This is a genomic window from Psychromonas aquimarina ATCC BAA-1526 (genome assembly GCF_000428725.1).
GTDB classification, from domain to species: domain Bacteria; phylum Pseudomonadota; class Gammaproteobacteria; order Enterobacterales; family Psychromonadaceae; genus Psychromonas; species Psychromonas aquimarina.
In genome coordinates this window covers 1-192,013 of sequence record NZ_KE386793.1, presented here as the reverse complement: position 1 = coordinate 192,013, position 192,013 = coordinate 1, and the positions used below count along the sequence as shown (strand labels likewise).

164 protein-coding genes, 1 pseudogene and 1 other annotated feature are annotated in these 192,013 nt (G+C 43.0%); of the genes and pseudogenes, 62 read left to right on the top strand and 103 right to left on the bottom strand.

Annotated features, from left to right (window positions below):
- Nucleotides 1-18: 18 nt before the first annotated feature.
- Nucleotides 19-894: a sterol desaturase family protein gene (locus G337_RS0124315; protein ID WP_157619459.1), complete on the bottom strand. Its 876-nt coding sequence runs from the start codon at nt 892-894 to the stop codon at nt 19-21.
- A gap of 123 nt (nt 895-1,017) precedes the next feature.
- Between G337_RS0124315 and G337_RS0124310 the strand changes: the two genes are divergently transcribed.
- Nucleotides 1,018-2,307, top strand: coding sequence for an imelysin family protein (locus tag G337_RS0124310; RefSeq protein ID WP_028866157.1), 1,290 nt, complete (start codon nt 1,018-1,020; stop codon nt 2,305-2,307).
- Nucleotides 2,308-2,374: 67 nt separating this feature from the next.
- Nucleotides 2,375-3,835, top strand: a complete 1,461-nt coding sequence (locus G337_RS0124305) for a di-heme oxidoreductase family protein (protein WP_028866156.1) — start codon at nt 2,375-2,377, stop codon at nt 3,833-3,835.
- Nucleotides 3,836-3,931: 96 nt separating this feature from the next.
- Here G337_RS0124305 and G337_RS27310 read toward each other — a convergent pair whose 3' ends face one another.
- From G337_RS27310 to G337_RS0124285, 4 genes are all read right to left on the bottom strand, one after another.
- Entirely contained in the window at nt 3,932-5,536 is a 1,605-nt protein-coding gene (locus G337_RS27310; RefSeq protein ID WP_051303590.1) for a BCCT family transporter, read from the bottom strand.
- 102 nt (nt 5,537-5,638) lie between these two features.
- Nucleotides 5,639-6,754 carry a mandelate racemase/muconate lactonizing enzyme family protein gene (locus G337_RS0124295; protein ID WP_028866155.1) on the bottom strand — a complete coding sequence of 372 codons (1,116 nt, stop codon included), beginning with the start codon at nt 6,752-6,754 and terminating at the stop codon, nt 5,639-5,641.
- A gap of 48 nt (nt 6,755-6,802) precedes the next feature.
- On the bottom strand, nt 6,803-7,978 hold the full coding sequence (locus tag G337_RS0124290; protein ID WP_028866154.1) for a UxaA family hydrolase: 1,176 nt from the start codon (nt 7,976-7,978) through the stop codon (nt 6,803-6,805).
- Between the two features lie 3 nt (nt 7,979-7,981).
- A complete protein-coding gene (locus G337_RS0124285; RefSeq protein ID WP_028866153.1) occupies nt 7,982-8,326 on the bottom strand; it encodes a UxaA family hydrolase in 345 nt (114 codons plus the stop codon).
- Nucleotides 8,327-8,551: 225 nt separating this feature from the next.
- Here G337_RS0124285 and G337_RS0124280 point away from each other — a divergent pair, with 225 nt between their 5' ends.
- Nucleotides 8,552-9,205 carry a GntR family transcriptional regulator gene (locus G337_RS0124280; RefSeq protein ID WP_028866152.1) on the top strand — a complete coding sequence of 218 codons (654 nt, stop codon included), beginning with the start codon at nt 8,552-8,554 and terminating at the stop codon, nt 9,203-9,205.
- 88 nt (nt 9,206-9,293) lie between these two features.
- On the opposite strand, the gene G337_RS0124275 is transcribed toward G337_RS0124280, so the two are convergent.
- From G337_RS0124275 to G337_RS0124265, 3 genes are all read right to left on the bottom strand, one after another.
- Nucleotides 9,294-9,977: an SDR family oxidoreductase gene (locus G337_RS0124275; RefSeq protein ID WP_028866151.1), complete on the bottom strand. Its 684-nt coding sequence runs from the start codon at nt 9,975-9,977 to the stop codon at nt 9,294-9,296.
- Nucleotides 9,978-10,001: 24 nt separating this feature from the next.
- A complete protein-coding gene (locus G337_RS0124270; RefSeq protein WP_028866150.1) occupies nt 10,002-11,348 on the bottom strand; it encodes a BamA/TamA family outer membrane protein in 1,347 nt (448 codons plus the stop codon).
- A 289-nt stretch (nt 11,349-11,637) separates the two neighbouring features.
- Complete coding sequence (locus G337_RS0124265; protein ID WP_028866149.1) at nt 11,638-12,276, bottom strand: LysE family translocator; 639 nt, start codon at nt 12,274-12,276, stop codon at nt 11,638-11,640.
- 567 nt (nt 12,277-12,843) lie between these two features.
- Here G337_RS0124265 and G337_RS0124260 point away from each other — a divergent pair.
- The gene (locus G337_RS0124260) at nt 12,844-13,287 is read left to right on the top strand and encodes a pullulanase-associated domain-containing protein (RefSeq protein WP_028866148.1); all 444 of its coding nucleotides are present in this window, start codon (nt 12,844-12,846) and stop codon (nt 13,285-13,287) included.
- 394 nt (nt 13,288-13,681) lie between these two features.
- Entirely contained in the window at nt 13,682-14,818 is a 1,137-nt protein-coding gene (locus G337_RS0124255) for a glycoside hydrolase family 18 protein (RefSeq protein WP_028866147.1), read from the top strand.
- Between the two features lie 251 nt (nt 14,819-15,069).
- Here G337_RS0124255 and G337_RS0124250 read toward each other — a convergent pair whose 3' ends face one another.
- Nucleotides 15,070-15,312, bottom strand: a complete 243-nt coding sequence (locus G337_RS0124250; protein WP_028866146.1) for a DUF6868 family protein — start codon at nt 15,310-15,312, stop codon at nt 15,070-15,072.
- Nucleotides 15,313-15,631: 319 nt separating this feature from the next.
- Here G337_RS0124250 and G337_RS0124245 point away from each other — a divergent pair, with 319 nt between their 5' ends.
- Nucleotides 15,632-15,874, top strand: a complete 243-nt coding sequence (locus tag G337_RS0124245; RefSeq protein WP_028866145.1) for a DUF2789 family protein — start codon at nt 15,632-15,634, stop codon at nt 15,872-15,874.
- 84 nt (nt 15,875-15,958) lie between these two features.
- Here G337_RS0124245 and G337_RS0124240 read toward each other — a convergent pair whose 3' ends face one another.
- From G337_RS0124240 to G337_RS0124225, 4 genes are all read right to left on the bottom strand, one after another.
- On the bottom strand, nt 15,959-16,834 hold the full coding sequence (locus G337_RS0124240) for an EamA family transporter (protein WP_028866144.1): 876 nt from the start codon (nt 16,832-16,834) through the stop codon (nt 15,959-15,961).
- 130 nt (nt 16,835-16,964) lie between these two features.
- Nucleotides 16,965-17,099, bottom strand: a complete 135-nt coding sequence (locus G337_RS29460) for a hypothetical protein (RefSeq protein WP_281170240.1) — start codon at nt 17,097-17,099, stop codon at nt 16,965-16,967.
- Between the two features lie 45 nt (nt 17,100-17,144).
- Entirely contained in the window at nt 17,145-17,372 is a 228-nt protein-coding gene (locus G337_RS27305; RefSeq protein WP_051303588.1) for a LysR family transcriptional regulator, read from the bottom strand.
- 81 nt (nt 17,373-17,453) lie between these two features.
- On the bottom strand, nt 17,454-18,098 hold the full coding sequence (locus tag G337_RS0124225; RefSeq protein WP_028866143.1) for a protein-L-isoaspartate(D-aspartate) O-methyltransferase: 645 nt from the start codon (nt 18,096-18,098) through the stop codon (nt 17,454-17,456).
- Nucleotides 18,099-18,368: 270 nt separating this feature from the next.
- On the opposite strand from G337_RS0124225, the gene yqfB reads away from it, so the two are divergent.
- Nucleotides 18,369-18,698 (top strand): N(4)-acetylcytidine aminohydrolase, encoded by a 330-nt coding sequence (gene yqfB / locus G337_RS0124220; protein ID WP_028866142.1) that lies wholly within the window; start codon nt 18,369-18,371, stop codon nt 18,696-18,698.
- A 303-nt stretch (nt 18,699-19,001) separates the two neighbouring features.
- On the opposite strand, the gene G337_RS0124215 is transcribed toward yqfB, so the two are convergent.
- The 13 genes from G337_RS0124215 to G337_RS29455 all read right to left on the bottom strand — a co-directional run bounded on the left by G337_RS0124215 (nt 19,002) and on the right by G337_RS29455 (nt 33,488).
- Nucleotides 19,002-19,238: a hypothetical protein gene (locus G337_RS0124215; protein ID WP_028866141.1), complete on the bottom strand. Its 237-nt coding sequence runs from the start codon at nt 19,236-19,238 to the stop codon at nt 19,002-19,004.
- 280 nt (nt 19,239-19,518) lie between these two features.
- Entirely contained in the window at nt 19,519-21,429 is a 1,911-nt protein-coding gene (locus tag G337_RS0124205) for a methyl-accepting chemotaxis protein (protein WP_028866140.1), read from the bottom strand.
- Between the two features lie 326 nt (nt 21,430-21,755).
- Complete coding sequence (locus tag G337_RS0124200; protein WP_028866139.1) at nt 21,756-22,574, bottom strand: hypothetical protein; 819 nt, start codon at nt 22,572-22,574, stop codon at nt 21,756-21,758.
- Nucleotides 22,575-22,627: 53 nt separating this feature from the next.
- The gene (locus tag G337_RS0124195) at nt 22,628-23,005 is read right to left on the bottom strand and encodes an AAA family ATPase (protein WP_028866138.1); all 378 of its coding nucleotides are present in this window, start codon (nt 23,003-23,005) and stop codon (nt 22,628-22,630) included.
- A gap of 367 nt (nt 23,006-23,372) precedes the next feature.
- Nucleotides 23,373-24,401: a protein-glutamate methylesterase/protein-glutamine glutaminase gene (locus G337_RS0124190; protein WP_028866137.1), complete on the bottom strand. Its 1,029-nt coding sequence runs from the start codon at nt 24,399-24,401 to the stop codon at nt 23,373-23,375.
- A gap of 83 nt (nt 24,402-24,484) precedes the next feature.
- On the bottom strand, nt 24,485-25,054 hold the full coding sequence (locus tag G337_RS0124185; RefSeq protein WP_028866136.1) for a chemotaxis protein CheD: 570 nt from the start codon (nt 25,052-25,054) through the stop codon (nt 24,485-24,487).
- Nucleotides 25,051-25,821: a CheR family methyltransferase gene (locus G337_RS0124180; RefSeq protein WP_281170241.1), complete on the bottom strand. Its 771-nt coding sequence runs from the start codon at nt 25,819-25,821 to the stop codon at nt 25,051-25,053. Before G337_RS0124180 ends, G337_RS0124185 begins: the two co-directional genes overlap by 4 nt.
- Nucleotides 25,822-25,947: 126 nt before the next feature.
- Nucleotides 25,948-26,496, bottom strand: coding sequence for a chemotaxis protein CheW (locus tag G337_RS0124175; protein WP_028866134.1), 549 nt, complete (start codon nt 26,494-26,496; stop codon nt 25,948-25,950).
- A gap of 61 nt (nt 26,497-26,557) precedes the next feature.
- The gene (locus tag G337_RS28025) at nt 26,558-29,332 is read right to left on the bottom strand and encodes a methyl-accepting chemotaxis protein (RefSeq protein WP_051303586.1); all 2,775 of its coding nucleotides are present in this window, start codon (nt 29,330-29,332) and stop codon (nt 26,558-26,560) included.
- A 45-nt stretch (nt 29,333-29,377) separates the two neighbouring features.
- Entirely contained in the window at nt 29,378-31,534 is a 2,157-nt protein-coding gene (locus G337_RS0124165; protein WP_028866133.1) for a chemotaxis protein CheA, read from the bottom strand.
- Nucleotides 31,535-31,536: 2 nt separating this feature from the next.
- Nucleotides 31,537-31,863: an STAS domain-containing protein gene (locus G337_RS0124160; RefSeq protein WP_028866132.1), complete on the bottom strand. Its 327-nt coding sequence runs from the start codon at nt 31,861-31,863 to the stop codon at nt 31,537-31,539.
- Between the two features lie 25 nt (nt 31,864-31,888).
- Nucleotides 31,889-32,272 (bottom strand): response regulator, encoded by a 384-nt coding sequence (locus G337_RS0124155; protein ID WP_028866131.1) that lies wholly within the window; start codon nt 32,270-32,272, stop codon nt 31,889-31,891.
- 25 nt (nt 32,273-32,297) lie between these two features.
- Nucleotides 32,298-33,488, bottom strand: coding sequence for a methyl-accepting chemotaxis protein (locus tag G337_RS29455; protein WP_051303584.1), 1,191 nt, complete (start codon nt 33,486-33,488; stop codon nt 32,298-32,300).
- A 365-nt stretch (nt 33,489-33,853) separates the two neighbouring features.
- On the opposite strand from G337_RS29455, the gene G337_RS0124145 reads away from it, so the two are divergent.
- Entirely contained in the window at nt 33,854-34,213 is a 360-nt protein-coding gene (locus G337_RS0124145) for a DUF2750 domain-containing protein (RefSeq protein ID WP_028866130.1), read from the top strand.
- Nucleotides 34,214-34,269: 56 nt separating this feature from the next.
- Here G337_RS0124145 and G337_RS0124140 read toward each other — a convergent pair whose 3' ends face one another.
- Entirely contained in the window at nt 34,270-35,727 is a 1,458-nt protein-coding gene (locus G337_RS0124140; protein WP_028866129.1) for an HDOD domain-containing protein, read from the bottom strand.
- 597 nt (nt 35,728-36,324) lie between these two features.
- On the opposite strand from G337_RS0124140, the gene G337_RS27290 reads away from it, so the two are divergent.
- Nucleotides 36,325-38,211 (top strand): methyl-accepting chemotaxis protein, encoded by a 1,887-nt coding sequence (locus tag G337_RS27290; RefSeq protein WP_037028587.1) that lies wholly within the window; start codon nt 36,325-36,327, stop codon nt 38,209-38,211.
- Between the two features lie 160 nt (nt 38,212-38,371).
- A complete protein-coding gene (locus tag G337_RS0124125; protein WP_028866128.1) occupies nt 38,372-38,884 on the top strand; it encodes an RNA methyltransferase in 513 nt (170 codons plus the stop codon).
- Nucleotides 38,885-38,935: 51 nt separating this feature from the next.
- Here G337_RS0124125 and G337_RS0124120 read toward each other — a convergent pair whose 3' ends face one another.
- Entirely contained in the window at nt 38,936-39,352 is a 417-nt protein-coding gene (locus tag G337_RS0124120; RefSeq protein ID WP_028866127.1) for a GNAT family N-acetyltransferase, read from the bottom strand.
- Between the two features lie 548 nt (nt 39,353-39,900).
- Between G337_RS0124120 and G337_RS0124115 the strand changes: the two genes are divergently transcribed.
- From G337_RS0124115 to G337_RS0124105, 3 genes are all read left to right on the top strand, one after another.
- Nucleotides 39,901-40,554, top strand: a complete 654-nt coding sequence (locus G337_RS0124115; protein ID WP_028866126.1) for a DsbA family oxidoreductase — start codon at nt 39,901-39,903, stop codon at nt 40,552-40,554.
- Nucleotides 40,555-40,693: 139 nt separating this feature from the next.
- Entirely contained in the window at nt 40,694-40,996 is a 303-nt protein-coding gene (locus tag G337_RS0124110; RefSeq protein ID WP_028866125.1) for a DUF496 family protein, read from the top strand.
- A gap of 104 nt (nt 40,997-41,100) precedes the next feature.
- A complete protein-coding gene (locus tag G337_RS0124105) occupies nt 41,101-41,919 on the top strand; it encodes a 4'-phosphopantetheinyl transferase family protein (protein WP_028866124.1) in 819 nt (272 codons plus the stop codon).
- Nucleotides 41,920-41,930: 11 nt separating this feature from the next.
- Here the strand turns inward: G337_RS0124105 and G337_RS0124100 are convergent, their stop codons facing one another.
- From G337_RS0124100 to G337_RS0124070, 7 genes are all read right to left on the bottom strand, one after another.
- Complete coding sequence (locus tag G337_RS0124100) at nt 41,931-42,497, bottom strand: glutathione S-transferase family protein (RefSeq protein ID WP_028866123.1); 567 nt, start codon at nt 42,495-42,497, stop codon at nt 41,931-41,933.
- 120 nt (nt 42,498-42,617) lie between these two features.
- Nucleotides 42,618-42,803, bottom strand: coding sequence for a hypothetical protein (locus tag G337_RS0124095; RefSeq protein WP_028866122.1), 186 nt, complete (start codon nt 42,801-42,803; stop codon nt 42,618-42,620).
- 404 nt (nt 42,804-43,207) lie between these two features.
- Nucleotides 43,208-43,498, bottom strand: a complete 291-nt coding sequence (locus tag G337_RS0124090) for a PilZ domain-containing protein (protein ID WP_028866121.1) — start codon at nt 43,496-43,498, stop codon at nt 43,208-43,210.
- 283 nt (nt 43,499-43,781) lie between these two features.
- A complete protein-coding gene (locus G337_RS0124085) occupies nt 43,782-45,416 on the bottom strand; it encodes a methyl-accepting chemotaxis protein (RefSeq protein WP_028866120.1) in 1,635 nt (544 codons plus the stop codon).
- Nucleotides 45,417-45,722: 306 nt separating this feature from the next.
- Complete coding sequence (locus G337_RS0124080; RefSeq protein ID WP_028866119.1) at nt 45,723-47,282, bottom strand: AbgT family transporter; 1,560 nt, start codon at nt 47,280-47,282, stop codon at nt 45,723-45,725.
- A 302-nt stretch (nt 47,283-47,584) separates the two neighbouring features.
- The gene (locus G337_RS0124075; protein ID WP_028866118.1) at nt 47,585-47,995 is read right to left on the bottom strand and encodes an acyl-CoA thioesterase; all 411 of its coding nucleotides are present in this window, start codon (nt 47,993-47,995) and stop codon (nt 47,585-47,587) included.
- Nucleotides 47,996-48,087: 92 nt separating this feature from the next.
- Nucleotides 48,088-48,639 carry an elongation factor P hydroxylase gene (locus G337_RS0124070; protein WP_028866117.1) on the bottom strand — a complete coding sequence of 184 codons (552 nt, stop codon included), beginning with the start codon at nt 48,637-48,639 and terminating at the stop codon, nt 48,088-48,090.
- A gap of 96 nt (nt 48,640-48,735) precedes the next feature.
- On the opposite strand from G337_RS0124070, the gene pdxH reads away from it, so the two are divergent.
- Nucleotides 48,736-49,389 carry a pyridoxamine 5'-phosphate oxidase gene (gene pdxH, locus G337_RS0124065; RefSeq protein WP_028866116.1) on the top strand — a complete coding sequence of 218 codons (654 nt, stop codon included), beginning with the start codon at nt 48,736-48,738 and terminating at the stop codon, nt 49,387-49,389.
- A gap of 250 nt (nt 49,390-49,639) precedes the next feature.
- Here the strand turns inward: pdxH and G337_RS0124060 are convergent, their stop codons facing one another.
- The 5 genes from G337_RS0124060 to G337_RS0124040 all read right to left on the bottom strand — a co-directional run bounded on the left by G337_RS0124060 (nt 49,640) and on the right by G337_RS0124040 (nt 55,585).
- Nucleotides 49,640-50,590, bottom strand: a complete 951-nt coding sequence (locus tag G337_RS0124060) for a Solitary outer membrane autotransporter beta-barrel domain (protein WP_028866115.1) — start codon at nt 50,588-50,590, stop codon at nt 49,640-49,642.
- Between the two features lie 35 nt (nt 50,591-50,625).
- A complete protein-coding gene (locus G337_RS0124055; protein WP_037028585.1) occupies nt 50,626-52,041 on the bottom strand; it encodes a cobyric acid synthase in 1,416 nt (471 codons plus the stop codon).
- A 72-nt stretch (nt 52,042-52,113) separates the two neighbouring features.
- Nucleotides 52,114-53,163 (bottom strand): 3-deoxy-7-phosphoheptulonate synthase AroG, encoded by a 1,050-nt coding sequence (gene aroG, locus G337_RS0124050; RefSeq protein WP_028866113.1) that lies wholly within the window; start codon nt 53,161-53,163, stop codon nt 52,114-52,116.
- Between the two features lie 83 nt (nt 53,164-53,246).
- Complete coding sequence (gene moeA / locus G337_RS0124045) at nt 53,247-54,494, bottom strand: molybdopterin molybdotransferase MoeA (RefSeq protein ID WP_028866112.1); 1,248 nt, start codon at nt 54,492-54,494, stop codon at nt 53,247-53,249.
- Between the two features lie 158 nt (nt 54,495-54,652).
- Complete coding sequence (locus G337_RS0124040; RefSeq protein ID WP_028866111.1) at nt 54,653-55,585, bottom strand: LysR family transcriptional regulator; 933 nt, start codon at nt 55,583-55,585, stop codon at nt 54,653-54,655.
- A gap of 197 nt (nt 55,586-55,782) precedes the next feature.
- On the opposite strand from G337_RS0124040, the gene G337_RS0124035 reads away from it, so the two are divergent.
- On the top strand, nt 55,783-56,997 hold the full coding sequence (locus tag G337_RS0124035; protein ID WP_028866110.1) for a pyridoxal phosphate-dependent aminotransferase: 1,215 nt from the start codon (nt 55,783-55,785) through the stop codon (nt 56,995-56,997).
- A gap of 165 nt (nt 56,998-57,162) precedes the next feature.
- On the opposite strand, the gene G337_RS0124030 is transcribed toward G337_RS0124035, so the two are convergent.
- The 3 genes from G337_RS0124030 to folD form a co-directional block, all read right to left on the bottom strand.
- A complete protein-coding gene (locus G337_RS0124030; protein ID WP_028866109.1) occupies nt 57,163-58,161 on the bottom strand; it encodes a porin in 999 nt (332 codons plus the stop codon).
- 876 nt (nt 58,162-59,037) lie between these two features.
- The gene (locus tag G337_RS0124025; protein WP_028866108.1) at nt 59,038-60,279 is read right to left on the bottom strand and encodes a diguanylate cyclase domain-containing protein; all 1,242 of its coding nucleotides are present in this window, start codon (nt 60,277-60,279) and stop codon (nt 59,038-59,040) included.
- Nucleotides 60,280-60,847: 568 nt separating this feature from the next.
- A complete protein-coding gene (folD, locus tag G337_RS0124020) occupies nt 60,848-61,705 on the bottom strand; it encodes a bifunctional methylenetetrahydrofolate dehydrogenase/methenyltetrahydrofolate cyclohydrolase FolD (protein WP_028866107.1) in 858 nt (285 codons plus the stop codon).
- Between the two features lie 406 nt (nt 61,706-62,111).
- Here folD and yccS point away from each other — a divergent pair, with 406 nt between their 5' ends.
- From yccS to ptsG, 9 genes are all read left to right on the top strand, one after another.
- Nucleotides 62,112-64,319, top strand: a complete 2,208-nt coding sequence (gene yccS / locus G337_RS0124010) for a YccS family putative transporter (RefSeq protein WP_028866106.1) — start codon at nt 62,112-62,114, stop codon at nt 64,317-64,319.
- A 9-nt stretch (nt 64,320-64,328) separates the two neighbouring features.
- Nucleotides 64,329-64,658 carry a TusE/DsrC/DsvC family sulfur relay protein gene (locus G337_RS0124005; protein WP_028866105.1) on the top strand — a complete coding sequence of 110 codons (330 nt, stop codon included), beginning with the start codon at nt 64,329-64,331 and terminating at the stop codon, nt 64,656-64,658.
- A gap of 42 nt (nt 64,659-64,700) precedes the next feature.
- Complete coding sequence (efpL, locus tag G337_RS0124000) at nt 64,701-65,273, top strand: elongation factor P-like protein EfpL (RefSeq protein WP_028866104.1); 573 nt, start codon at nt 64,701-64,703, stop codon at nt 65,271-65,273.
- A gap of 221 nt (nt 65,274-65,494) precedes the next feature.
- The gene (locus G337_RS0123995; RefSeq protein WP_028866103.1) at nt 65,495-66,472 is read left to right on the top strand and encodes an SPFH domain-containing protein; all 978 of its coding nucleotides are present in this window, start codon (nt 65,495-65,497) and stop codon (nt 66,470-66,472) included.
- Nucleotides 66,473-66,525: 53 nt separating this feature from the next.
- Nucleotides 66,526-67,005 carry an NfeD family protein gene (locus G337_RS0123990; protein WP_028866102.1) on the top strand — a complete coding sequence of 160 codons (480 nt, stop codon included), beginning with the start codon at nt 66,526-66,528 and terminating at the stop codon, nt 67,003-67,005.
- 163 nt (nt 67,006-67,168) lie between these two features.
- Nucleotides 67,169-67,516, top strand: coding sequence for a putative quinol monooxygenase (locus G337_RS0123985; RefSeq protein WP_028866101.1), 348 nt, complete (start codon nt 67,169-67,171; stop codon nt 67,514-67,516).
- A 53-nt stretch (nt 67,517-67,569) separates the two neighbouring features.
- A complete protein-coding gene (locus G337_RS0123980) occupies nt 67,570-69,231 on the top strand; it encodes a trypsin-like serine protease (protein ID WP_028866100.1) in 1,662 nt (553 codons plus the stop codon).
- 129 nt (nt 69,232-69,360) lie between these two features.
- Nucleotides 69,361-70,749, top strand: a complete 1,389-nt coding sequence (gene dbpA / locus G337_RS0123975) for an ATP-dependent RNA helicase DbpA (RefSeq protein ID WP_028866099.1) — start codon at nt 69,361-69,363, stop codon at nt 70,747-70,749.
- A gap of 311 nt (nt 70,750-71,060) precedes the next feature.
- On the top strand, nt 71,061-72,467 hold the full coding sequence (gene ptsG, locus G337_RS0123970) for a PTS glucose transporter subunit IIBC (RefSeq protein WP_028866098.1): 1,407 nt from the start codon (nt 71,061-71,063) through the stop codon (nt 72,465-72,467).
- A gap of 591 nt (nt 72,468-73,058) precedes the next feature.
- Here the strand turns inward: ptsG and G337_RS0123965 are convergent.
- The 3 genes from G337_RS0123965 to G337_RS0123955 form a co-directional block, all read right to left on the bottom strand.
- Complete coding sequence (locus G337_RS0123965; RefSeq protein ID WP_028866097.1) at nt 73,059-74,288, bottom strand: ABC transporter substrate-binding protein; 1,230 nt, start codon at nt 74,286-74,288, stop codon at nt 73,059-73,061.
- Between the two features lie 15 nt (nt 74,289-74,303).
- The gene (locus tag G337_RS0123960; protein WP_028866096.1) at nt 74,304-75,746 is read right to left on the bottom strand and encodes an ATP-binding protein; all 1,443 of its coding nucleotides are present in this window, start codon (nt 75,744-75,746) and stop codon (nt 74,304-74,306) included.
- Between the two features lie 141 nt (nt 75,747-75,887).
- On the bottom strand, nt 75,888-76,613 hold the full coding sequence (locus G337_RS0123955) for a response regulator (RefSeq protein ID WP_028866095.1): 726 nt from the start codon (nt 76,611-76,613) through the stop codon (nt 75,888-75,890).
- Nucleotides 76,614-77,147: 534 nt separating this feature from the next.
- Between G337_RS0123955 and G337_RS29115 the strand changes: the two genes are divergently transcribed.
- The 4 genes from G337_RS29115 (at nt 77,148) to nspC (ending at nt 82,482) form a co-directional block, all read left to right on the top strand.
- A complete protein-coding gene (locus G337_RS29115) occupies nt 77,148-78,554 on the top strand; it encodes a diaminobutyrate--2-oxoglutarate transaminase family protein (protein WP_037028583.1) in 1,407 nt (468 codons plus the stop codon).
- Nucleotides 78,555-78,559: 5 nt separating this feature from the next.
- Complete coding sequence (locus tag G337_RS29110; RefSeq protein WP_037028580.1) at nt 78,560-80,050, top strand: pyridoxal phosphate-dependent decarboxylase family protein; 1,491 nt, start codon at nt 78,560-78,562, stop codon at nt 80,048-80,050.
- Between the two features lies 1 nt (nt 80,051).
- Nucleotides 80,052-81,269: a carboxynorspermidine synthase gene (locus tag G337_RS0123940; protein WP_028866094.1), complete on the top strand. Its 1,218-nt coding sequence runs from the start codon at nt 80,052-80,054 to the stop codon at nt 81,267-81,269.
- 82 nt (nt 81,270-81,351) lie between these two features.
- On the top strand, nt 81,352-82,482 hold the full coding sequence (gene nspC, locus G337_RS0123935) for a carboxynorspermidine decarboxylase (protein WP_028866093.1): 1,131 nt from the start codon (nt 81,352-81,354) through the stop codon (nt 82,480-82,482).
- Nucleotides 82,483-82,544: 62 nt separating this feature from the next.
- On the opposite strand, the gene G337_RS0123930 is transcribed toward nspC, so the two are convergent.
- On the bottom strand, nt 82,545-83,969 hold the full coding sequence (locus G337_RS0123930; RefSeq protein ID WP_028866092.1) for an amino acid permease: 1,425 nt from the start codon (nt 83,967-83,969) through the stop codon (nt 82,545-82,547).
- A gap of 436 nt (nt 83,970-84,405) precedes the next feature.
- Complete coding sequence (gene ebgR / locus G337_RS0123920; RefSeq protein WP_028866091.1) at nt 84,406-85,392, bottom strand: transcriptional regulator EbgR; 987 nt, start codon at nt 85,390-85,392, stop codon at nt 84,406-84,408.
- A 294-nt stretch (nt 85,393-85,686) separates the two neighbouring features.
- Here ebgR and G337_RS0123915 point away from each other — a divergent pair, with 294 nt between their 5' ends.
- From G337_RS0123915 to ygjK (G337_RS0123880), 7 genes are all read left to right on the top strand, one after another.
- Complete coding sequence (locus G337_RS0123915; protein ID WP_028866090.1) at nt 85,687-86,019, top strand: tRNA-binding protein; 333 nt, start codon at nt 85,687-85,689, stop codon at nt 86,017-86,019.
- A gap of 118 nt (nt 86,020-86,137) precedes the next feature.
- Complete coding sequence (ygjJ, locus tag G337_RS0123910; protein ID WP_028866089.1) at nt 86,138-87,184, top strand: protein YgjJ; 1,047 nt, start codon at nt 86,138-86,140, stop codon at nt 87,182-87,184.
- Between the two features lie 16 nt (nt 87,185-87,200).
- Nucleotides 87,201-89,618: an alpha-glucosidase gene (gene ygjK, locus G337_RS0123905; RefSeq protein WP_028866088.1), complete on the top strand. Its 2,418-nt coding sequence runs from the start codon at nt 87,201-87,203 to the stop codon at nt 89,616-89,618.
- A gap of 650 nt (nt 89,619-90,268) precedes the next feature.
- Nucleotides 90,269-93,358: a beta-galactosidase subunit alpha gene (gene ebgA / locus G337_RS0123895; RefSeq protein WP_028866087.1), complete on the top strand. Its 3,090-nt coding sequence runs from the start codon at nt 90,269-90,271 to the stop codon at nt 93,356-93,358.
- A complete protein-coding gene (locus tag G337_RS0123890) occupies nt 93,355-93,807 on the top strand; it encodes a beta-galactosidase subunit beta (RefSeq protein WP_028866086.1) in 453 nt (150 codons plus the stop codon). Before ebgA ends, G337_RS0123890 begins: the two co-directional genes overlap by 4 nt.
- A gap of 81 nt (nt 93,808-93,888) precedes the next feature.
- Nucleotides 93,889-95,322, top strand: a complete 1,434-nt coding sequence (locus tag G337_RS0123885; RefSeq protein WP_028866085.1) for an amino acid permease — start codon at nt 93,889-93,891, stop codon at nt 95,320-95,322.
- 872 nt (nt 95,323-96,194) lie between these two features.
- Nucleotides 96,195-98,570, top strand: a complete 2,376-nt coding sequence (gene ygjK / locus G337_RS0123880; protein WP_028866084.1) for an alpha-glucosidase — start codon at nt 96,195-96,197, stop codon at nt 98,568-98,570.
- Nucleotides 98,571-98,632: 62 nt separating this feature from the next.
- Here the strand turns inward: ygjK (G337_RS0123880) and G337_RS0123875 are convergent, their stop codons facing one another.
- The 4 genes from G337_RS0123875 to G337_RS0123860 all read right to left on the bottom strand — a co-directional run bounded on the left by G337_RS0123875 (nt 98,633) and on the right by G337_RS0123860 (nt 103,216).
- Nucleotides 98,633-99,127 carry a type II secretion system protein gene (locus G337_RS0123875; protein ID WP_425414455.1) on the bottom strand — a complete coding sequence of 165 codons (495 nt, stop codon included), beginning with the start codon at nt 99,125-99,127 and terminating at the stop codon, nt 98,633-98,635.
- Between the two features lie 252 nt (nt 99,128-99,379).
- Nucleotides 99,380-100,009: a class GN sortase gene (locus G337_RS27275; RefSeq protein WP_051303580.1), complete on the bottom strand. Its 630-nt coding sequence runs from the start codon at nt 100,007-100,009 to the stop codon at nt 99,380-99,382.
- A 9-nt stretch (nt 100,010-100,018) separates the two neighbouring features.
- Nucleotides 100,019-102,202 carry a marine proteobacterial sortase target protein gene (locus G337_RS27270; protein ID WP_051303579.1) on the bottom strand — a complete coding sequence of 728 codons (2,184 nt, stop codon included), beginning with the start codon at nt 102,200-102,202 and terminating at the stop codon, nt 100,019-100,021.
- Between the two features lie 9 nt (nt 102,203-102,211).
- Entirely contained in the window at nt 102,212-103,216 is a 1,005-nt protein-coding gene (locus G337_RS0123860) for an OmpA family protein (RefSeq protein ID WP_028866082.1), read from the bottom strand.
- Between the two features lie 190 nt (nt 103,217-103,406).
- On the opposite strand from G337_RS0123860, the gene pdsR reads away from it, so the two are divergent.
- The 3 genes from pdsR (at nt 103,407) to G337_RS0123845 (ending at nt 106,824) form a co-directional block, all read left to right on the top strand.
- Nucleotides 103,407-104,111, top strand: coding sequence for a proteobacterial dedicated sortase system response regulator (gene pdsR / locus G337_RS0123855; protein ID WP_028866081.1), 705 nt, complete (start codon nt 103,407-103,409; stop codon nt 104,109-104,111).
- Complete coding sequence (pdsS, locus tag G337_RS0123850; RefSeq protein ID WP_028866080.1) at nt 104,108-106,276, top strand: proteobacterial dedicated sortase system histidine kinase; 2,169 nt, start codon at nt 104,108-104,110, stop codon at nt 106,274-106,276. The genes pdsR and pdsS overlap by 4 nt, the downstream gene beginning before the upstream one ends.
- A 104-nt stretch (nt 106,277-106,380) precedes the next feature.
- On the top strand, nt 106,381-106,824 hold the full coding sequence (locus G337_RS0123845) for a DUF2059 domain-containing protein (RefSeq protein WP_037028577.1): 444 nt from the start codon (nt 106,381-106,383) through the stop codon (nt 106,822-106,824).
- 97 nt (nt 106,825-106,921) lie between these two features.
- Here the strand turns inward: G337_RS0123845 and G337_RS0123840 are convergent, their stop codons facing one another.
- From G337_RS0123840 to G337_RS0123815, 5 genes are all read right to left on the bottom strand, one after another.
- Nucleotides 106,922-107,641 (bottom strand): PEP-CTERM sorting domain-containing protein, encoded by a 720-nt coding sequence (locus G337_RS0123840; protein WP_028866078.1) that lies wholly within the window; start codon nt 107,639-107,641, stop codon nt 106,922-106,924.
- An 834-nt stretch (nt 107,642-108,475) separates the two neighbouring features.
- Nucleotides 108,476-109,633 carry a hypothetical protein gene (locus G337_RS0123830; protein WP_157619457.1) on the bottom strand — a complete coding sequence of 386 codons (1,158 nt, stop codon included), beginning with the start codon at nt 109,631-109,633 and terminating at the stop codon, nt 108,476-108,478.
- A 7-nt stretch (nt 109,634-109,640) separates the two neighbouring features.
- On the bottom strand, nt 109,641-110,486 hold the full coding sequence (locus G337_RS0123825) for a hypothetical protein (protein ID WP_157619455.1): 846 nt from the start codon (nt 110,484-110,486) through the stop codon (nt 109,641-109,643).
- A 246-nt stretch (nt 110,487-110,732) separates the two neighbouring features.
- Entirely contained in the window at nt 110,733-111,206 is a 474-nt protein-coding gene (locus tag G337_RS0123820) for a hypothetical protein (RefSeq protein ID WP_028866075.1), read from the bottom strand.
- Nucleotides 111,203-112,015, bottom strand: coding sequence for an ankyrin repeat domain-containing protein (locus tag G337_RS0123815; RefSeq protein WP_028866074.1), 813 nt, complete (start codon nt 112,013-112,015; stop codon nt 111,203-111,205). Before G337_RS0123815 ends, G337_RS0123820 begins: the two co-directional genes overlap by 4 nt.
- Nucleotides 112,016-112,297: 282 nt before the next feature.
- On the opposite strand from G337_RS0123815, the gene G337_RS0123810 reads away from it, so the two are divergent.
- The 5 genes from G337_RS0123810 (at nt 112,298) to G337_RS0123790 (ending at nt 115,077) form a co-directional block, all read left to right on the top strand.
- Nucleotides 112,298-112,693 (top strand): hypothetical protein, encoded by a 396-nt coding sequence (locus G337_RS0123810; protein WP_028866073.1) that lies wholly within the window; start codon nt 112,298-112,300, stop codon nt 112,691-112,693.
- Nucleotides 112,694-112,697: 4 nt separating this feature from the next.
- Nucleotides 112,698-113,030: a hypothetical protein gene (locus tag G337_RS0123805; protein WP_028866072.1), complete on the top strand. Its 333-nt coding sequence runs from the start codon at nt 112,698-112,700 to the stop codon at nt 113,028-113,030.
- Between the two features lie 56 nt (nt 113,031-113,086).
- On the top strand, nt 113,087-114,256 hold the full coding sequence (locus G337_RS0123800) for an Lcl C-terminal domain-containing protein (protein WP_028866071.1): 1,170 nt from the start codon (nt 113,087-113,089) through the stop codon (nt 114,254-114,256).
- 141 nt (nt 114,257-114,397) lie between these two features.
- The gene (locus G337_RS0123795) at nt 114,398-114,655 is read left to right on the top strand and encodes a hypothetical protein (protein WP_028866070.1); all 258 of its coding nucleotides are present in this window, start codon (nt 114,398-114,400) and stop codon (nt 114,653-114,655) included.
- 125 nt (nt 114,656-114,780) lie between these two features.
- Nucleotides 114,781-115,077, top strand: coding sequence for a YkgJ family cysteine cluster protein (locus G337_RS0123790; RefSeq protein ID WP_028866069.1), 297 nt, complete (start codon nt 114,781-114,783; stop codon nt 115,075-115,077).
- 73 nt (nt 115,078-115,150) lie between these two features.
- Here the strand turns inward: G337_RS0123790 and treC are convergent, their stop codons facing one another.
- Together treC and treB are read right to left on the bottom strand one after the other, a co-directional pair.
- Nucleotides 115,151-116,830: an alpha,alpha-phosphotrehalase gene (gene treC / locus G337_RS0123785; RefSeq protein WP_028866068.1), complete on the bottom strand. Its 1,680-nt coding sequence runs from the start codon at nt 116,828-116,830 to the stop codon at nt 115,151-115,153.
- Nucleotides 116,831-116,913: 83 nt separating this feature from the next.
- The gene (gene treB / locus G337_RS0123780; protein WP_028866067.1) at nt 116,914-118,362 is read right to left on the bottom strand and encodes a PTS trehalose transporter subunit IIBC; all 1,449 of its coding nucleotides are present in this window, start codon (nt 118,360-118,362) and stop codon (nt 116,914-116,916) included.
- Between the two features lie 262 nt (nt 118,363-118,624).
- Between treB and G337_RS0123775 the strand changes: the two genes are divergently transcribed.
- A complete protein-coding gene (locus G337_RS0123775; protein ID WP_028866066.1) occupies nt 118,625-119,584 on the top strand; it encodes a LacI family DNA-binding transcriptional regulator in 960 nt (319 codons plus the stop codon).
- Nucleotides 119,585-119,590: 6 nt separating this feature from the next.
- On the opposite strand, the gene G337_RS0123770 is transcribed toward G337_RS0123775, so the two are convergent.
- Genes G337_RS0123770 through G337_RS0123755 form a run of 4 tightly spaced genes read right to left on the bottom strand, consistent with a single transcriptional unit; the run spans nt 119,591 to nt 122,488 of the window.
- Nucleotides 119,591-120,484, bottom strand: a complete 894-nt coding sequence (locus tag G337_RS0123770) for an FAD:protein FMN transferase (protein ID WP_028866065.1) — start codon at nt 120,482-120,484, stop codon at nt 119,591-119,593.
- Between the two features lie 23 nt (nt 120,485-120,507).
- Nucleotides 120,508-121,809: a DUF3570 domain-containing protein gene (locus tag G337_RS0123765; protein ID WP_028866064.1), complete on the bottom strand. Its 1,302-nt coding sequence runs from the start codon at nt 121,807-121,809 to the stop codon at nt 120,508-120,510.
- The gene (locus G337_RS0123760) at nt 121,800-121,985 is read right to left on the bottom strand and encodes a DUF4266 domain-containing protein (protein WP_051303649.1); all 186 of its coding nucleotides are present in this window, start codon (nt 121,983-121,985) and stop codon (nt 121,800-121,802) included. Before G337_RS0123760 ends, G337_RS0123765 begins: the two co-directional genes overlap by 10 nt.
- A gap of 20 nt (nt 121,986-122,005) precedes the next feature.
- The gene (locus G337_RS0123755) at nt 122,006-122,488 is read right to left on the bottom strand and encodes a TlpA disulfide reductase family protein (RefSeq protein ID WP_028866062.1); all 483 of its coding nucleotides are present in this window, start codon (nt 122,486-122,488) and stop codon (nt 122,006-122,008) included.
- Between the two features lie 412 nt (nt 122,489-122,900).
- Between G337_RS0123755 and pyrC the strand changes: the two genes are divergently transcribed.
- Complete coding sequence (gene pyrC, locus G337_RS0123750; RefSeq protein ID WP_028866061.1) at nt 122,901-123,932, top strand: dihydroorotase; 1,032 nt, start codon at nt 122,901-122,903, stop codon at nt 123,930-123,932.
- Nucleotides 123,933-124,029: 97 nt separating this feature from the next.
- Here the strand turns inward: pyrC and G337_RS0123745 are convergent, their stop codons facing one another.
- The 4 genes and pseudogenes from G337_RS0123745 to G337_RS0123730 form a co-directional block, all read right to left on the bottom strand.
- Nucleotides 124,030-124,371, bottom strand: a complete 342-nt coding sequence (locus G337_RS0123745; protein WP_245597707.1) for a GNAT family N-acetyltransferase — start codon at nt 124,369-124,371, stop codon at nt 124,030-124,032.
- Between the two features lie 152 nt (nt 124,372-124,523).
- Nucleotides 124,524-125,486, bottom strand: a complete 963-nt coding sequence (locus tag G337_RS0123740) for an HlyD family secretion protein (RefSeq protein WP_028866059.1) — start codon at nt 125,484-125,486, stop codon at nt 124,524-124,526.
- 272 nt (nt 125,487-125,758) lie between these two features.
- Nucleotides 125,759-125,986, bottom strand: a pseudogene (locus G337_RS29365) (DUF3302 domain-containing protein); the annotation flags it as partial.
- A gap of 163 nt (nt 125,987-126,149) precedes the next feature.
- Nucleotides 126,150-126,743, bottom strand: a complete 594-nt coding sequence (locus G337_RS0123730; RefSeq protein WP_028866058.1) for a PhnA domain-containing protein — start codon at nt 126,741-126,743, stop codon at nt 126,150-126,152.
- A 282-nt stretch (nt 126,744-127,025) separates the two neighbouring features.
- Here G337_RS0123730 and G337_RS0123725 point away from each other — a divergent pair, with 282 nt between their 5' ends.
- Complete coding sequence (locus G337_RS0123725; RefSeq protein WP_028866057.1) at nt 127,026-128,174, top strand: methyltransferase; 1,149 nt, start codon at nt 127,026-127,028, stop codon at nt 128,172-128,174.
- Nucleotides 128,175-128,672: 498 nt separating this feature from the next.
- Here G337_RS0123725 and G337_RS0123720 read toward each other — a convergent pair whose 3' ends face one another.
- From G337_RS0123720 to yoaA, 7 genes are all read right to left on the bottom strand, one after another.
- Nucleotides 128,673-130,070 carry a sodium-dependent transporter gene (locus tag G337_RS0123720; RefSeq protein ID WP_028866056.1) on the bottom strand — a complete coding sequence of 466 codons (1,398 nt, stop codon included), beginning with the start codon at nt 130,068-130,070 and terminating at the stop codon, nt 128,673-128,675.
- 251 nt (nt 130,071-130,321) lie between these two features.
- Nucleotides 130,322-130,894, bottom strand: coding sequence for a cell division protein ZapC domain-containing protein (locus G337_RS0123715; RefSeq protein ID WP_028866055.1), 573 nt, complete (start codon nt 130,892-130,894; stop codon nt 130,322-130,324).
- A gap of 23 nt (nt 130,895-130,917) precedes the next feature.
- Nucleotides 130,918-131,928, bottom strand: coding sequence for a quinone-dependent dihydroorotate dehydrogenase (pyrD, locus tag G337_RS0123710; protein ID WP_028866054.1), 1,011 nt, complete (start codon nt 131,926-131,928; stop codon nt 130,918-130,920).
- A 142-nt stretch (nt 131,929-132,070) separates the two neighbouring features.
- A complete protein-coding gene (locus G337_RS0123705; protein ID WP_028866053.1) occupies nt 132,071-132,859 on the bottom strand; it encodes a hypothetical protein in 789 nt (262 codons plus the stop codon).
- Between the two features lie 49 nt (nt 132,860-132,908).
- Nucleotides 132,909-133,208: a hypothetical protein gene (locus G337_RS0123700; RefSeq protein WP_028866052.1), complete on the bottom strand. Its 300-nt coding sequence runs from the start codon at nt 133,206-133,208 to the stop codon at nt 132,909-132,911.
- A gap of 37 nt (nt 133,209-133,245) precedes the next feature.
- The gene (gene tsaB, locus G337_RS0123695; RefSeq protein ID WP_028866051.1) at nt 133,246-133,962 is read right to left on the bottom strand and encodes a tRNA (adenosine(37)-N6)-threonylcarbamoyltransferase complex dimerization subunit type 1 TsaB; all 717 of its coding nucleotides are present in this window, start codon (nt 133,960-133,962) and stop codon (nt 133,246-133,248) included.
- A 105-nt stretch (nt 133,963-134,067) separates the two neighbouring features.
- Entirely contained in the window at nt 134,068-135,990 is a 1,923-nt protein-coding gene (gene yoaA, locus G337_RS0123690; protein WP_028866050.1) for a DNA repair helicase YoaA, read from the bottom strand.
- Between the two features lie 160 nt (nt 135,991-136,150).
- On the opposite strand from yoaA, the gene G337_RS0123685 reads away from it, so the two are divergent.
- Nucleotides 136,151-136,552, top strand: a complete 402-nt coding sequence (locus G337_RS0123685; protein WP_028866049.1) for a nitrous oxide-stimulated promoter family protein — start codon at nt 136,151-136,153, stop codon at nt 136,550-136,552.
- A 4-nt stretch (nt 136,553-136,556) separates the two neighbouring features.
- On the opposite strand, the gene G337_RS0123680 is transcribed toward G337_RS0123685, so the two are convergent.
- The 7 genes from G337_RS0123680 to G337_RS0123650 all read right to left on the bottom strand — a co-directional run bounded on the left by G337_RS0123680 (nt 136,557) and on the right by G337_RS0123650 (nt 141,574).
- Nucleotides 136,557-136,793, bottom strand: coding sequence for a hypothetical protein (locus tag G337_RS0123680; protein ID WP_028866048.1), 237 nt, complete (start codon nt 136,791-136,793; stop codon nt 136,557-136,559).
- Nucleotides 136,794-137,164: 371 nt separating this feature from the next.
- The gene (locus tag G337_RS0123675; RefSeq protein ID WP_051303643.1) at nt 137,165-137,758 is read right to left on the bottom strand and encodes an HD domain-containing protein; all 594 of its coding nucleotides are present in this window, start codon (nt 137,756-137,758) and stop codon (nt 137,165-137,167) included.
- A gap of 60 nt (nt 137,759-137,818) precedes the next feature.
- Nucleotides 137,819-138,196, bottom strand: coding sequence for a PH domain-containing protein (locus tag G337_RS0123670; RefSeq protein WP_028866046.1), 378 nt, complete (start codon nt 138,194-138,196; stop codon nt 137,819-137,821).
- 390 nt (nt 138,197-138,586) lie between these two features.
- Entirely contained in the window at nt 138,587-138,898 is a 312-nt protein-coding gene (locus G337_RS28020) for a hypothetical protein (RefSeq protein WP_051303577.1), read from the bottom strand.
- A 15-nt stretch (nt 138,899-138,913) separates the two neighbouring features.
- The gene (locus G337_RS0123660) at nt 138,914-140,380 is read right to left on the bottom strand and encodes a reductive dehalogenase (RefSeq protein ID WP_028866045.1); all 1,467 of its coding nucleotides are present in this window, start codon (nt 140,378-140,380) and stop codon (nt 138,914-138,916) included.
- 38 nt (nt 140,381-140,418) lie between these two features.
- Nucleotides 140,419-141,045, bottom strand: a complete 627-nt coding sequence (gene bamJ / locus G337_RS0123655; RefSeq protein ID WP_028866044.1) for a BamJ family beta-barrel-assembly machinery protein — start codon at nt 141,043-141,045, stop codon at nt 140,419-140,421.
- Nucleotides 141,046-141,061: 16 nt separating this feature from the next.
- The gene (locus G337_RS0123650; RefSeq protein WP_028866043.1) at nt 141,062-141,574 is read right to left on the bottom strand and encodes a cytochrome c; all 513 of its coding nucleotides are present in this window, start codon (nt 141,572-141,574) and stop codon (nt 141,062-141,064) included.
- A gap of 284 nt (nt 141,575-141,858) precedes the next feature.
- Here G337_RS0123650 and G337_RS0123645 point away from each other — a divergent pair, with 284 nt between their 5' ends.
- Complete coding sequence (locus G337_RS0123645) at nt 141,859-142,419, top strand: TetR/AcrR family transcriptional regulator (RefSeq protein ID WP_028866042.1); 561 nt, start codon at nt 141,859-141,861, stop codon at nt 142,417-142,419.
- Between the two features lie 10 nt (nt 142,420-142,429).
- Here the strand turns inward: G337_RS0123645 and G337_RS0123640 are convergent, their stop codons facing one another.
- Genes G337_RS0123640 through G337_RS0123620 form a run of 5 tightly spaced genes read right to left on the bottom strand, consistent with a single transcriptional unit; the run spans nt 142,430 to nt 150,168 of the window.
- Nucleotides 142,430-143,719 carry a sensor histidine kinase gene (locus G337_RS0123640; protein WP_028866041.1) on the bottom strand — a complete coding sequence of 430 codons (1,290 nt, stop codon included), beginning with the start codon at nt 143,717-143,719 and terminating at the stop codon, nt 142,430-142,432.
- A gap of 48 nt (nt 143,720-143,767) precedes the next feature.
- Nucleotides 143,768-144,439: a response regulator transcription factor gene (locus G337_RS0123635; RefSeq protein ID WP_028866040.1), complete on the bottom strand. Its 672-nt coding sequence runs from the start codon at nt 144,437-144,439 to the stop codon at nt 143,768-143,770.
- A complete protein-coding gene (locus G337_RS27255) occupies nt 144,417-147,626 on the bottom strand; it encodes an efflux RND transporter permease subunit (protein ID WP_051303575.1) in 3,210 nt (1,069 codons plus the stop codon). Before G337_RS27255 ends, G337_RS0123635 begins: the two co-directional genes overlap by 23 nt.
- Nucleotides 147,623-148,804, bottom strand: a complete 1,182-nt coding sequence (locus tag G337_RS0123625) for an efflux RND transporter periplasmic adaptor subunit (protein ID WP_028866039.1) — start codon at nt 148,802-148,804, stop codon at nt 147,623-147,625. The genes G337_RS27255 and G337_RS0123625 overlap by 4 nt, the downstream gene beginning before the upstream one ends.
- Nucleotides 148,801-150,168: a TolC family protein gene (locus G337_RS0123620; RefSeq protein ID WP_028866038.1), complete on the bottom strand. Its 1,368-nt coding sequence runs from the start codon at nt 150,166-150,168 to the stop codon at nt 148,801-148,803. Before G337_RS0123620 ends, G337_RS0123625 begins: the two co-directional genes overlap by 4 nt.
- A 152-nt stretch (nt 150,169-150,320) precedes the next feature.
- Between G337_RS0123620 and G337_RS0123615 the strand changes: the two genes are divergently transcribed.
- The 10 genes from G337_RS0123615 (at nt 150,321) to hisIE (ending at nt 158,922) form a co-directional block, all read left to right on the top strand.
- On the top strand, nt 150,321-151,121 hold the full coding sequence (locus tag G337_RS0123615; RefSeq protein WP_028866037.1) for a substrate-binding periplasmic protein: 801 nt from the start codon (nt 150,321-150,323) through the stop codon (nt 151,119-151,121).
- Nucleotides 151,122-151,229: 108 nt separating this feature from the next.
- Complete coding sequence (locus tag G337_RS28465) at nt 151,230-151,400, top strand: DUF2986 domain-containing protein (protein WP_084605605.1); 171 nt, start codon at nt 151,230-151,232, stop codon at nt 151,398-151,400.
- A 144-nt stretch (nt 151,401-151,544) separates the two neighbouring features.
- Nucleotides 151,545-151,667 (top strand) — a sequence feature (His leader region).
- A 21-nt stretch (nt 151,668-151,688) separates the two neighbouring features.
- Nucleotides 151,689-152,585, top strand: a complete 897-nt coding sequence (gene hisG, locus G337_RS0123605; RefSeq protein ID WP_028866036.1) for an ATP phosphoribosyltransferase — start codon at nt 151,689-151,691, stop codon at nt 152,583-152,585.
- Nucleotides 152,586-152,587: 2 nt separating this feature from the next.
- A complete protein-coding gene (hisD, locus tag G337_RS0123600; protein WP_245597705.1) occupies nt 152,588-153,889 on the top strand; it encodes a histidinol dehydrogenase in 1,302 nt (433 codons plus the stop codon).
- A gap of 76 nt (nt 153,890-153,965) precedes the next feature.
- Nucleotides 153,966-155,036: a histidinol-phosphate transaminase gene (gene hisC, locus G337_RS0123595; RefSeq protein WP_028866034.1), complete on the top strand. Its 1,071-nt coding sequence runs from the start codon at nt 153,966-153,968 to the stop codon at nt 155,034-155,036.
- A 10-nt stretch (nt 155,037-155,046) separates the two neighbouring features.
- Nucleotides 155,047-156,117, top strand: coding sequence for a bifunctional histidinol-phosphatase/imidazoleglycerol-phosphate dehydratase HisB (gene hisB / locus G337_RS0123590; protein WP_028866033.1), 1,071 nt, complete (start codon nt 155,047-155,049; stop codon nt 156,115-156,117).
- On the top strand, nt 156,114-156,713 hold the full coding sequence (hisH, locus tag G337_RS0123585; RefSeq protein ID WP_028866032.1) for an imidazole glycerol phosphate synthase subunit HisH: 600 nt from the start codon (nt 156,114-156,116) through the stop codon (nt 156,711-156,713). Before hisB ends, hisH begins: the two co-directional genes overlap by 4 nt.
- Before the next feature lies 1 nt (nt 156,714).
- Nucleotides 156,715-157,452 (top strand): 1-(5-phosphoribosyl)-5-[(5-phosphoribosylamino)methylideneamino]imidazole-4-carboxamide isomerase, encoded by a 738-nt coding sequence (gene hisA, locus G337_RS0123580; protein ID WP_028866031.1) that lies wholly within the window; start codon nt 156,715-156,717, stop codon nt 157,450-157,452.
- Between the two features lie 70 nt (nt 157,453-157,522).
- Nucleotides 157,523-158,296: an imidazole glycerol phosphate synthase subunit HisF gene (gene hisF / locus G337_RS0123575; protein WP_028866030.1), complete on the top strand. Its 774-nt coding sequence runs from the start codon at nt 157,523-157,525 to the stop codon at nt 158,294-158,296.
- Nucleotides 158,293-158,922 carry a bifunctional phosphoribosyl-AMP cyclohydrolase/phosphoribosyl-ATP diphosphatase HisIE gene (gene hisIE / locus G337_RS0123570; protein ID WP_028866029.1) on the top strand — a complete coding sequence of 210 codons (630 nt, stop codon included), beginning with the start codon at nt 158,293-158,295 and terminating at the stop codon, nt 158,920-158,922. The genes hisF and hisIE overlap by 4 nt, the downstream gene beginning before the upstream one ends.
- A 69-nt stretch (nt 158,923-158,991) precedes the next feature.
- Here hisIE and G337_RS27250 read toward each other — a convergent pair whose 3' ends face one another.
- Together G337_RS27250 and G337_RS29450 are read right to left on the bottom strand one after the other, a co-directional pair.
- Nucleotides 158,992-160,221 (bottom strand): DEAD/DEAH box helicase, encoded by a 1,230-nt coding sequence (locus G337_RS27250; protein WP_037028606.1) that lies wholly within the window; start codon nt 160,219-160,221, stop codon nt 158,992-158,994.
- 302 nt (nt 160,222-160,523) lie between these two features.
- Complete coding sequence (locus tag G337_RS29450; RefSeq protein ID WP_028866028.1) at nt 160,524-162,221, bottom strand: glycoside hydrolase family 19 protein; 1,698 nt, start codon at nt 162,219-162,221, stop codon at nt 160,524-160,526.
- 760 nt (nt 162,222-162,981) lie between these two features.
- Here G337_RS29450 and G337_RS0123555 point away from each other — a divergent pair.
- The gene (locus G337_RS0123555) at nt 162,982-163,722 is read left to right on the top strand and encodes a substrate-binding periplasmic protein (protein ID WP_028866027.1); all 741 of its coding nucleotides are present in this window, start codon (nt 162,982-162,984) and stop codon (nt 163,720-163,722) included.
- Nucleotides 163,723-163,846: 124 nt separating this feature from the next.
- Here the strand turns inward: G337_RS0123555 and G337_RS0123550 are convergent, their stop codons facing one another.
- The 7 genes from G337_RS0123550 to G337_RS0123520 all read right to left on the bottom strand — a co-directional run bounded on the left by G337_RS0123550 (nt 163,847) and on the right by G337_RS0123520 (nt 174,325).
- Nucleotides 163,847-164,485, bottom strand: a complete 639-nt coding sequence (locus tag G337_RS0123550; protein ID WP_028866026.1) for a hypothetical protein — start codon at nt 164,483-164,485, stop codon at nt 163,847-163,849.
- Nucleotides 164,486-164,874: 389 nt separating this feature from the next.
- Nucleotides 164,875-166,275 (bottom strand): DUF3943 domain-containing protein, encoded by a 1,401-nt coding sequence (locus tag G337_RS0123545; RefSeq protein ID WP_028866025.1) that lies wholly within the window; start codon nt 166,273-166,275, stop codon nt 164,875-164,877.
- Nucleotides 166,276-166,507: 232 nt separating this feature from the next.
- Complete coding sequence (locus tag G337_RS0123540) at nt 166,508-167,578, bottom strand: hypothetical protein (RefSeq protein ID WP_028866024.1); 1,071 nt, start codon at nt 167,576-167,578, stop codon at nt 166,508-166,510.
- A gap of 335 nt (nt 167,579-167,913) precedes the next feature.
- The gene (locus tag G337_RS0123535) at nt 167,914-168,516 is read right to left on the bottom strand and encodes a fructose PTS transporter subunit IIA (protein ID WP_028866023.1); all 603 of its coding nucleotides are present in this window, start codon (nt 168,514-168,516) and stop codon (nt 167,914-167,916) included.
- Nucleotides 168,517-168,529: 13 nt separating this feature from the next.
- Nucleotides 168,530-170,224, bottom strand: a complete 1,695-nt coding sequence (locus tag G337_RS0123530) for an alpha-amylase family glycosyl hydrolase (protein WP_028866022.1) — start codon at nt 170,222-170,224, stop codon at nt 168,530-168,532.
- Nucleotides 170,217-172,853: a glycoside hydrolase family 38 N-terminal domain-containing protein gene (locus tag G337_RS0123525; RefSeq protein WP_028866021.1), complete on the bottom strand. Its 2,637-nt coding sequence runs from the start codon at nt 172,851-172,853 to the stop codon at nt 170,217-170,219. Before G337_RS0123525 ends, G337_RS0123530 begins: the two co-directional genes overlap by 8 nt.
- Nucleotides 172,854-172,924: 71 nt before the next feature.
- The gene (locus tag G337_RS0123520) at nt 172,925-174,325 is read right to left on the bottom strand and encodes a PTS fructose transporter subunit IIC (RefSeq protein WP_028866020.1); all 1,401 of its coding nucleotides are present in this window, start codon (nt 174,323-174,325) and stop codon (nt 172,925-172,927) included.
- Nucleotides 174,326-174,533: 208 nt separating this feature from the next.
- Between G337_RS0123520 and G337_RS0123515 the strand changes: the two genes are divergently transcribed.
- The 3 genes from G337_RS0123515 to G337_RS0123505 all read left to right on the top strand — a co-directional run bounded on the left by G337_RS0123515 (nt 174,534) and on the right by G337_RS0123505 (nt 177,650).
- The gene (locus G337_RS0123515; RefSeq protein ID WP_028866019.1) at nt 174,534-175,193 is read left to right on the top strand and encodes a MurR/RpiR family transcriptional regulator; all 660 of its coding nucleotides are present in this window, start codon (nt 174,534-174,536) and stop codon (nt 175,191-175,193) included.
- A 217-nt stretch (nt 175,194-175,410) separates the two neighbouring features.
- On the top strand, nt 175,411-176,154 hold the full coding sequence (locus G337_RS0123510) for an oligogalacturonate-specific porin KdgM family protein (protein ID WP_028866018.1): 744 nt from the start codon (nt 175,411-175,413) through the stop codon (nt 176,152-176,154).
- A 344-nt stretch (nt 176,155-176,498) separates the two neighbouring features.
- Nucleotides 176,499-177,650 (top strand): iron-containing alcohol dehydrogenase, encoded by a 1,152-nt coding sequence (locus G337_RS0123505; RefSeq protein ID WP_028866017.1) that lies wholly within the window; start codon nt 176,499-176,501, stop codon nt 177,648-177,650.
- Nucleotides 177,651-177,715: 65 nt separating this feature from the next.
- Here G337_RS0123505 and G337_RS0123500 read toward each other — a convergent pair whose 3' ends face one another.
- The 8 genes from G337_RS0123500 to G337_RS0123460 form a co-directional block, all read right to left on the bottom strand.
- Nucleotides 177,716-178,270 (bottom strand): heme-binding beta-barrel domain-containing protein, encoded by a 555-nt coding sequence (locus tag G337_RS0123500; RefSeq protein ID WP_028866016.1) that lies wholly within the window; start codon nt 178,268-178,270, stop codon nt 177,716-177,718.
- A gap of 236 nt (nt 178,271-178,506) precedes the next feature.
- Nucleotides 178,507-180,438, bottom strand: coding sequence for a bifunctional diguanylate cyclase/phosphodiesterase (locus G337_RS0123490; protein ID WP_028866015.1), 1,932 nt, complete (start codon nt 180,436-180,438; stop codon nt 178,507-178,509).
- A gap of 7 nt (nt 180,439-180,445) precedes the next feature.
- The gene (locus G337_RS0123485) at nt 180,446-181,141 is read right to left on the bottom strand and encodes a transglutaminase-like cysteine peptidase (RefSeq protein WP_028866014.1); all 696 of its coding nucleotides are present in this window, start codon (nt 181,139-181,141) and stop codon (nt 180,446-180,448) included.
- 11 nt (nt 181,142-181,152) lie between these two features.
- On the bottom strand, nt 181,153-181,758 hold the full coding sequence (locus tag G337_RS0123480) for an OmpA family protein (RefSeq protein WP_028866013.1): 606 nt from the start codon (nt 181,756-181,758) through the stop codon (nt 181,153-181,155).
- A complete protein-coding gene (locus G337_RS0123475; RefSeq protein WP_028866012.1) occupies nt 181,755-183,143 on the bottom strand; it encodes a TolC family outer membrane protein in 1,389 nt (462 codons plus the stop codon). Before G337_RS0123475 ends, G337_RS0123480 begins: the two co-directional genes overlap by 4 nt.
- A 33-nt stretch (nt 183,144-183,176) precedes the next feature.
- Nucleotides 183,177-184,550, bottom strand: coding sequence for an HlyD family type I secretion periplasmic adaptor subunit (locus G337_RS0123470; protein WP_028866011.1), 1,374 nt, complete (start codon nt 184,548-184,550; stop codon nt 183,177-183,179).
- On the bottom strand, nt 184,547-186,724 hold the full coding sequence (locus G337_RS0123465) for a type I secretion system permease/ATPase (protein WP_028866010.1): 2,178 nt from the start codon (nt 186,722-186,724) through the stop codon (nt 184,547-184,549). Before G337_RS0123465 ends, G337_RS0123470 begins: the two co-directional genes overlap by 4 nt.
- A gap of 186 nt (nt 186,725-186,910) precedes the next feature.
- On the bottom strand, nt 186,911-191,977 hold the full coding sequence (locus G337_RS0123460; RefSeq protein ID WP_211235842.1) for an immunoglobulin-like domain-containing protein: 5,067 nt from the start codon (nt 191,975-191,977) through the stop codon (nt 186,911-186,913).
- Nucleotides 191,978-192,013: the final 36 nt, after the last annotated feature.

Genomic DNA, 192,013 nt, shown 5'->3' with positions numbered 1-192,013 from the left:
TCGAACTGTAAGCCGCTTTTATCGGATTCCCAGCCACTGCTGTTTAAAAGTTTGCCTATTGAACGAGCTTTGATCTATACCAAAGACCTTAACCTGCTCATCTTTACTTAGCATTAAGGTGTTAAACCAGGTATCCCATATCGACAGCGCTGAGCCGAAGTTTTTATCAAAATGCCTGCTCCGGGCACTATGATGAATCTGATGCTGCGCCGGGCTGATAAATAACCGTTCCCATTTTCCAAAACCTAAGTACACCGGACTATGGCGCAGGTTACTGCCGGCCAGATTAAATATAAATACAAACAGGTTCACCCCAAGCAGATCAAAAACACTAATGTTATTTTTAAACAGATAGATAAACAGGCCGCTGAGCAGAGAAGCCGTTATTAAACTTCGCAGTGCATTAATAAACAGCTCAACCGAGTGGATACGATACAGGGTTAACGGCGTCAAACTCGATGCACTGTGGTGCACTGCATGAAAGCGCCATAGAAAGGGAATTTTATGAAACAGCAGATGTACGAGAAACTTGCTGAAATCGTGTCCGGCAAATAAGGCTAAAGCAAATAAGCAGGATAAAGACAGATCACTGAGTAGAAAAAAATTCCCGCTTCCGAATACAGCAGTTAATAAACGCTTAACCACTAAAGCCAAGCTGATCTGCATAGCAAACAACGGCAGGATCAGCAGTTTTGTTAAAAACTGATTAATAAACAGCCAGGCAAGATCCATTCTGCTTGAGGCGTTAAACCATAGCTCAGCTTTAAAAGTCACTCTGCGCTTAACAAAAAATGTCAGGATCAGGCTGCTGAGCAGATACAGCCAGTAAATACGCTTCTGTGCATCAAAAACAAAAAACAGCGCTCCTGCTGCAGCTTCAATCCATTCCAACAAAATCCAGCCTTATAAAAAAGTCATAGCAAAACACTTGATTTTGCAAATAATAATCAATACCATCCAGCAATACAAATAATTATCATTTGCGCCATGACATAAATCAACAAGGATGAACATTTAATGTTAACTAAAAAAATATTTTCTGCGGCTCTCCTCTCTCTATCCGCAGCAGGGGCATCTGCCTCTTTTGCAGATCACAGTGTTAATAGACTACCGGCGGAGCAGACTGTCAGTGAACCCCAGATCAAAAACAATTACATAAAAATGGCTCGGGCCGCTTATACAGACTCATTAACAAGCGCGCAGACACTGCAGCTGTCTGTCCAGCAGTTATTAGCCTCTCCAACAGATAAAAGCTTAGCAGCGGCAAAAGCAGCTTACAAAAGTGCCCGTATTCCTTACCAGCAGTCAGAAATCATGCGCTGGGATACAGATATCACCTTAACAGCAGGTCTTGATAAAGACGGCGGTCCTGCCAGTGTTGATCAGTGGGAAGGTCAAGTAAACGCCTGGCCTTTAGATGAGCAGGCTATTGATTACGTCCAGGGTAATAATAATGCCGGTATTATCAACCAGAAAAATGCAGCGCCGATCAGCATCGATTATTTAATCGCGCAAAATGGTGTCGGCGGTGAAGCCAATGTAACCACAGGTTTTCACGCGATTGAGTTTCTGCTTTGGGGGCAGGATTTAAACGGAACAAAACCCGGAGCAGGTGTACGTAATGTGAACGATTTCCAGACAGACGGCAGCGGCAGATGCACCGCAGCCAACTGTGACCGCCGCCGTGATTATTTACAGGCGGCAGTGCAGCTGCTGGTTACTGACTTAACGGTGATGAGTAATGAATGGAGCCCGGCGGCTAAAGCTGTAGAAGGCACACTGGCTTATAACTTTTATCACTCCGACGATGCTCTCCGCCAGATAATATTTTCAATGAAAAACATGGCCACCGATGAATTAGCATCAGCACGTATGAATGAAGGGCTGGAGGGATTAGATCCTGAGCAGGAGCATGACTGTTTCAGTGATTTAAGCCACGTTGCGGTCTATTACAACTTTCAGGGTATCCGTAACGCATTTTACGGCGGTTATAAAAAAACTGACGGGCAGATAGTCAGCGGCGCGGGCATTGCAGATTACATTAATCAGCAAAGTCCGGCACTTTATAAAGAGTTTGATAAGGCTTTTAACAGCATAGAAAAAAACATGGTCATTGTTTTTGATGCCGGCGAGAAAAGCCAAAATCCCATCCGTTTTGATCAGATTATCGGCCAGAAAGAAAGTGCGCCGGAAAGAAGCGCGGCAGTCAGCGCCGTTCATCAGTTAGTTTCATTACAAAGCTCTTTTGATGATCTGCAGGAACTATTATCACTGCAGGCATTAACCCTTGACGGCTCAGGTGATTAATCAATTTCTGTAAACATTTTCTTCAGACAGCCGCGGCTGTCTTTTTGCTTTTCCAGGCTGCTAAATTATGAACAAATTATTTCTTTTATTATCGTTAATCTCAACGGCAAGTTATGCACTAGATCAGAAGCAGCATTTGTCTGCCGGTGAAACCAGTGTAAACAGCACTAAAGCTTCGGCTTTTTCGCAGCATTCAGCGAATATGAAAAATGTAAAAAGCATTTTAAAATTCAACGGCGGCAACAAGTTCTTTGAAGAGCCCTGGGCACAAAGTGCCGGCTCTGTCAGTTCGCAGGACGGCCTTGGTCCGTTATTTAATAATAATGCCTGTCAGGACTGCCATGTCCGCGACGGCCGCGGACATGCATCCGCCGCACCGAAGGGGCAGCGCGGCTTAGACTTTTCAACTATGCTGCTGCGTCTTTCAAAGAGCAGCCTAAGCGAAACCCAGCAGCTCAAAATAGATAAATCACTAATAGCAAATGTCGGCGATACCTGTATCGGCGGTCAGCTGCAGGATCAGGCTAATTTCGGCATCCGCCCGGAGGCTCAGCAGCAGGTCAGTTATCAGTATCAAACTGTTACTTTTACCGACGGGTTTACCGTGGAGCTGCGCAGACCTGTCTGGCATGTCAGCGCAAACGGCTGTGAAATTGATAACGACAGCGTATTATCTGCCCGTATTGCCCCGCCGATGATAGGTTTAGGCCTGCTTGCGTTGATCGATGAAAAACATATTTTAGCTAGGCAGGATATTGATGACAGCGATAATAACGGTATTTCCGGTAAAGCAAACCTGGTCTGGTCAATTCAAGAGCAGCAGGTTACTTTAGGGCGTTTCGGCTGGAAAGCAGGTCAGCCGACATTAAGACAGCAGGCGGCCGGCGCCTTTTTAGGCGATATGGGCATCAGCAGTGATTTCTTTGCAGAGCAGAACTGTCTGCCGCATCAAAGCGCCTGCCTTAACGCAGAAAACGGTAATGGTGATATGGTTAACCCCGATGCCGGTTATGAAGTTTCCACTAAAATTCTCGATAAAGTCGCTTTTTATTCACATCATTTAGCGGTACCGAAACGCCGTAATGCTTATGCGCAGCAGGTCTTACAGGGTAAACAGGTTTTCCAGGAACTTGGCTGTGCTCAATGTCATAGCGAAACTTATACAACTCAAAAAAGTGTTGAATTTCCAGAACTTTCTGAACAGAAAATTTACCCCTACACGGATATGCTGCTGCATGATATGGGGAAAGATCTCAGTGATTTTGATAAGCACAGCAATAGTGTCAACGGCAGTATCAAAGTGGAATTCTTAGCTCAGGCCAACGAATGGCGTACCCCGCCGCTGTGGGGAATAGGTCTGGCCAAGACTGTTGATCCGCAGGCGGCTTTCCTGCATGACGGCAGAGCAAGAACGATTTTAGAGGCCCTGCTGTGGCACGGTGGTGAAGCACAAAAAAGCAAAGATAAACTGTTAGAAATCGACAAAAATAAACGCACCGCCCTGCTGGCCTTTCTACAGGATTTATAATCCTCATTAATCCTTGTCTGCTGATGCAGCTAAGCACAGAGCTCCCCTTTCTACACATACATATTCAAGGGGAGCAGTTTCGGCAGCCGTTTTATATCAGCTGTTAGCAGCGGCTGGATCTATAACCACAGTTTCCTGAGCCTTCTCTATCACGGTTTTCTGCACCTGAGCAGTCCCGCGGATCTGAGCTGCTGACAGTTCACCAAAGTCTTCTTTTATCCATTTACAAAAACCGTAAAGCATTGTGAAGATAACCATAGTCAGCGGCAGAGATGTCACTATCGCTAATGTTTGTACGGTATTTAACGGTGCATCGATAAACATCATGGTCAGCGGCACAGAGGCAAGCACTACACACCAGAACATACGCAGTACAGTCGGCGGATTGGCATTTTCATCCAACTGATTGGTCGAAGTCGCCGCCAGGGTAAATGATGCAGAATCCAGTGTGGTTGCCAGAAACAGAGTAGACATAACAATAAATATGCTGATAAAGATTGAGCTCATCGGCAGCGTCTGCAGTACAGCAACTACCGTTGCCGAACCGCCGTTTTCAGTAATTGATTTAGTGACATCAATAAGCTCAGTTAAATGAACATTCATACTGAAGCTGCCGAGAACACCAAAGAAAATAAAGCAGCCGGCGCTGCCGCCGATTACCATACTGAAAATAACTTCTTTAAGCGTACGCCCTTTAGAAACTTTAGTGACAAACAGCGCCATAAACGGCACATAAGTCATCCAGTAAGCCCAGTAAAATACCGTCCATGAGGTTGGGAATGTTCCGCCTTCAACGGGATCTGTCCATAGACTCATGCGGATAAAGTTCTGCAGCATTAAACCGTAACCGTTAGTCATCTGACTGATAATAAATGATGTCGGCCCGACCACTAGGATCAGCAGCACAAAAATAACCGCCAGCTTAGTATTCATATCACTGAGCTTAGCCATGCCTTTTTCAATACCGACATAGGAGCTGATAGAAAATAAAGCGGTGATAAACAGCATTAGTCCGACATTCATGGCAAAACTGCTTTCAACCCCCAGCAAACTTGCAATGCCTTCTGTCACCATAGGAACACTTAAGCCTAACGTGATGCCCATTGCGCCGACACAGCTGAAGATAAAAATAGTATCGATAATCCTGCCGACAGCAGCATTGTAATATTTCCCCATAATGCTTTCACAAACAGCACTGAGTTTAAGCTGCGGGTTTTTCTTTACATGGAATGAGTAAGCAACCGGTAAAGAAGCAATACAGTACAGTGACCAGGCTGTAATGCCCCAATGGAACATATTATAGCTGGTTGCCCACTCTGCGGCTAAGGGTGTATACGCTTCAACTCCCAGCGGCGGCGCCATATAATAATAACCCCACTCAACAAATGCCCAGTACACAGTAGCGGAGCCGAGACCGGCACAGACCATCATCGCCAGATAAGTAAACTGTGAATATTCCGGCTTTGCACTGCCGAGTTTTATTTCTCCGTATTTACTCAGTGCTATCCAGGCAAGAAAAATCACGCTGAAAAATCCAAAAAGTAAAAAAAGCTCTCCAAACTGATTGGTTAAAGTACTGAACAACTGAGCGGCCACTGCATTTCCCTGCTCCGGATAAAGGGCCAGCCCGAAGACCACAAACAGAATGACCGACAGGCTTATCGCCATTAACGGTTTATCCAGATTTCTTTCATTATTCATAACATATACTTCCTTATAGTTGTATTTGATTAAGCTCGACAGCAGGCCCGGATGCATCCAAAACCGTAATACCTGCATGGCGAAAAATTTATCTATACTTTCTTAAACTTTGTATTTTTCAATCACATCCTGATTAAGCTCGATCCCCAGTCCCGGAGCATCCGGCACAGGAACATAACCCTCTTTAAATAACAGCGGGTTACTGACTAAATCGGTAAACAGCGGACTGCTGCTTTGTGAGTATTCCATTAACGTACCGTGTTCGCTGGCGGCTAAAAAATGTACGGAAGCAGCCAGTAAAATTCCGGTGCTGAATCCATGGGGAATAAGCTGAGTGCCGTTGAGCTGGGCAAGATCATAAATCTTTTTCATCTCGGTAATACCGCCGCAGCGGGTAATATCGGGCTGAATAATGTCGACCTCAGCCTGTTCTAAAAAAGCCTTGAATTCATAGCGTGTAGTTAATGATTCTCCGCCTGCCAGTTTGGGCTGAATTTTTCGCGACAGCCTGGCGTAACCAGCCAGATCATCCGCCAGCACCGGCTCTTCAACCCAGTTAAGATTAAAAGCTTCTAACCTTTTGCACATCTGCGCCGAATGACCGGGAGTACGCCACTTAGAAGCAAGATCAATCTGCACTTCAATATTTTCCCCCACCGCTTCACGCACATTACGCACTATCTGATAATCAACTTCAGGATCATCCCCAAAAATACCGCCGCCGAATTTAATACTGGTGAATCCCTGTTTAACCAGAGCGGCCGCTATTTCACGGTTATTCTGCGGCTCAGAATCCGGAATAAAGGTGCCGTAAGCGCGAATTTTGTTCCGGTATTTCCCTCCCAGCAGGGTATGCACCGGTACACCGTAAAACTGACCGGCAATATCCCAGAGCGCAATATCAATGGCACTAAGCGCGTGAATTCCAGCTCCGCGGCGCCCCATATAATTTGAAGCCCAGTACATTTTGTTCCATAAACGTTCTATTTCTAAGGGGCTTTCACCTATCAGCAGTTCTCGTAAGCCGTAGCAGTACAAGTTGGACTGTGCGGTTTCAATACAGGCTTTTATAACGGCCGGAGAGCTGTCTGCTTCGCCGATGCCCGTGAAACCTGCATCTGTATGTACTTTAACGATCACCGCATCTTCGCCCCACTCAGAGGGCTGGCCGGCTTTTGGTACTCTTAAACAAATAACTTCTATATCGGTAATACGCATCTTATTTCCTTGAAAAATGACTCTAAAAAGACAGCTGAGCTGTTTTTATTATTGCGGCTCGATACAAATGACTTTTTCTAAACGCTGCTCTTTCTGATAAAGGGTACAGTAGGAAAAACCAATATCTTCTATGGCGGTTGCCTGCCCCTGCGCCACCTTTTCTAAGGTATCCATAATGCGCTCCGCACTAGAAGTGATGCTTTCACTGCCGCTCATAATAGCGCTGACATCAACATCAATATCTTCGCTGATCTGCGATGCGTTACCGCTGATCCGGATCACCGGCACAATCGGGTTATTAAAACCTGCACCGCCGGTTGTCCAGAGAATGACCTGCGCACCAAGGGAGGCAAAGTGCATACCTGAACCGCCGCAGAGATGCGTCGTTTCAGAAAGATACATACCCGGGCGAGTCGGACGCTGGGTCATTTTTGAGTTGATTTTTAGAATGTCCTGAATAGGACGCGTTCCGGTTTTGTGCAGCGCACCTATGGCTTTTTCTTCTAAGGTTGTTAAACCGCCGACACTGTTGCCTATGCTCATGGTTTCAATTTCCGTGCCTGCAATATGCCAGCGCTTCTCCTCTTCACTGATTAACTGTTCTATTTTGTCGGCAACCTGAGGAGTAACTGCACGCGAGCGTAAAATATCTTCACAGCCGATCAGTTCAATTAACTCTCCGGCAATACAAGTCGCACCAAGATCGACAAGCTGATCTGCGGCTCTGCCGACGGCCGGATTTGAAGCGATACCGGAACTGGTATCTGATCCGCCGCATTTAATGCCGACAACCAGCTCATTAAACGGGATTTTCTCAGCAGTAATCTGACTGGCACTAAAGGTCAGCTGCTTTGCTAATTCAATACCTTTAACAATGGTAATGCGTGTACCGCGTGATTTAATAACCGGCAGACAATGAACCGGTTTTCCGGCACCGCGGATCTGCTCTGCCAGCAGCTCAGGATCAATGCTTCCGCAGCCCATATTCAGAATTAAAGCGCCGGCAACATTTGGATTAAGGGCGGCACCTGTCATGGTATTGATTAATTCTTCATTACCGCCGTACATACAGGTGTTGTAATTAGTAACAACAACAGTACCTGGAACTTTCTGGCTGATAGCACGGGCAATGCCGTCGGCACATTCATCGACGGCTAGAATAAGCACCTGGTTACGAATTCCCGCCCGTCCGTCAGGGCGGCGGAAACCTAAAAAATGTTTCATGCTTTATTCCTCAATCTGCATCTGTTCAATAATGCTGTTAATAATTGTCTCTGGTATATCAATACGGGTACTGCGTACATTCTGTACATGCACTAACTCACCTTTAGGTATGGCTTTAACTGCAATCCCTACTGCATAACCAGCTTTATAAATCAATGCGTTATGTGGTATTGTCTGTACCGCTATTTTATTACCAAAGGTAATCGCCTGTCTGCTGCAGACAGTGGCTTGTATTTCGCCGCTGTCGTCAAGAATGTCAACGGCCTGCTCTTTACTGATATCTGTCAGTAAAGTTGCAACGTTATCTTTCTCTGATAACAAAATGGCTTTATTCGAAGGTCTATCCATAAATCCTCATACTTTGTCGATTGTCCGACAATCTGCAATGTGAGCGCTTATTGTAATGACTTGTCAGCTAATAAATGAGATGTTGATCTTGTTTTTAGGCTGTTAATAACACTTTGTCGGATTGTCGGACAATCGTCACGTTTTTTCCATTGTGATTATTGCTGATTAATCCGTTATTATTAGCGGTAATTATGTGAGCTACTCATGCAGGGCGATAAACAAACAATGAAAATAGTAAAACAAAGTTTAGAAGAGCAGGCAGCCAGCTATCTGCGCGAACTGATCCTTAATGGTAACTACCAGATGGGTCAAAAACTGGTAGAAAGCACACTAGCAAAACAGTTAGAGTTATCCCGCAGTACTGTACGTATGGCATTAAATACTCTGGCACATGAAGGACTGGTAGTACAAAAACCCTATATCGGCTGGCAGGTAATTAATCTCACTGAAAGTGATTTATGGGAGCTTTATCATTTAAGGGTCGCTTTAGAAACCCGTGCGGCCTGGCTGGCGGCTGAGCAGATAACCGAGCAGGGAAAGTCACGCCTTAATGAGCTGATGGCTTATTATCTCGAAGCAGGTAAAACCGCAAAGGTGAGTTCCTATCAAATAAGTAAAATCGATTTAGACCTGCACACATTAATCGTCGAACTTAGCGGCAATCAGCGCTTACAGCAGATTTACCGTAATGTGGCTAACCAGATCCGGATCTACTTTAATATCGACCATGCTGATTATGATCTTGAAGAAAGCGCACTAAGCCATGTCCCGTTAGTACAGGCTATCTGCTGCGGTAACAGCGAAAAAGCGCAGGCACTTGCGGAAGAAAATATTACCACTTATAGAAAAATTGAAGAGAAATTCCGGGAACAGCACTAGTCAGCTGCTCAGCGGCTAAAAGAATAGAATAAACAGGGGCTGTTTTTAAACAGACAGCCCGTTTTTATAGCGGTAAATTGTAAAGCACCTACTCCAGTTCAACCTGAGGCCGGAAAGTAAGCTCATGTACCACCACATCTTCAGGATTACTGAGCAGCTGACTGACCATTGCAGCGGCACTTTGCGGCTGCATATACTGCGGACGCTCCTGTTCACGAAATGTCGTATTGATACCGCCGGGATAAACAGCCGTTATCTTGATACCATGCGGCTGCGCTTCCTTCATTAACACGTTGTTTAAACCTGCAAACCCCTGTTTCATTGCCGTATAAATACTCATTGAGGCATTACTGCGTTTAGCAACTGTGCTGATAATATTAATAATATACCCCTGCTTAACAGGCAGCATATGCTGCATTGCTTCACGGCAAAGCAGATATGGAGCACGAAGGTTCACCGCATACTGCAGTTCAAACTCATCTAAATTTGTATCCGCAAGCTCACATTTTCGCGAATTCATTCCGGCATTATTAATCACCACGTCTATCTGACCAAGCGCCTGTTTTGCTTCGGCAAAAAGTGCTGCGACAGCATCCGCCTGACTAAGATCAAAACATTTTCCCAGACAGCCCGTTTGCGACATAAGCTCCTGCAGCTGTGTTTCATTCCGTCCGGTGGCAAAAACCTGATAGCCTTTTTTACATAGATCCAAAACCAGTTCCCGGCCCAGACCTTTTGTTGCGCCGGTGATAAGTATTGTTTGATAACTCATTTCTATATTTCCTTTAATTTCTCGTTAAAAAGGCTGATTAATCATAACCTGCATTGCAGTACCTTCATCACCAACTGCAATATCAAAACGTACGGGAACATTGGCAGCTAATGCCCGTAAACTAAAACCAACATCATATTTCATATCAGAAAGTAATGTGCCCAGTTCATACTGCTCTGCTACCCGCCCCGCTTCCACAAATAAAACCGTTTGAAACCAGTCAATTGAAAACGGACTCCAGCCTTGATCTTTCATCGGATTAAAAGACGGAATCAGGCGATACTCAACTGAGCCGTAGACAGCCGCTTTATCATTAAAACGGTTACTGTCGTAAGCGCGCATACGTGTCAAACCACCTAAACGTGCACCTTCCCACATCGGAGTCTGATTTTTATCCAGTACACCGTCTTCGTGCAGACTGCCGGATTTATCCCAGGACGGGGAATAAGCTGTCCAGACATTAAAAGCAAGCACCTGCTGACGGGTCCAGGAAAAATTATCCATTTCCAGAAAATAGCTGCTGTCCAGTTCAACTGCATTCCAGCTTTGCGTAGAACTGCCTAAGCCAAAGTCCGCTGACACTTTACCTTTTATACGGTAACCCCGGCTGGGATTAGCCGCATAATCGGTATTATCGTGCTCAATATACAGCCGCATTCCATTAGTGTTTAATGACGGCTGCTCAGCAAACTTATCAGCAGATAACTTGGCATAAAAAAACTCAGTACCGATAATAGTCTGACCGGTGCTGAAAGGGGCTCCGCCGCCGGCATCCCCCCGGTTAACCGCAATACCACGGTCTGACTTAATCACCGGCAGTACTGTATTACGACTCTCCCCCCAGGGTAGGACATAACGAAAATCAATATCAGCCCAGTTATTATGCCCCTGTGATTCCAGGGGCTGATAATCACCGTCAAACTGACGGGTATCATGGCCGCCGTCAAGGTATAAACGCTGCTTAGGATTATACATACGCACACCGACAGCACTGATAAAAGTACGCTTAGAAAAAGAGGGATTATAACCGTTGACAGCCAGCATGCCGCCGACGGCACGCTCTGTATCTGAGTCACTGGAATAAGCATGCTCAACGGGCATCTCTTCACCTGCAAGTACAGTGGCAACCAGGCTCATCTGCGGCTGAATAAAACCGCTGAAAATACCCGCGGCACCGGCAGTAAATCCCATGCTGTCTGAGCTGAAAGCATAAGGCAGCACAACCCAGTCTTTTTGTTTTGTGCGTAAAGGGTTAACCTTTTCAACAATATATTCAGCAGCGGCACTCTGCGGGCCGAACATAATGCTGACAGCAGTAAAAAAAACAATCGCAGATCGTTTTAATAAGCGCTGCATAAAGTAAATACTCATATAGTCCATAACTGTTTATATCACGCGCAGACTCTAAATGAAGTCTCGGATAAAAAAACTGACGAAAATAGGAAGACATAAAAACGAAGTTGTTTTTGTTAACATTTTTCAAGTCATGTTAACAAAAAGAGGTTTATAAAAATAGCAGAGACAGGCGTTTAACAACTGTCAGAGCGTCAAAAAAAGACAAAAAAGTCAGCGACATCAAAAAATTGCAATATACCCGTTATCATTCAAGATGCAAAAATCAGCATTTTGACTGGTAACGGGTATAACAGCGCGCTTCAATTCAAAGCGAACGTTCGCTGCTCAGCAGCTTGACAGCTAAGAAAATCAGAACAGTCCCGGTCAGCCCTTCCATCCAGGCCATCGCAGATGAACTTTGAAAGAGCTTTTTAGCAGAATTAACTGCACCAGCCAGTCCGCACTGCCAGAGCATAGCAATCACAAAATGAACAGCAGCCATGCTTAATGACTGCGTAAATGCAGAATGCGCAGGATCAATAAACTGCGGTAAAAATGCCAGGTAAAAAACAGCCGTTTTGGGATTAAGCACATTGGATAAAAAACCTTCGCGAATGGAACGTCCTGCGTCAAAAACAACAGTCTGGTTAACAGCTGTTTCCATACTGTTTATGCCTTTTATTGAAGCTTTAATACTATTTACACCCAGCCAGATTAAATAACCAGCCCCTATCCATTTCATAATTTGAAATAACTCGGCTGACTGCAGCAGAATAGCGGAGATTCCCACGGCTGAAAATAAAGCGTGAACAAATAAACCTAAACAAATACCCAGGCTGGTTATACAGCCGTCTACACCTCCGGAGCGGCTGCTGTTACGCACCACCAGCGCAGTATCAAGTCCCGGCGTTAAGGTAAGCAGGGTAATTGCAATCAAAAAGGCCTCAAAATTTAAAATATGCATCCGTTCAGATCCCGGGAGTCTAATATCATTACTGCTTAGTTATACCAATAACAAAGAGACAGAGCAAAGCTAAATTAAATTGTACTGACCTTAAATTACCAGCAGCGTTGTTAGAGTTTCTATTTTAATCACTCAACAATAATATTAATAGTTCTGCTGTTAACCCTGCTTTGAATTATTACAGCATAAATGTAAAGGATAAAAGTTTCGCAGGTGAATATAACAAAAATCATAAAACTTAATTTTAAGCATTAAAATCAACAAGATAAAATGTAAACGTTAACACTAGAAAGAGCATAAATTTTATTGTTTAGAAAAATTAAATAATGAGATCTGTAACTAAACAACGATCACTATTTGCAGAAAAACGGCCTGTGCTGGTTTTGTAACCATCTAAAGTTTGCATTAATCTAAGTCAATCTAAACTGACAGAGATGCAGATTTAGATGGGCTGTCAAATACTAGTCAGGACAGAAGGATCTGCCTGCTTAATACTATAAATATAATAAACTTTTGCCGGAAGCTTTGCAGCGGCAGAAAAACAACTAGAAACTATGAGGTTCAATTATGAAATTAAGACTTTTAATCGCTGCAGTCGCAGCATTCGCAATCGCCGGCTGTACATCTACATCTGACGACGGTGCAGCAGCTGTAGAAGCAAACACCAACATTCCTGGTTTATACACGCCGGGCCCTACTGAAGCCGTTATCTATTACAAACGTGAAGACGGTGAATATGAAGGCTGGGGACTACACCTTTGGAGCGGTGACGTAACACAGGAAACCAGCTGGGGATTCGCATTTCCTCTAACAGGCATTTCTGAAAAATACGGAGCGTACTACGTAGTACCTTTAAAAGATGCTGACTGGGACTCTTTCAACTTTATCGTACACCAGGGTGATTCAAAAGACCTGGGCGGTTTAGATCACTCTTTCTACCGTGAGAAATTTGGTGTAGATGTATTCACCACACAAGGCAGCTCTGAGCTGGCAGCCGATCCAGCTATGTAAATAAACTGACTGGGCCGGGTTTTGCCGCTTACAGGCAAAAGGAGATACCCGGCCCGCAAATTTTCTACTGCAGTTTACCTGTCGCCCTTACAATAATATCTGTTTAATATTTACACCTCCATCCCCTGTTTTTACTGCTTAACTTGTCAGGCAAGTGTTTCAATCACATTATATAAAATCAAACTCTCTCAACTTAATTTTTCGGATGAAGTTCACAGTTATTTTTAACTTGTCATTTGTTTTCAAGTGGTTACAAAGCCAGACGCATCCTACCTCGAAAGGTTTACAAAGATAAGCAAGTGCTACTTTGTGGGTATAAGATTGATGTTTTTGTATTGTTCCAAAATTAACCGCATCGTATGATTGCCGTCCACACAAACCATGAGGAAATAGAATGAAAGCAATCAAGTTAGCCGGCTTATTATGCGGTGCATTGGCATTATCAGCATGTAATACAGAAACAGTTTATGTTGAAGTTGAAGAAGAGATTATCTTACCAGATCCGATCGCAGGCCCGGAGTTAATCAGTGAATTCAGAAATATGGTTTATGTTTCTGTGGGACGAGCAGAGTATTATGACAGTATGCGTACGGTTCTGCCTCAACAGGTAGAAGCTATCACTGACGTGCTTATTTCATTTGCTAACCCGACTAAGAATGCCGATGGTGAACTAGAGGAGTTTAATGACGAGCAGATCGAAGATATTGAATACGTTATCGACCTATTCCGCAGAGAAAACCCGGATGCACGACTGTTGATGGCCTTTGGCGGATGGCGTCATGACTCTAGTTTTGATCCGGTTTATGAGGCGATTGCACGCGATGATGAAGCACGAGCGACCTTTATCGCAAACGTTATGGCGCTTGTTGAAGAGTACCAGCTTGACGGTGTCGACATGGACTGGGAATACCCGCGTGTTGAGTATGCAGACGAATACGCACTGTTTACTCGTGAACTGGCAAATGAGCTGCATATTCAAGGTAAATACTACACAGCAGCTGTTATCGGTGTAGAAGACAAACCAACTGACGATGGTGACGGTGCGGCTTACTTAGACAGCGTATTAGTTGATTTAGACAGCATCCATCTAATGGCTTACGATATGGATTTTTCCAACCACTCTACATACGAGCATGCTGAAGCGGCTATCGATTACTGGGTACATGAGCGCGGTGCCGATCCTAAGAAAGTACTGCTAGGATTACCAGCATACTCTCGTCCGGGCTGGCAGGACTTCCGCTTTATCACTGCAACACCCGATAACGGCGGTTCACCACACGGTCATCCAAATAATGCTTGTCAGGATACCTTTATCCATGATGGTGAAACCAACTACTACAATGGTTTACCACTAATCCAGGAGAAAGTTCAACTAGCTATGAATGAGTCTCTAGGCGGGGTTATGATGTGGGAAGCTGCATTAGATAATTCAAATCCTGAACTGTCAATCATCGCAACGATTGAGAACTATGTTAGCCAGAACGGCATACTGAACCACTGTGAAATTAATGGTCTACCATTAGCGCAGTAAGTTTGCCCGCTTTTTAAGTTATAACTTTAATGAAAAACAGCTCATTATCTCAGGTGAGCTGTTTATACCAAATCCACTAATTTTCTATTCATTGATGCTTGTTAAAATGGACGCTAGCTTCGTTCTTGATTTTGTAATTAGAATAACTAGTTACTGCAGTCAACGCCTTGCTTTCATCCATTTTTCCTACGCCTAAATAGATCATCTAATTAATGGAATTGCTATTATTTTCCAGCACACGGTTCTACAACCTATGCGGCAATACGTAGTGCAATATAGGGCACAATATTAAAAACAAAAATACATACCTTAAAAAACAGCATACCTGCATAATGAACTGCGTCGAACCTCTCTACTGACAGCTTCAGCCACCTGCAGTGCACCCGATATACAAGATCATGCGCCAGTGCCAGCCACAGTACCCAGAACAATAGAAGCATGATATTAATCAGCGCACACCAGACTAAAACGTCACAAATCAATGTAATGGTCATTATTGTTTCTCCTTTGCATAATTAACAACTCATTCGTATAAATAATAGTTTCTATGCTGCAGACATCTATGCTTTTAAGGATCTGAAAATGAATAAAACTAAGCTTACCTGCGGAGTAAGTACTACCCTATTATCTCTATCGATAAATAACTGCATTAACCTTATTTCACCTCAAACAGCAGTCTGCATTTTTCTGTTCTATATTCTAAGAGGCAGATAATTAAAAGAAGTATTATGAGTTAGCTGAGGTCCAGCCTAATAACAACAGCGGCGCGCGACTATTTATCATTTGACGGTTTCACTTTAATGAGAGGTTATAATGGAAATGCAGAATCACCCTTTATCTTCACTGTTTGATCAGTTAGGTCTGGATAGTTCAGAGCAGGATATTTTCGATTTTATTACTGAATACGGCCCTTTTCTGCGAACGGAAGAGCTGCATCATGCGTGTTTCTGGAGTGAATCACAGGCGGCTTTTTTAAAAGAAGCTAAGAGTGATGATGCCGACTGGGCAGAAGTCGTTGATCAGTTAGATGCCATGCTGCGTGCTAAAGAGGAGTGACTATCCCGTTTAGTTCTGCTGCATAGAATATTAAAAATCATAAAGCTGACATAATGTCAGCTTTTCGGGGTGCTGCAGTATTTGTTAAAGCGGCAGCCGATTTTTATTTAATCTGCGTTTCCTGTCTAACCATTGATTTAATAATAACGACAGAACAATCAGCGTACCTCCGGCTGTTAAGCGCTGAATATCCGCATCGTGATTCCAGATCAGTAAATTAACTATAATACCCGCGGGAATAAGCAGATTATTCATCACCGCCAGTGCGCCGATATTTACTAATGTCGCGCCTTTATTCCAGGCGAAATATCCCAGCCCCGATGCAATAGTCCCAAGATAAACCAGCACGCCCCACTGCAGAGTGGTAGCAGGAAGTTTTTCACTGTTACCAAAAACAGCATAACAAACGCCGGCAACCATTAAAGCACCGATAAAAAACCAGGCAAAAACAGTCTGCTGTTTTAATTCATGCTTACCCAGAAGGCGTTTGTAACTCACCTGTCCGGCAGCAAAACACAAATTGGCGGCTTGTACCAGGAAAAAGCCAGTAATGAAATCCGCATCAACACCGTTATAACGAATAGCAGCCGCACCGGCAGTTGCCAGTAAAGCGCTTAACATAAAGTGCGGATGAAACAGACCTTCGCAGGCATCATTAATCAGGGTGACATAAACAGGTGTCATCACGGTAAACAGAAGTACTTCCGGCACTGACAGAAACAAAAAGGACTGATAATAGAAAACATACATCAGACCTAACTGAACCGCGCCGATAGCCATCAGTTTCACAGCTGCCGCAGCTGAAACTTGACGAATCCGTAAAAACGGAAGAAAAACCAGCGTCGCTAACGCGATACGCATCAGCACCGAAAACCACGGATCGACCTGCCCCGCTAAATAAACACCAATTAAACTAAAAGAAAAGGCCCATAACAGGGTCACCGACAATAAATACGGCATGTAAGACAACCTATTGTTAACAACAGAAAAACAGGCGCACAGTCTACAGTAGAAAAAGGCTAATGAAAGCAGGTGATTTTATTACAATCTGGATAAAATAAAAAATGCCCGACAAACGGGCACAGTAATACTAATGCCCCGCAATAATATAAAAGTAATAAATCATCGAAGCTGCAATACCGATATACATCAATACCGGCGCGGTTGCCGCCGTAGGAATCATAGCTTCCAGAGGGGGCAAAAACAGCGTCAACGCAAAATACATTACCGTCACCAGTGCAGTTAAACCGGCTCTCCCGCCCGCTTCAATCTACGCAAGAATATTTCTGGCAACAGTGCGGAACTGGCGTCCGGTAGGAGTTAAACAGACAGGATTCTTGGAACGGTTAATTAATATTTGTCCGACGCTGTTTTCAAGCGCACGAATGGGGCGCCCGAATGCCGGCTGAGTAATATGCCGAGCTTCAGCCGCCCGGGAAAAGTTCCTCAATTCAGCTAACATCAGAAAATCCTGCAGCCACTTGATATCAAAGCTCATCTGTTATCTCTGTAAAAGTAATAATCACATGATACATGCACTAAAATAACAGGCAGAATAAACTTCAGATCATTTACACGCCTACAAATTATTTTCTTGAATTTTCCCGGTCATAGCAACAAATCTAACTTGAGATAGCACCTGTGTTTCTATCTGGTTTTCCGGCCGGCGGGTAATACGGTATAAAACCTGCTGCAGTGAACCGACAGGAATAACCATATGTCCGCCGATACTCAGCTGTTCAATCAAAGCCTGTGGTAATATATCAGGAGCGGCAGTGACGATAATCCGGTCAAAAGGCGCCTGTTCTGACCAGTCATTTAAACCGTCCCCGCATCTGCTGTGTATATTGTGATAGTTAAGCAGCTGCAGAGTCTGCCGTGCACGTTCCGCCAGCTCCGGCACTATTTCAATGGTGTAGACCTGGTCGACTATTTCAGCCAGCACAGCTGTCTGATAGCCGCAGCCGGTACCTATTTCCAGTACTTTATGATGGGCCTGCAGCTGCAGCTGCTCAGTCATTAATGCGACAATATAGGGCTGCGAGATGGTCTGATTTAAACCAATCGGCAGCGGAAAATCACCATAGGCTTCACTGAGCAGCCGCTCACTGACAAACAGATGCCGGGGAACTGTATTCATGGCCTGTAAAACGGGCTTACTGCTGATACCGCGAGCGGCAATCTGCTGCACAACCATTAATTCACGAAGTGTTGAATATTCCATATTGCCTCAACTCGTCTTCTTTGTGTTTCGATTCAGAGAACTTTCCAGCTGTCTGACTAATTTATAGTGATCAATACAACAATAGTTTCAAAAGGACAAAAAACAAGAGCAGCCCGTAATGGTTTATAAACTCTGGCGATGATAAAATTGTTATTTAAAATCAACGGAAGATACTGATTTTTTATGCTTGAACCGGGCAGCCGGAGAAGCACAAGCGCCTTAAAAGAACTTGGCAAATATCAGTTAACAACTACTTAGATAGAGACAATAATGACAGACAAAACTATTCCAACAGAAATGCTCTTCTTCGCACGTTTTGAAGAAGATATCCTGGCCGGTAAAAAGACAATCACACTGCGCGATGAATCGGAACGTGATTATGTGCCGGGCAGCAGAGTGAAGGTATTTACTTTAGAAGAAGGCCGTGAATTCTGCAGCCTGGATATCATATCCGTTGAGCCGGTGCTGTTTGATGATCTAAACCAGTTTCATGCCGAGCAGGAAAATATGACTCTGCCGGTATTAAAAGAGTTAATTCAGGAAATATACCCGGGTATTAAACAGCTGTATATGGTGACTTATAAACTGGCAGACAGCTAGTCAGGACAATATAAAACCGCTGCCGCAGCGGTTTTATACTTATACCCATGTTACTTCAATATGCAAAGTCAGCAAGGCAAATTGTGCCGGGATGCTAGGCATAAAATTGAAGTATAGTTATTCTACATAGAGGTTTTATAACAACGCAGATTGGTGCAAGTTGCCTTGCCCTACGGGGCACTAGCTCGAAAAACAGCCCTGCGTTGCAACAATCGAAAAGTGAATAACAATTACCTCATATTGTGCCTTGCTCTGGTGTCCAAGCTAGCGCCTGACAAAGCATATTGAGGCAGCATGGGTATATTAATAACTGTAGAAATAAGAGTTACCGTTAGCACTGTTCATCTCAATAACTTCCACTTCAATTCTCTGTCCCGCGGTAAACTCACTTAAATCTTTATAACATTCAATATTGGCAGTTTCAGGTAAAGCTTCACCTTCACAGGGACGCAGACTTAAACGATGCTTTTCAGCCTGAAAACAAACCTGGGCAAGTATTTTTCTTGAATATAATGAGATGATATTTTCGCTATGCATCATTTTAGCTCTTCCTTATATATGGAAGTAAAATGTGTTTCAGCGGCTTGAAATTGTGGCTGGAAAATCTTGTACATGGAACGGCCTTATTGATTAAATTTAATAATAAGGTCCGTTTATTATCTGTGCTTGAAAAAATGAGCGGGCATTATACACAAGCAGAACTATTTTACGTTATAAAAACAGAATATTTAATCTTTGTTACATAAGATTCATACGGCAGTGTTTTCTGCCCTAAATACTGATGCAGACAGCTAAGTCTGCACCAACACCCGCATACTTTTTATATTTTAAATCGAGCAACCAGGCTGTCCAGGCTCTTAGCCATCGCGCTAAGCGATTCACTTGAAGATGCCATATCCGCTGAAGTTGTTGCACTGTTTTCAGTACTGTCGCTGATCGCATGAACATGAACATTAATTTCACTGACCACAACAGACTGTTCTTCCGTTGCTGTAGCAACTTGTGTATTAAGATCTGACAGCTGCTGAATGTTCTGTACTATTTCATTAAGTGCATCATTGGTCCGCTGCGCACCTGTCATACCGATTTCAGCTTTTTCTTTACTTTGTCTTACACCGTCTACTGCTAACTTAGAGTCGTTCTGCAGCAGCGTGATCATCTGATGAATTTCATCGGTTGATTCACTTGCCCGCTTAGCAAGGCTTCTTACTTCATCCGCCACAACAGCAAAGCCTCGTCCCTGTTCACCAGCTCGTGCAGCTTCAATGGCCGCATTTAATGCCAGTAAATTAGTCTGCTCGGAAATACTGCGGATCACATCCAGCACACTGCTGATAGCATTACTTTTATCCGCTAAAGATTCGATAGTAACAGAAACCGATTCCATATTTTCCGCCATCTCATGAATACTCTGCGTTGACTCTTGAACAACTAACTGCGCATCTTCCGCCTGAGTTGTTGCTTCATTGGTTGCATCGGCGGCATGGGTTGCATTAGCGGCAATTTCTGAAATGGTTGATCCCATTTCGCTAATTGCTGTTGCCACCTGCGTAGCAATATCACGCTGCCCTTCTGCTTCCTGTCTTGACTGGTCTGCACCTTGAGAAACTTTCTGTGATGCCTGACGAACGTCTGTTGAGGTTGCCGAAACATCAGCTACCACAGTATGGATATTACTAATAAAGGCATTAAAACCACGTGCCAGACGGGAAACTTCATCACTACCGGTCTCACTTAAGCGGTAACTTAGATCGCCTTCTCCTTCACCTAACTCTTTAAATACTTCAGCTAACTCATTAACCGGTCTGGTTAAACTTTTAGCTAAAATAATACTGATAAAGATAAACAGTACAACGATAATCACAAAGCACATCAGCATATAATTACGCGACTCGTTCAAACCTGTATAAAGCTCTGCTTTCGGCACTTCAGCCACAACATACCAGTCCAGACTTGATATATAACTGGCAGCCACAATCAGATCATCAGTTTCCTGAAATGCAAAACCCTGTCTGGATAAAAGTGACTGTACATTGATGTTATCGTATATTGCAGAAAGTTTAACTTTGTCGCTTTTCTCTTTATCTTTATGTACTTTTACCAGTCCCGTATTATCAACAAGATAAACGAATCCGGTTTCTTCAATCTTAAAGCTGTTTAAGTAAGCAACCATATCGTTAAATGACTTTGATACACCCGAAGTTCCTCTACCGTTAAGATCCTGGTAATTAACAAACACATTCACATCACCATTTTGTTCGGTATAAGTGCTTGCCGATTCAGCCTGACCACTGTTTTTAAACGCAAAAAACCAGCCGTCAAAATTATCGTTTTTAAGAACACGAAGAAACCCGTTTTGATTCCAGTACTTATAGGTTTCCCTGTCGGCAAAAGAAGCATTACTTAAATTATTATCCTTAGTAATGGTGCTGAGCATTTTAATCACAGCCGCTTCTTGAGCAGGATCTGCACCGCCGTTAACCCAGTCAAGAATAAACGGATTCGTTGCAATCGTTTGGGTCAGTACTTTCATTTTCGATATATCACCGTCAACCGCATTACGGACACGCTGCAGCAGGTTGGGTAAATCAGACTGCTGCAGTCGGGAAACAAGCAGATCTTTGGCTTTAGAGTGACCGACAAAACCCACCACACTAGTAGATATAATAACAGCCGTCAGCATGGCAATAACCAGTCTGTTTTGAATAGAAAGTGAATTTAAAAATTTCATCAGTACGTCCTATGTATAGCTTTGCAGGAAAATTATCATGCAAACCCGTTTGAAAATAAAAAAGCCTTCAGCACTATCGCGAAGCAAAATAAGAGAGGAGCGGCAGGCAAAAACATTTTAAAAGATAAATGTAGCCCAACTAATAAATACAGCCATTCAAGCCGTATATAATTACTGCATACTGTGACCTTGTGAACTAATACTTAAAAAGAAGTTTATTGACTGGCTAAAACAAATAGCGTGAGCAAGATCAACTCAGTAAAAATTGCCGTAACTTTATGTTATACGTTTACAAATTATGTTGTTAATTTTTAGCGAGGCAGTTATCAGCTGCGAATTAACAGTAGAAAACCTTTGATCAGGAGCATAACTATAAACAGTGTTAATGCCAGCACAATGCATATTAGATACAAGACAGCGATAGGATTCAGGCGGCTGCCCAGGTGCTGTAAAGATAAGTAATCTAAATAGGGAACATCAAAATAGCTGCTGCACAGATGCCCTGAAATAATCAGCAGCAGAAAGCATAAAAATCCACTAAAACCGCCTTTTAGATCTTCCGGTGAAGGTGACAGATGTAATGATACTGATGCGCTTAAATAAAACCATAACAGAACGGTTAAAGGCTCCCTTTGATAGTTTGTCAGCAGTACAACCCACAAATTGTGCATAAGCTCAACAGCTGCAGAAAATGAATAGTCTGTAAGGTTGCTCTGACTGCTCAAAGCAAGCAGTTTCAATAAACTGTCACCATCGGGTAAGAGAAGAAGTGTCAGTAAATACACAACCAGCAAACCACCGAACAGAGGGGCTATTCCGATAAAAAAGTTACCTAATACCTGCCAGGGGTTAAGACTGTTGTAGGAGTGATTTACATATCCTAGTGTGCCGTGCCCGTCAGGATTAAAAAAAACTATTTTTTTGATTTTATGAGTAAAGAGAATACAGGCAAGTGCATGACTAAGTTCATGCACCGGTGTGCCGATAACTGCACTGATATAAACCGATTTTCCGCCCAGATTAGCAGACATCAAAGAAAATACTAAACGCTGCAGCAGATATAAAACAGCCGTCAGCACAGTAAATAAACTCAACCCCTGCGCAAGCAGAGTTAGAGGCTCAATAATCCAGTTTAATTCGTTCATATATTTCTGCTAGTCATATTCAGGCCGAAAAATTAATAAATTAATAACAAGGCTTAAACCTGCCAGTTACGTTTCATCTTGTTAATTGTCTGCTGTGATACGCCGTGAATATTAGCGTAATTTCCGCGGCAGGTTTTAATAATTAACCTTGCTTTAGTCTCTTCGGCCAGCTGCCGATAAGGCTGTATTTCCCAGTGCCTGACAAATGTATTAGCAACCACTACATTTTTTCCCTGTTCAAGATGAACGCGGCACTGCTCCTGACACCACTGATGCGCCTCTTTTAAAAGCACAGGATCAAACAGATAACCACCATCGGCCTGGATAAAATACATATCAGCCTCAAGATGCACTGCATTGATAGTTTTAGCTAAGGTGGATTTACCGCTGCCGGGCAGGCCTCGAATTAAGGTTAACTGCAGTTTATTCACTTACTTTCCCTGATTTATTATTTCCCCCTTTTTATACACTAGGTTAGCGATTCACAACAGGGCTTTATCTAAGAATAAACAGCAGGGTTAAATGAATAATAGAAAATCTAAATAACGGCATAGGAAAAATGGATGAAAGCAAGGCATTGATTGCGGTAACTAGTTGCTCTAATTACAAAATCAATAACGAAGCTAGCATTCATTTTAACCAGCATAAATGAATAGAAAATTATTGGATTTGGTATTAAAGACAGAATGCACAGCTCCGTCAGAAACTGCCGAATAACGGTTACATTGAACTGCGCAGCATCCCTGTTTACAGGAGCTGCGCAATTCAAATAAACTGTTAATAGATGTTAAAAATAAATCAGCAGGACATAATAAACTCTGGAATTTCACTCAATGGTATCTCTTTGTCGACTCCGCCTAGTTTTACCGCCTCTTTAGGCATACCGTAAACCACACTTGACTGTTCATCCTGAGCGATAGTTTTACCACCCGCTTCATGCAGCTCTTTCATTCCTTTAGCACCGTCATCGCCCATTCCTGTCATGATAATGCCGACAGCATTACTGCCGGCAGCCGTCGCGACTGAACGGAACAGTACATTCACCGAAGGTCTATGACGGGTCACCAGCGGACCGTCTTTGACCTCAACACGGTACTGGGCACCGCTGCGCCTTAACAGAAGATGCTTTCCGCCGGGTGCAATCAAAACCAAACCCGGGATAACGCGATCATTATTTTTAGCCTCTTTAATGCTGACCTGACAGATATTGTTCAAACGCTGTGCAAATGAAGCGGTAAATGCTTCCGGCATATGCTGAACAATGACCATACCGGGCGACGTTTTAGGTAAACGCGTTAAAATATACTCTATTGCCTGCGTCCCTCCCGTTGATGCCCCCAGTGCAACCAGTCTGTCTGTCGTCTCGGCCATAGCTCTGACCGGCGCTTTAAGCACAATAGGCTGCAGATCTGTTGTGCTGACAGGTTTAACACTAGCCTGGGCGGCCCCCTGAATAGCATTACTCATTAAAATTCTTGATTCCTGTAAAAAATCTTTTAAGTTTACCGTGGGTTTAGTAATAATATCGACCGCTCCAGCACTCATCGCCTCCATTACAACCGCGGCGCCCTTAGTGGTCAACGTAGAGCAGATAACCACTGGAGTTGGTCTTTCCTGCATCAGTTTTTTTAAAAAAGTAATACCGTCCATTCTCGGCATCTCAATATCCAGTACAATGACATCCGGCCAGTCTGCCGGCAGTTTTTTCAGAGCAAAAACGGGATCCGATGCAGATCCGATAACTTTAAACCCGCCAATACTGTTGAGCACCTGTGTTAATACCTGTCGTACTACGGCTGAATCATCAATAATAAAGATCTTTATCATAGCCTGTTCTCTCTGCTAATATTCAATCCTGCTGAATATAAAATATCCACACAACTTAGGTCTCTAAGCTGATTCAGCACCTTTTATTTCATGCTTTGTAATACTTTTTTCCAGTATTTTTTTTCTTCCAGCTGTACTTGATGCTCAACTCCAGAATTAATTTTTTTCATAAACACAGAAAAGTCATGGCCCATAAAATGAATATTGCGCCCATGCCTCCCGCCTAAAGAGGAGCTGATCAGGGGGATTTTTTCTGATTTTAAATACTTATGAATAAAATCCACATTAACATCACCAATCCCCCTGTTTTCCCACGATGATTCCGCAATACTTAACACATCTCCGCCGCCGAAACATTTTGCTTTTAAGTGACGCTTTTTGGCCCCTCTCAGCACCATCGAATGAATTAACAACTCCATCGCATGAACACCGTAACGCCCCGCTTCTGAATTGAGTTTTAGATACGGATCCTGACGGCTGCGGTACGCTAATAAAAAATGATTCATACCCGTTACCCCCCTTACAGGATCGTACAAACAGGCCGCTACGCAGGAGCCTAGCAATGTCGAAATAACTTCCTGATTTGAACTTACATAATATTCGCCAGGCTCAATAATGATTCTCTTAGAGTTTTTATAAGGCTGAATATTCATTTTTTTCTATAGATGGAAGGTTTTACCATCACTAATTTATCGGTTACCCGGGATAAAGTTTCTGAATGACTGATAAAAAAATAACCTCCGGGTTTCAACTTTGAAATAAGCTGTTCAACGACCTTTTTCTTTGTTTCATTGTTGAAATAGATAAGCACATTACGCAGAAAAATAACATCAAACATAGCTATTTTACGGGGCAGACTCAGGGTTAAATTCAAACGGTGAAAACTGACCTTCTGTTTTAACTTGTCAGCGATACAAAATAACCCCTGCTGTGAACGAACCCCTTTCAGGCAGTATTTATTCATTAAATAGGGATCCAGCAGCTCCACTCGATTCATGCCGTAAATACCCCGCGATGCTTTTGTTAAAACGTCCCGGTTTAAATCTGTAGCTAATATATCCCAGGTTTTTGTTCCTGATTTTTCAGCCAGCAGCATAGCCAGTGAATAAGCTTCTTCACCGCTGGAGCTGGCGGCACTCCAGACTTTAAAATGGCCAGTTTTCCATTTGCCTAATATTTCTTTTTCAAAATAGGTAAAATGTTTTGGTTCGCGGAAAAAATATGTTTCATTAGTGGTTAATATATCGACTAATAACTGTAATTCCTGATCATTATCCGGGTGGGTTGCCATATGATAATACTGCTCGTAGCTGGCAAGCTGATAATGGTTTACTCTTTTCTGCAGGCGTCCGCCGACCATCACTTTTTTAGCAGGAGATAAATCAATGCCCGCATGCTGATGGATAAAATTGCGGAACAGTTCAAATTCGGGAGTTGTGATCTGAATAGAAATAGCATTCCCCTAAAAACAGCTGCTGATGAAAATTCAAAAGCAGGCAGAATAGAAGTTATAAACATAAAACCTGTTTGCTGCATAGATACAGCTTTATGCCAAAACAGCAGCAGGCTCAGCAGCAGTCATTAGACTTAATTCAGCCAGTTCTGAAACAGACAGCACCCGGCTTATCTCCAGCAGAATAATAAACTCATCTTCAACACGCCCCATAGCTTGAATAAATTCAACGCGAATATTTGTGCCGAAGGTTGGAGCAGGCTGAATATGATCTTCAGGAATATCTAATATCTCTTTTACCTGATCCACCAGCATGCCCAGGCTCTGTTTTTCATCATTGCAGCTTACTTCCACTAAAACGATACAGCTGCGCTTACTCAGTTCACTGACTTGATGACCTAAACGGGCAGACAGGTCCACAACCGGCACAACATTGCCGCGTAAATTAATCACCCCGCGAATATAGTCGGGAGTCATAGGCACATGGGTAATACTGGTTATTTCAATAATCTCTTTCACATCGTTAATCGCAATACCAAGCGCTTCATCGGCAACTAAAAATGTCAGGTACTGGCCCTGCTGCTCTATAACTGCAGTTTCGTGACTGCGAACCTGATCTTTATTAATGCTTAAATCATTCATGTCAGCTCCTACTTTTAAATTTCAGCAATGCGGTGATTGCCGCACTGCTGTAACAAGACTGTTAAAACTTTTCAAAGTCCTGTTCATTAATATGCACTTCATTTAAATTGGCCGGGCGTGGTATATGCTCCGGACTCACCGCAACCATTGGTCGTTTCAGGTGAATAGAATCCAGCGCAGGGTCAGCTGCTGCACCGCCGCCTTCAATCAGTTTAAAATATGCAACAGACTGCTGTAACTGCTCCGCCTGGCCGCTTAATTCTTCAGAGGTTGCAGCCAGCTCTTCGGAAGCAGCCGCATTCTGCTGCGTCGCTTTATCCAGCTGACTCATAGCTTCACTGATCTGCGCAATACCGCTTGCCTGCTCGCCTGACGATGCACTTATTTCCTGTACTAAATCAGATGTTTTAACAATATTAGGCACTACTTCAGTGATTAACACACCGGCTTTTTCTGCAATATCCACACTGTCACTGGCCAGTTCACTAATCTCCTCCGCAGTAACACGGCTGCTTTCAGCAAGTTTTCTTACTTCAGCGGCAACAACGGCAAAGCCTTTACCATGCTCTCCGGCAGAAGCCGCTTCAATAGCTGCATTCAATGATAATAAATTGGTTTTATAAGAAATATCTTCAATCAGACGGATTTTCTTAGCAATATGTTTCATTGCCGTAACGGTATCCGTTACCGCAGTAGCGCCCTGCTGCGCATCATCGGCTGAGCTGGTCGCCATTTTTTCTGTAACACTGGCATTTTCCGCATTCTGCTGTACAGATGAATTAAGCTGCTCTACCGACGTACTGGTTGATTCAACACTGCTTGACTGTTCAACCGCCCCCTGGCTGATGGTTTGTGCTGTTGCACTGACCTCCTGCGACGCACTTGCTAAATTATCAGCGCCGCTGCGCACGGTTTCAATCACACCTTTTATCTGATCGCGCATTAAAATCAATGCGTTACTTAACTGGCCAATCTCATCCTTCTGATCAACCTCAAGATGAGCAATCAGGTTACCTTTTGATAACTCCTGTGCAAATACAACTCCTTTAATAACAGGCTTGGTGATACTAAGGGCAAAAAAGTAAGCAACAATAATAATTAATATGCAGAAGGCGGCTGAAATCATTGATATATTTTTAATCAGAGTCTCCACCGGGAGCATTATTTCCGCTTTATCAATCTCAGCTAGAATTACCCAGGTTGTACCGCCAACTTCCATTGGAGAATAGGAAGACAATACCTGGTTGCCGTTATAATCCTCAATAACTTTAGAGTCGCTGTTACCGTTGAGGGCATCCTTAACGGCTTCAGTATCTACACCGTTATTTTTGACAGTACCGGCAAAAGAAGCGGCTACAGAATGTCCCGTAGGATCCAGAAATGAATCAGAGCGCATTAATTTATCAGCCCCGACCAGATAGGTTTCTCCAGTTTCTCCCATTCCGTCCCGCTGGTTCATTATTGCGTTGATTGAATCTAAAGAAAGCTGCAGCGCCACAATTAGTTCAACTTTGCCGTCTTTCATATACGGCTGTGCGATAAAAGCAGCCGGCTGATCATTACTCGGCGCATAGGGTGCAAAATCAGTAATACCGTACTGCCCAGTTTGTAAAACCTGGCGTACTAACTTACCCAGTCCTGAATCACGGTATTTACCATTGACCATATTAGTCTGATAATCTTTTTCTTTACCTACACTGTAAAATACCTGTCCGTTAGGGTGAATTAAAAACAGGTCGTAATAACCGTATTTTTCAACATACTTTTCAAAATAATCCTGTTTATCCCCCTTAGTTTTAACCGCTAATACCTCTTCTAAACTACCGGAAGTAATCGAAGCCCAGTTCAATCCATTGATATTTAACGGGCTACTAGCCACCAGTTCAACACTTCCGGTACTGCCGACAACGATTTCCGTTTTAGACTGGCCAGCTAATGCCTGCTTTATAAGTTCACTGGATTTTTTTCCACCTATTTTTCCCGACTTAACAACACGATCGCTTCGGTAGCTGCTGACATTATCTACCTGACCGACCAGATAGGTCTCAGAGGTTTTTCCCATACCGATACGCGGCTGTACAATTGTATTAATCGGATCTGTGGACAACTGCATTGCAATATAACCTTCAGCAAACTGTAACCGGCCGACAACAAATGCGGCCTGATCACCGTTAGAAGGTGCATAAGGTTTAAAATCACCAATTGCTAACTCTTCCTGTCCGCCCTTAACAGCCTGCGCAAACGCGCCGGCTAATGAGCTGTCCTTCAGCAGCTGATCATTTAAAAGGTTCAATCCAAGATCCGACTCTTTAGCCGTACTGTATATAATATCGCCCTGCGGATTGATTAAAAACAGATCATACCAGCCGGTATCATTAACAATATCTTGAAATCGAGGATCGTACTGCTCAACCTGCTGCTGCCACTGTTCAGATCCAATACCGAATTCAAAGACATTATTAATGGCATAAAAACCTTCAGATAAATACGGATCATCCTTAGCAATTTTAATATTTGCTTCCGTCGCTTCAAATAAGTTTTCCATGCTGGATATTTTTAAATCCTGCAGTGCCTGCAGCTTTGACACCTGAGAATCAAGCAGAGCTGATGTTGTTTCCATCAACACACCAAGATCTCCTTCACGCTCATCAAAAAAACGCTCCAGCTGCGAATGCTTAACCGTGCGCATGGCATTGAGCTGCCTAAAAGACTCTTTAAATAATGCATCAGATGCACTTCCCGATGAAAAATACGCGACAATCACCAGCGGAATTAAACTGATCAACAGCATTAATCCAACTAATTTTACCTTCATTGATACATTTTTTAAGTTCATGGCTTACCTTCCAATTATATAAAAAATTACTCAGTTAAAATTACGCTAAACTACCGTTACCTTATTAATTAAACTTTTTACATTAAGGATCAGAGCTACATTTCCATCACCTAATACGGTGGCTCCGCTTAACCCTTCTATGTTTTCAAAAATTTGTCCCAGCGGTTTAATTACCGTCTGCTGCTCACCGTGCAGTTCATCTACCACAAAACCGGCGCGTTCTTTACCAACCCGTACAACTACCAGACTTTGTCTTGCTCTTTTATTAAACTGTTTACCCGGATTAAAGTATTCTGAAAGTTTTAAGTAAGGCATAGCACTGCCGCGCAGATTGACGTAATTCTGCACTGCATCGAGCTGCCACTCTTTTTCATTCATTTCGACACATTCCTCGACCATACTTAAAGGAATAATGTATCGCTCACCATCAGCTCCAACCATAAACCCGTCAATAATTGCCAGCGTTAAAGGCAGCTGTATGGTGATTTTTGTGCCCTGCTGTTCAATGCTGTCAATATTGACACTGCCGCGTAAGCCTTCAATATTTCTACGCACCACATCCATACCGACACCACGTCCGGAAAGATCATTAGCCTGTTTTTTGGTACTTAAACCAGCAGCAAAGATTAAATTATAAATTTCCTGATCGGAAAGATTTGCATCTTCGCTAACAATGCCTTTAGCAACCGCTTTTTCTAATATTTTATCTTTATTAAGACCGGCACCATCATCAACGATTTGAATAACAATATGCCCGGAATCATGAAATGCATTAAGGTGAATTGAGCCCTGCTCTGACTTGCCGGCAGCTAAACGCTGCTCTGGTGATTCAATGCCGTGGTCTAATGAATTACGAATAAGGTGAGTCAACGGATCGTTGATCTTTTCAACAACAGTTTTATCAAGCTCGGTTTCACCGCCGGTTATTTCAAGGTCAATATTTTTACCCAGCTCTTTACTGACGTCCCGAACGACACGTCTAAAACGGGAGAATGTTTCACCAATCGGCACCATTCGCAGCTCTAATGCTGTATCTCTAATATTACTAACCAGTGACGACATGGTTGCCGAGACCTCTTCAGCTTCATCCAGGCCGCTTTTCTCAATCATTAAATCCATAGCGGCACCGGAGATTACCAGCTCACCGACTAAATTAATTAAGTGCCCTAATTTTGTTGAATCAACGCGGATATAGTTGGATTCAGAAGAAACTTTTTGTTTTACCTGCTGCTGTTTTTTTACCGCCTGCTCAACAATTTTCGACTGAATAACATTCTGCTCAACCAGTATTTCACCAATGGGTTTACTCTCTTCTTGAGAATGCTCTTGAGTATGCAGTGCTCTGGCAACATCATTGACGGTTAACACGCCGACCTTAACTAACATCTCCCCTAAACGGGCTGTTTCATCTTCAGGCAGATCCTCTAATAATGCCAAGTACTCTACTGATTTTGCCGAGGGAGCTAATATTTTAATTTCACAGTCATCTGCCGCAAACTCAAAAACGTCTTCAATCTGCTGTTTGTCAGCTTCACTTGAAAAAGCTATTTTATAATGCAGATAGCAGCTTTCCGGATCGAATTCATCTCCTTGCGGAACGGCTTTATCAAAAAGTAAAAGCGCTCTAATCTCTCCTAATGTTTTCAAATAACGAATAAATGACAAAGGATCAACACCCATTCTGAAAGCATCTTTTTTAAACAGAAGCGTGATCAGCCAGTTGCCGCTCAAATCCGCACGGCTTTTTCCTTCAGGAGCACTTTCTAACTCAATATTGTCAGATTTTTCCTGCCCTTTGACTGCTGACGACTGGGCGGATGTTAGACACTCGCTTAACAGCTCGCCGTTTCTCTGCAGTTCCTCTTCTAAAGGCTGCTCCGGATACTCCAGACTGTATGCAAGCAGCCGGGCAGTATGATCGCGGCAGTCTAATAATACTGATATTAGCTGTGCATCGATCTGCCTGCTTCCATCACGCACCTGATCTAATACCGTTTCAGCCTGATGGGTAAAACTAACAATATGGTTAAATCCGAACAATCCGGATGAACCTTTAATAGTATGCATCGCTCTGAATACACAATTAATCACTTCTGCATCATCCGGCGTGTCTTCTAACACAAGCAGTGAACTTTCCATCTCATCCAGCAGCTCTTGTGCTTCCTGGGTAAAGGTAATTAATGCGGCATCTAAATCATTCATGACTATTTCCACTCAGCTGGCAGCACAATAGGATCGGCAAAAAAATCAGTTAAATTAAACAGTTCAATCACCTCGAAAACAGACTGACTGTGATGCAGCAGATTGAAATCACTGCCTAATTTATCAGCTGTTTTTTTCAAAAAAATTAATAACTGTATACCTGCACTGTCAATTTCAGAGACCGCAGACAAATCAATATTTAGTGTCTGCCCGGCCTGCAGATGCGTTAACAGACAATTTTTATGCTCAAGCACGGTATAAATTGTCATTTCGTCATTAATATTTATCAGTGTTTCTAAATCATTTGTATTTGTAATTTCAATCGCCATCAGCAGACTCCAGCAGCAGTAACGTTTAAGGCAGGACCAGTTTTGAAACGGCTGTTAATAACATTGGAGGCTGAAATGGTTTAACTAACCATGCTTTAGCTCCCGCCCCTCTTCCCTGCTGTTTTTTGGAATCGGAGGCTTCCGTTGTTAACATCATCATCGGGGTAAATTTATATGCCGGTAATTTTTTTGCTTCTTTTACCAGGGTAATACCATCCATAAACGGCATATTTACATCAGTAATAATGAGGTTGATTTTGGTTTTATTTGCCTGCGATACTTCCAGCTTTGCCAGCGCATCTTTACCATCATTGGCGGTAATCACTTCAAAACCAGCCCCTTTCAGAGTCAGACTTACGACTTGTCTAATTGATGCTGAGTCATCAACAACCATAATTGTTTTAGCCATATCTGGTGCCTATTTAGTTTATAAGTTAAAAAAATGTCAGATCATCACCTGTTGCTGCATCATCCGTTTTTTTACCAGGATCGACTGCGGCCTGGTGATTAAGCAGCTCTTCGGGCATGGTGTAGCGCAGCTCCATACTGTCCATAATCTCTTTTACCGATATCGACTGCTGCGCTTTATCCTGTAACTTAACAGCATGATGTCCAGCAGCTATTTTCAGCAGATCATTGAGATTACTTTTTGCATGCTCAAGCATCTGACAGACTCGATCCTGAAACTGCAGCGTGGTTATCACCTGGTAGATATCTTCTTGAACTTTGCAGTTATTTTCCGTTAATATTTCTGTACTTTTTTCAAACAGGGTTAACGACTCTTTTATTTCAGATAAAACACCTTCTATATGTGTCTCTAATTCACAGATACTTTTTTCATCTGAATTTCTAGTTACCTCTACAGTAGCTAACGTAGATTTCATTGCATCATTTATGGCACTAACCGTTGAGCTGATCCGTTTACCTGTTGCCGCAGAGCTTTGTGCTAGTTTTCTAACCTCATCAGCAACCACCGCAAAACCGCGCCCCTGCTCGCCGGCTCGAGCAGCTTCAATAGCTGCATTTAACGCCAGCAAGTTGATATTTTCAGCAACGCTGCGCACCTCTTTCGCCATCTCATCCAGCTGCAAAGTATGTGCTGATAAAGTTCTAATCTCTTCAACCATACTCATTTCAGCATCATTAAGGCGATTCAGCTCTTCAAACACCTGCAGCAGAACCGCTTTTGAATCAGTTAACAGATGATCAATCAGACTGCCTCTGCCCCCGGACTGATTTGCTTCAATCTGACTAATCTGCTCGGTCATCAAAACAAAGGTGTCCGTTAATGTTGTTATCTCTTTTTCCACAAAATCTTTAGATACATTTATCTGCTTCTCAATAACAGGAATCACTTCAACAAATAGATGTTCAAAATCGCTAACTGCCTGCTCTATTTTTAAGTTTTGAGGCTCCTGCTTAGCAAGCAGAGACTGATATTGAATCAGATTTTTACTGTTAACTTTACTGACAAGTAACACAGCAGTAAAAATGATCGTCACCAGCAAAATAGGAAACACAGTCAGAACATTAAGAATCTGTAGTTCAGCAAGAACATTGATAACTGCAGCCAGTACAACAGATGCGAGAAAAGAAATAATATAAATGTATTTATCGCGATGCATTACCACCTCAAATTAATAAATATATAGACAAATTTATATGAACAAAACAATCTTAGGCTAGTTCAGCAGTTACGCTTTAACAAAGAAGGGATTAATTATAAAAAGCTATATCAGCTCACAACTTAAAAATAATCGCTTTAATATGGTTGATTTTATTGGAAATTCATACACTCTCTATAGATTTTCATGCAACCGAATATAAGTAACTGACTCTCTTGATATTTTTATTCCACCAGCATTTAACATCATAATTTTACAAGGATAATTTATTGAAACAGCAGTCTGTATACTCCTGCTGTTAAGCTGTCAATTCTGACAGATCTCCGTATACTGCTGGCTTATAATTTACAAAAATGAGAAATATCATGAAAGATACCAATCAGACACTGCTTACGTTTCTATCAGAAGTTAAACCAACTCAGCAGTTGTGGGCGCTGCAGGATACAAAGAGTGAAGACTGGGTTGTACTTGACTCACTTAACTATGAAGAAACAGAAGTTATGCCGCTTTGGTCCAGCGCGGAACTTGCCGCTGTACACTGCACCGAAGAGTGGAAAGACTACCTGCCGGCAGCCATCACTTTAGCTGACTGGTTAGAGTTCTGGATTGATGATCTTGTTAAGGACGGTGTAGTGATCGGTATTAACTGGATCGGCGAAGAAAATGATTTAGAAATTGATCTGCCTGAATTTACTCAGTCTCTGGTTGATATCGAAGTTTTATAAAGCAAATCAGCAGCTGTTTATCAAGCCGCTGATTTAAGCGGCTTGATCTTTTACCATCATTTCTGGTGGGAGATAATACTTAAACACATATTAAGGTGTTCAATAAAAAAGCAGAACTGCGAATAGTTCTCGTCACTGATCTTTTTTGATTTAGTAAAAATCTGCGCACTGATCACACCAATCACCTTATTATCGATTTTCACCGGTGCAATACAGAGGGTCCCCCCGGCAATTAATTTTTCTATTTCAGCAGTAATATAATTACACCACTTTACATCCCGGTAATCATTTACCAGCACGGTACTGTCCATTTCCACAACATGACTGAGAATATTCACACTGTCACTTAACGATATTAAGCAATGAAAACTTTCTGCACGACCATTATTATCATAGGAGGTTCTTGATTCAATATTTCGCTTGTCACTGCTCAGCATCCAGAATGAACAGCGCTCAAACCCGAGAATATGGGCGGTATACTGCAGAGTGAATGTTAAAAAATCATTGATATTGCGGCCGTCCTTAGTCAGCTTAGTTAATGCGCCGACAGCTGATAACAGCGCTTTTTCCTGACTGACCGCATGGACCGGAGCCTGTAACGACTGCTCACTGAAATGGGAGGCTTTCGGCAGCGCTTTAATATGTTTTTCCAGCACAGAAGCACCGTATGAACTTAATAATTCAATGGCTAACTCTCTAGTATGCTCAATTCTTTCTTTTAAAAAGCGCACCTCAATTTTCATTATCTTACTTATTCTTTTCAAGATCAGATCAAACTCAGCCTTCGTTTTTGGAGGCGAAGCAATAGCGGCACTAAGCTGATTAGCTAAACTTATAGTCTGCATCTCAATGGTTCGAGATTCAGGCTGATCTAAGGATTTTATTAATAACTCTCCTAAATTCCAGGTTTTAGCCAGACCGATACTGAGATCTGTAAAGTCGACACCGCATTCCGCAGCACAATATTTCTGGAACTTATCAGGGGGTAGATCAACCTCTTTTATTAACAGCTCAGCCATATCGCTGCCGGTGCTCCAGAATGATGTTTCTCCAATGTGGTATAACATAGCCGCTAAATAAACTTCTTCTTTAGTATCATCAGCATGATCCGGCACCATCATCTTTGCTAATAATCCCGCATAAAAAGCATTTGCCATCAACATAGTTAAACGCTGGTGAACCTCTGGGCCTAAGTTTTTACTCTGCAGCAGTCCGTCTAATATTTTTGATGTTAAACAAATATTTTTGACCGCTTGAATACCAAGCACAATTGACGCTCGAGAAACTGTGGTCACTTTGCGCATAGAAACATGACTAGAATTATTAACCACTTTAAGCACACAGGAAGATAACGCCTGGTCATGCAGTATGGCCCGGCTTAATTTTGGAATTGAAGAGGTATCATCATTAGAAAACTTATCAAGCATACCCGCTATCGAGGTGATTGCCGGCAGCTCTTTCCTGGCAAGAAGCTCTATCCACTGAGCAGGTGTCCGTTTTATTTTGTCGCGCATTGCATTTGCCCTAATTGATACTACACAGTAATAAACAGCCGGAAGAGAGTTATACCATTCTAGATATATATCTGATCTTTTATGCTGGTTAAAATAAACCATCTCTGCGTTATAAGTTTTACAAAGGAAACAACCACTTACAGCAGCCCATGCCTTGGTATGATTAATTTTTCCTACACCTGAATTGACCACTTACTTATCCAGAATGGTATTTCCCATAATGAGTCGGAAATGCAGATTATTGCTTTAAATTCTAATACCGCGGCTCCGGTCTCGCCAATTATTGCGCTGATTTACAGCTTTTATTTAAACAAGCTGTGACATTAATACAGAGAATATGGCGGAGAGACACTAATACAGCGGCACTTTCAATGTAACTACCTGAATATATTATATAAAATTAATGTTAGAGCACTTTACCCAAGAGCCGCTAGGTTTTAGAGTATCTGTCAGGCTGACATTTATTGATTAACGCCTTTAAGTCATTGATTAATAAAAACAGCTCTACAATGCCTAATAACAGCTTTACGTCTATAATAAATTAATACTTTTACAAGTTATAGAAATGGATTTAACTTACAAATATAAAGGGATTTTATGAATAATTTAGGATTTTCCCGCAAGATTATTCTTGCGTCGGGTGTCATCCTCGCTGCAGCGTTAATTATATTAGCAGTAATTAACTACGCGGTGGTGATGAAACACACTCGTAATAACCTGCAGAGTAACCTTGAAGAAACAGCGCAGACCGCCTCAACTAATATCGCTAACTGGCTTAATGATAAGCTGCTGACAACTCAAGCTGTTGCGGAAGGTACCACGGAAATCAGTTCAACCATGGACCGTTCCAAGTTATCCATGATTAAAACGGCGGGTAATTTTATCTATGTATATGTTGCCGATGAGGCCGGTACTATGGTGATGGATAATCCCGATGAAAAACTACCAGCTGATTATGATCCCCGTATTCGCCCCTGGTACACCAAAACGAAACAACTCGGCTCAGCTTCTTTCACGGCTCCTTACATTGATGCAACATCAGGTTCTCTGTTAATTTCAGCAACTGCGCCTATTAAAATAAACGGCAGCTTTTCAGGTGTGGCCGCCGGAGATTTATCTCTGGATTATATTGTAAATACACTCGGGCTGGTTGATTTTTCCGGAACTGGTCATGTATATCTTATTGACGGTGATGGAAAAGTTTTAGTTCATAAAGACAAAACTCTCGGTGATAAAAACATTAGTGAAGTTTACCCGAATAAAAATATTAAAATTCAGTCGGAATTAGTTGAGGTAGAAGCAAGTACAGGTATTCAGCTGGTTGGTTTTTTCCCGATTAAAGGCGTTCCCTCTGTAAACTGGTATCTAGCCGTCGAGATTGATAAAGCACAAGCCTTTTCCTCAATGGATGAGATCCGCAACCTTTCTTTATTATTAACCCCTGTCTCTGTATTAATTGCAGTTGTTTTACTTAGCTTATTATTAGTACAGCTGACCAAACCACTGCACGGTTTACAGTCTGCCATGCGCGATATCGCCGAAGGTAACGGCGATCTGACTAAACGTCTTGATATTAAAAGCAATGATGAAATTGGCAAATTAGCAGAGCACTTTAATACCTTTGTCGCAAATATACATAATATGATGAAAGTCTTTAAAAGTCAGTCCGGTGAAATGACAGTAATAGCCTCGCAGATGAACGACATTTCCAGCCAGAGTAAATATGAAATGGGCAGGCAGCGTCAGGAAACAGAGCAGGTTGCAACGGCTGTAGCCGAAATGTCGGCAGCGGCCGGTCAGATTGCGGTTAATGCTCAGGGAGCGGCGGAAGCGGCCCAGGACGCAGACAGTGAAGGTCAGGTGATTAACCGTGTGGTTGATGAAGCAATCTCTTCCATTCAAGGGCTTGCGGATAACCTTGGTGAAGCTGAGCAGGTAATTGCTGAACTGGAAGTTGAAGTGACAGATATCAGCACCGTATTAGACGTTATTAAAGGCATAGCAGATCAGACTAATCTTCTTGCTTTAAACGCGGCTATAGAAGCCGCTAGAGCCGGCGAACAGGGGCGCGGTTTTGCAGTGGTTGCCGATGAAGTACGCAACCTTGCCGGTAAAACACAAGACAGCACCGAAGAGATAAATGCCAAGATTGCCAGTTTACAAAACGGTGCGGCGCGCGCCGTTGATTCCATGAAGAAAAGCCGTGAAACAAGTGATATCAGCGTACAGAAAGCCGGTGAAGCAGGTCAGTCACTTAGCCGAATTTCTGAGTCAGTCTCACGCATTTCGGAAATGAATATTCAGATTGCCACCGCGTCAGAAGAGCAGACTAATGTAACCGAAGAGATTGCCCGTAATGTCACCAATATCTCCGATGCAACAGAAGTAACCAATGAAGCCGCTAATGAAACCGTAAAAACCAGCGAACAATTATCTGCTATCGGTACCCAGATTATTAAAGACGTGGATCAATTTGTTATTTAATAATCTATCCCGCTCTGAATTAACCAATTCAGGGCGTTCAGGAATTTGAACAAACAGACCCGGCAATAAACCGGGTTTGTTTTTCACAGCTTGCTGCCCCCTGCATCTTCAGGTAGATTGTCGATATATTCATGCTCAACAATAAACACAGAAGTAATCAATGCCAGAAAAAAAAGTACATATCGGGCTGCTTAATCCTAAAAGCGCAACAAATGTAGGCGCAGTAATGCGGGCGGCCGGCTGTTATGCGGCTGATAAGGTATTCTATACCGGAGAGCGTTATGATCGCGCCGTTAAACTCAATACTGATACTAAAAAAATCAGCTCTAGGGTGCCGTTAATAGGAGTGGAAAATCTGCTCGAAAGTAAAAGCGATGATATTAAAGTCGTATGCGTTGATCTTGTTGAAGGAGCTGTCCCCTTACCTGCATTTGAGCACCCGGATAATGCTTTTTACCTGTTCGGCCCTGAGGACGGTACCATTAGTCAGAAGCTTATCAATCAGGCTGATGCTGTTGTTTATATTCCAACAATCGGCTGTATGAACCTGGCAGCCGCAGTCAACGTGGTATTATACGACAGACTGTTAAAATCAGCAGCACATGTAACCGATAACGCTTTAATTCGTCAAAGCAGAGATAATAACAATAAAGTAAAAGTAAAAAGCAGATAGACGAATTAATAAGCCGGGTTTATTAATTCGTTTATCAAAACACTTGCCGGGTTAGTTTCTCAGCTGCTTTGCTGAAGATAAAACCCAGGCGCGGTCATGGACTTCAAATCCCATATGAGGATAAAAATCCTCCGTCTGAGGGACTGACAATAAGATAAGTTTACAGTCTTTATTAATCTGCTGTGTGGTTAACTGCAGCAGTTCTTTACCAACGCCGCTATCCTGCGCTTTTTCATGTACAGCAAGATCTGATATGTAACAGCAGTAATAAAAATCAGTCATAGCCCGTGCGATACCAATCAGCTCCTCTTCCACCCAGGCCGAAATTATTAAGTTCGAGTTCTTTAACATGCCGGCAATGTATTTAGAATTACCAACAGGCCTGCGTTCTGCCAGTGAAGTATTATCTAACAAATCAACAAATTGTTTTTCTGAAACTGCTTTATTTACCCTGTATTCAATTTTCATTTCTACACTCCCGTTATATGACAGGGCAACAGATCATCCAATGACTTATAATGCTCGGTCACTATAATTTATAAAGCCGATATCCCCTTGCTTTAAAAATTCCGCATCAAATAGAGCCTGCCTGTGCAGAAATTATAAAAACAATAAAATTGCAGTCACAATATAGGCAAAATGAGCTCAATTCAACAGATTGCATTTCTATTCTTACAAAGCGTGACTGGATAAACAGATTTGTATTATTGTCCGCCGGAATAGAACTTATGGCGTTATTTTGTTTGTGAATTCGCAGAGGCAGTTCAACTGCTTTAGCACTATATATTTGTGACCAAAACTTTACATGCAGAAATGCAGTGATGTCTAAAATTTCCTGCCGGACATGCCGGCATAGATTAAAAACTTTACGCTGGCGTTCAAGCTAAGAGCAGACTGTTACTCCCCAAAATCAAATTTTTTGATCTGCCTGCGGCTAAAAAATCAGCATTATGTAATTACATGCTAAAATTATATGAGTCACGCAGATATTACTGCAGTATGTAAAGAGAAAAAATATGTCACAGCTTCCACTCATTCGCATTGATATCATATCGGACGTGATGTGCCCCTGGTGTATTATTGGTTACAAAAAATTAGAACAGGCAATGCTTAATATGGCAGGGAAAGCGCACTTCAACGTATACTGGCAGCCTTTCGAGCTGAACCCTGAGATGCCTCCTGAAGGGCAGAATTTAAACTACCACCTTCAGGAGAAATACGGCGTCAGCAAAGAGCAGAATATACAAAATCGTCAGTACATTACTGAAATCGGCAATAGATTAGGTTTTGAGTTTTGTTATCACAAAGATTCGCGCATTGTTAATACCTTTCTTGCTCATCAGTTATTGTACTGGGCAAAAATTCAAAACAAGCAGACAGAACTCAAACTGGCACTATTTGATGCCTATTTCACAAGGCAGCAGGATCTCAGTAATATAAATGTACTGCTTGAGGCTGCCGAACAAATTGGACTGAATAGAGCAGATGCAGAAAAAATTTTACAGTCTCAATGTTTTGCACAAAACGTACGTAATGAACAAAATTTCTGGCAGCAGAATGAAGTTCGTGCAGTACCCGCCTTTATCTTTAATAAGCAATACTTACTTTCCGGCGCACAAGAATCAGAGACGCTTCAAGACGTTATTGAAACAATCCTCAAAGAACTTTAATTAAAAATAACTATGCGCTTGCCTGTTACAATAGGTATAATGTCTGTAAATGAAAGAAGAGTTTTATTGATTTCATAACGGTAACAACTCCGTCATCGATGTTAAAATACTTTGAATAATAAAATAAAAGGTGTACTTAATGGGTAACGTGCTTGAATTGGTGAAAAACACTCGCCGTAAAAATAAACTAAAACGTGAAATTCTTGATAACGACCAAAAAGTTCGTGATAACCGCAAACGTGTTGATCTGCTGGCTAACCTGGTTGACTACATTACGCCGAACATGAAACAAGAAGATATCGTAAATATTATCAGAAACATGCAGTCTGATTACGAAGACCGCGTGGATGATCACATCATCAAAGGTGCTGAACTTTCCAAAGAGCGCCGTGAAATAAATAAAAAAATCAATGCATTTAAAATCCACGATACTGCAAAATAAATTAATTTTATGCAGTACAAAAGGGATAGCCTGACTATCCCTTTTTTGATCCGGCTTTCCCTGCTAATATGCAGATCTCCTTTTAACATAGCACTGGAAGAATTTTGCCTTTTAACAGCCCTTCTGCGAATAAAACCTTATTAAGCGGCGATATCCACTTGTGGAGAATTCAACCTCAGAAAATAACTGATCTAACAGTATTAAAATCTTTAAAAAGTGTACTGACTCAGTCTGAAATTGAAAAAGTACAGCGTTACCGCTCCCCGAAAGCACAGCATAACGCCCTGATCACACGTGCTTTTGTACGTTTTGTTTTATCTCAGTACGCAGAAATAAAACCTCAAGACTGGTCATTCACTATTTCTGAACATGGTAAACCCGAATTAAACAATACTACGCCTGCACTGCGTTTTAACCTCAGTCATAACGATGACCTACTGGTTTGCTCTGTATGCCTGGGACATGATATCGGCTGCGATGTTGAGAATCTGTCACGCAGGATAAGTGTTGAAGCCATTGCTAAACGTTACTTTTCAGCTGAAGAGTATCAAAGTTTAAAAGACCTTGCGCCCGCACTGCAGCGCAGACGTTTTTTTGAATACTGGACATTAAAAGAAGCATTCGTTAAAGCAACCGGGCTTGGTATCAGTCAAGGCTTAGACACTTTCAGCTTTAAGATCACTGCTCCTGAAACAGGAAAACTTAACAGTAATATCTCCCTGTCATTTTCACAGAAAAGTCCGATTAAAAATGAAAAAGACTGGTACAGCTGCTTAACTTACCCAGATCAAAAACATTGTGTTGCAGTATGTATTAACAGTGGAAGCAAGAGTAAACAGTTTCAGTTAACTCATTTTCAAGGTGAAGACTGTTTACCTGAATTTCAGGTTGGACGAAGCAGCAGAATAAATCCAGCCGGTTAAGTTCTGCTGATTTAAAGATTAAGCGGCGGTGCTGTCTGTTTAAATATTTCATCAGTTCCGGCCAGTTCAAGTAAGCGCTGAAGATTGTCCAGTTCAGATAAATCAATACGTTTACGGTACAGCCCCCAGTCAAGAAAACAAGCAAGGCGGATTTCCCCGTCTGTAAGTGGTAATTTACCTACTGATACAGCACTGTTTAATTCCTGTAGACCGGACAAAACACGGCTGTTTTGACGTTGTAAGTACTTACTGTCATTTAAACCAATATTATCCATCTTTTCTAAGAAGAAAATATTTACGCAGGCATCCATCACTGTATTGATCATATTAAACAATTCAAAGTCTTTAATGTCCGCAAGGTAACTAAATCCGGCTTTTTCTCTAAGGTATTTAAGAATTGAACTTGAATCCGTCAGGGTCAGATCGCCGTCAATTAATAGAGGGACTTTCTTGGTAGGTGATAATTGTGCGCTTTGCTGCGCATCTGTTTCAACAAACTCACAGCTTAAATTCGTTTCTAATAATACGATGCGACAGTGGCGTACAAAGGGAGAGGTGAAACTACCATAGATTTTCATATTAATCCTTCATAATCAAATGACAAGATAAACAGAGTAATCTTTAAACAGATAATATTCAATATATTCAGCAAGGGTTAACAGTACAAAAATCCCCCAGTAACAACTGAGGGATTTCCTTTAGTGGACATGTTTACCATGTTTAGCTTCTACAGGGTCTTCTTTTAGCTCATCAGCTAACCATAATTCATGCATAGGATCGACTTTTTCTGAAATGGTAATCTCAACACCCATTTCCAATAACTCTTTGATTGTTAAATTATCAGCAAGGTTCATCGCCTGACCTGCTTTATTATGAAATATCATAATATCCTCCTTACATCTTCCCGTCCCACTATAATTTTAGCCTATGTTTGTCCATCGCGAGCGTTAATCCTGTTTTTTATAAAAATATTTTTTATTTCATACAGATTTATGGTTCGATAAGATATTCTGTAAAGCCCCAGCTAAGCATCTTTTGATATGCTTTGCAGACATCCTCTGCTATCTATTGAGCAATTTGAAAACCACGTTTCGGATACTCTATAATCCGCTGCAGAAATAAACTCAGTAAAATATAAGATAATAACGAGATTGCATATAAACCGCTAACCATAGGAATGTAAAATACTTTTTATGATTAGAATAAATAACAGGGCGGCGGCAGGATAAATATCAGCGTAGATAAAAAGATTAATACTGAGCTTGCCCGGTATTAATCTTTATATATTTTATTTAATAACAGTAAATTCAACAGCAGCAGTAAAAACATCTCCCTCTTCGCTGATTCTAAGCACCTTGGCTTCTGCATTTAAAGGAGGAAAACGAAGATCATCAGTCCCAAGCTGTACTTCAACTTCATCACCAGCTTTTAAACACAGATCTGATAATTGTATAGACATGCCGGTACTGCTAAGATCTTTACAAATCCCCTGCAGCTCAAAAGTTCCTTTTAATATTTTTACACCAGTTTCAATTGCCATACGGCGGAATTCACGTCTATCATCATGACCTGTTAACACATTACCTCCAAAATAAAGCTGCAGACTTTATATAATAAAATAGCAAACGAAAGCTGACTATATACCCATGCCGCCTCAAAATGCTTTGTCAGGCATTAAACAGGCTGGCAGCGCAAGACACAACATGAGTATAAAATGAGACATATTTTAAAATCTGGCAAGTTATGCTGATTTTTTTATTTTAACTTTGGGATCTTAACTGCAAATAGTGCTTTGCTTATTTAACGTGCAGGGAAAACAACGATGCGCCGGAATCGAATTTCCGACGCATCGTAATAAAACATTAAACTTTAAAAGTTGCCATTAGTTCGCTTACATTTTGACCTAATTTTTTCAGCGTATCACTACCGCTGTTAATATCAGATGCAATTTCATTGGTGGCATTGGCTAAATCTGCAATAACAACAACCCTTTCATCAATCTCTCTAGTCACTGCAGACTGCTCTTCGGCAGCCGTTGCAATATGATCATTGGCATCAGAAATGGAATTAACAGAATCAGCGATAGCATCAAGAGAATCACTTGCTTTTGTAGCCTGCTCTACTGCAATAACAGCAATAGAGCCGCTCGTTTCAATGGCACTTACCGCCTCTTGTGCTTTATTCTGCAGCTGTTCGATGATTCCATTTATCTCCAGAGTTGCGCCCTGTGTACGTCCTGCTAAGGTCCTTACTTCATCAGCAACAACAGCAAACCCCCTGCCCTGCTCGCCGGCGCGGGCGGCTTCAATGGCTGCATTTAATGCCAGTAAATTTGTCTGCTCTGCAATGCCTTTAATCACAGATAATACCGAATCAATAGAATTACACTCAGAGTCCAGCTCTATAATCACAGCACTCGCAGACTGAATTTCAGTAGACAGGTTTTCCACAGAACTGGCAGATTCAGTAACTACTTTTTTACCTTCAAGCGCCTCACTGTTTGCTCCCTGTGCTAGTCCGGCAGCTGTTGATGCGCTATGTGCTATCTCATTAATAGTACTCACCATCTCATTAGAAGCCGTGGCTATCTGCGCAGTTTCAGCATTCTGCTGCTCGGTACTTGCGACTGATTCCATAGATTTAGACAGAAGTTCAGATGCGGATATTTCCACCTCTGCAGAAGATTTTTGTACAGAAACAATAATATTATGAATTTTTTCTACAAACTCATTAAATGAGGAAGAAAGTTTAGCAACTTCATCTTCTCCATTAACAGGTAGGCGTACTGTTAAATCTCCCTCTCCTTTTGATAAGTCTTCCAGTACAGAAGTCGTTGAACGGATCGGTACCACAATACTTTTGGCAATAAAAAATAAACCTGCGAGTAAAAACAGAATAATCAGTATCACATAAACAGCTAAATCGGCGGCAAGCTGCCAGGTAGAGTCCCTGACATCATCAACATATATGCCGGTCCCTATGATCCATCCCCACGGCTTAAAAGCTTTGACATAGGATATTTTTTCTAAGGGATCGTCGGCACCTGGTTTTTCCCATAAATAGTCAACATGACCTGAGCCGCTCTCTTTAGCCACTCTCACAAATTCCAGGTATAAATGTTTTCCGTTAGTGTCTTTAACACCCGATAAATCTCTGCCGGCAAGCTGCGGCTTAACCGGGTGCATAATAATCGTTGGTGAATAATCATTAACCCAAAAGTAGTTGCCGTTATCGTAACGCATCGTTTTAACTGCATTTAAAGCTAAAGCCTTGGCGTCATCTTCACTCAACTCGCCATTTTTGAACTGCTTATGATAGCCGTTCATAACAGCATGTGCAGCATCCACCATATTCTGGGTCTGTTTTGATTTAGCCGCTAACAAACCATCATTAATTTCTAATAATGACTGCCCGGTAACTAATAACACACCCAGCAGGGTAATTACGGCAATTAAAGCTAACCTTGAGCTAATAGAAAATCTATTTAACATATCCATATGATAATGACCCCTGCATATTTTATAAAATTAACCTGCCATAAATATAATCTAGTACCTCTGATATTTGTTGACAAACAATAAAGGTGATCAAAATCACGCTTGAATGCGCGATGACAAAAACACTCCTTACATAACAACAAGATACCTTAAACAAAGTCTTAAAGTCACATTAAAGTCAAGACCGCAGCTAACAGGCGTATCACGGCCTTAACCGGGTTAATAATTGGCTGAAATAAAATAGGAAGAGCAAAGATGCATAAAAAGGCCTTATCAGATTAATAAGACCTTTATACTTAGAAAAGATTAAGAGGGATAAGTGTATGGTGCCTGTATACCTAGCGGAATACCTAGTGCCCAGTATGCCAGCAGGAACAGTGTCCATGCAATTAACATAGCAATTGAGTACGGCATCATCATCGAAGCTAATGTACCAATACCCGTACTTTTAACATAACGCTGACAGTACACTACCACTAACGGGAAGAAAACCATCAATGGAGAGATAATATTGGAAACAGAATCACCAACACGGTAAGCCGCTTGTGAAAGTTCCGGAGAGATATTAACAGCCATCAGCATAGGTACTAAAATTGGTCCGATTAATGCCCATTTAGCAGAAGCTGAGCCCACCAGTAAATTTACAAATGCAGTTAAGAAAATCATACCAACAATGGTCATCTGCCCCGGCATATCTAAATACTGTAAAAATTCAGCGCCGTACAAGGCTAAAATAACACCTAAATTTGACTGACCGAATGCGACTAAGAACTGTGCACAGAAGAAAGACATAACGATATAGCTGCCCATGGTTCCCATGGTTTCAGACATAGACTTAATGATCGAATCGTTAGTTTTAAAACGTCCTGATACTCTTCCGTATACTACCCCAGGGATAATAAACAGGATAAAAATCAGCGGCACAATCGACTGCATAAGCGGTGCGTCAAAGGCTGTCATATCACCCGTTGGCGAGCGCAGCGGAGAATCTTCAGGGAAAACTAAAACGATTAACGTAATAATACCCAGCAGCATAGCTAAACCGGCACGGTTAAAAGCTTTGTTCTCAATCGCGCTGATAGAGCCTAGGTTCGGCGCTGTTTCAGCATCTTCATCAATTTCAACTTTAGAAAGACGCGGTTCAATGACTTTTTCAGTTACCCACCAGCCCACACCGACAATTAGAATCGAAGATAAACCGGTAAAGAAAATATTCGCCAGCGGATTAACGGTGTAATTAGTATCTAAAACTTGAGCTGCTGACTGGGTAAAGCCGGCAAGTAAAGGATCAATACCAGAAGGGATAAAGTTAGCAGAAAAACCACCGGAAACCCCGGCAAAGGCAGCTGCGATACCAACCAGAGGATTACGCCCTGCAGCATGGAAAATAATACCGCCTAGAGGAATAACTAAAACATAACCCGCATCAGCAGCCGTATGAGATACAATAGCAACCAGTATCAGCATAGGAGTTAACAGCTTAGCCGGTGTGAAGTTAAGCATTTTCTTCAGCGCGGTGTTAATGAATCCGGATGCGTCCGCAACCCCAACCCCTAACATAGCAACCAGTACGATACCTAAGGGCGCAAATCCGGTAAATGTTTTAACCATATTAGCTAAAAAAGAAGCTAAGGATGCACCGGTAAGCTGGTTATTAACTTCAATTGCTTCTCCGGTAACAGGGTGAGATAAACCGAATGAAAACTGCGCAAATACTGCAGATAACCCCCAGACTAATAACAATCCCCAAAAAAATAATAAAGCCGGATCCGGTACTTTATTGCCTGTTCTCTCTATAAAATTTAAAAAACGATCCATTCCTTTGGATGACGCCGGCGGCGCTCGTCTGATCGTTTCATTACTCATTGAATCTCCGATTAGTTTTTTAGTAATCAGTAATACCCTTAGTTATTTAAACATTGGGCAGTACCTCGTTTTAAAAACAACACAAATTATTCTTCATCGGATAAAGCAGAAAAATAAACAGCATTGCTGTTACCAAGCTACTTGGAAATACAGGCGCTAGTACAGTACGTCAATGTTCTGTGCTGCTTGTATTTCTAAGTGGTTTGATTTTTAAAATCGCCGTATTTTAATATATTTTGTGCGAATGTCATTGTTTTACTCTCAATATTGGCAGCTGATCTCAAAATACAGTAATTATTTGCTTATTCCTGCTCATTTATCTGCAGAGAATCAAGAATAACCTCAGGCAGCGGCTGCAGTCGTTTATCCTTGTCTAAACAGACCATCTCGATTTCACCAATCACAGCGGCTCTAGCAGCTCCCGGACGCCAGACTTCCTGGCGCCATAGCGTTTTATATTTACCGTCAAGTTTATAGGTGGTACGAATATCACAAACTTCAGCGAATTCAACCCCGTCCTGAAAAGTCATATTTGCTTTATAAACCGCAAATCCAAGCCCCTGTTCACGCCATAATTTATCCAGTGTATTACTGTTGATAACATGCTCACGCGCACGCTCGAAATACTTTAAAAAATTAGGGTGGTAAACAACTCCTGAATGATCAGTATCTTCATAATAAATCTGTACCGGATGGTGAAAAACTTTACTCATTATTTATTATTCTCTTTTAATGTAATTTTATTAAGCTGACTGCCTTAAAAATCATGGTGCCCGCCGAAGCACGACAACTATTAACTAAACAATCATCCGCGGTTATACATACCCTGGTAATCAAACATATCAGCTGTTAATTCAGGCATCTGATAAAAATCGCGGCAGGCGGCACTCAGCAGGCTGGTACGCTCAGAAACACCATTCTGTAAATAGTGCATCACCTTATCATGAACCTTATGTTTAAAACCTAGGCGGTCAATTTCGATACCGCTGAGATTATCTGCACTAACATCAAACTTAAAACCGCAGCTGGCGGCAATAATCCATTCAATGGCCTGCGGGGTGATTTCAACCTTTTCAAATTCAGCCTGAAGCTCTGCGCTTCGCCCGTCCGGTTCATACCAGTAACCATAATCAACCCGTAAACGGCGCTGCTTCCCGGCAACTAACCAGTGGGCAATCTCATGCAGCGCACTGGCATAAAAGCCATGCGCAAAAATAATACGGTGCAGTGTATTGTGCTCATCCGCCGGCAGATAAATAGGTTCATCATCTCCCGCAAGGAGCTCAGTTTTATACTCAGCTGAAAAGGTATGATTAAAAATATTGATTAAATCTTGGTATTTAAAGGTACAAGGCACAGAAAATCTCAATCTATAGGCTGAATTGTTCGACAAAAATAACCACAAATTATACACTGCCCGCCATAACATACTAATTAAAATAAGAAGATTAACATGTCATTTATCAGTAAAATTCGTTGTGCCTTTACTCTCGGCCAAGGCTTACTTATCGAAAATAAAGCATTAAAAACAACTAATGATCCCATTGAGTTTTTTAATCACTGGTTAAGCGAAGCAGAAAACAGCGGCATAATTTTACCTGAATCAATGTCGGTTTCGACCTGCAGCCCTGAAGGACGCCCTTCCTCGCGTATGGTGCTGTTAAAAGAAGTGGACCGCAAGGGTTTTGTCTTTTTTACCAATTACGGCAGCCGTAAGGCGCTGGATCTGGAAACCAATCCCTATGCAGCGCTGCTGTTTCACTGGAATATGCTGCAGCGTCAGGTTCGTATTGAAGGACGAATTGAACGGATCAGCACAGAAGAATCCAATGCCTATTTTCAAAGCCGCGGACGAGGCAGCCGCATCGGAGCATGGGCATCTCATCAAAGCCAGGAGCTTGATGATCGTGAAACATTAGTGCAGCGGGTAAAATACTTTGAAGAAAAATTTGCCGGTAAAGAGGTACCCTTACCTGAATTCTGGGGCGGTTACCGTGTTATCCCGGAAAACATTGAATTCTGGCAGGGTAAAGCAGATCGACTGCACGATAGATTTGTTTATCAGCCGCAGGACGGCAGCTGGAAAATCACCCGCTTAAATCCTTGATAAAAAGTATTCAGGTGTGTTCGCAGGGGAAAATTATCCCTCCCCTGTTTGCATATAAAAGATTATTTCAAAATAACAGGAGAATTAATCGCCGGGATCGGACGGTTATTCGGTTCAGTTAAAGTGCTCTCTAAGGCATTGAATTATTTCAATAATAAGTATAAAAAAATATTAACAGTGCTTAAGCAATATCAGCAGAGCTGTGAAAACTTCCCTTTTACTATCAGAAAAGTGCAGAATATCTGTTATTTCACTCTTCGTTATAATATAAGCTCAGGGTGCCGCCGCTTAATGAACTGCCGTAGTTAATCGTAAAACCAATACCAATGTTATCTAAGAGCGGGATCTTATTATTAGTATCAATAACCCAGCCGATAGTGGTCTCATAATAATAACCATCATCTGAAAGGCGCGACATATCCCCTTTCACATCGATCCGTTTAAAGTCTACCGCAACAAAATCTGAAACGCCCCATAACTGCGGTATATCAAACTTAAACTCAATGCCGTTAATAATACGCCAGCCCTTAGGGTTAATATCGGCAAGGTTATTTGCTTTACCTGCAATCGCGCGGCCGTATACATAGTGATTACTATTATGAGCGTTCCACTGCCCCCACGACTGCTGTTTTTTATAACCAAAGTTAATAAACGGCTCTGAGATTAATGCTGCAGCTGTAGTGTTAAATACATTACCATCCAGCAGCTCACGCAGTTCAGGAGGGAATTTACTGTCATAATCAAACTGGTTTTCATAGTGCATCAGATGCAGTCCTAAGCCGGCCTCTCCATACCAGCTTTTTGAAAAACCATAATGCTGCATGTAATTGCCGTAAGCGCCGATAACACGTTCTTTTTCAACATTAGTCAGGCCGTGAAAAAGCAGGTTCTCACGGTTAACTTCTATATAAAACGCACGAATAGAAACTTTATGCGACCAGTCCGGATCTAAATCCTTAAGCTGCCAGGAATAAGGTACAACAAATATATCCAGACTTTTTTTCAGCTCTAGTGTTTCCTCATCCCCCCAGTTGGGATCCTCGGGATCAAATATATACTGCAGATCAAAATTAGCGATACCAAAGGTGAGAGCGTCACTATCAGACACAACCGTGCTGATAGCTAACGCCTCCTCAATCGATTTTCTGCCTAAATTATCTCCTCGAGCTAGCGGCGATATAAGCAGGGTTATCCATAACACTCGAAAATTCACAGTAAAAATAGTCTGTCTCCTATTTACAGCCAGCCGTGCAGAGCAAACATATCGGCCAATTTATCTAACTCGCAGTCAAGATGTTCTGACCATTCAAAACCGTTCTCTAAACCGCCGAGCTGTTTCATAAACCAGTTATAAAACACCTTGTTTTCAAAAACACCATGCAGATAAGTTGTATATACATTACCCTGCCGCCAGCCTAAATCTTGTGCAATAAAAGGTAAAACCTCGGCTTCAGCATTTGTTTTACCATGATGTATTTCATAACCTTTAATGTTTTCACCGAGCCAGTTAAGGGATCTCCGGCGCGTTGATTTAACAGCGCAGATCTCTGTCTGTAAAGCAATCAGATCAAGTCCGTTTTTATCACCGTCTTCAATATTTAAAGGATCTGCTATATGCTCACCTAATATCTGCAGACCACCGCAAATACCCAGTATTAATTTACCGCTTTGTTTAAAGTCGGCGATACGTTTATCCAGCCCCGTTTCGCGCAGAAATGCTAAACTTACACCGCTGTTTTTACTGCCCGGTAAAATTAACGCATCAAACTGGCTTAAATCAACATTCTGATGAACGGGCACCAGATTTATATCTTCCTGATAAATCAGAGGATCAAACTCATCAAGATTTGAAGCATAGGGATAATAAAGCAGCGCAATATTAATCTTGCCGCGCATCCATTGAGCACCGAGTCGAAAACTGTCTTCTTCGGGCAGCTGATGGCGGTAATAGGGCAGATTTGCAACCGTAGGAATGCCGGTTTTTTCCTCTAACCAGTCCATTGCATTACCCAGCAGCGCAGGATCACCTCTAAACTTGTTAAGCACAAAACCTTTAATCAGCTTCTGCTCTTCAGGCGCCAGACAAGCCCAGGTGCCTAGAAGGTGGGCAAAGGATCCGCCTCTATCAATATCAGAGACTAAATAAACATCCGCCTGACATTCAAGCGCAACGGACATATTAACAATATCACCGGCGCGCAGATTAATTTCCGCAGGACTGCCGGCCCCTTCAATAACTACCTGCTGGTACTCTTCCTGAAGCTGCTGCAGTGATTTTTGAACCTCAGGCCATAACAACTCTCGGCGCTCCATCCAGGGCAGCTCAGCGATCTCTGCATTCACCCTGCCGTTAACAATTACCTGACTGAAGGTATCTGCGCTGGGTTTTAACAACACCGGGTTCATCGCAGAGCAGGGCTCTTCTCTGGCAGCCAGAGACTGTAAATACTGTGCCCGGCCGATCTCTAAACCGTCTGCCGTAACAGCCGCATTGTTACTCATATTCTGCGCTTTAAAGGGAGCAACTTTTATCCCGCGGTTAGCAAGTAAACGGCAGATCGCTGTAACCACTAGCGATTTCCCGGCATCGCTGGTACAGCCTAAAATCATAATAGGTCTATTTTTTGTTTCACTTGCAGGTTTACTGTGCATATTCTTAACTCATAAATTTCAGGTAAAAAAAAGCACCGTCGAAACAGTGCCTTAATAAAACATTTTATAAAATTAAGCGCGCCGCGTCTGCACTGCAGCTGAAAGCTGCGATAATAATTCTTCAGTATCAGCCCAGCCGATACAAGCATCAGTGATACTTTGTCCGTATGTTGATGCAACACCGTCCACTAAATCCTGGCGGCCTTCAACTAAATGACTTTCAACCATCACACCGGAAATCGCTTTATCACCAGCGGCAATTTGAGAGCAGACATCTGCACAGACCTTCATCTGGTTTTCAAATTTTTTCTCAGAATTTGCATGACTGAAATCGATCATTAATGTTTCTTCCAGACCTGATTTATTCAGGTCCGCTTTGATAGCGGCAACATCTTTAGCACTATAGTTAGGCGCTTTACCACCGCGTAAAATAATATGACAGTCTGGATTACCGGCAGTTTCAACAATTGCACTGTGACCGAATTTATTCACTGACAGGAAATGGTGAGAAGCATTAGCCGCACCAATTGCATCTACCGCCACTTTAATTGTGCCGTCTGTACCGTTTTTGAAACCAACAGGGCAAGAAAGACCAGATGCCAGTTCGCGATGAACCTGAGACTCAGTTGTACGTGCGCCGATTGCGCCCCAAGTCATTAAATCACCCACATACTGCGGGGTGATCATATCTAAGAACTCAGTGGCGGCAGGAAGGCCCATTGCATTGATATCTAACAATAATTTACGACCCGTGCGTAAACCTTTATTAATATTAAAAGTGCCGTTTAATTCCGGATCGTTAATCAGACCTTTCCAGCCTACTGTTGTACGCGGTTTTTCAAAATACACGCGCATAACAATTTCTAATGTGTCTTTGTATTTTTCACGCAGCGGCGCCAGTTTTTCAGCATATTCAAGCGCGGCTTGTGTATCGTGAATTGAACAAGGACCAATAATCACTAAGACACGATCGTCTTTTCTGCTTAGGATTTCACTGATCGCTTGACGAGAACCGGCAACCGTTTCGCTTATTTCTGATGTTGCTGGAAATTTTTCTAATAATGCAATCGGCGGTAAAAGTTCTTTAATTGCTGTGATATGTACGTCATCAGTTTTAATCATAGTTATTCCCAGGCACTTACTTGTGCTAAAAAGTTAATTATATTTATATTGTGCTTTTTGTTCTTTTAATTAGTACCGTGTTACTAATCCATTAAAGCATTGTACGGCTCAATTGTTACTGTTTCACCGGCTTCAACATTACCGCGGTCTTGTTCAAGCACAATAAAACAGTTTGACTGGCTCATGGAGCTGAATACCCCGGAGCCCTGACTGCCCGTTGATTTAACAACCAGCTGTCCTTTATCATCAACAGAATAGGTCCCACGCTGAAAATCAGTGCGTCCCGCTGCTTTTTTAAGCCTTTGCACCGCTGCCGCATTAAAGCGGATCGGCGCTTTAGCTTTTAACCCGCTCATGGCCGCCATCGCAGGCACAGCAAGCTGATATAGAGTGACCATAGCGGAAACCGGATTACCTGGCAAGCCGAAAAATACGCTGTTCGGCAGTTTACCAAATGCAAAAGGCTTGCCGGGTTTAATCGCTAACTTCCAAAAACCAATGGAGCCTAACTCGGTTAAAACATCTTTAATAAAGTCAGCCTCTCCAACAGAAACGCCGCCGCTGGTGATCACCACATCAGCCTGCTGATCCGCAGACTGAACCGCTTCCCGGATCAGAGGCAGATCATCTTTAATAATACCGAAGTCGATTACTTCCACATTAAGACGCGACAGTAACGCAATAATGCTGTAACGGTTGCTGTCATAAATATCACCTTCACAGAGTGTTTCACCTAAGCTTTTAAGCTCATCACCGGAAGAGATGACCGCCACTTTCAATTTTCTGAATACTTGAATTTCAGCTAAACCTAAAGAGGCGATTAACGGGATATCACGCGGTGTTAATTTATGACCTTTAGTGAGTACTACCTGCCCCTGCTTAAGGTCTTCACCAGCAAGGCGTACATTATCGCCAAGTTTTGCAGCCTGGCTAAAGGTAATCAACTCACCAGCGGCTGTAGTACGCTCCTGCATAACCACAGTATCGGCACAATCAGGCATCACCGCGCCGGTCATAATGCGGATACAGCATCCGGGAGCAAGTTCTCCTGAATAGGGGGCACCTGCAAAAGATTTACCAGCCAGCTTTAAAGTAAGCGGTTTTTCAGGTGAGCAGTTAATTAAATCACTGTAGTTAACTGCATAGCCGTCCATTGCTGAATTGTTAAAAGGAGGGACATTTAATGGAGATTTAATATCTTCTGCTAATGCAAAGCCGAGAGCCTGCGAAAGAGGCAGTGTTACTGCCTCGCATACATTAGATAAAGACTCCTGCATTTTCGTTAATGCTTGTTCTAGGGGCATTAAGCCTTTTGCATCACAACAACCCATCTGTTCATTCTCACCATATAAAATAAATAGGCGCTCAGTGTGACTTTTTATTCGTGACACTGCAAATGAATGAACAACAAAAATTGATGAAAGGTCAAGATTATTAAAGCACCCGCGGTGAAATCGTTTAAATATTCAGCTCATGATATTAAAGGCACTTATTCAGCAGCATCTGCTACCTTGATCCCCTTAAGGTGAGCAAAACAGCAGTCTATCGCAGTTTTAATAAAATCTTCCAGATAAGGCAGTGATTTCTGCTCTTCACGTACGGCAGCATACAAGGTGTTCCATAATCCTTCTTTACCTAAACGTCGCGCCACTACATAGTCTTTTTTCAGATATTCAAATAATGCCCAGTTGGGTAACCCGGCGACACCACGTCCGCTCGCCACCAGCTGCAGCATCATCAGGGTCATATCTGCCTGACGGATTTTAGCCGGAGAAACCCCTTCTGGCATTAAAAACTGATTGAAAATATCCAGACGCTCTTTTTCAACGGGATAAGTGATTAGAGTTTCCTGGCTAAGATCTTCAGCTTCAATATAAGTTTTGTTAGCAAGGCGGTGATGACGGCTCAGAGCGAGCATAGGCTGATAACTAAACAGTGGAATATAGGTGATCCCTTCAATGGGCTGCGGATCTGAAGTAACCACTAAATCCAGATTACCCCGCTTTAGGGCCGGTAAGGGTAAAAAACTAAAACCACTGGAGAAGTCCAGTTCTACTTCCGGCCAGCTGTCGCGAAATTTATCAATAGCCGGCATCAGCCACTGAAAACATGAATGGCATTCTATAGCCATATGCAGCCTGCCGGCATCACCCGAAGCCAGGCGCGACAGATCACGCTCTGCGCTGCGGATCTGCGGCAGCACCTGCTCAGCAAGCTCCAGTAAACGCAGCCCGGAGACGGTAAATCTAAGCGGACGTGATTTACGGATAAACAGCGAACAGTCAAGACGCCCTTCTAACTCTTTTAACTGATGTGATAAAGCCGACTGAGTAAGATGCAGCTGTTTAGCGGCCTCTACTAAACTGCCGGTACTGTTTAAAGTCGACAGGGTTTTTAGATGTTTAATTTCAATTTTAGTCAAAAGCCGCCCCGGTTCTGAAGTAAAAATACGCAATTATTTCAACAATACTTGAAAATAATTAATAATAATAGATTGAATCCCTACTTGCCCCTTTTATTTACTTCACACTCTCTTTAAGATCAGGTACTTTTGTAAGCTGCAAATTTATGCTCCCTATTTTATGCGCTGTGCGCACTGTAATGTTTTAAGAGGTTCTCATGTATTCCATTGAAAAGTCCCATAAGTTAGATAATGTTTGTTATGACATTCGCGGACCTGTGCTTAAAGAAGCCCAGAAACTGGAAGACGAAGGACAACGGATCCTTAAACTTAATATCGGTAACCCCGCCCCGTTCGGTTTTGAAGCACCGGAAGAAGTGTTAATGGACGTGATTAAAAACCTGCCGCAAAGCCAGGGCTACTGTGACAGCAAAGGTCTGTTCTCTGCACGAAAAGCCGTGATGCAGCATTACCAGGCAAAAGGACTGCTTTCTTTAGATACCGATGATATATATATCGGCAACGGCGTAAGTGAACTGATCGTAATGGCGATGCAGGGGCTGCTGAATAACGGTGATGAGCTGTTAGTGCCGGCTCCGGATTACCCTCTGTGGACAGCGGCGGCCAATTTATCGGGCGGTAAAGCGGTACATTATATCTGTGATGAACAGTCTGACTGGTTTCCGGATATCGACGATATCAAGTCTAAAATCACCAGCAAAACCAAAGGCATTGTTCTTATTAATCCCAACAATCCAACGGGTGCGGTGTACAGTAAAGAATTACTAGAGCAGATAGTTGAGCTGGCACGTCAGCATAATCTGATCGTTTTCTCCGATGAAATCTATTCAAAGATTGTTTACGATGATGCTAAGCATATCCCGCTGGCTACATTAGCCGATGATATTTTAATTGTTACCTTTGACGGCCTGTCTAAAGCTTATCGTGTATGCGGTTTCCGGGTCGGCTGGATGATGATCAGCGGCGCTAAAAAACAAGCGCGTGATTATATCAGCGGCTTAGAAATACTTGCCAGTATGCGTTTATGCGCCAACGTACCCATGCAGCATGCAATACAGACATCGCTGGGTGGTTACCAGAGTATTAATGAGTTAATCATTCCCGGCGGACGCTTATATGAGCAGACACAAAACGCCTGGAAACTGCTTAATGATATTCCCGGAGTAAGCTGTACTAAACCTAAAGGGGCTTTATATCTGTTCCCTAAACTTGATCAGAAGAAATTCAATATTAAAGATGATCAGCGTTTTGCCATGGACTTATTAATGGAAGAAAAGATATTAGTTGTACAGGGCACCGGCTTTAACTGGCATCGCCCGGATCACTTCCGCATTGTCTGCCTGCCTCGTATGGATGAATTAAGCAGCGCCATTTCAAAAATCGGCAATTTCTTATCAACTTACAGCCAGTAGAAACACCCACTGACGAAATCTAACAGGAGATCTGGTATCTCCTTTTTTGTCAGCTTTTTTTGTGCCCAAAGAGCAGACTTAAGAAAGTTATTTTCCCCGAAACGCAAAAAGCCCGCACAAGCGGGCTTTTTTAATATTTAATGAAATCTTTAAATATTAAACAGCTTAGAAGTTGTATTGAACTGCAACAGTCCATTCGTTTTCATTACCGTCAATCTGGTCAATTTTATATTCAGCCCAGGCTTTCATATTGCTGTTAAAGCTGTAAGCAGTTGCTAACGTAAATTCATCAGCTCTATCACCACTGATGTTACCTTTAGCTTCCTGGAATGCATAACCACCGTACACTAATACTTTATCAATTGCGTAAGATGCAACTAAATCATAACCAGCTACTTTAGATTCACCTGTAACGCCGTCTTTTTCAAGTTCTGCCCACACATAAGCAGCACCTAGGTATAAGTCATCGCGAGAGTAACTAGCAGATAATGCATAGTTATTTTTATCACCGTCTTTAAATTCCTGTGCGTGGTAACCACCATAAACGCTAAGACCGAAGTCTGCAGTGTAACCTAATGTTGCAGCATAAGATTTATCAAGATATTCGCCGGTAGTGTGTGCTGGAACGCCTGAATCCGGGTTACCTAAGTCGTATTTGAAGTTATCATCGGCGAACTGTGCAGAAGCGCCTACGTAGAAGTTGTTAAATGTACCGTTATAAACAATCTGACCTTCCTGACGACCGTCTTCAACATTAGCAAATGCAGAATAACCGTAAGTATTAAAGATATCAGTTGCCGCAACAGCCTGGTAGAAAGCCGTATCAGTCTGACCGAATACCACTTGACCGTAGTCATCTGTTGCAAAACCAGCGTAAACGTGACGAGCAGATAACTGCTTAGCATCGTCAGCACTGTTTTCAGCACGAATCTGCCATTCACCTTTAGCGATACCTCTGATACCCGGGGCAATTTCAGATGATGCGTTAATACCTAAACGCGCACTACCGACACCTGACATAGTTTTATCTTTGCTGTCACTAATATCAAACTGCATACGACCGTAAACGTCAGCACTCACGCCGTCTGCATCATAAACATTTGCAGCCTGCGCAGAAGCCGCCATTAAACCTGTTACTGCAACTGCCAGTATTGTTTTTTTCATTTCCATTGCCCTTTTAAATTAAGTACACAGTTTCATATTCTTCCTGAATTTGCAGCGTGTCCCCACTGCATGGCCGTTACACTATCAAGCTAAAAAAAATTTGCAATAAAAATGAACTTTTCTGATTTTCTATAACACATACATTTTACAAGCATTTTTTGTATAAAATACAAACAGCAAAACAAGATAAATTTTCTTGACAAATAACAGCTAAACGCAGCAGCGCCAAGGGGTAAACGTTTTCACGCAGATCTTTTAAAATAATTTTCAAACGCCTATAAAGTACTCCAATAGACACGCTTAACTTATTATTAACAATTTAATTTGTATTTAAAAATCAACGGATAGATCACACTTTAAGATCCGAAAGCGAACACAAAAATTATAAAATCATCACTGTCATAAGAAATTACAATTTATCCGCTAATGGTGATTTTAAACAAAACAAGCGATGCTCAAACAGAATATACAAGCGCACCCACCAATAACAAGCGCAATATAAGCTCACAAAATGAGAGAAAACAACAATAAAAAAACCATAAAAAAAGTGCCAGGCTTTTAAAAAAGAAACAATAAATCAACAAAAAGACATAAACATAGAGCTTTAAATCAATTATTTTTCACAATATTAACTGTATTAATAATAAAGATATAAGAGCTTCTTATGACGATAACAGCCGCTTCTACTCTAAGTTGTTAAATAGTTGTGCTGTTTTCATTCCTCTGCTGCTCAAGCTAGCTGCGCCTTATTATCTTTTTTACGCGATGGCAAAACCGTGAAATGCTCCTGCGAGACTCTAAATACCTTTAAACAGGCAAAAAAAAACCTGTTCGTTATTAACGAACAGGTTTTCTATAATATTTTTACAACAGTTTTTAATTAACGCTTATCTGGTCATGACCCGACGTTTTAGCATCACTTAAAGCACTGTCAACTTTAGCCATCAGCATTTTCATTGAATTCATTTCACTTGGGAAAATATTAGACAGCCCCATACTCATCGTAAGAGCGTTCTTAACCGGTGATTGAGCATGTTCAACATTTAACTCTTCAAGTGCGACTCGAATACTTTCTGCCACTTTAAGTCCTTTAGTTGCATTGCCGCCTTTAATTAAAATGGCAAACTTTGAACCTTCAAGACGTGCCACAAAGCAGTCAAATTCTTCACATTTATTCTTTAATGTACAAGCAACAATTAATAAAACATCATAACTGGTTTCTTTTTCGTAGTGATCCATAAACTCCTGGAAAAAGTCTATTTCACACATAACCATAGAAAGCAGTTCACTGGCTTTACTTGCTTCCTGCCAGGTTTTAACAAAATAACTATTGAAGTCACGGCGATCAAAAATATTCATTTCGCTCATTAGGCGTTCAAAATCATCTTTTTCAGTATCAAGCTGTTCTTTTATCTGCGCAGCCAGTAAAGTATCGTTAACCGGTAATAAGCCGCTGTTTTTATCTTCAGGCTCAGCATGTCCGCAAACCTGATTATATCCAGACACCTTGGCGGAAGTTAGTGCACTTCCGGCAGCATTCATTAGAATTTTCATGGAGGTAGGGAAAATACTGGAGATGCCGATACTCAAGGTAACAATATCGCTTACGTCAGAGAAGTTATGCTCTGTACGAGATTTTTCCACCGCCTGACGCAGTGTTTCAGCAATATCACGTGTTTTTTTAACATCACCACCTTTAATTAAAATGGCAAATTCATCACCTCTGTAACGCGCTAAAAAACAGCCGAATTCTTCACAGGTATTTTTCAGGGCCAAACCAATCACTAATAACATGAAAGCAGAGGCCTGGTGACCATAATTATCGTTATAAGCTTTAAAGAAATCAATCTCACAGATCAGCACTGACAGCAGTTCATTTTCATCACTCGCTTCAGCCCACAGCTTATCATAGTGCATGTCAAAAGCATGACGATCCGCAATATTCATCTGCGACATAACTTGTTCAAAAGCAGATGTTTCAGAACTGACTTTTTCGTCCGGCTGTTTATATTTAGCCATATCAACTACTCCTTTTGAATCCGCATCTTTATTTAGTGGCTCATAAGTTGATATATTCGAACTAATTACTTCTTCTTCAGTTTGATTGTATTGCGCCATACGCTATTCCCTTTAAGTCAGTATCCTGTTTACAATGTTCAAAATGAAAGGTGCTCTATTCAATTTTCATTCTGTTCATTTTCATTACACTGTATAGATGCAATGTCTATACCATTTTATTGACTTTTTAAATTTACAATATGCAGTGTAAAGCAATTTTCGCCATCTTCATGATATACAACAGCAAAAAACACGCCCAGCAGTACAAATAACAGGCTGTCTAGGACATTATTTCCAGCTAATTGATGTTTTTATAAAATATCATTGATTAACAAATATCGAATACTACTATGATATTCTTTATATGCACAGAGATCACTCAATAATTGCAGTTAAATAGAAGTAATTTGCTGATCTTCACAGTTTATTTGCATGTTTTGTTAAATTATTCAGCTAATCAATTATTTAACAAAGGAAAACAAGCGTACTGCAGAGAAAATAAAGATATTAATTTAACTCACGCTTAATTCAAGCTGAGACAAGTAAATCCATGCTTTAAGCCCGGCGGCAAAAATGACAAAGGAGAGCAGCACTCTCCTTCTTTAGTACGCAGAAGAAAACAAATTGTTTATTTTGTATGGAACTCATTACAGGCAAACAGGGTATTTTCAATTAATGTAGCGACCGTCATAGGACCGACACCACCTGGTACAGGGGAAATCCAGGCGGCACGCTTTTTCGCGCTTTCAAAATCAACATCACCGGCAAGTTTACCGTTTTCTAAACGGTTGATACCCACATCTAATACAATTGCGCCCTCTTTTATCCACTCACCTGGAATAAAATTCGCCTGCCCGCGGGCGACCACTAATACATCAGCTTGTTTTACATGATGCTCCAAATCCTCGGTAAAGCGGTGACAGCAGGTTGTTGTACAGCCGGCTAATAACAGCTCAAGGGTCATAGGACGGCCGACGATATTCGATGCGCCGACCACAACGGCATGCTTACCTCTAATATCTACACCGATTGCCTCGATCATGCTGATCATACCGCGGGGGGTGCATGAACGAAGGCGCGGAATACGCTGTGCTAAGCGGCCGACATTATAAGGATGAAAACCATCAACATCTTTATCCGGATGGATGCGTTCAATTACTAAGGTTTCATCTAAGCCTTCCGGTAACGGAAACTGAACTAAAATGCCGTCAACCGTTGTATCCGCATTAAGTTCATCAATTAGGGCTAATAATTCTTCCTGACTGATATCAGCCGGCAGATCATATGATTTAGAGACAAAACCGACTTTTTCACAGGTGCGGCGTTTGCTGCCGACATAAACCTCAGAAGCAGGATCGCTTCCAACTAAAACAACAGCAAGACCGGGAGCACGTAAACCTTTATTAACTCTAGCTGAAACACCCTTCGCAACTTTATCAGTAATTGCGGCTGCAATTGCTCTTCCGTCTATTATTTGTGCAGACATTGTTCAACTCTCTTTTGGTAATGATTCATAGGGGTAATACTGATAATAAACAGACCCAGTAAGTGAGCCGTCCTGCTCTGTCCGCATTTGTAATAAATCATATAAAGGAAAAAGCGGTTTCGGCAGCTTATGCCCTGCTGGAGTTAATTTTCCCGCGCAGTACAAAATCACATTATTGATATCGTTATTATTAGACTTTAACTACTTGAATATATCCTCAAGCTGCCTAACAGGTACAAATTTTGACACCTTTAAGCTGTTTGAATACATATTGTCGCAAAACAATTGTCTGATGTCACATGAATCAGTACACTTTGCCTTTATATTTTCTATTTAGATTTTAAATCGAATAGAAATAAACTCAGTACGCTGAACTAATCAAAGACATACTACTAGACTGATATTAATGAAAACATCCCGCTCGCTTAGCAGTTTTAAAAACATCGCCCGCAAACTTGTTTCCGACTCAAATGTTCACTCCGGACTGCGCGTTTTAATTGCAATGAGTATTACTTTTATTCCGGTGCTTAACTACAATTTACTGCCCTTTTTTGAACAGTCCAGTCTGCAGATGTCAATCTCATTGTGCTTAGGGGTGATGGCCAGTGCCATCGTAGAAACCGATGATAATTATAAAAACCGGCGTAAATTTATTCTTACCATTGTGATCTGCTTTTTTATTGCATCCGCCAGCGTAGAATTATTAATGCCCTATCCGATTCTATTCGGCTTAGGTTTATTAACCTCAAGTTTTGTTTTTATGATGCTGGCGGCACTCGGTACGCATTACAGTAAAGTGGGATTCGGCGCAATTCTAGTTGCGATCTATACCATGATCGGACACCAGAGCGGCATTAACTGGTATGAGCAGCCGCTTTTATTAAGCCTCGGCGCTTTATGGTACGGCCTGTTTTCAATTATCTGGAATTTCTACAGCCCCTACCGCTCACTGCGCGAGCAGTTAGCGCAGCTGTTTTTCTCATTAAGCCGTTATCAGCAGCAGAAATCTGCATTGTTTAACGAAATAGAAGGCACCAGCAGAGAAGGTATTTTTTCCGTCCGTCAGCAGTTAGCGGTACAGAATATTGCCATTATGGCGCGTCTAGATCAGTCAAAACGTATTATTCAGTCGCGTTTTCAGGTCTGTCAGCAGCAGTCTGAACTTAATAAACTGAACTACTATTATTTCGTTGCCGAACAGATTCATGAACGCATCAGTGCCAGTCAATACCTTTACAGTCAGTTAGAAATTACCTTCGGGAAAAGCCAGATTTTAGAAGGTTATCATCAGCTGTTTTTACAGCTCAGCGAAGAGTACTACCAGCTTGGTGCCGCAGTTAATGATAAAAAACCATATCAGCACAGCCGACGCCTGAAGTGGACATTTAATGCATTAGCCGATCAGCTGTATCTGCTAAAACAGCAGCCTGAGTTTGATAATAACAATGAAGCGATGCAGGCACTACAGGCTATTTATGACAATATTCGCGGTATTGATCACCTATTATTAAGCCTGTGCAGCTATGATCCGGTTGAACAGGCAGAAAGCCCGGTAATTTCTGTTGAACAACAGGGCCAGCCGACACAGTCTATTTTCAAGACCCTTATACAGTCAATGAAAGCAACTAATCCCGTTTTTAAACATGCTGTAAGAATCAGCACCAGTCTGCTGGTCGCTTTTGCCCTGCAGCAGAGTTTTCAGTTAGCGCACGGCTTCTGGATCTTATTAACCGTACTGTTTGTCTGCCAACCGAGCTTTAGTGAAACACGTAAACGCCTGATACTAAGAAGTTTAGGCACCTTGGCAGGTATTCTACTTGGTTATCCTATTCTGATGCTGGTTGGCGGGAGCTTCTCTCAGATTGTTTTGTTAATTCTTACCGCCTTTTTCTTTTTCAGTTATCTGCGCACTAACTATGGGTTAGCCGTGGTATTTATTACCCTGTTTGTGATGTTTATATTTAATCTGTTAACCGGCAGCGGCATGGAAATTTTACCCGCTAGAATTGGTGAAACTTTATTAGGCTGTCTTTTAAGTGTGCTGGCCATCAGTTTTATATTTCCAGACTGGCAGTTTCAGCGTTTTCCTTCCCTGGTCAATCAGTTATTAAATTTAAGCGGGCGCTATTTCAAACAGGTCAGTCAGCAGTATCAGTACGGTAGAAGTGAAAACCTTAACTATCGCGAAACACGTTTTCAAACATTCCAGAGTGATGCGCTGTTAACCAGCGCCTGGCAGAGCATGTTATTTGAACCCAGCTCAAAACAAAAACTTAACCGCGAGGTTTACGCCTTAGTAAACCGCTGTGATGCATTAGTTTCATATATTGCAGCCCTGGCTTCACATCGCCATAAAATGCAGGGGTTTGAAAATAACCAGGCGCTGCAGCATCTGATCTGCGCCACAGAAAAGCAGATTGCACTTGCTTATAACCAGCAGCAGACTGATAAAATCCAGCCGGTTATAACCGTGGACGAATTTGAAAAATATAAACCAATGTTGTCCAGTGAGGTTTTATTAATCGTAGAGCAGCTGCGTTTAATCGCATTTACCGCCCTGGATATACAAGTGCTGTTACAACAGGTAGACTTCAACCATAAAACTGAACGATAAGGGAAAATAATTTTGTTATTTAACGGCCAACAGCTGCCGACAGATCCGCAGGGTTATCTGCTCGACTCATCATTATGGACAGAAGAGCTCGGCGCTTATATTGCTGATTTAGAATCTATAACTCTGACCGATGAGCACTGGCAGGTGATTTTCTTTGTACGCGAATTTTACCTTGAATTTAATACCTCTCCGGCGATCCGCGCATTAGTTAAAGCGATGGAAAAAAAGTACGGTAAGGATAAAATCAGCAGCCGCTATTTGTACCGCCTCTTCCCAAAGGGCCCGGCAAAGCAGGCAACTAAAATTGCAGGATTACCCAAACCTGCTCGATGTATATAAAAACTAACAACCTAATTACAGATAACAATAAAGGAAAAAACAATGCCAAAGGCAAGTGACGTTAAAAAAAATACCGCAGTTGAATTCAATAACAGCGTTTACATTATTAGAGATATTGAACGTTCAGTACCACAGGGACGTGCGGGCGGCAGCATATATCGTATGCGTATGTATGATGTAGTATCAGGTGCAAAAACTGATGAAACATTCAAAGACAGCGACACGCTGACTTTAGCAGATTTAATACGCCGAAACGCTATGTTTTCTTACCTTGACGGTGACGAGTATGTATTTATGGATAATGAAGACTACACGCCGTACAACCTTAATAAAGAGAGCATCGCCGACGAAGTTCTGTTTATTGATGAAAATACCCAGGGTATTCAAGTAGTTTTAGTCGATGGTTCACCTGTTGCTATTGAACTGCCTTCTAGTGTTGACCTTGTAGTAACAGAAACAGATCCGTCAATTAAAGGCGGCTCAGCAACTGCTCGTACTAAACCAGCAATTCTATCTACCGGTCTGACAATTCAAGTGCCTGAGCATATTTCAACGGGTGATAAAATCAAAGTAAATACTGCGGAGCAGAAATTTATGGGCCGTGCTGACAAATAGCACAAATAAGAAATTTAGCAGCCCAGCTTAATTTCACCTCTTACTGAAGAGCGCTATGCTCTTCAGTTTTCTCTCTTCCCGTCACAGTTTCATAACAAGCCCGGCCTGCAAAGCCGCCGAGTTAACGATTTTCTCTTACAATTTATATTTATCTTTCTTTTATGACCAAAAGATGATGAAATGAAGTCATAAAATGTCGCAACTATAATAAAGAGGTTTTTATGGAATATCTTTTACTTAATATCATCACGTCTCCCTGGGTATGGTTTGTCGCTGTACTGCTGTTTACTATTAAAAAAGGGATTTACTTTGTACCGCAAAACCGCGGCTACGTTATTTACACCCTGGGCAAATACAGCGGTACACTCAGTGCCGGCCTTAATTTTCTTGTCCCTTTTGTGCAGTCAATCGCAGCCGATCGTAACCTTAAAGAGCAGTCTTTAGATATTGCCTCACAGTCAGCCATTACCAAAGATAATATCACCCTGCAGATAGACGGTATTTTATTTATGAAAGTAACCGATGCAGGGGCAGCCACCAATAATGTTACTAACTACAAGCTTGCCGTAACCCAGCTGGCGATGACCACCATGCGTAACGCGATCGGTTCGATGGAACTCGATGAATGTTTCCAGAACCGCGATGTGATAAATGCCAGCATTTTATCGGCAATGACCGAAGCTACTCAGCCCTGGGGTGTGATGGTGACTCGTTATGAGATCCGTGATATCACACCGCCGCAGTCAATTAAAGAGGATATGGAAAAGCAGATGACCGCAGAGCGTGAAAAACGTTCGGTTATCTTAACCGCAGAAGGGGTTAAAACCTCTGCGATTACTGAAGCAGAAGGTTTAAAACGAGCGCGGGTATTAGATGCAGAAGCAGCCAAAGCAGAGCAGGTTTTAGCTGCAGAAGCGGAAAAAGAGAAACGGGTTCTGGAAGCGCAGGGTAAAGCAGAGGCAATCCGCCTGGTTGCAGAAGCAGAAGCCAGCGCTTTACATGTAGTCGGTGTGCAGGCGGCCACCCTGGAAGGTAAAAAAGCAGTAGAGTTAACCCTGGCGCAGCAGGCAATAGGTGCTCATCAGGCTATCGCAGCCGAAGGTTCAGTTATCTTAACCGATGGTAATACCGGCGATAATATTGCTAATACCGTTGCTCAGGCAATTGCGGTTTCAAGTTCACTTAAATTAGCTGAGTAATCTTTTCGGGGAGCAGGAAATACTCCCCGGTTTTAATTTATAGGCATATGTGCATGGATTCAATTCTTGAGTATTTATTTAATAACCACGATAAACTGTTATACGGTCTTGCCGGTATCTGTTTACTGGTTGAGTTAACAGTAATCGGCTTAAGCGGCCCGCTGCTGTTTATTGCTATAGGCAGTGCATTAACCGGGGCGCTGGTTTCTTTAGGTTTAATCTCCACCTGGGAGATGGAACTTCTTTTTGTCGGTCTGTTCAGTTTTCTCAGTGCGTTGATTCTCTGGAAACCGTTAAAACATTTTCAGGGTGCAAAAGCCGTAGCTGATAACAGCAGCGATATGATCGGCCAGATAGTGCCGGTCAGTGAAACGGTCACCATCAACGGCGGATCAATTCGTTTTTCCGGAATTAACTGGAATGCCCGTTTAGCCGATGATGCGTCAGTCGAAAGCATTACAGCCGGCACCCGCGCGATGATCACCGGTATGGACGGCAATACTGCTGTCATTGATCAGCTTCCGCCAAAATAAATCACTTATAAAAACAACGGCGGCTGCAAAACCGCCTTGTTGAGCAATACCCGGCATAAAACATCTACTTCAGTATCTTCAAAAAACGCAGAGATGGTCAACAAATTCGTTAATAAATTGTTTATACTCTCGCTTTAGACTCAATAAATATAATAAGGTAATCATGTCTCAGAAAATCTACTGTATCGCGATGTTCAAAGCAAAAGCTGGTAAACAAAATGAACTTTTTGAAGTTTTACAGGCGCTAGAGCCGAATTCACAGCGCGAAGACGGCTGCATTCAATACTTAGTCACACGCCATATTCAAAATGACTTTGCCGAGGGCAGCAGTTTTCCTATCGTATTTAACGAAATCTGGCGCGATAAGGCCGCTTTTGAAGCACACTGCCAGCGTAAAGAGATTGTTAATTTCTTTGAAACTCACTGCGTCGCAGAAAGCGGCCTGGTTGAAGACTATAATGTATGTGTGTATAGCGATCAGCCTGAAAATTATGATGCGCCTCAAATCTAGCGTTTAATAATACTCATAATCGACGGACTTGATTAAAGATTGAAGGATTAATGATGACTAAAATACTTTTCCCCCTGTTAACCCTGACTTTATCAGCCGCATTAACAGCTTCTCCTGCAGTTAATGCGGCTGATGATCCGAGCATTTCCACCCGCATTGTCGGCGGAACTGAGAGTCAGGCTGGTGAATGGCCGTGGATGGTCAGCATTAAAAGTGCAGGTAATCATTTCTGCGGCGGTTCGCTAATAAACAGCCAGTGGGTACTAACTGCCGCTCACTGTATGTTTGACGGCTCTGTACAGAAAAAACCAAGTTCAATTACAGCGGCCGTCGGTGAATATAATCTCAACTCATCGCCGGCAACTGCGGCCAGCACTGTCAGTAAAATTTATATCCACCCTGATTACGATGCGGCAGCCATAACGAATGATATTGCATTAATAAAACTGCAGCAGCCGATCAGCAGCCCGGTTATAATCGATGCGCTAGGCAGCACTGCCACCATCAATGCAGTATCCAGCCAGAGTAAAGTCACTTCGATCGGCTGGGGCTCCACCGTTGGATATGCCTATGGTGAAGTCGTTACACCTAACTACCCTTTTATTTTAAGGGATGTTGAACTTCCCCTGCAGACCGATACGGTGTGCGAAAGTGCGCTAGGGAAAAATTATACCTCTGAAATGGTCTGTGCGGGTATTGCCAACAGCGGCAAGGATTCCTGTCAAGGAGACAGCGGCGGCCCATTAGTTATCGATGATGCAGGTACCTGGAAACAGATAGGTATTGCCAGCTGGGGGATCGGCTGCGCGTCTACAACGCCGGGTGCTTATACCCGTTTAGCTTTATACCAGGACTGGATCAACAGCACTACCGGCGCAGTTGCTGTAACGGGCTCCCTTGAATACAGCGATACAAAAGTTTCTCAAAGTACAGCTCAGATTATTGTTATCGATAATAATTCCAGCAGTGATGCAAATCTGAATATCACCAAAAGCGGCTCTGCTGACTTCTCTTTTGATTCCTCAGCCTGTACCTCTATCGATGCAGGCGACAGCTGCAGCTTAAGCATTAGTTACGCACCTCAAGATGAAACGATGGACACTGCTGTCATTACCATCTCCAGTGATGTGCCCGGCTCATCGCCCGTCACCCGCAGTTTAACCGGTTTCCCGCTAACAGATGCAGATGCCCTGGCAGCCAGTGCCGGATTTGTCGAGGCAAATATCACCTGGACCACAAACGGACATTCTCCCTGGGAGCTCAACAGCGGCGGTGATTACCTGCAGAGCGGCAGTATCAGTGATAATCAGAAAAGTCTGTTAAGAGCAGTTGCCAGCGGCACTGGACGTTTAACTTTTGACTGGGCTGTACAGTCGGAAGCGAACTACGATGTTTTACGTCTGTATATTAACGGTGAAGAAAAACAGGCTCTCTCCGGCAGCAACAGCACTTTCCAAAAAAATTATTTTTATTTAGATCAGGCGGAAAACACGCTGCTGTGGAGCTTCGAAAAGGACGGAAATATCTCAAATTTACTGGATCAGGGATACCTTAATAATGTCACCTTTGAACCGATGTCTTTAGCTGAATATCTTATTATACAGGCGCAGATCAATAATTCGAGCAGCGGCGGCGGCGGAGGCGGTGCCCTGGGCTGGCTGAGTATACTATTATTACCGCTGTGTTTTATTAGACGGCGCTATAAGACGCTATAAAATAATATAGGGTGCCTGCGGGCACCCTTTTTTGTTGTCCAGCACTCACAAAAACCACACAGTCTTTGTGAAGCAGTTCACAAACTGCTATTGTACCCTCCTTTTTTTGTAATCTAACAGGACCAAATCTTGAGCCAATCTCCTTTTTCAACGCTTGCGTTAAATGCCGACCTATTAAAGAATTTAGAATCATTAGGTTATGAAACAATGACCCCTATTCAAGCGGAAAGTTTACCGCATGTTTTAGCATCTAAAGATGTCATTGCCCAGGGTAAAACCGGCTCAGGTAAAACCGCAGCTTTTGGTTTAGGACTGTTAGAAAAACTAAACGTTAAGCGTTTTCGTATTCAGTCCCTGATTTTATGTCCAACCCGCGAACTTGCCGATCAGGTGGGTAAAGAGATGCGCAGACTGGCGCGTACTATTCATAATATAAAAGTACTGACCCTCTGCGGCGGTGTCCCTTTCGGCCCGCAGATAGGCTCCCTAGAGCACGGTGCGCATATTATTGTCGGCACACCGGGACGAATTGAAGATCACCTGCGTAAAGGCACACTTAATTTAGATGACTTACAGGTATTAGTACTGGACGAAGCTGACCGCATGCTGGAAATGGGCTTTCAGGACTCTATTGATGCGATTATCGACCAGGCGCCCAAAAAGCGTCAGACCCTGTTATTCAGCGCCACTTTTCCTGAGCAGATTAATAATATCGCCAGACGTATTATGCTTGATCCTGTTATGGTCAAAGCTGAAGCAAAACATGATAACAGCATCATTGCACAGCGCTTTTATAAAGTAGACAACAACGAAGACCGTATGATCGCCCTGCGTTTATTACTGCAGCAGTACCAGCCTGAATCTTCCGTGGTGTTTTGTAATACCAAACGTGAAGTGCAGGAAGTGGCAGAGGAACTTAGCAACCGCGGTTTCAGTGCCATTGCCCTGCACGGTGATTTAGAGCAGAAAGACCGCGACCAGGCATTAATCCGCTTCTCGAATAAAAGCGCCTGTATTTTAGTGGCAACTGATGTGGCGGCCCGCGGTTTAGATATCGATAACCTCAGCGCGGTATTTAACTACCATATTGCCCACGACCAGGAAGTTCATGTACATCGTATCGGCCGTACCGGACGAGCCGGCAGCAAAGGTTTAGCTTTCTCTTTCTACAGCAGCAAAGAGTCCCACCGTGTTGCCCTGCTGGAAGATTACCTCGACCGCATCATTGAAGCGGAATCACTGCCGTCATACGATGTTTTAGATAAAGCTCCGATACAGTCGAGCATGATTACTATGCGTATTGAAGGCGGCAAAAAACAGAAAATCCGCCCCGGAGATATTGTCGGCGCGTTAACCGGACAGGATGGTATTAAAGGTGAACAGGTAGGTAAAATACAAGTTTCAGATAACTGGGCTTATGTTGCCGTGCAGCGTGACAGTATTAAAACAGCCTTTAAAAAGTTAAGTGAAGGAAAGCTCAAAGGACGTAAATTTAGAGTGATGGTTGTACGCGGTTAACAACTTTTTCTCAATTAAGGTAATAAAGCTCAGATTACAGATTATCTGAGCTTTAACTTGTTCTAAACTGTACTTTCTCTCTCGAAAAGTCTCTCCAGCCCTTTAAAAACAAATAAATACAACAACAAAAAAGAATCTTCAAATTTATTTTTGTAACATAAAGTAACAACAAGCGCATTTATGTAAGCAAATGTAACTTACTTGTAAATGTGATCCTTTCGTCATGATTTTTCTTTCTTCCCGTATATACTCTGCGCAAATAAATTGAAATATTCGATTTTTTACCTCGAAAAACTAACTGGAGAGTTGTTATGAGTATGTTTGGAAGTTTACAAAAAGTCGGGAAGTCATTAATGCTTCCTGTATCAGTATTACCGATAGCCGGTATTCTGCTGGGTGTCGGTGCGGCTAAATTCAGCGTATTACCGGAAGTTGTTTCACAACTGATGGAACAAGCCGGTGGTGCAGTATTTGGTAACATGGCGTTATTATTCGCCATTGGTGTTGCGTTAGGTTTTACAAAAAATGACGGTGTTGCCGGTCTTGCCGCTGCTGTAGGTTACTACATCATGATGCAGACAATTGAAACATTAGCACCTGGTGCAAACACTGGTGTACTAGGCGGTATCATCGCAGGTGGTATTGCGGCAGCCATGTTTAACCGTTTCTACAACATCACATTACCTGACTACTTAGGTTTCTTTGCTGGTAAACGTGCGGTTCCAATTATGACCGGCTTATCAGCTATCATTATGGGTGCGATCCTTGCTGTTATCTGGCCTCCAATTGGTTCAGGCATCGCGGCATTCTCTGACTGGGCTGCACACCAGAACCCAACGGTTGCATTTGGTATTTACGGCGTAGTTGAGCGTTCATTAATTCCATTCGGTCTTCACCATATCTGGAACGTTCCTTTCTTCTTTGAAGCAGGCTCTTGTACAAGTGCAACAGGCGAGCAGCTTAACGGTATTTTAACTTGTTACCTGTCTGCTGATGATGCAACCCGTGCAGCTGGTAATGGTTTCGGTCAACTAGCCGGTGGTTACATGTTCAAAATGTTTGGTCTTCCTGCTGCTGCAATCGCAATTGCACATTCAGCTAAGCCGGAAAACCGCGCTAAAGTAATGGGTATCATGGCATCTGCCGCGTTAACTTCATTCCTGACAGGTATTACTGAGCCGATCGAATTTGCATTCCTATTCGTAGCACCAGTACTATACGCAATGCACGCTCTACTTGCTGGTTCTGCATTCGTAGTTACTAACATGCTGGGTATGGTACACGGTACTTCATTCTCACACGGTTTAATTGACTTCTTAGTTCTTTCAGCTAACTCTCAAAAACTGATTTACTTCATCGTAATCGGTATTATTTACGCAGCTGTTTACTACACATTATTCCGTGTTGTAATTAAAGCGCTAGACCTTAAAACTCCTGGTCGTGAAGATGAAGACCTTGAAGAAGAAGTTGCTCTTGATAATACTGAAATGTCTATTCTTCTTGTAGCTGCATTCGGTGGTAAAGCTAACATCGAAAACTTAGATGCATGTATTACACGTCTACGTATCAGTGTTAACGATATTGCGCTAGTTGACAAAGCTGAGCTTAAGAAACTAGGTGCTGCAGGTGTTGTTATCTCTGGTAACGGTGTTCAAGCTATCTTCGGTACTAAATCTGATAACCTTAAAACAGATATGGAAACTTACCTTGCTAAATAAGTAAGTTTCATAAGGCTGGCTTGCCACCAGCCTTATTTTTTCAGTAGAAGTTCTACACACACAATTTAGCTCTCCGTTTTATTGTTGAACTTCTACTTTTTTCCTCTTGTTACAAGCTGACTTACTTTCCCTTAAATAACCAGCCTTTATATTTCACCTCTTGTTCAACATAAAGCATCAAACTCCCAATACCGCCTGCAGATATTCAGCAAAGCCTGCTCAACAGCCGAACAGTCTGACTTAAACCCAATGATTAAACGGAATGTTATAAGCCGGCCACAAAATGCTTGAATAACAAGATGTTAAGACAGGATGGTTTTGGCCGGCATAAACGAGCAAATACTTGTTCTGACTGCTGTTACATTACAGGGATGCAGTAACCTGGCTGGATATACCCGGCAGATAAGAAGGCAGACAGATCAGCAGCCCGCTAAGCAGAGATCTAGAATAGGAAGTTTATTAAAGAAACGCATATACCCGTTATATCTTCACCTTCACACCTAGAATCTGCTCACCTTACGACTTGCTGATTATTGCATTTTGAATGATAACGAGCATAAACCCTGCCTGGTTAAAGAGAGTTTATACGCCTTAGTTAACAGCTCTCAGGGCTAAGGAGAGGCGTTTAACGGTTTTAGCCGCATCCGCATTCGGATCATTAAAATAATTACTGATGATTTTGGTCATAATATTCTGCACATGGCTGGTGCTTGCTAAATTCTGGGTAAATGACGGAACCAGTTCACTCGATGCAAAATCCTGGAAGGACTTCTGCGCACACTTATCAAAACTTTCCATTGGAATATCATTACGAACAGGGATTGAGCCCTTTGCTAAGTTAAACTCAGTCTGGAATTTAGGCGAAAGCAGAGTCTGCGCAAAAGTAGACTGTACTTTGTTCTCATTAGAGAAATTATGCTTTTCAAAGAGCACAAAACTGTCGATATTGTAACTGAACAGTCCCGCACTCTCCGGCACATCAACACATAAATAGTCCGACATGGCGGCTTTGCCCGAAGCATTCCACATACCTTTTGCCCAGTCCCCCATAAACTGCATAGCGGCCTTATCGGTTGACAGTAATGTACTGGCCTGGAACCAGTCTTTGCCGACCATGCCTTTAGCGGTATAAGGTTTAAGACGTTTGAATTTTTCAAAAACAACAATCATTTCCGGAGAGTTAATGACGGCCGGATCATGCTTAACGAAGGCATTTATATACTTTTCCGAGCCTAATAAAGACAGCGCCATTGATTCAAATAATAAAGAGTCCTGCCATGCGGTACCGCCGTGCGCTAAGGGGATGTACCCGGCAGCTTTAATTTTATCAGCAGCGGCAAAAAAGTCATCCCAGGTGACGGGGACCGGTAGTTTAAGCTGCTCAAATATTTTTTTATTTAACCATAACCAGTTAACCCGGTGAATATTCACCGGAACAGCCATATAGTGTCCGTTAAAGCTGATCGTATCACGCACAGTCTGCGGCAGAATCTCTGCCCAGGAGCTGGTATCAATAATACTCCCAACCTCTTCCAGCATACCAACTTTTGTCCACTCGCCGATATCCGGCCCTTTAATCTGCGCGGCATCCGGCGGATTACCGGATAAAGCACGCATCTGCAGAACCCGAATCGCACTGTCACCGCCTTCACCGACAATGGCAAAATTACGCAGTTTAATCTGTGCATCTAACAATGAATTTTCCAGCACCTGCTGTGATTCATACTCACCGGCAGCTGTCCACCAGTGCAGTACTTCCATGGAAGCTGCATAGCTGTTAATGCTGAAAACTAAAGGTAAAAATAAAATCGATTTTTTCATGGCTGAACTATCACTTTATACTAATGTTGACTTGTAAATTCTCGGCAGGGTAATAATGACCTCTAATCCGCCCTGATCCCGATTAAGCAGATGCAGCTGCCCGTTATGTGCATGAATGATATTTCGTGAGATCCCCAGACCTAAACCATAACCATATTCATCATCATGCAGGCGGCGGTAGGGAACAAAAATCTTATCCAGCTCGTCAGCGGGAATACCCGGCCCGTTATCCTGAATAACAATCTGCAGGCTTTCCGCACTGTCAACAATATAAACCTGTACCCAGCCGCCGTATTTAACTCCATTATCAATCAGATTAGCCAGGCAGCGTTTTAAAGCTAAGGGTTTGCCGCGATATAAGCCGACCTTTTTAGCAATGATCTTTATATTATCAGGCTGTGAACTGCTGATCTGCTCCAATAATTTAAGCACATCAACTTCCTGAATATTTTCATGTATATCAGTATCTTTAACCGTCTGCAGAGCCCCTTTCACAAGCATTTCCAGATCATCTAAATCATGATTAAACGACTCTGTCTGCTCCTCACTGTCCAGCAGCTCTGCCCGTAAGCGTAAACGTGTAATCGGGGTTTTTAAATCATGGGAAATAGAGCGAAATAAAATTTCTCTATCCTGGATATAACGCTGCAGTTTCTGCTGCATACGGTTAAACGCCCGCGTGGCGGCCACTATTTCGGAGGCCCCCTGCTCTTTAAGCGGCTTCTGATCCAGGTCAATACTCATTTCAGAGACAGACATGGCTAATTCCTGCAGCGGTTTAGTCTGCTTATAAAAAAGCAGGTAAATAAAAATAAGCAGAAGTGCAGTGGTAAACATCAAATTAACCACCTGCTGGGCAGAAATAAGTGATTTTTCTGACAACAGATACGGCGGCGGCAGAATTGCGGCTAAATATAACCACTCCTGCTCAGCCATTTCTATCTGCAGCACTAAAATAGGCGGCTTTACCGAAGGAATAATCAAGGTATATGCTCCCCAGGAAGGAGGCAGATCTTTTAATAAAATATCATTCTTCAATACATGCAGATCATCGGGATGAGAAAATTCAATAACCAGTTTATTAGCTTCGGGAATTCGCCGTCTTAATACGTTTTCCACTGTTGAAAGCACTTCATTTTTTAGAGGGCTGTCGGGTATCGGATTAATATTTATTTTTTCGCTGTTTAATGAAACAAAAAAACGGCTGCCGCCTAAATCCCGTAACTGCTCCAAAACGAGATGACGATACTGCAGGGGTAAATCCTGAAAAAATGAGATGGTACTTAAGGCGTTCTCAGCGAGATTGTTTGCATTAAGCAGAACAGATTTTTCTTCACTTTCTGCAAACTGGTTTACCCAGAAAAAACTGCTGATCGTCTGTGCAACAATAACTGAAAGCATAGTGAGCAGTAACATTCTTGAAATCAATGAACGAAACAGAAGACGAAAATAATTCATTAAATTTTACCATCATTGGATATTTTGAATAAAACCAGCGGGCCACTAAAATAGATACACTCACATATTAGCAGCCGGTTAATCCATTTCGAACACCTGAGAATTAAAAATGCAGATGCCCTTTTAACCAGGCTTTATCCATTACTGTTCAGCTGTCACTTCAGCAATAAACACATAACCGGCACCACGTACAGTTTTAATAATTTTAGGTGACTTGGCGTCATCACCCAGGCTTTGCCGTAAACGACTTAGGTGTACATCAATACCACGTTCATTAGCAAATGCATCACGTCCATGCAGGGCCTGACAGATCTGATCACGAGAGATCGGCTGATTAGGGCTTTCTAAAAATAACATCAGCAGCTGATAATCAGCACCGGTCAGCGCAATAACCTGATCATGCTGATCCAGTAAATTATGCTGGCGGGTATCGAGTTTCCAGCCGGCAAAAACTAAAAATCGCGGTTTTTCCTGGGGCTGATTATCTGTGCTTACAAATAAGGTGCGTCTTAATAATGCTTTAATGCGCGCCAGTAACTCTCTTGGACTAAAGGGTTTGGCGATATAATCATCTGCGCCAATTTCCAGCCCCAGTACCCGGTCCATTTCATCGGAGTTAGCGGTTAACATGATAATCGGCACATTTGATGTTTGACGGATACGCTGACACAAAGCAAAACCATCATCACCGGGCAGCATAATATCTAAAATAATTAAATCAGGGCTGTTAGACAATAAACGCAGATCCATTTCAATACCGTCTTCTGCGGTGATCACATTGAAGTTGTTCTTTGATAAATACTCAGCTAATAATTCGCGAATTGCTCGATCATCATCAACAACTAAAACTTGTTTATTGTTAGCCACTATGTACTGCCTTTTAATTAACGATATATCCAAACATCTTGGTCATAATTTTTAAATTTTAACGGAATAGAATACTGTTGAACAGTATTGCTCGTCATTATTTTGAAGCAGGGTGATTATGAACAACAATTCAACGCATCGTTCAATTATCCGACATTAACCAATATTATTAACTTAAAATCAGCAGGTTATGCTGCTTCACCTTATTTTATTGTTTTTTACACTTGCCTGTCCAAAAAACGATGATAGAATGCGCGCCAATTATGTCCGAATCATTGATTTTAACGCAGCCTATAGGAGCGTGATATTATGTCTATTTTTATCTTATCTAATCACGTTGTTAAGCTGCTGTTTATCAGTATTAACGAACTTTTTGTCTCATATTACACCTCAGCAGATTATGCTACTGAACCGTGAACTATACGGTTACCCCTCAGTTAAAACTTCACTTTTAAAGTGACTCTCCCTTTTTAAGGGACAATACAACATTTAGTTCCATTTTTATGGTTACCCTTATATTTTTAGGATCCCGTTATGCAAAACGTCCTCAATTTAGCGCCTGAAACTTGCCTTTCAGATGATCAAGAGATCCCTTTAGTTACTGAGTTATACGACCTGACTCCGGATAACATCTTATTAAGTCAGGAGCATTACGAGTCTGAAGTTCGCTCTTACCCGCGTAGACTGCCGATCGCAATTAAGAGTACACGCGGCGTGATTATCGAAGATACTAAAGGTCAGATCTATCTGGACTGTCTTGCCGGTGCAGGTGCCCTGCCGCTTGGTTATAACCATAACGAAATTAATCAGGTGATGATCGCACAGCTGAATCAGGGGGGGCCTTATCAGACCTTAGATCTGACTACGCCGGCTAAAGATGATTTTATTAAATCAGTTATGCAGTTTTTACCGGCTAATTTTGCTAAAAATGCACGTATTCAGTTCTGCGGTCCTTCCGGTGCAGATGCTGTGGAAGCATCTATTAAACTTGCCAAACTTTATACCAAACGTAATACCATGGTCTCTTTCCATGGTGCTTACCACGGCATGACTAACGGCTCGCTGGCTTTAACGGGTAATCTTGGCGCTAAAAGCCGACGCAGCGGTTTAATGTCTGATGTACATTTTTTTCCGTTCCCGTACAGCCTGCGCTGCAGCTTTGGATTAGGCGGTATTGAAGGCGCTAAGCAGAGCATTCGTTATATTGAATCAGTACTGAATGACGACGAAAGCGGTATCACTAAACCAGCTGCAGTTATTGTTGAACCTATTCAGGGCGAAGGCGGCGTAATACCGGCACCAACACTATGGCTCCAGGAACTGCGCCGCATTACCAGTGAACACGGTATCCTGCTGATCTTTGATGAAATTCAGTGTGGTATCGGCCGCAGCGGCGATAACTTTGCTTTTGAAGAAGCCGGCATTGAACCGGATATTCTGGTTTTATCCAAAGCTGTCGGCGGCGGTATGCCGATGTCTATTATTCTTTACCATAAAAAGTTTGACTGCTGGAATGCCGGTGAACATACGGGAACATTCCGCGGCAATCAGCTGGCAATGGCCAGCGGTGCTAAAACATTAGAGATTATTCAGCGTGATAACCTGGCCGATAATGCTAAGCAGCGCGGTAAGCAGCTGCGCTCTTTACTGCGTGAAATTCAGCTTTCTAGTGACTGCATTGCAGAAGTACGCGGCCGCGGTTTGATGTGCGGCATTGAAATCGTTAAAGCCGGCGAATTTGACTCTCTCGGCCGACCGGTCAGTGATCCTGCACGTGCAGCATTAATTCAGCGCGCGGCATTAGAGCGCGGTCTGATCATAGAGAAAGGCGGCCGGAAAGGGGCTGTATTGCGCTTTTTACCGCCATTGATCATCAGTGAAACACAAATTAACTTTGTGGCAGAGACAGTTAAAGCCGCAATTGAAAGCACTCAGGACTAAATATTGTGAACTTTTCAAATTCACCATGGTCAGCGCACTTTATTCAAACAGGTGCGGGTAATAACCAGAGCTTCGAACAAGCCGGCTCACTGACCTTAGAAAATATCAAAACACTGTTTGCCGACTGTGACAAACCTTATTCAGGTCTAGCGCCCAGTGCGTTAAAAGAAGCAATTTACAGCAGCGATCTTTCTCAAGTTGAACCGCTTGAGAAAGTGATAAAGCTGACTAACAGCTTAATTGCTAAAAACTCAATTATGGTGCAGCACCCGCACTGTATTGCACATCTGCATACCCCGCCGTTAATCTCATCGGTAATGGCGGAGTTTTATATTGCGGCGCTTAACCAGTCAATGGATTCCTGGGATCAGGCATCGAGTGCGACTTTCCTTGAACAGTTTATTGTTGACTGGTTAGTGCAGACTTACTCCTTGGGGAGCGATGCTGACGGTGTATTTACCAGCGGCGGCACGCAAAGCAATTTAATGGGACTGTTATTAGCCCGAGACTGGTTTGCAAACACTCACTCTCAGCATAACATCCAGCAGGACGGTCTTCCTGAATACGGTCATAAAATGCGTATTATCTGCTCGGATAAAAGTCATTTTACCGTGCAGAAGTCAGCCTCATTAATGGGACTAGGTGAACGCGCTGTGGTTTGTGTTAAAACCAATCAGCAGGGGCAGATGGATATTGACGAGCTGCAGCTGACTATTGAAGCTTTATCTGCACAGGATCTGCTGCCGATTGCCGTTGTTGCAACAGCGGGCACAACCGATCACGGCGCAATTGATGATCTGCACAGTATTGTTACTCTCTGTCGGCAGTATGGGCTTTGGAGTCATATTGACGGTGCCTACGGCGGCGCGTTAATGCTTAGTCAGAAACACAAATCCCGCCTTAAAGGTATTGAGTCTGCCGATTCGGTCAGTGTTGATTTTCATAAACTTTTTTATCAGACAATCAGCTGCGGCGCGCTGCTGGTCAAGGATAAAAGCAACTTTAACAGTCTGCTTTATCATGCCGATTATCTTAACCGCGAAGGTGATGAACTGCCTAACCTGGTTGATAAAAGTATCGCCACCACCAAGCGTTTTGATGCCCTGAAAATGTTTATGACCCTGAAAAGTGTCGGCGCACAGACTCTCGGTGAAATGTACGATAAATTAATCGAACTAACCGCTCAGGTTGCAGACTCAGTCAAAAACAATGATCATTTTGAACTGTGTTGTGAGCCCCTGTTGTCAACGGTTTTATTCCGTTTAAGCAGCCAGTATCAAGGTTCACTTAGCACTGCTGAGTTCAATCAACTGCACCAGACATTACGTCTGCAGCTGTTAACCAGCGGCGATGCGGTTATCGCAGAAACTAAGGTTGACGGCAGACTGTATCTGAAATTTACCCTGTTAAACCCGTGTTTAACATTAAGCGATTTTGATTCGTTATTTGCAAAAATCGAATCTCAAGCAAAATTACTAACTAATAAGGCTTTATAACATGTCTGTATTACAAATTGGCGCCGGCGGCGTCGGCTGGGTTATTGCTCATAAATGTGCTCAAAACAATGATGTATTCGGTGATATCACTATCGCTTCGCGTACAGTTTCGAAGTGTGAAAAGATCATTACCTCGATTAAAGGCCGTAATAACCTTAAAGACAGCACTAAGAAACTTGAAGCATTAAAAGTTGATGCAGATAATGTTGAAGCATTAGTGGCACTAATCAACCAGGTAAAACCGGATCTGTTAATTAACGCCGGTCCTCCCTGGGTAAATGTGGCAATTATGGAAGCCTGTGTACAGACTAAAACAGCCTACCTTGATACTTCTGTTGCCACTGATTTATGCAGTCCCGGCCAGCAGGTACCGGAAGCATACGATCCGCAATGGGCATTTGCAGAGCGCTTTAAAGAAGCGGGTATCACAGGTATTTTAGGTGCGGGTTTTGATCCGGGCGTAGTAAGCGTATTTGCCACTTATGCACATAAACATCTGTTTGATGAGATTGACAGCATTGATGTTATGGATGTCAATGCCGGTGACCACGGTCAGAAATTTGCTACTAACTTTGATCCTGAAACCAATATGTTAGAAATCCAGGGTGATTCCTTCTACTACGAGAACCAGGAGTGGAAATCTGTACCTTGTCACAGCCGTATGATGGAATTTGATTTCCCGGTAGTCGGCAAACAGAAAGTATACTCAATGGCACACGATGAAGTACGTTCAATGGCTGAATATATCCCAGCTAAACGTATCGAATTCTGGATGGGCTTCTCTGATACTTACCTGAACTACTTTAACGTAATGCGTGATATCGGTTTATTAAATGTTGAACCGGTCACTACCGTTGACGGTATTACCGTTGAACCGCTGAAAGTATTAAAAGCGATGCTGCCGGATCCGACTTCTCTTGCACCGGGTTATACGGGTAAAACCTGTATCGGTACCTGGGTTCGCGGTAAAAAAGAGGGTAAAGCAAAAAGTGTCTTTATCTACAATATTTGTGACCATAAAGAGTCGTATATTGAAGTTGAACATCAGGCTATCTCTTACACCACAGGTGTACCGGCAATTACAGCAGCCCTGCTTTACTTCCAGAATAAATGGAGCGATGTAGGCCTGTATAATGTTGAGCAGCTCAATCCGGATCACTTCTTAGATCTGATGCCGCGTATCGGTCTAAGCTGGCAGGTTCAAGAGTTACAAGCTTAATCACCCGTTAAGCAGACAACTTAAGGCGAAGATCAGACTCTTCGCCTTATTTTTATTTATCAAGCAGCAGAAAGATTCCCCTATGACGATTAATGAAACTAACCTGAATACCCCCTACTTTATGATCAATGAAACAAAACTCATTGAAAATCTAGAAAAAGCCAAACTGCTTAAAGAAATTTCCGGGGCGAAACTGGTACTGGCATTAAAATGTTTTTCAACCTGGGGCACCTTCGATACCATCAAGCCTTATTTAGACGGCACCACCAGCTCCGGCCCCTATGAAGTAAAATTAGGCCATGAAACTTTTGGTGGTGAAACACATGCTTACAGCGTCGGTTATTCAAAAACGGATATCGAAACAGTTAAACCGCTGGCCGATAAAATCATCTTCAACTCGTTATCGCAGCTTGAAGCGCACTACAGCTCATGTGCACACAGCGCCTCATTAGGTCTGCGTATTAATCCGGAGCGCAGTGCTGCCGGACAGGATTTAGCTAACCCTGCTCGCCCGTATTCACGTTTAGGCGTAAAACAGGATCTGCTTGATATTTCCGTAGCCGATAAAGTTGATGGTTTTATGTTTCATATGAATTGTGAAAACAAAGATGTTGATGCCTTTATTGCGATTTTAGATTATATATCGACAACGTTTGCTGAATATCTGAATAAACTTAGCTGGTTAAGTTTAGGCGGCGGTATCTTTTTTACCTACCCTGGTTACCCGATTGAAAAACTAGGGCTGGCATTAAAAGCCTTTAGTGAAAAACATAATATTCAGCTGTATTTAGAGCCCGGTGAAGCGATTATTACCCGCACTACCGACTTAGTCGTCAGCGTAATTGATATTGTTGAGAATGAGAAGAAAACTGCGATTGTAGACAGCGCAACAGAAGCACACCGCTTAGACACCTTAATCTATAATGAACCGGCTTCGGTTCGTGAAGCTTCAGAGCAGGGGAAATTTCCCTATGTGATCGGCTCATGCTCATGTTTAGCGGGGGATCAGTTCTGCGAAACGCAGTTCGAGCAGCCGCTTGAGATCGGTCAGAAACTGCATTTAATGGACTCCGCCGGTTATACCATGGTGAAACTTAACTGGTTTAACGGCCTGAAAATGCCGAGTATTTATTATAAACGAGTAAACGGCGGCATAGATTTATTAAATGAGTTCGGCTACCAGGACTTTAAAGGCAGTTTGGGACAAGTTTAAAGCTGATACAAAAAAACCGCATTTTATAATGCGGTTTTTTATTATCAGGCTAACACACCGAGTTAAGCAACTGAGGCTTCTGCCTGTTTCTGCCTCTCCTCTTCAGAAAGTGAGTCTTCATATTTATTGTATTTCCACCATGCAAATCCTAAGAAGACCACGATACCGCCGACGTTATACAGCAGTATCATTGCAATATTGCCGCCGGTCGGGAAGGTTGATGCAAGGAAGCCGATCGTGAATATGCCTATTAGTACTGAAACAAGTGCGATACCAGTAATACGAGAGCCCATTTTAAAATCACGAGGAAGATGATCTAGTTTCAAACGTAGATTAAAATAAGCCAGCATAATGAACAAAGGCGGAAGCATTGATGCAGCAGCCGTCATGTTTATCACCGTACTCATAAGGTCTTGGGCTGTCTCTGAGCCAAGCATTGGAATAATCAGTAGCGGGATAACAATAAAGAACTGTGCCCATGCGGCTCGTGCCGGCACACCGTTTTTATTAAGTGCTACCGTTTTCTCACCAAAGATCCCTTTGGGAATTTCAGAGAAAAAGATTTTAACCGGCGTTGCTGTCCACATTAATAATGAACCAAACATTGCGGTAAATGAAACAACACCAACCACGCGGTTAACCATTATTTCAGACAGGCCGTAGTAATTTGCTAAACCTTCAAAAACTTGTACCGATCCCCCTGTGTAATTTAACTCTTCACGAACTACAAATACGTTGATAAGTAGTGATGATATTGAGTACAGTGCACCGATAAAGATACCGGCAATAATAATAACTTTAACAAAGGATTTATGACCGCCTTTAACATCATTGACGTATACCGCGACAGATTCAGCCCCGCCTGCCGCCATAAAGATCCATGCCGTAACACCAAAAAATGCCCAGTTTAAGGTTGGGGTAACAGCTTCCACAGTAATAGGATCTGCCGGCTGAATACCACCAAGTACTGCAGTACCGGAAAGTACAATATATGAAAGCGTCAGCAGCAGCATAAGTGATGACGTTAGCGAAGTAATCGGACCTAATATTTTTGCACCGTTAGTTGAAACGTAAGTGGCAAAAGCAAACAACAGTGTACTTAAAAGAGCTGTTGCCCACGGAGTGAAAATATATTCATAACCCATAAAGGCGTAGGAGGCATAGGCAATAACACGCGGCAATAATGAGGTAAAGAAAAACAGGTTAACAAACCAGTAGGTGTAGGCGGCTAGAAATGCCCAGCGGCCGCCTAAGGAGCTTTTAACCCAGGCATAAACGCCGGCTTCAGAATTTTTATTTAAAGCCACGAATTCAGCAATAATCAAACAAAACGGAATAAAGTAAATCAGGGTAGCAATAAAGAACATGGGCGCAGAAGATAAGCCTATTTCTATATTATTGTTAATGACGTTGTTAAAGCTGTAAACCGCAGCAAAAGTCATCGACAACAGGGCGAATTTACCAATGGTCCCACGTATTGTAGACATATAGTTCTCCACTACTCTTAAATTGAATTATAAAACGGGCAAATATTAATATCACGGAACCCAGCACAGTGCGGATAATCTCAACAATATTGCCGTTTTTGTTTTTTAAGGTTACAAACAACTGCTGAAAACAGGGATTCAGCATTATGGTCCGGAATTGTTAGTTAACGCCACGCAGTTTAGTAAAAACTTTACTAAATAACATATAAACAAACACTTTCCGTGAAGATAGTCACAAACTATTTTTCAGGACTTTTTTAAATCAAACAGTTATAAAACAGGCCGATAAGCTGCAGTGGACTGCAAATGGAGTCGTAGTGATCAAGCAGTATGTAGATGTGTGTGCAGCCGTTATTATAAAAGGCGACTGGAGTGATTGCGGGCATAATAAAGGGATAAGTATGCACTATCCCTTCAGTAAACAGATAACGATAGGTTAGCTTTTTTTAGTCGTACCGCGCAGCTTAAGTTCACAGGGGATAGTCAAGCGGACTGGAATAGTTCGATGATCACGTTCCTGTTCCAGCAGCATGTTCACTCCTTGAACGCCCATCAGTTCAGAATGAATATGGAAAGTACTCAACGGAGGGAAAACAAACTTAGCCGTAGGAATATCATTAACACTGATCAGCGCAATATCATCCGGAATAGATAAGCCTTTTTCATTAATCGCCCGCAGCACCCCGATAGCAATTGAATCAGAGGCAACAAACAGGGCCGGCGGGTAATCACCGCTAAGCATAGTTTTTGCAGTTTTATAACCCGATGAACTGCTGAAAGTACCGCGGTAAACATCCTGCTCACAAACCATGCCGTTGAGCCTGCCGTATTCACAAAAAGCACGTTCACGGATATCAGTCTCACCGATATTGTCCTGACCACCGATAAAACCTACTCTTTTATAGCCTTGATCTGCAAAGAAATTAAGTACATCAATACTAATCTGCTGCAGATCTACATCAACACAGTCAATTTTTTTGTGCGGATCACTGTAATCAATATACAGCAGGTGCGGAGTAATATCAGTCAGCTTGTGCAGACTGTCCGGCTGTAAACGGCCGATGATTAAAACACCGTCAACCCCGCTGTCAACTTCACTAACCTGAGCATCATAATAACTCAGCAGCTCGATATTAAGCTTATTACACTGTGTCTCAATACCATGGCGAATAGACAGATAATAAGGATCGCTGAATTCAATATCCTGGGGATAGGTATACACAGCGGCAAACCGCAGCTGTCGTATTTTCGACACCTTACTCTTCCTGACGCTGACCGCTTTATACTGCAGTTTTTCAGCTATTTCCAATACTTTACGTTTAGTTTCCTGTTTAACACTTAACGTCGGATCGTCGTTAAGCACTCTTGATACCGTCGCTAGTGATACTGATGCTTCTTCTGCGATCTCTTTAAGCGTAGCCATTAACTGTCCCTTTCAGTATTAAATATTATGTCAATGATAAACATCCGGCTTACTAAAAACAACATTTTAGTAAAACTTTAACTAACTTCACATTTTTTAACCAGACACTCTTTAACCACCTTTACAACACATTAGTAAAAGTTTACATTTGATTTTACTAAAACGCCATACCTAGATAGTGATAGAGGTATAGCCGGAATATAAAGCCATGTTTTATGCTCTACTATACTCCCATTACTATCTGAATTTAAACAGAAAAAGTAATAAAACGCTTTTTTAATATCGAGGCATTAGATGAGTACAATTTCATACGGTGATTTTGCAAAGTTAGATATTCGTGTCGGTAATATCAGTCAGGTGGTTCGTCATGAAAATGCCGACAAACTGTATATCGTACAGGTTGATATTGGTGAAAAAACACTACAGACGGTAACCAGTCTGGTTCCCTATTACAGTGAAGAACAGCTGCTTGGTAAACAAGTGGTTGTTTTAACCAACCTGGCTAAAGCAAAAATGCGCGGCGAACTGTCCGAATGCATGCTGCTTTGTGCTGAGACAGAAGACGAGTCAGAAAGTGTTCTGTTAAGCCCTGAGCGCTTAATGCAGCCGGGGATCAAAATCGTTTAATAAAACACTGAACTAAAAGCACGGTGTGTATTAACAGCATCAACAATATTACTAAACAATTAACAACCTTTCGGTGCAGTAGATAATGCAGCGAAAAATTCTCGAAGGATTAACTATTATGAAAAAAACAACCCTGTCTGTACTGATTGCAGGCCTTCTAGCAACTGGTTACACCAGTGCAGAAGAAGTGCATGAAATACATGGTAAAGAAGCTCATACGGCAGAGGGAAAGGAATCTATCTGGGAATTTTACGGCGAACTCGGCATAGGCGGTCATACTGCACTGGAAGGTGATGAAAAAGGTCGTTACGGCGACGGTACTTATATTGAGGGTGGACTCGCCTTTGATACAGGTAACTGGTTTGGTTTAGCCTACATGGAAGGCTGGACGGTACAAGTCGATGACGAAGGTAATCCCTGGGCAACAGGCCACGGCTGGGGCGGGTTTGAAGGCGGGGTAAACCGCTTTTATGCTGGTTACCGTACTGAGAATCAAACTGAGATTATAGCCGGCCGCCTGGACTCATCACTGGATGATATTCAGTGGTGGGGAGACGCAACGGTTGAGTACGGTTATGTTATCCCAAACACACGTGATTTAAATGCTGGTGTTAAAGTACAAAACTTAGAGGGCAAGCTCCGCTACAGCATTTCCGCATCACCAGAATCAGATTTCAACGAAGATGACTCATTTGTACATTTTGGTAAATACGACAGCTATGCCGATAAATACACACTGAATGCCATGGTTAATGGTTATGTCCAGTACGACCTTATGGATAACTTAACCCTGTTAGGCGGTGCAGAAATACGTGACGGTGCCGGTGAGCTTTATTTAGCTGGTGCTGAATTCCACAATTTTGCAGCACGTGTCTGGCATGATACTGACCGTGGTAATGAACAAGGTAACGGCAAAGAAACAGGTTTTATGACCAGTGCATGGTATGAAGCTGCCCCGGGTGTTTATCTATCCGCAGCCTATACCTACGCCAATAATGAAGTTGAAAACGAAGAAGACCGTATCACCTCTTATATCAATACCGGCGTCTGGTATGAATACGGTGACGGCGCTTATGCAAGCGCTTTTGATATTAAATTTGCAGTAGGTGACGACACAGAATCAGGTGATGCATCACTATTTGCAATGCAGTACTTCTACTGGTAATAATGAGGGTTAAATAATGAAAATGAATAAATCTATCTGTGCACTAGCCGTTGTATCAGCATTAACGTTAACAGCATGCGGCACCACTAACGAACAGGCGCAAACTAAATCAGCACAGACTGCTGAGCAGACTTTGTTATCAGCAGACTCTTTTAAAAATGTTATTGACCGCACTGGTTCACCAGAATATATGCGCGATTATGACTTTGACGAACATCAGCGCTTTAACCCGTTCTTCGATTTAGGCGCGTGGCACGGTCATCTGTTACCGGATAATAAAGACAGCATGGGTGGATTCCCCGGAACCGCTCTGCTGACCGAAGAATATATTAACTTTATGGCGACCAATTTTGACCGCCTGACGGTATTCAAGGAGGGTAAAAAAGTAGACTTCGACATGGAAGTTTACAGCTTACCCGGCTCACTGGTGCAGGTGCTGACAGCAGATGATATAAAAATTGAAATGCATTTACGTTTTGCGACTAACCGTACCTCTTTACTTGAAACTAAAATCGACAGCGACAGTGAATTAACACTGGTCTGGGACGGCGAGTTGATTGAAGGTTCACATGCGGCTGAAGGCGTAGAGCAGTCAGATAAATCAGTTTCTGAAACCTACCCGGAATACGATCGTAAAATTGCGGCAACCGACAACGGCCTGAAAGTAACTTTCGGTAAAGTACGTTCAACATGGGACCTGCTGACTTCAGGTGAATCAGAGTATCAGGTTAATAAAACCATTAAGGCTGATACACAGGTTGACGGCTTAAGCTTCACCTCAACCGCTAAAATCAGCGGTGATACGACTTTTTATACCACCTACACCCATGTTTTAACGGCAGATGAAAACCAGGCAGAACAGGCTAAAATTGCTGCAGTATTAGCCGATCCGCTCAGCTATCAGGAACAATCAGATAAACGCTGGCAACAGTATCTAACATTAGGTTTAACCAATAAAAATGCCACTGCAGAACAGGCGCGTGTGGCAGTTAAATCCATTGAGACGCTAAACGGCAACTGGCGCGGTGCAGCCGGAGCTATGAAACATGACTCAGTAACACCTTCTGTGACAGCCCGCTGGTTCTCAGGCAACCAGACCTGGCCTTGGGATACCTGGAAACAGGCTTATGCAATGGCCCACTTCAATCCGGAAGTGGCTAAAGAAAATATCCGCGCAATGTTTGCCTATCAGATCCAGGCCGATGATAAAGTGCGCCCTTATGACGCAGGTTATGTACCCGATTTATTAGCTTACAACCTCAGCCCGGAACGCGGCGGTGACGGCGGTAACTGGAACGAGCGTAATACAAAACCGAGTCTGGCATCATGGGCGGTAATGGAAGTTTATAATACCACTCAGGATAAAGCATGGCTTGAAGAGATGTACCCGAAACTAGTTGCTTACCATGACTGGTGGCTGCGTAACCGCGACCATAACGGTAACGGCATTCCAGAGTACGGCGCGGCAGTTGATAAAGCACACAATACCCCGGACGGTGAAATACTGTTTACAGCCACCATTAACGGTAAAAAAACGGAGCTGCAGGGTATCGAAAAATATAATACTTTGATTGCCTCAGGTGAGTACGATCATATCGAAATCCCGGCACAAACGGCGGCTTCCTGGGAGTCCGGGCGTGACGATGCGGCAGTATTTGGTTTTATCGATGAAGATCAGCTGAAGAAATATGTTGAAGACGGCGGTTCTCGTAAAGACTGGGAAGTACAGTTTGCAGAAAACCGCGACGAAACAGGCCAGCTGATCGGTTACTCGCTGCTCCAGGAATCCGTTGATCAGGCAAGCTACATGTACAGTGATAACAAATATTTAGCAGAGATGGCTGATATTTTAGGTAAACCTGCCGATGCTAAAATGTTTCGTAAAAAATCAGCAGACATAGCTTCTTACATTAATACCTGTATGTTTGATCAAGAAAGCGGCTATTACTATGATATTCGTATTGAAGAAACAGAAATGGATAACGGCTGTGCAGGTAAACCTATCGTAGAGCGCGGCAAAGGACCTGAAGGCTGGTCACCGCTGTTTAACGGCGCGGCAACCCAGGAAAATGCCGATATTGTTATTAATACCATGCTTAATAAAGATGAGTTCAATACCTTTGTTCCTCTAGGTACAGCATCACAGCAAAGCCCGGCCTTTGGCGCTGATATTTACTGGCGCGGACGTGTCTGGGTAGATCAGTTCTACTTTGGTGTACGCGGTATGGAGCAGTACGGCTACCATGATCAGGCGGTAGAATTAGCCAATAAATTCTTCCTGAATGCCGACGGTCTGGTGGAAGACGGCCCTATCCGTGAAAACTACAATCCGCTAAATGGAGCGCAGCAGGGTGCACCTAACTTCTCATGGAGTGCAGCTCATTTATATATGTTATATAACGAGTTTTTCGCCGAACAGAAACATGAATCGTAAATAAGCTTTATAAGAACAGCTCAAGCCCGCTAAGAAATCAGCGGGCTTTTTTTATCCGTTATTTAAGGATGATAGACAATTTGCACATGGATAGAATAAATACTCATCTCAATAAATATCAGATCAATCCTGCTGGTTAAAATTATCAACAATGCTAAAACAGACAACCGTGCCTGCTAAAATAGTAAAAACAAATGTAAACAATTTTACTAAAACAACATTTGTACGTCGCATTTTTCATTTGCTGAGTAAAATAACGGCAAAATTCACCTTCCCTTCACTGCCTACTTTTCGGATTGATTCTGAATTAATGGGCATCCAGGCTGTTAACTTACTGATTGAACGACGTCGATAGCAAAGAAAAATTCCTGTATCTGTTAATTTCCCAAGCGCAGGAAGCATCCCCCCTGCTCTATTAGCTCCCCTTACTGATTACACTAATCTCAGAACCGAAGAAGATACCCTTACAATATTCTGCAACCGTAAGCATTAAAGAGACAAATAGCGCTGCTTTAACGGCTGGTTGCAATTAAAAATGTGACCTGGTTAAAACCAATTAAACATTACCATTATGTTTAGTTAAAGTTTTAGTTAATATTTACCTGCAAATTTTATTAACTTAAACGCTCGGTATTAACCGGAGGGTAAATATGAACAATTGGGAAAACTTCTTTAATTTAAATGAGAATCGTATGGCACCACGTGCTTACTTTTTCTCATATGATTCAATTCAAAGTGCCGCAACATTCCAGCGTGAATTAAGCAGCCGCTATCAGTTATTAAGCGGCCGGTGGAATTTTAATTTTTTTACTAATCCAATGCTTGTACCTGATGAATTTTATTCTCAGTATATGAACAGCTGGGGTCGTATTACTGTACCAAATATGTGGCAAATGGAAGGCCACGGAGATCTTCAATATACAGATGAAGGTTTTCCATTCCCGATTGATGTACCTTTTGTACCAAGCGATAATCCTACTGGTGCTTATCAGCGTATTTTCACGTTAGGTGAAACATGGAACAACAAACAAACCATTATTAAATTTGACGGTGTTGAAACCTACTTTGAAGTGTATATAAACGGCCGCTATATTGGTTTTAGTAAAGGCAGTCGTTTAACAGCAGAATTTGATATTTCTGCATATGCACAGCAGGGTGAAAATTTATTGTCTGTTCGTGTTATGCAGTGGGCTGACTCGACCTATATTGAAGACCAGGATATGTGGTGGACCGGCGGTATTTTCCGCGATGTTTATTTAGTCGGCAAAGAGCCGGTGCATGTTCAGGATATTACCGTTCGTACTGATTTTGATGATAACTATCAAAATGCTCGATTATCCTGCAGCGTTGAATTAGAAAATCTAAGTAAAAGTGCAGTACTAAACCACACCCTGGAATATGTTTTACTTGATGCCGGCACCGTTGTTGCACAAGGTGTATCTGAGTCACTAAACTTTGATTCCCAGCTTACTCATAACATTAGTCTCAATGTCGACAGCCCGGAACACTGGAACGCTGAAAAGCCTTATTTATACCAGCTTATTCTGATTCATAAAGACGCGCAGGGTAACACCCTTGAGATTATCCCTCAACGTGTTGGTTTCCGTGATATTAAAGTCCGTGACGGTCTGTTCTATATCAACAATAAATACGTAATGCTGCACGGCGTTAACCGTCATGATAATGATCACCTCAAAGGCCGTGCGGTTGGTATGGACCGGGTTGAAAAAGATATTATCCTGATGAAACAGCACAATATCAATTCGGTACGAACAGCACACTACCCTAACGACCCGCGCTTTTATGAACTATGTGATATTTACGGTTTATTTGTGATGGCTGAAACCGATGTGGAAACCCATGGTTTTGCCAATGTCGGAGATCTAAGCCGTATTACTGACGATCCTGAATGGGAACATGTATTTGTAGAGCGTATTGAACGTCATATTCATGCTCAAAAAAATCATGCTTCAATTATTATGTGGTCACTGGGCAACGAATCGGGTTACGGCTGCAACATCAAAGCGATGTACCAGGCGGCGAAAGCCATTGATGATACACGTTTAGTCCATTACGAAGAAGACCGTGATGCTGAAGTGGTTGATGTTATCAGTACTATGTATTCTCGTGCCCAGTTAATGAATGCATTTGGTGAATTTCCGCATGATAAACCACGTATTATCTGTGAATATGCCCACGCTATGGGTAACGGCCCCGGCGGTTTAACAGAATACCAGAATGTTTTTTATGAGCATGATTCAATTCAGGGGCATTATGTCTGGGAGTGGTGTGATCACGGCATTCTGGCAGAAGATGAAAACGGTACCGAGTTTTTAAAATACGGCGGTGATTATGGTGATTACCCGAATAACTATAACTTCTGCATGGACGGATTAGTCTATTCAGATCAGACACCTGGACCCGGCCTTAAAGAGTATAAACAAGTTATTGCTCCGGTAAAAATTCGTGCTAAAGATACTCAAAACGGTATTTTCACTGTTGATAATAAACTGTGGTTCTCCAGCCTTGACGACTACACAATCACAGCTGAAGTTCGTGCTGAAGGTGAAACATTACAAAGCATCACCCTGAAAGTGAAAGATTTAGCTGCAGACAGCAGCCGTGATATTGAACTGGATATAACACAGCTTGATGATCGCGAAACTTTTATTAACTTTACCATACGTAAAGACTCGCGCACTTTATACAGTGAAGCTAATCACGACATTGCGCTCTACCAGGTACAGTTAAAAGAGAATACGCAGCAGTTGCCGGCTTTCACTAACAGCAGTGCGACTGCACTTGAGATTCAAGAAACACAGTTAGACTACCTTGTTAAAGGTCTTAACTTCAGCCTCAACTTTTCAAAAATAAACGGTAAATTAACCTCCTGGACAGCAAACGGCAAAGAGTTGATTGCCAGCCCACCGAAACTTAATTTCTTTAAACCTATGGTTGATAACCACAAGCAGGAGCATGACGGTTTGTGGGAGCCCGCTCACCTGCAGATTATGCAGGAACACTTCCGTTCAATCGCTGTTGAAGAAGTTAACGGCAGAGTCACATTCACAGTAAACAGTATTGTTGCACCGCCGGTATTTGATTTTGGTATGCGCTGTACTTACGTCTATGAGGTTAATAAAGAAGGCCAGCTTAATATGCAGCTGTCTGCTGAAAAGTACGGTGAATATCCACATGTAATCCCGGTACTTGGTTTAGATCTCGGTATCACTAACGAATTTGATCAAGTCCAGTATTACGGCAGAGGTCCGGAAGAGAACTATCAGGACAGTCAGCAGGCCAATATTATCGATCTCTACCAGACAACGGTTGCGGATATGTTTGAGAATTACCCCTTCCCGCAAAATAACGGTAACCGCCAGAATGTGCGCTGGGCATCTTTAACAGATCGCCACGGTTCAGGTTTATTTATTAAACCAGAGCAGGAAATTAATTTTAGTGCCTGGCACTACACCAGCCAGAACCTGCACCAGGCGCAGCATACCATTGAGCTTGAAAAAAGCGGCTTTATTACGGTTAACCTTGACCATAAATTAATGGGCTTAGGTTCAAATTCATGGGGCTCTGAAGTGTTAGATTCATACCGTGTTTATATGCAGAATTTCCAGTATGCCTTAACACTTATACCCTTTGACGGGGGAAGCAGCACAGCAGGCACATTATCACAGCACACATTCACCGGTGCAGACAACATTGAACAAGGCGAAAATATATCATGATTATTTTAGACAATTTAACCCAGTTTAAAGAAGTTTATCGCGACGGCCGTAAATGGAACCGCTGTATCGAAGCCATTGAAAATCTAGAAAAACTAAAAGACGGCGTTATGTATTCAATCGGCGACTCTCTGGTATATATGATTGAAGACGGTGTCGCTAAAAACACTTCAGATTTCATTGCTAACCGACGTTATTTTGATATCCATTATTATCTTGAAGGCGGCGAGTCAGTCGAGATTGCGCATAAAGATGCGCTGCATATAAAACAGGCTTATCAAGATGAAACCGACCGGGAGTTTCTGCTTGGACAGGGGCAGTCACAAAAACTGTGTAAAGGACAGGTTGCTGTTTTTGATAATAACAAAGCCTATCGTTTTCACGGTGACAGCCGGGTACGTAAAGTCGTACTGAAAGTAACCGTTGAAGACGGATATTTTTTAAATAAATAATTTTTTAAATAATACGGCGGCTTTTATCAGCAGTGATGAAGTCGCCAAAGCTAACTAAATTTTTTATAAGTGGAGAGTTATATGTCTACATCCATACGCGGAACGATAGGTAAATTTGCCCTGTTGTCAATGACACTCGTCGCGGTATTTAACGTCCGTAATATCGTTAATAATAATATTGAACTGGGCTTAAGCTCTGCCCCTGTCTTTCTGTTTGCTACCATTGTCTATTTCATTCCATTTGTTTTCATTATTGCGGAGTTTGTATCCGCAAATAAAAACTCAGAATCAGGCATGTATGACTGGTTGAAAAAACCGTTAGGAACAAAAATGGCCTACCTGGGCTCTTTCCTTTACTGGTTTGTAAACCTGTTCTGGTTTATTTCTCTGCTGCCTAACGTTATTTCTTATGCTTCATACGCAATGCTGGGTTATGAGTATACCTTCTCACCTATAGTGACTTCGATGATCTCTATTGCCCTGTTTGCTTTTGCAACACATATATCCACAAAAGGGGCTTCCTGGTTAGGTAATATTTCTGAGTTTGTTACTTACGGCGTTCTTGCTCTGTTCGCTATCTATCTTATAGGTGCTCTAACGGCACTCGGCGGTGACCATGTTCCAGCAGAGCCGATCACATTAACAGCAATGTCACCCACTATTAACTGGGCAACCCTGGGTATTATGTGCTGGATCTTCCAGGCTGCAGGCGGTGCAGAAACGGCGGCCGCTTACTTGAAAGATGTAAAAGGCGGTCAAAAGACCTTCATAAAAGTCATTATCGCAGCTGGTGTTCTTATCGGTGCGATGTACGCAGTCGGTTCTCTGCTGGTTAATGTATTTGTTCCTCGTGAAGATCTGACCTATGCAGGCGGTATGGTTGAAATCTTTACCGGTATGGCCCAGTACTTTAATATTTCTGAAGCTCTGGTAGGCCGCTTTGTAGGTATTGTACTGTTTATCGCAATGTTCGGCTCAATGATGATGTGGACTGCAGCTCCCGTTAAAATTCACTTCTCTGAAATCCCTAAAGGTGTATACGGTGAAAAAACAACTGAACTGAACGAACACGGTGTTCCTTTCCGCGCGGCATGGTGGCAGTTTGCATTCGTATTTGTCATGTTAGTGGTAAATGGTTTTGGCTCTGAATCTGTACAAGAGATGATGAATACTGCAATTAACCTTACTGCAGGTACAGCTATGCTGCCGCCGATCTTTATTATGGCGGCTTACTTTGTACTGCGCTGGAAGTATGATGATATGCCTCGAGATTTCCGCATGGGATCTCGTAAAGTGGGTATGAGTATTGTATCTGTTCTTATAACTATCTTTGTTGTAAGCATGACAGCATCTGCATTCCCGACGGGTGTTGACCTGGTTAATGCCTTCTTTATAAATGTATTTATGACAGCGGTATTCTCCGCTCTTGCTTACTGGTGGATTTCCCGCTTTGAAAAGAAGCAGACAGCTACTGAAGAGCTCGCAGAGCCAGTTCCAAGTACAGTAACAAAATAACAAATAACAGCACCAGTGCCCTGCTGGTGCTTGTTCTGGTATTCGAGCTAATGCCTGACAAAGCATATTGAGGTAACACAATATATAACGAATTTTTTACCGAACAGAAAAATGAACCATAAGTCAGCCGTATAAAAACTGCTCAAGCCCGCTAATAAATTAAGCGGGCTTTTTTTTGTCCGTTGTTCACTATTCAAAGACTAAAAAAAACAACACAGCTCTTTTTTTGAACAAACAGCAGACAGAGAAACTAGCGCAATATTTCACACTTGAACGCAGTTGATATTTTTGTGCCTTTTGTGGTTATTCCCCGTCCTCCTGCGCTCTGTAAAAGATCCATAACACTGGCGAAAAAACAGACGTAAAGCACTTTTTTATTTGACCTGCTTAGCACAATTAACACAGATTTCATCAGGGTAAATTATCTCTCTATTTGATAATTTATAACGGTCTATACAAGAAAAACTAAAGTGCCTTGAAATGCATTGGCAACTTTTTGATCGACTCTCAAAAGATAACATAACAATCAACACAACATAGATAAAAATCATTTAAAACCAAAAGGTTACATCGCGCATCATGTTACATTCCGTTACATTAATTTCCTTGGCCTTTGCTCTTTCAATGTTCATAGTCTGCGGGTCAAAACCACAATGCTGGTCCGGTTTATTTATTAGCTTAATATTTCGTCGATATGGAAAATTTCAGATTAACAGCCGCGGCTGCCTGAAAATAAATTGATGCCGGTCTTAGGCATAACATGGTTAAAAATGGAGATTTATGATGACAATAAAACTGCCGCTCAGTCATCAACAAAAGATAACTGAGATAAACAAATACAGATAACAATCTGTCACTAAGGATTTAAACAAATGAAAAAAACTATATGTGCCCTGTCGGTTTCAATGGCGCTTTTTCTAGGTGCCTGCCAGTCTGAGAACAATGAAAGCAGCGCACCTCAGGTAAGCGAATATAAAAATGTTATCGATCGGACAGGCTCGCCTGAATATATGCGTGATACCGACGCCGGCGGACATCAGCGTTTTAGTCCGTTTTTCGATTTAGGAGCATGGCACGGCCATCTGCTGCCCGATGACCAGGACAGCATGGGCGGTTTTCCCGGCACAGCGCTGCTGACTGAAGAATATATCAACTTCATGGCTAATAACTTTGACCGCCTAAGCGTGTTTAAAGACGGTGTTAAAGTTGATTTCACCATGGAAGCATACAGCTTACCGGGCGCTCTAGTACAGAAGCTGTCAGGTGACGGCGTAAGCGTAGAAATGACCCTACGCTTTGCAACCAACCGTACCTCGTTAGTGGAAACAAAAATCACTACCGACAGCAAATTAACCCTGGTATGGGACGGTGAGCTTATGGAGCAGGTTTATGCCAAAGAAGGTGTCCCTCAGTCTCAAAAAAGCATCTCTGAAACTTATCCGACTTATAATAGAACCCTGGTTAAAACTGACAACGGCTTGAAAGTCACTTTCGGTAAAGTACGTTCAACCTGGGATCTGTTAACCTCAGGTGAATCTGAATACCAGATCAATAAATCTATCAAGACGGAAACCACTGTTGATGATCTATCCTTCAGCTCAACAGCTGAGATCACTCAAGATACCACCATCTACACCACCTACACGCATGTTTTAACTGCACAGGAAAATAGTGCAGAACAGACAAAAATTACAGCGGTATTGAACAACCCGGCGCAGTATCAGGATGCCAGCGATAACCGCTGGCAGGAGTACTTAGATTTAGGACTGACTAATAAAGACGCAACGGCAGAGCAGACTCGCGTCGCCGTGAAATCAATTGAAACCTTAACCGCTAACTGGCGCGGTCAGGCCGGTGCGATGGAGCATGACTCAGTGACCCCGTCGGTCACGGCGCGCTGGTTCTCCGGTAACCAGACATGGCCCTGGGATACCTGGAAGCAGGCATTTGCCATGGCACACTTTAACCCGCAAGTAGCGAAAGAAAACATCCGTGCTATGTTTGCCTACCAGATTCAAGCAGATGATGCGCTTCGTCCTTTTGACGCCGGTTTTATTCCGGATCTGCTTGCCTATAATAAAAGCCCGGAGCGCGGCGGTGACGGCGGCAACTGGAGTGAGCGTAATACCAAACCAAGCCTGGCTGCATGGGCGGTAATGGAAGTATACAAAATTACTAAAGACAAAGCCTGGATAGAAGAGATGTATCCGAAACTGGTCGCCTACCATGACTGGTGGCTGCGCAACCGTGATACTAACGGCAACGGCATTCCAGAATACGGTGCGACGGTTGATAAAGCACACACGACCCTTGAGGGAGAGATGCGCTACACCGCAACCATTAACGGTGAAACTAATGACTATCAGGGCATTGACAACTACAATGCACTGATTGCATCAGGCGACTACGACAGTATTGAGATTCCAGCGCAGACAGCTGCTTCCTGGGAGTCTGGACGTGACGATGCGGCCGTATTTGGTTTTATCGATGATGATCAGCTGGAAGACTACATTGCAGAAGGCGGTTCACGGGAAGACTGGGAGGTACTATTTGCTGAAAACCGCGATACCGGAGATCAGTTAGTGGGTTACTCTTTACTGCAGGAATCGGTGGATCAGGCAAGCTACATGTACACAGATAACAAGTATCTGGCAGAGATGGCGGATATTATAGGTAAACCTGAAGATGCTGCTGTGTTCCGCGAAAAATCAGAGTTTATCTCCTCTTATATCAATAAGTGTATGTTTGATGAAGGCACTGGTTACTTCTATGATATCCGCATTGAAGACAAAGAGCTGGCTAACGGCTGTGCAGGTAAACCTATCGTAGAACGCGGGCGCGGACCTGAAGGCTGGTCGCCGCTGTTTAACGGCGCTGCATCTCAGTCTAACGCCGACCGCGTTATTGAAATTATGCTCAGTGAATATGAATTCAATACCTATGTGCCGCTTGGCACCGCTTCGTTAACCAATCCGGCTTACGGGCCTGATATTTACTGGCGCGGACGTGTCTGGGTGGATCAGTTCTACTTTGGTATCCAGGGTCTGGAACAATACGGTTATCATGATCAGGCGGTAGAGCTGGCGAATAAATTCTTCGATAATGCCGACGGCCTGACTGAAGACAGCCCTATTCGTGAAAACTACAACCCGGAAACCGGCGAACAGCAGGGCGCACCGAACTTCTCCTGGAGTGCGGCTCACCTGTATATGTTATATAACGGATTTTTTACAGCTGACAAGCAGTAAAAAATCGAATAATTAACGAAAAAGCCCGCTAAGAGTATTCTTACGGGCTTTTTATTAAACAACTAACAGCCGCTGTATTCAATGTCATAATCAGGCGGTACACCCGAAGCGGATGCCTGAGTATATTTAAAATAACAGTTATTATCCTGCACCTGATTATCGTTATCCGTATCATAACCGATATAGGTATATTCAATACCTTCATATTCAATCGCAAAATCATCGGAAATATCGATACGCTTTTCAATATCAGTATTATCTAAATAATGCCATTTTAAACGGGTATCGTAACTGCCGTCACCATTGGTATCAACATCAATCAGATCATCGCGATTAGGCACGGGCTGAGCAGCATAACTGGGCATATTGGATTTAAGAAACATAAAATCATTGGCCACTTTGACACTGACTTTAATTTGTGTGATCACATTGACTTTTGCCTCCTTAGACAAGGAGGTAAACTTCGGCAGAGCGACAGCAGACAACACGCCGAGAATAATAATAACAACCACTAACTCTATTAGTGTAAAACCCTGATTAAAAGACTTATACGACAAAATACTGATCCCTGTTCATTGTCACTGATGCGCATTATACCAATTCCATTAATTAGGTGATCTATTTAGACGTAGGAAAAATGAATGAAAGCAAGGCATTGATTGCAGTAACTAGTTGTTCTAATTACAAAATCAATAACGAAGTTAGCATTCATTTTAACCAGCATAAATGAATAGAAAATTAGTGGATTTGGTATTATTACCTTAAACAACTGTAATGTGGAGGCTGAGAGCGATAAAACCGGCTTCAAGTCAAACTCCTGTCCCCTTCTGCAGCACTCTTTTAGCTATCACCACAAAACGTAAATCGCTGTTAATAATATCTGCATCAAAGGGATAACAGGTGATCAGGGTTATTGTCTCAAACCCGCTGTCTTCCAGAACTGACAGATCCTTTTCATTAACAACTTTTGCCGCAATCACCTGATAACTCATCTGCAGCTGCGGGTAGCTTTTAACCGTTATATAACTTGCTGCCGGCAGATCCTCAAGCTGTTTAAAATGCGTATCATTGTGACCGACTAACACTGTGTTACCGCCCTGATTAAAGGGCGCACTTGAGACCATCCAGGCTGGTGCAAAAGCCAGGTTACTGCCCGTTGCCCCGGAAAGTACAATTAAAGGCTCCTGATCATTAATTGTTAACTGTGCAAGCGGCGCACTGTCTGCCCAGGGCCAGGCTTTATAAAGTTCACCGTCCTGCTGATGACGAGCCCAGGCAAAAGTCAGCAGCTGCTGGGCAAGATAAGCTTTACCCTGCATATAGGCGCCTTTGGCAAACAGGAGCAGCGCCGCCAGCACCATAATCAGCAGCAGTTTATGAAATACAGTTAAACGCGGCTTTTTATTTTTTCTGGAACAGCGCCCTGATAACAGCTTCATAAAAACCTCCTAAACAAGCTCATCAGAGATACCTTTGGACAGCAGACGTTCAGCAGTCCACAGCACAGCAGCGGATAACAGCAGCATCAGAGCGATACGCAGATAAAGTCCGCTGCCTAATCCGGTCTGCGGCAGTCTCATGGTATTACCTTTAGGCAGATGTGTTTTAACCTGTTTATCAACACTGCTGAGCATCAGCGGACGGCTTACCTGCTGCTCAACAGCCACTAGACTGGTGTGTTTAGTAACAATATGATGGTTAAGACCTAACGCTGTGATCTGCTGCTTTTTCTCACTAGCGGGCAGTTGACGGTTAAGCTCAATACTGTCTATCTGCTCTTTTGCCCATAAAATGTCTATTCCAGCAGCATTTTGCGGCTGATCTAGCATTAATACCTGTGACCATTTTTTCGTGGTGCCGTTTTCAACTTTCAAGCCCGAAACCTGTAATCTGTTTTTACCCTGCGGCATTTTCATCACCACCTGCAGCGGCTCGCCCTGATAAAGATCTGTTATCGGCTTCGGCCAGTAATCCACCTCACTGCCGTTTTCCCAGGTCAGTTTAATATCACGCAGTACCGGCGCTGACAGCTGCGCAAACAGCGCCGACATTTTCGATCTGACTTCATTAACATCTGCAATACTGGTATAGGTCCCGCGGCCCATCTGCGCACTGCTTTTCATAAAATAATGGTTAGGCGCAGAGCCGATGCCCACCATAAATAACCGGCTTGTGCCCAGCTGCCTTTGAATCTGAGTTAATAACTGCTCTTCGTTACTGATGCTGGCATCGGTAATAAACAGTATCTGCCGCAGCTCTTTGTATTCATTCGGATAAACGGTGCGCTGCTCGGACAGGGCATCATTTAAGGCGGCCTGCATATTGGTCCCGCCGCCTGCCTGGAGCTGACTAATAAAGCTCTTGGCCATCATCCTGCTGCGGCTGTCAACGGGCAGAGAGTTACCGGCAAAAAACTCACTATTATCACTAAAGGCAATAATATTAAAAGTGTCATTCTCAGCAAGCTGATCAACAGCAAAGCTTAATGCGGATTTTGCCTGTTCGATTGATGTACCGGACATTGAACCGGATATATCAATTACCAGAATAACCTCTTTAGCAATACGCGCATTCTCTATGAACTGCATCGCCGGCGGCATCATCATTACTAAGCCGTATTTTTCTATTCCACTGTCGTCCGCTTTTTTCTGTACAAAAACACTGCTTTCAGCCTGCTCTGTCTGCTTCAGAGACCAGTTTAAAACAAAATCACGATCCGCCGGAACAGCTGAATCAAACAGAGAGATAACCTTAAAGTCAGCTTCTCTGTTTTCAATTTTTAAACCATGATAGGGGCTTTGGATATCAGCTGCCGGCAGCGGTGTATGCAGATTAATTTTAATATCAACCAGCAGATCCGGATCCTCAGCAGTTTTAATCATACTAACCGTCTGCTCAGCAAGCTGATAACTTGCAGCCGCATCCTGCCAGCGCTGCCATTTATCCAGCCATATCCAGTCTTGCGAGGCCCTTTCGCCCTGCACTTCCTGATCCTTAGTTACAAACAGGCTGGCCAGATAACTATGGCGCTCTTCTGTGCTTAAAGGATTAACAGCAGGCGCATAGCGGGGAGTAATGGCCATCGGAAACCTCAAGCTGAATAAACCGCTTTTATAGGAAACACTATGCTGATACTCAATCTCAATGGTCAGCTTTTCTCCCGGGCCGATATTAGCAGCCTTAGTAGTAAACATATTGCTGCGCTGCTGTTCAACTAAAGCGGCTTTTTTACCCTCTCTTTCTGCCTGCTTATAGATCTGCTGCGCTTCAGCCTTCTGTTTGATTTCTCCAACAATTACCCGCCTGCCTATCCTCATGGTCAGATGATCAACGGCGGCGTTTTCCGGCAGTGGAAACAGGTAAACCGCGTTAATCCACTGCGCAGAATCGTTTTCAAAGACCTGCCTGACAGACACCCGGTTAATTAAGCCGCTGACATTCATCTCTACCGATGTGCTTAATAAAGGCGCCTCGCGGCTTATTCCGTTACTGTCCTGATAAACCAGCCCGGCCTGCGGCTTTTCAGCGGCAGCCGAGAAACTAGTGCAGATCAACAGCACTGCGGCTAAGGATCTGCCTAATAATAACCATTGCTGCCTGCGGTTATTGTCTACTCCTTTAAGTGACCGCATAAAACCTCCTTAAAAATCCATTGTTGCTGAAACTGTGCGGCTGTCGCGCAGTTCAGCATTGTCTGCATCTTCAAAACTAACGCTTAACTTTTCCATACTGCTCTTTGTTACTGACAGCTCTTGTTTATCAGCTGCTGTTTTCTGCTTTTCTAACTTAACCTGTAACTGTTCCGCTGCTTGTTTCTGTTTTTCCAACTTAGCCTGCAGCTGCTCGGCGGCTTGTTTCTGCTGTCTTTTTTCAGCAGCGGCCAGCTGGCGGCTTTGCTCATTTAACTGCTCAACTAGCGCTGTAACCTCCGCCTGATAAGCATGGATCTCAACGCGCCGGTCTAAACGATTGTTGGCGACAGTGCGCGCCTGATGAACAGGGCTGCTGTCGCCTAAGGTTACAATCGCCAGCTGCTCTTCACTGACTCCCTTATCAACTAAAAATGCGGCTACCGCCTGAGCGCGTTTTTCGGCCAGTTTGACATTGTATGCAGAGTTACCGCTGCGGTCCGTATGACCAACCACCTGCCACACAGTTTCATTATTCTCAGGGACATTTTTTATAAACTCAGCAGTCTCAATTAACGACTGGAAATAAGAGGGATCTATCTCACTTGATGCAAAGGAAAATAACACTTCATTTTCGACAATAACCGGCTTTTCAAGGCTGTCAGAAGCAGGTGCAGGTGATTCTGCAGCTGCAAATATCTGCGCTTCAGGCAGATCGGACGCACTGGTTTCAATATTCTCCTGCAGTTCATTGAGTCTCTGCGGCTGATAATCATCTAACTCCTGATTAATCAGATTTGCTTCGGCAATTAACGCCAGCTGATCGGCATCGGTTGTATTAATACTCTGCGTAACATGTTCACGGTTAAGACTTTCTACCTGATAAGAGTCTTCTACAGAATACTCAAAGGGAGTCTGCGATTTTTCTAAGGCGATTAATCCGCCGGTAACAGCAGAAATAACGATAATGCTTAGCGTTGTTTTTTTAAACGTTGATTGGTTTTTATTATTAGTCATCTGTTTGCCCTTTTAAGCTGTTATGTTGATGATTATATTTAAGCAGACAGTTGTGTTATTAAAGGGGTAACAAAAAGGCAGAATGCTGATCAATTGTGTCCAAAAAATGGCAATTTCATGAAGCGGCTATTTAGTGCGGATATTTAACGTATACTGCTGTTAAGAAACGTATAAACAAGGTTGTTAAAAAATGAAACGTATCGCAATTGTTGAAGATGAAAAAAATATTCGCGAAAATTACGCCGATTTAATGAGCAGACACGGTTACCATGTGGACAGCTATGAAAACCGTATTGACGCAATAAAAGCATTTGAAGTACGTCTGCCGGATCTGGCGATTATAGATATCGGTTTAGGTGATGAATATGACGGCGGCTTTATGCTCTGCCAGTCTTTACGGCAGCTGTCTGCGACTGTACCTATTATTTTTTTAACCGCACGTGATAATGACTTTGATACGATTTCCGGACTGCGTTTAGGCGCGGATGACTATTTAACCAAAGATATCGGACTAGAGCATTTAATGGTGCGCATCAGCGCCCTGTTCCGCCGTATCGATCTGATGCAGAAACCCACGGATCACAATAAGATTATCCAGCGCGGTTTATTAACTATCGACAGTGATAAAATGCAGATCTGCTGGTCAGCACGCCCGCTCGATTTTACCATTACCGAATTCTGGATAGTACATGCTCTGGCAAACCGTGCCGGTATAGTACGTAACCGCCAGCAGCTGATGCAGGATGCGAATATGGTGGTTGACGACAATACCATCACCTCGCATATCAAACGTATCCGTAAAAAATTCATTAAGCTGGATCCCGGCTTTGATGAAATTACCGCTGTTTACGGTATGGGTTATCGTTGGGATATTTCCCAGGAAGCCGCTCAGTGAAGAAATTTTCACTCGGCCTGCGCAGCAAAGTCATTATTTTAGCGAGTTTTCTGCTGATATTACCCTGGCTGGGTTATGAGTATGTGTGGGAAATGGAAAAGTTCCTGCGTCAGGGGCAGGAGCAGACGCTGATCGGCACCACCCGCGCCGTGGCAACTGCGCTGCATGAACGCCCAAAACTGTTTAACTCGCAGGCAAGCTTCCTGCAGCAGGTTGAAGCAGGTAAGGATCTGTACGCCTACACAATTAAACAGGCGATTCAGATAGACGGTCTACTGGACGACTGGAAAGCTAATAAAAGCCAGAGCCTCTTTTACGGGTCTGAATATGTGCGTTTTCAAGCAGATAAAAACAGCGATAATCCAATCTCTTTTACCCATATGGTGGGTAAAAAGGATGGTTATTTATACGGCTATTTCCAGGTAAATGACAAGTACCCGGTTTTTCGTCAGAAAAATGCCCGTCAGATAGACAAAAACGATCACCTTATTATCGCCCTTTCCGATCCCTCCGGAGTCCTGCAGCGTTATATTATCTCGGTGCATAAAAGCGGCTGGTTTAATGCTTTTCTGCAGCCGAAGCCCGATAGTGATATCAGTCAGCTGCAGCGTGAAAAACGTATTCAAGGTTACTGGAAAGAGACCGAAACAGGATACAACATAGAGTTCCGCCTGCCGCTGGATATGCTCGGCAATAAATTAGGCTTTGCCCTGCATACCGTTTCCGATAAAAACAAACGCCGGGTAAATAACATTATCGCCACTTCTAATACACGAGATCTGCAGCAGCTGGGCACGGTATTAGTGCCCTCTCCGGAGATTGAGCGCATTGTAAAAGGCATGAGCCATACACGCTCGCGGATCTGGGTGGTAGACCGCCACCAGCGGGTACTGGCTAAAGCCGGAGATATTCGCAAGGCCGACGGCGTCTGGGCCCCGGACTACCAGGAGCAGGTTTCAGAAGACTCAATATGGTATAAATTACAGGACAAGCTGCTGGCGCCGCTTTATGATCTGTTTTTATCCCGCCCGCCGCATGACTTTATTGACGACCTGTCTGATTCAACGCAGTTAAACAGCAAGTTTATTAAAGACGCCTTAAACGGCAAGTCGCAGTCAAGCTGGCGTTTAACGGACGATAATAAAGCGATGATCCTGTCGGCCGCTCACCCGATCATGGTCGGCGATAAAGTAATGGGTATAGTGGTCGCCGAAGAGACCACCAACGGTATCCGCACCCTGCGTAATAAAGCCCTGGAAAAGCTGTTTAATGTTCTGCTCAGTATTATAGTTGTCGGCACGCTGCTGCTGTTTGTTTTTGCTTCCAATATTGCCTCGCGGATCCGTAAACTGCGTGATCAGGCAGATAATGCCATTGATGATCAAGGGCGTATTTTAGCGCCCTTCGCCCCGTCAAAGTCCGGTGATGAGATCGGCGATCTGTCACGCGGTTTATCGGATATGGTTAACCGTTTAGGGCAGTACCATCATTATCTGGAAAACCTCTCGTCACGACTGTCTCATGAACTGCGCACCCCGGTTGCCGTGGTGCGTTCATCATTAGAAAACCTGTCGTTACTGCCGCAGAACGAAGACAACCAGAAGTATATAAACCGTGCAGAGAAAGGTATTATCCGTTTAAACCGAATCTTAACCAGTATGAGCGAAGCAACCCGCATTGAACAGAGTCTGCAGAGCAGCGACAAAGAGTTTTTCCCGCTTAACGAGCTGGTGGAAGGCTGTATTCAGGGTTATCAGATGACCTACAGCCAGTACCGCTTTGAACTGCATAAAGCAGACAAGATACTGCCGTTCCACGCTGAGCCTGACTTTATTGTGCAGCTGTTTGATAAGCTGATCAGCAATGCCATGGAGTTCAGCGAACAGGAAAATGCTATTCAAATATCACTGCGCCAGCAGGGGGATAATGCACTGTTAACGGTAGCTAATATCGGCCCGCTGCTGCCGGAAAATATGGGTGATGAACTGCTCAACTCTATGGTCTCGGTACGCGCGAAAAACAGCAAAGACAAAACTCATTTAGGTTTAGGGCTGTTTATCGCCAAAATGATCACTGAATTTCATCAGGGTAAAATATCGATTCACAACCGCGAAGATAATTCAGGCGTGGAAGTCTTAGTCAGCCTGCCGATTAATAAAAGCTGACTTGCAGAAAACAGCAAACAGGGCTTACAGTTATAAAAATGCGAATAACTGCAGCAGTACTACTCGCTTAACAATATCTAACATACTCATAAAAAGGATCACCAATGAACTATTTATGGACTATCTGTTTTATTATCGGCGTAGTTTTTACCCCCTATTCAGCAGCCAAACCTGCATCAGCAGAGAGTATTAAGGCCTTAATGCACGCAAGCGGCTCAGGCAGCCTGGGAGAGCAGATGCTCAGACGCATGCTTCCCTCATTAAAGAAAATGATCCCTGAAGCACAAGACTCATTCTGGACAAATACCATGGCAGAAATCGATACAGATGAAGTTGAAAAGAGGATCATTCCTGTATACCAGAAATATTTAACGGAAAAGGATATTCAGGCGATTAATGCATTTTATAATACCCCCGCCGGAAAAAAAATGCTCCAGATACAGCCGAAAATTATGCGCGAAAGTTATGCTATTGGTCAGAAATGGGCGCAAAAAACTGCAAAGCAGGTTTTACAAAAATACCAGGAACAATATAAAAACCTGCCGTAGATAAGCGCGGCAGGCGACAGGCAGTTAAACACAGCAGAGCGCAGACTTAGCTGCGCTCTGTTAATATCCCCTAAAGCAGATAGTAAAAAAAGTTAACTTATATTATTTTACGGCTGAAACCTAACCCCAGCAGACCAAGACTCAGCAGCATAAAAGCGCCTGGTTCAGGTACGCCGACGACCACACACTGGTTAGGATCAGTTGCCGGATCACAAGGTAGAATACTGATCGAGAATGCCTGCGATGGAAAATCAAAAACGGTATTCGAGTTCTGCCCATCAGGACTTAGGAATATCACTTTACTTAAATCACTGCCGGTAACATTAGTAAGATTTATAAATAGATCCTCAGGATCAAACCCGCTTATTACAAACCCGTCTGTGCAGCAGTCTACCCAGTTAAAAGCCAGGCTCTGTGGACCGCCCGCACCAAGAGTTCCTGTTTCATTATCATCTGTAAGTGCCAGAGTTGCAGGAGTTGACCAGTCCAAATCAGCACTGAAGGATCCCCCTCCACTACCATTGGGTTTTTCCAGAATAGCTCCAAAGCTTAATTCATTAGTGCCGGTATTCACATGGGAGAAAATTTGCAGCGCATCGGCCTCAAGAGGGATAAGGTTGGCAGTATTAGGATACACAGGGTTAGCCGAGGAATGCGATGGACTGCCGTATGAGTAGAAATCTGAGCCTGTTTGTGCGCTGTCAAACGTTCCAAGTAAAAACTGATTACCATTAAAATCGATATCCAGTACTGTGGCCATCGAGTTTGAAGACACCGCTAAAACAGCAGCAAATAAACCTTTAATTAAATTTTTCATTTCCGAGTACCTCCAATATTAACTAAGATAGAGATGCGGATCCAAACTAAAAACTTGTATAAATAAGAATAAAAAAGCGCGTCCCCATAAAAATAATATGCAGCAATAACTGTGCCGAACAGATTAATTTATTGATAAACAGAAGCTTAGGTATTATCACATGTTACATCAAGGTATAACCAACTTATTTAGTCTGATACTTGCTTTATCATCAGCAATTGAAATAAAAAACAAACTAAGTTAAATCAGGTGGTTGTGCGATTAACAGGCAGAATGGCGGGGTTTATTTGCTATATTGCTTTATTAAATTGTAATAATTTTCGACGTGCAGAACTCTTTGCAGATCATTTGAAACGGTTTGTATTTACACATAAATATTAAATTCCATAGGAATTTTGCAGCAAAATACAGTTATTATTTACTCCTATTAACTGTAAAGAAAACTGACGCTTTGATTGGGCTGGATAAAATATCGCGGATATAACCAGAGCGAACTAATCAGTGTACCTATTCAAGTCACAATTCAAAGAGCTACAGGACAGATGTGGAGCGTCCATATATGTCCTGCTATTTCTTTTCCATCAATCAAAAAGGTTTGGATGTCCCGCAATTTCCGCAACAGTATAAGCACCTGCCGTAAGGCGTTGCCGTATATGCTCCCGCCTTTTAGCAAACTATCAACAATCAAAAAGTTTGAGAAATATTGCTTTCTCGAGGCTAAAGAGCACAAGGCATTATTATATGCACATATTTTTCTAAATACCGCACTGGCAATAAAATAATACCGGTGATGTGTTAGCTGCAACTAAATAACTGTAAGTTCACTACCTGTTATTATTCAACCTCAATTTTATAAGCATCTATATCGTAATCATCCCATTGAATAACTACATAATTATTTTCAGTCTGGTATAAAAAACGAATAGCTACTTTCTTTGCTTTATTAACCACCATGCTGTGGAGTAGCTTGGCTTGCTCAATGTCCCATAATTCTAAGTTGCCAGTTTTAGTCAGAAATAAGACTCTGCTATCTGTTGCAAAAATCATGGTGGTATACCCAGATTTTTCATGAGAAACAGTAACATTACCATCAATAGGTAGTCCAATGGCTAATTGCCTATATTTAGTGAACTTCCCTGCTATATCCTTATAAACCGATACCCCCGATGGGTTCGAAGCAAGGACATATTGACCATCAGCAGAAACAATTAAACCTTCAGTCGTTATACTATCAATTTGTGTTGCATGGGACTTTGGCAGACGATAAATATACAATTTATCTTTGCTAAACCAACCGCCCTCTGTTGCTACTGCAAGTACATTACTATTTTTCGATAGATGTGCATATGTCACTTCATCTTTATGGCTTAAGTCATGATTTTTTTTAGTTTCTAGATCAAAAAAAGCAATACTTGATGCTTCATGATTATTTTTACGGGCATAATAGTAAAAATAATTTTCAGTAGAAAAGCCAGAGTTATGAACAAAACGAGGCCCAAACTTTAAAAGTTTTTTTTCTGTCGAAAATAAACCTAATTCACTACCGCAAGATAAGTATTGATTATCTGGCGAAATCCTATAAGGGTAGCGCTCACCACAACTATTGTATTTAGTCCCTAACAACGTTAGTACAGAAGTATCCCAAATATGTATACCTTTTTTATTTGTATACGAAACAAAGGATATATTATTTTCAATAAAATCCATGTAGTAAAAACCAGCTTTGGGAGTTTTTATTTTTTCTGGATCTGCATCAAAATCGGTATTTAAGGCGAGTGAACTCACCTTCCCCGTATTCAACGTTACTTTATAGAGTTTTGAAAATTCTGAAATAAATAAAGAATGATCACTCATTATATAACTGACCATGGAGCTAGAGTCGATGTGCGTAGGTTTATATTTATAAATATGCTGCCAGTTAAATTTCTCGCTGGCAAAAGAGTTATTAATAAAACAACTAAAGATTAATATTGATAAAAATAAAAACTTCATTTTGAGATCACTTAACACAGACATAACCGTAATAATAATCTAAAAATTCGCTCACTTTTAGACTTGTATTTGCTTTATTCACGGGCATTTGGTTATTACCCCATGTTTGAATATTAAAACTAATTTTCTTATCTTGCACATCGACTTGAGAAGTCATATCAAGGTTTGCAGGCATATTATCTAGCAGTACCTTTGAATTCAATATTACCCAATGATCAGCTGGAGCACTTCCTTTTTTGAGTTTTATATTATCCGCTGTTACGAGTATTTTCGATCCAACAAATAAGCAAACATGGTAATCAGTTGAGTAACGCAAGTTTGCTTGCAATAAATTTCTTGAACCTTTATCAAAAATAAGGTTTGTTTCATTTTCAACACTGCCAAATAATTCTGTTTTTTTAAACCAACCAGCTAAACATCCAGGAGTAGTGATCCCAGCCAATTGGTCACTTGGATGATCATAATTAAATAATGTATTAGTAGAATCACGTAAACTGGCAAGTCCGATCCAATCTACATCGACAATAGTTGCTCTTGGAATAGTATCTTTGAATAAACTTTTACAAGCTCTACTTGGCTTAACTTGTAACTTTCCAATTGAAGCTTCTCCCTTTTCGAATAAATCAATAATATATTGAGCGTATACTTCCGGGTGTTTTTTAGCGATACATTGTAAAAAAACCACTGCTCCACATAAACTAGTACTTCTTTGTTGTATTTTATGAGGGTTGCTAATGCGCTTACTAATATCAAGTGAGATTTGATAACGGTTTGAACCACTTTTTCCTTTAAATGCACTTATATTATTAGATTCGTCTTTTTTAAATTTTGCTAATATAGTCTCAACTGTCACTAGAATCCCTTTTATATAATCAATTAGCTTAATAAACACAATTTAAACATATAATTAGTGTCACCTAAAGATAATTTAAAATAAAAATTCTTCTACATTTATAGCAAAATCTGGGATAGCAATATTTTACTACAGAGAAAATACCATTTATCTGTAACTCTATCATTTTGTCACAAACTGCCTTATAAAACGGATTGTTTGATACGACAGAATAAAATAAAACGGAAAAAGAGGCATAAATAAAAATTAAAACGACCCTTTAAATAATTCATCTAGCTCATCCTCATAACCCTTAGGGTAGCCTTCTTCCAGTACGCAGCCATTTTCATGCATTCGGTAACTCAAACCTACAGGTAAAGATTCACCATTGTCATCTTCGACCCATTCACATTCATCTGTACTTACAATAGCAAAAACATCACTACAACCTGCTTTAGTTAATATCTGTACAATAAACGGTGCATAATCAAAAGCAAAAGATCCCGACATGATCCAGAGCTCTGCTTTTTGTCCATCTAACTCTAAATTTTCAATATTCAAATCACCTTCAAAGCACGGGTATTCACAAAGCCCTTGCCATAAAACTTTATCTGTATTTTTTAAAAAAGATAACCAGACTTTGTTATTAATTGATATATTCCCTGGCCCAATTTTTTTTATCAACGATGTGAAAAATCCATTATCCGGTTGATTAAAAGTGATATTAATATCCGATGTCATTCAAAACACTCCGGTTTGACTAAACCTTCATCCACCATCTGCTGGTAAGTTTTAGCACCATGTTTAATTAGAGTTTCGATAATGCGATCCACCAAACCATTACGATTCATGTGCTTATCACTCTCTTTTAGATAATAAGCATCATCCAAAATGGTATCTTCAAAAACATTTTTATTTACGTCTGCGCCCATCTCTATCAAGGTATTAACAGCGGCCTCGTTGCCCACTCTCACAGCTTCAAAAAGTGGAGTTCTTCCTTCGTAAGCAGTAGTTCCTGCATTCACTTGTTTAGATAACCTAATTAATGGAGGAATATATTTACTATTTTTCCCTGCAACAATTGAATGTAATAATAACTCTCCATTTTCCATCAACATATCAACATCAATCCCCTTCTCCATAAGCGCATTAAAAAATTGATCTGATTTTTCAGAAATTTCGGTATTACGTAAAAGAGCTAAACGTGAAACACCATTAAAACCTATTTGCGGTGAATTAATATTTGAACCGCACTCTAATAAATACATTATGGTCTCATGCGAATCATTGCACCAACCACCTAATAGGTTTAAATTAGTTAGAATTTTAGACTCTTTTACCCCATCTTTACTGTTCTCGTATAAAGGCATTCCAGCTTCAACTAGCAACTTAGCTAACTCTAAGTTATTAATATGAACAGCAAACGCTAGTGGGTAATACTCATAAGTCCAAACTTCAGTTAAATCTATACCTTCATCAATCATTCGCCTGACGGTTTTAAGGTCATTATCTACGCAAGCTTCTGAAAACTGTTTATGTGATTTTTTCATATTGTGGCCGCCTTACCTTATTGATTTAACTCATCCATAGATTCCAAAATCTCCTCAACACTGCTTAGAAGAAAAATCAGGAAACCCAAACCTTTCCTGTAAATATCTTACAACAAATAAAAATATCACTCTTCTATCATTCAGCATGTTTTTACCAGTCGCTTATTTAAAATAATTAAATGATTCTCTTTAAAGGTTTTATCTGCTATTAATATCTCCTTGTCTTATAAAGGATTATAAGGCACGTCAGGGAATGACGTTATTAATTTAAAGGATTAAATTATGGACTCGTATCAGCTGCCTTTTGCACAGTTCACTATTATTAAAGAAGATCTTGCAGAGGTGACCGTTGCAGAGGGTGTCGAACTGAACCTGCACATGCTCAAGCAGTCTTATGAACTGCTGCAGGCAAAGCTTAATGCCCCCTTCTCCCTGCTTATTAACAAAGTAAACAGTTACAGCTACAGCTTTGAGACACAGATGCAGCTGCCGGAATTACAGGAAATCAATGCAGTCGCTGTGCTCACCTATGATTATCTGTCAATCAAAACGATAGAGTACTTAGCGTCACTACCGAGCAATAAAGACTGGAATCTGCACCATTTTTCTAATCGTCAAAATGCACTTGTCTGGCTGCAGCAGAAGGCTGCAGAGACAGCTAAAATAAAGGCAAAGTAACGCTATGACATTACAACTTCAGGATTTACAAATTTCTGGCGGATGGTTTACCGCCTACAATCAGTTTTACAATGTGGATCCGTCACAGCAAACGATTCAGTCTGTCGACACGGTATTTACCCAGGACATTCTGCAGTTTACTAATCAGTCCCGCAACCGTCTTATCGACCTCGGCTGGTACCCTGAAGGCTGTTATGCAGAGGGAGCTTACCGGCTAGTTGTTTATCAGGGGGATTTTAGCGGAAAACTGCTCTATCAATTAGACTCAAAAGATAAGCAGCAGATTGTATCTGAAATCAACAGATTACTTTTGCAGATAACTAACGGGTATTTGTAAAAGCAGCGCTTAGTTAATATCTTTGTTACCTGAACATATAAAAGGAGTTAACAGCATTGAAAACCATAACAGCCCTGTCGCTATACCTATTAGTAAGCTCAAGCAGTGTCTATGCGCAAAATCCCCTGCTTGATTATCCAATTGTTGATTCCAATGTCAGCGGCTTTTACAGCAATGATTCACAAATCAAAGCCCCGCAGCAAGGTGCGCCGTTTTACGGACAGGATGCACACTACCAGATAAATAAACCTTCCTACACCAACAATCAAAACGGGACCGTTAGCGATAACATCACAGGTTTAATGTGGCAGCAGAAGATGGGAGAAAAACTCACCTATCAGCAGGCGCTTAAACAGGCACAGTCCCTAAAGTTAGGCGGTTTTAGTGACTGGCGTGTCCCCTCGATTAAAGAGTTATATTCTCTGATGCAGTTCAGCGGGCGGGTAAAAGGCCAGAAAGCCGTGACTCTATTTATCGATACAAAATACTTTCAGCAGCCGCTTGGCTCACCACGTCAGATTGATGCGCAGACCTGGAGTGCAACGCAGTATGTAGGCAGAACAATGCGCAATGATCAAACGGTTTTCGGAGTGAATTTTGTCGACGGACGCATCAAGGGTTACCCTAAATACCACCCGCGCAGCAGGCAGGCCAACAAGATGTATTTTCGTTTTGTGCGCGGTAATAAAAATTACGGGAAAAACCGTTTTATTAATAACGGCGACGGCACAATAACGGATGCAGCCAGCGGTTTAATGTGGCAAAGAGCGGACAGTGCAAAAGCAATGAACTGGCAGGATGCGCTTGATTATGCCGAAAATCTGCGCCTGGCAGGTTACAGCGACTGGCGCCTGCCCAGCGCCAAAGAGCTGCACAGCATAGTGGATTACTCGCGCTCGCCGCAGACAACAAATTCAGCTGCACTCAATCCGCTTTTCAGTATCACGGCCATTAAGGATCCCCAGGGAAGAAAACAGTACCCCTATTTCTGGAGCAGCACCACTCATCTAGACGGGCGTAATCCCTACAGCTCTGCGGTCTATTTTGCTTTTGGCGAAGCACAGGGCAGGATGCATAACCGTTTAATGGATGTACATGGCGCAGGTGCACAGCGCAGTGATCCTAAATCCGGTAATAAAAAAGACTATCCGCAGTATTTTGGCCCCCAGGGAGATATCCGTTACGTTTTCAATTATGTACGCAGTGTCAGAACAATAAAACGATAAAGGATGTGCTTCTGTCCACAAGCCTAGATCGTTCTTTTTGATTATACTTGTTAATCATAATATGCTGATTAATTATACTCTCTTCACTCTTTTTATAGGGCAGTAAATACTCGGCATAGTGTTACATCGGAGGTTCTAAGGATGGGTAAAACAATAAACATAAAAGTTAGCGAACATAGACATTTGCGCAATCTATGCCGTAAACGTTTCAAATTCGGCATTAAAATACTCTACATTTTACTGGCATGTTTCTTTGTCAGTCTGCTTTTATCTAAAAGCTTCTGGCAGTTTACCCTAGGCCTGCTTATTCTTTTTGCTGTCACCACCGCCTTAGAATATCGGGATTACAAAAAACACAGTGCGGCCTTAAAAAAACTCGGCATCCAGGACAACAAATAAAAACACGCTTTCGGGCGGCTTCTTAGCTGTTAAAAAGACAGCTAACTGCAGGCTGATACAGATAATCGCGAAAAGCAGACACTTTTCAGTTATGCTGGGCGCCTCTAAACTTACTGCAGCCGCTTATGACCATAGAAATTACCAACCTAACTGAACCTCAAGTCACCTGTGCAAGCTGTCTCGCCTGCTGCTGTAAACTTGAGGTCATGATTATCTCTGATACCGGCGTACCTGAGCAGTATATAAAAACAGATAGATGGGGCGGCGAAACAATGGCGCGCTTAGACGACGGCTGGTGTGCAGCGGTAGACCGCACCACCTTAATGTGCACAATTTATGAAAACCGTCCGTGGATTTGTCGTGAATTTGAAATGAGTTCCCACGAGTGTTTAAGCGAACGTGCACAGGGTATGTCAGAGTAAACCAGAAGCAGATATGAAAAGGCCGCTTAATCATTTAAATTTTGATTAAACGGCCGGCTTTTAAAGCGGGATATTAATGCTCGATAAGCAGAATACGGCTCTCATAGGGCTGCAGCTGCATCTTGTTAGATGGTTTTTCCTGCACACAGCTGTCGTAGTTTGACAGCAGGTATACCCCTTTCGCACCGTCAACTGAATCCGGTAAGCAGCATTCAGCAGGTTGATTGTAAAAGTTATTTATCGAAATTAAGGTCTGCTTATCAGACTTTCTCTGATAACAAAACAGCTGCTGATGATCCGGCATCAAGTCGGTAAAGTCACCGCTGGTCACCACATCAATCTCTTTACGCAGTTTAATCAGCTGACGGTAATAATGAAAAACCGAATTATGATCCTCAACTGCATTTTTAGCATTTATCTCCGGGTAGTTCTCAGCAACCCCGATCCACGGCGTTCCTTTACTGAAACCAGCATTTTCACTGCTGTCCCACTGCATCGGTGTACGTGAATTATCACGAGACTTCTGCGCGAGAATATCCAGAGCAGATGAGGCATCAAAGCCTTTTTCATCCACTAAAATAGAGTAATTATTGGTACTTTCAACATCACGGTACTGTTCAATCGAGGTATAACCCGGGTTAGTCATACCTATCTCTTCACCTTGATAGATATAAGGCGTACCCTGCATCATATGCAGTGATGACGCTAACATTTTCGCCGATTCAATACGATAGTGCTGATCACAGCCTAAACGACTGACCACCCGCGGCTGATCGTGATTACACCAGAACAGTGCTCCCCAGCCGTTTTTATGCAGCCCCTGCTGCCAGTAATTAAATATGGATTTCAGTTCAATAAAATCAAAAGGGACCTTGCTCCATTTTTCACCGTTTTCATAGTCAATTTTCAGGTGATGGAAGTTAAATACCATGGACAGCTCTTTGCCGTCTTGAGCGGAATACTGCTGACAGTGTTCAAGGGTCGTTGATGACATTTCCCCTACTGTTACGCTGCCGTATTTCTGGAATACTGCTTTGCTGATTTCCTGCAGGTATTCATGTACTTTTGGTCCGTCGGTATAAAATCTTCTGCCGTCACCGACTTCATCATTCTGATATTCAGGCTGTTTAGAGATCAGGTTAATTACATCTAAACGGAATCCGTCGACCCCTTTTTCAGCCCAGAAACTGATCACTTTTTTTACTTCTTCGCGGACTTTAGGGTTTTCCCAGTTAAGATCCGCCTGCTCTTTGGCAAACAGATGTAAATAATACTGATCCGTGACTTCGTCTAACTGCCATGCATTTCCGCCGAATTTAGACTCCCAGTTAGTGGGCGCCTGGCCGTTAACCGGATCTTTCCAGATATAATAATCGCGGTAAGGACTGTTCTTGTCACCTAGTGCCGACTGAAACCAGGCATGTTCGGTTGAAGTATGATTAACCACTATATCCATGATTAAACGTATACCGCGTTTTTTCATCTCAACAAGCAGCAGCTCAAAGTCAGCCATGGTACCGAAATCAGGGTTGATATTATAATAATCAGAAATATCGTAACCGTTATCAATCATAGGCGAACTGTAAACCGGTGTTAACCAGACAGCCTCAACGCCAAGTAATTTAAGATAGTCTAACTGCGATATAATGCCTTGAATATCTCCGGTTCCACGACTTCCACTGTCACAAAAACTCTTTGGATAAATTTGATATATGGCCGCACTGCGCCACCAGTCAATGGATTTATTTTTCATATTAACCTTTGTTTCGATTACTAAGTGTAAATTAAAAAATCAGGTGCCGTAGTGATACGGCACCTGTTAGAGCTTACTGAGTATTAAACAGCAGCTGCAGATGTCTGCTTAGACTGCTCATCAGCAGATGTTTTGTTAGTACGTTTCTGCTGGTATTTGAAAGCCAGTACCGTTAATACAATCGGAATGATGATTGCGAACGCCATTGCCACTAAAAATACTGTCCAGAACTGCGGCTGAATAGAAAGAATACCTAAGATACCGCCGTTACCAATACCGTTAGACAATACGCCGCTTAGACCACAAACACCGGCGGCAATCGCAGAGCCGACCATTGCACAAAGCATCGGGAATTTGTATTTAAGGTTAATACCGTACATTGCAGGCTCTGTTACACCTAAGTAAGCAGAAATAGCAGCCGGAATCGATACGTCTCTTTCAGACTTTTTACGACTGGCAATCAGTACACCGACAACTGCAGAACCCTGGGCAATATTTGATAGAGCAATCATTGGGAATACAGGTGTACCGCCGATTGTCTGAAATAACTGCATATCTACAGCATTAGTTGTGTGATGTATTCCGGTAATTACCAGCGGTGCATATAAGAAACCGAATACTGAAGAGAAGATAACTCCGTAATCACCGGTCATGGCACTTAATACCAGCTGTCCGAATGCATCACCAATTGCACGGCCTACTGGACCGATGAATGCATGAGCAACAAATACGGCGGCGGTAACACTGATCAGCGGTACTAACACCTGATGCAGGTAGGATGGAATGATCCGCGACAAACGTACTTCCAGCATGGCCAGAAAGATACCCGCCATAATTGCCGGAATAACCTGTGCCTGATAACCCACTTTCTCCATGGTGAAGAAACCGAAGTCCCAGACTTCAGGAACCTGTGAACCGATACCGTAAGCGTTCATCAGCTGCGGAGAGACCAGTGTAATACCGAGAATAATACCCAGAACCGGTGATCCGCCCAGTTTCTTAACTGTTGACCAGCAGATAGCAACCGGCAGGAAGTGGAATACAGCTTCACCTAATAACCATAGGAACTGATGTAACGCCATCCAGAACTGTGACTGGTTAACTAATGCCCCATTGCCGCTGAAATCTACTTCCATAATATTACGGAAGCCTAAAATTAAACCACCGGTAATAATTGCTGGTAATACCGGGACAAACAACTCGGCTAAATTAGTTAAAGCACGTTCGAACAGATTCATATTTGCTTTAGCTGCTTGTTTGGTTTCATTTTTTGAAGATGAATCAATATCAGCCTGCTGCAGCAGTTCTTGATAATACTGACCAACATCAGTACCGATAATTACCTGGAACTGGCCGCCGTTAGTAAAACAGCCTTTTACAGCCGGTACTTCAGCTTCAATACGATCCGCATCTGCTTTTTCTGTTTCTTTCAGTACAAAGCGTAAACGGGTAATACAGTGGCTGACTGATGCGATGTTGTCTTTACCACCGATTAGTTTTATAAGGAGTTCAATCTGTTTTTTTGTATTCATATAAATATGGGACCAGTCCCACCTCCAGTTAAAAAAATATTTTTGCGTAAATATCTAGGTCCTTCTCGCTCTCTTTCAGTGATTATATAATCACCAATTGGGACCGGTCCTTAGATAATGACGGATTAACTGGCGAAATAAAAGGCAAAGGAGATAATATTGTGACTGACTTAACGCTTTAATTTTACCCTGTAATAATTAATCAGCAGCAAAATATGCTAAATTGACTCTCCGTTAATCAACACTAATAACTCGGAAGACCATGAAAAAACTCACTATTCGTGATATTGCAGAATTAGCCGGCGTAGGTAAATCAACAGTTTCCCGCGTACTTAATAATGATCCGAAAGTAAAAGCCGAAACACAGGCAAAAATTCGCGAGATTATTAAAGAAGTGGGTTATAAACCTTCCGCAGTGGCACGTGCTATGAATAACCAGCCGATTAAAAGTATCGGAATCATAGTTACCCGTTTGAGTTCTTCAGCAGAAAACCAGGCATTAAGTGAAATTATCGATTTTTTCCACCAGCATGAATATGAAGTACTGGTCTTAGAAAGCCGTTACGACGGTGAACTCCTGAATACACATATTGAACTGATGGTGCAGAAACAGGTTGAAGGGATAATATTTTTCGGCTTTACCGATCAGGGCTTAGTAAATAAGGATCTGTTTAACGGAAATATTGTTATGATCGCGGTGGAACAGCCGGGTATCTCATCGGTAACTACTAACAGCCCCCTGGCAGTGGAGCGCTGCTTTGAGTATTTAAAAGTGCACGATGCTAAACAGATAGCTTTTTTAGGTGTGCATGAAAGTGATATCCAGACCGGAAAATTACGCTTAGATGCTTATAAAAAAGCCTGCGCGGCACATAAAACAGAGCCGATTATCTACTTAACGGATATGGAATATGCAGATGGTGTCAAAGGCTGTAAAGCCCTTTTAAAAGCTGGTGCTGATGCCATAATCTGCGGTACCGAACGTTTAACCGGCGGTGCTTTGGTGCATCTGCTTAGAGATGGAAAGTCTGACTTACCCGTTGCAGCCGTCGGTATTAACGACTACATCCGCATATTAAACCCGGGGATTTTTGCTGCCGATCTGCAGTATGCCAAAGTGGGGAAAGAAGCGGCCGTTCTGCTCTTTCAGAAAATGAAAGGCAGTAATAAAAACACCGACACTGTAGTTCAGCCGCTGATGACTGAGCTGCCTACTGTTTAAACAGTCCTAATCCTGGATCCAGAAGTTGACCTCCTGTGCCTGTAAAAAATCCTCAGCTTCAGGACCTTGAAGCATTGCCATGGTTGATAATAACCCGGCTTCAATACAGGACTCTGCTGCTACAGTAACTGAGCGCGGCGCGTCCATTACCGGACAGCCGCTTAACGGATTAAGAATATGGCTGTAACGTCTGCCCTCTTTGAGCAGATAACGGTTAGCATCACCGCTGGTTGCTAAAGCGCCGCCGGACAGAGTCACCACAGCGGGCTGTCCGCCGCCGACGCTTTCAATGCCGACTTTCCACGGTTGCTGATTTTCACGCGGGCCACTGCAGATTAAGTCGCCGCCAAAATTAAGTAGAAGCGGTACTTCACTGCACACCTGCAGCGCCTTCGTCAGGCAGCAGTCAACAGCATACTCTTTAGCAAAACCGCCAAAATCCAGCTCCATCTCAGACGGAAGTTTGAGCAGAGGTGGCTGCCATGATACTTTATCTAAACCGATAAAAGGCAGCAGTTTATTTATCTGCGCCTGCTTCGGCACATTATCTGAACCGTCAAAAGTCCATACCCGGCGCAGAATTCCTGAGCTGATATCAAATAATCCGTCACTGAACTGATAACACATATAAGCAAAATCAAGAAGATGGGCACTTTCATCATCAACAGTAAGCGTTTTGCCGGCACTGTTATTAATCTGGTAGACAATATTATTTTTCAGATAACGGCTGAACTTAGTTTCAATACGTTTGGCTTCGCTAAACACTGCTTCACTGAGCTTAAGTGCAAGCGCACGCCCGGAGCATTCCACCAGCACTTCACAGTCACAGGCCATCGCCTGAAAATGCGCGCAGAAGACCCTGCCGTCTTTTTCTTTTTTAAGCGTAAGTCCCTGCAGCATTAATATTTTCCCGGAAAATTTAATTAGAATGAGTAGGTATACTGTACAATAAACGCATCTAAGGTTGGAAACATATCATAGTTTTTCTGCACACCGAGCGCATCAGAGGGACTCTGCTCTCCATCCTGATGGTAATACTCTAAACGCACAGTGTTGCGATTGCCGTCCGGTGTTTTAAAACCTATTTTCAAACCTATTGTTGATGACCACATTTCTGCCAGTCGATAGTCAGCACTTAAATAAGGGCCAATATCAGCGGCCTCGCTTTCACTGATACTATGACGGTAAAAATCAGCTGCATCCTGCAGGTAATAACGAAAATGCGGCTCAACATACCAGCCGTTGAAATTACTGCGGTAAGTCAGGTTCAGCGTATGTGAATTAATCCCCCAGTCATCCCACATATAGCGGTAGGAAATATCTGCTGAATCATCGCCGAAAGCACGTTTTATTTTACTATACAGACTGTGCTTAGTGCGCTGCTCAGGCCGGCTTTCATAAAGATAAGTCCCGCTAAGTGTCTCTCCCGGCACTAATGAACCGCTCACATCATCAACCACAGAGACCACCTTGTAAGGATCGTTATGATATCCGTCAGACTGCGAGTAACCATAATTAAAGGCGGCAATCATCTGACGGTTAATAACCTGGCTGATCCCCGCCAGCAGTTCCCCTAGGAAACGGCTGTCGGAACTATCTCCTCTGTTCTGCTGGACACCTGCGGCCTGCATCTGACTAAGCGGCACCACTAATCCGCCCTCTGGAGTAATAATATTATATTCACCGCTAATACCGATACTTAAGCTGGTATTACGTTTATTAAGATCATGTATATAAAGCGCGCTTAATCCCGTTGAAAAAAAATCATACTCTTTAGAGATATTAGCTCCCCAGAGCATTTTATTAACCCGGCCTAAACCATGTTCATAGTTAGCGCTGAAACTTACCCGGGTATCATGAAAAGTATCATCTAGGGGTATCTCTCCCGGCTGCGACTGATAACTACCGCGGCCTGACGGGCGAGTAAAGGTCTGTATCTGATCCGACGGACTTGCCCCGTTAGGTGATGCGCCGGTTAAAACATCCAGCACCAGTTTAAAACCTAATACACTGTCATCATCGAAGGTTTTGCGAGTATTAATAAGCGGTTCCCAGGCACTTACCCGATCCACTTCACTGTAAACCAAGCCGGCGATATCTGTCTGCCATCCGGAAAAAAAGCCCGTTGTCGAATCAGCATTAACAGCCCCGGACGTGCCTAGTAAGCAACCCGCAGCTGTTTTCAGCAGCTTACGTATATTTTTATGCTTATTATTTAATTGCATCCGCAGCCTCCTCCGCTGAATCCTCGGCCGCCTGAACTGGCCTCTTTACTAAAGTAAATATGCTCATCATAGGCCGTATCAATAGGGGCATTATCCAGCGCCATATCTTCACGTGCCAGCACATCCCGTTCCCAGGGCTCTACACCTAATGAACTACAGGCGCTTAGCTGCAGCATTAAAATAATGATGGCTATTTTCACGGCTTAGTCTCCTCAATTTTACTGTTCCGTCTGAGTGACTTTTTAATATTCGCTTCGTATAACAGCTGTTCGCTTTTTTTAAAACCGATATGAGACTCGATTACCCGGCCGTCTCTTGAAATCAAAAAAGAGCTCGGCATGCCGGCAATTTTGTATTCTCTGGCGAATACAGCTTTCGGATCTGAATATAAAAGGAAATCAGCGGGATAAGCAGTAACAAAACGCTTAGCAGTTTTAATATCACGGTCAAGATTTATGCCGATAATAACTAAACCCTGCTCCTGGTACTTTGCCTGCATCTCATTTAACCAGGGGAACGATTTTCGACATGGAACACACCATGAAGCCCAGAAATCCAGGTAAACTACCTGGTTGGGGTACTGTTTCAGATCCAGCTTATCTAACCACTGGGCAGCACTGCCGGTTGAACAGTACAGCACCACTGCAGCCGTTAGCAGGCTGCGTATCAGTTGTTTCATAACATTCCCTGGTTATTGAATTAACCTGCTTGTAATAGTAGACAGCTTTTTCCATAAATCTTAAATTTGAATAAAAAGACAATCACTTAGAGGGTTGATTAGGCCTTTACTTAACCTGCCTATGCTTGAAAGTTGGAAAATTTTATTAGCCGCAATAGTCGACAGCTTTTTCCATAAATCTTAAATTTGAATAAAAAGACAATCACTTAGAGGGCTGATTAGGCCTTTACTTAACCTGCCTATGCTTTAAAATCGGGGAAATTTTATTAGCCGCAATAGTCGACAGCTTTTTCCATAAATCCTGAATTTGAATAAAAAGACAATCACTTAGAGGGCTGATTAGGCCTTTACTTAACCTGCCTATGCTTTAAAATCGGGGAAATTTTATTAGCCACTATTGCGGAGCTTTTTTATGACAACAAAACTTACAATTACACGCCCTGACGACTGGCATGTTCATTTACGTGATGGTGATGTTTTAAAAGACACGGTTCGCGATATCAGCCGTTATATGGGCCGCGCAATTATTATGCCCAATCTGCTGCCGCCGGTAGTTGATACCGAACTGGCGCTTGCCTACCGGGCGCGTATTCTAGCTGCTCAGCCTACGCCTAACTTCACTCCTTTAATGACGCTTTACCTGACAGACAACACCACAGCTGCCGAGATCAAAAAAGCCAAAGCGACCGGTCAGATTTATGCGGCTAAGCTTTACCCGGCAGGCGCTACAACCAACTCGGATTCTGGTGTCACATCAGCAGATAATATCAAAGAAGCACTGCAGGCGATGCAGGAAGTTAATATGCCTCTGCTGGTACACGGTGAAGTAACTGCTAATGAAATTGATATTTTTGACCGGGAAGAAATTTTCTTAAAAGAAGTATTAGCACCGATTGTTGAGCAGTACCCGAATCTGAAAATAGTGCTTGAACATATAACCACTAAAAATGCGGTAGAGTTTGTAACTAATGCCGGAGAGAATGTGGCGGCCACCATCACTGCCCATCATCTGATGTTTAACCGCAATCATATGCTGACCGGCGGTATTCGCCCGCATTTCTACTGCCTGCCTATTTTAAAACGTAATATTCATCAGCAGGCATTAGTTAAAGCGGCCGTCAGCGGATCCGCTAAATTCTTTTTGGGTACAGATTCAGCACCTCATACAGTCGCACGTAAAGAGTCGAGCTGCGGCTGTGCAGGATCTTACACCGCTTTTGCCTCTATTGAGTTATATGCAGAAGTCTTTGAACAGGCCGGCGCATTAGATAAATTAGAAGCTTTTGCCAGCTTTAACGGTCCGGATTTTTATAATCTTCCACGCAATACAGATACCATCACTCTTGAGAAATCCAGCTGGGATGTACCGCAGTCTTTGTCTTTCGGCGAAGATCAAGTGGTACCGATTAAAGCAGGTGAACAGATGCTTTGGAAAGTGCTGTAGTTTTTAAGAAATAACATTAAGGGCACTGTTAAGCGCCCTTTTTTGTATGTATACCCAAGCTACTTGAAGATACAGCTTCAGGTGGTTTGGGTATAAATCATTTAATCGTTGCCATTAATTTATCACTAAGATGAAAACCATATTTTTCATATAATGTATGCGCATCATCCGTTGCTAACATAAACAGTTCAACCGGCCAGCGCGGATCGTTAACCGCCGTATCCACTAACCATTTACCAATGCCGAGTTTGCGGTAGTGCTGATCGACAATTACATCGGCAAGATATGCAAATGTACAGTAATCCGTGACTACCCGTGCAAATGCTATCTGTATGGTCCCCTTATAAACAGAAAAGCAGTTAGAATGTTCAATCGATTTATTAATCGTCTCAATATCTCTTTTATCTGCCCAGTAAGACTGCTCAAGCAAGCTTTTCACAGCCTTAATATCCACTCTGGATTTATCTGAATAAAGTCTATACTCCCCCCACTCCAAATGCATATCCTCCCTTATCAGCTTATATAAAGAGGCGAATAGCAGCTTCCTATCCGCCTTTAGCATTTCAATCAGTATCTAACTTCTTATATCTGCTAATGGAATGGGAAAATATAACTCATCCATGAGGACATACGTAAGATGATGCGGCGCATAATTGCGACATGAGTAAAATGATCTGAATAAACAGCACTCTGCCCGTATGAGCCGCCCGGTATCTGAGCCGCATACTGAATAAAATCCGGATCGGTAATTTTAATCTGTACAGGCACTCGGCCTGGACGCAGAGAACCTAGACCTAAGTTGACTAAGCTGCCGTTAGCCTGCACTTCACCTTCAGCTATTACCGGTAAAACCTGGACCACTTCACCGCTGAACACTTTTCCCGGTAAAGCATCAAAAGCCATCTCGGCTTCATAACCCGGCTGCAGGCGCAATATACTGTTCTGGCGGTACCAGCCGACATAGATAAATGATGTTTCCTGAACAAATACCATTGCCGGACGCAGCGGCATAGGCACCACATATAAACCAGGATAGACCATCATCTGCGAGACAAAACCGTCACTGGCGGCTCTCACTTCAGTACGCTGCAGATCATATTCTGCATCAGCAAGTTTTGCCGTTAAATCATTAACAGCTGCCAGAGTTACATCCACATCACGCTGTTTGCCTATCTTTTTCTTTTTCAGCTGCACTGCACGCCGATAATCAGAAGCAGCTGATTTTAACTGCGCCGCTAATGAGTCAACTTTGTTCTGATAAGGCACGGGATCGATAGTAAATAACAGATCCCCGGCTTTAACCGGAGTATTCGCTTCAACATCAACTGAAGCAACTGCTCCTCTTACTGCCGGCACTACAGGTGTTGAAACGAAATATTCACGACTGACCTCTGAATAAGGATGGTTGTAGTTCATCAGAAAAACTAATGTACCGATTAAAACAATACCGCCTAGAACAGCCGTAGGTACGGACCATTTATTAAGCGGTATTTTAAATATTTTAAAGACTGCAATACAGATCGCCGTGTAGGTTAAAATAAGTATTAAATCCATTATTTCTCTCCTTCAAACTTGCTTAGATCAAACGCAACCGTTTCATCTGACGGATCATAAAGCGCATCCCTGACTTCCTCTAGCGGGGCCCTTTCGGCAGTTTTCTGTGGTGAGTCTTTATCCTGCAAAGCTTTATTTTGTGCGGCAAGCTCCTGTACTGCAGTATTCTGTGCGGCAAGCTGCTGCTCTAACAGTTCGATGCGTGTTTGTAATGCTGAAAACTGCTGCCGGGTTGGGCTTTTTTCAAATTGCTGTGGTTCTTCTTTATTAACAAAACCCCAGCCGCGGTCTTCTCGGTACAAGGTTGCCCAGATCCATAAAAACGGCCATAAAACATGCAGGGTAAATAAACTTACCCAGCCTGCTACATGTAAAGCATCTTGATGCGGGTGATTACGGTGTTTAGCAATTTCATAAGGGATATCATGGATAACAATAACCCCGTAGAAGAGGGTAATAACAACAAATATTAAAATGCCGAGGGCAAGATAATCAAGCATAGGAACTCCCTGTAAATACAACAGAACATAAATCAAATAGTTATGACATAATTTATTATTACAGATATAAAAAAAACCGCAGTGTTATTTGCTGAATAGTTTCAAAGCAAATCACAAAACGGGTTTATAAAGTACAAATAACAGTTAATTTGTTATACAGCTTCTAGTCTTCGAAAAGAGGCATTTTTTTCAGGTAACAGGTTAACAATACAATACGCACGCCGTTTACACGGCCTTCGATATGCTCAGGATTATCCGTTAATGAGATATTACGTACCGGTGTTCCACGCTTCGCCGTAAAGTTACCGCCTTTAACATCTAAGTCTTTGATTAACGTTACATTATCACCAGCAGCTAAAATTGTGCCGTTAGAATCGCGAGTCGGTGCGGCTTCCTCAATATTATCAGCGGCAACACCGTAATCAGCCCATGCTTTGGCTTCATCTTCCATATACATCATATCAAGCAGATCCTGCGCCCAGCCTTCTGTTACCGCCAAACGGGTCAACATGCGGAATGCAGTAACCTGCACAGCCGGCACCTGACTCCACATGCTGTCATTCAGGCAGCGCCAGTGGTTATTATTCATATCAGTATTTTTTTCAATTTGTGATAAACAGGTTTCACAAACTAATACTGATTTATCAGAGTTAGGCTCTACAACCGGCGGTACTTCAAAAACAGAAAGATTATCTGACGCACCACATAATTCACATGTGCAGTTACTGCGCTCTAACAGAGCAGTTTTAATTGGCATGAGTTAACACCTTTAAAAAAATAGGGAAATGAAAGTGGCGCTATTATGCCTATCTTTCAAGACAAACAAAAGTTTGGTTTTTTGTCAGCTAACCTGTATTAACTAGCTGATACAGGTTAATCATTAAGCAGGATTTGCCGCAGACTACTAAAAACATAATTTGTTCTCCGTTAATTACTATTAGCATTGGTATAAAGGGTGCGATCAGGCTAAAATACTTTTTTTATTACACTTTATACCCAGACTGCTTAATGCAGGTATATTACAACTAGGCAAAATCCGATGAATGAATCATTAAATATTGCAGACCAGGAACTGGTTCTGCATCGTCACCCAAGACATAAAAAAGAAACACTGCAGGCTTGGGATTCTGCTGATGAATACCTGATTAACTACTTCACAGAGAATGAACTGGGTAAACATATCGGTGAAGGCGAACAGATGCTGCTGATCAATGACGGATTCGGCGCATTAAGCTGCTTCTTCCAGGATTTTGAACGAACTGTTATTACTGATTCGTACCTGTCTCTCAGCTCTATTAAGTTAAATATGCAGCGCAATAACTGCCCTGAACATAATATTTTACTTCAGGACAGCCTGCAGTCTTTTCCAGAAAATGTAAAAGTGGTTTTAATTAAAGTACCAAAAACACTTTCTTACCTTGAATATATTCTGCAGCAGCTGCGCAGCGTAGTATCTCCGGACACAATTATTGTAGCGGCGGGTAAAGTGAACATGATTCATAACTCCACTCTGCAGCTGTTTGAACAGTACATAGGCACAACAAAAACCTCATTAGCGAAAAAGAAATCACGTTTAATTTTCAGCCTGGTTGAGCAGAAAGAAATACCGGAAAAAGAAGTTGCACTTACCTGGGAAATAGAAAAGCAGCAGTGGAAAATTCACAACCATGCTAATGTGTTTTCACGTAACCACTTAGATATCGGCGGAAGATACTTAATGGATAACCTGCCTGAAGGTGACTTCACTAAAGTTGTCGATTTAGGCTGTGGTAACGGTGTTGTTGGTATGGCGGCGGCGCAGGCTTACCCGGACGCACAAATCACATTTATTGATGAATCGTATATGGCTGTTGATTCCGCCCGTATCAATATGCTGAAAAACTTCGAAGAAGAAGAAAGTGAAACGGCGCGTTTTGTCGTTAACAACGGTTTAGTTGGTTTCAAACCGCGCAGTTACGATCTTATTTTATGTAACCCGCCGTTCCATCAGCAGCAGGCAATCACAGATCATATCGCCTGGAGCATGTTTAATGATGCACACTTCTGTTTAGCAGGTAATGGTGAATTAGTTATTGTCGGTAACCGTCATCTTGATTATCAGGATAAATTAGAGCGTATTTTTGGTAACTGTGAATTAGTAACAGAGAACAAAAAATTCGTTATTTTACGTGCAGTAAAAATGGACTAATTGTCTGCTGACTGAACGATAAAATTGAAAAAGCAGCTTTCTAAGCTGCTTTTCTGCCCTCTGCAGTAGTGTAAATTCCATTTCAGCAGTAAAAAACACAAAACCAACACAAGCCGCTCTAAACAACAAAAACCACAAACCCAACACGCGTATCGACAAAACAAAAACAACACGCCACAGACACCTTAAAGCGCCATTAAACAGCAATAAAAAGTTATGAATTTCTGTTTGAATTAAATTATTCGAAAAAACATCTAAATTAACTACTCAGAAAAATTTATCAGTAGACATAAAAAAACCGCTTAGTTTTACCTAAACGGTTTTTATATTAAATACTCGGCTGGTTATTTAATAACATCTAATAAACCAACTGAGTTAGCAAATACGAACAGAATACCGGGTTCGGCTAATACGGTAGCCCGGTAGAGCACTTGCCAGCAGGCATAAAAAAACCGCTTAGTTTTACCTAAACGGTTTTTATATTAAAAACTCGGCAGGTTATTTAATAACATCTAATAAACCAACTGAGTTAGCAAATACGAACAGAATACCCAGCGGCGCAACCCAGCGAAGCAGTACCATTACAGTTGTAAACTGCCACTGTGCAAGATTGAACTCTTCTTTGATCACTTCGGTTTTCATTATCCAGCCGACAAAGACTGAAATTAATAAGCCACCAAGAGGCATTAAAATATTGGCAGTCAGATAATCCAGCATGTCAAATATATTGCTGCCCATAAAGCCAAAGTTAATTTGCGCCCACTCTGTGCCTGCTAAAGAAAATACCGTACCAAGACTGCAGATCCAGATAGCAATACCAGCTGTAATCGCGGCTTTAACACGAGGCATCCCCTGTCGTTCTTCAAGATAAGCAGCAGTCGCTTCAAGCAGTGCAATTGCTGAAGTAAAGGCGGCAAACACAATCATAACAAAGAATACTGTACCGACGACATCACCCATCGGCATTGAGCCGAAGGCAATTGGAAGCGACTGGAATAATAGTCCCGGACCGGCACTCGGCTCTAAACCATGGGCAAATACAATCGGGTAAATCGCTAGGCCGGCAATTAAAGCAACCATAGTATCGGCAATCGCAATCATAATAGAGGTTTTTGCAATCGATACGCCGTCAGGCAGGTAGGCACCGTATACCATCATGATACCTGACGCTAAGCTAAGGGTGAAAAATGCATGGCCAAGCGCCACTAATACACCTTCAATGGTCAGCTTAGAGAAGTCAATATCAAACATGAATGAAAAAGCGGCCGCAAAATCACCTACAACGGCAGAGTAGGTCATAATAGCCACAAGCAGTACTAATAATGCCGGCATTAAATATGTGACGGCTGTTTCCAGACCGCCTTTAACACCTTTTGATATCACATAGATAACGGCTGTCATAGTAAGTGTTGTCCAGACAAGCAGCTGCGGAACACTGCTTACTAAATTGCCGAACAAAGTACCAATTGCTTCTGCATTTGTTGCTGGATCAGCGGCTGCTGAGCTGAATTCGCCGCTGCCGGCGTAAAAGACATAAGCGGCGGCCCAGCCGGCAATAACAATATAGAAACTTAAAATTAAGAAACCGGCTAATACGCCCATGGTACCGATAATTGACCAGTGTGACGAATGCCCGGCTTCCGTTGCCACATGAGCAACAGCATTAGCAGGCGTAGAGCGGCCTCGTTTACCAATCACTACCTCTGCCATCATGACTGGAATACCAATTAATAAGACACATATCAGATAAACAAAAACGAATGCACCACCGCCGTTTTCCCCCATAATATATGGAAATTTCCAGATATTACCTAACCCTACCGCAGCTCCCGTTGCTGCTAAAATGTACGCGTATCGACTCGACCATCGGTTTGAAACATGTGTATCCGTACTCATTTAGAACCTACAATTTTTTGAAAAGATAGTTATTTATAATCACTTTAAGAAATGAATTCAATAGTCGCTGAAAATTAAATTTACCAATGTTTCACGAATTAAAAGTCAAAGCTTGCGTAAAACGCTAAAAAAGCAGAACAAAAAATCAATATAACAAGGTTTTCTGGAATATTTATTCACATGAAATTTAACCAAATATTAACAGTATGAGGAGGTAAAGTGGGATCAGGCTAACATCAAAACAAGAGGGGTTAAAAAATCTGGTAAGAGTTCCAGTTGTTTTCAGTTTCGACTTCGGGCAGGCATATTTTATCCCGAGTTACTTTTACAATCTGGAACTGCTGCAGGGATTTACTTGCAGTCAGGGCATGGGAATCCCCCACTAACATACATAAAACAAAATCATCACTATTTTCCAGAACTAGATAATCACCAGTCTGATCCGTCCGCGAGGAAGTTAATGTTACCCGGTCACCTTTATTCACTTCCTGAGTGCCGCTGTTAAGTGATTTAAATAACCAGCTTTTGGGCATAAGCGGTTTATGGAATAGTCCCACCGCTAAAATATGAACAATAATTGTACACGATATTTGCGGCGGGAAGTCACTTAATGAGATGCTGTCAAAAAGTTCAATATAATTGGCAACATCTTCAATGGTAAAAAAAACCGGATCTGCGGAATGAAAAGCAAGCATATTCGCTTTATAGACGATATCAATAGAATAATCGCCCATATTCAGCATCAATTTTTCTCTTTCTGTATCGAACTGCCACTGCCAGTTGGCTTTAGGGCTAAAGTCCGTCATCAGACCGGTTTTGGTCATATTAAATCCTGCTTCGCGCTTGATCAGATATTGTTCACGATTTTCTTAACCAGCTGCGGACCATGGTAGATAAAACCAGAATAGATCTGAACCAGGCTTGCACCGGCATTAATTTTTTCTTTGGCGGCTATAACCCCGTCAATACCGCCGACACCAATAATTGGAATTTCTCCCTGTAGACGGGACGCAAATTTAGCAATAACTAGGGTGCTTTTACTCTGTAGAGGACGACCGCTCAGCCCGCCCGCTTCTCCGGCATGCGACATACCTTTAACCATTTCACGATCCAGTGTGGTATTGGTTGCAATCAAACCGTCGATTTTATATTTAAGCAGTGATTCTGCAATTGACTCAATCTCATCATCACTTAAATCCGGAGCGACTTTTAATGCCAGCGGCACATACTTGCCGTGTTTTTCGTGCAGTTCTTTCTGACGAGTTTTTAATGCATCTAATAACTCATCAAGCGCTTCGCCGTACTGCAGTGAACGCAGTCCGGGAGTATTTGGTGAAGAAATATTTACCGCAATGTATCCGGCGTGCTGATAAACTTTATCCATACAAAGCAGGTAGTCATTTTTACCTTGTTCAACGGGTGTTGAAAAGTTTTTACCGATATTAATACCGATAACACCTTTGAAATTGCTGTCTTTAACATTAGCGATTAACTCATCAACACCGTGGTTATTAAAACCCATACGGTTGATAATGCCCTCTGATTCTAAAACACGAAAGACACGCGGGGATTCATTACCCGGCTGAGCAACCGGTGTCACGGTGCCGATTTCAATATGTCCGAATCCCATCGCACCAAATGCATCGATACATTCACCGTTTTTATCAAGGCCGGCAGCTAACCCTACTGAATTAGGAAAAGTCAGGCCCATCACATTAACCGGACGCTGCTGTACTTTCTGGCGATATAAAAGATCTAAGATAGTACCGTGGGTTAATTTCAGATTTTTTATGGAAAGATCATGTGCTTTTTCAGGATTTAGCATGAATAAAAAGTGGCGCATAATTCTATAAAGCATAACAGAGACCTTTTGAGTAAAGTAAACAATTAATTTGCCGTATTGTACCGTTTATCTGCTAAACGTGAACTATAAATAGCTAAATAAATTAATTAATCCCTATTACAAATAAGATCTTAGCCGTTAAATTTGCAGCACAGCACTACTGCACAACAATTTTCTGATAACCATACACACGAGCCCGCCAGCCTTTTAACCAGCGGAACTCCTTTTTCGGTGCATTTTTTACCCGCCTGGTTAATACTTCATCGGCTGACATGCCGAATGCATATAAAGCATTATCATATTCAACGGGCATATTAAGCAGTACCTGCTTTAATCCCCAGCCATGTCCCTGATAACGTTCTTTTTTAGATAAACCTTCACCTTTAAAATTGACGTAATCAAGCATGGAAAAAACACCTTCCGGTGTAGCGGTCATGCGTTTGATATGTTCCTTAACAATCTTTTTCTGTGCTGTTGTGCTGCTGTGGATAATATGCGGAATAGCGGCTTCCAGACGTAAAATAATAAATTTAACCTGCAGTTCTATATGTTGACTTAAAAAGGTTCGTAAACTGCTCAACTGCTGTTGATCAAATTCCTGATAAAACTGTTCGCGGCTTTTCCAGGGAGCAAGTTTAGTTTCAGCCAGCCACTGCGGCAGAGTTACTCCGTTCTTTTCAAAGAAAGCTAATAACTCCGGAAACTGTTCTTTGAACGGACCTTTCTGTTCAGTGGGATACCAGATAAAGTGTCCTAATCCAAGAGATGGGAAGTCTTCATCACGGTTCCAGGAAGTAAGGTGCTGCAGTTTCTGCTGACCTTCATTTTTCCAGATTAACTGACCTAATGCGTCAGCCTGTTTTTCTGTCAAATCAATTGAATAGGAATGGCTGACAGCCGTTAAGCTGAATAATAATAAACCGATAAAAGAAACAATACGAAACATGCAATAGGCCTATAAAATAAACTATAAAGGAATAAATTAAACGGAAAGATTAAACAACGAAATGAAAACTCATACTGCTCATTATCGCTTCACGCTGCTCTTGTACTGCAACCTGCTGATAGGCATCTACAGCGCCTCTCTGCTTAAAACCGGGCTGATCGTATCCAAGTGTTTTATGAAGTGAGTCCTGCTGTTTTTCAGAAAGAATCATCGAAAACTCAGCAGATTTGGCTTTTTTAGTAACGGGTGCAAGCTCGCTGACACTGGTCTGCGGCGAATTTTTGACATTCGCCGTTTTCCCCGTATTAACCGGTCTTGTTACAAAAGATGTATTATTTTGTATTGCCATTAATAATCCAAACCACTAAATAAAAGAAAATAGTTAACTACTCTCTTCCTGGTAATTTTTTCCAGGTCACTTTATCACGTAAATAAACCGGCGCCGCTAATTCCGGCAAAACTGCCTGTGATTTTTCTACGCAACTCACAACTTCATCGAGCATATATTTTGCACTTGGAAATTCGATGTCCAGTTTTAACGCATTTTTAAAATAGGCCGCTAATTCTGGATAAGCAGCCCAGCCGGAACCGACCAGAACAGAATCAGCAGCTGCATCTAATTCAAGCGCCAATAAATCGGCAGGTTTAATCACAATCTCTTCGTTTACCACTACCATCAACTCATCTTTAAGCAGGTAATGTGCAAAATAAACCTCACCCATTCGTGCATCAATAGCAGCGTATACATCCGCAGCCTGCTGTGTTTTAAAGGCCTGTTGCGCCATTGCCTGTAATGTTGATACGCCAACCATCTTTTTTTCTATAGCGAATGCTAAACCTTGTGCAATACTGATGCCAATTCTTACACCGGTAAAACTGCCCGGCCCGCGGCCGTAAGCCAGTACATCAATTTCAGGCAGTGTTAACCCGGCCTGCTGCAGTACCTGCTCAACCGTCGGTAATATTTTTTTGGTATGCTCGCGAGGCGCAAGCATAAAAGAATCATTAATTACCTGCTGCTTTTCTTCGTTTTGGCAAAGTACTGCAACTGAACACGCTTCCGTTGAGGTATCAACACATAAAACATTTAACTTATTAGACATATTTGGCCTGTATATTTCTTAATATTTATTCTGTAATTTTTCAAAAACTCTATCGCATTATCGAGCACTCGAGTGCATGACTTTACATAAGCCATGCTGGGTAAACTAATCAATATTTTTCAAAAACGCTATCGCATTATCCAGAGATCTTGTCCGCGGCATGCAAGGTAAACTATTCAAGAATAAATTACCATATTTACGGGTGACCAGACGTGTATCACAAACGATCAGCACACCTTTATCCTGCTCCGCCCGGATCAGTCGACCGACCCCCTGCTTAAAAGTGATCACCGCCTGCGGCAGCTGCACCTCAGCAAAAGGATCTTTACCTTTAAGCTGCGCATCTTCCATACGTGCTTTTAATAAAGGCTCATCGGGTGAGCTGAATGGAATTTTATCAATAATAACACAGGATAAAACCTGCCCGCGTACATCTACCCCTTCCCAGAAGCTGCCCGTTGCCACCAGCAATGCATTACCATGGCTGACAAACTCATCGAGTAAAGCCTGTTTACTTTTCTCACCCTGCAGTAACACCGGAAAGGTTAATACCTGTCTGAAACCGGCAGCCAGCTGATTCATCATGGCATGACTGGTACATAAAAAGAAACAGCGCCCTTTACCGGCGCGGATAACCGGCGCAAGCTCCTCTATCAACTTATCTGCAAGACCGGGAGTACCCGGCTCAGGTATTAATCGAGGCACAACAAATAAGGTCTGCTTAGCATAATCAAAGGGGCTGTTTAACTGTAGACAGCGGCTGTTTTGTAAACCTAACAACTGGGTAAAATGGTCAAACTGCCCTTTTACCGACAAGGTTGCCGATGTAAAAATCCAGCTTGCTTCCTTTTTTTGACACTCTACCTGGAAACGGTCGGCTACGCTGAGCGGGGTAATATTTAATGAAAAATGCTGCTTAGTGCAGTCAAACCAGTAACTGAAGCCTGTTTCATTAACACTGTTTAGTTTTTTAAATAACAGAGTAAACTGTGTTAATCGTTCAAAGCAGTGATCTAATACTTCACTTTTGCCCAGACGATCGGTAATCACTTCAGTTAAGAAGGACATTACCTGCTGCAGACGCTGTACATGCAGCTGCATCACCCGCTCACGAGATTTATCACGCCAGCTTCCGGTACCTTTATCCATAGCAAAAGCCAGGCGAAAATCTAAAACCGTTAAGCGTAACTGCTCAGCTGCTTTAGCCATCTGTTTAGCCTCACGAAGTTCAGTGCGGTAAACAAAATCAATTTCTTTGGCAAGCTCAGTAAGCTGACGGCTGGAAAGAGACTCACCAAAATAAACGCTGGCAATATCGGGCAGCTGATGAGCCTCGTCAAAAATATACACACCCGCTTCCGGCATCAGTTCGCCGAAGCCCGTCTCTTTTACCGCTAAATCAGCAAAAAACAGGTGATGGTTAATGACCACCAGATCTGATTCCATCGCTTTTTTACGGGCTTTAACAATAAAGCAGTCATCAAAGCTCGGACACTCGCGTCCCAAACAGTTGTCATTGCTGCTGGTAATAGCAGGGATGATAAATGCGTCTTCTGCAAGGTCATCTATCTCGGCGATATCACCTGTTTTAGTGGATAAAGACCAGTTTTTAATTTTCACCAGCTCAATCTGCAGCGCTTTGTCTTTATGTTTGCTCTCTAACATAAAACGGTTCAAACGCTCATTACACAGGTAGTTGCCGCGGCCTTTCAGCAGAGTCACTGAACCGCTAAAGTCGGCGGCTTCCACCAGCAGCGGTAAGTCTTTGACAAACAGCTGTTCCTGCAGGGCTTTACTACCCGTGGAGATAATGATTTTAGGCGAGACAGCTTTATCAAAAGATAATAACGCCGGCGCTAAATAAGCAAAGGTTTTACCCGTACCGGTTTCCGCTTCAACTACTAACTGCTGTTTACTTTTAATGGTGTCAGCAACAGCCTCGGCCATTTCAACCTGAGCATCACGGGCAATAAAATGAGGCAGTCTTTTACTTAACGCACCGGAAGATGAAAAAAAAGATGATATCAAAGCGGTAAACTCTTTGGGTTGGAAGTGAACAGCAGCATAACTTGAGAACTTGGATATAACAATAATTCACTGTATTCTACGTGAATTACCAGGTGGATCACAACTCCATAGGCAAACATCTCAGCTATATTTACAAAACACTAATAAGAGATTAATAAATATGGGGAAACAGCATTTTCTGCCGGCCAAATTAGGCATTGAATTCAAAACCATCAAAGCGATGGTTAAGATCTACTGCCGGGCTCATCATAACAGCTCAAAAGAATCCGCTCCCTGCGCTGACTGCCGGGAGTTTATCGATTATGCTAATGAAAAATTAGACCGCTGCCCCTATGGTCAAAACAAACCAACCTGCAATAAATGTCCGATTCACTGCTATAAAAAAGAGCAGCGTGAACAGGCAGGAAAGATTATGCGCTACGCGGGACCACGTATGTTATTAAGGCATCCTGTTTTGGCCGTAAAACATTTATTAGCAGAAAAAGCCCCGGTCCCGGAAAGTTACGCAAGTAAGTCTTCCAATCGCCACTTGCGAAAATCAGAGGGCAGAGAAAAATCTTAAGGAATTAGACGGTGACATCAATATGTGACTCTACTTCATCCTTTTCATTCTCAGTCTGCTTCGCGCGGACTTTAATTTTCTGCAGAATATGGGTACTTTCTTCAATATCCTCCGGGGAAACATTATTTTTCCGGTTGGAGGCCTGATACTTTTTAAGCTTATGATTGGCGATTTTAGCATCATTCAAGGGCTTAAATGTATAAGTACGATTGATAAACTGCGTAATCAGATGCTGGCTCATTTATCCTCCCGTAACTCTATCGAGTGTTAATAGCAAACCCAGTAATTTTTTATTCATTTATGCTGGTTAAAATGAATGCTAGCTTCGTTCTTGATTTTGTAATTAAAGCACTAGTTACTGCAATCAATGCCTTGCTTTCATCCATTTTTCCTACGCTTAAATAGATCACCTAATTAATGGAATTGCTATGATAATTAAAACTGCTTCTAATTAACTTATCGGCACCCTGCACAATTCCTTAATAAATCATTTTGACTTTAAGTTCATCTCATAACAAATAAGCCGGAATTCAGACGCTAAAATTTCCCCCTCTATAGTTAAGTATATACCTAAACAACCTCTGCAATAGCGGGCGCCGGCGTGATGTTCGCCTAATCGTCAACGGGAGAAATTTCCTGATTTAACTGCTTTAGGAAATCCTGCATAAACAAGGTTCTTTCAGCAGCTTCAACTTTTGCTGATTCAGTATTAACGCTAGCGGCAATCAGCAGCAGTTTTTTATAAAAATGATCAATCGTATAGTGCGCATCATCGGGTTCACGTGAACTGCAGAAAGGATCTTCAGCCCGGTAGAGCGGCCTGTGCAGAGCCGCACTAACCTGGATACAGCGGCTTATACCGACAGCGCCTAACGCATCAAGACGATCTGCATCCTGGACTATCTGTGCTTCTATGGTTAAGGGTTTAATATTCGCGCTGAAACTATGCGCTGCGACGGCGTGGTGGACAGCTTCAAAATACTGCTCTGGATAAGCAATACTGCGTAAGAACTCAACTGCTTTATCAGCCGCATATTTTGAGCCGTTACGACGATCCGGATGATCTTTTGCAAATGAAAAACAGTCATGCAGCCAGGCGGCAGGAATAACGACTTCAGGCTGCGCATTCTCGCGTCGACACAACTCCTTTGCCGTTTTTACAACTCTTAATACATGCTCAAAATCATGCGCTAAATCCGTTTTCATTTCCGCCCGGATAAAAGCCGCCAGCAGCTGCTCTAATTTGTTCAAAAATTTTTCCCTTTATCAGGTGAGTACATAAGTACTGATCAAACGGTTAAAGGTCACAATATCAAATTCCCCTTTTATCTCAAAAGTCACCTTGCCGACCGCACTGACATAAATTTGTATTTCACAATCTAAATCTAAAGAGCCCGATGTTTCGATAGAAAAAGTCTGAATTTTATTAAAAGGAATAGAGGTATAATCAATTCTAGAGCCGGTAATTCCCTGCACATTAGCGGCAATAATCCGCTTATTGGTAAAAATCACCTGGTCACGAATTGTTTTAAATGCAGCAAATATTTCTTCACCATCAATAAGGAACTTGTTGAAGTCATCTCTTGCTTTACTGTTATCTATCGGCTTTAACTTAAAAAATGCGGAATTTTCAAAATCTATCATCATTATTTCCTTAAATTACAAACACATGAACAATTATAACTTGCGCAGACAGCTTATGCTTAATAAGCAGAACATGCAAAATGAAAATACAAATCTACGCAGAAAAATAGAGAAGATAGAAAAGGCCGGTAGTTAACCGGCCTGATAAGATTAAATAGATTGAGATTTATACCCATGTTACCTCAAGATGCTTTGTCAGGCGTTAGCTCGGATACCAGAGCAAGGCGCAATATGAGGTAATTGTTATTCACTTTTCGATTGTTGCAACGCAGGGCTGGTTTTCGAGCTAACGCCCCGTAGGGCAAGGCAACTTACGCCAATCTGCGTTGTTATAAAATCTCTATGTAGAATGACTATACTTCAATTTTATGCCTAACATCTCGGCACAATTTACCTTGCTGACTTTGCATCTTGAAGTATCATGGGTATATTAAGCCCCGGTGCAACCAGATGACGCCAGGTCAGAATGATCACGACTAAGCCGGATCCGCTGAACAACGATAAGCCCATAGCACCAGACTGCGGATAACCTTCTAGAAATGAAGACCAGCACCAGGCGACACCAACTAAAATATCCACCACCCCGCCCAGAAGCAGCGGCAGTGTATACCATTTAAGATCAATAACCCGATGCACATAAACCATCACGTTAATTGCTAACATACTGATAATTCCCAGTGAAAACCATTGTAATGCTTCCATTACCTTTCTCCTCAGTTATCCGGCTGTGCCGATATTATTTTTCATTGAAGTATTAGTACGCATATCTTCACCGGATACCCAGAACTTCTCGACCTTAGCTGGAATCGGATTGCGGCTTTGACCACCGTAACCAAATGCCGGGTGCCCTTCCGCCATCAGACTATGCACAAATTTGGGCATATAAGGGTTAACAGCCATAATCATCCAATGATGCCAGAAATCCGGTTCGTTAAAGGTACAGCTGGCAACACAGTTCAGGCAGGAAGTATCATTATCCATCCAGAAGTTAAAACACTTCTTCGCATCTGAATAAAACTTCTTAATACCTATATGATTATTCCAGGTGTAATCGGGCTCATCGCTGAACTCATAGGTTGGTGCGAAACTGGTATCATCATCCTGACTGATTGCACCGGAAGGACAGGCATCGGCACATTTCTTACAGCTTTTACAAAACTCGGTGATCCCCCAGGTCCGCGGTTGATCATAAGCATCGTCGAAATCGATATTAGTGAATACCTTACAAAGACGAACACGCGGCCCCATGCCCGGAACAATCACAGAACCATTACGCCCGCCTTCACCAAGACCAGCCTGAATTGCATAGGCCACCGAGCTGGCCAGATCGTTACCAGCCCCCACGGCATTGTAGCCGCAGCCGCGGATAAACTTAGCTATCTGACAGGCAATTTTGCTCATATCACTATAACCGTTACCGGTCGCACCTTCGGCAGTCCAGGACGGTGCAGTAGCAACATTGTCGTAGTCCATAGGTGTGGCAATCACAATCACGGATTTTGGTTTAAAGGGAAAGTCTTTTTCCCATGACAAAGTACGCTCTTCAACAACATCATAAAGCGGATCATAGACAAAACGCTTGTCAAACTTCGCGATCCCCACACGTACCGCACCAAACAAACGCCCCGTCGAGCGGATCATATCAGCAGCACGTTTACCGCTTCCCCAGTCAAACTGCTCTTCATGCACATCCGCCTGGCTCCAGCTGTGCATCGGCGTATTCGGCTGGGTAAAAGCCGCCGCACGGGATTTAGCCACCACCAGAGGGTACCAGGCGGCATGCCCGATGGCACGGTCCGCCTGACCGTAACCAGGTTTGTTATTATCAAAATGGTCGCGGTTTTCAAATGTCTGCAGCGCCCGGTTAAAGTTAAAGTCCTTTTTATGCAGACGCGCATACTGCTCACCGCGCTCAGGGTTTCTAACCTGCGACAGGTGATAACTGGTTGCATGACATAACATCACATCGCGCTGATCTTTCGCTTTGAAATTTTCGTCAACAATAATTCCCGGAGTATTCAGCGAGCCCTGCAGAGAAGCTTTAGAAGCCCCTAATACTGCGCCCCCGCCTAAAATGGCGGCGCCGCCGGCCGCCGCAGTTCTCTTAAAAAAACTGCGGCGTGACATATTCGGCAGTTCATCATCAGCTTCTAATTCCTGCTGGTTTTCAACTTGATTTTTCATGATTTTTCATTCCTTCTTTTACAATCTGCACGCCTGAATCACACAACTTCAATTAATTCGAGATCAAAGATCAAGGCGGCATTTCCTGGAATCTGCGGTGCTTTGCCCGCTTGACCATAAGCCAGTTCTGCAGGTACATATACCCTCCATTTAGAGCCCTGAGGCATCAGCTGCAGTACTTCGGTCCATCCCGGAATCACTCCCTGAATTGGAAATTCAGCTGCTTCGCCGCGTTCAATAGAACTGTCGAAAACATCACCGTTGATCAGCATGCCGTGATAATGAACAATGACGTTATCTACCACACCGGCTCGGCGCCCCTTGCCCATTTCAACCACCTTGTACTGCAGGCCGCTGTCGGTCATGATAATTCCGGGTTTCAGGGCATTTTCTGACATAAAGGCCTGACTGCGCCCAGCCTGTCTAGCGGCTTCTTTCTGGCGCTGCGCTTCTACACGGCCGACGATGGTTTTAAATGCACTTTCAACCTGCTGGTCGGTAATCGGTGCTTTTTTTGCAGTGAAGCAGTCCAGCATACCGGCAATGGTTACATCCAGATCCAGGCCGTCAAAGTTATGGCTGAGCAGATGGTAACCAAACTGCCAGCCCATGCTGTAACTGACTTTGTGTTCATCTGACTCAAGTGCGGGTCTTATTTCTGTCATATTATTTAACCTCGTATTATTTGTGCCCGGACGGCGTCGGCGGCAAAGGTAAAATTACTTCTGTACCGGGTTTCATAAAACTACGGTGACAGGCATTACAGGCTTGAATGGTTGTGCCGAAGGCTTTCATTGCTACATCAGATTCATGATTACGAGCAGCCATGCGCAGGCTGAAAGCGGCCAGTTTCAAATCGGCAGAAAGTTCCTGAAATTCAGTTTTTCGCTGCAGCAGATCATCACGCGTATTACTGTCTGCAAATGAGCCGGGCACAAAAAAGAAATCGTTATACATCTGCGAGATCTGCTCCAGTGCATCAACACGATTAAGCAGAGTAAATCCGTTCCATTTTTTCTGCCCGGAGGCAATAGCCCCTGCATCCATCAGGGTTGCGCCCATTAAACGATGAACTCCCTGACGGGCCGCGGCAGCCGGCTGCGGCTGTGAATACGGATCCGGCATTTTATTCGCAGCACCGGCACTGCACAAAGCGCTGCTGAGCAGTGCAAAAGTTATTATTGTCTTTTTCATTGTAAAAATTCCCTGACTACATGCTTCAAGAGGCAAGACGTTCAGTTTCATATATATCTTCATAGATATAGGACTGCAGGCTTAACAAGCGTCCGCTAATTAGAGATAATAGATTTATTCGCTTACCAGACGAACCAAGTACCGCGCGGTACATATATTAGAGCTATACTAAACCGCATGTACTAGCTAGTACATATGCAGGGTGATAAAATATAGCATTTTGCTTATATTTCAAACAACCTATTGATTTAGATCAAAAATAAACAGGTGAAATTAGGAACAGCATGACCAATAAAATTAAACGGCAGCGTTTTTCAAAAAATGAATGGCTTGAAGCAGGGTTGAAGATGCTGACAACTCAAGGAGTGGACAAACTCACCATCGGCAGCTTATCACGTACGGTGGGTGTCGCTAAAACCAGTTTTTACTGGCATTTTAAAGACCGCCAGGATCTGCTCGATCATATGCTTGAATACTGGGTTTCAGAGTTCAATACGGTGCTGACGGACAGTCCAGAACTGTTGATACTCGACGCAGGACAGCGCCTGCAGGCGATAGCAGATACCGTTATCGGACAGCAGCTGGCAAAATATGAGCTGGCGATCCGCGCCTGGGCCAGCCATGATCCAGCCGCTCTTATCGTATTTGACAAGATGCACATACGGCGCATGACCGTTATTAAACAGGCTTTTGCTGATGCCGGTTTTGCAGAGAGCGAACAGGAAAGCCGAGCGCAGGTTTTTAACTGTTATCTTAACTGGGGTAACGTTATGCACTCTGATACAGAGTCATATAAAAAAGTGATTAAGGATTTACTGCCGCTGCTGCTGAAACCCGGCGGTTAAGCAGCTGCGCTTATTTTTTCTGCTTATTCTGCGCAGCTGAGAAAAGCACTTCAACTAAATGTCCGGACGTTTCAATCTGTCTGTGATAAGGCCAGTGAAACTGCTTTACCAGTTTATCTGTCAGTTTAAGACCAAGGCCGAAACCCAGTTCATCATTGGCGCTGTCGGCAGCACTGCAATCGGCATTAATATTACGGATACACACCAGCTCCCGGATCTGCTGAATAGAAACACTGCCGTTCTGTGTATGCTGAAAAGCATTACGAATAAGATTAGCAAGAACGATACGGCAGACTGTCAGCGGCAGTTCAGTTGAAAATTCGGCACAGTCAAGTTTCACAGTAACCGCTTTTCCCTGGAGCAGATAGTTTAACTCTTCAACAAGCTGCTCGATAAGCTGATTAAGCTTTACAGTCTGCAGTGCCGGCGGCGGTTCATTGTCACGGCTTAACCATAACAGGGTTTCGGTCAGATCCCCCATATTTAAAGCCGCACGCTCAATCCGTGCGGTAACCTGCTGATGCTTGTCACTGGCAGGCTGTTTTTCATTAAGCTTCTGCAGCAGCTCGACATTGCTGCGGATCACCGCAATCGGCGTGCGCAGTTCATGGCTGGCATTACGCAGAAACTGGTGTTCCCGTTCCAGGCTGTGATGCACGGAATTTAAACTGTTACGAATAATAGCGGCTAAAGAATTAAGTTCGTTATAATTGAAATCCGGTGGTGTATTTTTTAAATTACTTTCATTTAATGACTTTGCCCAGTCGCGTAGCGCCTCAACGGGAGCCGCGACAAAACGCATAATTAATAAAACCAAAAGCGCAAATATCAAAATAGCACTAACAGCAAAAACAAAAATCCAGAAAAAATGAGAAAAGCTCTGCTCCTGCAGATGAGGCGGCGGAAGATCCGTTAGTATTTTTGTAACATAACGTTTTTCCCCGAGCTTATTAGCCATTAAGGAAACAAAATAAACCTCCTCAGGCACGGATAATAAGTTGTGCTCACCGGCCGATTTTTTTAGCTGATAAAGTTCATTCGGAGGAGACGGGAAACGCTTTTTAATCTGTGCAGGCACGTCCTGCCAGCGGCTGGCTATTTGAAAATCCAGTAGTGTAACTGGAAAACCATCGCTGACACCGTCTGCATCTGCAACCTGAAGCATAGTACCGCTCAGTCCTGAATCCATGCCCTCAATATAGTAGCGGACAGTTAATGCAGAAAATGTCAGTGCCATCACAGAGCCTAAAGCCAGCAGCCCCGCCAGAAAGTATAATCGCAAACTTGGTCTTATTTTCATAACACTCTCATTTTAAGGTAATAAATGCCGCTTAGGATCATAATTCATTTACTTGTCTGCTTTCAGCGCAAAACCATAACCGCTGACTGTATGCAGTAAAACTTTATTGGCATTACCATCAAGCTGTTTACGCAGATTATAAATATGTACTTTTAAACTGTTGCTGTCCGGCGGCTGGTCTCCCCAGACATTGTGCATCAGTTTCTCGCGCGATACCGGATTCGGACTTTCACGCATTAACACTTCTAATATTTTCAATGCGGTTGGTGACAGCTTAAGCGGGCATTCATTTCGATATGCCAGCTTTTCCTGTAAATTTAACTGCAGATCCGCTACTTTCAAACAGCGGACCTGCCCGCTGCGGCGCCCGGCCAGTACCTGAATACGCGCAATTAATTCCGCCATGGCAAAGGGTTTAACCAGATAGTCATCCGCACCGGCATCAAACCCCAGGAGCTTATCCTGCAGGCTGTCTCTTGCCGTCAGCATTAATACAGGAGTATCAATACCCTGCTCGCGCATCTTAGTGCAGATAGTTAAACCATCCATTTTCGGAAGATTGAGATCCAGAATAACAGCCTGATAGTCATTCTGTTCAATCAGGTTTAACCCGGCCGGTCCGTTTGAGACGTAATCGCACTGCATCCCCTCTAACTCCAGGTAGTCAATAACTGCCGCCGCTAAATCAATATCATCTTCAACCAATATCAGTTTTAACATGCATTAATTCTCCATGAGTCAGCCTGTTTTTAGTAACGAGTTTAGCCAGTAATCTTTTGATTTCACAGTGAATAAATAATAATGCCGGTATTAATATTAAAGTAATCAGGGTCGCAAATAAAATGCCGTAGGCTAACGATGCGGCAGCCGGAATTAAAAACTGCGCCTGCATTGATGTTTCACTCAATAAAGGAGCAAGACCGGCAAAAGTTGTAATGGAAGTCAGCAGTACTGCACGCAGACGCCCGGAGCAGGCTTCAATAACCGCTTCCCGCACCTCTATACCCGGTTTTTTAATCAGTTCATTAAAACGTGAAACCAGCAGCAGACTGTCGTTCACAACCACCCCGCTTAATGCCAGTATACCGTTTAAGGATAAAATACTGATGGTTAAATCATTCAGCCAGTGGCCTAATATCGCCCCGACAATACCAAAAGGGATAGCCAGCATAATAAGCACCGGCTGCACATAGGATTTCAGGGGCACAGCAAGCAGCACATAAATAATCAGCAAGGCGGCAATAAACATATTAAGCATCGACTCAGTGGTTTCTTCCTGCTGCTCGGCTTCCCCGGCAAAATGCACACTGATATCTGGAAACTGTTTAAGCAGATCAGGCAGCAGCCCCTGGCGCAGATTAGTGACTAATTCATTTGATGAAAGAACTGATTTATCCACGGCTGCCGTTATATACACAGAGCGCTGGTTATCGATACGGGTAATTTCATCCTGCTGATACTCGGTGCTGATATCGGCAACGGCAGTCAGCGGTACTAAGGTTCCCTCTGCAGTTCGTACCCGGGCCTGCACAATATCTGCCATGGTCTGACGCTGATTATCCGGATAACGCACCCGTACTTTAACTTCGTCTTTATCTCGCTGATAACGCTGCACAATTTCACCACCGAAGGACTGCAGCAGCTGCCGTGACAGGGTTGCTGTATCCATACCTAAACTTCGTCCCTGCTCTGTCACGGTAAATCGAATCTGCGGCTGTCCGGGATTAAGATTATCGTCAATAGCGCTGACACCCGCTGTTTTTTGTAAAACAGCTTTAAACTGCTCAGCGGCGGCTTTAACCGTTGTTTCATCCCAGGCTTTTATTTCAACTTTGAAATTATCCACCATATGCATACTCGAGAGGAACTTGAGTTTTTTAACACCCTCCGGAGAGCCGGAAAGCGACTTCCACTGAGCGGCAAAATCCGTTGACGAATACACTGAGTCCGAGGTTATTTCGACCAGCAGTGTACCGCTGCTGTCCTGCTCAGCAATCACCTGCAGACTGCTGATCTGACTTTCCTGCGCACCGTTTTTTTCACTTAGAATCTGATCCGCCTGACGCGCTGTTTTTTCTAACCACAGTAAGTTGCTGTTCGTCTGACCAAAACTGGCATCATCCTGCATGGATAATTCAGCCGTAATCACATCTCCCGGCAGATCCGGGAAAAAAGCCACTCGCACAGCTCCGGTCATCGGCATTGCCGCCACTAACATAAACAGCGCAACAAAAACGAAGATCACCGCATAACGCAGTTTTAATGCCCATTCAATAATATTGCGGTAAATATAAAGATTAAACCACTGCAGACCGCTGTCTGCGCCGTGCTGAATGCGCGCCCATAATCCGGCAAAACCGCCAGTCACTTCGCGACGGGTATTAAGGTGCGCCAAATGAGAAGGCAGAATCAGCTTTGATTCAACCACGGACAACAGCAGGCAGATAGTCACTATAGCTGCAAACTGCGCATATATCTTGCCCATATTTCCCGATACATTAGTTAACGCCATAAATGCGGCCACCGTGGTCAGCACACCAAAAATGGTCGGCACAGCAACTTTCATGGTGCCTTTAATGGTATTTTCAACAGTATCTCCATAAGACCTGCGCGTGCTGTAAATACTCTCTCCAACCACCACGGCATCGTCAACAACAATGCCCAGCGCCATAATAAACCCGAAGGTGGTCATCTCATTAAGGGTTAATCCGGTAAACGTATCCTGCATAAAGTACAGGGTGCCGAAAAAGACAAAAGGCAGACCGGCCGCTACCCAGAAAGCAACGCGAAAATTAAGAAATAACGCCAGTACAATAAAAACAAAAGTGATCCCCGTTAATGCATTGCTGGTCAACAGTGACAGGCGCTCTTTAATCAGCGTACTTTTGTCGTACCAGGTTTCCAGTTCGACATTATCAGGTAATAAACCGCGCTGATGCCAGTCGTCAACAACCTGTTCAGCCTGTTCGACGATCTCGGTTACATCGCCATACTCATCCATCACAATTTCAATCGCCATGCCGTTCTGCTGGTTATAGCGGGACAGCAGGTAAGTATCATCGGCAAAGGTATCTTCGACTTCTGCTACATCACCAAGCCTGATTATCGAACCTGCGGATGTAGTCAGCAGAGGGATCTGCGAAAATTCAGTCAGCCGGTAAGCTTGTCTGGAAGCTTTAAGGCGCATCACTTTATCGCCGTTTCGTAAACTGGTCGTCAGCGGGGTGGAAGACTCAGCATTAATCACACTGGAAATATCACTGATAGTTAAACCGTAAGCCTGCAGTTTGCTTTCATCAACTTCAACGGAAATCATCGGCTCGGCTTTTGCTTTAATAGCAAGATCGCGTATTCCCGATTTTGCCAGCAGGTCCGACTTAAGCTTTTCGGCTAAACTCTGCAGCGTCGCCCGGTCTGCATTACCGTATAACTGTACCCATAAAGCATGATCCTGACGCTGCGCTTTTTCAATAACCGGTTTTTCAGCATCAGCGGGAAAGTTATAAACAGCATCCACTTTGGTCTTCACATCACTTAATAAAAGCTGCAGTGAATAATCACTCTGTTTTTCAATTTTAACTGTACTGCCGCTGACATTAGAGGTTGAAGTAATGCGTTTAATACCGGCAACCGTTTCCAGAGCATCCTCTATTTTAATCGCGATGCCCTCTTCCGCCTGCTTCGCATCACCACTGTCATAATTAACCGAAACCGTAATCATATCCGGTTCCATACTTGGAAAGGCCTCTTTACGCAGCGAGTTTAACGACATTACCCCGAGTATAATTACACTGACTAATAACAAGTTTGCCGCCACGGAGTTTTGCGCAAACCAGCCTATGATGCTGCTTAAGGGATTACTTCCCAGTTCGCCTGACGAGGTAGATTTCTGCATATCTCTGCTCATGATGCGGCCTCCTCAAGTCCGTTTTCCACTTTAGGAGTAACGGTCATGCCCTGCACATAACTGTTAAGCGGGCGCACCACTATCTGCGCACTGTCCAGCCCCCCCATTGGTTTGATATAAGCGGCGTCGGCCAGCTCAAATACTTTTTCTGCTTTAAAACGAGCCAGATTATTAGTTTCTGAGATATACCAGACATAACCATTCTGTGAAACCGCCGAAGCCGGTACTTTCCACAGATCATTGAGCTCATCTCCCTGCACCTGTGCTTCAACAAATGTACCCGGAAAAAGAGGCTCGCTCTGCGTAAAAGGTTTTTCAACCACCACCACTAGAGAACGCTGCCGGCTGCTGCTGTCCAGGTGTTTTTCAACCCGGTCAACATAACCAGTCCATCTGCTGGTACCCTCACTGTTACTCAGCTTAACCGGCCGCTTTTTATTTTTTAAAGCAGCACTCGGCGGCAGGTTCTGCCACTGCTGGTTAGATAAAGGGACTGTTATTTCAACACGATCTGTACTGTATAAAGTCGCCACTGTATTACCGGCCTGCAGATAACTGCCGGGCTGCACATCACGGGTAATAACCAGCGCATCAAAGGGGGCTGCAATTGTGGTTTTGTCCAGATCTGACTGCGCTTTCTCTAACTGACGCCGAGCATTGTTGAGATTTGCCTGCGCCGCCGCCAGCTGCGGCTCCCGTAATACTAACGGGGAGTCCGGTTCGCCTTGCATGCCGGAACGGCGCCACTCTAATTTTGCCTGCTGACTCTGACGCTGTTCTTCTAAAAAAGCATATTCTGCGTCCGCAACAGCGGCCTGCGCACCGGCAGCTGCCTGCTGATAACTGACTGCATTTAATCTGACTAACTCGGCATTTTTGTCAAACAGCTGGCCCGACTCGAATTTTTCATCAAGAAACTCAACCCTCCCGCTGACCTCACTGCTCAAGGTTAACTGATAACGGGCTTTAACTTCACCATAACCTTTGATCTGCGCCTGATAATTATCTTTAACAACATTAATAACCGCAACATCCGGGTAGCTGATCATTACCTCCGCGCTATGCTGATTAATCAGCTCATTATTTGCATCGATCTGCATACCGTTATAAGCGGCGGCTGTGAAGATACCTGCTGCAGAAACCAGTGTGACAGCGGCTGTTAAACTATTAAATTTCATGATGAAACTCCTAAACCCAGTGCAAGACCTAAGTCGATACGGTTATTAAGCTGAAGATAAGTAACTTCAATCAGCTGCGACTGCAGATCAAAGGTCTGCTGCTGAACCGCTAATAAATCAAGAATATCCACCAGCCCCTGGCGGTATTTCACCTGATAATTAGCAAAATTAGTTTGTGCACTGCTTAATGCTTCATTGAGATGCTCCTGCTGACGGGTCAGAGAGAGCTCCTGTCCAAGTGCATTTTCTACCTCATTAACCGCATTAAGCAGTGTCTCCTGATACAGCCAGTAACTTTGCTCTGCGCTTAGTTGTGCAATTTCAATTTCTGAGCGTAATTTGCCGCCTTGAAACAGCGGCGCAGTCAACTGACCGAGAAGACTCCAGGCCCCGCTGCCGAATAAGACATCGCTTGGCGCGGCGGCAAGTGATGAAAGAGAGGCTGATAAACTGATCGAAGGCAGCAGTGCTTTGTAGGCTATATCTGTGCGGTACTGATTAGCGAGAATATTATAATAAGCACTCTGCAGATCCGGACGACGCCCTAAATCCTGCTCCGGCAGGTTAGTCAGCGGCGCTGATACCGCGGGGAATTCAGCACTGATCTGGATATTATCGGACTGCGGATTTTGTCCTAACAGCAGCTGCAGGGAGCGCTGTTTTTGTGCCAGCTGCTCTGCATAATCCACTAATGCCGCCCGGGTTTTAGCACTGCTGCTGCGGGCACTGTCCAGCTCTTCCAGTTCACCAAGTCCGGCTCGATAACGCTCGACAATGGATATTTCATTATTTTCCAGCGCAGTCAGGCGCTGCTTTTCAATTTCCAGCAGCTGCTGAGAGAGATTAATCTGCAGCCAGCTGCGCATAACATTAGCGGCCAGCACGTCCCGGGCACTTTGGTAGGTCATTTCCGAGCTTTTAATATCCATCTCAGCGGCGCTGACACTGTCACTGATTTTCTGCCACAGATCGATTTCCCAGCTGACCGTCAGATCCGCACTGTAAGTCGTATCACTATCCTTTTTGTTGTCTGCATTCAAGCCGGCAGACAGATGCGGGATGCGTTCACTAGCGGCAATGCCTCGCTGTGCATAGCTTATCTGCAGTGCGGCGGCTGTCTGCTGCAGGCTTGGATTTTTATCCATGGCCAGTAAAACCAGATCATTAAGTTCATCAATCGCAATCAAGTCAGTTAACAGACTAACCTGAACGGTTTCATTCTGCTGATGCCGCCATTTTTGATAATTTGCAGGTGAATTTTCAACTGAGTATTGGTAGTCTTGTTCGCCGATTACACTGCACCCGCTAATAGAGAGAAGCAGTAATACAGTAAAAAGACGGCCAAACTGACAATAAAAAAGCATATTTTTGTCTCCTAAGAAATATGGGACAAGCATATACAACAACAGGTTAAGAAAGGGTTAAGAAGAAAGGCGCACTCAGGACGAAGGCGCTTCCAGCACGGATACTGCGGCTGGACTATCTTTAATAAGTAAACAATGCAAAAGGATTCTGTGTGTCAAAAATTTTTTATCTGGTGCTTTCTTTTTTTATTTCATCAACATGTTTAGCACAAACAATAGAGCTGGTGACTCTGCAGTATCCCCCCTATGAATACCGAGGTGAATCAGAGGGGGAGGTTAAAGGCATTGTTGTTGATATTATTGAAGAGGTCTTTAAACGCTTAGATGTGCCGATTAATATCAAGATATTACCCTGGGCAAGAGCCATCAGGTATATTGAAGAGGGTCAGGCTGATGCCGTTTTTACCGCCTTTAAAAATCCGGTTCGAGAACAGTTTGCCGATTTCTCCCGGGAAATACTGATGCCGCAGACCATTTCCCTGTTTGTCAGATCCGACTCTACAATAAAATATGACGGTAACCTGGCAAGTCTTTCCAACTATACCATCGGCGGTGTAAACAGTGTCAGTTACGGCACAACCTGGGATCAGGCGGTAAAAGACGGGATAATAACCAAACTGCAGTTAAGCAACAGCGGTGAGCAGAATATGAGAAAGCTGCTGGCGGATCGTGTGCCGGTTATCATCAGCAATAAATACGGCGCCTATGATATTGCCAGAAAAATGAATCAGCTGGTTGATATTCGTGAACTAAAACCCTCGCTGCAGAGTGTACCCAGTTATATTGCATTTTCTAAAAAACGTAATTTAACTGATCTGCGTGATAAATTTGATATAACCCTGAGAGAGATGAAACTTGACGGAAGTTATGAGCATATAATTAATGCTTACCTCGAACAGTCAGTCGAATTATACCCGCATCATACCGAAATATCCGAATCAGCCAGCCGCTGAAAAAAACCAGCGGAGAATTCAGCAAAGGCAGTTCTGAAAATGCTTTGACTTGTGTTTGCCGCCCAGTTCTTTACAATGCTGGTATTATATTCAGCTAGGAAAAGATCCATGAACCGCAAGAAAAAAATAAACAGTATTCTAAAAAAACGTGTTAAACAGATGAATGCCAAAAAAAATCCTAGTCAGAAACCTAAGTATATTTCTAAAGCGGAACGCGCCAGATTAGAAGCCCTGGAAACGGCTCCAGAGCAGCACAATGAAAGTCTAACGAGTGAATAATCAGTAAATGTGCATAAATATTCCATCATTTACTCGGATTTTGTGCAAATAACAGTTCACTTTTAAGAACAACATTGATAGTCTACAAACACTTAAATTTTTAGAGAATTAGCAAACCATGAAAAAAGTTACCCTGAAAGCACTACATCACCACCATCATATCACCTAATCTTTCAGGATTTTATTCTTGGGAGATGTTGTATATTCTTCCAGTGGTTGGCACAAAATTTAACCCTCGGAAGGCTCACCTCCCGGGGGTTTTTTAGTTTTTACGACAAGGAAAATATAATGCCAGAACAACGTTTAAGAATTGCGATACAAAAGAAAGGCCGTTTAAGTGATGATACGGTTAAACTGTTAAAAGCCTGCGGTATTAAAGTAAATTTAAACACCCAGCGTTTAATTGCCCACAGTGAAAATATGCCCATCGACATCCTGCGCGTGCGCGATGATGATATCCCGGGTTTAGTAATGGACGGTGTGGTTGACCTTGGTTTTATCGGTCAGAACGTCCTTGAAGAAGAGAGCATGATGCGTGCGGCTGCCGGTGAAGCGACTGCCCATAAAGTTGTTAAAGAACTTGCTTTCGGCGGCTGCCGTTTTTCAATTGCAGTAGATAATGACTTTGATTATCAAGGTGTTGAGTCTCTTGCTAACCTGCGCATTGCAACAACTTATATTCATATTCTGAAACGTTTTATGGAAGAAGCAAAGGTTCCTTACACCTCTTGTATGCTTACCGGCTCTGTTGAAGTTGCACCGCGTGCCGGTCTTGCCGATGCTATTTGTGATCTTGTTTCCACGGGTGCGACGCTTGAAGCAAACGGTCTGAAAGAAGTAGAAGTTATCTACCGCTCAACCGCTGTATTAATGCAGCGTAATGAAGCCCTGTCAGATGATAAACAAGATTTAGTGAACCGACTTTTAACACGTATTGACGGCGTGCAGACAGCTAAAGAATCTAAATACATTATGCTTAACGCACCGAAAGAAAACCTTGACGCAATTACCGATCTGCTGCCGGGATCTGACCGTCCGACCGTTATGGCATTAGCAGGCAGTACAGATCATGTTGCCCTGCATGTGGTCAGCAAAGAAAACCTTTTCTGGGAAACAATGGAGCAGCTTAAAGAGCTGGGCGCGAACTCTATTTTAGTTTTACCAATTGAAAAAATGATGGAGTAATTATGCAGTCAGGAATGCAGACGGTTAACTGGTCAGGTTTATCAAATGAGCAGCAGGTTTCACTGCTTGCCCGCCCTGCTATGGCAGATTCTTCAGCGCTGACTAATACAGTAGCTGAAATCATATCCGCCATCCGCAGTGACGGTGATAAAGCCCTGCTTGATTACACTAAACGTTTTGATAAGTTAGAAGGTGAAACTTTCACCATAACAGATCAGGATATTAAGCAGGCAGGTGCCCGCTTAGGTGATGAAATCAAAGAAGCGATCACAACCGCTTATAACCAGGTTGTTAAATTTCATACAGCACAGGTTCAGGAAGTTATCACAGTTGAAACTATGCCCGGCGTTGTTTGTGAAATGCATACTCAAGCGATTGAGTCTGTCGGTCTGTATATTCCCGGCGGCAGTGCGCCGCTTCCTTCAACTGTTATTATGACCGGCGCACCAGCGCAGATTGCCGGCTGTTCGCGTATCGTTTTATGTTCACCGCCGCCGCTTGCCGATGAAATTTTATTTGCAGCCTCACTATGCGGCGTCAATGAAATCTACACAGTTGGAGGCGCGCAGGCTGTTGCAGCCCTGGCTTACGGTACTGAAACAATCGGCGCAGTTGATAAAATATTCGGCCCGGGCAACTCCTTTGTAACCGAAGCGAAACGTCAGGTCAGCAATGATTTTGCCGGTGCAGCCATTGATATGCCGGCCGGTCCGTCGGAAGTATTAGTGATTGCCGATCAAGATGCAGATCCGGCATTTATTGCCGCCGACCTTTTATCACAGGCAGAGCACGGTCATGATTCACAGTCCATTTTAGTAACACCAAGTCAGCAGGTTGCCGAGCAGACTGCACTTGAAATCGGTAAGCAGCTGGCTGTTTTAGAGCGCCGTGAAATCGCAGAAAAAGCACTGGCGCACAGCGTAAGCATTGTTTGTGAAGATATTAATCAGGCAGTGGAAATTTCCAACCGCTATGCACCTGAACATCTCATTGTTCAGACTAAAGATCCGCGTGCCCTGCAGCCGCAGCTGAAAAACGCCGGTTCTATTTTCTTAGGTGCCTGGACGCCGGAATCGGTTGGTGACTACGCCAGCGGTACCAACCATGTGCTGCCTACTTACGGTTATACAAAGACCTATTCAAGTTTAGGCTTAGCAGACTTTAGTAAGCGTTACACAGTACAGGAACTCAGTGCTGACGGACTGCGCCGTTTGGCACCGACGGTCACCTGCCTTGCAGACGCCGAAGGCTTAACTGCACATAAACGCGCGGTCACTATCCGCATGGACAAATTGAATAAGTAAAAACAGACTATAAACGGGGCGTTTGTAAGCAGGCTAAAACCTGCGCCCCGCATTCAAGCTAGGGAAATAGAAAGACATGAGTGATATCAAACACCTCGCCCGGGAAACGGTGCAAGCATTAACCCCTTATCTTTCTGCTCGTCGTATCGGCGGAACGGGTGAAGTCTGGCTGAATGCCAACGAGTCCCCTGATTGTAATGAATACCAGCTCGACTCAAGCAGCCTCAACCGTTATCCGGAATTTCAGCCTCCGGCCTTAATCAATGCTTACGCACAATATGCCGGCCTGGACAGCAGCCAGATACTGAGCACGCGCGGTGCTGATGAAAGCATTGAAATTCTAATCCGTACTTTTTGTGAGCCTGCTTTAGACAGCATCTTAATCTGCCCGCCTACCTACGGCATGTATGCAATCAGTGCGGAAACCTGCGGCGTGGCAATTGAGGAAGCAGCTCTTGACAGTAACTTTGATGTTGATTATCAGGCAGTAAGTAGAGCGGTAAACAGAGAAGGCAGCCGAGTTAAAATTGTTTTCTTATGCGCGCCTAACAACCCCACCGGTAATATGCTCGACAAACAAAAGTTAGCTGAACTGCTGCAGGCGGCCAAAGGTAAAGCATTAATTGTTGCCGATGAAGCCTATATTGAATTCTGCCCGGAACTCAGCCAGACCGGTTTAATTGCTCAGCATGAAAATCTGGTTATCACCCGAACCCTGTCCAAAGCCTTTGCTTTAGCGTCAATCCGCTGCGGCTTCACCCTGGCACAGGCAAGTGTTATTGAAATGCTCTCAAAAGTGATTGCGCCCTATCCGGTACCGGATCCGATTGCGCAGATCGCAGCGCAGGCTTTATCGGAAGAGGGTTTAAAAATCATGCGTGAGCGTGTGGCAATATTAAATAACAACCGCGCACTGCTCAAAGAACAGATGCACAAACTGCCCTGCGTAACAGAAGTATTTCCGGCAACCGGTAATTATCTGCTGGTACGTTTTGCAGACTCTGCAAAAGTCTTTCAGGCATTTGCCGAAGACGGCATTATTATGCGCGACTTTGCCGGCAAACCTCGTTTAGAAAACTGCATTCGCATCACCATCGGCTCAAAAGCTGAAATGGAATCAACTTTAACCACTTTAAATTCACTGTAGGGAACAACTAATGAGTAAACAAAAATTTCTATTCATCGACCGTGACGGAACCTTAATTGATGAGCCGATCAGTGATAAACAGGTGGACAGTTTAGAAAAATTAAAATTTGAAACGGACGTTATTCCCAGCTTATTAACGCTGCAGGATGCCGGATATATTCTGGTTATCGTATCCAACCAGGATGGTTTAGGTACAGACAGCTACCCGCAGTCAGACTTCGATATACCACAGAATAAAATGATGGAGATCTTTTCCTCACAGGGCGTGAAATTTGAAGCTACCCTGCTCTGCCCGCATTTCCAGGAAGACAACTGCAGCTGCCGTAAACCGCATTTAGGCATGGTCAGCGAGTACCTGAAATCAGGACGTATCGACTTTGCCGAGTCCTATGTCATCGGCGACCGTCATACGGATATCGGTCTTGCTGATAATATGGGTATCAGCGGTATTCTCTACAATAAAGAAACACTCGGCTGGAAGCAGATTGTTAAACAGCTGACCACGAAAGGACGCATTGCCTCGGTTACCCGTACTACCAAAGAAACCGATATTAATGTGTGCGTTGATTTAGATACCACGGGCGAAAACAATATCGATACCGGCATGGGTTTCTTTGATCATATGTTAGATCAGATTGCCACCCACGGCGGCTTCCAGATGAATGTTTCTGTTAAAGGCGACCTGCATATTGATGATCACCACAGTGTTGAAGATACTGCCCTGGCACTTGGCGAAGCATTAAATAAAGCGCTTGGTGACAAACGCGGTATCGGCCGCTTCGGTTTTGTGCTGCCTATGGATGAAACCAAAGCCAGCTGTACACTGGATCTTTCCGGCCGTCCCTACCTTAAATTTAAAGCGGACTTCCCGCGCGAATTAGTGGGCACCATGTCAACGGAGATGGTTGAACATTTCTTCTACTCGCTTGCACAGTCAATGGGCGCAACACTGCACCTGGAAGTTGAAAACGGTAATGCCCACCATATGGTGGAAGGTTTATTTAAAACATTCGGCCGTACACTGCGTCAAAGTATTCAAATTGTAGGTACTGACCTACCTTCGAGTAAAGGTGTTTTATGATAGTAATTATTGATACCGGCTGCGCAAACCTGTCGTCGGTAAAATTTTCCATTGAACGTTTAGGTTACAACGTCACCGTCAGTAAAGATCCTGCAATTTTACAGCAGGCGGATAAACTGTTTTTACCCGGTGTCGGCACCGCTAAAGAAGCGATGGCAAACTTAATAGAGCGTGATTTAGTTGAGCAGATTAAAAACCTTACTCAGCCGGTTTTAGGCATCTGTTTAGGTATGCAGATGTTAGCGCAGGCCTCTGAAGAGGGGGTTGGCGAGCAGCCTCTTATCGAAACCTTAGGTATTGTGGAAGGGAATATCGAGAAGATGGATGTGACACCGCTGCGCTCTCCGCATATGGGCTGGAATCAGGTAACGCCTAAGCTGGATAATCCTCTGTTCAAAGATATTCCGGCGGGCAGTTACTTCTATTTTGTACACAGCTATGCGCTGCCGGTAAACGACAATACCATTGCTAGTTGTGACTACGGCAGCCCGTTTACCGCGGCTGTTAACAAAGACAATTTTTACGGGGTGCAGTTCCACCCTGAACGTTCCGGTAAAGCCGGTGCGCAGCTGATTAAAAACTTTCTGGAGCTTTAATATGATTATCCCAGCATTAGATCTTATCGACGGTAAAGTCGTGCGTTTATACCAGGGCGATTACGCCCAAAAAACCGTTTACAGTGATGATCCGCAAAGCCAATTTACTGTCTACAACCAGCATGGTGCAGACTGGCTGCATCTGGTTGATTTAGACGGCGCAAAAGATGTTACAAAACGTCAGTTAGATGTGATTGCCAGCCTGATAAGCAATACTCCGGCTAAAATCCAGATCGGCGGCGGCGTGCGTACTGAGCAGGATGTTAAAGACTTATTAGATGCCGGCGCGCAGCGTGTTGTTATCGGCTCAACTGCCGTTAAAGAACCTGCAATGGTTGCACGCTGGATGGAAAAATACGGCGCTGAGCATATCGTATTAGCCCTTGATATTAATATTGACTGCGACGGCAATAAGATTGTTGCAGTATCGGGCTGGCAGGAAGCAAGCGGTCAGACCATTGAATCACTGCTGGAAATCTATTTAGCAGTCGGCCTTAAACATGTACTGTGTACTGATATTTCCAAAGACGGCACCTTAACCGGCTCTAATGTTGATCTTTATAAAGAAATGGCTGCGGCTTACCCTCAGGTTGCGTGGCAGGCATCGGGCGGTATCGGATCGCTGGATGATATCGCAGCCGTTGCCCGCTCGGGTGCATCGGGCATGATTGTCGGTCGAGCCCTGCTGGAAGGTAAATTCAATGTCAAGGAGGCAATCCAATGCTGGCAAAACGCATAATAACTTGTCTGGATATGAAAAATAGTCAGTCTGCTATGGAATACGTCAATAACGTTAAGGGGAATACTCCATGCTAGCAAAACGCATAATTCCCTGCCTTGATGTCAAGGATGGTCAGGTCGTCAAGGGTGTACAGTTTCGTAACCACGAAATTATCGGTGATATTGTGCCGCTGGCAAAACGCTACGCCGAAGAAGGCGCTGACGAACTGGTTTTTTATGATATCACCGCAAGCTCTGACTCCCGGGTAGTTGATAAAAGCTGGGTAAGCCGTGTTGCAGAAGTGATTGATATTCCCTTCTGTGTTGCCGGCGGCATAAAAACAGAGGAAGACGCGCGCCGTATTTTAGAATTCGGCGCCGATAAAGTATCAATCAACAGTCCTGCTCTTGCAGATCCCAGCCTGATTAACCGCCTTAGTGAAAAATTCGGCGTGCAGTGTATTGTTATCGGTATCGACTCCTACTTTGATAAAGAGACCGGACAGCACCAGGTAAAACAGTTTACCGGCTGCGAAAATTCAACACGCACCACCAAATGGAACACCTTTGACTGGATCCAGGAAGTACAGTCGCGCGGCGCAGGTGAAATCGTACTTAATGTGATGAACCAGGACGGTGTCCGCTGCGGTTACGATGTCGAGCAGTTAAGCCGGGCGCGTGCTGTTTGTAATGTACCTTTGATCGCCTCCGGCGGTGCGGGTGAAATGGAGCATTTTGCTGATGTATTTAACAGAGCAGATGTTGACGGCGCACTGGCTGCCAGTGTATTCCACAAGCAGATAATTAATATTGGCGAGCTCAAAGCTTACCTTAAAACACAACAGGTAGAGATTAGATTATGAGTCAGACATTAATGAATAAAGAGCAGCTTAACAGCTTAGACTGGGCAAAAGTTGATAACCTGATGCCGGTTGTTGTGCAGAACCGCACCTCAGGTAAAGTGTTAATGCTCGGTTATGTAAACCAGGAGTCACTGGCGGCCACACTTGAGTCCGGTAAAATGACTTTTTTCAGTCGTACTAAACAGCGTTTATGGTGTAAAGGTGAAGAGTCCGGCAACTTCTTAAACGTACTTGAAATCAGCACCGACTGCGATAATGATACCCTGCTGGCAATTGTTGAGCCTGTTGGTCCTACCTGTCATTTAGGCACAGAAAGCTGCTTTAAAGGTGAACAGCAGCCGGCATTAACTTTTATTGCCGACCTTGAACAGGTAATCGCCGGACGTAAAGGTGCGGATCCACAAAGCAGCTATACAGCAAGCTTATATGCTCGCGGCACTAAACGAATCTCACAAAAAGTGGGTGAAGAAGGCGTAGAAGTAGCACTGGCGGCTATGGCTAAAGATATGGACGAACTGACCTGTGAAAGTGCAGACTTGTTATATCACCTGACCGTATTACTGCACAATGAAGGCCTGACCCTGGCAGATATCGCAGCTAAACTGCAGGAACGTCATAGTAAATAAACTATTGTTTCTATTTTCCAGACAGAAAAAAGGTGAGCATTTTGCTCACCTTTTTTATAGTAAAATTTGTTAAGAACGGCTTTTAGGCGGCTTTCTGCGTGTGTTGCGGCGGTTTGATGACTTGCCTTTTTTAGGCGCATGAGCAGCATCAGAAGCAGGCACTTCTAATCTGGGCTGAAAACCTTCAATCTCTTTGCGGGTAATAAACTCACCAAGACGTTTTTCGATAGCACAGAGATTTCTAAAGTCATCTCGTGACACAAAGGAAACCGCTTCGCCGGCAGCTCCTGCACGGCCGGTACGGCCAATGCGGTGAACATAATCATCGGCTTCATCGGGCAGATCGTAGTTCACCACACGGGTAAGGGAGTCAATATCAATACCGCGAGCGGCAATGCCCGTCGCCACCATAAACTTAAGCTCACCCGTTTTAAAATCTTCTAACAGCTGCGCACGCACAGCCTGACTGCGGCCGCTGTGAATGGCTTCTGCTTTAATGCCGCGTTTTTCCAGCTGACTGACCAGCTTAGCCGCGCCGCGCTTAGTTTCAATAAAAATAAGCGCCTGCTCCCACTTGTTTTCTGTAATCAAAAAACTCAGCAGTGCAGATTTAGTATCTTTATCAACCGTGATCAGCCACTGCTCTATCTTCGGGGTTGTTGTGCTGTCCGGCTGAATCGCAATTTCAACCGCATTATCAATCGCCGTTCTAGCTAAAAAACGCACTTGATCAGAAAGCGTGGCAGAAAACAGCAGGTTCTGTCTTTTCTCCGGCAGGCGTTCCACAATTTTATTAATATCGTTGATAAACCCCATATCCAGCATTCTATCGGCTTCATCCAGTACCAGTATCTGCAGCTCATCAAAATGCAGCGCTCTACGGGTATACATATCCAGCAGTCTGCCGGGGGTTGCAACCAGAATATCAACTCCTTCTATCAGGCGCTCTTTCTGCGGCTCCGAGTCAACACCGCCGTACATAGCCATCGAAGTAAGGTTTAGATGTTTACCGTACTGGGCAATATTAGCCTCAACCTGTATTGCTAATTCCCGGGTAGGAGTAAGAATAAGTGCACGGATCCGCTTGGCGCGCAGCACTGGTGCATCAATAAGGTTTTGTAATATCGGCAGTACAAAACTTGCCGTTTTACCGGTGCCGGTCTGCGCGGCGGCAATAAGGTCTTTACCCGCTAAGATAACCGGAATCGCCTTTTCTTGAATCGGCGTAGGGGTCTGGTAGCCTTGTTCGGCTACAGCTTTTGCAATCGGATCGCTTAATCCAAGCTTGGAAAATGGCATTTGCTGTCTCAGAGTTATAATAAATAAACACACTGTTAAGGCTGGAGGCAGTAACAGAAAAATATGGGCGGGCATTCTATCACGAAGGAACAGCTGCAGCAGAATAAATAAGACAAGGTATCTGCATCTTTAAAAATACAGATGATAAAAAAATCCGTCTGTTTACAAGACGGATTTTCATTCACAAAGAGTTCGCCGGACAACAGCCCAGTTTCACTATTGCCCGTTTATGCATAACAGCACTAGCTGCAGCGTTCCCCCGTGCTGCAGGCAATAACTGTTATGCGCATCTTACCACCCGGTTATGAACATGAAATCTCATCCCAGAACCAGTTAGAGGCGGTTGGTGACTCCCAGATGCCCGGATTATTTTTAGCAATAAAACATTTGCCGTTATGTGTCACTTTATCACCATCAACAGCTATGGTTACACCTGCCTGCCACTGAATAAAATCAGATGGTACAGGATCCGGTTCTGGCGTAGGCTCAGGTGTTGGATCCGGCGTAGGGTCAGGAGTCGGCTCAGGTATTGGATCGGGTGTAGGCTCCGGAGCTGGTTCAGGTGTTCCTGCAGCCAGCTTCCAGGGACCACCTAGATCCGGCTGGTTACCCTGACTCCACCACTGAGCTTCATATGTAGCTCCTTTGTAAGAGGCCTGGTCACCGGCTAGATAAACTTTACCGGCATCCCATCCGCCTGAGCCGTTATCAGGATCATCCGGATCAGGGATCACCAGATCATCGACAACACGTACCTGCGGCCAGTTGGCATGCGAGCCGTAGAAATTAGTTACACATTTCTCATAATCCCCCGGGACCAGCGCAGAGTAGGCAGTTTGAAAACCAACCAGTTCACACTCAAATGACTGGCCTTCCGGACGGTCTGCGTAATATTTCCAGTTACCATCCCAGTTGGTGTACAGTACATCTGTCGCGCCGTTGAGATTTATGCTTCCATAGGGTGTCTGCTGCCAGCAGGTATTTTTCTCATCGGACTTAATAGGAATCTGATAATGTTCAGATAAGCCTTCCCAGTAACGGATACGGTTAACCGGCTGGCCTTTAGTTTTATTCTGCTCACCACATTCGATACCGCCGTTAATCACATTGATTGTTGTACCGAAACCATAACCTATACCGGCATCGATCTCACGCTGTGAAGGCGTCCAGGTACGGTCAATCACATGCAGCATTGCAGGTTTCGGCGCCTGAGGTGTCAGGAAGAACCACACAGCAGAAGCCAGGTTCAGCCAGGAATCTGCAACCAGCCCTGGATTATCCAGCAGTACTGTAGCATCACCGTCAAACATCACTTCAGAAAAAGCGCCGTAGTTAAAATGATAAGACAGCTGCTTAGCACCGCGGCCGAAGTATCCCTGCCCGGCAGCACAGGGCCAGCGTGCATTCTGCCAGTCATCCTGTCCGCATCCAGTGGTGTAACCGGCCTGGCCTTCAGACCAGCCCATTTCACGTACGTGCACTAGAGCCTGCTGCCATTCTTCAAGGGCCTGCGGGTTATCAGAAATATTGTCTTTAGCAATATGACCGCCAGTCTCCTGTGAGAAATGCGCAAATGCGGTCACAATTGACTGCTTACAAATAGCATCAGAGTCACGTCCGTCGCTATATTCACCACAAAATGCCGGGAACTTGCCGATGGCACGTAAAAAACGGGTATAGGTATATTCCGGCGCAGCCATCTGAGTCAGAAAATCCCATTCACTTTGCGGAAATACCCGTTCGACACGTTTAACGTTTTCAGGATTAGCGGCGGCGCCTGGTTCAATGGCTTCAACAAGACTATTAGCACGCGTCTGCAGCGCCTTGGCCCAGACATCGTACATAGGGTTAGGAGTTTTGGCGTCTTCTGCCGCTTTTATTTCAACACTAGAAACAATGTAACCCGCAGGGTTGTCCGGATCAGGCTGCGGGCTCATGGCAAAGCTGCTGGCTGCAATACTGCAGCCTATCAATGTCGACAGAAGGGTTCGTTTAAACATCAGAGTATTTCCTTATTTTGTATGCCGGTGCGGCATGTTCCAATATTTCCCACCAGGCTAGTACCTGCCGGGGGTTATAAATTCAACGCCTGCAGAGTTTTATTTTCTTCTGCATAAGACATTCGTATCTGCTTATAAAACAGCACTATAAAAATCAGGCCGGTCAATATTCAAACACTTATAAGTTTGATTTATAGCATCATAAAAATAATTAACTTAGCTTTATTTGCAGCGCTTATTATTACTTGTGATCCTGATCATAATTATTTGACTTTTAGAAAATAAAACAGCTATCTTACTGTTTATTACATGGAAAATACTTCAGCATTAAAAATCACACCATTATGAACCTATAAAATCACAGTTACACCGCAGTGCAAACAAACGATTATCAGGCTGCTAAACAGGGCCCTCTTCAGCGCAGCTGCTTAGATAATTGCGTTTTTACCCCACCGGCTCCATAATTTTCAAAACAGAAGAAAGTCCACTACGACTGCATGTTTATTTCTATGCGGATCTATATACCGCCTGGAACGGATAATAAAACAGCAATACTTGTGAGGAGGAACATTATCTGGAGTCGGTAACATAATGGCGGCATTGTGAGGAGGAATATTATCTGGAGCAGATAATAAAATGGCGGCACTGTGAGGAGAATTATTATCTGGAGCAAATAACAAAATGACAGTACTGTGAGGAGAAATATTATCTGGAACGGATAACAAAATGACAGCACTATGAATCTGGAGCGGATAACAAAATGACAGTACTGAAAGGCATATTATTTATTTTACTGACTGGAGTGTCTGCCGCTTCAGGGAATGCGCAGCAGGTAAAAGCCGTAACAACAGATTTCCCCCCTTTTCAGATGATTCAAAACGGTAAGATTGTTGGAATGTCCACGGAAATTGTCAGTGAAATGGCGGAAACAGCTGCTGTCAGCATAGAAATTTTCATGTATCCATGGGCCAGGGCTTATCAGAGTGCATTAAAAGAAAAAAATGTGCTCATCTACAACCTGTTAAGAACTCCTGAACGAGAAAAACAGTTTAAATGGATAGGTAAAATTGTGCCCAATGACGTAAATTTCTGGAAATTAAAGTCCAGAAAAGACATTGTTATTCAAAGCCTTGATGATGCGAAAAAATACACAATCGGTGTCACTAATATGGACATGAAACACCATTATCTTATCGCAGCAGGATTTAAAAATATTCAAGTTGTTCCCAAAGATATTCAGAATATCCGCAAGCTGTTTGCCGGCCGGATTGATCTGCTTCCATTTTCTAATGAGATTGTTTTAGCCTACCAGGCAAACGTAGACGGACTTGATATATCTCTACTTGAAAAAGCCTATTTTCTGGATGAAATATCTTCAGATCTGTACGCGGCTTTTAGTTCGACAACATCTGATCAGTTAGTGGAAAAATTTACAACTGCCCTGATCAAGATGAAAAAAAACGGCAGGTACGAACAGATAAAGAAAAAATATCTAAAGTAAGGGAGGATGAGACGCAGAAGTTCACTGACCGGTTCAGAAAACCGGTCAGTGAACTGCCGGCCAGCTGCACACTAAAATGCAGCAGGCCTTTTATACCCTAAGTAAACTTGTGACAGAAAGTCTGCTACAGGTAAATTTCTCGTACAGCATCCAGCAGCGCATAATGCAGGAAGCTGTCTTTAATCCGTGTGGCCGGATGTAAAAAAGAGACTATAAACTTGCCTGAGCTGTATTCCAGAAACTGAACTCCTCTGCTGGTCACCTGCCATGGCGTATTTTCAAGACCAAGAGCCCACTTTAGCTGTCCGCCGGTACCGCAGCAGACAGTGATATCAGCAGAATACAGTTCAAACTGTTCCTTAATAAGCTGTCTGCTCTGCTCAAGCACATTATTTGAGTTGTGAGCGGCAGCTGCACCGGAGGACTTCTTGAGGTTAAATGCGGCAATATAATTTAATTCGTTAATACGGAACTCTTTACTTATCGACTGGTATTTTGACCATTCAATATCATCCTGGAGGTGACGAATCGCATGTGTCCATCTGGAAATATTATCCCAGAGCGGTTCTCCCGCGCCTTCTTTGAGAAAGCTCCGTAAATCCCGGCAGTCATCTTTTTTACCGTTTGCATCTTTTAGGACAAAACATATGGAGGGGGTTAATTGTGCAAATTTATCTTCATCTACCACACCATCTAAAACAAACTCATTTCGGTCAAATGACCAGGCTTCAAACAGCTTTTTTTCTTTCTGAGAAATATTCATAATTTACTTATAACAGATAATCAGACTTCTCCTCATTTAAGCATCTAACTTAAAGTAATCGACTTAAATGATTTGAGAAGCAAATAATACGAACCATACAACGGTATGTACTTATTTTACAAAGAATATCTGCAAAGTTTGTGTTTTTTGTCAATAAACAGTCATTTGGTTATTGTTTTATTGCCCTAAAATCCGCTATTATCCCGCCCCAAAAATAACTTGGCGCTCTTTTAAGCTTATCGGAGTATAAATTCGTGCTCGGATAGATAACTCAACAACTCAAAATTCAAAACTAAAGCGCAGATATTCCCATATAATATTTAAACTAATTAACAGCATCAAGCAGAAAATCTGCTTTCCAGGGGATGCAGAGCAGTTCCTGGTGTACTTTATAAAGACCACTCTCCTCTGCCGAAACGGTATATAATTGAAGTGCTTACCTGACTTTCTCTGGTATTAGTGCTGGTGCTGTAATAGTTAGACCAGGCGGCCTCAACAGCCCAGTTGTTATCTAATTTATAGTGCAGACCTAAGCCGGCATTAACTTGGAAAGTTTTATCATCTCGATCTTCATCAAACATGGTTTCACCAAAACCCGCTTTAAGAAAGGGTCTCAGATCTGATTCAGCATATAGGTAATACTGCATATCTAAACTATAATTTTCATACTTAACGGTTTGATCGCTTTGTATATCTTTTAAATCTGCCGTGCTGTAGCTTAAACGTGTGGAAAAACTTCTCGTGAAATATAAACCCAGCGACCACTGATAGCCATAATCATCCGTTACCCCCCAGCTGCTGTCGGGATTTACATAGACACCACCAGCACTAAAACCGATAATACCGGTATCAACCGGATCGGCAGGACTGTTATTATAGAGGGAGCTTTCTCTGTTTTTACCACTGATACCCGGCTGCGCTTTACTGTCTCCTGAGCCGTACATATAACGAACAGTAAAACCCACCTGATTATCGACAGTTTCCCCATAGGGTGATTTTACCTGCTGAAAAGTAAAATACCCCGTACCTGCTTTAATAATATCCTGACCGACCATGTAATTGAAGTTACGCCCAAGAGAATCAACCGGATCAAGTAAAAATAGTGATGTATTGCCTAACACTTCCGAACCTAACACCGTACCGCCGTTAGCCCAGATTTCTTTTTCGGTATTAAAAGCCCATTCCCCGTAAGCCCAGCCAAGAACAGGGGTAACGACTAAATCTTGAATAGACGGGACTTCGGCAAATGCTTCGATGCCGTATTCCCAGTAAAATGTAGACATCATAAATGAGTATATAAATGCATCCCACTGACGATATCCTGACTTACGCGCTGTCTGGTAATATACCCCGCCAAAATATCCGTGGCCGACAACATTAATATACCAGTCATCACGATCCCACACAGGACCCGCTTTGACATTCTCAAACCATTTGGAAGCTAAATTTTTGTCGCGGCTCGAATCATCCCAGTTTGTTATCGATTCCGGCATTAAAGCTAACGCGCCGATCACAGCAAAACCATATCCAAATATCGAATAGGTCTGCGAAAGTAAACGTTCTGAATCTTCTCCATTCTGAGCATTAAACAGTGACACTTTATAGGGGTTGTTATAAAAGCTCGGAGCTATCTGTTTTTCTTCCCATGCAGAATTACTCGGTTTGATTTGATAAGGCTCCACTTCACTATTATTTTCCTGTGCATAAAGAGAGCTTGATGCAGAAAACAGATAAAAGCAGAGAGCATTTTTGAGTAATCTATTTGCATTGTTATTATTTGGAATTGACACGACAAATAATCCTTTAAATGTTGCAGTTAGCATAGGACATAAAAATTATCAATTTACAACGAAATGAGAGCCAGATAAAAGTATATTACAAAACAAGTAGTTAAAGATAGCTTGCAGAGACGAATAAACACCGGCAGCTGAACATCTAAAAAACATAAAGGCAGGACATATAAGGCTGCGCAAATCTGTCCTGCCTTTTTCTTTATTACGCTATAAGCTGATCTATTTATCCCTACTGATACAACGGTGAGCCTGGTAACGGCGGACGATCTCCTTTTTTAGGAACCGCAGGCATTTTTAGACCTACCCCCAGCGTACGGGGATCTATATTCCGGTCGAGACTGCCCTTATGTTGAAGACCGACAAAAGCAGCACCGAGCTGAGCCCAGAGCCCTTGTTTAAGCATAAACTCCCTCCACATCTGAGCCGGCCCGATTTTGAATATTTCGTCATAGGCATGCTCCGTTGCGGCAGCCAGCGTTCCCTGCGGCCTGACGGAAGCGTACAGAACGGCATTCACGAAGTGGGAGCAGACTACCCGCTGCTGCAGAACATAACTCTGTCTCTCCTGCCGGTGGCGGCGATCATCTAACTGCAGATTAATCTGCTCCCGGACCAGTAACGGTGCTCCTGCATGCGCTATAACAGCCACTGAGGCCAGATCCCATACGGGATATTTACAACGATGATCAACTTTGTAATAGCGAGGCCCGCACAGGGCTGATTTTGCAGTTAATGCAATATGTCGGCCATACTCCCTGCTGCGTAGAACCAGGTCATAATGTTCCCTTTCGTGCACTGGATTTCTCATCAAACCCATAGCACCAATCTCAATAACAAGCCCGCTGCTGTAGATACCCACATGCTGCAGGACCATAGCAGAAACCTGTATATTAACCTTTTTGTTGAGGAGCTGGCGGTGCCTGAAATCCTGAACTGCCTGGGCACCGGAAATAGTAGACTGCAGCGCTCCCCGCTGCTCGATACCGCGGGGAACCCAGCGGAAAAGGATATCCCCGTCCAGAAGCTTGAGGTGCTCTGCACTGCTCGAAGCAAGTTCTGCCATCACTTCATGCGCCAGCTCTGCTCCGTGGCGGGAAGCAAACTCTTTGGGGTGTTTTATAGACCAGTTGATCACTGAATCGCGCAGATCAATCAACAGGTGATTACTCAGGGCAGAGCATACAGCGCTCCTGCTGTGATGCAGCCCCAGCTTCTTGATAACATCTTTTAATTCTTTGCTTTTGACGTGTCCGATGCCCCGGTAAGCATCTTTTTCGAACTGCTTAGTGCTGCGGATCATATTAGTACCTCCAAACCTTGAAAGCATCTACGTATAACAGCTTATATACCTTAACTATCTAAACATCATAATAGACTAAAAATTAACTCGGCTGATGAGTTATGGATGTTTAAAACAAAATAATAAATTGATAAATGCGGCCTAGGAAAACAGGCCAGTGATAAAATACAGGAAACAGCAGGACGGGTTATTAGACAAGAAAGTTAAATCAGATAGTTACGAATGTATTTCCTGGAAGCATGCCTATTCATAATCAGTAAAGCAGCTTATGCCGTGCACCAAAAATGCAGACATAAGCGGCCGTTTTATATCAGTACCGCTAAGGTAAACAGTGTCTAAAGCATGAAGAACATCATAACAACTAATGCTAAACCGCCTAAAATGAATACCGGATAAGCTGTATTACTCAGGTCCGCAGCCTGCAGCTCTTCATTCTGCACAGCTGACTCTATTTCGCCGTTTCCACTGTTGTCCTGCTCCTCCTCATCACCGGCAAACAGCGCCATTATCTGCCCGGCATTTTTACTTTCTAAAAGGCGTTCTCGAAAATCATCATCAACTAATGACGAGGTCAGAGTTGTCAACAATGCCATATGCGTTGAACCGGCTTGTGCAGGCGGTATGGCTAATAAAAAAACCATATTAACGGGTTCATCACCGTCTAGTCCCTGCCACGGCAGCTCACTTTTCAGCAGTGCACAGGCAAAAACAGGCTCCTTAACCGCTTCAGATTTACCATGCGGCACTGCCAGATATTCACCAAGCGCTGTTGGGCCTTCCTCTTCACGCTTCATAACAGCATCAAGAAACTGCTGTTTATCGCTTAGTTTTCCAGACTCTGTCAGCTTATCCGTTAAAGCTTCAATTGCTTCAATGCGGCTGCTGAACTGAGCATCAAGCATGATCAGATCAGGTGTAGTTAATTCAGATAATTTCATTTTTATGCCCTTCTTAATGATGCTTTAACCAGACAAACTGGTAGGCTTCGAGTGTAAATTCAGAGTTTAGTTTCCTGCCGCTGACCAGATCATAACCGCTGTAAAGCAGGCTGGCCTGCTGCGGCTGTTCCGTTAAATTCATCACATATGTGACAGTATCTTCGTCCTCTCCGCGAATAAGCGCAAACAATCCGCAGGAAAGATTCAATACCTGCTGTTTTGACTGCGGGGAGAACGCGGCCTGTGAGCTTCTTATCCGCAGCAGACGTGTCAGCTCAGTACAGATAATATTTCGTAAACTGCCCTCCTCCATCAGCTCAGTTTCAAGTACTGATAAATCAAGTTTCTCCCGATTGATGCGCCGGTTTATCCCTGACTCCTGCATACCCTGAATATCATTTTCACTGCCTAACAGACTGTGATAATAAACCGCCGGCACACCGATAAACGACAGCAGCAGCGACTGAGCAGCCAGAAACTTAGCGGCTTTCTGCTGCGTGCTGTCAGCAGGCTCAGTAAGTGCGCTTAAATAGTTAATATTTAACTCGTAGGGTGACTGCGAACCGTCACTGTTATTTTTGTAGTTAACCCGTCCGCCTTTGCGCTCTACTTCCCGGCACATCATACTGCGGTCACTATCCTTTAAAATACCTTCTGTCGGGCGCACTCCAATGCCGTCATGACTGGCTAAAAAGTTAAAATAGGTGGTCTTTGAAGCTGCTTGTAAATTAGCAGCAGCCTCAAGCGTCAACCCTTCTGCCCATTTAGTTAATACCCGGCTGTCCTGACTTAAAAAAGCATGCAGGGTCAAAGGCGGCAGTGGAAACTGGTAAACCATATGCGCTTCATCTGCATTGCCGAAATAGGATATATTTTCCTGATGCGGCACATTGGTTTCCGTGATCAGCAGGCAGCCTTTAGCCGTGTGATCTAAAATAATCCGCCATAATTTAATAATTTCATGGGTCTGCGGCAGGTGAATACAGCTGCTGCCGAGTACTTTCCAGATAAAACCTATCGCATCAAGACGGATCGAACGGCCGCCGTTGGCCGCATACATAAGCAGAATATCAATACTTTCCAGCAGGACTTTTGGACTTTTAAAATTGATATCAATCTGATCCGGTGAAAAGGTAGTCCAGATATGTACCGTTTCACCGTCTGCTTTTTGAAAAGGCGTTAAAACCGGAAAAGCGCGCGGCCGGGTAACACTTGAATGATCTAAAGCAGGATCGCTGACAATAAAGTAATCCTGATAAGCCTCTTCTCCCGTTAAATAGCCCTGAAACCAGTCACTGCTTTGAGAGATATGGTTAATCACGCAGTCGTACATCAGATCAAAGTTTTCAGCAAGCGCATTTAGATCACTCCAGTCCCCCAGATCACTGTCTACTGCGCGGTAATCCACTACGCTGAAGCCGTCATCTGAGGTGTATGGAAACATCGGCAGAATATGAATATTGCTAAGCACGCCTTTAAGATGTTTATCAGCAAAAGTTTTCAGCGTCGCTAACGGAGCTTGTCCCTGCTGTGAAATACTGTCGCCATAGGTGATCAGGTAACTGCTTGTCTGATCCACCCAGGGTTGATAAGCAGGTGTTTTCCCCTGCCATTTTTCGACTAAGGTCAAGATGGATTCACAAATCTGTCCGGCCTGCTCCTGACCATAAAGGAGTGTTACTTTCTCTCTGATTTGATTTTTAAACATGACACTGCCCTTTAATCACTAAACGCAGATCAATCGTATTATTCGGTGCGACCTGCGCGTCTGCATTGTCAATAACCTGCTCACGATAATTAACAATACTTACCTCGGCAAAATGGTCAAACTGCCTCATATCCAGCAGCACCGCTTCATTGCCCGGGTTGTATAAACGTAATAACAGCACATCTTTATGATAAAATGAGTGCGAAATACTGGATAACTGCAGTGCCTGCTGCACTGAAAATAAGCTGAAAGATTTTGCCATCTGCCTTTTTTCAAAAGACACCTGAAAACGCTCTAAACGGTTTTCAAAACTATTAAGGCTTTGTTTCTGATAACAAAACGGCTGATTCAGATACTCAATTTCCAGCTCTCTAATTGTCTGATGAGAAGCTTCTTCTGTTAAGGCAAGCGCAAAGCTGAACTGCATAGTCTGCTGCAGCTGCGCATCGGGCGTATGAACCACGGTATTATTAATACCCGAAGCTCGTCCTGGACGCCATAACAAGTCATCTTTACCGAGCACACCCGTTGATTTAAACAGAGTGAAGGCAATCTGATCCGCATCTGCACCTTTAAGAACCTGGAACTCTTTTAATCCCCGGCCGTTAAGCAGCAGGGCGCGCCCCGGCTGGGCAAGTGCAGCGGCACCTTCTGTTGTTTCGATATCAATAGGACATTCACGATAATCTGCCTGCCAGCCTGCAATATCCGGTGCCACGGCATGCTCCATTAAAGCAAAAGGCAAAGTACTGATAGATTTTTCAGTGCAGATATCGGAATTAATCAGCACACGCACGCGGTGATCTTTAACCTGATTACAGGTGCTGATATCAAGCTGCAGATTCTGCTGTTCCGCTGTTAATGTTAATGTAACAACAAAGGAAATAAGAGTACTGTTCTGCCCTGAACGGCGCTGCTGCAGATCCGCCGGCACAGACATGCTGCAGCGCAGCTTCATCTGCTGGCAAAGTTCACCTTTCTGAGTTTCTAATAATTCAAAGGTATCAGAATACAGAGGTGTATCACCGGCTAATGGTGAGAAATCGTAGGAGTCACCATCGTCCGCCTGGTTTTCAAAACGAATTAGGTTTTTAATCTCGCGGCCTGTGTGCTTTTCAATCACTACCAGGCGGCCGTTTTCTATGCATAAAGTAAGATAGTTATTTTCAATTTCAGTGCTGCTGTCTTTTTCTATCTGCGTCTTCGTATCAGCCTTAACAACCTGATAAGTGCTGTAACCCATTGCCGGTAATTCTGCGACCCGCACTTTTAAGGTAAAACGATAATAGGCAGGAACATCAACCTCTTTCTCGCCGTTTTTAGTTGTTTCAATTATCTTACCGCCGTCAAGTTTTTCCCGGCTGACCAGCTCTGAATCTAACCTGTTTCCCTGATGATGAATTTCAACCGCATCATGTTTACTAAAAACAACAGCATCAACAATGCCGTTAAAAGGAGTAAGACGGTTATTGAAGATCATCAGTTCATTTTCATCACATACCTGTGCCGCAATGTTTTTTACGATCAGGTTATATAATCCCAGACAGATCTCTTCAGCCTGTTTTAAACGATGAACAATATCCGCATTGGTAGCGTCACTGTTACACCCGCCGATACTGTCATGTGCATGACATTCAATGATTTTCTTCCAGGCGATATCAAGAAGCTCGGTATGCACCTCAATATTATGAGCTTTAGCAACAGCACTAACCACTTCCAGCTTTTTCAGTAAAAACTGCTCTATTTCAAAGTTAAGCTTTTTAATATCGTAACGCACAGAGCCGATGGTTTTATGGATCCGTGTATAACGCGGCGCCTTGAACTCCCCCTGATAGGTTTCAAAACTGCCGCAGCTGCGGTGCAGATAATCAACATAATCTTCCATTGAAGAGATACAGTAGAGATCCTCCTGCGGACTGCGCTGCGTGGCTTGGCGCAGCGTTTCCGGGAGCGCGGGATCAATATTGACCTGATCGCCGCCGCTGGGAATTAACACTTCATCTAACCCGGACAGGGCTTTTATTTTTTCCACCATTGGAAAAATCTTGTTATCAAGGTGACTCGCTTGCGCGGTTATATTCTTTGCCGCACCGTAACCGTAAACCAGGTTATAAGCCGTAATCTGGTCTCCGCCCGGAGACTGCCAGAAGAAATTCGAGCGCTTAACCTGAGTGTCATAATCAATGCCGCGCCAGAAAACGATATTATCGATGCCGAATCCCTGAAACAAAGTCGGCATTTGTGCGTTATGACCAAAGGTATCCGGCAGATAACCCACCATCATGCAGTGTCCCATTTCCTCCGCAATATGCATTCCGTATTTAAGGTTACGGATAATCGATTCGCCGGCAACATTAAAAGTATCAGTCTGCGTATACCAGGGACCGATAAACAGGCGTTTATCCTTAACAAGTTTCGCCATACGTTCACGCATATGCGGCAGTATTTTCAGATAATCTTCAACAATTGCAGACTGACCGTCTAAATGATAACAGCTGTAGTCGACCTGCTTTTCCAGTGTTTCAATCACTTTAGTGAAGTTATAAGCGGCCAGTACATCACTGTCCTGCTGCGTAAAATACCACTCGCGATCCCAGTGAGTATGCGGGATAACATGAATTTTTGTCATATTAATTTCTCTTTGATTTCTGATAAGTTCTCTGGACTGTATTAACAGCAGTCCAGAGAGCATTAGTAATATTAGGCTTGAGTAGAAGCAGGTTTAGTGCAGTACAGCAGTGCAAGTGCAATAAAGCTGGAGCCGATAATAACCGACAGGGTATAACTGACCGGATCTGAAGAGAGGAACCAGCCCCATACCGCAGGTAATGGTAAACTCTGCATAACTCCCATCAGAACAGCAGCCTGCGTGCCGAGAATCGCACCAAGAATCATAATCGGGATCATCTTAGGATTTTTAAGAATAAACGGAATCGCACCTTCAGAAATACCGATTAAACCAAGCAGCAGTGATGTTTTACCTACAGTCTGCTCTTCACTGCTGAATACACGGGGACGAAAACGCCCGTCAAGCATGGCGGCTAAACCGACACCTATCGGCGGAATAACAATGCCTAATTCACGTGCTATCAGGTCAAAGGAATCACTCATTCCGTTAAGACCGAGCGCTACCGAACCGGCGGCTTTATTAACCGGCCCGCCCAGATCAAATGCTGTACCAGCGGCAATCACCATTGAGTACACGCCTCGTCCGGCATTACCCGCTTCAGTGAATAAGGTGATCATGCTGTGGTTAAGCGCACCGAAAAAAGGATTAATAACATATTCCATGGTCATTACCATCACCACGCCGCTGACCAGGGGTACTAAGAGCATTGTTTTCAGGGTGGTCAGCTCGGTTTTCACTTTAATGGTATCATTGAGATAGCGTACTAAATAACCAACCAGAAAGCCGATTGCAATCGCCCCGAAGAAACCCGAGGGTGCCCAGGTTTCAATACCAAAAAAGCGTTTATATACTTCGTCGGACATCACTCCGCCGATAAAGGCCGGTACCAGTGCGGGTTTGCCGGCAATCGAATAAGCAAGATATCCGGCAAATATCGGATACATAAACTTAATAGTCATAAAACCTAAGCGGTCGAGCGTTTCAAAGGGAGTTCCGCCGATATCGATAAACTCACCGGTTATTTTAGCAACAGCCATCAGCAGCCCGCCCAGTACAACAACCGGCAGCATATAACTGATACCTGTCATAATGTGCCCGATAAACACTTGATATGCAGAACGTTCCTCTTCGTAAACTGCCGCGGCTTCGGACTTATCCTTACCCTGTTTCATAGCGGCCGGCAGCAGCTCTTCAGCGCGTTTAATCAGTTCCTGAGTACGCACCTTCAGCGGTTTGCTGTTATCGAAACGCTCCATTTCCATAATAGGCACATCAATTGCCAGCACTACAGCATCAGCTGATGCAATATCATTTGCCGTCAGCCTGTTTTTTACGCCGTCACTGCCCTGCGTTTCAACTTTTACATCAAAACCGTGCTTTTCCGCCCAGCTTTTTATTTTTTTGGCCGCCATAAATGTATGTGCAATACCCGTCGGGCAGGCTGTTACAGCCACCAGTTTTTTCTTAGTCATATTTCAGTTCCCCTGCTTTAATTAAGTGCAGTATAAAATGAAATATGCCGATGGGAATCGTTTCCTCATACATTAAGTGTATGGTGATACGCGGCGCATTCTGAGGCCGCCGAGATTTTAAATCTTTCTTTTAATGATCTTGATCGTAGCATTGCAGTAATAAATACCGCTTAATATTCGTCTCTTAATCAGGATAAAAAAACACTAAATGAATACCTTTAAAGGCACCGAACGTCATATTTATGAGTTTATTATCAGCCATGCATCAGATTTAACTGATATTTCAGCAAAACAGGTGGCGGCTAAGTCACTAACCACAACAACATCCGTTAACCGCGTCTGTAAAAAAATGGGCTACAGCAGCTACACTGAGCTTCGCTATAAACTAGCGGGTGATTTAATTAATGAAACACAGCGGCAGGTGGAACCGCTGACAGCTCAAGAAGGCAGTGAAGAAAAAATAATTAAAACTGCACAGGCACTAAAATCGGCACAGGTTGTTTATTTATACTCCCGCGGCGCTTCGCTGGTCAGCGTAAATTACCTGTCACGCTTTCTTTCTCTGGCTAATATTCCGCATCTGGTGATCACGGATATTCATCAGCTCAGCAGCGCCAATAAAGGCACGCTGCTGGTGATCAGCAAATCAGGTGAAACCGATGCAGTTATTGATATGACTCACAATGCCAAACGTAAAGAGATGACCGTGATTTCTGTCTCTCATCAAAACTCAACACTTAGTAAAATCAGCCGTCTAAACATTGATTTAACCCGCCAGATTGACGGCACTTCAGTGTACGGGCGGGAAAGCCAGATCGATATTCTGGAAATCGTCGATCAGATCGGCGAGCATATATTGAGGCGCTAATATAGGAGCCTCACTATGCACCATTGTTATCAGCACAGAGAAGACGCAGCCGCAAGTTTTTAAGCTGTATTTATAGACACAGTGCACACTAGTATCACCATACAGCGAATGTTCTACGATACCTTTTAATAACTATTTTGCCTTTCCTATAATCCTCGCGACAAATAAAACGGTTCACTTGAACTGACTAAGATGATTATTTACAAGGGTAGAAACAATGAAACTAAAAACAGCTGGATGCGCTGCTCTGAGTGCACTTCTAAGCCTGCCGGCAGCCGCAGGTCAAACCAACCTTGATGTACGTTTTGGTTACAATACCACCTCCGAAAATAAAGACAGCCGCGTGAAATTCATGCACACTTTTAACAACGGATTTTATTTCAGTGCTGAAGCTGCTCAAAATCATGGTGACAGCTATTTTTCAGGTAATGATGCAGCCGATGATGAAAAAAACGGCTTAATCGGCAGCGCACAGGAGTTTGAAGGCAGATATCAGTTTAACGTGTCAGAAGACTGGTATGTAGCACCAGCATTAGTTGTGGTCACCACAAAAGACCGTACAGACTACCGCCCCTATGTAAAAACAGGTACAACCTTTGCTAACGGCATTGATTTCAGCGCCCGTTACCGTTTTAACTACTCAAATGATGCTAACGGCAAAACGTACCTGGACGGCTCCGGTACAACACGCGATTCATCTCATCAGTTTGATATCTGGGTAGCAAAAAGTATCGCTGACTGGGGGCTTATGTATAATCCGCGTTATCGTTTCCAAGACGGCGTAGATCAGGGAACCGGTCGTGATGATTACTGGGAGCACACCATTGTGGTCAGTAAAAAAATGAAAGATGGCTGGACACCTTATATGGAGCTGGTTTCAGTTGATCAGACCTATGTTGATGACAGCGGCGAGCATAAAAATGATTATGCTGTCCGCCTGGGTATTAATATTTCTTTATAAATAACCAGTATGCTCAAACCACTTGCAGATATTTCTTCAAGTGGTTTGCTTATCAATGCTTATACTTCCTACACTACTTTCACTGTCGATAAACTACTCTCCACAAATCTGTCATCTTTTACTACTGCCTTTTCTGCTAATAAATGTTTCACGGATCGCTAATTTGTAACAGCAGTGCAGCTAAAGTCGATGATTTATCATAGAAACATGCTTTAATGTAATAATAATATTCAGCCTGTTAGGAACGGTTTCTTTTTCTGTTTTTCTAGTTTCCAGCAGAGCAAATATATACAGCCTCAAAATCAATACGGCTGGCATTACATTCTCAATAACTGGAGATCTCCATGAACAATTTTACCTTTTATAACAATACCCGTATTCATTTTGGTGAAGGCCAGATCAGCGCAGTTGCTTCAGAAATTCCGCAGAATAAAAAAGTATTAGTGCTTTACGGCGGCGGCTCCATTAAAAATAATGGTGTTTATGATCAAGTAAAAACGGCATTAACAGATCATGACTGGGATGAGTTTTCCGGCATTGAGCCTAATCCCAAATACGATACCTTGATGAAAGCTGTTGAAAAAATTAAAAACGAAGGCTTTGATTATCTGCTGGCCGTCGGCGGCGGCTCTGTTATTGACGGCACAAAATTTATCGCGGCGGCGGCCTGCTTCAAAGGTAACGATCCCTGGGATATTGTCAGTAAATACGCACCGGTGGATACGGCTCTGCCGCTGGGATCTGTTTTAACGCTGCCGGCAACCGGCTCTGAAAGTAACGGCGGAGCAGTGATCACGCGCGATGCTGATAAACTCGGATTCGGCTCTCCGCTAGTGCGCCCCGCTTTTGCCGTTTTAGATCCGACAACCACCCTGAGTTTGTCTGCTCGCCAAAGTGCAAATGGTGTTGTGGATGCCTTTGTGCATGTCATGGAACAGTATCTGACTTATCCGGTTAATGCTAAAGTTCAAGACCGCTTTGCTGAAGCCTTATTACTGAACCTGATTGAAGAAGGTCCGAAAGTACTTAGAACACCTGACGATTTAGAAGTACGCGCAAATATAATGTGGAGTGCAACGCAGGCATTAAACGGTTTAATCGGCGCAGGTGTTCCTAACGACTGGACATCGCATATGATAGGCCATGAACTTACCGGCAATTACGGAATCGATCATGCGCGCAGTCTAAGCATTATATTACCTGCGGTGATGGACGTCTGCCGCGTTGAAAAAGAAGCTAAATTATTACAATATGCACAGCGTATTTTCGGTATTACTGAAGGTTCAGTCGAGGAGCGCATTGAACAGGCGATCAGCCGCACAATTGCATTTTTCCAGTCAATGGGTGTTCCAACAACTCTGAGCGAAGTTGATCTGGATATCAACTCAATTGAAGTCCTACTCAACAGCCTGAAAGCACATGGTATGACTGCATTAGGTGAACACGGCAAAAATGATCTGATCAAAGCACGCGCTATTTTAGAAACGGCACTGTAATCACTAAAAAGCCTGCTGTGATTTTATTTCACAGCAGGCTTTTTATTTAAAAGGTTAAACCAGAGTTACTGACGCTGTAATGTATTTTGATCCGTATGGTCAAACACTCTACCGTAGATATCCAGTACCATTGTCTGCGTATAAGATAAACTGTTTTCACCTAAAATAAGCTGCTGTACATACTCTTTCAGTTTCGCTTTTTCACGCATAAAGGGTGACTGAACCAGCTGCCAGTCCTTCGAGTCGATACTGGCCTGCACATCAAAGGTAATATTTTCTGCTTCTTTAAAGCTGCCGCCGGCCAGAACAGCCATGCCGCGCGGAATAGTTAATGAGTGCATAACCTGATTGCTGTCCTGCTCCCACATCCAGTAACCTGTTTCCTGATGAATAACTTTATCATTACTGATGCGCTGCACCTTCTGCATATAATGAACAGCACTGATCACCTGCTCTTCTGCATTAGAAACATCTCCGGCCTCAGTAAAAGTAATCGTTTCATAATATTCATTAGTCTCGGTGCCGTCCGGCTCAGGCGCTAAATCTGTTCCTTTATTACCTGACCAGACTCCAATTAAACCAGCTAAAGGGCCGTAATTAACTTCAGTATTATCACTCATCAAATCACCTTTAAGGGAATATAAACAAAATAGAAAAATAAATTATACCAAAGGAATCAATGAAGTGATCAAGTATTACGCAGGAAAAATAACAGAGCAGCAGCAGGCGGGAATAACAGTAAAAAACGATACAGAAAGCTTAAACTAAGCATTTCCTGTATCGATTTTTATAATTAATCAGCTCTTCTAAGAATTCAGGTGCATTAAAAAGTAACCACTTACTTTCTAAGCGGCACTTAAATATCGACGGGTGGTGCAATATAACCCTGGTAACCGTCAGTTCTAAGCGGTTTCACCGCAGCCAGATGCTCCTGATCTTCGATACCGGTAATAATTACCTGAATCTCTAAGCCGCGGGCAATATTAACCAGTGCACGACAAAGTTCCAGATTCTGCTGATTCTCCTCATGCTCTTCATGGTCATAAGCAGACAATGAAAGATCCAGCTTGATATAATGTGGTTTCAGCACCTGCAGGTAATTTAATGAGCCCATCTGACGACCGCAGTTATCTACACCAAACTTAGCACCACCCTGTTTAATAATTTCACAGAGCTCAATGCTTGCCTGCAGGTTGCCGGTAATACCTGATTCCGGAATTTCAAAATGGACTAACTCTGGAGAAGCAAGCTGCTGCAGATATGAAGCTAACCAGGTATGGAATTCAGGATCAGTTAAACTTTCACGTGCCAGATTAACCGCTACAGGTTCACTGTGAAGATTAAGAATATTCTGCGCAACTATCGACTCAAGCAGGCAGCAGTCAAGCTGTTTACCTAATGATAAACGTTCGATATAAGGCATAAATTCACCGGCTTTAACAATTTCATTATCAATCTGCAGACGACAGTAAATTTCACGCTGCATCACCGCGCCGCTTTCAGTAAGCTGAACAGGCTGCCACTGGAACAGGAACTGATTATTACTGATAGCATTGGTCAGACGAGTACGCCACTCTTCACGGCTGAACTCCTGCTGTTCATTAACATGGAACCAGCTGCTGACTTTATTCTGCGATATTGCATTCTGCAGCGCATTGTCTGCCTGCGACAGCAGCTCGGCACGGGTGACTTTAGGCGTCCGCTCAGTAACACCGATTGCAAAATCCCGGTTCGGCTCACAGCCTGCTTTTAACATCTCCTGATTAATCAGACGGATTAGAGACTGCAGATACTCAGTAATCTGCTCGTGCTCACCTTTGGTTACCAGGAAGACAAACTCTGTGTTAGAAATACGCGCAATAATACATTCTTCATGTTGAGGCAGCGTCTGCTGCATCTGATTTGCCAGTACCCGGATGGTTTCATCGCGCACCTGAAAACCATATTTACTGTGAATATCTTCCAGCCAGTCGAGTTTGGCGAGTAAAAGGCCGCCGAAGCCGGGCCCCGCCAGCCAGCTGTTTAACTGTCCGACCAGATACTGACGGTTTGGAAGCTCTGAAACAGCATCAAAGAACTTGTCATGTTTTAAGGTACTAACTTCATTATCAAGCGCGCCGAAAACCAGCTTCAACTGGCGCGACATAGAGTTAATCGCACCGACAACATCACTTAATTCAGTGGTTTTAGGCAGCGCCATATCCGGATGAAATTTACGCTCAGCAATCTCGCGCGCATGTACCGCCACTTCGTGTAAAGGTTTTAAAATCGCTTTTAAACGAACGTGCAGCAGCAAAATTGAGATAAGAAAAAGGGCCGAAAGAATCATCGCAGTATCATTCATTATCCGCCACAGTTCCCGGTAGCCGATTGCCGGGTTTGATTCTATTTTCAGTGTTGCTAACTGCAGCCATCCGGAGGTGATCATAGTTTCTTTTGACTGCACATAAAAAAGGTCTAAATCAGTGAACCATTGCGGTACATCGGAAATAATAATCGGGTTTTCCCAGACCTGCTCCTGCTGATCTGCCAGCCAGGTAAGACTTACTTTACGGTAAAAGCCTCCCTCAAAGATTACATTAACTAAAGTTTCCGCTGTAGCCATATCACCCGTTTCTAAATGCGGTTTAAGCATTAAACTTAAGGATGTGCTGGCATTATTCAGATCGGATTCCATCTGATTAACCATAAAGTCTTTGGTTTCAGTAAACTGAAAATAAAGCAGACTGGACATAACCAGTAAAAACAGTCCGAACAATAATGAGTTTATCTGATTAAACAAGGTCATAAATATGTTACTCCATTCTCAACTTGGGTTGTTTCATATTTGATACACCCATTCGTTGATTCAAATTAGTCCAGCGTTCCAGACGCTCTGATTTACCTGCAACAACACCCTGGCCTTTTTCTTTATTTAACCAGAGCTGCTTACCGTTAAAGCTGTATATAGGAATGAGATCTTTGCGCTGTGTTGCAGGTTTAATAATGCCGTCTATATTATCTAAAATGGTAGGAACAGAGCCGGGGGTCTTATAATACGCTAAAACCATATGGTATTGATTAAGCGTCACCGCCTTTACCATAGTAATACGCATTTTTTCATCCGGCACTCCCAGCTCAAGCAGGGTAAAATATTTAGCGATAGCAAAATCTTCACAGTCTCCGCCGTTAACACCGATAAACTCAACCGGTGTGGCCCAGTAATTTTTTTCACCCCATAATTTAATATCATCAATAAAAAACAGCATATTAAAAAAATTATTCACTTTAAATAGTTTTTCTGCTTCACTGCTTTCCTGATACTGCGCCATTATATTTAACCAGGCCTGACCTCTTTTTCCTGCCCGTTCACCATAATTTCGGATCAGGGCGTTTATTATCTTCTGATTATTAATCATTGACTGGGCATGCACATAAAGCAGAGAACCACCTAAAAACAGTATTAAGGTGGTTAACAAAGTTAAAATAATTTTTCTGCTTTTACAGTTCATAAAGCGCAGGATCACTCAGCCAGCTGATCAACACTGTAAATTGTCCATTTCATATCTTTCATCGATTTTTCACTGCTGATTTCAGCAACAATTCGACGGTTACGAGCATGAATATAATCATCATTACCTTCTAATAACAGACGGTCAAATCCATAACCCACTGCTTCCACTCGATCTTCATCAATGGCAAATTTACTGACCAGTATGTCTTTAATTGCCTGGGCACGGTTTTGTGAAAGTTTCATATTCAGCTTACGGCTGCCGCGAATACTTGTATGGCCTTCGATGGTTACATTGGTTGAAGGATAGTTATTCATAAAGTCTGCTAGTGCTTCAATTTCCGGGAAAAACTCGGGAGCGACAATATAAGAATTTGTTGCAAAATTAACTAATAATTTGCGTCGTACTTTTTCAACTAATTCAGCACCGCAGCCGGAATTATTAACCTGCGCCCCGCTGAATGTATCTGGGCATTCATCTCTTGCATTAATAACACCGTCACCTTCAATATCCTTTAAATCAAAGACCTGTGCTGTCGGCTCCGGCGACATCTCAACAACCTGCACCGAGCAGGCGGAAACAAACAGGGCTGCAAAAATACTCACTAAAACTCTCATTGTGAAACTCCTCCTTCAAATTGCTCTTCTCCCTGCCACGCCTCCGGGCGGGTCACTCTCAGGGCTGTGAGCAGCAGTCCCATGGAATGCATAATACGGTATTGTGCGGTTATTTCTGTAAACTCAGCATCTAAAAAGTCTCTTCTTGCCTGGAACAGTTCATTTTCCGTATCTAACAGATCTAATAAACTACGCTGACCTATTTTAAACTGCTGCTGATAATCTGACTGTGTATCTTTTGATGCAATAACGTGCATTTTGATATATTTTTTCTGCAGATTGAGCTGTTCAAAAGCATCCCAGGAAAGAATAAAACCTTCCTTAACCTGGCGGTGAACCCCGCGGTTAAGCTCTTTGGCTTCACTCATTTTATAAGCGGTTTCTTTTGCATAGGCTTCATCTTTACCACCGGCAAAAATGTTATAAGAAAAACGCACCATAGCAACTACATCATTATTTTCACCGCCGACATCCGGTGTACCACTGCCGTCTTCGCCGTCAAGATTATCATTAAAGTTGGCATTAAGCTGCAGTGATACTTTCGGGTAATAGTTTGACTTAGCTGCATCATACTGAGCAATTGATGACTGAATATCATTACCCGCAGATTTAATAACCGGGTGGTTTGCCAGCGCCATTTCCAACCCGGCTTCTCTACTTTCCGGCAGGAAGTTAGAATCAGGATATGGAATTACTAAATTATCAGGCTTCTGATCTACAACACGGTAGAACTTAGTTTTGCTGTCCAGATAGTTATTTTTTGCGGCAATTAAATTTGACTGTGCTTTTGCAAGACGGCCGTTTATCTGTGACAAATCAGCTCGACTTCCAATCCCCGAATCCGTACGTTCTTTAATCTGCTGGTAAATCTCCTCATGAGAAGCAAGATTTTTTTCAGAAAGAGCCACTAGCTTTTCAGCTTTAATCAGATCCACATAAACTTTACTGATTTCTAACGCTAAATCTTCTGCAAGCGCATGTAAACGCCACTGTTCAGCACTTGTTGCATAACTAGTCCGCTTAACTTCGCTGCTGGTATGAAAACCGCTGAAAAGACTCTGATTAAGGCTGACACCGAGCTCACGACGCATCATGCTTTCGGTATTATCATCACCTTTACGACGCGTACCAGGACTATCAGTGTATTCATAACCATAACCCCCGGTCAGATCAACCGTCGGTAAATAACCGGCTTCTGCCTGCTCAACCTGCTTTTCTTTCACTTTAAAACGTGTATAAGCAGCCCGCAGTTCCGGATGAGTGTCCAATGAAAAAGCAACCGCTTGTTCCAGAGACTGACTGTTAACAGCGGCCGGCCACATTACTGCGGAGCACAATATTCCTACTGCGCATTTTTGAGCCGTTTTAAAATTTAAGGGCTTCATTTTCACTCCATTTCTTGGTTAAAAAATTCGATTTTAATGTTCTCTGAGCGCCATCTCTTTTGCTCTTAAAATCGGATTCAAAATATATTCAAGCACAGTTCTTTTGCTGATCATCACATCAACAGATGTCATCATTCCGGGAATAATCGGCATATTCTCCTTATCTTTACTGTGCATGCTTGATTCGTTGGTTCTTACTCTAATAATATAAAAACTGTTACCCTCTTCATCCTGCGTTGTATCAGCACTGATATGTTCAACAACACCTTCAAGCCCGCCGTATCGGGTGAAATCATAAGCGGTAATTTTTACCATTGCCGGCAGTCCAAGATGAATAAAAGCAATATCTTTAGGTATTATTTTAGCTTCAATTAATAATTTATCATCGGTTGGTACTATCTCCAGCAGTACCTGCCCAGGCTGTACAACACCGCCTAAGGTAGTTATATGCACGGTTTTAATCGTGCCGACCACAGGTGAAGTAATCAGCGCTTTAGTTACTTTATCTTTAACACCAACCTGTGCTTCTGTAATTCGAGAAAATTTCGACTGCAGTTCATTCAGCTGTGCACGCGCATCGGTTCGATAATTAAGTACCGCTTCACGGCGTTTTAAAACTGCTTCATCAAAAGCAGAGTTAAGTTTAGGTTTTAATAACTGCAGCGCGGTTAGTTCACCTTTAATATCGTTAACTGAACGCTCTAACTTAAGCAGTTCGACCTCAGGAACAATATTTTTTACCGCCAGAGGACGTGTTAACTTTAACTCCCGATTTGCCAGTTTCAGGCTTGTCTGCAGGGTTATTATTTTAGAATTTAACTCTTTTACCTCCTGCTGGCGCTGCTTAATCTGTTGTCCCTGTATTGCAACTTGGTTCTCTAGATTATTAAGGCGGCCATTATATTCATCTTGCTGCCGTAATACTAATTTTTGCGCTGTTTCTTTTAAATCTGCCGGAAAATTAAGTGACTCTTTGTTGATCTTTATCTGCCGCTGCCAGTCTGCTACGTCCGCAACTAATATGCTGCTGAGCTCTGCACGTAAACGGATAATGTCAGAACGCAGGGAATCAACCTCTTTATTCTGCTGCGCCATATCAGAGCGGAAACGCGTATCATCAATACGTGCTAATGACTGGCCTTTTTTTACCTGCATGCCCTCTTTAACATACAGCTCTTGTAAAATACCGCCGTCCAGACTTTGGATAACCTGAATCTGAGTAGAGGGAATGACCTTTCCTTCACCTCGAGTAACCCGATCCAGCTCAGCATAATATGCCCAGACAATAAAGCAGGTAACTAAAGCCGCTAATGACCAGATAGTTAAGCGGTGCACGCTGGGTGTCTGAGTTAAAATAGCACCGTACACATCGTCGGCCATTTCCAGATCTTCTTTAGTTATTTTCATACTTTAGCTCCAGAGGCTAATAAACCCTTTTTAAGTTTGTCGAGAATAATATCCTTGGGTCCATCTGCAACTAAATGCCCTTTATCAAGCACTATGATTCGATCCACGAGCTGTAGAAGGTGCATCTTGTGAGTTATTAAAAACATAGTTCTATTCTGCACCGTTTGTGACATGGAATTAATAAACTGTTTTTCAGCACGCGCGTCTAAACTGGCCGTCGGTTCATCCAGTAATAGAACCTGCGGATCATTTAAAATAGCACGGGCTAATGCAACAGCCTGACGCTGTCCGCGGGATAAAGATTTACCGCCTTCACCAACCTGCAGATCTAAGCCTTCAGATTCAAGATCGGTAAACATACTAACGCCGGAAAGCTGCACTGCTCGAATTAACTGATATTCTGTTACCTGTCTGGTGCCGAATAAAATATTGTCTTTAATCGACCCATGGAAAAGCACGATATCCTGCGGCAGATAACCAAAGTTACGACGTAAATCACTGGGATGTATCTGCCCCTGATGTAATCCGTCATAACGAATGCTGCCGAGCGAAGGCTGAAACAGTCCGAGCATCACCTTAGCCAGAGTACTTTTGCCTGAGCCGTTACGCCCTATAATGGCAATTTTTTCACCAGGTTTAACCTTCAATGACAGCGGATATAACGCCGGCTTTTCTATTTCCGGGTAATTAAAACTAACGTGCTCAATAATTATATTACCTTCTAATTTCAAGCGGCTGGCAAGATGGCCTTTATTTTCAAACTCGCCCTCCTGCTCCATAATACCGTCCAGCTGCCTTAATGAGCTTACCGTCTGGTTATAACGCGTCATTAACGCAGCCACCTTAGCCATCGGCCCGATAGCACGGCTAGATAACATAACCGCGGCGATAATTCCGCCCATGGATATCAATCCCTCTGACACACGGTAGACACCTAATACAATGACAGCAATAACAGCGAACTGCACAATAAAGCTGGATACATTTGAGACAGAGTTAGTGATCATTTTCGTTTTTAACTGCCAGTTGGAAGTATGACCTAACATCTGCTGCCAGGAGTTCTGAATAACCCCTTCCGCACCGTTGGCTTTAATCGACTCAAGTGCAGTTAAACTCTCAATCAGATGGCCGTGGCGTAATCCTGAAAATTTATTACTTTCTTCAATCGCAATGCGTAATTTCGGCTGCATAATCAGGGTGTAACCAAGGATCAGCAGAGTTGCGACCACAGAGAATACCGCCAGATCACCGGCAACCAGATAGATAATAAACATAAACAGGATAGAAAAAGGCAGATCAACTAATGCGGTAATCGTCGCTGAGGATAAAAACTCCCGAATGCTGTCAAACTCACCTAACTGACGTGCCATACCGCCGACACTTGGTGCACGTTTCTCTAGTGGAATACCGACAATCTTAGCAAACAGTTTTGAGGAGACCTGAATATCAACTTTTTTCCCCGCAACATCAATTAGATAACTGCGAAGCTGTTTCAAAACCAGATCAAAAATATAAGCAACCGAGCCGCCTATCGCTAATACCCATAATGTTTCAAAAGCCAGATTAGGCACAACCTTATCGTATATATTCATAACAAACAGAGGCGAAACAAGTGCAAATATATTAACTAATATTGAGGCGATAATAACATCACGATAGATAGGCGCAGATTCGCGGATAGTGTCCCATAACCAGTGCTTTTTGGTATCAGCGATATGCACATCAAAATCACGATCACCATGATATTTCTGTTTAATTAAAAACAGGTAGCCCACATAAACGGACTCTAACTCTTCAATACTAAGCGACTCTTCCCCGCCGGTTTCTGGTAATGAAATAATTGCTTTATTAGCTTTAATATCAAGTTCCTGCAGTACGCAGGCTTTTTGATCTTTGAGCATCAATATACAGGGCAGAAGCATAGCCGGGATATTATTAAGACTTTTACGGCTTAGTTTTGCGCTCAGTCCAGCACGGGCGGCGGCCTGCGGCAGCAGTTCAGGAGAAAGGCTGCTGCCGGAAAGGGGTAGTCCCGCGGCTAATGCCTCGGCCGAACACGGATTACCGAAGTGTTCACTAAGCAGAACTAAACAATCAAGAAGCGGGTCATCACTGACTCGCTGTGAGGCATTAATCGTCCACTGTTTTTCTTGTGTTGAAGATGAAGACTGCATTTAAAAAATACTCTCAGAAAAATTTCGAAATAAATGAATATGTTATGAAGACGCTATAAGTGTATAACCTCATAGCAATTATGGGGGCATACAAGCTTAATAAATAATAAAAAGTGTTAATTAGCCGCTGTACAACAAAAAGAGCAGCCGCTTGGGCTGCTCTTTTTAAGGCTTAAAATTAAGGTGTTAAGTATGATCATCCGGAATTTCGGTGATCATATGTGTCACTTCATCAACGGCAACATCACTAATAATCAGAGGACCACTATTGTTATTATCAAACAGGTTATTGATGATCGATACATCATTACTGCCTAAATCAACACCATCAAGAACAATCGTCTGACTAGCGGCACCAGCATCAGCTGCATCACCATCCACAAAAACATCAATAGTAGTGTTAGTACCATCAGAGGAAAAGTTTAGATAATCATCAAGCGTATCACCCAGTTTGACATGAAGCAGATCGCTGAGATCTAGTTTGTCACCTTCGGAGATATTAAAATCTTGAATATGATCAGTTCCACCATCTATATCATCGTCTAACCAGACAAAAGTATCTGCTCCTGTTTCACCAATAAGATAATCATTATCAGAACCGGCAATAAGAGTATCGTTATCTATGCTAAGAGAATCATCAAGCACACGCTGGTCAAACTCAGCGCCGTCCATGCCGGCATGCAGTTCAAGCATATCTTGAACATGCTCCATAGCGGCATCTTCACTAAGTGCCGTATGTCCCGTCTGTTCAATGATAGTTACTAAATCCTGTTCAGATATAGTGGCTAAGTCAAAATCATTGTCAGAAAAGGCATCTCTCATCGCCTGGGTAATAACAATACCATTATAAGCATCGCCATCAGCATCGAGTGACTGAAGAAGTACTGCCATATTTTCAACATACTCATCATTAACATCTGTTCTTGCTACGTTTGCTAAATCCTGTAAGAAAAGTTGTTCATCCTGCATATGAGCAGTATCCATAGAACCAAGTACAATATTACCAATAGTAAAGGTAACAGTATCACCGGCTAAATAGTTAAACTCGCCGTTTTCACCAGTAAGACCTGTCATACCAGATGATGTTTTATAGCTTAAACCTGAAACTATGCCGTCAATAAATACACCTTGTTGAACTGGAGCAGTACCAACATCAAAAGTTTTGTTATCTCCGCCAAAATAGATATGTTCAACATTTTCAACGTATAATGAAATTCTTGAATTAGTCTTGTGCTCAATATGCAAGACTCCACTATTATCAATTGAATAAGTGAACTCTGATGAACTCGCCTGTGCAAAAACTATCGTATCTTCCCCGCTGCCCATATCAATAGTACCGGCCCCCTTTATATATACATCTGAGGACATGGATTTTTGAATATTTAAGGTGTCGTTCCCGGCGCCCATATTTATTACGGCACCATTGTATATGTGACCACCTGCAGAAATAGTATCATTGCCGTCGCTAGTGCTAATATCTCGTGTAATACTTTTACTAATAGTCAAAATATCATTTCCATTACCGGTAGATATACCATCATAAGGTGTATTCTGGTAAGTTTTAATGACATCGGCATCCGGTGAATAGACAGGATCAGGTGCAGCGGCTGCCGGTAGAATATCAATAGTTAACACTGCCCTGTCGGAGTCACCGTCAGCATCCACTGCTGTATATGTTATCTTTTCATCTGATGTTGTTTGTTTTCCTGAAGCAGTATATTCATATGTTCCATCAAGCATATTAACTGCAAATTTACCGTCAAGTGCTGTTTCAATCGTTAATATATGGCTGGCACTATCGAACGAAGCATTATTCGTACCTACAGTTGATATTGTGTTCTGTGCTGCATTATAGGTATAGGTTGCTCCGTCAATAGATATAGTTTCAATATAACCGTTTCCATCAGCACCAAAACCAACAGCATCACCAATATTACCAACACTGCCCTGAGTCAGTTGACCTAAATTTTCACCATTCACCGTATCCCGTAATATTGGAGGAAGTTCACTAATATTTGCAACAACTACCCCTTCGGTATTTGATGATGGTGAAGCAGAACCGTCATATGCAATAGGGTCTATATTGCTCTGCGAAGCACCACTGCCCATAGCAAAAGAGAATGAATTAATATTGTTTGTATTTAAGAAGTTAACCCAGGTAGCTTCTTCGCCGGATTGAATACCGCTTGATCCAGAGGGCGCCCCGTCAGTTAAAAAGTACGATACATTTTGTGCATTTACAATACTACCGCCTGCACCAAAACTATCCATCGTTTCTAATAATGCAGCATCGTAATTTGTCGAACCTCCCATATTGGAATCTGTCAATCCATCTACATAGCTTTTGGCATCAGCAACACTCATCCATCCATTTACATGTGTGTCTGCACTTGAAGAGAAGGTGACAATATTAACTTTTACATTTCCTAAGCTGTCATATTCACTTAACATATTAGACACTGCTTCTTTCATTATGTCTAAAGCAGCCCCTCTCATTGACCCCGAAAAATCTAAAACAAGCTGTACATTGGTATTAACAGCTTGAAGGTGAATATTATTTGTAGAGTCAGCTACCTGTACAGAATCATCTTCAATGACAACATTCAATGTGGATTGAGAACTTAAACTGCCGTCAGAAACGGTTACACCAATAGCAAGTGCAAGCGTGTCTTCAGTTGTCGCATCAGTATGATCAATTGACCCCAATAAAGTAGTAGTGTATGAGCCGTCGTCATTTATTTCTACTTTTAACACCTCACCGTTTGCCGTGCTGCCGGTTAATGTATGATTTGAATTTGAAAGCGTCCAGGAAATATTATCTCCGCCGGAAGTATAAGTTCCTGCCGGAGTATTTAATGTAACAGTTAAGGTATCACCATTAACATCTGCAACACTGAACTGTCCATTACTGACAACTGCATTTGTTGTATCACTGCTGCCGCTGCTGTCAGCTATTGCACCTAATGCCGCCAATCCTTCTTCAGACACAGTACTCGTTTCTGCAGCGCTGATAGTAGGAGCCGTCGGCACTTCAATATTATTGACAGTAAGTTCAATCGGAAATGATTTTGAACTTGAATCATTGTTTGAATACTCTGTCGCGGTAGCAACAACATTTAATATATAACTAGTTGTCGCTGCGATATTAGTTGTCTGCAGTGTTAAGTTATCTAGACTCCAGTCGCTGATATCAATACTTGTAGTAGAAGCATCTGCTGTAAATGAATGAGTACCGTCGCTGAGTGTAAAGCCGACAGGGATATCATTTAATACAACAGCTAATGTTTCAGAGCCGTCCGTATCCGTTAAAACTGCATCTATATTAAGTGCGACAGAATCCTCTTCATCTATAACAATTGGTCCTGTCTCAATAACGGCTTTGTCATAGGTTATTGAGTTAATAAGATAATCATCACCTGAACGAGGAGCACTAAATACTACTTGATCAAACTGCGCACCATTGTCAGGCTTAAGTGTAACAGCAGGATCAACACCATCACTCCCGCCGACACTTGTGCCTGTGCCGACCACAACACCATCTTTATAAAATGTATAAAAGGCATTTTCTCCCGGAGCTTTCCATGCAAATGCAACGTCTACAGAAGAAATATCATTATCAAAAGTTACAACAAGTTTTTCGGCACCGCCTAACTCACTGTCTGCACCGGAAGCTGCACCGGTAACACCAAAGCCGCCTGGCCAGTTATTTGAACTAATGGTTGATAATGAGCCGTCACCATTAAATGCAGAAACATTAAAGCCGCTCGTTGTATCTGTAACATTATCAACGGTTATTGACTGGCTTATTACAGTTGATTCACTTGTCACACTCAATGTAGGTTCATCAGCAACTGCATTGACATCGATAGTTGTAGTAGCTGTATTTGAGCTCCAGTAATCATCTGTTTTTACACTGAAGGTAAAGTTTGCATAGTCAGTATGCTGTTCACCAACACCTGCTTTATCCGCGCCGTTATCACTATACTGATCTGAACCGGAATCATCAGCATCCGGTTTAAATGTAAGAAGTCCGATATTGGCAGCGTCTATCTCCAGCCCTGCCGCCGTAACGATAATTCCGTTGTAGTAAAGATCTCCCATTTCCGGCAGTGATTCAATTCTTATAGCAGTTAAAGCATCACCATCAACATCGGTAAAATTAAAATCAGCTTGTTTATAGGTGTAAACAGCATCTTCGTTCATTGTGATACTGCTGCTTTCACTAAGCGGGGCTTCTTCTATAGCGGCTTGTGCACTGTTTTGCTGACCGACAACAATTGATTCAAATTCATTACGATCCTGAACTGAGTCAATATTAGCCGTAAATGTCTCATTGTTATGATCCGCATCGACATTGGTTGCTACAGTCACCACTGCACTGCTGCTGCCGGGCTGAATAGTCACTGTCTGCGTAGTGGCAGAATAATCACCGTTTTCAGCAGTACCGTTAGTAAAGCTCACCGTAATTTCAGTTGCCTGCGTAACAGTAATAGGCAGGCCGTTTTCATCAACTAACTTAACGGTAAATTCAACATTTTCACCTTCAAGAACAGCCTCAGCCGGACCTTCAATAACAGCTGAAACAACATCGATACTGTCGCTAACCGTAGTACTGACACTGCCGTTAGTTGTGGTATCCAGCGCTTCAAAACTGTTTGCTGTAACATCGGTAATGCTTACATCAATTTGTGTATCAGCTTCTTTATAAATATCCGAGTCTGCGGCAACCGCCACCGGAGCACTGCTGCCGGCAAAGGCATCTTTTGCAATAAATACCGTAGCACCATTGCTTAAAGTCACGGTCATGTCTTCGGCTGCAGCATTGTTTAATGTAACGGTATAAATTAATGACGCACCGTCTTCATCAATGGCAGTTTGATCCACACTTAATGTGGCTGTAGTTGTATCTTGTGTATCACCAACAAATGTTATCTTAGGAGTTCTATCATCAATGATATATTCAAAGTTACCGCCCACAGCATCTGTAATGGATGCAGAGACAATACTGCTGTCCTGGTAAACATCATCACTTGGCGCCGCAACAGCAACCGTACCGGTTGTTTCTCCGGCTGCTATGCTAATAGTCACAGGCTGACCATGTTCATCCTTAATGTCTAAGTAAACTGTTACAGGACTGTTAGTGTCTGCAGGATGAGTTAATGTAGCCGTATAAGTGATACTGCCGCCTTCACTAACAAAACGAGTTGCCTCTAAGCTGACGGTTACATAGCTTGTTGTATCTGAAATCGTCACCGTAGATGTGTCTGTAGTAACCAGATTTTCATAGTT

Excerpts from the sequence above, each read along its gene's own strand:
- G337_RS0124310 (WP_028866157.1), top strand. The coding sequence starts at position 1,018 with ATGTTAACTAAAAAAATATTTTCTGCGGCTCTCCTCTCTCTATCCGCA.
- G337_RS0124305 (WP_028866156.1), top strand. The coding sequence starts at position 2,375 with ATGAACAAATTATTTCTTTTATTATCGTTAATCTCAACGGCAAGTTAT.
- G337_RS27310 (WP_051303590.1), bottom strand. The coding sequence starts at position 5,536 with ATGAATAATGAAAGAAATCTGGATAAACCGTTAATGGCGATAAGCCTG.
- G337_RS0124295 (WP_028866155.1), bottom strand. The coding sequence starts at position 6,754 with ATGCGTATTACCGATATAGAAGTTATTTGTTTAAGAGTACCAAAAGCC.
- G337_RS0124290 (WP_028866154.1), bottom strand. The coding sequence starts at position 7,978 with ATGAAACATTTTTTAGGTTTCCGCCGCCCTGACGGACGGGCGGGAATT.
- G337_RS0124285 (WP_028866153.1), bottom strand. The coding sequence starts at position 8,326 with ATGGATAGACCTTCGAATAAAGCCATTTTGTTATCAGAGAAAGATAAC.
- G337_RS0124280 (WP_028866152.1), top strand. The coding sequence starts at position 8,552 with ATGAAAATAGTAAAACAAAGTTTAGAAGAGCAGGCAGCCAGCTATCTG.
- G337_RS0124275 (WP_028866151.1), bottom strand. The coding sequence starts at position 9,977 with ATGAGTTATCAAACAATACTTATCACCGGCGCAACAAAAGGTCTGGGC.
- G337_RS0124270 (WP_028866150.1), bottom strand. The coding sequence starts at position 11,348 with ATGAGTATTTACTTTATGCAGCGCTTATTAAAACGATCTGCGATTGTT.
- G337_RS0124265 (WP_028866149.1), bottom strand. The coding sequence starts at position 12,276 with ATGCATATTTTAAATTTTGAGGCCTTTTTGATTGCAATTACCCTGCTT.
- G337_RS0124260 (WP_028866148.1), top strand. The coding sequence starts at position 12,844 with ATGAAATTAAGACTTTTAATCGCTGCAGTCGCAGCATTCGCAATCGCC.
- G337_RS0124255 (WP_028866147.1), top strand. The coding sequence starts at position 13,682 with ATGAAAGCAATCAAGTTAGCCGGCTTATTATGCGGTGCATTGGCATTA.
- G337_RS0124250 (WP_028866146.1), bottom strand. The coding sequence starts at position 15,312 with ATGACCATTACATTGATTTGTGACGTTTTAGTCTGGTGTGCGCTGATT.
- G337_RS0124245 (WP_028866145.1), top strand. The coding sequence starts at position 15,632 with ATGGAAATGCAGAATCACCCTTTATCTTCACTGTTTGATCAGTTAGGT.
- G337_RS0124240 (WP_028866144.1), bottom strand. The coding sequence starts at position 16,834 with ATGCCGTATTTATTGTCGGTGACCCTGTTATGGGCCTTTTCTTTTAGT.
- G337_RS29460 (WP_281170240.1), bottom strand. The coding sequence starts at position 17,099 with ATGTATTTTGCGTTGACGCTGTTTTTGCCCCCTCTGGAAGCTATGATT.
- G337_RS27305 (WP_051303588.1), bottom strand. The coding sequence starts at position 17,372 with ATGAGCTTTGATATCAAGTGGCTGCAGGATTTTCTGATGTTAGCTGAA.
- G337_RS0124225 (WP_028866143.1), bottom strand. The coding sequence starts at position 18,098 with ATGGAATATTCAACACTTCGTGAATTAATGGTTGTGCAGCAGATTGCC.
- yqfB (WP_028866142.1), top strand. The coding sequence starts at position 18,369 with ATGACAGACAAAACTATTCCAACAGAAATGCTCTTCTTCGCACGTTTT.
- G337_RS0124215 (WP_028866141.1), bottom strand. The coding sequence starts at position 19,238 with ATGATGCATAGCGAAAATATCATCTCATTATATTCAAGAAAAATACTT.
- G337_RS0124205 (WP_028866140.1), bottom strand. The coding sequence starts at position 21,429 with ATGAAATTTTTAAATTCACTTTCTATTCAAAACAGACTGGTTATTGCC.
- G337_RS0124200 (WP_028866139.1), bottom strand. The coding sequence starts at position 22,574 with ATGAACGAATTAAACTGGATTATTGAGCCTCTAACTCTGCTTGCGCAG.
- G337_RS0124190 (WP_028866137.1), bottom strand. The coding sequence starts at position 24,401 with ATGATAAAGATCTTTATTATTGATGATTCAGCCGTAGTACGACAGGTA.
- G337_RS0124185 (WP_028866136.1), bottom strand. The coding sequence starts at position 25,054 with ATGAATATTCAGCCTTATAAAAACTCTAAGAGAATCATTATTGAGCCT.
- G337_RS0124175 (WP_028866134.1), bottom strand. The coding sequence starts at position 26,496 with ATGAATGATTTAAGCATTAATAAAGATCAGGTTCGCAGTCACGAAACT.
- G337_RS28025 (WP_051303586.1), bottom strand. The coding sequence starts at position 29,332 with ATGAACTTAAAAAATGTATCAATGAAGGTAAAATTAGTTGGATTAATG.
- G337_RS0124165 (WP_028866133.1), bottom strand. The coding sequence starts at position 31,534 with ATGAATGATTTAGATGCCGCATTAATTACCTTTACCCAGGAAGCACAA.
- G337_RS0124160 (WP_028866132.1), bottom strand. The coding sequence starts at position 31,863 with ATGGCGATTGAAATTACAAATACAAATGATTTAGAAACACTGATAAAT.
- G337_RS0124155 (WP_028866131.1), bottom strand. The coding sequence starts at position 32,272 with ATGGCTAAAACAATTATGGTTGTTGATGACTCAGCATCAATTAGACAA.
- G337_RS29455 (WP_051303584.1), bottom strand. The coding sequence starts at position 33,488 with ATGCATCGCGATAAATACATTTATATTATTTCTTTTCTCGCATCTGTT.
- G337_RS0124145 (WP_028866130.1), top strand. The coding sequence starts at position 33,854 with ATGAAAGATACCAATCAGACACTGCTTACGTTTCTATCAGAAGTTAAA.
- G337_RS0124140 (WP_028866129.1), bottom strand. The coding sequence starts at position 35,727 with ATGCGCGACAAAATAAAACGGACACCTGCTCAGTGGATAGAGCTTCTT.
- G337_RS27290 (WP_037028587.1), top strand. The coding sequence starts at position 36,325 with ATGAATAATTTAGGATTTTCCCGCAAGATTATTCTTGCGTCGGGTGTC.
- G337_RS0124125 (WP_028866128.1), top strand. The coding sequence starts at position 38,372 with ATGCCAGAAAAAAAAGTACATATCGGGCTGCTTAATCCTAAAAGCGCA.
- G337_RS0124120 (WP_028866127.1), bottom strand. The coding sequence starts at position 39,352 with ATGAAAATTGAATACAGGGTAAATAAAGCAGTTTCAGAAAAACAATTT.
- G337_RS0124115 (WP_028866126.1), top strand. The coding sequence starts at position 39,901 with ATGTCACAGCTTCCACTCATTCGCATTGATATCATATCGGACGTGATG.
- G337_RS0124110 (WP_028866125.1), top strand. The coding sequence starts at position 40,694 with ATGGGTAACGTGCTTGAATTGGTGAAAAACACTCGCCGTAAAAATAAA.
- G337_RS0124100 (WP_028866123.1), bottom strand. The coding sequence starts at position 42,497 with ATGAAAATCTATGGTAGTTTCACCTCTCCCTTTGTACGCCACTGTCGC.
- G337_RS0124095 (WP_028866122.1), bottom strand. The coding sequence starts at position 42,803 with ATGATATTTCATAATAAAGCAGGTCAGGCGATGAACCTTGCTGATAAT.
- G337_RS0124085 (WP_028866120.1), bottom strand. The coding sequence starts at position 45,416 with ATGGATATGTTAAATAGATTTTCTATTAGCTCAAGGTTAGCTTTAATT.
- G337_RS0124080 (WP_028866119.1), bottom strand. The coding sequence starts at position 47,282 with ATGAGTAATGAAACGATCAGACGAGCGCCGCCGGCGTCATCCAAAGGA.
- G337_RS0124075 (WP_028866118.1), bottom strand. The coding sequence starts at position 47,995 with ATGAGTAAAGTTTTTCACCATCCGGTACAGATTTATTATGAAGATACT.
- pdxH (WP_028866116.1), top strand. The coding sequence starts at position 48,736 with ATGTCATTTATCAGTAAAATTCGTTGTGCCTTTACTCTCGGCCAAGGC.
- G337_RS0124055 (WP_037028585.1), bottom strand. The coding sequence starts at position 52,041 with ATGCACAGTAAACCTGCAAGTGAAACAAAAAATAGACCTATTATGATT.
- aroG (WP_028866113.1), bottom strand. The coding sequence starts at position 53,163 with ATGATTAAAACTGATGACGTACATATCACAGCAATTAAAGAACTTTTA.
- moeA (WP_028866112.1), bottom strand. The coding sequence starts at position 54,494 with ATGGGTTGTTGTGATGCAAAAGGCTTAATGCCCCTAGAACAAGCATTA.
- G337_RS0124035 (WP_028866110.1), top strand. The coding sequence starts at position 55,783 with ATGTATTCCATTGAAAAGTCCCATAAGTTAGATAATGTTTGTTATGAC.
- G337_RS0124030 (WP_028866109.1), bottom strand. The coding sequence starts at position 58,161 with ATGAAAAAAACAATACTGGCAGTTGCAGTAACAGGTTTAATGGCGGCT.
- G337_RS0124025 (WP_028866108.1), bottom strand. The coding sequence starts at position 60,279 with ATGGCGCAATACAATCAAACTGAAGAAGAAGTAATTAGTTCGAATATA.
- folD (WP_028866107.1), bottom strand. The coding sequence starts at position 61,705 with ATGTCTGCACAAATAATAGACGGAAGAGCAATTGCAGCCGCAATTACT.
- yccS (WP_028866106.1), top strand. The coding sequence starts at position 62,112 with ATGAAAACATCCCGCTCGCTTAGCAGTTTTAAAAACATCGCCCGCAAA.
- efpL (WP_028866104.1), top strand. The coding sequence starts at position 64,701 with ATGCCAAAGGCAAGTGACGTTAAAAAAAATACCGCAGTTGAATTCAAT.
- G337_RS0123995 (WP_028866103.1), top strand. The coding sequence starts at position 65,495 with ATGGAATATCTTTTACTTAATATCATCACGTCTCCCTGGGTATGGTTT.
- G337_RS0123990 (WP_028866102.1), top strand. The coding sequence starts at position 66,526 with ATGGATTCAATTCTTGAGTATTTATTTAATAACCACGATAAACTGTTA.
- G337_RS0123985 (WP_028866101.1), top strand. The coding sequence starts at position 67,169 with ATGTCTCAGAAAATCTACTGTATCGCGATGTTCAAAGCAAAAGCTGGT.
- G337_RS0123980 (WP_028866100.1), top strand. The coding sequence starts at position 67,570 with ATGACTAAAATACTTTTCCCCCTGTTAACCCTGACTTTATCAGCCGCA.
- ptsG (WP_028866098.1), top strand. The coding sequence starts at position 71,061 with ATGAGTATGTTTGGAAGTTTACAAAAAGTCGGGAAGTCATTAATGCTT.
- G337_RS0123965 (WP_028866097.1), bottom strand. The coding sequence starts at position 74,288 with ATGAAAAAATCGATTTTATTTTTACCTTTAGTTTTCAGCATTAACAGC.
- G337_RS0123960 (WP_028866096.1), bottom strand. The coding sequence starts at position 75,746 with ATGAATTATTTTCGTCTTCTGTTTCGTTCATTGATTTCAAGAATGTTA.
- G337_RS29115 (WP_037028583.1), top strand. The coding sequence starts at position 77,148 with ATGCAAAACGTCCTCAATTTAGCGCCTGAAACTTGCCTTTCAGATGAT.
- G337_RS0123940 (WP_028866094.1), top strand. The coding sequence starts at position 80,052 with ATGTCTGTATTACAAATTGGCGCCGGCGGCGTCGGCTGGGTTATTGCT.
- nspC (WP_028866093.1), top strand. The coding sequence starts at position 81,352 with ATGACGATTAATGAAACTAACCTGAATACCCCCTACTTTATGATCAAT.
- G337_RS0123930 (WP_028866092.1), bottom strand. The coding sequence starts at position 83,969 with ATGTCTACAATACGTGGGACCATTGGTAAATTCGCCCTGTTGTCGATG.
- ebgR (WP_028866091.1), bottom strand. The coding sequence starts at position 85,392 with ATGGCTACGCTTAAAGAGATCGCAGAAGAAGCATCAGTATCACTAGCG.
- G337_RS0123915 (WP_028866090.1), top strand. The coding sequence starts at position 85,687 with ATGAGTACAATTTCATACGGTGATTTTGCAAAGTTAGATATTCGTGTC.
- ygjJ (WP_028866089.1), top strand. The coding sequence starts at position 86,138 with ATGAAAAAAACAACCCTGTCTGTACTGATTGCAGGCCTTCTAGCAACT.
- ygjK (WP_028866088.1), top strand. The coding sequence starts at position 87,201 with ATGAAAATGAATAAATCTATCTGTGCACTAGCCGTTGTATCAGCATTA.
- ebgA (WP_028866087.1), top strand. The coding sequence starts at position 90,269 with ATGAACAATTGGGAAAACTTCTTTAATTTAAATGAGAATCGTATGGCA.
- G337_RS0123890 (WP_028866086.1), top strand. The coding sequence starts at position 93,355 with ATGATTATTTTAGACAATTTAACCCAGTTTAAAGAAGTTTATCGCGAC.
- G337_RS0123885 (WP_028866085.1), top strand. The coding sequence starts at position 93,889 with ATGTCTACATCCATACGCGGAACGATAGGTAAATTTGCCCTGTTGTCA.
- ygjK (WP_028866084.1), top strand. The coding sequence starts at position 96,195 with ATGAAAAAAACTATATGTGCCCTGTCGGTTTCAATGGCGCTTTTTCTA.
- G337_RS27275 (WP_051303580.1), bottom strand. The coding sequence starts at position 100,009 with ATGAAGCTGTTATCAGGGCGCTGTTCCAGAAAAAATAAAAAGCCGCGT.
- G337_RS27270 (WP_051303579.1), bottom strand. The coding sequence starts at position 102,202 with ATGCGGTCACTTAAAGGAGTAGACAATAACCGCAGGCAGCAATGGTTA.
- G337_RS0123860 (WP_028866082.1), bottom strand. The coding sequence starts at position 103,216 with ATGACTAATAATAAAAACCAATCAACGTTTAAAAAAACAACGCTAAGC.
- pdsR (WP_028866081.1), top strand. The coding sequence starts at position 103,407 with ATGAAACGTATCGCAATTGTTGAAGATGAAAAAAATATTCGCGAAAAT.
- G337_RS0123845 (WP_037028577.1), top strand. The coding sequence starts at position 106,381 with ATGAACTATTTATGGACTATCTGTTTTATTATCGGCGTAGTTTTTACC.
- G337_RS0123840 (WP_028866078.1), bottom strand. The coding sequence starts at position 107,641 with ATGAAAAATTTAATTAAAGGTTTATTTGCTGCTGTTTTAGCGGTGTCT.
- G337_RS0123830 (WP_157619457.1), bottom strand. The coding sequence starts at position 109,633 with ATGAAGTTTTTATTTTTATCAATATTAATCTTTAGTTGTTTTATTAAT.
- G337_RS0123820 (WP_028866075.1), bottom strand. The coding sequence starts at position 111,206 with ATGACATCGGATATTAATATCACTTTTAATCAACCGGATAATGGATTT.
- G337_RS0123815 (WP_028866074.1), bottom strand. The coding sequence starts at position 112,015 with ATGAAAAAATCACATAAACAGTTTTCAGAAGCTTGCGTAGATAATGAC.
- G337_RS0123810 (WP_028866073.1), top strand. The coding sequence starts at position 112,298 with ATGGACTCGTATCAGCTGCCTTTTGCACAGTTCACTATTATTAAAGAA.
- G337_RS0123805 (WP_028866072.1), top strand. The coding sequence starts at position 112,698 with ATGACATTACAACTTCAGGATTTACAAATTTCTGGCGGATGGTTTACC.
- G337_RS0123795 (WP_028866070.1), top strand. The coding sequence starts at position 114,398 with ATGGGTAAAACAATAAACATAAAAGTTAGCGAACATAGACATTTGCGC.
- G337_RS0123790 (WP_028866069.1), top strand. The coding sequence starts at position 114,781 with ATGACCATAGAAATTACCAACCTAACTGAACCTCAAGTCACCTGTGCA.
- treC (WP_028866068.1), bottom strand. The coding sequence starts at position 116,830 with ATGAAAAATAAATCCATTGACTGGTGGCGCAGTGCGGCCATATATCAA.
- treB (WP_028866067.1), bottom strand. The coding sequence starts at position 118,362 with ATGAATACAAAAAAACAGATTGAACTCCTTATAAAACTAATCGGTGGT.
- G337_RS0123775 (WP_028866066.1), top strand. The coding sequence starts at position 118,625 with ATGAAAAAACTCACTATTCGTGATATTGCAGAATTAGCCGGCGTAGGT.
- G337_RS0123770 (WP_028866065.1), bottom strand. The coding sequence starts at position 120,484 with ATGCTGCAGGGACTTACGCTTAAAAAAGAAAAAGACGGCAGGGTCTTC.
- G337_RS0123765 (WP_028866064.1), bottom strand. The coding sequence starts at position 121,809 with ATGCAATTAAATAATAAGCATAAAAATATACGTAAGCTGCTGAAAACA.
- G337_RS0123760 (WP_051303649.1), bottom strand. The coding sequence starts at position 121,985 with ATGCTGCAGCTAAGCGCCTGTAGTTCATTAGGTGTAGAGCCCTGGGAA.
- G337_RS0123755 (WP_028866062.1), bottom strand. The coding sequence starts at position 122,488 with ATGAAACAACTGATACGCAGCCTGCTAACGGCTGCAGTGGTGCTGTAC.
- pyrC (WP_028866061.1), top strand. The coding sequence starts at position 122,901 with ATGACAACAAAACTTACAATTACACGCCCTGACGACTGGCATGTTCAT.
- G337_RS0123740 (WP_028866059.1), bottom strand. The coding sequence starts at position 125,486 with ATGGATTTAATACTTATTTTAACCTACACGGCGATCTGTATTGCAGTC.
- G337_RS0123730 (WP_028866058.1), bottom strand. The coding sequence starts at position 126,743 with ATGCCAATTAAAACTGCTCTGTTAGAGCGCAGTAACTGCACATGTGAA.
- G337_RS0123725 (WP_028866057.1), top strand. The coding sequence starts at position 127,026 with ATGAATGAATCATTAAATATTGCAGACCAGGAACTGGTTCTGCATCGT.
- G337_RS0123720 (WP_028866056.1), bottom strand. The coding sequence starts at position 130,070 with ATGAGTACGGATACACATGTTTCAAACCGATGGTCGAGTCGATACGCG.
- G337_RS0123715 (WP_028866055.1), bottom strand. The coding sequence starts at position 130,894 with ATGACCAAAACCGGTCTGATGACGGACTTTAGCCCTAAAGCCAACTGG.
- pyrD (WP_028866054.1), bottom strand. The coding sequence starts at position 131,928 with ATGCTTTATAGAATTATGCGCCACTTTTTATTCATGCTAAATCCTGAA.
- G337_RS0123705 (WP_028866053.1), bottom strand. The coding sequence starts at position 132,859 with ATGTTTCGTATTGTTTCTTTTATCGGTTTATTATTATTCAGCTTAACG.
- G337_RS0123700 (WP_028866052.1), bottom strand. The coding sequence starts at position 133,208 with ATGGCAATACAAAATAATACATCTTTTGTAACAAGACCGGTTAATACG.
- tsaB (WP_028866051.1), bottom strand. The coding sequence starts at position 133,962 with ATGTCTAATAAGTTAAATGTTTTATGTGTTGATACCTCAACGGAAGCG.
- G337_RS0123685 (WP_028866049.1), top strand. The coding sequence starts at position 136,151 with ATGGGGAAACAGCATTTTCTGCCGGCCAAATTAGGCATTGAATTCAAA.
- G337_RS0123680 (WP_028866048.1), bottom strand. The coding sequence starts at position 136,793 with ATGAGCCAGCATCTGATTACGCAGTTTATCAATCGTACTTATACATTT.
- G337_RS0123675 (WP_051303643.1), bottom strand. The coding sequence starts at position 137,758 with ATGAAAACGGATTTAGCGCATGATTTTGAGCATGTATTAAGAGTTGTA.
- G337_RS0123670 (WP_028866046.1), bottom strand. The coding sequence starts at position 138,196 with ATGATAGATTTTGAAAATTCCGCATTTTTTAAGTTAAAGCCGATAGAT.
- G337_RS28020 (WP_051303577.1), bottom strand. The coding sequence starts at position 138,898 with ATGGAAGCATTACAATGGTTTTCACTGGGAATTATCAGTATGTTAGCA.
- G337_RS0123660 (WP_028866045.1), bottom strand. The coding sequence starts at position 140,380 with ATGAAAAATCAAGTTGAAAACCAGCAGGAATTAGAAGCTGATGATGAA.
- bamJ (WP_028866044.1), bottom strand. The coding sequence starts at position 141,045 with ATGACAGAAATAAGACCCGCACTTGAGTCAGATGAACACAAAGTCAGT.
- G337_RS0123650 (WP_028866043.1), bottom strand. The coding sequence starts at position 141,574 with ATGAAAAAGACAATAATAACTTTTGCACTGCTCAGCAGCGCTTTGTGC.
- G337_RS0123645 (WP_028866042.1), top strand. The coding sequence starts at position 141,859 with ATGACCAATAAAATTAAACGGCAGCGTTTTTCAAAAAATGAATGGCTT.
- G337_RS0123640 (WP_028866041.1), bottom strand. The coding sequence starts at position 143,719 with ATGAAAATAAGACCAAGTTTGCGATTATACTTTCTGGCGGGGCTGCTG.
- G337_RS0123635 (WP_028866040.1), bottom strand. The coding sequence starts at position 144,439 with ATGTTAAAACTGATATTGGTTGAAGATGATATTGATTTAGCGGCGGCA.
- G337_RS27255 (WP_051303575.1), bottom strand. The coding sequence starts at position 147,626 with ATGAGCAGAGATATGCAGAAATCTACCTCGTCAGGCGAACTGGGAAGT.
- G337_RS0123625 (WP_028866039.1), bottom strand. The coding sequence starts at position 148,804 with ATGAAATTTAATAGTTTAACAGCCGCTGTCACACTGGTTTCTGCAGCA.
- G337_RS0123620 (WP_028866038.1), bottom strand. The coding sequence starts at position 150,168 with ATGCTTTTTTATTGTCAGTTTGGCCGTCTTTTTACTGTATTACTGCTT.
- G337_RS28465 (WP_084605605.1), top strand. The coding sequence starts at position 151,230 with ATGAACCGCAAGAAAAAAATAAACAGTATTCTAAAAAAACGTGTTAAA.
- hisG (WP_028866036.1), top strand. The coding sequence starts at position 151,689 with ATGCCAGAACAACGTTTAAGAATTGCGATACAAAAGAAAGGCCGTTTA.
- hisD (WP_245597705.1), top strand. The coding sequence starts at position 152,588 with ATGCAGTCAGGAATGCAGACGGTTAACTGGTCAGGTTTATCAAATGAG.
- hisC (WP_028866034.1), top strand. The coding sequence starts at position 153,966 with ATGAGTGATATCAAACACCTCGCCCGGGAAACGGTGCAAGCATTAACC.
- hisB (WP_028866033.1), top strand. The coding sequence starts at position 155,047 with ATGAGTAAACAAAAATTTCTATTCATCGACCGTGACGGAACCTTAATT.
- hisH (WP_028866032.1), top strand. The coding sequence starts at position 156,114 with ATGATAGTAATTATTGATACCGGCTGCGCAAACCTGTCGTCGGTAAAA.
- hisA (WP_028866031.1), top strand. The coding sequence starts at position 156,715 with ATGATTATCCCAGCATTAGATCTTATCGACGGTAAAGTCGTGCGTTTA.
- hisF (WP_028866030.1), top strand. The coding sequence starts at position 157,523 with ATGCTAGCAAAACGCATAATTCCCTGCCTTGATGTCAAGGATGGTCAG.
- hisIE (WP_028866029.1), top strand. The coding sequence starts at position 158,293 with ATGAGTCAGACATTAATGAATAAAGAGCAGCTTAACAGCTTAGACTGG.
- G337_RS27250 (WP_037028606.1), bottom strand. The coding sequence starts at position 160,221 with ATGCCATTTTCCAAGCTTGGATTAAGCGATCCGATTGCAAAAGCTGTA.
- G337_RS29450 (WP_028866028.1), bottom strand. The coding sequence starts at position 162,221 with ATGTTTAAACGAACCCTTCTGTCGACATTGATAGGCTGCAGTATTGCA.
- G337_RS0123555 (WP_028866027.1), top strand. The coding sequence starts at position 162,982 with ATGACAGTACTGAAAGGCATATTATTTATTTTACTGACTGGAGTGTCT.
- G337_RS0123550 (WP_028866026.1), bottom strand. The coding sequence starts at position 164,485 with ATGAATATTTCTCAGAAAGAAAAAAAGCTGTTTGAAGCCTGGTCATTT.
- G337_RS0123540 (WP_028866024.1), bottom strand. The coding sequence starts at position 167,578 with ATGATCCGCAGCACTAAGCAGTTCGAAAAAGATGCTTACCGGGGCATC.
- G337_RS0123535 (WP_028866023.1), bottom strand. The coding sequence starts at position 168,516 with ATGAAATTATCTGAATTAACTACACCTGATCTGATCATGCTTGATGCT.
- G337_RS0123530 (WP_028866022.1), bottom strand. The coding sequence starts at position 170,224 with ATGTTTAAAAATCAAATCAGAGAGAAAGTAACACTCCTTTATGGTCAG.
- G337_RS0123525 (WP_028866021.1), bottom strand. The coding sequence starts at position 172,853 with ATGACAAAAATTCATGTTATCCCGCATACTCACTGGGATCGCGAGTGG.
- G337_RS0123520 (WP_028866020.1), bottom strand. The coding sequence starts at position 174,325 with ATGACTAAGAAAAAACTGGTGGCTGTAACAGCCTGCCCGACGGGTATT.
- G337_RS0123515 (WP_028866019.1), top strand. The coding sequence starts at position 174,534 with ATGAATACCTTTAAAGGCACCGAACGTCATATTTATGAGTTTATTATC.
- G337_RS0123510 (WP_028866018.1), top strand. The coding sequence starts at position 175,411 with ATGAAACTAAAAACAGCTGGATGCGCTGCTCTGAGTGCACTTCTAAGC.
- G337_RS0123505 (WP_028866017.1), top strand. The coding sequence starts at position 176,499 with ATGAACAATTTTACCTTTTATAACAATACCCGTATTCATTTTGGTGAA.
- G337_RS0123500 (WP_028866016.1), bottom strand. The coding sequence starts at position 178,270 with ATGAGTGATAATACTGAAGTTAATTACGGCCCTTTAGCTGGTTTAATT.
- G337_RS0123490 (WP_028866015.1), bottom strand. The coding sequence starts at position 180,438 with ATGACCTTGTTTAATCAGATAAACTCATTATTGTTCGGACTGTTTTTA.
- G337_RS0123485 (WP_028866014.1), bottom strand. The coding sequence starts at position 181,141 with ATGAACTGTAAAAGCAGAAAAATTATTTTAACTTTGTTAACCACCTTA.
- G337_RS0123480 (WP_028866013.1), bottom strand. The coding sequence starts at position 181,758 with ATGAGAGTTTTAGTGAGTATTTTTGCAGCCCTGTTTGTTTCCGCCTGC.
- G337_RS0123475 (WP_028866012.1), bottom strand. The coding sequence starts at position 183,143 with ATGAAGCCCTTAAATTTTAAAACGGCTCAAAAATGCGCAGTAGGAATA.
- G337_RS0123470 (WP_028866011.1), bottom strand. The coding sequence starts at position 184,550 with ATGAAAATAACTAAAGAAGATCTGGAAATGGCCGACGATGTGTACGGT.
- G337_RS0123465 (WP_028866010.1), bottom strand. The coding sequence starts at position 186,724 with ATGCAGTCTTCATCTTCAACACAAGAAAAACAGTGGACGATTAATGCC.